At 67.6% G+C, this 223,454-nt stretch carries 200 protein-coding genes, 1 pseudogene and 1 riboswitch (2 of these 202 cut by a window edge); of the genes and pseudogenes, 95 read left to right on the forward strand and 106 right to left on the reverse strand.

Annotation, left to right across the window (positions count from 1 at the left end; genetic code table 11):
* On the reverse strand, nt 1-62 hold the beginning of the coding sequence (locus ACF8ME_RS03855) for a lysozyme inhibitor LprI family protein (RefSeq protein ID WP_392415320.1). 352 nt of this gene lie to the left of the window's left edge; only the first 62 of its 414 coding nucleotides appear in the window; its start codon is at nt 60-62; the stop codon falls past the left edge of the window.
* A 224-nt stretch (nt 63-286) separates the two neighbouring features.
* Here ACF8ME_RS03855 and ACF8ME_RS03860 point away from each other — a divergent pair, with 224 nt between their 5' ends.
* From ACF8ME_RS03860 to ACF8ME_RS03890, 7 genes are all read left to right on the forward strand, one after another.
* Nucleotides 287-1,150, forward strand: a complete 864-nt coding sequence (locus ACF8ME_RS03860; protein WP_392415322.1) for a transporter substrate-binding domain-containing protein — start codon at nt 287-289, stop codon at nt 1,148-1,150.
* Nucleotides 1,151-1,230: 80 nt separating this feature from the next.
* Complete coding sequence (locus tag ACF8ME_RS03865; protein ID WP_013800583.1) at nt 1,231-1,980, forward strand: amino acid ABC transporter permease; 750 nt, start codon at nt 1,231-1,233, stop codon at nt 1,978-1,980.
* Entirely contained in the window at nt 1,970-2,791 is an 822-nt protein-coding gene (locus ACF8ME_RS03870) for an amino acid ABC transporter permease (protein WP_392415324.1), read from the forward strand. Before ACF8ME_RS03865 ends, ACF8ME_RS03870 begins: the two co-directional genes overlap by 11 nt.
* Nucleotides 2,778-3,656 (forward strand): amino acid ABC transporter ATP-binding protein, encoded by an 879-nt coding sequence (locus tag ACF8ME_RS03875; RefSeq protein ID WP_353179213.1) that lies wholly within the window; start codon nt 2,778-2,780, stop codon nt 3,654-3,656. The genes ACF8ME_RS03870 and ACF8ME_RS03875 overlap by 14 nt, the downstream gene beginning before the upstream one ends.
* Before the next feature lie 26 nt (nt 3,657-3,682).
* Nucleotides 3,683-4,354 carry a cysteine dioxygenase family protein gene (locus tag ACF8ME_RS03880; protein ID WP_230354873.1) on the forward strand — a complete coding sequence of 224 codons (672 nt, stop codon included), beginning with the start codon at nt 3,683-3,685 and terminating at the stop codon, nt 4,352-4,354.
* Entirely contained in the window at nt 4,351-5,574 is a 1,224-nt protein-coding gene (gene metC, locus ACF8ME_RS03885) for a cystathionine beta-lyase (RefSeq protein WP_392415327.1), read from the forward strand. Before ACF8ME_RS03880 ends, metC begins: the two co-directional genes overlap by 4 nt.
* Nucleotides 5,575-6,330: 756 nt before the next feature.
* Nucleotides 6,331-6,600 carry a hypothetical protein gene (locus ACF8ME_RS03890; RefSeq protein WP_063328408.1) on the forward strand — a complete coding sequence of 90 codons (270 nt, stop codon included), beginning with the start codon at nt 6,331-6,333 and terminating at the stop codon, nt 6,598-6,600.
* A 427-nt stretch (nt 6,601-7,027) separates the two neighbouring features.
* Here ACF8ME_RS03890 and ACF8ME_RS03895 read toward each other — a convergent pair whose 3' ends face one another.
* Nucleotides 7,028-9,241, reverse strand: a complete 2,214-nt coding sequence (locus tag ACF8ME_RS03895) for a rhodanese-like domain-containing protein (protein WP_392415329.1) — start codon at nt 9,239-9,241, stop codon at nt 7,028-7,030.
* Between the two features lie 234 nt (nt 9,242-9,475).
* On the opposite strand from ACF8ME_RS03895, the gene ACF8ME_RS03900 reads away from it, so the two are divergent.
* Nucleotides 9,476-10,465 (forward strand): tripartite tricarboxylate transporter substrate binding protein, encoded by a 990-nt coding sequence (locus ACF8ME_RS03900; protein ID WP_016450776.1) that lies wholly within the window; start codon nt 9,476-9,478, stop codon nt 10,463-10,465.
* A gap of 15 nt (nt 10,466-10,480) precedes the next feature.
* On the opposite strand, the gene ACF8ME_RS03905 is transcribed toward ACF8ME_RS03900, so the two are convergent.
* Nucleotides 10,481-10,897, reverse strand: a complete 417-nt coding sequence (locus ACF8ME_RS03905; protein ID WP_013800576.1) for a tautomerase family protein — start codon at nt 10,895-10,897, stop codon at nt 10,481-10,483.
* Nucleotides 10,898-10,958: 61 nt separating this feature from the next.
* A complete protein-coding gene (locus ACF8ME_RS03910; protein WP_392415331.1) occupies nt 10,959-11,765 on the reverse strand; it encodes an SDR family NAD(P)-dependent oxidoreductase in 807 nt (268 codons plus the stop codon).
* Nucleotides 11,766-11,927: 162 nt separating this feature from the next.
* On the opposite strand from ACF8ME_RS03910, the gene ACF8ME_RS03915 reads away from it, so the two are divergent.
* The gene (locus ACF8ME_RS03915) at nt 11,928-12,494 is read left to right on the forward strand and encodes a winged helix-turn-helix transcriptional regulator (RefSeq protein ID WP_392415333.1); all 567 of its coding nucleotides are present in this window, start codon (nt 11,928-11,930) and stop codon (nt 12,492-12,494) included.
* Between the two features lie 41 nt (nt 12,495-12,535).
* Here the strand turns inward: ACF8ME_RS03915 and ACF8ME_RS03920 are convergent, their stop codons facing one another.
* On the reverse strand, nt 12,536-13,099 hold the full coding sequence (locus tag ACF8ME_RS03920; RefSeq protein WP_043791000.1) for a fasciclin domain-containing protein: 564 nt from the start codon (nt 13,097-13,099) through the stop codon (nt 12,536-12,538).
* A gap of 312 nt (nt 13,100-13,411) precedes the next feature.
* Here ACF8ME_RS03920 and ACF8ME_RS03925 point away from each other — a divergent pair, with 312 nt between their 5' ends.
* The 8 genes and pseudogenes from ACF8ME_RS03925 to ACF8ME_RS03960 all read left to right on the forward strand — a co-directional run bounded on the left by ACF8ME_RS03925 (nt 13,412) and on the right by ACF8ME_RS03960 (nt 20,137).
* On the forward strand, nt 13,412-14,383 hold the full coding sequence (locus tag ACF8ME_RS03925) for a ferritin-like domain-containing protein (RefSeq protein ID WP_012207582.1): 972 nt from the start codon (nt 13,412-13,414) through the stop codon (nt 14,381-14,383).
* Between the two features lie 91 nt (nt 14,384-14,474).
* Nucleotides 14,475-14,705 (forward strand): hypothetical protein, encoded by a 231-nt coding sequence (locus tag ACF8ME_RS03930; protein ID WP_392415335.1) that lies wholly within the window; start codon nt 14,475-14,477, stop codon nt 14,703-14,705.
* Between the two features lie 45 nt (nt 14,706-14,750).
* Nucleotides 14,751-16,121 carry an Nramp family divalent metal transporter gene (locus tag ACF8ME_RS03935; RefSeq protein WP_099732746.1) on the forward strand — a complete coding sequence of 457 codons (1,371 nt, stop codon included), beginning with the start codon at nt 14,751-14,753 and terminating at the stop codon, nt 16,119-16,121.
* 149 nt (nt 16,122-16,270) lie between these two features.
* The gene (locus ACF8ME_RS03940; RefSeq protein ID WP_046986559.1) at nt 16,271-16,750 is read left to right on the forward strand and encodes a rhodanese-like domain-containing protein; all 480 of its coding nucleotides are present in this window, start codon (nt 16,271-16,273) and stop codon (nt 16,748-16,750) included.
* A gap of 12 nt (nt 16,751-16,762) precedes the next feature.
* The gene (epsC, locus tag ACF8ME_RS03945; RefSeq protein WP_012207586.1) at nt 16,763-17,677 is read left to right on the forward strand and encodes a serine O-acetyltransferase EpsC; all 915 of its coding nucleotides are present in this window, start codon (nt 16,763-16,765) and stop codon (nt 17,675-17,677) included.
* The gene (locus tag ACF8ME_RS03950) at nt 17,674-17,946 is read left to right on the forward strand and encodes a helix-turn-helix transcriptional regulator (RefSeq protein ID WP_012207587.1); all 273 of its coding nucleotides are present in this window, start codon (nt 17,674-17,676) and stop codon (nt 17,944-17,946) included. Before epsC ends, ACF8ME_RS03950 begins: the two co-directional genes overlap by 4 nt.
* An 82-nt stretch (nt 17,947-18,028) precedes the next feature.
* Nucleotides 18,029-18,841 (forward strand): annotated as a pseudogene (locus ACF8ME_RS03955) (family 2A encapsulin nanocompartment shell protein); the annotation flags it as partial.
* A 291-nt stretch (nt 18,842-19,132) separates the two neighbouring features.
* Complete coding sequence (locus tag ACF8ME_RS03960; RefSeq protein WP_392415337.1) at nt 19,133-20,137, forward strand: fimbrial protein; 1,005 nt, start codon at nt 19,133-19,135, stop codon at nt 20,135-20,137.
* Nucleotides 20,138-20,225: 88 nt separating this feature from the next.
* Here the strand turns inward: ACF8ME_RS03960 and ACF8ME_RS03965 are convergent, their stop codons facing one another.
* The 5 genes from ACF8ME_RS03965 to ACF8ME_RS03985 form a co-directional block, all read right to left on the reverse strand.
* Nucleotides 20,226-21,182, reverse strand: a complete 957-nt coding sequence (locus tag ACF8ME_RS03965; RefSeq protein WP_034363353.1) for a tripartite tricarboxylate transporter substrate binding protein — start codon at nt 21,180-21,182, stop codon at nt 20,226-20,228.
* A 44-nt stretch (nt 21,183-21,226) separates the two neighbouring features.
* Nucleotides 21,227-22,228, reverse strand: coding sequence for a tripartite tricarboxylate transporter substrate binding protein (locus tag ACF8ME_RS03970; protein ID WP_046986563.1), 1,002 nt, complete (start codon nt 22,226-22,228; stop codon nt 21,227-21,229).
* 65 nt (nt 22,229-22,293) lie between these two features.
* Nucleotides 22,294-23,358, reverse strand: coding sequence for a hydroxyacid dehydrogenase (locus ACF8ME_RS03975; protein WP_392415339.1), 1,065 nt, complete (start codon nt 23,356-23,358; stop codon nt 22,294-22,296).
* Nucleotides 23,358-24,035 (reverse strand): RraA family protein, encoded by a 678-nt coding sequence (locus ACF8ME_RS03980; RefSeq protein WP_392406478.1) that lies wholly within the window; start codon nt 24,033-24,035, stop codon nt 23,358-23,360. Before ACF8ME_RS03980 ends, ACF8ME_RS03975 begins: the two co-directional genes overlap by 1 nt.
* A 58-nt stretch (nt 24,036-24,093) precedes the next feature.
* Nucleotides 24,094-25,329, reverse strand: coding sequence for an alpha-hydroxy acid oxidase (locus ACF8ME_RS03985; protein ID WP_392415341.1), 1,236 nt, complete (start codon nt 25,327-25,329; stop codon nt 24,094-24,096).
* 83 nt (nt 25,330-25,412) lie between these two features.
* On the opposite strand from ACF8ME_RS03985, the gene ACF8ME_RS03990 reads away from it, so the two are divergent.
* Nucleotides 25,413-26,333 carry a LysR family transcriptional regulator gene (locus tag ACF8ME_RS03990; RefSeq protein WP_016452669.1) on the forward strand — a complete coding sequence of 307 codons (921 nt, stop codon included), beginning with the start codon at nt 25,413-25,415 and terminating at the stop codon, nt 26,331-26,333.
* Nucleotides 26,334-26,352: 19 nt separating this feature from the next.
* Here the strand turns inward: ACF8ME_RS03990 and ACF8ME_RS03995 are convergent, their stop codons facing one another.
* Entirely contained in the window at nt 26,353-27,516 is a 1,164-nt protein-coding gene (locus tag ACF8ME_RS03995) for a hypothetical protein (protein ID WP_392415343.1), read from the reverse strand.
* A 61-nt stretch (nt 27,517-27,577) separates the two neighbouring features.
* Here ACF8ME_RS03995 and ACF8ME_RS04000 point away from each other — a divergent pair, with 61 nt between their 5' ends.
* A complete protein-coding gene (locus tag ACF8ME_RS04000) occupies nt 27,578-27,769 on the forward strand; it encodes an oxidoreductase-like domain-containing protein (RefSeq protein WP_016452671.1) in 192 nt (63 codons plus the stop codon).
* Between the two features lie 23 nt (nt 27,770-27,792).
* Here ACF8ME_RS04000 and ACF8ME_RS04005 read toward each other — a convergent pair whose 3' ends face one another.
* The 4 genes from ACF8ME_RS04005 to ACF8ME_RS04020 form a co-directional block, all read right to left on the reverse strand.
* A complete protein-coding gene (locus tag ACF8ME_RS04005) occupies nt 27,793-28,263 on the reverse strand; it encodes a RidA family protein (protein ID WP_012207603.1) in 471 nt (156 codons plus the stop codon).
* Nucleotides 28,264-28,331: 68 nt separating this feature from the next.
* Nucleotides 28,332-29,147 (reverse strand): ABC transporter permease, encoded by an 816-nt coding sequence (locus ACF8ME_RS04010; RefSeq protein WP_012207604.1) that lies wholly within the window; start codon nt 29,145-29,147, stop codon nt 28,332-28,334.
* A gap of 5 nt (nt 29,148-29,152) precedes the next feature.
* Nucleotides 29,153-29,992: an ABC transporter permease gene (locus ACF8ME_RS04015; RefSeq protein ID WP_392415346.1), complete on the reverse strand. Its 840-nt coding sequence runs from the start codon at nt 29,990-29,992 to the stop codon at nt 29,153-29,155.
* A 6-nt stretch (nt 29,993-29,998) separates the two neighbouring features.
* Nucleotides 29,999-30,859, reverse strand: a complete 861-nt coding sequence (locus ACF8ME_RS04020; protein WP_392415348.1) for an ATP-binding cassette domain-containing protein — start codon at nt 30,857-30,859, stop codon at nt 29,999-30,001.
* Between the two features lie 162 nt (nt 30,860-31,021).
* Here ACF8ME_RS04020 and ACF8ME_RS04025 point away from each other — a divergent pair, with 162 nt between their 5' ends.
* On the forward strand, nt 31,022-32,806 hold the full coding sequence (locus ACF8ME_RS04025) for a monovalent cation:proton antiporter-2 (CPA2) family protein (protein ID WP_392415349.1): 1,785 nt from the start codon (nt 31,022-31,024) through the stop codon (nt 32,804-32,806).
* 22 nt (nt 32,807-32,828) lie between these two features.
* On the opposite strand, the gene ACF8ME_RS04030 is transcribed toward ACF8ME_RS04025, so the two are convergent.
* The 5 genes from ACF8ME_RS04030 to ACF8ME_RS04050 form a co-directional block, all read right to left on the reverse strand.
* Nucleotides 32,829-33,218, reverse strand: coding sequence for a VOC family protein (locus ACF8ME_RS04030; RefSeq protein ID WP_392415351.1), 390 nt, complete (start codon nt 33,216-33,218; stop codon nt 32,829-32,831).
* Between the two features lie 66 nt (nt 33,219-33,284).
* Complete coding sequence (locus tag ACF8ME_RS04035) at nt 33,285-33,638, reverse strand: energy transducer TonB (RefSeq protein WP_392415353.1); 354 nt, start codon at nt 33,636-33,638, stop codon at nt 33,285-33,287.
* Between the two features lie 80 nt (nt 33,639-33,718).
* Entirely contained in the window at nt 33,719-36,136 is a 2,418-nt protein-coding gene (locus tag ACF8ME_RS04040; RefSeq protein WP_392415355.1) for a helicase C-terminal domain-containing protein, read from the reverse strand.
* Complete coding sequence (locus ACF8ME_RS04045) at nt 36,133-37,809, reverse strand: VRR-NUC domain-containing protein (protein WP_047327865.1); 1,677 nt, start codon at nt 37,807-37,809, stop codon at nt 36,133-36,135. Before ACF8ME_RS04045 ends, ACF8ME_RS04040 begins: the two co-directional genes overlap by 4 nt.
* 109 nt (nt 37,810-37,918) lie before the next feature.
* On the reverse strand, nt 37,919-38,731 hold the full coding sequence (locus ACF8ME_RS04050; RefSeq protein WP_083393616.1) for an SDR family NAD(P)-dependent oxidoreductase: 813 nt from the start codon (nt 38,729-38,731) through the stop codon (nt 37,919-37,921).
* Between the two features lie 150 nt (nt 38,732-38,881).
* Between ACF8ME_RS04050 and ACF8ME_RS04055 the strand changes: the two genes are divergently transcribed.
* Both ACF8ME_RS04055 and ACF8ME_RS04060 read left to right on the forward strand, forming a co-directional pair.
* On the forward strand, nt 38,882-39,085 hold the full coding sequence (locus tag ACF8ME_RS04055) for a type II toxin-antitoxin system VapB family antitoxin (RefSeq protein WP_012207613.1): 204 nt from the start codon (nt 38,882-38,884) through the stop codon (nt 39,083-39,085).
* A complete protein-coding gene (locus ACF8ME_RS04060; RefSeq protein ID WP_016448367.1) occupies nt 39,082-39,462 on the forward strand; it encodes a type II toxin-antitoxin system VapC family toxin in 381 nt (126 codons plus the stop codon). Before ACF8ME_RS04055 ends, ACF8ME_RS04060 begins: the two co-directional genes overlap by 4 nt.
* An 80-nt stretch (nt 39,463-39,542) precedes the next feature.
* Here the strand turns inward: ACF8ME_RS04060 and ACF8ME_RS04065 are convergent, their stop codons facing one another.
* Nucleotides 39,543-40,295: a helix-turn-helix transcriptional regulator gene (locus tag ACF8ME_RS04065; RefSeq protein WP_043790986.1), complete on the reverse strand. Its 753-nt coding sequence runs from the start codon at nt 40,293-40,295 to the stop codon at nt 39,543-39,545.
* Nucleotides 40,296-40,524: 229 nt separating this feature from the next.
* On the opposite strand from ACF8ME_RS04065, the gene ACF8ME_RS04070 reads away from it, so the two are divergent.
* On the forward strand, nt 40,525-42,111 hold the full coding sequence (locus ACF8ME_RS04070; RefSeq protein WP_392415359.1) for an Ig-like domain repeat protein: 1,587 nt from the start codon (nt 40,525-40,527) through the stop codon (nt 42,109-42,111).
* Between the two features lie 34 nt (nt 42,112-42,145).
* On the opposite strand, the gene ACF8ME_RS04075 is transcribed toward ACF8ME_RS04070, so the two are convergent.
* The 7 genes from ACF8ME_RS04075 to ACF8ME_RS04105 all read right to left on the reverse strand — a co-directional run bounded on the left by ACF8ME_RS04075 (nt 42,146) and on the right by ACF8ME_RS04105 (nt 48,718).
* Nucleotides 42,146-42,904, reverse strand: coding sequence for an ABC transporter permease (locus ACF8ME_RS04075; protein ID WP_016452684.1), 759 nt, complete (start codon nt 42,902-42,904; stop codon nt 42,146-42,148).
* On the reverse strand, nt 42,901-44,142 hold the full coding sequence (locus ACF8ME_RS04080) for an ABC transporter substrate-binding protein (protein WP_016448371.1): 1,242 nt from the start codon (nt 44,140-44,142) through the stop codon (nt 42,901-42,903). The genes ACF8ME_RS04075 and ACF8ME_RS04080 overlap by 4 nt, the downstream gene beginning before the upstream one ends.
* A 101-nt stretch (nt 44,143-44,243) precedes the next feature.
* A complete protein-coding gene (locus tag ACF8ME_RS04085; RefSeq protein ID WP_016452685.1) occupies nt 44,244-45,059 on the reverse strand; it encodes an ABC transporter ATP-binding protein in 816 nt (271 codons plus the stop codon).
* Nucleotides 45,056-46,144, reverse strand: a complete 1,089-nt coding sequence (locus ACF8ME_RS04090) for an acyl-CoA dehydrogenase family protein (RefSeq protein ID WP_016452686.1) — start codon at nt 46,142-46,144, stop codon at nt 45,056-45,058. Before ACF8ME_RS04090 ends, ACF8ME_RS04085 begins: the two co-directional genes overlap by 4 nt.
* Nucleotides 46,134-46,718 (reverse strand): carboxymuconolactone decarboxylase family protein, encoded by a 585-nt coding sequence (locus ACF8ME_RS04095; RefSeq protein ID WP_016448373.1) that lies wholly within the window; start codon nt 46,716-46,718, stop codon nt 46,134-46,136. The genes ACF8ME_RS04090 and ACF8ME_RS04095 overlap by 11 nt, the downstream gene beginning before the upstream one ends.
* Before the next feature lie 130 nt (nt 46,719-46,848).
* The gene (locus tag ACF8ME_RS04100) at nt 46,849-47,790 is read right to left on the reverse strand and encodes an AraC family transcriptional regulator (RefSeq protein ID WP_016448374.1); all 942 of its coding nucleotides are present in this window, start codon (nt 47,788-47,790) and stop codon (nt 46,849-46,851) included.
* A gap of 154 nt (nt 47,791-47,944) precedes the next feature.
* Entirely contained in the window at nt 47,945-48,718 is a 774-nt protein-coding gene (locus ACF8ME_RS04105; protein WP_392415361.1) for an AraC family transcriptional regulator, read from the reverse strand.
* Between the two features lie 171 nt (nt 48,719-48,889).
* Between ACF8ME_RS04105 and ACF8ME_RS04110 the strand changes: the two genes are divergently transcribed.
* Nucleotides 48,890-50,158 (forward strand): MFS transporter, encoded by a 1,269-nt coding sequence (locus ACF8ME_RS04110; protein WP_063328454.1) that lies wholly within the window; start codon nt 48,890-48,892, stop codon nt 50,156-50,158.
* A 9-nt stretch (nt 50,159-50,167) separates the two neighbouring features.
* Here the strand turns inward: ACF8ME_RS04110 and ACF8ME_RS04115 are convergent, their stop codons facing one another.
* Nucleotides 50,168-51,196 (reverse strand): tripartite tricarboxylate transporter substrate binding protein, encoded by a 1,029-nt coding sequence (locus ACF8ME_RS04115; RefSeq protein ID WP_209671828.1) that lies wholly within the window; start codon nt 51,194-51,196, stop codon nt 50,168-50,170.
* Between the two features lie 203 nt (nt 51,197-51,399).
* On the opposite strand from ACF8ME_RS04115, the gene ACF8ME_RS04120 reads away from it, so the two are divergent.
* Both ACF8ME_RS04120 and ACF8ME_RS04125 read left to right on the forward strand, forming a co-directional pair.
* A complete protein-coding gene (locus ACF8ME_RS04120; protein ID WP_392415364.1) occupies nt 51,400-53,178 on the forward strand; it encodes an IlvD/Edd family dehydratase in 1,779 nt (592 codons plus the stop codon).
* A gap of 57 nt (nt 53,179-53,235) precedes the next feature.
* Nucleotides 53,236-53,928 (forward strand): GntR family transcriptional regulator, encoded by a 693-nt coding sequence (locus ACF8ME_RS04125; RefSeq protein ID WP_392415365.1) that lies wholly within the window; start codon nt 53,236-53,238, stop codon nt 53,926-53,928.
* Nucleotides 53,929-53,960: 32 nt separating this feature from the next.
* On the opposite strand, the gene ACF8ME_RS04130 is transcribed toward ACF8ME_RS04125, so the two are convergent.
* Nucleotides 53,961-54,236, reverse strand: a complete 276-nt coding sequence (locus ACF8ME_RS04130; protein ID WP_016448378.1) for a type II toxin-antitoxin system ParD family antitoxin — start codon at nt 54,234-54,236, stop codon at nt 53,961-53,963.
* Between the two features lie 66 nt (nt 54,237-54,302).
* Nucleotides 54,303-55,136 (reverse strand): AraC family transcriptional regulator, encoded by an 834-nt coding sequence (locus ACF8ME_RS04135; RefSeq protein ID WP_392415368.1) that lies wholly within the window; start codon nt 55,134-55,136, stop codon nt 54,303-54,305.
* Between the two features lie 70 nt (nt 55,137-55,206).
* Between ACF8ME_RS04135 and ACF8ME_RS04140 the strand changes: the two genes are divergently transcribed.
* Together ACF8ME_RS04140 and ACF8ME_RS04145 are read left to right on the forward strand one after the other, a co-directional pair.
* The gene (locus ACF8ME_RS04140) at nt 55,207-55,869 is read left to right on the forward strand and encodes an MSMEG_1061 family FMN-dependent PPOX-type flavoprotein (protein ID WP_392415369.1); all 663 of its coding nucleotides are present in this window, start codon (nt 55,207-55,209) and stop codon (nt 55,867-55,869) included.
* 28 nt (nt 55,870-55,897) lie between these two features.
* The gene (locus tag ACF8ME_RS04145) at nt 55,898-56,302 is read left to right on the forward strand and encodes a hypothetical protein (RefSeq protein WP_392415371.1); all 405 of its coding nucleotides are present in this window, start codon (nt 55,898-55,900) and stop codon (nt 56,300-56,302) included.
* Nucleotides 56,303-56,359: 57 nt separating this feature from the next.
* Here ACF8ME_RS04145 and ACF8ME_RS04150 read toward each other — a convergent pair whose 3' ends face one another.
* Nucleotides 56,360-56,713 carry a hypothetical protein gene (locus ACF8ME_RS04150; RefSeq protein WP_392415373.1) on the reverse strand — a complete coding sequence of 118 codons (354 nt, stop codon included), beginning with the start codon at nt 56,711-56,713 and terminating at the stop codon, nt 56,360-56,362.
* Between the two features lie 421 nt (nt 56,714-57,134).
* Between ACF8ME_RS04150 and ACF8ME_RS04155 the strand changes: the two genes are divergently transcribed.
* The 3 genes from ACF8ME_RS04155 (at nt 57,135) to ACF8ME_RS04165 (ending at nt 60,292) form a co-directional block, all read left to right on the forward strand.
* Entirely contained in the window at nt 57,135-59,378 is a 2,244-nt protein-coding gene (locus ACF8ME_RS04155; protein ID WP_392415375.1) for a TonB-dependent receptor, read from the forward strand.
* A gap of 96 nt (nt 59,379-59,474) precedes the next feature.
* The gene (locus ACF8ME_RS04160) at nt 59,475-59,804 is read left to right on the forward strand and encodes a type II toxin-antitoxin system PrlF family antitoxin (RefSeq protein ID WP_160854329.1); all 330 of its coding nucleotides are present in this window, start codon (nt 59,475-59,477) and stop codon (nt 59,802-59,804) included.
* Nucleotides 59,801-60,292 (forward strand): type II toxin-antitoxin system YhaV family toxin, encoded by a 492-nt coding sequence (locus ACF8ME_RS04165; RefSeq protein ID WP_047219182.1) that lies wholly within the window; start codon nt 59,801-59,803, stop codon nt 60,290-60,292. The genes ACF8ME_RS04160 and ACF8ME_RS04165 overlap by 4 nt, the downstream gene beginning before the upstream one ends.
* 14 nt (nt 60,293-60,306) lie before the next feature.
* Here the strand turns inward: ACF8ME_RS04165 and ACF8ME_RS04170 are convergent, their stop codons facing one another.
* From ACF8ME_RS04170 to cbiE, 9 genes are all read right to left on the reverse strand, one after another.
* A complete protein-coding gene (locus ACF8ME_RS04170) occupies nt 60,307-60,819 on the reverse strand; it encodes an MgtC/SapB family protein (RefSeq protein WP_016448386.1) in 513 nt (170 codons plus the stop codon).
* A 114-nt stretch (nt 60,820-60,933) separates the two neighbouring features.
* Nucleotides 60,934-62,349 carry a chloride channel protein gene (locus tag ACF8ME_RS04175; protein ID WP_392415376.1) on the reverse strand — a complete coding sequence of 472 codons (1,416 nt, stop codon included), beginning with the start codon at nt 62,347-62,349 and terminating at the stop codon, nt 60,934-60,936.
* A 280-nt stretch (nt 62,350-62,629) separates the two neighbouring features.
* Nucleotides 62,630-63,055: a type II toxin-antitoxin system VapC family toxin gene (locus tag ACF8ME_RS04180; protein WP_047219180.1), complete on the reverse strand. Its 426-nt coding sequence runs from the start codon at nt 63,053-63,055 to the stop codon at nt 62,630-62,632.
* Nucleotides 63,052-63,309 (reverse strand): plasmid stability protein stbC, encoded by a 258-nt coding sequence (locus ACF8ME_RS04185; RefSeq protein ID WP_180318715.1) that lies wholly within the window; start codon nt 63,307-63,309, stop codon nt 63,052-63,054. The genes ACF8ME_RS04180 and ACF8ME_RS04185 overlap by 4 nt, the downstream gene beginning before the upstream one ends.
* A 329-nt stretch (nt 63,310-63,638) precedes the next feature.
* The gene (locus ACF8ME_RS04190; protein WP_013800515.1) at nt 63,639-63,968 is read right to left on the reverse strand and encodes a DHCW motif cupin fold protein; all 330 of its coding nucleotides are present in this window, start codon (nt 63,966-63,968) and stop codon (nt 63,639-63,641) included.
* 63 nt (nt 63,969-64,031) lie between these two features.
* The gene (gene cobF, locus ACF8ME_RS04195; RefSeq protein WP_392415378.1) at nt 64,032-64,829 is read right to left on the reverse strand and encodes a precorrin-6A synthase (deacetylating); all 798 of its coding nucleotides are present in this window, start codon (nt 64,827-64,829) and stop codon (nt 64,032-64,034) included.
* Nucleotides 64,826-65,680: a precorrin-4 C(11)-methyltransferase gene (gene cobM / locus ACF8ME_RS04200; protein WP_047327878.1), complete on the reverse strand. Its 855-nt coding sequence runs from the start codon at nt 65,678-65,680 to the stop codon at nt 64,826-64,828. Before cobM ends, cobF begins: the two co-directional genes overlap by 4 nt.
* Nucleotides 65,677-66,162: a cobalamin biosynthesis protein gene (locus ACF8ME_RS04205; protein WP_026062693.1), complete on the reverse strand. Its 486-nt coding sequence runs from the start codon at nt 66,160-66,162 to the stop codon at nt 65,677-65,679. Before ACF8ME_RS04205 ends, cobM begins: the two co-directional genes overlap by 4 nt.
* Complete coding sequence (gene cbiE / locus ACF8ME_RS04210) at nt 66,159-67,361, reverse strand: precorrin-6y C5,15-methyltransferase (decarboxylating) subunit CbiE (protein WP_392415380.1); 1,203 nt, start codon at nt 67,359-67,361, stop codon at nt 66,159-66,161. The genes ACF8ME_RS04205 and cbiE overlap by 4 nt, the downstream gene beginning before the upstream one ends.
* Here cbiE and ACF8ME_RS04215 point away from each other — a divergent pair.
* Nucleotides 67,360-68,145 carry a cobalt-precorrin-6A reductase gene (locus ACF8ME_RS04215; RefSeq protein WP_392415381.1) on the forward strand — a complete coding sequence of 262 codons (786 nt, stop codon included), beginning with the start codon at nt 67,360-67,362 and terminating at the stop codon, nt 68,143-68,145. The genes cbiE and ACF8ME_RS04215 overlap by 2 nt on opposite strands.
* Here ACF8ME_RS04215 and cobJ read toward each other — a convergent pair.
* From cobJ to cobG, 4 genes are read right to left on the reverse strand one after another with little or no spacing between them, the layout of a single operon-like run.
* Nucleotides 68,088-68,912, reverse strand: coding sequence for a precorrin-3B C(17)-methyltransferase (gene cobJ, locus ACF8ME_RS04220; RefSeq protein ID WP_392415382.1), 825 nt, complete (start codon nt 68,910-68,912; stop codon nt 68,088-68,090). The two genes, ACF8ME_RS04215 and cobJ, sit on opposite strands and share 58 nt — an antisense overlap.
* Nucleotides 68,906-69,676: a precorrin-2 C(20)-methyltransferase gene (cobI, locus tag ACF8ME_RS04225; RefSeq protein WP_046983797.1), complete on the reverse strand. Its 771-nt coding sequence runs from the start codon at nt 69,674-69,676 to the stop codon at nt 68,906-68,908. Before cobI ends, cobJ begins: the two co-directional genes overlap by 7 nt.
* Nucleotides 69,666-70,295, reverse strand: coding sequence for a precorrin-8X methylmutase (locus ACF8ME_RS04230; protein ID WP_013800507.1), 630 nt, complete (start codon nt 70,293-70,295; stop codon nt 69,666-69,668). Before ACF8ME_RS04230 ends, cobI begins: the two co-directional genes overlap by 11 nt.
* Nucleotides 70,295-71,545: a precorrin-3B synthase gene (gene cobG / locus ACF8ME_RS04235; protein WP_046983796.1), complete on the reverse strand. Its 1,251-nt coding sequence runs from the start codon at nt 71,543-71,545 to the stop codon at nt 70,295-70,297. The genes ACF8ME_RS04230 and cobG overlap by 1 nt, the downstream gene beginning before the upstream one ends.
* A gap of 245 nt (nt 71,546-71,790) precedes the next feature.
* Here cobG and ACF8ME_RS04240 point away from each other — a divergent pair, with 245 nt between their 5' ends.
* The 3 genes from ACF8ME_RS04240 to dsbG all read left to right on the forward strand — a co-directional run bounded on the left by ACF8ME_RS04240 (nt 71,791) and on the right by dsbG (nt 75,688).
* Nucleotides 71,791-73,554 (forward strand): methyl-accepting chemotaxis protein, encoded by a 1,764-nt coding sequence (locus tag ACF8ME_RS04240; RefSeq protein WP_392415383.1) that lies wholly within the window; start codon nt 71,791-71,793, stop codon nt 73,552-73,554.
* Nucleotides 73,555-73,572: 18 nt separating this feature from the next.
* Nucleotides 73,573-74,718 (forward strand): FecR family protein, encoded by a 1,146-nt coding sequence (locus ACF8ME_RS04245; protein WP_392415385.1) that lies wholly within the window; start codon nt 73,573-73,575, stop codon nt 74,716-74,718.
* Nucleotides 74,719-75,085: 367 nt separating this feature from the next.
* Nucleotides 75,086-75,688 carry a thiol:disulfide interchange protein DsbG gene (dsbG, locus tag ACF8ME_RS04250; protein ID WP_046983794.1) on the forward strand — a complete coding sequence of 201 codons (603 nt, stop codon included), beginning with the start codon at nt 75,086-75,088 and terminating at the stop codon, nt 75,686-75,688.
* Here the strand turns inward: dsbG and ACF8ME_RS04255 are convergent.
* The 3 genes from ACF8ME_RS04255 to ACF8ME_RS04265 are packed head-to-tail and all read right to left on the reverse strand — an operon-like array spanning nt 75,634 to nt 81,568.
* Complete coding sequence (locus ACF8ME_RS04255) at nt 75,634-77,142, reverse strand: efflux transporter outer membrane subunit (RefSeq protein WP_392415387.1); 1,509 nt, start codon at nt 77,140-77,142, stop codon at nt 75,634-75,636. The genes dsbG and ACF8ME_RS04255 overlap by 55 nt on opposite strands.
* A 5-nt stretch (nt 77,143-77,147) precedes the next feature.
* Nucleotides 77,148-80,312, reverse strand: a complete 3,165-nt coding sequence (locus ACF8ME_RS04260) for a multidrug efflux RND transporter permease subunit (protein ID WP_392415388.1) — start codon at nt 80,310-80,312, stop codon at nt 77,148-77,150.
* A gap of 26 nt (nt 80,313-80,338) precedes the next feature.
* A complete protein-coding gene (locus ACF8ME_RS04265) occupies nt 80,339-81,568 on the reverse strand; it encodes an efflux RND transporter periplasmic adaptor subunit (protein WP_016448404.1) in 1,230 nt (409 codons plus the stop codon).
* 137 nt (nt 81,569-81,705) lie between these two features.
* Between ACF8ME_RS04265 and ACF8ME_RS04270 the strand changes: the two genes are divergently transcribed.
* Both ACF8ME_RS04270 and ACF8ME_RS04275 read left to right on the forward strand, forming a co-directional pair.
* On the forward strand, nt 81,706-82,272 hold the full coding sequence (locus ACF8ME_RS04270; RefSeq protein ID WP_392415390.1) for a TetR/AcrR family transcriptional regulator: 567 nt from the start codon (nt 81,706-81,708) through the stop codon (nt 82,270-82,272).
* Nucleotides 82,273-82,414: 142 nt separating this feature from the next.
* A complete protein-coding gene (locus ACF8ME_RS04275) occupies nt 82,415-83,329 on the forward strand; it encodes a LysR family transcriptional regulator (protein ID WP_017407102.1) in 915 nt (304 codons plus the stop codon).
* Here the strand turns inward: ACF8ME_RS04275 and acnD are convergent.
* Genes acnD through ACF8ME_RS04290 form a run of 3 tightly spaced genes read right to left on the reverse strand, consistent with a single transcriptional unit; the run spans nt 83,317 to nt 87,578 of the window.
* Nucleotides 83,317-85,944, reverse strand: coding sequence for a Fe/S-dependent 2-methylisocitrate dehydratase AcnD (acnD, locus tag ACF8ME_RS04280; RefSeq protein WP_392415392.1), 2,628 nt, complete (start codon nt 85,942-85,944; stop codon nt 83,317-83,319). The genes ACF8ME_RS04275 and acnD overlap by 13 nt on opposite strands.
* Before the next feature lie 60 nt (nt 85,945-86,004).
* Nucleotides 86,005-87,183 (reverse strand): 2-methylcitrate synthase, encoded by a 1,179-nt coding sequence (gene prpC / locus ACF8ME_RS04285; RefSeq protein WP_392415394.1) that lies wholly within the window; start codon nt 87,181-87,183, stop codon nt 86,005-86,007.
* Nucleotides 87,180-87,578, reverse strand: a complete 399-nt coding sequence (locus tag ACF8ME_RS04290) for an acyl-CoA thioesterase (RefSeq protein WP_074922441.1) — start codon at nt 87,576-87,578, stop codon at nt 87,180-87,182. Before ACF8ME_RS04290 ends, prpC begins: the two co-directional genes overlap by 4 nt.
* Before the next feature lie 117 nt (nt 87,579-87,695).
* Between ACF8ME_RS04290 and ACF8ME_RS04295 the strand changes: the two genes are divergently transcribed.
* A complete protein-coding gene (locus tag ACF8ME_RS04295) occupies nt 87,696-89,108 on the forward strand; it encodes a short-chain fatty acyl-CoA regulator family protein (protein ID WP_392415396.1) in 1,413 nt (470 codons plus the stop codon).
* A 25-nt stretch (nt 89,109-89,133) separates the two neighbouring features.
* Here ACF8ME_RS04295 and ACF8ME_RS04300 read toward each other — a convergent pair whose 3' ends face one another.
* Nucleotides 89,134-90,099: a PA2169 family four-helix-bundle protein gene (locus ACF8ME_RS04300; RefSeq protein WP_016448410.1), complete on the reverse strand. Its 966-nt coding sequence runs from the start codon at nt 90,097-90,099 to the stop codon at nt 89,134-89,136.
* Between the two features lie 318 nt (nt 90,100-90,417).
* On the opposite strand from ACF8ME_RS04300, the gene ACF8ME_RS04305 reads away from it, so the two are divergent.
* The 8 genes from ACF8ME_RS04305 to ACF8ME_RS04340 all read left to right on the forward strand — a co-directional run bounded on the left by ACF8ME_RS04305 (nt 90,418) and on the right by ACF8ME_RS04340 (nt 96,866).
* Entirely contained in the window at nt 90,418-90,741 is a 324-nt protein-coding gene (locus ACF8ME_RS04305; protein WP_016448411.1) for a hypothetical protein, read from the forward strand.
* Nucleotides 90,742-90,980: 239 nt separating this feature from the next.
* On the forward strand, nt 90,981-91,214 hold the full coding sequence (locus ACF8ME_RS04310; protein ID WP_016448412.1) for a hypothetical protein: 234 nt from the start codon (nt 90,981-90,983) through the stop codon (nt 91,212-91,214).
* 7 nt (nt 91,215-91,221) lie between these two features.
* Nucleotides 91,222-92,040 carry a trehalose-phosphatase gene (gene otsB / locus ACF8ME_RS04315; protein ID WP_392415398.1) on the forward strand — a complete coding sequence of 273 codons (819 nt, stop codon included), beginning with the start codon at nt 91,222-91,224 and terminating at the stop codon, nt 92,038-92,040.
* Nucleotides 92,037-93,563, forward strand: coding sequence for a trehalose-6-phosphate synthase (locus ACF8ME_RS04320; protein ID WP_392415400.1), 1,527 nt, complete (start codon nt 92,037-92,039; stop codon nt 93,561-93,563). The genes otsB and ACF8ME_RS04320 overlap by 4 nt, the downstream gene beginning before the upstream one ends.
* A gap of 111 nt (nt 93,564-93,674) precedes the next feature.
* A complete protein-coding gene (locus ACF8ME_RS04325; RefSeq protein ID WP_392415401.1) occupies nt 93,675-94,751 on the forward strand; it encodes an acyl-CoA dehydrogenase in 1,077 nt (358 codons plus the stop codon).
* Nucleotides 94,739-95,497 (forward strand): PIG-L deacetylase family protein, encoded by a 759-nt coding sequence (locus ACF8ME_RS04330; protein WP_392415403.1) that lies wholly within the window; start codon nt 94,739-94,741, stop codon nt 95,495-95,497. The genes ACF8ME_RS04325 and ACF8ME_RS04330 overlap by 13 nt, the downstream gene beginning before the upstream one ends.
* Nucleotides 95,494-96,111 carry a class I SAM-dependent methyltransferase gene (locus tag ACF8ME_RS04335; protein WP_392415405.1) on the forward strand — a complete coding sequence of 206 codons (618 nt, stop codon included), beginning with the start codon at nt 95,494-95,496 and terminating at the stop codon, nt 96,109-96,111. The genes ACF8ME_RS04330 and ACF8ME_RS04335 overlap by 4 nt, the downstream gene beginning before the upstream one ends.
* The gene (locus tag ACF8ME_RS04340; protein WP_017407112.1) at nt 96,108-96,866 is read left to right on the forward strand and encodes a glycosyltransferase family 2 protein; all 759 of its coding nucleotides are present in this window, start codon (nt 96,108-96,110) and stop codon (nt 96,864-96,866) included. The genes ACF8ME_RS04335 and ACF8ME_RS04340 overlap by 4 nt, the downstream gene beginning before the upstream one ends.
* Here ACF8ME_RS04340 and ACF8ME_RS04345 read toward each other — a convergent pair.
* From ACF8ME_RS04345 to ACF8ME_RS04355, 3 genes are all read right to left on the reverse strand, one after another.
* Complete coding sequence (locus ACF8ME_RS04345) at nt 96,836-97,396, reverse strand: DinB family protein (RefSeq protein WP_017407113.1); 561 nt, start codon at nt 97,394-97,396, stop codon at nt 96,836-96,838. The two genes, ACF8ME_RS04340 and ACF8ME_RS04345, sit on opposite strands and share 31 nt — an antisense overlap.
* 22 nt (nt 97,397-97,418) lie before the next feature.
* Nucleotides 97,419-98,276, reverse strand: a complete 858-nt coding sequence (locus ACF8ME_RS04350; RefSeq protein ID WP_034363277.1) for a PhzF family phenazine biosynthesis protein — start codon at nt 98,274-98,276, stop codon at nt 97,419-97,421.
* 63 nt (nt 98,277-98,339) lie between these two features.
* Nucleotides 98,340-98,744: a VOC family protein gene (locus ACF8ME_RS04355; RefSeq protein ID WP_016448421.1), complete on the reverse strand. Its 405-nt coding sequence runs from the start codon at nt 98,742-98,744 to the stop codon at nt 98,340-98,342.
* 69 nt (nt 98,745-98,813) lie between these two features.
* Here ACF8ME_RS04355 and ACF8ME_RS04360 point away from each other — a divergent pair, with 69 nt between their 5' ends.
* Nucleotides 98,814-100,181 (forward strand): PLP-dependent aminotransferase family protein, encoded by a 1,368-nt coding sequence (locus tag ACF8ME_RS04360; protein WP_392415408.1) that lies wholly within the window; start codon nt 98,814-98,816, stop codon nt 100,179-100,181.
* Here the strand turns inward: ACF8ME_RS04360 and ACF8ME_RS04365 are convergent.
* Genes ACF8ME_RS04365 through ACF8ME_RS04400 form a run of 8 tightly spaced genes read right to left on the reverse strand, consistent with a single transcriptional unit; the run spans nt 100,165 to nt 107,210 of the window.
* A complete protein-coding gene (locus tag ACF8ME_RS04365; RefSeq protein WP_016448423.1) occupies nt 100,165-100,605 on the reverse strand; it encodes a nuclear transport factor 2 family protein in 441 nt (146 codons plus the stop codon). The two genes, ACF8ME_RS04360 and ACF8ME_RS04365, sit on opposite strands and share 17 nt — an antisense overlap.
* Nucleotides 100,606-100,610: 5 nt before the next feature.
* The gene (locus tag ACF8ME_RS04370; RefSeq protein ID WP_392415410.1) at nt 100,611-101,402 is read right to left on the reverse strand and encodes an SDR family NAD(P)-dependent oxidoreductase; all 792 of its coding nucleotides are present in this window, start codon (nt 101,400-101,402) and stop codon (nt 100,611-100,613) included.
* A gap of 5 nt (nt 101,403-101,407) precedes the next feature.
* Complete coding sequence (locus tag ACF8ME_RS04375) at nt 101,408-101,968, reverse strand: DUF3833 domain-containing protein (protein ID WP_016448425.1); 561 nt, start codon at nt 101,966-101,968, stop codon at nt 101,408-101,410.
* Complete coding sequence (locus ACF8ME_RS04380) at nt 101,965-103,245, reverse strand: MFS transporter (RefSeq protein WP_016448426.1); 1,281 nt, start codon at nt 103,243-103,245, stop codon at nt 101,965-101,967. Before ACF8ME_RS04380 ends, ACF8ME_RS04375 begins: the two co-directional genes overlap by 4 nt.
* A gap of 17 nt (nt 103,246-103,262) precedes the next feature.
* Entirely contained in the window at nt 103,263-103,832 is a 570-nt protein-coding gene (locus tag ACF8ME_RS04385) for a chalcone isomerase family protein (RefSeq protein WP_016448427.1), read from the reverse strand.
* 17 nt (nt 103,833-103,849) lie between these two features.
* The gene (locus ACF8ME_RS04390) at nt 103,850-105,118 is read right to left on the reverse strand and encodes a cyclopropane-fatty-acyl-phospholipid synthase family protein (protein ID WP_016448428.1); all 1,269 of its coding nucleotides are present in this window, start codon (nt 105,116-105,118) and stop codon (nt 103,850-103,852) included.
* Nucleotides 105,115-105,867 carry a DUF1365 domain-containing protein gene (locus tag ACF8ME_RS04395; protein ID WP_047327901.1) on the reverse strand — a complete coding sequence of 251 codons (753 nt, stop codon included), beginning with the start codon at nt 105,865-105,867 and terminating at the stop codon, nt 105,115-105,117. Before ACF8ME_RS04395 ends, ACF8ME_RS04390 begins: the two co-directional genes overlap by 4 nt.
* Nucleotides 105,864-107,210 carry an NAD(P)/FAD-dependent oxidoreductase gene (locus ACF8ME_RS04400; RefSeq protein WP_392415411.1) on the reverse strand — a complete coding sequence of 449 codons (1,347 nt, stop codon included), beginning with the start codon at nt 107,208-107,210 and terminating at the stop codon, nt 105,864-105,866. The genes ACF8ME_RS04395 and ACF8ME_RS04400 overlap by 4 nt, the downstream gene beginning before the upstream one ends.
* Nucleotides 107,211-107,350: 140 nt before the next feature.
* On the opposite strand from ACF8ME_RS04400, the gene ACF8ME_RS04405 reads away from it, so the two are divergent.
* The 4 genes from ACF8ME_RS04405 (at nt 107,351) to ACF8ME_RS04420 (ending at nt 112,206) form a co-directional block, all read left to right on the forward strand.
* Nucleotides 107,351-107,989, forward strand: coding sequence for a TetR/AcrR family transcriptional regulator (locus ACF8ME_RS04405; RefSeq protein WP_017407121.1), 639 nt, complete (start codon nt 107,351-107,353; stop codon nt 107,987-107,989).
* Between the two features lie 147 nt (nt 107,990-108,136).
* Nucleotides 108,137-108,616 (forward strand): sigma-70 family RNA polymerase sigma factor, encoded by a 480-nt coding sequence (locus ACF8ME_RS04410; protein ID WP_189354164.1) that lies wholly within the window; start codon nt 108,137-108,139, stop codon nt 108,614-108,616.
* Between the two features lie 2 nt (nt 108,617-108,618).
* Nucleotides 108,619-109,572, forward strand: a complete 954-nt coding sequence (locus ACF8ME_RS04415; protein ID WP_392415413.1) for a FecR domain-containing protein — start codon at nt 108,619-108,621, stop codon at nt 109,570-109,572.
* 96 nt (nt 109,573-109,668) lie between these two features.
* Nucleotides 109,669-112,206 (forward strand): TonB-dependent siderophore receptor, encoded by a 2,538-nt coding sequence (locus ACF8ME_RS04420; RefSeq protein WP_392415415.1) that lies wholly within the window; start codon nt 109,669-109,671, stop codon nt 112,204-112,206.
* A gap of 113 nt (nt 112,207-112,319) precedes the next feature.
* On the opposite strand, the gene ACF8ME_RS04425 is transcribed toward ACF8ME_RS04420, so the two are convergent.
* From ACF8ME_RS04425 to glmS, 4 genes are all read right to left on the reverse strand, one after another.
* Nucleotides 112,320-113,366: a hypothetical protein gene (locus ACF8ME_RS04425; protein ID WP_392415417.1), complete on the reverse strand. Its 1,047-nt coding sequence runs from the start codon at nt 113,364-113,366 to the stop codon at nt 112,320-112,322.
* Nucleotides 113,367-113,515: 149 nt separating this feature from the next.
* Nucleotides 113,516-113,671, reverse strand: coding sequence for a hypothetical protein (locus tag ACF8ME_RS04430; RefSeq protein WP_016448436.1), 156 nt, complete (start codon nt 113,669-113,671; stop codon nt 113,516-113,518).
* 39 nt (nt 113,672-113,710) lie between these two features.
* Nucleotides 113,711-113,866, reverse strand: a complete 156-nt coding sequence (locus ACF8ME_RS04435) for a hypothetical protein (RefSeq protein WP_164474684.1) — start codon at nt 113,864-113,866, stop codon at nt 113,711-113,713.
* Nucleotides 113,867-114,119: 253 nt separating this feature from the next.
* A complete protein-coding gene (gene glmS / locus ACF8ME_RS04440) occupies nt 114,120-116,039 on the reverse strand; it encodes a glutamine--fructose-6-phosphate transaminase (isomerizing) (RefSeq protein WP_016448444.1) in 1,920 nt (639 codons plus the stop codon).
* A 137-nt stretch (nt 116,040-116,176) separates the two neighbouring features.
* Between glmS and ACF8ME_RS04445 the strand changes: the two genes are divergently transcribed.
* Together ACF8ME_RS04445 and ACF8ME_RS04450 are read left to right on the forward strand one after the other, a co-directional pair.
* On the forward strand, nt 116,177-116,692 hold the full coding sequence (locus ACF8ME_RS04445; protein WP_016448445.1) for an Lrp/AsnC family transcriptional regulator: 516 nt from the start codon (nt 116,177-116,179) through the stop codon (nt 116,690-116,692).
* A 217-nt stretch (nt 116,693-116,909) separates the two neighbouring features.
* Entirely contained in the window at nt 116,910-118,034 is a 1,125-nt protein-coding gene (locus tag ACF8ME_RS04450; protein ID WP_016448446.1) for a diguanylate cyclase, read from the forward strand.
* A gap of 25 nt (nt 118,035-118,059) precedes the next feature.
* On the opposite strand, the gene ACF8ME_RS04455 is transcribed toward ACF8ME_RS04450, so the two are convergent.
* A complete protein-coding gene (locus ACF8ME_RS04455; protein WP_016448447.1) occupies nt 118,060-118,917 on the reverse strand; it encodes an ATP-binding protein in 858 nt (285 codons plus the stop codon).
* A gap of 94 nt (nt 118,918-119,011) precedes the next feature.
* Nucleotides 119,012-120,442 (reverse strand): bifunctional UDP-N-acetylglucosamine diphosphorylase/glucosamine-1-phosphate N-acetyltransferase GlmU, encoded by a 1,431-nt coding sequence (gene glmU, locus ACF8ME_RS04460; protein WP_392415419.1) that lies wholly within the window; start codon nt 120,440-120,442, stop codon nt 119,012-119,014.
* A 104-nt stretch (nt 120,443-120,546) separates the two neighbouring features.
* Here glmU and ACF8ME_RS04465 point away from each other — a divergent pair, with 104 nt between their 5' ends.
* Complete coding sequence (locus tag ACF8ME_RS04465; protein ID WP_012207701.1) at nt 120,547-121,521, forward strand: LysR substrate-binding domain-containing protein; 975 nt, start codon at nt 120,547-120,549, stop codon at nt 121,519-121,521.
* Between the two features lie 152 nt (nt 121,522-121,673).
* On the opposite strand, the gene tyrS is transcribed toward ACF8ME_RS04465, so the two are convergent.
* Entirely contained in the window at nt 121,674-122,906 is a 1,233-nt protein-coding gene (gene tyrS / locus ACF8ME_RS04470; RefSeq protein WP_016448449.1) for a tyrosine--tRNA ligase, read from the reverse strand.
* Between the two features lie 164 nt (nt 122,907-123,070).
* Between tyrS and ACF8ME_RS04475 the strand changes: the two genes are divergently transcribed.
* Together ACF8ME_RS04475 and ACF8ME_RS04480 are read left to right on the forward strand one after the other, a co-directional pair.
* Complete coding sequence (locus tag ACF8ME_RS04475; RefSeq protein ID WP_074922465.1) at nt 123,071-124,465, forward strand: peptidoglycan DD-metalloendopeptidase family protein; 1,395 nt, start codon at nt 123,071-123,073, stop codon at nt 124,463-124,465.
* Between the two features lie 106 nt (nt 124,466-124,571).
* Nucleotides 124,572-125,729, forward strand: coding sequence for an anhydro-N-acetylmuramic acid kinase (locus ACF8ME_RS04480; protein WP_392415421.1), 1,158 nt, complete (start codon nt 124,572-124,574; stop codon nt 125,727-125,729).
* Nucleotides 125,730-125,926: 197 nt separating this feature from the next.
* Here the strand turns inward: ACF8ME_RS04480 and ACF8ME_RS04485 are convergent, their stop codons facing one another.
* The 3 genes from ACF8ME_RS04485 to xdhA all read right to left on the reverse strand — a co-directional run bounded on the left by ACF8ME_RS04485 (nt 125,927) and on the right by xdhA (nt 131,443).
* A complete protein-coding gene (locus ACF8ME_RS04485) occupies nt 125,927-127,225 on the reverse strand; it encodes an NCS2 family permease (protein WP_392415423.1) in 1,299 nt (432 codons plus the stop codon).
* Nucleotides 127,226-127,401: 176 nt separating this feature from the next.
* A complete protein-coding gene (gene xdhB, locus ACF8ME_RS04490; protein WP_016448453.1) occupies nt 127,402-129,828 on the reverse strand; it encodes a xanthine dehydrogenase molybdopterin binding subunit in 2,427 nt (808 codons plus the stop codon).
* A gap of 1 nt (nt 129,829) precedes the next feature.
* Nucleotides 129,830-131,443: a xanthine dehydrogenase small subunit gene (xdhA, locus tag ACF8ME_RS04495; protein ID WP_392415425.1), complete on the reverse strand. Its 1,614-nt coding sequence runs from the start codon at nt 131,441-131,443 to the stop codon at nt 129,830-129,832.
* Between the two features lie 391 nt (nt 131,444-131,834).
* Between xdhA and ACF8ME_RS04500 the strand changes: the two genes are divergently transcribed.
* The gene (locus tag ACF8ME_RS04500) at nt 131,835-132,047 is read left to right on the forward strand and encodes an AbrB/MazE/SpoVT family DNA-binding domain-containing protein (RefSeq protein ID WP_154833393.1); all 213 of its coding nucleotides are present in this window, start codon (nt 131,835-131,837) and stop codon (nt 132,045-132,047) included.
* Between the two features lie 14 nt (nt 132,048-132,061).
* Nucleotides 132,062-132,439: a type II toxin-antitoxin system VapC family toxin gene (locus ACF8ME_RS04505; protein ID WP_392415427.1), complete on the forward strand. Its 378-nt coding sequence runs from the start codon at nt 132,062-132,064 to the stop codon at nt 132,437-132,439.
* A 16-nt stretch (nt 132,440-132,455) separates the two neighbouring features.
* Here ACF8ME_RS04505 and mdtD read toward each other — a convergent pair whose 3' ends face one another.
* From mdtD to rplM, 4 genes are all read right to left on the reverse strand, one after another.
* Nucleotides 132,456-133,898: a multidrug transporter subunit MdtD gene (gene mdtD / locus ACF8ME_RS04510; RefSeq protein WP_043790458.1), complete on the reverse strand. Its 1,443-nt coding sequence runs from the start codon at nt 133,896-133,898 to the stop codon at nt 132,456-132,458.
* Between the two features lie 116 nt (nt 133,899-134,014).
* Nucleotides 134,015-134,389 carry an iron-sulfur cluster insertion protein ErpA gene (gene erpA, locus ACF8ME_RS04515; RefSeq protein WP_016448458.1) on the reverse strand — a complete coding sequence of 125 codons (375 nt, stop codon included), beginning with the start codon at nt 134,387-134,389 and terminating at the stop codon, nt 134,015-134,017.
* Between the two features lie 202 nt (nt 134,390-134,591).
* Entirely contained in the window at nt 134,592-134,984 is a 393-nt protein-coding gene (gene rpsI / locus ACF8ME_RS04520) for a 30S ribosomal protein S9 (protein WP_012207710.1), read from the reverse strand.
* A 10-nt stretch (nt 134,985-134,994) separates the two neighbouring features.
* Complete coding sequence (rplM, locus tag ACF8ME_RS04525; RefSeq protein ID WP_012207711.1) at nt 134,995-135,423, reverse strand: 50S ribosomal protein L13; 429 nt, start codon at nt 135,421-135,423, stop codon at nt 134,995-134,997.
* 267 nt (nt 135,424-135,690) lie between these two features.
* Between rplM and ACF8ME_RS04530 the strand changes: the two genes are divergently transcribed.
* Nucleotides 135,691-136,563, forward strand: a complete 873-nt coding sequence (locus ACF8ME_RS04530) for a 23S rRNA (adenine(2030)-N(6))-methyltransferase RlmJ (protein WP_017406717.1) — start codon at nt 135,691-135,693, stop codon at nt 136,561-136,563.
* A gap of 6 nt (nt 136,564-136,569) precedes the next feature.
* Here the strand turns inward: ACF8ME_RS04530 and ACF8ME_RS04535 are convergent, their stop codons facing one another.
* The 11 genes from ACF8ME_RS04535 to ACF8ME_RS04585 form a co-directional block, all read right to left on the reverse strand.
* Nucleotides 136,570-137,466 (reverse strand): septal ring lytic transglycosylase RlpA family protein, encoded by an 897-nt coding sequence (locus tag ACF8ME_RS04535; protein ID WP_074922482.1) that lies wholly within the window; start codon nt 137,464-137,466, stop codon nt 136,570-136,572.
* Between the two features lie 78 nt (nt 137,467-137,544).
* Complete coding sequence (gene metF, locus ACF8ME_RS04540; protein ID WP_016448461.1) at nt 137,545-138,372, reverse strand: methylenetetrahydrofolate reductase [NAD(P)H]; 828 nt, start codon at nt 138,370-138,372, stop codon at nt 137,545-137,547.
* A 22-nt stretch (nt 138,373-138,394) separates the two neighbouring features.
* Nucleotides 138,395-139,597, reverse strand: a complete 1,203-nt coding sequence (locus tag ACF8ME_RS04545; protein ID WP_392415429.1) for a TlyA family RNA methyltransferase — start codon at nt 139,595-139,597, stop codon at nt 138,395-138,397.
* A 157-nt stretch (nt 139,598-139,754) separates the two neighbouring features.
* A complete protein-coding gene (gene ahcY, locus ACF8ME_RS04550) occupies nt 139,755-141,185 on the reverse strand; it encodes an adenosylhomocysteinase (RefSeq protein ID WP_016448463.1) in 1,431 nt (476 codons plus the stop codon).
* Nucleotides 141,186-141,255: 70 nt separating this feature from the next.
* Nucleotides 141,256-141,340: riboswitch (S-adenosyl-L-homocysteine riboswitch) on the reverse strand.
* A gap of 7 nt (nt 141,341-141,347) precedes the next feature.
* Nucleotides 141,348-142,082: a response regulator gene (locus ACF8ME_RS04555; protein WP_016448464.1), complete on the reverse strand. Its 735-nt coding sequence runs from the start codon at nt 142,080-142,082 to the stop codon at nt 141,348-141,350.
* 11 nt (nt 142,083-142,093) lie between these two features.
* Nucleotides 142,094-144,799 carry a sensor histidine kinase KdpD gene (locus ACF8ME_RS04560; protein WP_047218457.1) on the reverse strand — a complete coding sequence of 902 codons (2,706 nt, stop codon included), beginning with the start codon at nt 144,797-144,799 and terminating at the stop codon, nt 142,094-142,096.
* Nucleotides 144,800-144,833: 34 nt separating this feature from the next.
* Nucleotides 144,834-145,709 (reverse strand): TorF family putative porin, encoded by an 876-nt coding sequence (locus tag ACF8ME_RS04565; RefSeq protein WP_016448466.1) that lies wholly within the window; start codon nt 145,707-145,709, stop codon nt 144,834-144,836.
* Between the two features lie 82 nt (nt 145,710-145,791).
* The gene (kdpB, locus tag ACF8ME_RS04570) at nt 145,792-147,876 is read right to left on the reverse strand and encodes a potassium-transporting ATPase subunit KdpB (protein ID WP_047327914.1); all 2,085 of its coding nucleotides are present in this window, start codon (nt 147,874-147,876) and stop codon (nt 145,792-145,794) included.
* A gap of 3 nt (nt 147,877-147,879) precedes the next feature.
* Nucleotides 147,880-148,614: a potassium-transporting ATPase subunit KdpC gene (kdpC, locus tag ACF8ME_RS04575; RefSeq protein WP_016448468.1), complete on the reverse strand. Its 735-nt coding sequence runs from the start codon at nt 148,612-148,614 to the stop codon at nt 147,880-147,882.
* Nucleotides 148,615-148,685: 71 nt separating this feature from the next.
* Nucleotides 148,686-150,392 (reverse strand): potassium-transporting ATPase subunit KdpA, encoded by a 1,707-nt coding sequence (gene kdpA, locus ACF8ME_RS04580; protein ID WP_016448469.1) that lies wholly within the window; start codon nt 150,390-150,392, stop codon nt 148,686-148,688.
* Between the two features lie 114 nt (nt 150,393-150,506).
* Nucleotides 150,507-150,605, reverse strand: coding sequence for a potassium-transporting ATPase subunit F (locus ACF8ME_RS04585; RefSeq protein ID WP_013800438.1), 99 nt, complete (start codon nt 150,603-150,605; stop codon nt 150,507-150,509).
* A 189-nt stretch (nt 150,606-150,794) separates the two neighbouring features.
* On the opposite strand from ACF8ME_RS04585, the gene ACF8ME_RS04590 reads away from it, so the two are divergent.
* The 23 genes from ACF8ME_RS04590 to ACF8ME_RS04700 all read left to right on the forward strand — a co-directional run bounded on the left by ACF8ME_RS04590 (nt 150,795) and on the right by ACF8ME_RS04700 (nt 183,901).
* Nucleotides 150,795-152,312, forward strand: coding sequence for a hypothetical protein (locus ACF8ME_RS04590; RefSeq protein ID WP_392415431.1), 1,518 nt, complete (start codon nt 150,795-150,797; stop codon nt 152,310-152,312).
* 71 nt (nt 152,313-152,383) lie between these two features.
* Nucleotides 152,384-154,009 carry a peptide chain release factor 3 gene (locus ACF8ME_RS04595; RefSeq protein WP_392415433.1) on the forward strand — a complete coding sequence of 542 codons (1,626 nt, stop codon included), beginning with the start codon at nt 152,384-152,386 and terminating at the stop codon, nt 154,007-154,009.
* Nucleotides 154,002-155,441, forward strand: a complete 1,440-nt coding sequence (locus ACF8ME_RS04600) for a hypothetical protein (RefSeq protein WP_392415435.1) — start codon at nt 154,002-154,004, stop codon at nt 155,439-155,441. Before ACF8ME_RS04595 ends, ACF8ME_RS04600 begins: the two co-directional genes overlap by 8 nt.
* Before the next feature lie 505 nt (nt 155,442-155,946).
* Entirely contained in the window at nt 155,947-156,300 is a 354-nt protein-coding gene (locus ACF8ME_RS04605) for an EamA family transporter (RefSeq protein ID WP_392415437.1), read from the forward strand.
* 13 nt (nt 156,301-156,313) lie between these two features.
* On the forward strand, nt 156,314-157,318 hold the full coding sequence (locus ACF8ME_RS04610) for a glycosyltransferase (RefSeq protein ID WP_392415438.1): 1,005 nt from the start codon (nt 156,314-156,316) through the stop codon (nt 157,316-157,318).
* A gap of 1 nt (nt 157,319) precedes the next feature.
* Nucleotides 157,320-158,438, forward strand: coding sequence for an acyltransferase (locus ACF8ME_RS04615; protein WP_047327921.1), 1,119 nt, complete (start codon nt 157,320-157,322; stop codon nt 158,436-158,438).
* A 177-nt stretch (nt 158,439-158,615) separates the two neighbouring features.
* Nucleotides 158,616-160,427, forward strand: a complete 1,812-nt coding sequence (locus tag ACF8ME_RS04620) for a hypothetical protein (RefSeq protein WP_392415439.1) — start codon at nt 158,616-158,618, stop codon at nt 160,425-160,427.
* An 86-nt stretch (nt 160,428-160,513) separates the two neighbouring features.
* Complete coding sequence (locus ACF8ME_RS04625) at nt 160,514-161,311, forward strand: HAD-IIB family hydrolase (protein ID WP_026062949.1); 798 nt, start codon at nt 160,514-160,516, stop codon at nt 161,309-161,311.
* A 623-nt stretch (nt 161,312-161,934) separates the two neighbouring features.
* Nucleotides 161,935-162,525 carry a fimbrial protein gene (locus tag ACF8ME_RS04630; protein ID WP_016452762.1) on the forward strand — a complete coding sequence of 197 codons (591 nt, stop codon included), beginning with the start codon at nt 161,935-161,937 and terminating at the stop codon, nt 162,523-162,525.
* Nucleotides 162,526-162,638: 113 nt separating this feature from the next.
* Nucleotides 162,639-163,400: a molecular chaperone gene (locus ACF8ME_RS04635; protein ID WP_016452763.1), complete on the forward strand. Its 762-nt coding sequence runs from the start codon at nt 162,639-162,641 to the stop codon at nt 163,398-163,400.
* Nucleotides 163,401-163,674: 274 nt separating this feature from the next.
* Nucleotides 163,675-166,767 carry a fimbria/pilus outer membrane usher protein gene (locus ACF8ME_RS04640; RefSeq protein WP_392415441.1) on the forward strand — a complete coding sequence of 1,031 codons (3,093 nt, stop codon included), beginning with the start codon at nt 163,675-163,677 and terminating at the stop codon, nt 166,765-166,767.
* Nucleotides 166,768-167,572: 805 nt separating this feature from the next.
* On the forward strand, nt 167,573-168,127 hold the full coding sequence (locus ACF8ME_RS04645; protein WP_012207733.1) for a fimbrial protein: 555 nt from the start codon (nt 167,573-167,575) through the stop codon (nt 168,125-168,127).
* 104 nt (nt 168,128-168,231) lie between these two features.
* Entirely contained in the window at nt 168,232-169,014 is a 783-nt protein-coding gene (locus tag ACF8ME_RS04650; protein WP_392415443.1) for a molecular chaperone, read from the forward strand.
* 255 nt (nt 169,015-169,269) lie between these two features.
* Complete coding sequence (locus ACF8ME_RS04655) at nt 169,270-172,020, forward strand: fimbria/pilus outer membrane usher protein (protein ID WP_392415496.1); 2,751 nt, start codon at nt 169,270-169,272, stop codon at nt 172,018-172,020.
* A gap of 115 nt (nt 172,021-172,135) precedes the next feature.
* Nucleotides 172,136-172,924 carry a hypothetical protein gene (locus tag ACF8ME_RS04660; RefSeq protein WP_392415444.1) on the forward strand — a complete coding sequence of 263 codons (789 nt, stop codon included), beginning with the start codon at nt 172,136-172,138 and terminating at the stop codon, nt 172,922-172,924.
* Nucleotides 172,925-173,074: 150 nt separating this feature from the next.
* The gene (locus tag ACF8ME_RS04665) at nt 173,075-174,082 is read left to right on the forward strand and encodes a fimbrial protein (RefSeq protein ID WP_392415445.1); all 1,008 of its coding nucleotides are present in this window, start codon (nt 173,075-173,077) and stop codon (nt 174,080-174,082) included.
* Nucleotides 174,083-174,264: 182 nt separating this feature from the next.
* On the forward strand, nt 174,265-178,302 hold the full coding sequence (putA, locus tag ACF8ME_RS04670; RefSeq protein WP_392415446.1) for a trifunctional transcriptional regulator/proline dehydrogenase/L-glutamate gamma-semialdehyde dehydrogenase: 4,038 nt from the start codon (nt 174,265-174,267) through the stop codon (nt 178,300-178,302).
* A 79-nt stretch (nt 178,303-178,381) separates the two neighbouring features.
* Nucleotides 178,382-179,884 carry a sodium/proline symporter PutP gene (gene putP, locus ACF8ME_RS04675; RefSeq protein ID WP_047218444.1) on the forward strand — a complete coding sequence of 501 codons (1,503 nt, stop codon included), beginning with the start codon at nt 178,382-178,384 and terminating at the stop codon, nt 179,882-179,884.
* A gap of 152 nt (nt 179,885-180,036) precedes the next feature.
* Nucleotides 180,037-180,381 carry a type II toxin-antitoxin system RelE/ParE family toxin gene (locus ACF8ME_RS04680; protein WP_013800422.1) on the forward strand — a complete coding sequence of 115 codons (345 nt, stop codon included), beginning with the start codon at nt 180,037-180,039 and terminating at the stop codon, nt 180,379-180,381.
* Nucleotides 180,378-180,710: a helix-turn-helix domain-containing protein gene (locus ACF8ME_RS04685; RefSeq protein WP_013800421.1), complete on the forward strand. Its 333-nt coding sequence runs from the start codon at nt 180,378-180,380 to the stop codon at nt 180,708-180,710. Before ACF8ME_RS04680 ends, ACF8ME_RS04685 begins: the two co-directional genes overlap by 4 nt.
* A gap of 232 nt (nt 180,711-180,942) precedes the next feature.
* Complete coding sequence (locus tag ACF8ME_RS04690) at nt 180,943-181,929, forward strand: TRAP transporter substrate-binding protein (protein ID WP_016450058.1); 987 nt, start codon at nt 180,943-180,945, stop codon at nt 181,927-181,929.
* 150 nt (nt 181,930-182,079) lie between these two features.
* On the forward strand, nt 182,080-182,595 hold the full coding sequence (locus ACF8ME_RS04695; protein ID WP_013800419.1) for a TRAP transporter small permease: 516 nt from the start codon (nt 182,080-182,082) through the stop codon (nt 182,593-182,595).
* A 19-nt stretch (nt 182,596-182,614) separates the two neighbouring features.
* Nucleotides 182,615-183,901 (forward strand): TRAP transporter large permease, encoded by a 1,287-nt coding sequence (locus ACF8ME_RS04700; RefSeq protein ID WP_013800418.1) that lies wholly within the window; start codon nt 182,615-182,617, stop codon nt 183,899-183,901.
* Between the two features lie 221 nt (nt 183,902-184,122).
* On the opposite strand, the gene ACF8ME_RS04705 is transcribed toward ACF8ME_RS04700, so the two are convergent.
* Entirely contained in the window at nt 184,123-184,923 is an 801-nt protein-coding gene (locus ACF8ME_RS04705) for an IclR family transcriptional regulator (protein WP_392415448.1), read from the reverse strand.
* 165 nt (nt 184,924-185,088) lie between these two features.
* Between ACF8ME_RS04705 and ACF8ME_RS04710 the strand changes: the two genes are divergently transcribed.
* The 4 genes from ACF8ME_RS04710 to ACF8ME_RS04725 all read left to right on the forward strand — a co-directional run bounded on the left by ACF8ME_RS04710 (nt 185,089) and on the right by ACF8ME_RS04725 (nt 190,510).
* A complete protein-coding gene (locus ACF8ME_RS04710) occupies nt 185,089-186,741 on the forward strand; it encodes a GMC family oxidoreductase (RefSeq protein ID WP_392415450.1) in 1,653 nt (550 codons plus the stop codon).
* Between the two features lie 48 nt (nt 186,742-186,789).
* Nucleotides 186,790-188,112: an MFS transporter gene (locus ACF8ME_RS04715; RefSeq protein WP_392415452.1), complete on the forward strand. Its 1,323-nt coding sequence runs from the start codon at nt 186,790-186,792 to the stop codon at nt 188,110-188,112.
* A 253-nt stretch (nt 188,113-188,365) separates the two neighbouring features.
* Nucleotides 188,366-189,490: an acyltransferase family protein gene (locus ACF8ME_RS04720; protein WP_392415454.1), complete on the forward strand. Its 1,125-nt coding sequence runs from the start codon at nt 188,366-188,368 to the stop codon at nt 189,488-189,490.
* A 159-nt stretch (nt 189,491-189,649) separates the two neighbouring features.
* Entirely contained in the window at nt 189,650-190,510 is an 861-nt protein-coding gene (locus ACF8ME_RS04725) for a hypothetical protein (protein ID WP_343740509.1), read from the forward strand.
* A gap of 22 nt (nt 190,511-190,532) precedes the next feature.
* Here the strand turns inward: ACF8ME_RS04725 and ACF8ME_RS04730 are convergent, their stop codons facing one another.
* On the reverse strand, nt 190,533-191,498 hold the full coding sequence (locus ACF8ME_RS04730; RefSeq protein ID WP_277849055.1) for a LysR family transcriptional regulator: 966 nt from the start codon (nt 191,496-191,498) through the stop codon (nt 190,533-190,535).
* Nucleotides 191,499-191,627: 129 nt separating this feature from the next.
* On the opposite strand from ACF8ME_RS04730, the gene ACF8ME_RS04735 reads away from it, so the two are divergent.
* A complete protein-coding gene (locus tag ACF8ME_RS04735; protein WP_012207748.1) occupies nt 191,628-192,806 on the forward strand; it encodes an MFS transporter in 1,179 nt (392 codons plus the stop codon).
* 3 nt (nt 192,807-192,809) lie between these two features.
* Here ACF8ME_RS04735 and uvrA read toward each other — a convergent pair whose 3' ends face one another.
* From uvrA to ACF8ME_RS04750, 3 genes are all read right to left on the reverse strand, one after another.
* Entirely contained in the window at nt 192,810-198,767 is a 5,958-nt protein-coding gene (gene uvrA, locus ACF8ME_RS04740) for an excinuclease ABC subunit UvrA (RefSeq protein ID WP_392415456.1), read from the reverse strand.
* Nucleotides 198,768-199,202: 435 nt separating this feature from the next.
* Nucleotides 199,203-200,186: a porin gene (locus ACF8ME_RS04745; RefSeq protein ID WP_012207751.1), complete on the reverse strand. Its 984-nt coding sequence runs from the start codon at nt 200,184-200,186 to the stop codon at nt 199,203-199,205.
* 414 nt (nt 200,187-200,600) lie between these two features.
* Nucleotides 200,601-202,283 carry an MFS transporter gene (locus ACF8ME_RS04750; protein ID WP_392415458.1) on the reverse strand — a complete coding sequence of 561 codons (1,683 nt, stop codon included), beginning with the start codon at nt 202,281-202,283 and terminating at the stop codon, nt 200,601-200,603.
* 303 nt (nt 202,284-202,586) lie between these two features.
* Between ACF8ME_RS04750 and ACF8ME_RS04755 the strand changes: the two genes are divergently transcribed.
* From ACF8ME_RS04755 to ACF8ME_RS04770, 4 genes are all read left to right on the forward strand, one after another.
* On the forward strand, nt 202,587-202,895 hold the full coding sequence (locus ACF8ME_RS04755; RefSeq protein WP_012207753.1) for a DUF485 domain-containing protein: 309 nt from the start codon (nt 202,587-202,589) through the stop codon (nt 202,893-202,895).
* Nucleotides 202,892-204,625 (forward strand): cation acetate symporter, encoded by a 1,734-nt coding sequence (locus ACF8ME_RS04760; RefSeq protein ID WP_016450046.1) that lies wholly within the window; start codon nt 202,892-202,894, stop codon nt 204,623-204,625. The genes ACF8ME_RS04755 and ACF8ME_RS04760 overlap by 4 nt, the downstream gene beginning before the upstream one ends.
* A 210-nt stretch (nt 204,626-204,835) precedes the next feature.
* Entirely contained in the window at nt 204,836-205,471 is a 636-nt protein-coding gene (locus tag ACF8ME_RS04765; RefSeq protein ID WP_016450045.1) for a YbhB/YbcL family Raf kinase inhibitor-like protein, read from the forward strand.
* Nucleotides 205,468-206,316 (forward strand): AraC family transcriptional regulator, encoded by an 849-nt coding sequence (locus tag ACF8ME_RS04770; protein ID WP_047327934.1) that lies wholly within the window; start codon nt 205,468-205,470, stop codon nt 206,314-206,316. Before ACF8ME_RS04765 ends, ACF8ME_RS04770 begins: the two co-directional genes overlap by 4 nt.
* Here the strand turns inward: ACF8ME_RS04770 and ACF8ME_RS04775 are convergent.
* The 7 genes from ACF8ME_RS04775 to ACF8ME_RS04805 all read right to left on the reverse strand — a co-directional run bounded on the left by ACF8ME_RS04775 (nt 206,292) and on the right by ACF8ME_RS04805 (nt 212,209).
* Nucleotides 206,292-206,981, reverse strand: coding sequence for a 3'-5' exonuclease (locus tag ACF8ME_RS04775; protein WP_392415460.1), 690 nt, complete (start codon nt 206,979-206,981; stop codon nt 206,292-206,294). The two genes, ACF8ME_RS04770 and ACF8ME_RS04775, sit on opposite strands and share 25 nt — an antisense overlap.
* Nucleotides 206,978-208,831: a DUF294 nucleotidyltransferase-like domain-containing protein gene (locus tag ACF8ME_RS04780; protein WP_392415462.1), complete on the reverse strand. Its 1,854-nt coding sequence runs from the start codon at nt 208,829-208,831 to the stop codon at nt 206,978-206,980. Before ACF8ME_RS04780 ends, ACF8ME_RS04775 begins: the two co-directional genes overlap by 4 nt.
* On the reverse strand, nt 208,832-209,467 hold the full coding sequence (locus tag ACF8ME_RS04785) for a DsbA family protein (protein WP_392415464.1): 636 nt from the start codon (nt 209,465-209,467) through the stop codon (nt 208,832-208,834).
* A gap of 34 nt (nt 209,468-209,501) precedes the next feature.
* Nucleotides 209,502-209,747 (reverse strand): DUF1289 domain-containing protein, encoded by a 246-nt coding sequence (locus ACF8ME_RS04790; RefSeq protein ID WP_016450040.1) that lies wholly within the window; start codon nt 209,745-209,747, stop codon nt 209,502-209,504.
* Nucleotides 209,744-210,247, reverse strand: coding sequence for a YbaK/EbsC family protein (locus ACF8ME_RS04795; RefSeq protein WP_016452780.1), 504 nt, complete (start codon nt 210,245-210,247; stop codon nt 209,744-209,746). The genes ACF8ME_RS04790 and ACF8ME_RS04795 overlap by 4 nt, the downstream gene beginning before the upstream one ends.
* 2 nt (nt 210,248-210,249) lie before the next feature.
* On the reverse strand, nt 210,250-211,191 hold the full coding sequence (locus tag ACF8ME_RS04800; RefSeq protein ID WP_016452781.1) for a hydroxymethylglutaryl-CoA lyase: 942 nt from the start codon (nt 211,189-211,191) through the stop codon (nt 210,250-210,252).
* Between the two features lie 109 nt (nt 211,192-211,300).
* Nucleotides 211,301-212,209, reverse strand: coding sequence for a LysR family transcriptional regulator (locus ACF8ME_RS04805; RefSeq protein WP_012207762.1), 909 nt, complete (start codon nt 212,207-212,209; stop codon nt 211,301-211,303).
* Nucleotides 212,210-212,300: 91 nt separating this feature from the next.
* Between ACF8ME_RS04805 and ACF8ME_RS04810 the strand changes: the two genes are divergently transcribed.
* From ACF8ME_RS04810 to ACF8ME_RS04820, 3 genes are all read left to right on the forward strand, one after another.
* Complete coding sequence (locus ACF8ME_RS04810; protein ID WP_046241420.1) at nt 212,301-213,263, forward strand: 3-hydroxyacyl-CoA dehydrogenase family protein; 963 nt, start codon at nt 212,301-212,303, stop codon at nt 213,261-213,263.
* Nucleotides 213,260-214,141, forward strand: a complete 882-nt coding sequence (locus tag ACF8ME_RS04815; RefSeq protein WP_392415466.1) for a 3-keto-5-aminohexanoate cleavage protein — start codon at nt 213,260-213,262, stop codon at nt 214,139-214,141. The genes ACF8ME_RS04810 and ACF8ME_RS04815 overlap by 4 nt, the downstream gene beginning before the upstream one ends.
* Before the next feature lie 76 nt (nt 214,142-214,217).
* Nucleotides 214,218-215,252, forward strand: a complete 1,035-nt coding sequence (locus ACF8ME_RS04820) for a Bug family tripartite tricarboxylate transporter substrate binding protein (RefSeq protein ID WP_392415467.1) — start codon at nt 214,218-214,220, stop codon at nt 215,250-215,252.
* A 9-nt stretch (nt 215,253-215,261) separates the two neighbouring features.
* Here ACF8ME_RS04820 and ACF8ME_RS04825 read toward each other — a convergent pair whose 3' ends face one another.
* From ACF8ME_RS04825 to ACF8ME_RS04845, 5 genes are all read right to left on the reverse strand, one after another.
* Nucleotides 215,262-216,182 carry a 2-hydroxyacid dehydrogenase gene (locus ACF8ME_RS04825; RefSeq protein WP_392415469.1) on the reverse strand — a complete coding sequence of 307 codons (921 nt, stop codon included), beginning with the start codon at nt 216,180-216,182 and terminating at the stop codon, nt 215,262-215,264.
* A gap of 70 nt (nt 216,183-216,252) precedes the next feature.
* Nucleotides 216,253-218,271 (reverse strand): acetyl/propionyl/methylcrotonyl-CoA carboxylase subunit alpha, encoded by a 2,019-nt coding sequence (locus ACF8ME_RS04830; protein WP_392415470.1) that lies wholly within the window; start codon nt 218,269-218,271, stop codon nt 216,253-216,255.
* A gap of 51 nt (nt 218,272-218,322) precedes the next feature.
* On the reverse strand, nt 218,323-219,072 hold the full coding sequence (locus ACF8ME_RS04835) for a DUF4126 domain-containing protein (RefSeq protein ID WP_392415472.1): 750 nt from the start codon (nt 219,070-219,072) through the stop codon (nt 218,323-218,325).
* A gap of 66 nt (nt 219,073-219,138) precedes the next feature.
* Entirely contained in the window at nt 219,139-219,924 is a 786-nt protein-coding gene (locus ACF8ME_RS04840; RefSeq protein ID WP_392415474.1) for an enoyl-CoA hydratase/isomerase family protein, read from the reverse strand.
* A 34-nt stretch (nt 219,925-219,958) separates the two neighbouring features.
* On the reverse strand, nt 219,959-221,566 hold the full coding sequence (locus tag ACF8ME_RS04845; protein ID WP_088165663.1) for a carboxyl transferase domain-containing protein: 1,608 nt from the start codon (nt 221,564-221,566) through the stop codon (nt 219,959-219,961).
* A gap of 92 nt (nt 221,567-221,658) precedes the next feature.
* Between ACF8ME_RS04845 and ACF8ME_RS04850 the strand changes: the two genes are divergently transcribed.
* Nucleotides 221,659-223,392 carry a Na+/H+ antiporter gene (locus tag ACF8ME_RS04850; protein WP_392415476.1) on the forward strand — a complete coding sequence of 578 codons (1,734 nt, stop codon included), beginning with the start codon at nt 221,659-221,661 and terminating at the stop codon, nt 223,390-223,392.
* 44 nt (nt 223,393-223,436) lie between these two features.
* Here the strand turns inward: ACF8ME_RS04850 and ACF8ME_RS04855 are convergent, their stop codons facing one another.
* Nucleotides 223,437-223,454: the 3' portion of an AMP-binding protein gene (locus ACF8ME_RS04855; RefSeq protein ID WP_047327946.1), read on the reverse strand. The gene runs 1,701 nt beyond the window's last position; the window shows 18 of its 1,719 coding nt (coding positions 1,702-1,719); its start codon lies beyond the right edge, outside the window; it ends in the stop codon at nt 223,437-223,439.

Consider the following 223,454-nt stretch of genomic DNA (forward strand, 5'->3'; position numbering starts at 1 on the left):
CTGGCACACAGCAGGGCGGCGCAGGCGAGAGGGGCGAGTAGGGACGCTAGGGCTTGGTGCATGGAAGAGGGCTCGCTGGGAGGTGCCGGTGCGCGCAGCACCCCGGCCGTCGCGATTACACCATCGACCCGCCCTGCCTCGGGCCCACATTTCCCTGGTGATCACCCTGATGCAGCGACGCAAAGCGCATAAACATGCTCCCAAAGCTTTGTTGCCGTGGGTCAAGGGCGGCCAGAAGATGCGGGCGTACGCATCTTTCGTTCGTCCCGACCGCCCCGCTCCCGCCATGCACACAAGCCCCACCCTGCGCCGCCAGTCCCGCGCCACCCTTTCCGCATCCCTGACCTTCATCGCCGCCGCGCTGGCCCTGGCCTGCACCCAGGCCCGGGCCGATGCCACGCTGGACAAGATCAAGCAGCGCGGCAAGGTCACCATTGGCGTGCTGGTCAATGGCGGGCCCTTCGGCTCCATCGACCCGTCCACCCAGCAGCTGGTGGGCTGGAACCCCGAGCTGGCACGCGCCCTGGCCAAGGGCCTGGGCGTGGAGGCCGAGCTGGTCCAGGTGCAGACCGCCACGCGCGTGCAGTTCCTGCAGGCCGGCAAGGTGGATCTGCTGATCGCCTCCATGGAGCTGAACCCCGACCGTGCCGAGACCCTGGGCTACGCGCCCACACCCTTCTACCGCGTGGGCGGCACTGCCGCCGTGCGCAAGGGCAGCGGCATCGCCAGGTGGGAAGACCTGCGCGGCAAGCCCGTGTGCGTGTCCCAGGGCAGCAGCTTTGCCAAGCCGCTGGCCAGCGAGTACGGCGCCCAGGTGCATGGCTACAAGAGCTCGTCGGACTCGCTGCTGGCGCTCAAGGGCGGCAACTGCGTGGCCGCCGTGCATGACAGCACGCTGATCTACCCGCTGCTGCGCAGCAACCCCGAATGGGCGCAGTACTCGGCCCCCATCGCCGGCGAGGTGCTGCCCGCGCCTTCCGTGGTCTGGACCCGCAAGGGCGAGGCCGACACCATCGCCGCCGTGGACAAGGTGGTGCAGGACTGGCACCGCACGGGCTGGCTGATCGCCGCCGAAAAGCGCGTGGGCATCGAGCCGGCCAACCCGCTGCTGCCCGAGCTGCAGGCCAGGTTCAAGGGCACGGCTGGCTGACACGCAGGACCGGCACGACAAGCTGCACCGGGCTGCGCCCCGGGCACCCGGACCTGCCGGCCGCCTTGCGCCTTCCCACCATGAACGACTCTCTACTCGCCCAGGGCGTGCAAGCGCTCAAGGGCCTGGGCCTGAACTACGCCTTCGTGCTGGACGTGGCCGAGCGCCAGGCCTTTGTGCGCGGCATGTTCGTGACCGTGCAGCTGGCCCTGCTGACCATTGCCGGCAGCCTGGCGGCCGGCGTGGCGCTGGCGGCGGCCCTGACCTCGGGCCGTGCCTGGCTGGCACGGCCTGCGCGCGCCTTTGTGGAGGTCACGCGCAACACGCCCACGCTGGTGCAGCTGTACTGCGCCTTCCTGGTGCTCAACATGCTGATCACCCAGCAACTGCGCGACTGGGGCGCGGGCAACAACCCTCTCACGCCCTTTGTCTGGGTGGTGATCGTGGTCTCGCTGCACAAGGGCGTGTTCCATGCCGAGGCGCTGCGCGCCGGCATCGAGGCCGTGCCCGCCACCACGCTGGAGGCGGCGCGCTCGCTGGGCTTTTCGCAGCGCCAGCTGCTGGTGCGCGTGCAGCTGCCGCTGGCCGTGCGCTTTGCCCTGCCCTCGCTGACCAACAACCTGGTGGACCTGGTGAAGATGACGGCCGTGGCCTCGGCCATCGCCGTGGGCGACGTGACCTACGAGTCCATCATGATCTGGTCGCAGCGCGACAACGTGCTGGAGCTGCTGCTGCTCATCCTGCTGTGGTTCGGCCTGCTGACCTGGCTGGTCAGCCTGGCGGGCCGCTGGCTGGAACAACACCTGAGGATGCCCGGCTATGGCCAATGAAGCCACCCTGAACACCGGCGCCGCGCCCCGTCCGCTGCCCGCCGCCCTGCTGCGCGCGGCGCGCAGCCCCTTGCTGATCGCGGGCGCCGCACTGCTGGCCCTGTGCGCCTGCTGGGCCGCCACGGACAGCGCCCCGCCCGCCTTCGTGCACCTGTGGAAATGGCTGCCTGCGCTGCTGCGCGGCCTCCTGGTCAACATCGAGATCAGCGTGCTGGCCGTGGCCATCGGCACCGTGGCCGGCCTGGTGCTGGGCGCCCTGTCGCTGTCGCCCACGCCGGCCGTGCGCACGGGCGTGCGCTGGTATGTGCAGCTGTTTCGCAATGCGCCCATCCTGGTGCTCATCTACTTCACCACCTATGTGTTCCCGTTCGAGCTGAAGCTGGTGAGCTGGACCTTTCCGTTCCCCGACTGGGTCAAGGTGGTGCTGGGCCTGGCCCTGCCCACCAGCGCCAACGTGGCCGAGATCTTCCGGGGCGCCATCCAGTCCATTCCCAGCGCGCAGTGGGAGGCGGCCCAGTCGCTGGCCTTTCGCCGCAGCGAGATCTTCCGCCTCATCGTGCTGCCGCAGTGCGTGCGCCGCATGCTGCCGCCGTGGATGAACCTCTACGCCAGCATCACCATGAGCACCTCGCTGGCCTCGCTGGTGGGCGTGCACGACGTGGTGGACACCGCCCAGATCGCCAGCAACACCGTGGCACGCACGGACTTCACCATCCTTGTGTACTTCACGCTGCTCGCGCTTTTCTTTGCCTATTGCTATCCCATCGCCCGGGCAACCCGGGCATTGGAGCGACGCCATGAACGCCACTGACTCCTTTCTCTCCCAACTCGCCACGGCCGATGCCCCCGCAGGCACGGCGCCCGCACTGGTCCACCTGCAGGATGTGCACCTGTCCTTTGGCGACAACCAGGTGCTCCAAGGCATCGACGTGCAGGTGCGGCGCGGCGAGGCGGTGACCATCATCGGGCCCTCGGGCTCGGGCAAGTCCACCATCCTGCGCTGCATCACCGGCCTGCTGCGGCCCCAGCGCGGCGCCATCTCGGTGGCGGGCACGCGCGTGGACCAGCTGCGCACCGAGGCCGAGCTGATCGCCCTGCGCAAGCGCGTGGGCTTCGTCTTCCAGCAGTACAACCTTTTCCCCCATCTGTCGGTGCTGGAGAACCTGGTCATCGCCCCCACGCGCGTGGTCGGCCGCGACCGCGCCACGGCCGAGCGCGAGGCCCGCGCCCTGCTGCAGAAGGTGCGCCTGGACCACAAGGAATCCGCCTACCCCGGCGAGCTGTCCGGCGGCCAGCAGCAGCGCGTGGCCATTGCGCGCGCCCTGGCCATGCGGCCCGAGCTGATCCTGTTCGACGAAGTGACCTCGGCCCTGGACCCCGAGACCGTGGGCGAAGTGCTGACCGTGATCCGCGACCTGGTCAGGGATGGCATGACCTGCGTGCTGGTCACGCACGAAATGCGCTTTGCCGAAGAGGTCAGCGACCAGGTCTATTTCACCGAAGCCGGCCGCATCGTCGAGCACGGCCCGGCCGCCCAGATCTTCGGCAGCCCGCGCAGCGAGCGCACGCGCGAATTCCTGCAGCGCGCCCTGGGCGATGGCGCCCGGCCCAGGGCTGCGCCAGCCGCCCCGGCCACAACGCCGCTGCCCTTCAACAGCCTGCGCTTTGCCCTTTGATCCCCCACCTCCAGGAGCACATCCCCATGACCGCAGAAACAACGACTGAAACCCCGGCCGGCACAGGCGCAGATACAGGCACCCATACAGACGCCACCACACTGCGCCGCCAGGCCGTGGACGCCGCCCTGGCCGACGTGCGCCAGCTGCTGCAGGCCGGCGCGCCCGACCGCAGCACCCTGTCGGCCATCACCGCGCGCCTGGAGCAGCTGGCCGCGCACAAGGCCTTGTTCAGCCGCGCGGACTTTCCCCCGCCCGCGCAGACCGAAGGCGTGGGCGCCTCCACGCGCTACCGCCTCAACCCGGCCGATGGCGATGCGGGCCTGGCCCTGTACCTGAACTCCATCAACCCCGGCAAGACCACGGCGCCGCACAACCACACGACCTGGGCCGTGATCGTTGCCGTCGAAGGCCAGGAGCTCAACCGCCTCTACGAGCGCACGGACGACCGCAGCAACCCCGCACGCGCCAGCATCCACCTGGCGCGCGAATTCACCGTTCAGCCGGGCGCCTCCATCGCCTTCCTGCCCGATGACATCCACAGCATTGCCGTCGTGGGCGAGCAGCCCACGCTGCACTTCCATCTCTACGGCCAGCCGCTGGAAACCCTGAGCGGCCGCGTAGCCATCGACCCCGACACTGGCGAAGTCAAGAACTACAACGCCGCCTACTTCCGTCCCAGCGAGGCCGTGGCATGAGCACCCCCCAAAACAAGCAACGGCCCCTGGGCCCGTCGACCCGCCTGCTGCACGCAGGCACGCCGCCGCTGCAGGGCGGCTCCGGCCCCGTCAACGTGCCCGTGGTGCGCACCAGCACCGTGCGCTTTGCCGACAGCGCCGCCTACGCCGACCTGCACCACCGCCGCGAGGCCGGCGAGCGCGTGGCCTCCTACGGCCGCCACGGCCTGGACACGCACCGCGCGCTGGAAGACGCCGTGGTCGCGCTGGAGGGCGGGCACCGCGCCTTTCTCACGCCCTCGGGCCTGTCCGCCATCACCCTGGTGCTCATCGCCCTGCTCTCGCCCGGCGACCATGCCCTGGTGGCCGACAGCGTCTACTCTCCCGTGCGCCGCGTGGACGCCACCTTGCTGCAGCGCCTGGGCATCACGCTGGAGTACTTCTCGCCCTCGCGCGACGATCTGGCCGGCAAGATCCGCCCCAACACCCGCCTGGTCTACCTGGAATCGCCCAGCTCCCTTCTCTACGAAGTGCTGGACCTGCCCGCCCTGGCCGCCGTGGCGCGCCAGCACGGCATTGCCGTGGCCACCGACAACACCTGGAGCGGCGGCTGGTTCTACCAGCCCCTGGAGCACGGCGCCAACCTCTCCATCCAGGCCGCGACCAAGTACATCGCCGGCCACTCGGACGTGATGCAGGGCATCGTCATCACCGACGGCCCCGCGCTGTCGAAGAAGATATCCACCGCCTACGAGGCCCTGGGCCTGACCATAGGCGCCGACGACGCCTACCTGGCACTGCGCGGCCTGCGCACCCTGCCCGTGCGCCTGGCCCAGCACCAGCGCCACGCCACCGAAATCGCCCAATGGCTGGAGCAGCACCCCCAGGTCGGCCGCGTCTTCTACCCGGCCCTGCCCTCCGATCCCGGCCATGCGCTGTGGAAGCGGGACTTCAGCGGGGCCAGCGGGCTGGTGTCATTCGCGTTTGCCGAAGGGGTGGACGCCGGTGCCGGCGCCGTGTTCGTTGACTCGTTGCGGCAGTTTGCGCAGGGGGCTTCCTGGGGCGGGTACGAGAGCCTGGCGCTGGTGGCGCAGCCTGAGCGGTTGCGGGAGCACAGTGTGTGGACGGGGACTGCGCCTGTGGTGCGGTTGCATGTGGGGCTGGAGGATCCTTTGGATTTGATTGCGGATCTGGAGAGGGGGTTTGGGGGGGTGGTGGAGCGGTTCAGGCTGGCTGCCTGAGATTTTTTGGGCTCTGCAGCGTTTGCTGCGTGCGCTGCGTGCGCTGCGTTTGCTGCGTTTGCTGCGTTTGCTGGTTCCGGCCCTGCCGGGAGGTTTCTTTTCGAGGCCGGGTCTCGGCCCGGCGGCCGACCTACTTTCCTTTGTTTCGCCAAAGGAAAGTAGGCAAAGCAAAGGCGACCCGAATGTCCGCGACCCCTACGCTTCGCTGCGGGGCAACCTGCGTCGTGGCGGTTGCGGGGTTCGCTGCGGAACTCGCTGCGTTCACTGCGTGAACTCCGCTCAGACAACCGCAGCGAGTCAGATGACGAAGCAGTCCTGTCCTTCGGCAGGACTGCAACCCCGCAACCACCACGCCGCAGGCGCTGACATACGGGGAGTGGGTGCGGGCCGTCGCTGCGCTCGGCCTTTTTTTGAGCGCGCTTGTCGTCCAAAGCCTCTATCATTTCGACCGGCCCCCTGTTCAGGGGCTGGTGCGTAAGAACACCGATCGCAGCTGGTGCTGGCCTCCCCATCAGAGAGGCCTTGTCGCGTCTGAATACTTCGGATCGTGGGGCATTCCCACGTCCATCAGTTTTGGACGGGATGGGGCTACCCGCAAGGATGTCCGCACGGCGTTGCACGTGTTCTTAACATCCCGTCCACCTGCTCATGCGTAAGAACATGCGTTGGTGACCGAAGACTCGCAACGGAGCAAGCAACCATGCATACAGCGTCCATAAGCCTCGCAACCCTCACCATCACACGGAGGGTCAGGCCATGAAGCAGGAAACACGATCCACCAGCGCCAGAACCACGCAGCTGAACTTCTCCATCACCGAGGTGAACCGAATGGTCCAGATGAGCTGCAACGAGGTCTCTTCCATCTCCCAGCTTGCCCAGGCGTGGCTGCTATCGCCCGAAGGCCTGCGCGATACGGACGTGGTGACCAACGCCTTACGCACCATCCAGCACAGCGCCGAGCGGCTGGCCACCTACGTGGAAGACGAGATCTATCTTCTGCGCAACACCGCCAAACCCGAAGTCTGAAGCAGCATGCAAAACAGCCGAGCGCAACAATGGCGCATCGGCTGTTTTGCATTTCCGGCTGTTGGCTGTTGGCTGTTGGCTGTTGGCTGCCCCAGCCTCCCCCCTTCTGCCCACGCCTGCGTTGGGCGGGATGCGGGGTGGCAGCCCTGCCGAAGGACAGGGCTGCTTCGTCATCTGACTTGCCGCAGTTGTTTGAGCGGCGCGCGAAGCGCAAAGCGAGTTCTGCGGCACACCCCGCATCCCGCCCAACGCAGGTCGCCCGCAGCGAAGCGAAGGGTCGTGGGCAGTGCGGGGCGCGCTTCTTTGCCTACTTTCTTATGGCCGGCACTCCGGTCGCGCGATAAGAAAGTAGGTCGGCCGCCGGGCCGAAACCCGGCCTCGAAAAACAACCACCCGGCAGGGACAAAAAGCAGACCCAGAGCCAGACTCAAACAGCAGGCACCAGCCGAATCTCAGAAGCCCACCCATCCCGCTCCAACTGCTCAACCAACCCCAACTCCCAATCCAGATAAGCCCGAAACCCCGCATCCCTCAACCCCAGATCCCGATGCGCATAAGGGCTGTACCACTGGTCATCATCCCCCGTCAGCACATCCGCATCCCCCTGCCCCAGCGGCAGCCCGGCAGCAGCCCAGGCAGAAGTGCCGCCGACGACGGAGCGCACATCGCGCCCCGTACGCGCCGCCAGTTCGGCCGCCACGCTGCGCGCCAGCACGCCGTCCGGCGAGGTGAGCACCACCACTTGGGCTGGCGGCAGGGCCTGCACGAAGGAGGGCAGACGATCAGGCACGGCAAAGCGCGCACCGGCGATGTGCTGCTTCTCGAAAGCGGGCCGGCTGTCCACGTCGAAGACGATGGCCCGGCCTTCGCCCAGCAGCTCCTGCGCCTGCTGCACGGACAGCTGCGGCGCAGGCGCGTGGGAGGCGAGCACGCGCACGGGTTCGGCGCCGACCTCCAGGGTGGCCAGCGTGGGCGGAACGTAGGTGAAGACTTCCCAGCCCAGCTGGGCCAGCCAGGCGCCGGTGGTGAGGGCGCGCACGCCGTCCCAGTCGGCCAGCACGATGCGTGCGCCGCGCGTGGCCGCGTATTCGTCGGTGGCCTGCACGAGCTGGCCGCCCGGCGCCCAGCGCCAGCCGGGCAGGTGGCCGGCCTGGTATTCCTCGCGGGTGCGCACGTCGAAGCGGTAGAGCGTGCGTTCGGTGGCTTCGGACTCGAAGCGGGCCAGTTCGGCCGCATCAATGGATTGCACGCCCGCGCGCTGCGCCACGCTGGCTGCGCGCTCGCGGGCGGTGGCCAGGGCGACGGCGCCGGGCTCGGGCAGCGGGGTGCGGCGGCCATGGGCGAGCCTGCGGCCGGTGAGCAGCCAGTCCATGGTGCCGTTGCGCAGCGAGACGACAGGGTTGGGGATGCCGGCGTCGATCAGGGTCTGCGCGCCCACGATGGAGCGCGTGCGGCCCGCGCAGTTGACGACGACCAGGGTTTGCGGGTCCGGGGCGATTTCGCCGATGCGGTAGACCAGTTCGGCCCCCGGCACGCTGAGCGCAAAGGGCAGGCTGAAGGCCGCGAATTCCTCGGGGGTGCGGCTGTCGACGACGACGATGTTGTCGCCGCGCTGCACGCGCGCGCCCAGCTCGTCCGAGGTGATCCAGGGCGTGTGCTTTTCATGCTCGATGACTTCGCCGAAGGCCTTGCTGGGCACGTTGGTGCCGCTGAAGATTTCCAGCCCCTCGGCCGCCCAGCCTTCGGTGCCGCCTTCGAGCACGGAGACATTGGGCCAGCCCAGGCGCACGAGCTTGGCGGCGGCTTCATGGGCCAGCGTGCCGTCGCCATCCACCAGCACGATGCGCGTGCCCCGGCGCGGCACCAGGCGGTCGATGAGCTGCTCCAGCCGCCAGGCCGGGGCGGGCGCCGCGAACAGGATGTGGCGGTGTGCGAAGACACCGGCCTCGCGCACGTCGAGCACGGCGATTTCCTCGCCGTCGGCCAGGGCCTGCCGAAGAGCGGCCGGTGTGACCAGCGCATGGCGAATCGACTTGGGCGGGCCGAAGGTGCGGAAGCTGCCGCCTTCCAGGCTCTCGAAGACCACGCGATCGGGCATGCGCTCCAGGCCGCGCCCGTAGAAGTGCAGGTGCAGGCCGGGTTCCTCGCCGATCAGCTCGATGGTGTGCACGTCGGTGGGCGTGAGCACTACCGAGGTTCCGCTGCCGACATCGACGCTGCGGCCCACCGCCAGGGTGTCGCGCAGCGGGTCGTCGGTCTTGCCGCGCGTGAAGAACACATTGCGCTCCAAGCCTTCGACGCCCGCGATGATGGCCCAGGTGGTGTGGTCATGCGGCGGCTGGGACTTGCCCGGCAGGCCGGTGGACAGGTACAGCGCATAGCGCCCGCCCAGGTCTTCGCTGAGGCGGTAGACCTGGGCCGGGTTGCTGGCCGAGACGGGGAAGTGCGCGTGCGGGAACAGTTCGCGCTGCAGGCCCAGCGCCTCCAGCTCGCGGGCCACGGCCTGCAATTGCTCGGGCGTGGCCCGTTCGGGATCGGGGAGCAGGCGCCGGGCCGTGGCGATGAAGCCGGTGATGGCGGCTGCGCGGCGGCTGGCCACGTCGCTGCCGCTGAAGTCGATGGAGAGATGGGTCTGTGTCATGGGAGTGCCTGGGAGGACGTTCGCGGGAGGACACGAAGTTAGGCCTCTCCCGCCCTGGCGCCAACGACGCATTGCGGATATGGATATGAGCTTTGGGCACTGCGCGCGCATGCGTGGCGCAAGCGTGACGCACGTTGTGCGGCAGCCGCATATGCATAGCCGCAATGCTTAGTTCACGCCGCGCCAGGAGCCTCCCAGACTGCGGGCATCGACTCTCTGCACTCCGGCACTCCCATGATCCGCACCCCGTCTGCGCTGCGCGCACTGCTGCTTCCCCTGTTCTCCGCCCTGGCCCTGCACGCGCCGGCGGCCCTGGCCTCGGCCGACAGTTTTCCGAACAAGCCTGTGCGCATCATCGTGCCCGTGGCGCCCGGGGGCAGCGCCGACAAGCTCACGCGCACGCTGGCCGACAAGCTGGCCGCGCTGTGGGGCCAGTCGGTGGTGGTGGAGAACGTGGCCGGGGCCAGCGGCACCATCGGCGCGGCCAAGGTGGCCAAGGCCGCACCCGACGGCTACACCCTGCTGCAGCAGGGCGAGGGCCTCACGCTCAACGGCCTGCTGTTCGCCCAGTTGCCCTACGACACGCAAAAGGCCTTCACGCCCATCATCAAGGCCGTGGTCAATCCGCAGGTGCTGGTGGTCAACCCCGGCACGGGCCTGAACACGCTGGGTGACTACTTGGCCCGCGCCAAGGCCAAGCCGCAAAGCATCAGCCTGGGCCTTCCCGGCAATGGCGGCATTGCCCATGTGGCGCATGAAATCCTCACGCAGGAGACAGGCGCCAAGGTCAACTACATCCCCTACCCGGGCGGTGGCCCGGCCGCGCTGGACGTGCTGGGCGGCCATACCGATGCCACGCTGATCACGCTGGCCGCCGTGACCGAGTACGTGCGCGCCGGCAAGCTGCGTGCCCTGGCCGTGACCACGCCCTACCGCTCCGACGCCCTGCCCCAGGTACCCACCATGGCCGAGGCCGGCGTGCCCGGCTTCTCGGTGGAGAGCTGGCAGGGCTACTTCGCCCCGGCCGGCACGCCCGCGCCCATCGTCGCCAAGATCAACCGCGACCTGCAGACCGTGCTGCAGGCCCCCGATGTGCGCGCGCAGCTGGAGCACATGGGCTTCAAGGTGGCGGGCGGCTCCCCTGCCGACCTGGGCCAGAGCCTGCAAAGCGAGCGCCCGCGCTACGCCCGCGCGATCCAGTCGGCGGGGCTGTCGCTGCGCTGAGGTGCAGGCAGGTCCTCAGAGGGGAGAGGGCCGATTGTCCAGGCGCCATTTCTCCCCCTCGGGCGTGCCCGGCACGGGCGGGCGCAGGCCCTGGATGCTCCACAGGCTGAAGGGCGTCTCGTCCACATGCATCTCCCAGCGCAGGCCACGGTCGGCAATGAAGGGGGACAGCTGCCGCCGCACGCCTTCGAGGAACCGTGTCTTGGTCTCCTCGTCGCGGATCTGCCGCGCGATGTGGTCCACGGAGATGCGCACGAAATCGTCGGCAGGCTCGCCGCCGATGAAGAACGAAGTGCGCGCCACGGCCTCGAACACCACGCCCACGTAAAAGCGCGGCAGGTCGCCGTAGACGGCCGTGATGCGCTGGGCGATGGCCTGTTTGTCTTCATCGCTGAAGGCGTTTTCGGGGTGGTAGATCTTCCACAGGGGCATGGCTTTCTCCGGGGGCAAAAAGAGGAGTACGGGAATCCGGGGTGGCGACGCAGCGCGGCCGTCAGGCCGGCTGGCCTGCATCCGCAGCCTGGTAGCGCGCCGCCGGCACGCCGCTGAGCGTCAGCGCCTTGACGAGATTGGCGCGCGATTGGTCAAAGTCCAGCCAGGCGGTCGTGCTGCCCAGCGTGGGAAAGCAGATGGCCTCGCCCTGGTCCAGCGCCGCCAGGGCCGTGTCCACCAGGGTCTCGGGCGACATGAACAGGTGCTCGGGAAAAGGAGAAGGCTTGCCCCCGAAGAACTCCGAGCGCACCAGGCTGGGCATCACGGCCTGCACGGTGACGCCGCTGGGTGCCAGCTCGGCCTGCAGCGAGCGCGTGAAGCTCAGCACATAGGCCTTGGAGGCGCTGTAGCTGGAGGCGCCCGGCAAGGGCATCAGGGCCAGGATGGAGCCGATGTTGATCAGCGTGCCCCGGCCGCGCGTGGCGAACAGCCGCGCTGCCGCCAGCGACAGCCGCGTCAGCGCATGGATGTTGACCATGACCAGGCGGTCAACTTCGCGCGCATCCACCTGGGCCGCCGGACCCAGGGCGCCCAGGCCGGCGCAGTTGACCAGCATGCGGATGTCACGCCCACCCGACAGCAGCGCCTCCACGCGCTGCAGGCCGGCGGCGTCGGCCAGGTCGGCGGCCACCACCTCGACCTGGTGGCCATGGTCGTCGCGCAGGCGCTGTGCCAGCGCCTGCAGCCGGTCCAGGCGGCGTGCGACCAGGATCAGGTCATGGCCGCGGGCGGCCAGGCGATCGGCATAGACGGCGCCGATGCCGGAGGAGGCGCCAGTGACGATGGCAGTGCCTTGATGCGTGCTCATGAGGGAAGTCCTTGCTTGGATCAAGCGGTGGTTGAAAGTGGCTTCAACTATAAACTTCAATCATTAGAGCTACAAGCACGCAATCCACCTTTGCGGGCCGGGCTTGCGTTTTGCTGAGACACTCCAGGCCTGCGACAACGCGAACAGACAACGAGGAATTCCATGCGATCCAAGAGCTTCGAGGGCATGGCCTGCTCGATCGCCACCACGCTGGAGGCCGTAGGCGACCGCTGGGCCATGCTGGTGCTGCGCGACCTGATGCTGGGCCTGAGCCGCTATGACGACCTGAGAAAGTCCACGGACATCACCAACGCCACGCTGACCGACCGCCTGCGCCAGCTGGAGCAGTCCGGCCTGGTCGAGCGCCGCCTCTACCAAAGCGGCCCGGACCGCTACGAGTACCTGCTCACGCCCAAGGGCCGCGACCTGTCCCTGGTGATCCAGGCGCTGGCCCAGGTCGGCGACCGGTGGCGCCTGCAGCAAGAAGCGCAGCCGCCCATGCGCTTTGTGCGTGCGCAGTCGGGCACGCCCCTGCGGCTGGCGCTGGTGGAGGAGGAATCGGGCCGCAGCGTGCCTTTTTCCGAGCTGCGCGTGGAGGCCGGCCCCGGCGCGGACGACCTGACGCGCTGGCGGCTGTCCAAGCTGGCCGCGCAGGCCGGGACGCCGGCTGCGGCTTGCGGCGTTACGCCCGCAAGGTGCATGGCGAAGGCGCAAGGCTCGGGCCACTGACCACGGCGGTCAGTGGCCGGCCCGCTCGCTGCCTGTGCCGCTCACTTGGGCAGCAGCACCTTGTCGATCACGTGGATCACGCCGTTGGACTGGTAGACGTCGGGAATCGTCACCGTGGCCATGCCGCCCTTTTCATCGGTCAGCATGATCTTGGAGCCGCTGGACTTGGCCACCAGCGTGCCGCCGCTGACGGTCTTGATGCTGGCCATGCCCTTGCCGTCCTTGATCATCTTGGACAGCGCCGCCGCATCCCACTTGCCGGACACCACGTGGTAGGTCAGCACCGTGGTCAGCGTGCCCTTGTTCTCGGGCTTGAGCAGGGTGTCCACCGTGCCTGCGGGCAGGGCCTCGAAGGCGGCATTGGTGGGCGCGAACACGGTGAACGGACCCGGGCCCTTGAGCGTATCGACCAGGCCCGCCGCCTTGACGGCTGCGACCAGGGTGGTGTGGTCCTTGGAGTTGACGGCGTTGTCGATGATGTCCTTGGACGGCAGCATGGGTGCGCCGCCCACCATCACATCGGCCATGGCGGCCACGGAGGCAGCCGACATCACGATGGCCAGGCCGAACGAGGCCAGCTTGCGGGTGTTTTGAATCGAGACCATGGAATGCTCCTAGCGGGTTGATGACAAGCCGAACGATTCCGGCTGATCTGGATACGCAGCGCAGCGGGGTCTGGATTCAAAAAAGAAAAAGAAACGGCTGCATCCGCAAACCGTTACCTGCGCTTTCAATTGCGGCACATCCAGACCTGCGCGGCCTGCGTACTGCCGGATAGCGGGGACGCATCCCATTCCCCTGGGGCAGGTGGCCACCTCTTCAGTGGAACGCGCTTTCGCCACACCCGTGTGCTTTCGGCCGGAGGCGCATTCTTCACGTTGACCGTTCGCGCCTGCCGCGAACCGAGAGGAACCATCATGTCCGACGAATCAGTGTTGATCGGGGTTTTGCAAAAACGTGCCAAGAAGCTGGAGGACAGGCGCCAGTTCTTCCGCAAGACCAGCGGCGTGGCCGTGGGCATGGCGGGCGGGGTGATCCTGTCCGCCTGCGGCGGCGGCGGGGGCGATGCGAATGCGCAGGCCAACGGGCCCACGGATGCGGAGATCCTGAACTTCGCCCTCAACCTGGAGTATCTGGAGTCGCAGTTCTATCACTACGCGGTGTTCGGCACCGGCCTGCCCGCCAACCTGCAGTCGGGCGTGGGCACGCAGGGGGCCATCACGGGCGGCCGTGCCGTGGCCTTCAAGGACCCCGTGGTGGCGCAGTACGCCAAGGAGATCGCCCAGGACGAGATCGCCCACGTGGCCTTCCTGCGCGCGGCGCTGGGTTCGGCCGCAGTGGCGCAGCCGCAGATCGACATCGGCGGAACCGACCCGAACGGCGCCTTCTCGGTGGCGGCGCGAGCGGCCGGGCTGGTGGGCGCGGGCACGGCCTTCGATCCCTATGCGAGTGACGAGAACTTCCTGCTGGGGGCCTTCATCTTCGAGGACGTGGGCGTCACCGCCTACAAGGGCGCATCGCCGCTGATCACCAACAAGACCTATCTGGAGGCAGCCGCCGGCATCCTGGCCGCCGAGGCCTACCACGCAGGTCTGGTGCGCACGGTGCTGTACGCCAAGGGACTGGCCACGCCCGCGCTGCGCACGGCGGCCGGCGCCATCTCGGATGCGCGCGACAGCCTGGATGGCTCCACCGACGTGGACCAGGGCATCACGGGGGATGCCACCACGTCCAACATCGTGCCGCTGGATTCCAACGGCATCGCTTTCAGCCGCTCGCCGGGCGACGTGCTGAACATCGTGTACCTGACCAAGGACACGGCGACCAAGGGCGGCTTCTTCCCGGCCGGCGTGAACGGCTCGCTGGTGATGAGCAGCGCCTACGCCTGACGCGGACCGCCCGCCTGCCCCGCACCGGCCGGGGCAGGCGGGCTTCCCCGGGGCTGGCCCGAGACAAGCGTTCCCCTGCCAAGGAGTTGCCATGATGTCCCTTCTGCCTTCCTCATCCGCCCCCCGCACGCCGGCCAGCACGCCACGGCGCCTGAAACCTGCCACCGTGGCGCGCCGCTGCGTGGGCAGCCTGATTCTGCTGGCCGGCGCGGTCATCGTGACCGCAGATCTCGTGGCGCTGTGGCGCGGCGCAGGCACCGATGCCGCACCCGCCGCCGCAGCCATGGCACCCGCCAGCGGCCTGGTGCCGACCGCCCGATAGGCATCCCCCCTGCAACCGCGTGCCCCAGCCGGCGGAAAGGCCCCCATGAACGACACCGTGCTTGCGGCTGAACAGGGCCGCTTCGGCGCCATCGAGCCGGACCACGGCCACGCGGGCACGCCCAGCCTGCCGCAGGTGCATCGCAGCATTGCCGTGCCGCGCGGCGACAGCCGCTCGGACAACGCGCGCCGCGTGCTGGCGTTTGCCGGGCCCGGCTACATGGTGGCCGTGGGCTACATGGACCCGGGCAACTGGGCCACCTCCATCGCGGGCGGCTCGCAGTTCGGCTACTCGCTGCTGGCGGTGATCTTTGCCTCCAACCTGATGGCCATGCTGTTCCAGGCGGCGGCCGTGCGCCTGGGCCTGGCCAGCGGGCGGGACCTGGCCCAGGCCTGCCGCGCGCAGTTTTCCCCGCGCATCAACCTGGTGCTGTGGTTCTTCTGCGAGATCGCCATCGTGGCCTGCAATCTGGCCGAGGTGCTGGGCATGGCCATCGGCCTGAACCTGCTGTTCGGCCTGCCGCTGGTGGCCGGGGTGTGCATCACGGTGGTGGATGTGATGCTGATCCTGGCGCTGCAAAGCCGGGGCTTTCGCTGCCTGGAGTCGGTGGTGATCGCCCTGGTGGCCGTGATCGGCCTGTGCTTTGCCGCCCAGCTGGTGTGGCTGCAGCCGCCCGTGGCGGCCGTGCTGCGCGGCCTGCTGCCGGGCATGGAGATCGTGGCCAATCCGCAGATGCTGTACCTGGCCGTGGGCATCGTGGGGGCCACGGTGATGCCGCACAACCTCTACCTGCATTCGTCCATCGTGCAGACACGCCGGCATGACACCACGCCCCAGGGCACGCGCCAGGCCATCCGCCTGGCCACGCTGGACTCCACGGTGGCGCTGGGGCTGGCGCTGTTCGTGAACGCCGCCATCCTGGTGGTGGCGGCCGGCGCGTTCAACCGGCCCGGCCAGGCGCCGGTGACCGAGCTGTCGGACGCCTACCACCTGCTGTCGCCGCTGCTGGGCGTGGGCATCGCCAGCGCGGTGTTCGGCGTGGCGCTGCTGGCCTCGGGGCTGAGTTCGTCGGTCACGGGCACGCTGGCCGGGCAGATCGTGATGGAAGGCTTTTTGCAGATCCGCCTGTCGCCCGCGCTGCGCGCCCTGCTGACGCGCTGCATCGCCATCGTGCCCGCCGTGGTGGCCACCGCCTGGTACGGCAGCACCGGCGCCAGCGCCCTGCTGGTGTTCAGCCAGGTGGTGCTGAGCCTGCAATTGCCGTTTGCCATCGTGCCGCTGCTGCTGTTCACCACGCGGCGCAAGGCGCTGGGCGAGCTGGCCTTTGGCCCCAGGATGTCGGCGGTGCTGTGGGGCTGCGCGGCCCTGGTGGTGTCGCTGAACCTGTGGATGCTGCAGCGGCTGCTGACGGCCTGATCGCCCGAACCGGGCATGGCGCCGCGCGGCGCCTTCATAGACGTTTTGCTTCTATCAAACGCCGCTCTTGTTCGTTGGTGGCTTGCCGCGAAGTTCTTAGATTGGTGCCTATAGCCACCAACCCGCGAATTCTCCGCAAGGACGACGACATGACAGCCCTCACTTTGGAAACCGCCTTGCCCCAGGCTCTGGAAGAGGCGCAGGAACACGCCCGCGCACAGGGGCTGGGCCACGCAGGCGGCGTGCACCCGCCCGTGGCCTGGGCGCTGGTGCAGGCCGGCCAGGCCGTGCTGGTCGATGTGCGCACGGCCGAGGAACGCAAGTTCGTCGGCCAGGTGCCCGGCACCCTGCACGTGCCCTGGGCCACGGGCACGGCGCTGACGCGCAACCCGCGCTTTGCCCGCGAGCTGGAAGCGCGCCTGGCCCCGCACGGCGGCAAGGAGGCCGTGGCCCTGCTGCTGTGCCGCAGCGGCAAGCGCTCGGTGCTGGCGGCCCAGGCGGCCGCCCAGGCCGGGTTCGCCCATGTGTTCAACGTGCTCGAAGGCTTCGAGGGCGAGATCGACGCGCGGCAGCAGCGCGGCAAAAACGACGGCTGGCGCTTCCACGGCCTGCCCTGGATTCAAGACTGAAGGAGCACGCAGATGGCCAGTTTCGACATTGCCGGACTCACCCAGAACCTGCATGCGGCGCGCCGCGAATGGCGCGAGGCGCACGGCCGCACCCAGGAGCCCGGGGCGCGCGAGTTTCCCTCGCGCGACGCGCTTTCCACCCTCATCGACCAGCTCAAGGCAGCCCTGTTTCCCATGCGCCTGGGCCCGCACGACCTGCGCCAGGAAAGCGAGGATATCTTCGTGGCCCACCAGCTGGACTCGGCCCTGCATGCGCTGCTGGGCCAGATACGGCTGGAGCTGCGGCTGTCCGCGCCCCACACGGCAGCGGGCGCCGACGCCATGGCGCTGGACATCGCACGCGCCTTTGCCGAGTCCCTGCCCCAGATCCGCCGCCTGCTAGACAGCGATGTGCTGGCCGCCTTCCACGGCGATCCCGCCGCGCGCAGCGTGGACGAGGTGCTGCTGTGCTATCCGGGCGTGCTGGCCATGATCCACCACCGCCTGGCCCACCAGCTGTACCTGCTGGAGCAGCCACTGCTGGCGCGCATCGTGGCCGAGCTGTCGCATGCGCAGACGGGTATCGACATCCACCCGGGCGCGAAGATCGGGCGGGGCTTTTTCATGGACCACGGCACGGGCGTGGTGATCGGCGAGACCGCGGTGATCGGCGAGCGCGTGCGGCTGTACCAGGCCGTCACCCTGGGCGCCAAGCGCTTTCCCACCGATGAGCACGGCCACCTGCGCAAGGGCCTGGCGCGCCATCCGGTGGTGGAGGACGACGTGGTCATCTACGCGGGCGCCACCATCCTGGGCCGCGTCACGCTGGGGCGCGGCGCCGTCATCGGCGGCAATGTCTGGGTGACCGAGGACGTGCCGCCCGGCGCCCACGTCACCCAGGCCCATGCGCGCGAGCACGCGCAGCAGCCCCGGGAGGTGGCCCTATGAGCACCCGTCTTGTCACCAGCTTCGGCATTGCCGTGCGCCAGGCGCGCGAGGCCCATGGCTGGTCGCAGGAGCGGCTGGCCGAGCACTCGGACCTGAACCGCTCCTACGTGGGCGAGATAGAGCGCGGCCGCGTCATCGCCTCGCTGCTGACCGTGGAGAAGCTGGCCGTCTCGCTGGGCGTGCAGCCCTCGGCCCTGGTGATGCGCGGCGAAACCGTGGCCCACGACCAGCTGGTGCGCGGCCTGCGCTTGGCGGCTATAGCATGTTGAAGACATGTGCGCGGGCCGGGACACTGGCCCTGTTTCCCTCCTTCCCCTTCCCTTTTTCCTGAACTGATCACGGAGTCTGCACATGTCGGCAACAGTGGGCGGCACGACCGCGCTAGGCGACAACGCCGCGCGGCAACTGGCCAACGCAACCAAAACCGTTCCCCAGCTTTCGACCATCAGCCCGCGCTGGCTGACGCACCTGCTGCAATGGTCGCCGGTGGAGGCGGGCATCTACCGCCTCAACCGCGTCAAGAACCCGGAGGCCATCAAGGTCACCTGCACGGCCAAGCAGGAAGACAACCAGCTGCCGCGCACCTATGTGGACTACGAGGAGCAGCCGCGCGAGTACTTCCTCAACGCCGTCTCCACCATCCTGGATGTGCACACGCGCATCTCCGACCTCTACAGCAGCCCGCATGACCAGATCAAGGAACAGCTGCGCCTGACCATCGAGACCATCAAGGAGAACCAGGAAAGCGAGCTCATCAACAACCCCGACTACGGCCTGCTGGCACAGGTCACGGACGAGCAGCGCATCTTCCCGCTGACCGGCGCGCCCACGCCCGACGACCTGGACGAGCTGCTGACCAAGGTCTGGAAGGAGCCCGCCTTCTTCCTGACCCATCCGCTGGCCATTGCCGCCTTCGGCCGCGAGGCCACGCGCCGCGGCACGCCGCCGCCCACGGTCAGCCTGTTCGGCTCGCAGTTCATCACCTGGCGCGGCATTCCGCTGATCCCCTCGGACAAGGTGCCCGTGGCCGATGGCAAGAGCAAGATCCTGCTGCTGCGCGTGGGCGACAAGCGCCAGGGCGTGGTCGGCCTGTACCAGCCCGGCCTGCCGGGCGAGCAAAGCCCGGGCCTGTCGGTGCGCTTCATGGGCATCAACGACCACGCCACGCAGGCGGGGTTGAGCCACCGGCTCAGCCCAGGCGTCTTGCCCGTGGCGGCCATGCCCAGGCGGCCGTGCCCAGGCGGCCGCCCACGTCGTTGGCGCCGCTTGCGCCCGGTGTGCCGCAGGCCGGACCCGGTGGCCATGCCGCGCCACGGCAGCGGACGGAACACGGCATTGGAGTCATGAAAAAGCATTGCCAATATCAGAATGATCCTATGGATTTCCATCAATCATAGGAATAGACTTTGGAGCGCGCCCATCAAACTCTCCTGCATCGTTTCCGGTTTCATTCATATGAAAAAAATCAGATATTTTCTCATTACGGCAACGCTTTGCTTTTCTGTAAGCTCCATTTATGGAGGCATATTTACCCCGGTGTCGTCCACCATCCAATTACCGGAAATCATCAACGTTCCCGCAGGAAATATCATGAATGGATCAGTGCTATGGGAATCGCCCATGGTCAAATCCACCCTCGACACAATTTCCTACAGTGTGCTTTCGGGGCCATCTTCAGAAATATGGCCCAAAATCATGAACCCCACTACGCTGGACGGCGATATCTACTCCACATCTTTGCGCGGAATAGGAGTCCGTTGGCGTGCCACATGGAAAGCCAGGAATTTCCCCAATGGCAAAACCATGTCCATCACCACTACGTCCAACAATGCAGGAGCCACGGGATGGCAAAAGGATGATGTACATGAGCAAACCATATGGATGCAACTCATCAAGACAGGCGCCGTTCAATCGGGCACTTTCAGCGTCAGCAGCTATTCATCCGCCCAGTTTGACTGCAATAGCCTTTGCAATAACTGGCTCGTGAAGGCGACCGGCAGCACCGTGGTGCGCACAGGCGCCAGTTGCCGGGTGAAGACGAGCAACATCGCCGTGAACCTGCAGCGAATCAACAGGTCACTGTTCAACGGGATAGGCGCTACCTCCGCGCCCCAGCCATTCGATCTGGAACTGATCTGCACCGGGGGCGAAGCCAATTCCACCCTGCGCCCGTTCGTCACGCTCACGGATGCCAACGATGCCGCCAACCGCTCCGATGTGCTGACGGTGACCGGAGGGGCTGCCGGCATCGGCATCCAGATCCGCAGCAGCGACAAGGTCATCAGCTACGGCGAGGACTCCGCCAACTTCGGCAATCCCAACCAGTGGCAGGCGGGCACCATCACCCCAGACACCAGCAACCACGTGATTCCATTGACGGCGCGCTATGTCCAGACCCAGCCCTCCGTCACCACGGGCCTGGCCAACGGACGGGCCACCTTCACGCTCAATTACCAGTGACCTGCCAGTGACCTGCCAGTGACACGCTGGCTGCATTGCGGCTGTGCAGGCGCCCGTGCCGATCCTGCGCTGCCGCACCCGGCTGCGCTCACTCGGCCCTGGCCCCCGACACACGCACCTGCTCGGCCGCCACGGGCATCTGCTCGCGCACGAAACGCCAGAACGCGTCCACGCCCATGGGCTTGACGGGCAGCGAGCCTTGGTCGATGAACTGCTTTTGCACCTCGGGATTGCGCAGCGCCGTGGCCAGTGCGCCGTTCAGGCGCTCCAGCGCCGCACGCGGCGTGCCGGCCGGGGCAACCAGCCCGTACCAGGAGTCGGTGTAGAAGCCCTTGACGCCTGCTTCCTCGAAGGTGGGCACATCGGGCAGGGCCGGCAGGCGCTGGCGTGAGGCCACGGCCAGGGCGCGCAGCTTGCCCGAGCGGATGAAGGGGATGGCGCCCGTGGTGAGCACGAAGTCCACGCGGCCCGCCATCAGGTCGGTCATGGCCGGGGCCGTGCCCTTGTAGGGGATGTGGGTGACATCCACGCCCGTGAGCTGCTTGAAGCTGGCGCCGGCCAGATGCTGGCTGGAGCCCACGCCGCCCGAGCCGTAGTTGAGCTGGCCCGGCCTGGCGCGCGCCGCCTCCAGCAGATCGTTGACCGAGCGCAGCGGCGAGGCCACGGGCACCAGCAGCACGCTGGGCGAGGTGGTGATCATGCCGATGGGCGCGAAGTCCTTGAGCGGGTCGTGGTTGAGCTTGGCGTAGAGCGCGGAGTTCAGGCCGTGCGAGGCCACGGTGGCCAGCATGATGGTGTTGCCATCGGGCCTTGCGCGGGCCGCCGCGTCGCTGCCCAGGTTGCCGCCTGCACCGGCCCGGTTGTCGATGGTGATGGGCTGGCCCAGGGCCTCGCTCATGCGCGTGGCCGCCAGCCGCGCCACGTTGTCGGAGGGGCCGCCCGCAGGCCAGCCCACGATGAGGGTGATGGGGCCTTGCGCCAGGGCCGGCAGGGCCAGGGCGCACAGGGCCAGCGCAGCCAGGCTGCGGCGCGGCAGACAGTGCATGACGGTCGTCCTTGTGAATTCGAAGGTTGGCATGGGCATGGCCTTCAGGGCTTGCCGTCCTGCCAGGGCATTTCGGTCCAGAGCTTGCGAAAGCCGGCCTCGGTGCGCTCCAGCTCGGCCGCGTAGGCCGGTGGCGCCAGATAGCGCAGCGGCGCGTACATGGCCTCGGCCTGCTGCCTGAACTGCGGGTCGGCCGCGATGGTGGCCACGGCATCGACCAGTTTTTTGCGCACGCCTTCGGGCAAGCCCTTGGGCGCGGCCAGGCCGCGCAGGGACGCCAGCTCGATATCGATGCCCTGCTCCTTGAACGTAGGCACCTGGGGCGCCAGCGAGCTGCGCGCGGCCGACATCTGGCCCAGCAGGCGGATGGGAGTGCCGCCCTTCTGGTAGGCCAGCACCTCGCCCACGTTGATGGCGCCGATGGTGATCTGCTGGCCCGTGGCGGCGGCGCGCACCTCGCCCGCGCCCTTGTAGGGCACATGGGTGAGCTGCGTGCCCGTGGCCTTGGCGAACAGCAGCATGGCCAGGTGGTCGTCCGAGCCCGTGCCCGTGGTGCCCACGGTCACGGCGCCGGGGTTGGCCCGGGCGTAGGCGGCCAGGCCGGCCAGCGTGGTGATGGCGTTGCTGTTGTGGATGGCAAAGCCGCCCGGGTCGTCCACCAGGTTGCCCAGCAGGTCGTACTGGCTCCAGTGGAAGCTGCTCTTGCGCTCGATGGGAATGGTCAGCACGTTGGGCGTGTTGATGAAGCCGATGGTGTAGCCGTCCGGCTTGGCCCGCGCCAGTTCGCCAAAGCCGATTCCGCCGCCCGCGCCGGGGCGGTTGAGCACGACCACGCTGCCGCCCAGCTTCTTTTCCAGATGGCGGGCCAGCAGCCGCGCCACCAGGTCGGTGCCGCCGCCGGGCCCGTAGGCCACGATCATCTCGATGTTGCGCGAGGGATAGGGGGCCTCGCCCTGAGTCTGGGTCTGAGCCTGGGCCAGGGCCGGCAGCGCCATGCAGGCGGCGGCCAGGCCTGCGCACAATGCGCGCCTTGCTTGCTGTGTCATCTTTGTCTCCTGGGTCGCCTCTTGCAGTGGTCTGAGAGGCTTTTTAGTCATGGTGAAGGAAGCGGCTAACGGGACGGGGAAAAGGACAGGGAACGGGACGGGTCCAATGCCCGGGCGATGCGCTCGCGCGCATGCGGCCAGACCTCGGGATTGACCAGGCGTGCGGGCCGCTGGCCATTGGCCAGCAACTGCACGATCTGGGTGGCAGCCAGCTCGGCGTTGTTGCGCCGGGCCTCGTGCGTGACACCGGCGGTGTGGAAGGTGGCCACCACCTGGGGCAGGGCCAGCAGCGGATGGGAGGCGGGCGGCGGCTCCTGGTCCCAGACATCCAGCCCCGCGCCCGCCAGGTGGCCACTGGCCAGGGCGGCGTGCAGGGCGGCCTCGTCATGGATACCGCCGCGCGCCGTGCTCACGAAGATGGCGCCCGGCTTCATGGCCGCAAAGGCAGCGGCGTCCATCAGCCCCAGCGTGGAGGCATCGCGCGGGCAGTGCAGGGAGACGATGTCCGCGCGCTGCAGCAGTTCGTCGAAGCCCACGGCCTCTGCCCCGCGCGCCGCCAGGCCGGCTGCGTCGTAGGCCGGGTCGCAGCCGATCACCTGCATGCCGAAGGCGCGGCCCAGGGCCGTGACGCGGCTGCCGGCCTCGCCCACGCCCACCAGGCCCAGGGTGCGGCCGCGCAGCTCGTGGCCCATGACGTCCTCCCGGCTGAAGCCCCGGGCAGGGGCGCGCAGCAGGCGGTCGGATTCGTTGATGCGGCGCAGCACGGACAGCATCAGCCCGATGGCCATCTCGGCCACCGAATCCGCGTTGCCGCCCGACTGGTTCATCACGGCCACGCCGGCGCGCGTGCAGGCCTCGATATCGATGGTGTCGCAGCCCGAGCCGCTGGAGGACACGGCCAGCAGATCGGGGCAGCGCGCCAGCAGGTCCGCCGTGGCGAACCAGTGGCGCGGCAGCTCGTCCTTGGCGGCCGTGATCTGGTAGACCCGGGCGCCCGCCAGGGCCTGCCAGGCGGCGGCATCGTCGCCCTCGCGCCGGCAGGTGACCAGCTGCACTCCAGGCGCGGCCGAGACGATGCGGTCAAAGGCCGCATCCAGCCAGTAGTCGAAGCGGACAACGCGGCGGTCCATCACAGCACCCCCTTGGCGGCCAGCGTGCGCACCACCCAGGAACGGTCGGCACGGCCTGCGGCAATGGCGGCGAGCACGTCGGCCTCGTCGCGCTGTATGGCCTCCACGCGGTCGGCAATGGCTCCGGCCTCGGCGGCGGGCACGGCCAGCAGGCCGTCGCCGTCGCCCAGCACCAGGTCGCCCGGGTGGACGACCATGCCGTCGATGCTCACGGGCACATGCAGCTCGCCGGGGCCGTCCTTGTAGGGGCCACGGTGCGAGACGCCGCGCGCATACACGGGCAGGCCGTGCTGGCCGATGGTGTCGCTGTCGCGGATCAGCCCGTCGATGACGATGCCGGCCGCGCCGCGCGCCATCATCAGCGCCAGCATGATCTCGCCAATGATAGCGTTGGGCCCGGCGCCGCCCGCGTCCACCACGATCACGTCGCCGGGGCCGCAGATGTCGATGGCCTGGTGCACCATGAGGTTGTCGCCGGGCCGCGTGCGCACGGTCAGCGCACGGCCCACCAGCGGCCCCTGGCGGCGATGGAAGGGCCGCAGCGCCGAGGTGCCCGTGGTGCGGCTCATGGCGTCGCTGACATTGGCGACCGGAAAGCCGCGGTAGCGCTGCAGCAGCGCATCGCCAAGGGCGGCCTCGGGCCGGGCGTGGATATGGAATCCGGGAATCTTGCTCACTGCTGTGTCTCCGTCTGTGTCTGTGTCTGTGTCTGTGTCGATACCGTTGTCTTGCCGCTCAGAACGCATCCCAGGCCTGCGCATGGCGCACGCAGGCCGGCGTGATCTGGTCCAGGCGCGTGGCGCCCAGCATGGCCATGTCGCGCAGCACCTCCTCGCGCAGCAGGGCCATGGCGTGGGCCACGCCCGCCGGCCCGGCCACCGAGGCCGCGTAGTTGAAGGGCCGGCCCACGAACACGCAGCGCGCGCCCAGGGCCAGGGCCTTGAGCACATCGGTGCCCCGGCGCACGCCGCTGTCCAGCATCACGGGCAGGCCGGGCACGGCGCGCACGATGCCGGGCAGCACGCGCAGCGGTGCCACGGAGCCGTCGAGCTGGCGCCCGCCGTGGTTGGAGACGATGAGGCCGTTGGCGCCGTGATCGCGCGCCAGCACGGCGTCTGCGGCCGAAAGAATGCCCTTGACCACCAGTTGCCCCTGCCAGCGCTGGCGGATGGCAGCCAGATGCGGCCAGGCCAGGTGGGAACGGTCCGAGAAATCGCGCATCACGCTGGCCGACAGGATGGGCGCGCCCCGGTGCGCATAGTTGTTCTCGAAATGCGGCATGCCGTGGCGCCACAGGGTCTTGAGAAAGCTGCCGAACAGCCAGCGCGGATGGCTGATGCCCTGCCAGGCCAGGCCCGGCCCGGGCCGCAGCGGCGTGGAGAAACCGGCGCGCACATTGTTCTCGCGGTTGGCGGCCACGGGCGTGTCCACCGTGATCACCAGGGTCTGCACGCCGGCGGCGGCCACGCGGTCCAGCAGCGCATCGATCTGGCCCTGGTCACCCGGCAGGTAGGCCTGGAACCAAGTGTGGGGCGCGGCCGCCATCACCTCCTCCAGCCGGATCAGCGAGGAGCCGCTCATGATGGCCGGCACGCCCGCCTGCTGTGCGGCCTGGGCCAGCACCAGGTCGCCCCGGTAGGCCGACAGCGCGGCAATGCCCATGGGCGCCACGCCGAAGGGCGCTCCGTAGCGGCGCCCGAACAGCTCGAAGGAGGGGTCGCGCTGCGCCACGCCCACCAGCGCGCGCGGCACGAAGGCCAGCTCGGCAAAGGCGCGGCGGTTGTCCGCCAGCGAGGCGTTGTCCTCCACCGCCCCGCTGATGTAGGCATGGATGGGGCGCGGCAGGTGCCGCCGCGCCAGCCGCTCGAAATCATCGAGAGACAGCACCTGGCGCAGGCGGCGCGGCGGCCGGGCAGGGGCTGGTGCAGCGGCTGCAGGAGCGGTGGTGGAGGGGACGGTGTTGGCAGGCATTGCCGGCCAATGTAGAAGGGCCAACCTGCAAAGAAAAGCGAAATAAATAGGAATCGATATTTCGATTTTGGAAGAATGTCGCCATGACCCTCAAACAGCTCGAAGCCTTCTACTGGGCCGCCACCTGCCTGAACTTCAGCGTGGCCGCCGACCGCGTGCACCTGTCGGTCTCATCGCTGTCCAAGCGCATTGCGGAGCTGGAGGCCTCGCTGGGCGTGCAGCTGTTCGACCGCAGCGGCCGCGCCGCCGAACTCACGCCCCAGGGCGAGCAGTTGCTGCCGCGCATCCGCGAGCTGCTGCACGGCGCCGCCCAGCTGCGCGAGGCGGCGGGCCGCAGCGTGGGCCTGCAGGGCCGCTGCCGCATCGGCTTTGGCGAGCTCAGCGGCCTGACCTGGCTGCCCCGGCTGGTGCAGAAGGTGGCCGAGCTGCACCCCGACCTGCAGCTGGAGCCCCACACCGACATCGGCCAGGTGCTGGAGCAGCGCATCGTCGATGGCGAGCTGGACTGCGTGGTCATTGCCGGGCCATCGTCGCGCAGCAGCCTGGCCTTCGAGCAGGTCGCCCAGGTGCGCTTCGTCTGGGCCGCCAGCGACGACTTCATCGCCCGCGCCGGCACCGGCCTGCCCCGGCGCCTGGTGCGCGAGCAACTGCTGATCGCCCTGCCCACCGGCTCGGGCGCCACGCGCACGCTGGACGACTGGCTGGGCCGCCACGGCCTGGCCGTGGAGCGGCGCCTTTCCTGCAACAGCTGGGGCGCCGTGGTGGGCATGGTGGTGGACGGCCTGGGCTTCACCTACATGCCCGAGCAATGGGCCCTGGCCCTGCAGCAACGCGGCCGCCTGCGCGTGCTGGACGGCAGCGCCGAGGCCGCAAAGCACAGCGCGCTGGCCCCGCTGACCTACACCGTGCAATGGCGCCGCGACGATGCCCGGCCGCTGATCACGGAAATGCGCGAGATCATCCGCAGCGTGATCGATTTCCCGGCGCCGCGCTGTTTGAGTTGAACAGACGGAAAGCGTGCCGTCAGCCCACGGTATCCGGCTCCCGCGGCAGATCCTCCATCACCCACGGAGCCTCTTCAATGCGCGCCAGCAGTGCCAGCGTGGCCTGCTGCAGCGCATGCAGCCTGTGCGGCTCCAGCGCCCCCTCGACGATGGCCTCCACATGGAGGTTGCCTTCCTTGAAGCGCAGCGTCACTCCGTCCATCACCAAGGCGTGCATTCCCCCGACCGCTTCCTGGACCGGCGGGGCAACCGTCTCATCGATCCGGTAGAGCAGGTCCAGCGCCTCGAAGTCAGGCGCGTCACCCAGGCCCTCGATCGTTGGCAGATTCAGGTGCTTGTATTTGCGCAGTGAATGCGCAAGCCGCATGCTCATGAGCCGGTTGCCTTTGCCATCGGCACGCCGCATGGCCCAACGCTGCCAGGGCCTGCGGGTCAATCGCCGCCACTCGCCGGTCACTGTGTCCAGCGACCAGTCGTCGATGTTCTCGGGCGTCAGGCATTGCTCGCCAAACCAGCGCTCGCCGCCGCCCACCACGATGGTTCTCCCATCGCCTGCCAGACAGGCCTCATGCTGATAGATCCAGCCGGGCGCCTCGCCATGCGTGGGAACCGCCTCGATGCGCATGCTGTCCAGCAGCAACTTGTACACCCGCGTCATCCCCGGCATGCGCTGGTGCCGGTAGCCCAGGCCGCCAATGATGAAGATGGCGTCACCCACCAGCGTGGCGCTGTGGAAATCGGTGGGAGGGAAGGCATCGTCCGGGTAGCCGTGGATGGCGATGCCGCCATTCGCGTCGATGACGATGACATCGTTGTAGATGAAGAAGTCGGGATCGCAGCTGTCTTCGTGCTCGCCGCCGATGTGCACGACCCGGCCATCGGCCAGCACTGTCTCACTCTTGCCATACCGGGCAAAGCACCACATAGGCCCCGTCTCGCAAGGCCATGGTTGCTGCAACACATCGTTGGCTCCATAGGCGCTCCAGCGCGTGCGCACCATCCAGTGCCACAGCGGATTGTCCTGCCGCGTCGGGTTCAGCGCTCCGGCCCGGGGCGAGCGCCAGAGGGCAAGATCCCGCACGGCTTCCTCGGGCGGCGGCTCGGCCTTTCTGCGTTCGGCGGCGTCCTCTTCAGCGAGAAATTGCGCAATCTCATCCTGTTTGCTCTGATCGCCAGCCTGCATGGCCTGCCTCCTCTAAAACCGTACAAAACAACGCCACAAGCAGCGCGAGACAATCGAGCCCATGACCACCGCGCCGATTCCAGATTCCGCCGACCCCATGCCCCAGCCGCCCGAGCAGCCCGACCTGGACGCCTGCTGCGGCAATGGCTGCGACCCCTGCATCTTCGACAGCTATGACCTGGCCATGGACGAGTACCGCCAGGCGCTGCGGGCCTGGAAGGCGCGCAACGAAACGCCGGCGGGCCAGGGATAGGAATAGGGATCGGGGTAGCGCGATCAGTCCACGCGGGCGATCAGGTCCAGCTCCACGGCCGCGCCCTTGGGCAACTGCAGCACGCCCACCGAAGTGCGCGTGTGGGCACCCACGGGGCCCAGCACCCGGGCGATGAGGTCGGAGGCGCCATCGGCCACCTCGCTTTGCTGGGTGAAATCGGGCGCCGAGCGCACATAGACGGTGATGCGCGCAACGGCGCGCACGGCATCGAGCGAGCCGGCCGCGCGCTGCACGAAGGCCAGGGCCCGCATGGCACAGATGGCGGCGGCCGTTCTGGCCGATGCCAGGTCGATCCCGGCGCCGACCGTCCCCACGTAGAGCACTTCATCGCCCACGCGGGGAATCTGCCCGCTGACGAACAGCTGCTGGCCGTCGCGCACGACGGGGCTGTAGTTGCCGCCTATCTTGATCTCGCCATCGAAGCGGTGGCCGAGCTCAAGGGCGGCCTGGGCGAAGCGTTCATCTGCTGTCATGGTCTGGTGTCCGGAGTAAGGCAAGCGCGCAGTCTAGAGCGTGTTATGCACCGGCGCCTGCAGCGGCTTCAACTGCCCGTGGACGCGTAATGTCTCACCCCCATGCGCCAGGCGCCCGAGGCCAGCCAGAGGAAGGCAAAGCCGGCCAGCGGCGAGACCCAGCCCAGCCAGGCCGGCGCGCCCAGCGGGTCGGGCTTGCCCAGCACGGCCAGCGCCGGGTAGTAGGCCACGCAGGCCAGCGGCACGGCGAAGGTCAGCAGGCGGCGGAACCACTGCGCGTACAGGGCCAGGGGGTACTGGGCGGCCTCGACGCTGCCGTAGCTCAGCACATTGGCGGCTTCCAGGCTTTCCACGGTCCAGAACGAGAGCGCGCCCTGCAACACGAGGATGCCCAGGAACAGCGCCACGCCGCCCGCCACGGCGAACAGCGCCACGGCGACGGCCTGGGGCGTCCACGCCACGGCGCCCTGGGCCGTGGCAAAGCCCAGCACCAGCAGGCCCTGCAGCAGGCGGCCCAGGCGGCTGATGCGCACGTCATGGCCCATGAGCTGCAGCCACACGGGGCGCGGGCGCAGCAGCAGGCGGTCGAAGGCGCCGGTGCGCAGGAACTGCGTGCCCAGCACGTCGAAGCCCCGGCCCAGCGCATCGGCCAGGGCGAACATGCAGTTCACCAGGCCATAGAACACGGCCACTTCGCCGATGCGCCAGCCCTGCACCTCGCCAAACCGGTGGAACAGCGCCCAGACGGCGATGACCTCGATGCCCGTGACCAGGAACTGGCCCAGGGTCAGCATCAGCGCCGAGGCCGGGTAGCGCGCCTGCCCGCCCAGCGAGGCCAGCGCCAGGCGCAGGAACATGGACAGCGATCCTTTTTGCTTGGCCATGGCGCTCACCCGCCCTGCACTTCGAGGCCGCGCATGGTGCGCGCCATGGCCGCGCGGCCCAGGGCCACGATCACGGCAATCCACAGGGCTTGCAGCGCCAGGCAGGCCAGCATCTGCGCACCGGCCATCTGGCCGAAATAGATGCGCGCAGGAATGTCCATCACGCCCGCCAGCGGCTGCAGCAGCAGCGCGGTCTGCCAGGCGTCGGGCATCAGCGCCAGCGGCAGCAGGTTGCCCGACAGCACGATGACCACGGGCGCGGCCAGCGTGTTGATGCCTTTTTCATTGAGCGCGGCGGCGGCAGCAACATTCAGCAGCATGACCAGTGCCGTGGACAGCAGCAGCGCCAGCAGCATGGAGGCGGCAAAGCCCAGGCCTGCGGCCCAGCCGGCCGGCGGCTGCCAGCCCCAGGCGCCCAGCCCCGTCAGCGGCAGGGCCAGCCCTGCAAACGCCACCATCAGCGCCACGCGCGGCAGCACGCGCGCGGCGATCCAGCCAGCCGAGCGCACGAACCACAGCGCATAGGCATCCACGGGCCGCAGCCGGTCATAGGCGATGGCGCCCGTGCGCACGGCCAGGGCCACGTCGGGGTCGCCGCTCCAGGGCAGCAGCGCGAACAGGCCCTGGGCCAGCCAGGTGTAGGTGATGGCGTGCTCCAGCGAAATCGGCGCGCCGGCCGATGCCGAGGCACTGCCGTAGAACGCCGCCAGCACCATGGTCTTGATGGCGCCCCACCAGCACTGCGTGGCAAAGCCCGCGTAGGCGGCCGTGCGGTACTGCAGCATCACCAGGAACCGCGATGCAAAGGCCGCCACATAGGGGCGCAGGAGTTCACGCAGCGTCATGCCGGCTCAGCCTTCGGCCGCTCCGTGCATGGCGTAGAAGCGGGCGATCACGGCCTCGATGGCCATGTCTTCTCCATTGCCTTCGCCATCACCACCTCCACGCCCCTCGCCCTGCGCTGCCACCACCTGGGCGCGCAGCGCATCGACCGCGCAGTCGGCCAGCACGCGGCCATGGCCGATGACGATCACGCGCCGCGCCAGCGCCTCGATGTCGTGCATGTCATGCGTGGTCAGCAGCACCGTGGTGCCGCGCTCGCGGTTGGCGCGCAGCACGAACTCGCGCACGGCCAGCTTGGAGGGTGCGTCCAGGCCGATGGTGGGCTCGTCCAGGAACAGGATCTCGGGCTCGTGCAGCAGGGCCGCGGCGATCTCGGCGCGCATGCGCTGGCCCAGGGACAGCTGGCGCACGGGCTGGTCCAGCACGCGCTCCAGGTTCAGCAGCGTCACCAGCTCGTCGCGCGTGCGACCGTAGCGTGCGGGATCGACGCGGTACAGGTCGCGCAGCAGGTTGAAGCCATCGCCCACGGGCAGGTCCCACCACAGCTGCGAGCGCTGCCCGAAGACCACGCCGATGCGGCCCACATGGCGCTGGCGGTCGGCGAAGGGGTCGCGCCCGTCCACCTCCACGCGCCCGCCATCGGGCCGCAGGATGCCCGACAGGATCTTGATGGTGGTGGACTTGCCCGCGCCGTTGGGGCCGATGAAGCCCAGCAGCTCGCCGCGCTCCAGTGCGAACGACACGCCATCCAGCGCCTGCACCGTGCGATGGCGCGGATGCACCAGCGCGCGCAGCGCGCCCATCACGCCGGGGTCGCGCTCATGGATGCGGTAGGTCTTGCGGAGGTCGTGGACGAGGATCTGGGGCATGGCGCTGGGCGGTGAGGTAAGCGCAGAGAGGGACACAGAGGGGGGCACAGAGGGGGCGCGATTCTACACAGGCCCGGGCTTTGCTATCCTGCGCGCAAATTCGCGGATGGAAATCCGCCTTGCCGCACGCACGCACGCACGCACGCACAAAGGAAACACAACATGGCCGCTGAAGGCAATGCAAGCCAGCTCGTAGGAATCGTCACGCTGCTGGGGGCCGCCGTGGTGGCCGTGCCGCTGTTCAAGCGGCTGGGCCTGGGCGCCGTGCTCGGCTACCTGGCCGCTGGCCTGGCCATAGGCCCCTACGGGCTGGGGCTGGTGACGGACGCGCAGACCATATTGCACGTGGCCGAGCTGGGCGTGGTGATGTTTCTCTTCGTCATCGGGCTGGAGATGAAGCCTTCGCACCTGTGGGATCTGCGCGGCCAGATCTTCGGGCTGGGCAGCCTGCAGGTGGTGGTGTGCGCGCTGCTGCTCACGGGCGTGGGCATGGCCTTCGGCTTTCCGTGGCAGGTGGCCTTCGTGAGCGGCGCGGGCTTCGTGCTGACCTCCACGGCCATCGTCATGCAGGTGCTGGCCGAGCGTGGCGACATCCTGGCGCCGCGCGGCCAGCGCATCGTCTCCATCCTGCTGTTCGAGGACCTGCTCATCGTGCCGCTGCTGGCCGCCGTGGCCTTTCTGGCGCCGGCCGATGCGGCGCCCGTGGCCACCTCGCCCCTGTGGCAACGCGCGGGCGTGGCCCTGCTGTCGCTGGGCGCGCTGGTGGGCGCGGGCCTGTGGCTGCTGAACCCGCTGTTCCGCATCCTGGCCAAGGCCAAGGCGCGCGAGGTGATGACGGCCGCCGCGCTGCTGGTGGTGCTGGGCGCCGCCCTGCTGATGGAGATGGGCGGCCTGTCCATGGCCATGGGCGCCTTCGTGGCGGGCGTGCTGCTGTCCGAATCCTCGTTCCGCCACCAGCTGGAGGCCGATGTGGAGCCCTTCCGCGGCCTGCTGCTGGGCCTGTTCTTCCTGGGCGTGGGCATGGCGCTGAACCTGGAGGTGGTGGCGCTGAACTGGCGCATCGTGGGCATGGGCGTGGTGGCGCTGATGCTGGGCAAGGCGCTGTGCATCTACGCCGTGGCCCGCGTGGCACGCAGCAGCCATGCCGATGCGCTGGACCGCGCCATCCTCATGGCCCAGGGCGGGGAGTTCGCCTTCGTGCTGTTTGCCGAGGCGCTCAAGCTCAAGGTGCTCAGCCCCGAGGTGCATGCCAACATGACGGCCATCGTCGTGCTGTCCATGGCCATCACGCCGCTGGTGGTGCTGCTGCACAAGCGCCTGGCCGGAGCCCAGGCCGTGTCGCTGGACGGCGTGGAGGCGCCGCAGGACCTGCGCGGCAACGTGCTGGTCATCGGCTTCGGCCGCGTGGGCCAGATCGCCAGCCAGGGGCCGCTGGCGCATGGGGCCAGGCTGTCCATCATCGACAACGACCCCGACGTGATCCGCAACGCCGAGCCCTACGGCTTCAAGGTCTACTTCGGCGACGGCGCGCGCGCCGACATCCTGCATGCGGCCGGCGCCAGCCATGCCAGCGCCATCCTGGTCTGCGTGGACAGCAAGGCCGCCGCCACGCGCATCGTGGAGAACGTGCGCCACGAATGCCCGCACGCCCGCCTCATCGTGCGCGCCTATGACCGCGAGCACGCGCTGGAGCTCATCCAGAAGGACGCCGACCATGTCGTGCGCGAGAGCTTCGAGTCCGCCCTGCTCATGGGCCGCCATGCCGTGCTGGCCCTGGGCGCCACCGAGGACGAGGCCCGGACGCTGGAGGCAGAAGTGCGCGGCCGCGACACCGAGCGCTTTGCGCTGGAGACCGCCGGCGGCACCTTTGCGGGCCGCGCCCTGCTGCTGGGCAACATCGAGCGCATCGATCCGCCCCGGCACGACAAGCCCACCGCCAGGGACTGAATCAGCCCCGGGCACAGCGCGCTCAGTGCCGCTGGTTGATCTGTATGAGATTGCCGCAGGTGTCGTCGAACACCGCAATCGTGACCGGCCCCAGATGCGTCGGCGGCCTGGTGAAGCGCACGCCGGCCGCGCTCAGGCGCTCGTACTCGGCCTGCACGTCGTCCACGCCGAAGAAGGTGGCCGGTACGCCGTCGGCATGCAGGGCGGTCTTGAACGGCTTGGCGGCCGGGTGCATGTCGGGTTCGAGCAGCAGCTCCACGCCATCGGCATCGCCGGGCGATGTCAGGGTGAGCCAGCGCGCGTCGCCGCCCATGGGAATGTCGTGCTTGAGGACGAAGCCGAGCACGTCGCGGTAGAAGGCCAGGGCCTTGTCCTGGTCGTCGACGAGCACGCTGGTGATGACGATCTTCATGGAATGCTCCTTGTGTCGCTGCGCAGGGCACGCACCGGGTACACACCTGCCACCACCGGCATGCCGCTATTTCAGCAGGAAGGTGACGGGCACGCGCGTCCACATGCTGTCCGGCACGCCGTCGCGCGTGCCGGGGACAAAGCGCCACGTCCGCACGGCGTCCAGCGCCTCCTGGTCGAGCAGAGGATAGCCGCTGCTGTCTGCCACATCCACGGCCAGTGCCTTTCCGCTGGCGCCCACCAGAACCCGCAGCACCACCTGGCCTTCCTGCTCCAGCCGCCTGGCTTCCTTGGGATAGGCCGGCATCTTGTTCTCGCTGGCCTGCCTGTCGGGCACAGGCTGCAACACGCCTGCCGCAGCCGGGCCACCGGCCAGCAGGCCCAGGGTCAATGCAAGGATGGCGCAGCGCATGCGGGGCATTCGGAAGGCTCCTGGATGGGGACGGGATGGGGGACTGGATGGAGGTGGGGATGGCAGTCGTGGACTGGTGCGAGTCCGGATCATCGCATGCCCTCCACCCGCCACCAGCGCGGCAGCAGCGCCTGCACCTCGCCGCGCCGATAGCGGTCGTCGATGAGAAAGACCACGCCGCGGTCGCGCTCGCTGCGGATGACGCGGCCTGCGGCCTGGACCACCTTGCGCAGCCCCGGGTAGAGGTAGCTGTAGTCATAGCCCTTGTCCGCGCCGAACTGGCGGTCCATGGCGCGCTTCATCTCTTCATTCACGGGATTGACCTGGGGCAGGCCCAGCGTGGCCACGAAGGCGCCGATGAGGCGCTCGCCGGGCAGGTCCACGCCCTCGGAGAACGCCCCGCCCAGCACGGCGAAGCCCACGCCCTGCCCGGCTTCGGTGAAGCGGGCCAGGAAGGCCGCGCGACCCTCCTCGTCCATGGACGGGGTCTGCAGCCAGACCGGCAGCCCGGGATGGGCGCGCTGCAGGCATTCGGCCACGCGCTGCAGGTAGTCGAAGCTGCTGAAAAAGCACAGGTAGTTGCCGGGCCGGCGCGCGTACTGCGCGGCCACGAGGTCGGCGATGGGCCGCAGCGAACGGTCGCGGTCGCGGTAGCGCGTGGAGATGTGGCCGGCCACCTGCACATCGAGCTGGTCGGCCTGGAAGGGCGAGTCGGCCTCCAGCCAGTGCGTGCCTTCGGGCAGGCCCAGGATGTCGCGGTAGAAGTGCGGCGGGCTCAGCGTGCCCGAGAACAGCACCGAGGCATGGGCCGCCGCATGGCGTGCCGCCAGGTGGGGCGCGGGCACCACGCAGCGTATGCACAGCGTGGATGCCGGCGTGCGACGGGGGCCTGAGCGCCCGGGCAGCAGGTGGACATCGAACAGCGCATGGCCGCCGAACTGCTCGGCCAGCGCCATGAACTGCAGCGCCTCCCAGTAAAAATCCAGCACGGGGTCGCCAGGCAGCATGGGGCTGTCGGCATTGGCGTCGGCGATGGCCGCCACGGCGCGCTGCACGGCGCCCAGCAGGCCTGCGGGCACTTCCTCATGGGCCTGGTAGCTGGCGGTCCGCTCCCTGTTCAGCGCGCTCCAGCTGCGGCTGAGCCGGTCCAGCGCCTTGCGCACGGCACCGGTGGCCGACTTGCGGGCGGCAGCCAGGGCGAACTGCGACAGCTCGGCCGTGTACATGCGGCGCGCGCGCTCGAGCAGGTTATGGGCCTCGTCCACCAGCACACCCACCTTCCATTGCTGGGCCTGGGTGAGCGCGTACAGCATGGCGGCGCTGTCGTAGAAGTAGTGGTAGTCGGCCACGACCACGTCGCTCCAGCGCACCAGTTCCTGGGACAGGTAGTAGGGGCAGATGTCGTGCGCCAGAGCGACGGCACGCACGGCGGGCGGGTCCCAGGGCGCCTGCTGCAGCGCGGCGGCGCGCGCGGCGGGCAGCCGGTCGAAGAAGCCGCGCGCCAGCGGGCAGGAGTCGCCGTGGCAGGCCTTGTCGGGATGCTCGCAGGCCTTGTCACGCGCCAGGATGGCGAGCACGCGCAGCCTTGCGGGTGGCGCGGACGGTGTGGGCGGTGTGGGCGGTGTGGGCGGTGTGGGCGGTGTGGGCGGTGTCGGCGGTGCGGGTGGCGAGGGCAGCGGTTGCGGCGCAGCCGGTTCCTGCGGCGGTGGCTGGTGCTGTTCGGCGATCTGCCGGTTCACGCTGGCCAGCGCCTGCAGCGCCAGGCCATGGCCCGTGCCCTTGGCCGTGAGGAAGAACAGCCTGTCCAGGCCCTGGTCCGGCATGGCCTTGAGCATGGGGAAGATGGTGCCCAGCGTCTTGCCGATGCCCGTGGGCGCCTGCGCCATCAGGCACTGGCCGCCCTGCTGCGCGCGCGCCACGCGGTAGACGGCCACGGCCAGCTCGCGCTGGCCCGCGCGAAAGCCCTGCATGGGAAAGCGCAGCGCGGCCAGCGCCGCCTCGCGCGCCGCGCGGTGGGCGGCCTCGCTGCGCGCCCAGTCCAGGAACAGCGCGCATTGCTGCTCGAAGAAGGCGCGCAGCGTGGCCGCGTCTTCCTCCTGCACCAGCACGGTCTCCTCCGAGTTGCCCACGTTGAAATACACCAGGGCCACCCGCAGCCGCTGCAGGCCGCGCGCCTGGCACAGCAGATGGGCGTAGATGCGCGCCTGGGCCCAGTGCAGTGCCCGGTGGTGGGCGCGCACGCCCTCGATCTGGCCGCGGTAGGTCTTGATTTCCTCGAGCTGGCCAGCCCCGGCGTCGAAGCCGTCGGCGCGGCCGCGCACGCGCAGGTCGCCGTACTCACCGGCCAGGCTGATCTCGGTCTCGTAGTCCTTGCCCCTGCGCGACTGCACCAGGCTGTGACCGGCCATGCCCTCCAGCGCGCTGGGCGCGGGCGTGAAGCGCAGGTCCAGGTCGCCCGCGCGCGCCGTGAACTCGCACAGCGCGCGCACGGCCACGGTGTAGCTCACGCGGCCTCTCCCAGCGGCTGGCCCCGCCACTGGACATGGCACACGCGCACGGGAATGCCGTGCTCGGCACAGTACTGCAGCCAGCGGATCTGGTTGTCCTGCAGCTTGTCGCCGGGGGCCTTGGCCTCGACCAGTTCGTAGCGGCGCTCGGCCGGCCAGAAACGCACCAGATCGGGAAAGCCCGTGCGGTTGGCCTGCACGTCGCGCAGCAGCCGCGCAAAGAACAGCTTGAGGTGGGCGGCTGGAATGCAGTCCAGCGCCAGCGCCAGCAGCGGCGCGCTCAGCGTGCCCCAGAACACGAAGGGTGACTGCAGGCCCTGCTTGTCGGCATGGCGCTGCACGATGACCTCGCGCCAGCTGCCATCGTCCAGATGCGCCAGGCATTCCTCGAACAAGGCTGCGCGGCGCTGCACGAAGTCGGGCGCGGACAGGTCGGCCGGGCCGCTCTGGAACGGGTGGAAGAAGGCTCCCGGCAGCGGCGCGAAGATGGCCGGCCAGCACAGCAGGCCGAACAGCGAGTTGATGAGCGCGTTCTCCACATAGAACACCGGCGCGGCGTCGCTGTGCCAGTGGTCGCGCAGCACGTATTCGACCGATGCGGGCCGCGTCGGCAGCTCCAGCTCCACGTCCATGCGCATCTGCGCCACCACGGGCGCCAGCGCCGCCGCACGCCCGCGCGCGCCCTGCCCCAGGCTGCGGCGCAGGCGCGGCAGCATGCGCGCCACGCGCTGCAGCTCCTCGTCGCTCTCGGGCTGGGCCTGGGCGGCCTGGGCCAGCGCCATGGCATCGGCAAAGCGCTCCATGCGCTCGTACACACGCATGCGCCGGTGGCGGGCGCCGGGGTAGCGGCTTTGCGCATAGGCCTGCTCGGCACGCTCCCAGTCCTGCATGCGCTCGCAGGCCTGGCCTATGCGCAGCAGCACCTTGGCGCGGCGCTGCTCCAGCCAGGCATTGCCGCTGGCGCAGCCGGCCACCTGCTGCAGCAGCGCATCGATCTCCACGCCCTCATCCAGCGCCGCGCGGCAGGCCTGCAGGGCCAGGTAGCCATCGACATCGGCACGCGACTGGAAGGCCCGCGACGCCGCATCGAAGGCCACGGCCTCGTAGCGGAACACGCCCAGGTCGGCCAGCACGAATTCCGACCAGTCCTGGTAGAGGTTGCCGAAGAACATCAGCCGAAAGCGCTCGCACAGCGCACCCACCATCACGCGCCAGGCGGCTTCGCCGGCTCCGACGCCCTGGGGTTGCCACTGCGCATAGGGCCTGGGCGCCTCGTGCAGGGGCTGCAGGGCCTGCAAAAGCTCGGCCTTGCGCAGGCCTGAGTGAACGGGTGCGCCGGCGAACAGCTGCAGCAGCTCGGGCTTGGTGTGCAGCGCAAACAGCTCCTCCAGCGCCATGGGGTGGCCCGCGTCCAGCCAGCCAAGATCCAGCAGGGGTGCGGCCGCGTCGGCAATGGCGGGAATCTCTTCATACACCAGCTTGCCGGCCCGAAACCAGGGCCCGCGCCGCATCAGCAAACGCACCATCAGCGCCTGCGAGGGCTGGGGCAGCTGCGTGAAACGGGTGAGGAATGCCTGCTCGGGCGCGTCCAGCAGATCGCCGTAACGCTGGCCAATCCAGTCCAGCGCGCGCTGGAAGTTGTGCAGGTAGTAGAAGCGGTGGGGAGGGAGCATGGGCCTGGCAGATCGGGCAGCCAGGCCGCTCGAAAACTGTATCTTTATACAGTCATCATATCAAACCCGGTAGTGCTCACTTCGCGCAACGGACTTGCCCCGGGCAGGCTCATCCGGCCAGGAAGCCGCCATCGGTCGCCAGGCAGTGCCCGACCACAAAGGCCGCCTCGTCCGACATCAGCCAGACCACGGCCGTGGCCACCTCCTGCGGATGGCCCATGCGCCGCAGCGGCAGGCCCGCCGCCACGGCATGCATGTCGGCAATGCCCGAGCCCAGCATCATGTCCGTGACCACGCGGCCAGGGGCAACGGCGTTGATGCGGATGCCGTGCGGCGCGTACTCCATGGCGGCGGCGCGGGTCAGCGACAGGGCCGCAGCCTTGGAGGCGCCGTACAGCGACAGGCCCGGGTTGGGATTGCGTATGCCGCTGACGCTGGTGTTGTTCACGATGGTGCCGCCGCCCGCGGTCAGCATGGCCGCCAGTTCATGGCGCATGGCGTGGAAGACCGCACGCACATTCGTATCGAAGACCTGGGAGAAGACCGCGTCATCCTGCTCGGCCAGCGCGGCGCGCCGCTCCTGGAAGCCCGCATTGTTGAAGGCCGCGTCCAGCCGCCCGAAGCGCGCCACGGCCTGCTCCACCACCGCCGCCATGTCCTCCTGCCGCGTTGCATCGCAGGCCAGGAAAAGGCCGTCTGCCCCCCGCTGCCGGATTTCCTGCTCCAGCTCCAGGCCCAGCTCACGGCGGCGCCCCGTGACCACCACGGCGGCGGCGCCCTCCTCGGCCATGCGCAGGGCGGTGGCCCGGCCTATCCCGCTGGTGGCGCCCACCACCAGGCAGACACGCCCCCGGAGCCGCCCCGATGGTGCAAGGGCCGGCAGGGGGCCGGCCAGTTCCAACTGACGCTGCTGCATGTCCATGGCGATGTTCCTTCGCAATTTAGTTGCATGATACAACCAATAGACTAAAAACACCATGCAGGCAAAGCCGGTGCCATCCCGCGCGGCTCACTTGCAGGGATGCGCCATTGGATGCAAACTTGCTTCAACATTGATGCAATGAGGTCCACCATGAGAACCACGGTCACCATCGACGACGCCTTGTACGAGGAAGCGCTGGAGCTGGCGGAGCCAGAAATGGACAAGGCCGACCTGTTTCGCGAAGCCGTCAAGACTTTCGTGAGAGTGCAGGCGGCCAAGCGTCTGGCCGCGCTGGGAGGCTCCGCACCGGACATGCGGGAGATTCCCCGTCGCCCACAGGGCATCGAGCCATGAATCCCGTTCTGGTCGATACCTCGGTCTGGATCGATCACTTCAGGCAGGGCAATCCTCACCTGGCGCAGTTGCTGCAGCAAGACATGGCGCTCATGCATCCCCTGGTGCTGGGTGAACTGGCTTGCGGCACGCCACCGGCGCGCGCACGCACGCTCGCGGACCTTCAGCGGCTCAAGCCTGCCCGACAAGCCAGCATGCGCGAAGTGCTGGCCTTGATAGAGCGCGAGCAACTCTTTGGTCTGGGCTGCGGTCTGGTGGACATCACGCTCCTGGCCTCGGCACTCATGTCTTCAGGCGCCAGCCTGTGGTCGCTGGACAAACGCCTGCACGCGCTGGCCCAGCGATTTGGCATTGCCTGCCGGAGCGTCCTGCCGTAGGGCCGGTTTCCCTGCTTCTCGAAGGGCTGGGCCCGGCGCACGGCGCCCGCTCGGGTTCGCACAAGCGCGCGCGACACGCGCTAGAAATCCGGCCTGCGCATCCTCGACAAGGCGTCCTGCCGATTGGCGGCTCCCAGCTTGCGGTAGATGTTTTCCAGGTGCCGCTTCACCGTGCCTGCACGCAACTCCAGCATGGTGGCGATTTCTGCGTTGGTGTTGCCGTTGGCGACCCATTGCAGCACTTCACGTTCGCGCGGGCTCAGCACGTCGGCAGCCGGCGAGCCCGGTGAGAGCGCCTGCCATGCCGCCTGGCTGATCCGCTGCTGCTGGCTCAGGCGCCGCCACTGCGCCTGCGCATGCGGCCCCAGCAAGGTCAGCGCCATGCGCTCCGCCGCGGTGTAGCCGCGCGAGGCGCGTGTGACATTGAGGGTCAGCATCGCGCCGTGGCCCAGTTCCACGTCCAGCGCGAGTCCGTCCTGCTGGCCCACCTGGGAGTAGGCCTGGGCATAGAGCGCCGTCCTCTGCCATTGCCCGCGAGTCAGCAGGTCGGAAATGCTGGCGGCCTGCGTCTGGCGCTGCCGATACAAGGGGTTGTCGGCCAGATGCCGGTGCACCGCAGCGTTGACTTCGGAGGAAATGGCCCGCACCGGATCGTAGGCCGTGTAGCCACGGACTTCCGCAATGCCGGAGAAATCCACCACCCGAATGTCACCCGGCACCACCAGGCGCAGCGCGTGCAGCAAATGCGTGGCCAGCGCGTGCAGATCGGGCGCGCCGTGCACCGCGAGGATGGCCTGATTGAGTTGCCCCAGTTGCTGCGTTGACAGGGTCATGTCGCGAAATCCAATGGCGTGCTCGAGGTGCTGGCGATAGGTGGGCCGGCTGAGGCCGCATTTTCAGGCCTGCGATGTGCCGTCGGCACATTTTCACGATCTTCGCAGAAAGCTAAGGTCACGCGGTCCGCAACAACAGCGCGCGGGTCTGCCCGGGACACGCAGCGCAACGGGAGGAACCGTGCACGCTTTTCTTCACAGACCCCTTCGACGCCTCCGGCTTCTGGCAGTGCCTGGCGCGCTGTGCAGCCTGCTGGCACTCAATGGCCAGGCCGCGACCATCGTGGTCAATACCACGGACAACACGCCCGGTGCAGCGGACTGCAGCCTGAATGAGGCATTGACCAGTGCCCAGATGGATGACGGCAGTTGGGGCAACGGCGCATGCATATCGGGCAATGGCGCGGACACCATCGTGTTCGACCCGGCCGTCTTTCCGGCAGGCAGCCTCACCGCCATTGCATTGGCAGGCCATTCCATCGACCTCAACTTCACCACCTCGGACATCACGATCGACGGGGACCAGCGGGTGGCGCTCGATGGGGGCAATGCCTCCCGCCTGGTGTCGGCCCAGGGCAGCGGTGTCCAGCTCACGCTGCGCGGCCTGACACTGCGCGGCGGGCTGACCGCCGCCGGTGAAGACGGCGGCGCCATCTACCTGGACAACGGCGTCACCCTGCGCCTGGAGCGCAGCGTGGTGCAGGACAGCACGGCCGGCATCAACGGCGGGGGACTGTACAGCCGCGACAGCACGGTGACCATCGTGGACAGTGTGTTCAGCGGCAACCAGGCAGGGGGACAGGGCGGTGCCATCTACAGCACGGGCAGCGGCTCGCTGACGGTGGAGCGCAGCCGCCTGTCCGGCAACACGGCCCGCACGCTGGGCGGGGGCCTGCGCAGCGGGGTGCCGACCACCATGACCGACAGCACCGTCACCGGCAACGTGCTGGTGTCTCCGGGCTCGGGTGCCGGCGTCTCGTTCACGCTCACCCGCCCCCGCACACTCCACGGCAACCAGATCACGAACAACGCGCCCGGCAACAACTGTGGCGGCGAAACGTTCACGGGGACGGGCAACCGCTACTGGCCGGCCAGCGATACCAGTTGCCCGGCGGCGGCAGGTGCCATCGCCAAAGCGCCGCAGGCCATCACCTTCACCACGGCACCACCGGCCGGCGCACGGGTGGGGGATACCTATGACGTGGCCGCCGTCGGAGGCGCCTCGGGAAACCCCGTCATGTTCGCCGTGGATGCATTGACCGCGGCGATCTGCAGCGCCTCCGGCAGCACCATCCGCTTCCAGGCCGCAGGGACATGCACGATCAACGCCAGCCAGCTCGGCGATGCGGACCATGACGCGGCTCCGCAGGCGGTGCAGATGGCGGCGGTGGGACAGGGCCCCTCCCGTGTCACGCTGACCTCCAGCGCCAATCCCTCGCGCTCCGGGCAGTCGCTGTCCTTCTCCGTGGTGGTCGCACCCGATGTCTCCCTGGGCACCGCCGCCGTCCCCACGGGAACGGTCGAAATCCTGGCTGGCGGCCTGTCGCTGGGCACGGCAGGTTTGTCCAATGCCAGGGCCATCATCGCCACCACCCAACTGACGGCGGCCGGCCCGCATGCCATCGTGGCCCGGTACGGCGGCGATGCGAACTATCTCGCCGCGGACAGCGGCGCATGGGCCCAGACCGTGGAGCCCGCAGCCCCGGCCCCGGCCACAGCCACCCCCGTGCCCGCGCTGGGCCCCTGGGGAGTGCTGCTGTGCGCCGTGCTGACGGGATGGGCAGGACTGCGGCTGCGCGGCGTGCACGGCACCTGATGCAGCACCTGATGCCACCGCCTGCCCGCAGGCCTCAGGCCGAATGCATCCAGCGCTGGTGCAGCCAGCGCGCCGCATGGTCCAGCGCATAGCCCAGGGCGCCGATCAGCACCACGGCAGCCATCAGCTCCGAATACGCCAGGCGGTCGCGCGTGTCGAGGATGAAGTAGCCCAGGCCGGCCGATACGCCCAGCATTTCCGCGGGCACCAGCACGATCCAGATGATGCCGATGGCCAGGCGCACGCCCGTGAGGATCTGGGCCGTGATGCCGGGCAGCACCACGCGCAGCACGGTCTCGGTGCGCGTGGCCGACAGGCTGCGCGCCAGCAGCAGCCAGTTGCGGTCCAGCTGGGCCACGCCGGCCGCCGTGCTCAGCAGGATGGGCCAGACGGCGGCGAAGGCCAGCAGGAAGTACACGGGCGCGTCGCCCACGCCCAGCACCATCACGGCAATGGGCATCCACGACAGCGGCGAGATCATGCGCAGGAACTGGAACACGGGCGAGAACGCCTGCGAGAACCCGCGCGACAGGCCCACCAGCACGCCCAGCGGCACGCCGACCACGAAGGCCAGCAGCAGGCCCACGGCCACGCGCTGCAGGCTCAGCAGGGTGTGCATCCAGATGTCGGCGCCCGTCAGCAGCTGGCCCAGCGCCTGCAGCGAAGGCCAGGGCGCGAAGGCCGCAGCCACGGGCGTGCTGCGCGCCAGCAGCGCGCCGCCCACCCACCACAGGGCCAGGACCAGGGCCGCGCCCAGCAGCGGCAATCCAATACGTCGCAACACCTGGATCACACCACGATGGTTTCGCGGCGCGAGAAATCGGCCGGAATGCCGAAGACCTGCGGGCCGCCCACGGCCTGGATGGCCTTGCGCACGAAGCGGTCGTCCACCAGGTCGGTGGCCGCGAACCTGGGCTCCAGCTTGTCGAGGAAGCGCGTGTCGCCCTCGACCTTGGTGGCCTTGATGGCGCGCACCAGCTGCTCGGTGTACGACGGATAGGGATAGGGCTGGAAGTCGATGCGCCGCTGGTGCCAGCCCTTGTTGACGACCACGCCGCTGGCCTCGTAGCTGGCGTAGTCGGTGGCGGCCAGCACCTTGGACAGCGTCTGCTGCGGATGCGGCGTGTAGCGGCGCTCGCCCGTGCTCGACAGCAGGCGCGCGGCGGCCAGGCGGTTGTCGCGCGTCCACAGCTGGGCCTTGACCACGGCATTGGTCACGCGCTGGGCCCATTCGGGCTTGTCGGCGATATCGCGCTCGGCCAGGAAGGTGACGCAGCAGGCGTGATCCTTCCAGACATCGCCCGAGAAGCGCAGCATCTTGCCCACGCCCGCGATCTCGGCGGCGGCATTGAAGGGCTCGGCCACGATGAAGCCCGCAATCGACTTGCCGGCCAGGGCCGAGACCATTTCGGCCGGTGCCAGCACGACGAGGTTGACCTCGTTGGCCGCAATGGCGCCGCCGCGCGCCCGCGTCACGGCCGTGAGGCCGGCCTTGCGCAGCACGTCCTGCAGCAGGATGTTGTGGATGGAGTACCAGAACGGGATCGCCACGGTCTTGCCGCCCAGGTCCTGCACCTTCTGGATCTCGGGCAGCACGGTCAGGCCCGAGCCGTTGACGTGGTTCCAGGCCACGATCTTGGCGGGGAACTTGGCGCCGTAGCGCACCCACAGCGTGGAGGGCGTGAGCAGGTGGATGACGTTGACCTGGCCCGAGACGAAGGCCTCGACGATCTGGGCCCAGGAGCGGAACAGGCGCGGAGCCTCGGCCTTGAGGCCTTCGGCCTCGAACAGGCCGTTGCCGTGGGCCACCAGCAGCGGCGTGGCGTCGGTGATGGGCAGGTAGCCGATCTTCACGGGCTGGTCATCGCCCTTGAAGGCCTGGGCGCGCGCATCGCCTGCGGCCAGCAGCGGCGCGGCCACCGAGGCCGTGGCCAGCGCGCCCAGGCGCAGCATGTCGCGCCGCGTGAGGCCGCAGCCGCAGTCCGACGAGGCGCAGATGTGGGTGTAGGAAGGGTGGTCCTGGAAGCTCATGCGAAAGACCTTTCAGAAGAGCATGGTTGAAGTCGAAGAAATGGCGGATCTGCAGGCGGATCTGCAGGCGGATCGGCAGGCAGGCAGACAGGCGAGGGAGATCAGGCCTGGGCCGCATGGCGCACGCCGTGCAGGGCCGAGAGGATGTCCAGCCGCAGCGCGGTCACGGCGGCGGCCTGGTCCTCGCGCGGGCGCGCAATGTCCACGCGCCATTCGCGCACGATGTGGCCGGGCCGCCCGCCCATCAGCAGGATGCGGTCGCCCACGAGGATGGCCTCGTCGATGTCATGCGTGACCAGCAGCGCCGCCGTGTGCCAGCGGTGGACCACGTCCACCATCAGCTCCTGCATCTCGGCGCGCGTGATGGCGTCCAGGGCCGAGAACGGCTCGTCGGCCAGCAGCAGCTGCGGCTCGCGCGCCAGGGCGCGCGCCAGGGCCACGCGCTGGGCCATGCCGCCCGACAGCTGCGAGGGATAGAGCGCGCCGCTGCCGCCCAGGCCCACGGCCTGCAGCGCCTGCTCCACGCGCTGGCGGCGGGCATCGGCCTCCAGCTTCGGCTGGCGCTCGAAGTCCAGGCCGAAGCCCACGTTGCGCCGCGCGTCCAGCCAGGGCAGCAGGCTGGGCTGCTGGAACACGAAGCCCGCGCGCGGGTGCGGCGCGGTCAGCGGCTGGCCGAGGAACTGGAGCTCGCCCCGGCTCCAGGCGCCGCCGTCCGGCGACTCCAGGCCACCGAGCACGCGCAGCAGCGAGGACTTGCCGCAGCCGCTGCCGCCGAGCAGGCAGACGATTTCGCGCGGGGCAATGCTCAGGGAGATGTCCTCGAACACGGCCTTGCCGGGCGCATAGCCAAAGCCCGCGCCGCGTGCCTGCAGCACGGGCGCGGGAGCGTCAGGGGAGAAAGCTTCCGTCTGGGTCATGAACTGGTGGTTGCCAGGGCCGCGCCAGCCAGCGCACCCTGTAGCTGCGTGACGCTGGGCGTCACGATGGGGATGAAGGCCGCCTCGCGCCAACGGCGCGCAAATCCCAGCGGCTGGTCGCGATGATAAGCGCGCCCGCCGCTGGCGTGCAGCTCCAGCTGCAGGGACTGCTGCACGATGTCGTTCAATTCCAGGCGCAGGCGGAACAGGGCTTGAGGTCGGTCAAGAAAACGCCCGTCGGACAGGCCCGCATGCAGCGTGGCCGTGGCCAGCTCCAGCGCGTGGCGCTGCTGCTGCAGCGGGCCGCCCAGCACATCGCGCCCGGCGCCGGCACGGGCCGAGGCCGCCGCCAGCGAGGCGCGCGCCAGCCCGATGCACAGCCCCAGCTGCAGGCCCATGAAGGCGGGCCGCACGCGCGGCAGGAAATGGTTGGCGTCGGCATGGATCACATCGGCCGGACCGATCTGCAGCCCCTCGATGGACAGCGCCGCCGTATGGCTGCCGCGCAGCGCGATCAGGTCCAGGTCGGCGCTGCGCTGCAGGCCCGCCGCATCGCCGGGCAGCGCGGCCACGAAGGGCTTTGCACCGTCGCTGCGCGAGACGGCAACGGCCACCACGAAGCGACCCGGCGGCACCAGGTTGGTGGCCCAGGGCACGCGCCCGCGCAGTGCAAGGCCGTCGGCGTTGCCGGAGCCGACGGGCGTGGCCTCGACCTGCAGGGCCTCGATGCCGCCCAGGTACTTCATGGCGTTGGACAGGCCCGTGGCGCCCGCCTGCGTGCCCTGCAGCAGGCCCGGCAGCCAGCGCTGGCGCAGCGCCGCGTTGGGCGACTGCAGCAGGTATTCGACAAAGGCGCGCTGCGCCCAGAACACGAAGCCCGCCGTCAGCGAATGCCCGGCCACGCCGGCAATGGCCTCCAGCGCATCGCCCAGGCTGCCGCCCTGCCCGCCCTCGGCCACGGGCACGCCCAGGCCGAACAGGCCGTGCTGCGCCAGCCGGGGCAGCACTTCGTGGGCATGCGCGGGGCCTTCGTCCAGGGAGTCGGCATGGGCGTCCAGCCACTGCCGCAGCGAATCAGCCAGCATGTGCGTTCTCCTGCGGTTGTCGGAACTGTTCGGGCAGATAGGGCTGCAGCTGCGGGTTGACGGGGCTTTGCGCCAGGCTGTTGGCAAAGTTGCACAGCGTGGCCAGGCTGATGCCCAGCACCACCTCCAGTGCCTGCTGCTCGCTCAGGCCGGCTGCATGGAAGGCGGCCAGGGCCTCGTCGGCGACGGCGCCGCGCGTGGCGATCACGGCTTCGGCAAAGCGGCGCACGGCGTCCAGGCGCGGCTGGCCCGTGTCGCGGCCGTCCTGCAGCGCCACCACCTCGGCCTGGGTCAGGCCGGCCTGCTTGAAGGCCAGCTTGGTGTGGCCGGCCACGCAGAAGTCGCAGCCATGGATGCGCGCCGCCGTGATCTGCACCACCTCGCGCTCGGCCAGCGTGAGCTGGGCGCGCGCGTTGATCTGGCCCACGGTCACATAGGTCTCCAGCGCCTGGGGCGAGTTGGCCAGGATGGCGATCAGGTTGGGCAGGAATCCGTTGCCGGCCAGGGCGCGCTCCACGAAGGGGCGGCTGGCTTCAGGGGCGGTTTGCGGGGTGTGCAGGGTCAGGCGTGCCATGGTGCTTTGCAGGAATGAAGGAATGCCTTCATGATCGGCCGCGCCCCCCTTGCCATCAATGCCGCCGCGTCGCGGATTTATGCCCGAACGTGTCAACCCGCAGGCAGATGCGGCGGGCCCGGATGGCGGCTCAGCAGCAGCGTGCCTGCGCGCGCTGCCAGGCGCCGGGCTGCTCGCCCATCACGCGCTTGAAGGCGCGCGAGAAAGCCGCGTAGGACTCGTAGCCCACGGCCTCGGCCACCTGGCCTATCGCCTCGCCCTGGGCCAGGCGGCGCGCGGCCAGCTGCATGCGCAGCAGCAGCAGGAATTGCTGGGGCGGCTGGCCGCAGGCCTCGGCGAACTGCCGAAAGAACGTGGCGCGCGACAGGCACACGCGCGCGGCCATGTCGGCCACGCTCCAGTTGCGGGCCGGCTCGCGCAGCAGCTCGGCCACCAGCGGCGCAAAGCCCGGCCGGCGCAGCAGGCTCCAGATGCCGCGCGCCCGCGCATCGCCATGCGCCAGCTGGCGCAGGCCGTAGAAGAACAGCAGGCCCACCAGCCGGTCCATCACGGCCGAGGGCTCGGTGCCCGTGCGCAGCGCCTCGGCGCGCATCAGGTCGAACAGCATGGAGGCGCCGCTCATCGCATGGTCGTCGCCGCGCAGCACCAGGTGGTCGGGGAAGGCATCGACCAGCAGGCCGCGCATGGGCCCCTCGAAGGTGAAGAAGCCGCAGGCCAGCGCCGTCTCTCCGATGCCGGCATCGCCAGTGGCGGGGCGCATGGCCTGCGGAGCGCAGGCCATGTCCGGGTCGGCATAGGGCGAGATGAAATGCGGCACATCGCGCGAGAGAAACACGCCGTCGCGCGGCTGCAGCTCCACCGAAGGCTGGCCCGGCAGGTGCAGCCAGCAGCGCCCGTCCAGGATCAGGTGAAAGCTGGCCCGCGCGCGCCCCGCCGTGGAGGCCCGCCAGCGCCCGCAGTACTGCCCCACATGGAACACGCTGGCGCGCCATTGCAGGCCGTTGAGCAGGCCGTCGATGACGCGATCGACCTGCGCTTCGGCCGCACTGTCGGGGACTGGGTCGGGTAGCACGGTGGTACAGGCAAGGCAGTGGAGGGAATGCGGCCGGCCAGTATCGCCACGATGCAGGCGCGGGGGAACGAATCTTTGGGCATATGCTTGTGCCGCAATCGATATCTGGATCTGCATCCAAGTCCGCCCGGCCCGACCTTGGTCCGGTCGTGCCTCAGCGCTGGAAGCCCGAAGGCGGCACCCCGAAATGCCTTTTGAACATGGCCGTGAACGCGCTCTGGCTGGCGTAGCCGCAATCGAGGGCGATGTCTATGATGCGCTCGCCCGCCGCAATGCGGCCCAGCGCGAACATCAGCCGCGCCTGCTCGCGCCACTGGGCGAAGGGCATGCCGGTTTCCTTCACGAACAGGCGCTGCAGCGTCTTGGCGCTCACGCCCAGGCGCTGCGCCCAGTGTTCGGCGGTGGCGGTGTCGGCAGGCTCGCGCATCAGGGCCTCGCAGACCTGGCGCAGCCGCGCATCGGCGGACAGGGGCAGGTGCAGGGGCAGCACCTCGGCGGCGCGCAGCTCATCGACCAGCAGGTGCATCAGGCGCTCGTCGCGGCTGCCTTCGGCATAGTCCAGCGGCACGCTGACGGCGGCCACCACCAGCTCGCGCAGCAGGGGCGACACGTTGACCACGCAGGTGCGCGCGGGCAGGTCCGCAAAGGCCGAGGTGTCGATGTAGGCCGTGCGCATCTTCACGTCGCCCGACATGCGCACATCGTGCTCGGCGTCGGCCTCTATCCACAGCCCCCGGTTGGGCGGAACCAGCCAGGAGCCGGAATGCAGCTGCACCGACATCACGCCTTCGATCGCATACAGCAGCTGGCCGCGCGGGTGGGAGTGCCAGCCCGTGCTGGTGCCATGCGCCCAGTTGGCCTCCATGGCGGCCATGGGGCGCCCGGTCTGGTGGTACTTGAGGTATATGCGCGGCAGTTCTGCGGCCATGAGGCTTCCCGTCCTGTGCGGTTCTATGCGGCTCTCTGTCCCGATCTCGACAATTGAAGTCAGTATAGAGAGAGACAGACGGGCATCAAACGCCTATCTTCGGTCCCACGGCCCATTGACCTTCGTCAACGCCGGACCCTGACCGTGCCGCCCTGCGGGGCCCTTTCCTCCATGACAAGCAACACCACCACTCTTGGCGCCCCGGGCGAGCTGGGCGCGCCTGCAACGCACGCCCATCCGGCGCCCGCCCATCCGGCGCCCAGCCATGCCGCGCAGGGCTTTTTGCTGCGCATCGTCGGCGCCGCCGCCTTTGCCCACCTGCTCAACGACCTGATCCAGGCCGTGCTGCCGGCCGTCTATCCCATGCTCAAGACGGAGTTCTCGCTGAGCTTCGCGCAGATCGGCTGGATCTCCCTGGTCTACCAGGTCACGGCCTCGCTGCTGCAGCCCTGGATCGGCCTGTACACCGACAAGCATCCCAAGCCCTACCTGCTGCCGCTGGGCATGGTGGTGACGCTGGTGGGCGTGGGCCTGCTGGCCCTGTCCACCAGCTACCCCATGCTGCTGGCCGCCGCGTCGCTGATCGGCGTGGGCTCGTCCACCTTCCACCCCGAGGCCTCGCGCGTGGCGCGGCTGGCCTCGGGCGGGCGCTTCGGCACGGCGCAATCGACCTTCCAGGTGGGCGGCAACACGGGCTCGGCCATCGGCCCGCTGATGGTGGCGGCCATCGTCATTCCGTTTGGCCAGCATGCGATCGCCTGGTTCATGCTGGTGGCGCTGCTGGCCATCTGGGTGCTGCTGCGCATCACGCACTGGCGCCTGCACCACGCGCCGGCCAAGGTGGTGGCGGCCGGCCAGCATGCGCTGACGGCGCTGAACCGCTCGCAGGTCATCCGCGCGGTGACCGTGATCTGCGTGCTGATGTTCGCCAAGTTCGTCTACATCGCGGCCTTTGCCAACTACTTCACCTTCTATCTGATCGAGCGCTTTGCCCTGCCCGTGCAGCAGTCGCAGCTGTACCTGTTCGCCTTCCTGGCGGCCGTGGCGGCGGGCACCTTCGCGGGCGGCCCGGTGGGCGACCGCATAGGGCGCAAGGCCGTGATCTGGGTGTCCTTCCTGGGCGTGGCGCCGTTTGCGCTGCTGCTGCCGCATGCCGACCTGTTCTGGACGGCCGTGCTGTCCATCGTCATCGGCCTGGTCATGTCCTCGGCCTTTGCGGCGCTGGTGGTCTATGCGCAGGAGGCCGTGCCCGGCCGCGTGGGCCTGGTCTCGGGGCTGATGTTCGGCCTCATGTTCGGCATCGGCGGCTTGGGGGCTGCCGGCATGGGCAACCTGGCCGACACCCACGGCATCGTCTGGGTGTACAGCCTGGTGGCCTACCTGCCGCTGCTGGGGCTGGCAACGGCCTTTCTGCCGGAAACGCGGGCCCGGCGACGCTGAGGCGCAGCCTCAATCCGGCTGTATGCCCGCCTGCCGGATCACGGCGGACCAGCGCGCCACCTCCTCGGCGATCTGGGCACGCGCCTCGGCAGGCGTGGTGAAGGTGGGCATGGCGCCCTGGGCGACCAGGGCGTCCTTCACTTCCTGCTGCCCCATCACCTCCTTGAGCGCGCCGCTGAGCCGGGCGACGATGGGCGCGGGCGTGCCCGCAGGCGCCAGCAGGCCGAACATCGACGTCACCTCGAAGCCCGACAGCCCGGCCTCGGCCGTGGTGGGAATGTCGGCAATGGAGGGCACGCGCTGCGCCGTGGTCACGGCCAGCGCGCGCAGGCGGCCGCCCTTGATGAAGCCCTGCGTGGCGGGCAGGGTGTCGAACACCACATCCACCTGGCCGCCCATCAGATCGTTGAGCGCCGGCGTGCTGCCCTTGTAGGGCACATGGGTCAGCGGCACGCCCGCCTGCCGCTTGAACAGCTCGGCCGCCAGGTGCTGGGGCGAGCCATTGCCCGAGGAGCCGTAGTTCAGCCCGGCCGGCCGGCTTTTGGCCAGGGCGATGAACTCGCCCAGGCTGGCCGCCTTCACCGACGGGCCCACGGTCACCACCAACGGCACGCGGCCCACCACGCCAATGGGCGCAAAGCTCTTGTCCATGGTGAAGCCTGCCGTGGACGCCATGAGCACGCTGTTGATGGAATGGCTGGTCAGCGCACCCAGCAGCAGCGTATAGCCATCGGGCCTTTCCTTGGCCACGGCGGCGGCGCCCAGGTTGCCGGCCGCGCCCGCCCGGTTCTCCACCACCACGGGCTGGCCCAGCGCCAGCGAGAGTCTTTGCCCCACCACGCGCCCGATCACGTCGGTGGCGCCCCCGGGCGTGTAGGGAACGACCAGCTTGATGGGCCGGGCCGGATAGGCGCCGTCGGCCAGCGCGGGCGTGGCCAGGCCTGGGCCCAGCGCCAGCGAGGCCAGCAGCGCCGCAGCCAGGGCGGCGCGCCGGTTGGGCGCATGAATGCGACGGATGCGGGATGCAGCAACAACCATGGGTGTCTCCTCCTTTTGTCTTGTGTCGGAAAAACATGCCCGGCACGCACGCCGGGCACGGCTGCATGGTTGGTCAGATAGATTATTAATAATATAGGTGATAACTACGATAATAATCTGCGACATCCGCCGCTATCCTGCCCCTCGACAAGGCAGCGCCTGCCTTCCGACCCCGCCAAGACCCTCTGCAAAGCACCCCACCCATGACCGACCCCAAGACTCCCGATGGCGCTCCAGGCCATGACATCGCCCCCGCCGATGCGGCCACGGGCATCTCCAAGGGCCTGACCAACTACGGCGACCGCGGCTTTTCGCTGTTCCTGCGCAAGGCCTTCATCAAGGGCGCGGGCTACACGGACTCGGCGCTGCAGCGGCCCGTCATAGGCATCACCAACACGGGCAGCAGCTACAACCCCTGCCACGGCAATGCGCCCCAGCTGATCGAGGCCGTCAAGCGCGGCGTGATGCTGGCGGGTGGCCTGCCCATGGACTTCCCCACCATCTCGGTGCACGAAAGCTTCTCGGCGCCGACCAGCATGTACCTGCGCAACCTCATGTCCATGGACACCGAGGAGATGATCCGCGCCCAGCCCATGGATGCCGTCGTGCTCATCGGCGGCTGCGACAAGACGGTGCCGGCCCAGTTGATGGGCGCGGCCTCGGCCGGCATCCCGGCCATCCAGCTGATCACCGGGTCGATGCTCACCGGCTCGCACCGCAGCGAGCGCGTGGGCGCCTGCACGGACTGCCGCCGCTACTGGGGCAAGTTCCGCGCCGAAGAGATCGACGCCGAAGAGATCGCCGACGTGAACAACCAGCTGGTGGCCAGCGTGGGTACCTGCTCGGTCATGGGCACGGCCAGCACCATGGCCTGCATTGCCGAGGCGCTGGGCATGACCGTGCCCGGCGGCGCCTCGCCCCCCGCCGTCACGGCCGACCGCATCCGCATTGCCGAGCAGACCGGCACCGAGGCCGTGCGCATGGCGCGCGAGGGCCTGACCATCGACAAAATCCTCACGCCCGCCGCCTTCGAAAACGCCATGCGCGTGCTGCTGGCCATCGGCGGCTCCACCAACGGGCTCGTGCACCTGGCCGCCATCGCGGGGCGCATGGGCTATGACATCGACCTCAAGGCCCTGGACCGCATGGGCCGCGACACGCCCGTGCTGCTGGACCTCAAGCCCTCGGGCGATCACTACATGGAGGACTTCCACCACGCGGGCGGCATGGCCACGCTGCTGCGCGAGCTCAAGCCCCTGCTGAACCTGGACGCCCTCACCGTCACCGGCCGCACGCTGGGCGAAGAGATCGATCGCGCCGGCCCCGGCTTTGCGCAGGACGTGGTGCGCCCGCGCTCCAACCCCATCTACCCGCAGGGCGGCATCGCCGTGCTGCGCGGCAACCTCGCGCCGGGCGGCGCCATCATCAAGCAGTCGGCCGCCCATCCCCGGCTCATGGAGCACGAAGGCCGCGCCGTGGTCTTCGAGAACGCGGCCGACCTGGCCCACCGCATCGACAGCGACGACCTGGACGTGACGGCCGACGACATCCTCGTGCTCAAGAACATCGGCCCCAAGGGCGCGCCCGGCATGCCCGAGGCCGGCTACATCCCCATCCCGCGCAAGCTGGCGCGGGCCGGCGTCAAGGACATCGTGCGCATCTCCGACGGGCGCATGAGCGGCACGGCCTTCGGCACCATCGTGCTGCACGTCACGCCCGAATCGGCCGTGGGAGGGCCGCTGGCCCATGTGAGGAATGGCGACCGCATCACGCTATCGGTGGCGCGCCGCGAGCTGACGCTGCAGGTCGGCGACGAGGAACTGGCCCGCCGCGCCCGCGAGCAGCCGGTGACCGAGCCCACGGCCGAGCGCGGCTACCGCAAGCTCTTTCTCACCACCGTGAACCAGGCCGACCAGGGCGTGGACTTCGACTTCCTGCGCTGCGCCACCGAGCGCGGCACCATTCCCGGCCCGCGTGAATAGTCGGCGCAGGCGGTCAATTCGGACAAAATGGCGTCTTTGTCCCAACCGCCTGTCTTGATGGTCGCTGCCGCCTCACTGCCGATTTCCCTGGATGCCGAACCCGCCCCCGCAGCCGACGCCCTGGGCGCCATGGTGGCCGCGCTGGAAGAGGACGTGGTCTTCGGCCGGCTGCACCCGCGCGAGCGCCTGGTGGAAGACGACCTCATGGCCCGCTTCGACGTCAAGCGCCACATCGCCCGCGAGGCCCTGGCCGCGCTGGACCGCATGGGCCTCATCGAGCGCCGCAAGAACGTGGGCGCCCTGGTGCGCTCCTTCTCCACCCAGGAAGTGCAGGAGCTGTACGAGCTGCGCGGCATGCTCGAAGTCGAGGCCGCGCGCAAGATCCCCCTGCCCGTTCCCCCCGAAAGCCTGGACCGCCTGACCGCCATCCAGCAGCAGCACGACGCCGCCGTGGCCGAAGGCAACGCGCGCCTGGTGTTCCGCATCAACCTGGCCTTTCACCAGGAACTGTTTGCGCTGGCAGGCAACGACACGCTGCACAAGGCCATCACCGAATACGCGCGCCAGACGCACCCCATCCGCTTCGCCTCCCTGGTCTCGGCCAACTACCGCGAGCGCGCACGCCAGGAACACTGGCAAATGATCGAAGCCCTGCGCGCCCAGGACCGCGACGCCCTGGTCCGCCTGTGCGCCGAGCACCTGCTGCCCTCGCGCGATGCGTATCTGAATGCGCAGTTGCAGCGGTTGTAGGCGAAGTCACCCCAGGAGCGACGCGGGCAGCGTCACGCGCCGTTGCCGCCGCTGCGCTCGGCAGCCAGACGCTCCCGCAACTGGCCGAGGGTGACGGCGCTGGAGGGATCAGCCCTCAAGGCGTCATAAGCAGGGCCTACCTCCAGGTGCAGCCAGCTATCCAGGCCGCGATCCTTGTCCATCAGCGCTTTCAACCCCGCGCAGATCACCTCGCTTTCGCTGGCGTACTCACCGGCCCTCACTTTGGCCCTGACCGCATCGGCGATGTCATTGGGCAAGGTGATGCTCATTTGCTGAGTGGTCTGCATGGGAGGCTCCCTGTAGGCAAGTGAGTGATCCTACTTTCATGTGGCAATCCAGTCGCCGACCCCGCCTCAGCTTGCACTCGCCCCCAACCTCCCCCGGTACGCCGCAGGCGTCTCCCCGAACGTGCGCCGGAACAAGCCGATGAAGGCGCTGGCCGTGGCGTAGCCCAGGTCCAGCGCGATGTTCGTCACCGGCGCGCCGGCGGCCAGCATCTCCAGCGAGCGCATCAGCCGCGCGCGCTGGCGCCAGGCGGTGAAGCTGAAGCCGGTTTCCGAGACAAAGCGCCGGCTCAGCGTGCGCGAGCTGACCGCTGCCCAGCGCGCCCAGGCCTCCAGGTCGCGGGCATCGGCCGGGTCGGCGATCAGTGCGCGGGCGATGCGCTGCAGGCGCGGGTCGGCGGGCAGGGGCAGGCCCAGGGGCTCCACGGGCAGGGTGCGGATCTCGTCCAGGATCACCGCCATCACATGGGCGCGGGCCTGGTCCGCCGAAGGGCCTGGTTGCACGGGCTGCGTTGTGGGCACGCCTTGCCGCCATCCCCAGCCGGCGGCGCGCAGCACGGCCTCGCGCAGCAGGCCCGAGGTGCGGATGGCGCAGGGCCGCTGCGGCAGGTCGGCGCAGGCCGGCTCCGCCACATAGACGCTCCAGCCGTGGAAGGGGCCATGGGAGCGGCCCGAATGCAGCTGGTGCGGCGGCAGCCACACGGCATGGATGGCGGGCACCACCCAGACCGCGTCTTCCACGCCCACCGACAGCAGCCCGCGCAGCGAGCCGAACAGCTGGCCGCGCGCGTGGCGGTGCGGCTCGGAGGCCAGCTCCTCGTCCTGGTTGCCCACGGCCGCGATCAGCACGGGGCCATCGGCACGGTTCACATGGCTGACCAGTTCAAGAATGGCATCGGGCATGGCGTCTTTGAGCTATTTGTTGGCTGATCCAGTCTACAGCCGCCAACGCCTTTGTTCTTACGCTTGTGCCATGCACACAGACAACACCGCCCTTGCAGAGCTGCCAGGCCCGGCCATCGACCTGGATTCGCTCTACGCCGCCCCGGCAGAAAGAATCCAGAAGGCCGTGCGCGACCGCCTGTCCGACTTCCACGAGGCCTATCTGCGCCAGGCCAGCTTCTTTTGCCTGGCCACGGCCGGCGAACGCGGCCTGGATGCCTCGCCGCGCGGCGGGCCACCCGGCTTTGTGCAGGTGCTGGACGAGCGCACCGTGGCCTTTGCCGACTGGCCCGGCAACAACCGCATCGAATCCCTGCGCAACCTGCAGGCCGATGACCGCCTGGCCATGCTCTTCCTGTTCCCGGGGCTGGACATCTTCCTGCGCATCAACGGGCGCGGCCGCATCTCCACCGACCCCCATCTGCTGCAAGAGCTGAGCGAAGGCCGGGGCACGCCCAAGACCGCCACCGTGGTGCTGGTCGACGAGGTGCTGCTGCACTGCGGCAAGGCCATCCACCGCTCCGGCCTCTGGAACCCGTCCAGCCAGCTGGACCGCACCGCCCTGCCCTCCGTGGGCCAGATGATGGCCGCCCTCACGCAGTTGGCCGATGCCACGGCGCCCGCCATGGATGCCGCCCAACAGGAGCAGGCCAACGCCCACTACGCCCATGCGGTCAGGCACGACCTGTACTGATGCCCTGCTTTTTCCCAGGAACCATGACATGCTGATCGATACTTCCCGCTTTCCCCTGGTCTACCTGCGCGAACCCGAAGCGCAGGCACCTGCAGACGCAGGCAACGGCAATGACGCATCGGCCGAGGCCCAGATCGAATCCCTGCTCGACCAGGGCCGGCACTTCGTGCTGCTCACCGACCACCTGCCCGGCGACCACCCCGAGGAAAGCCACGAAGAACGCAAGCAGCGCGCCCTGCTTTTCAAGCGCAACCGCGAACGCATGCGCCAGCTGTGCCGGGGCATGGTCGTCATCACGGGCGACCGCGCCGTGCCAATGGCCCTGCGCCTGGCCGTGCAAGGCATGGGCAAGGCGCTGGGCATGCGGGTTGCGTTCGTGCAGGGGGAGGATGAGGCGCAGGTCTGCTCGTGGGAGCTGCTGGCCAGCGCCTGAGCAGGCGCCGGTCCCCTCGGCGCGCACCTGGCCCGGTGCACGCTGCACGCTGCGGCGCTAAGCCGCCGAATTCCGCAAGGCCTGCGCCACGCGCGCCTCATCGGCTGCCTTCGCGGCCTCGCGCAGCCGCCGTTGGGCCAGATTGCGGTATGTGCTGCCTGCCGAGATCGCCTTGCTTCTGGAGCAGTCGCCCGTGAACAGGGCGCTATGGCGAATCATCTTCAAGGCCTCGGCCACCACGTCCAGCCGCTGGCAGCCCTCCGGCGTCTCCAGCCACTTCAAGGCCATCTGCGCTGTGGCCGAGATCTCGGCGCAGCCCTCATCCACCAGCTTGTGGATCTCGGAGATATCGCGCGTCAGCCGCTCGATCCTGGCGGCCGAGGTCTTGGCCTGTTCCTTGGTCTGCTTCATGGCTGCGCCCTCCGTGCGAAGTGGCGCAAAGAGTGCCCCAGTTGAAGGGGTGACAAGGTATGGAAAAGACCGGCCGAAGTGACTGCGGTCATGAAAAAGCCTGCGATACCAGTGAACTGGGCGCAGACCAAGGGGTGAGAAACGGTGATCATCGTTCCGTGCTCCGGTAAGGGACAGAACTCGCTTTCGGGGAGGCTCAACCGCTGTGTATTGGTGTTCTTACGCACCGGCCCCGGAACAGGGGGCCGACCGGATGATAGGCAAGTTTCCACAGCCGGCACAAGCGCAGCTTCGGCAGCGATGCGCTGGCAGGGATGTGGGCACAAACAGACACATCTCCCTACAAGCTCCATACGGGGGAGTCGCATCGATAAAATTATTGGGAATCATTCTCATCCCGCATTCTCATCCCGTTTTCTCCATGCACTCCCCCCTCCACACGCTGACCCCGATCGCCGGGGCCCTGGCCCTTCTTTTGTCTGCTGGCGCCACATGGGCCCAACCTGCCCCTTCCACGGCAACGGCCGCGCCCGAGCTGGGCACCGTCACCGTGGAGGCCAGCGCCGATGCGTCGGCTGAAGGCCTGTCCAGGCCCTACGCGGGCGGCCAGGTGGCGCGCGGCGGGCGGGCCGGGATTCTGGGCACGCGCGACAACATGGAGACGCCGTTCTCCATCACCAGCTACACCAACGAGCTGATCCAGGACCGCCAGGCCAAGAGCGTGGGCGATGTGCTGCAGAACGATCCTTCCGTGCGCGTGGCGCGCGGCTTCGGCAATTTCCAGGAGTCCTACTTCGTGCGCGGCTTCGTGCTGGGCTCGGACGACGTGGCCTACAACGGCCTGTATGCGTTGCTGCCGCGCCAGTACATCGCCACCGAGCTGTTCGAGCGCGTGGAGCTGCTGCGCGGCGCATCGGCCTTTCTGATGGGCGCCAGCCCCAATGGCGGCGGCCTGGGCGGCAACATCAACCTGCTGCCCAAGCGCGCGGGCACTGATCCGCTGTCGCGCGTGACGGCAGGCATTGCCAGCGGCGGCCAGGCCTTCGTGGCGGCCGACGTGAGCCGGCGCTTCGGCCCCGACCAGGCCACGGGCATCCGCCTGAACGCCGCGCACCGTGGCGGCGATACCGCCATCGACCAGGAAAGCTCCAAGCTCGATCTGCTGTCCGTGGGCATGGACTGGCGCAGCCGCAATGTGCGCCTGTCGGGCGACATCGGCTGGCAGGACAACCGCCTCAAGCGCACGCGCACCAATGTCACGCCGGGCGCAGGGCTGGCCGCCATTGCTGCTGCGCCCGATGCTTCCTCCAACTGGGCCCAGCCCTGGACCTATTCCGACGAGCGCGACCTGTTCGGCACGCTGCGCGGCGAATGGGACATCAACAGCAACGTGACGGCCTGGGCCGCCTACGGCCTGCGCCGCAGCTCCGAGAACAACTCGCTGGCCAACATCACGCTGGCGGCGGCCGGCAATGGCGCGGCCACCACCAGCCGCTTCGACAACGCGCGCAAGGACCGCGTGAGCACGGGCGAGCTGGGCGTGCGCGCACGCCTGAACACGGGCAGCGTGGGCCATGAGATCGTGGCCAGCTACTCGGCCTTCGACCTCAAGGTCTACAACGCCTATGGCATGAGCACGTCTGCAGTCTCGGGCAATGTGCTGAACACCAACCTCTACAACCCCAGCTACTACGCGATCACACCGCTCAACTACCTGGGCAACGACCTGTCCAACCCTGCCTACAACCGGGGCACGCGCCTGAACAGCTTTGCGCTGGGCGACACGCTGTCGCTGATGGACGACCGCATGCTGGTGACGGCCGGCGTGCGACGCCAGACGATAGAGACCGACTCGGTGAGCTATCGCATCGTCAGCAACGGCGCGGTCACCAGCCAGGGCGGCGTGCGCACGGCCTATGACCAGAGCCGCACCAGCCCGGTGCTGGGCGCGGTGTTCAAGCTCACGCCCCAGGTATCGCTGTACGGCAACTACATCGAGGGACTGGCCCAGGGCGACACGGCGCCGGCCAAGTCGGGCGACACCATCATCGCCAACGCAGGCCAGCAGATGTCGCCCTACGTGACCAAGCAAAAGGAAGTGGGCGTCAAGTACGACGGCGGCAAGCTGGGCGGCGGCCTGGCCTTCTTCTCCACCGACAAGCCGCGCTCGCTGATCGACGGCAACCTCTTCACCTCGGCCGGCAAGGACCGTCACCAGGGCGTGGAATTCAACGTCTTCGGAGAACCCATGCGCGGCCTGCGCCTGCTGGGCGGCGCCACCTGGCTGGACGCCAGGCAGCAAAGCACGGGCCGCGCCACCACCGACGGCAAGCGCGTCATCGGCGTGCCGCGCTTCCAGGCCACGGCGGGCGTGGAGTGGGATGTGCCGGGCATCAACGGCCTGGCGCTGGACGGCCGCCTGGTGCACACCGGTGCCAGCTACGCCAACGATGTCAACAGCCTGCGCGTGGCCGGCTGGAACCGCCTGGACCTGGGCGTGCGCTACATGACCGAAGTGCAGGGCAAGCTGCTCACGCTGCGCCTGCGCGTGGACAACGCGACGGACCGCAACTACTGGGCATCCGTGGGCGGCTACCCGGGTTCGGGCTACCTGACGGTGGGCGGTCCGCGCACGTTCTCGCTGAGTGCGAGTGTGGATTTCTGAGGCGCGAGGCACGTGCTTTCCGGGAAGGAACCTTTCGCCCGGGCATGGTAATGCACCTGCATTACCATGCATGGCAGCCTATCAGGAGATGCCATCATGTTTTCGACACTTGAAGCCGAATCCACGCTCACTGACCGCTACCAGACCACCATTCCCGAAGCCGTTCGCCGCGCATTGCACCTGAGCAAGCGCGACAGGATCCACTACACCATCCTGCCCGGCGGTGAGGTCGTTCTCAGTCGCGCCGACTCCACCGAGGATGCCGATCCCGTGCTGGGCCAGTTTCTCGGCTTTCTGGCCCAGGACATGGCAGCCCACCCCGAGCGCCTGCAGACCATGGATGCCCGTCTGGCGCAGCAGATCCAGGCGCTGACCGAAGGCATCGAGGTCGATCTGGATGCACCGCTTCTGGCAGACGACGAATGAGCGCCGTACCGCCCGCCCCCTTGCGCATTCACGGCTGGACGGTATTCATGCACCCGCTTTTCCTGGCCCAGCTGCAGGCGTTGAGCCAGGAAGTGGAGGGTCTGAAAACCAAGGACCCTGGCGGGTACACACGCAAGAACGCGACCAAGCGATTGGCGGCGATCCGCAAGCTGGCATTCGATGTCATCCCGCAGGATCCGACGCGGCCAGACTACCGCCAGGGCCATACCCTGGGCGAGGAGCACAAGCACTGGTTTCGGGCCAGGTTCTTCCAGCAGTACCGCCTGTTCTTTCGCTTTCACGCCCCCAGCAAAATCATCGTGTTCGCCTGGGTCAACGATGAGGACACCAGGCGAGCCTATGAGGGCAGCGACGATGCCTACAGGGTGTTCCGAAAAATGCTCGCCAACGGGCACCCTCCTGGCGATTGGGACAGTTTGCTGGCACAGGCGAAGTCCCCGCCACCCGACTCACAGCCGCACGCCTGAGCCGCAGCCCGCCCTCAGGTCTCGCGCGGCTTGGTGTCCGGCTCCGCGTCATCGTGCGGCGGCGGCGCACTGACCACGTGCGGCAGCATCACGAGGATGACGATGGCCAGCAGCGTGGCCAGCAGCGCGATGGCCTCGCGCCCCAGGCCGCAGGCCACGCCGATGGCGGCCGTCATCCAGATGCCGGCGGCCGTGGTCAGGCCCTGTACCTGTTCCTCTGAGTGGCGCTTGATGATGGCGCCCGCGCCCAGGAAGCCCACGCCGGCCACCACGCCCTGGATCACGCGGCTCATGTCGGCAATGTCCATGCCGCCGCGCTCGGGCACCAGAACGAACAGCGCCGCGCCCATGGCCACCAGCATGTGGGTGCGCAGGCCTGCGGCCTTGCCCTTGTGCTCGCGCTCGTAGCCGACGATGCCGCCCAGCAGCGCCGCCAGCAGCAGGCGCACCATGACGCGCGTGACCTCGGCCGCATCGGGCAGGCTGGAAAATTCCTCGACCAGGGTGTTGGCCACTTCCTCCCACATGGCGCGTTCCTTTCCTTGGGTTTGCGTCCGGACTCAGGAAGGGAGCATGGCGTGGCGTGCAGCACACCCAGGCCATCGCCATTCGCCATTGGCTGTCAGCCAAGCGCGCCCGCTTCAGGCGCCTGCGGGCTTGTCCTGGTCCTTCGGGGGAGAGGCCTGCTCGGGCACCGGTGCGGGTGCCGACGCAGGAGCAGGTGCAGGTGCAGGTGCAGGTGCAGGTGCGACCACCATGCTCAGCATGTGCTGGGCCAGCGTCTCGTACAGCGGCCGGGCCAGCATGCGCGAGACCAGGCTGGCCAGCATGGCAGCGGCCATGAGGCTGAGCACCATGGAGTGGCCGTCCACCATCTCCATGACGATGATGAAGGCCGTCAGCGGCGCCTGCGTCACGGCGGCCAGGAAGGCGGCCATGCCCATGGCGATGAGGGCGGGCGCGATGTCTGCGCCCATGAGGCCGGCCACGTTGTGGCCCACGCCCGCGCCAATCGACAGCGAGGGCGCGAAGATGCCGCCCGGCACGCCCACCCAGGCCGACAGCCAGGTGGCGATGAACTTCAGGGTGACGTAGAACGAAGGCACGTCGGCCTGGCCCGCCAGCATGTGCTTGACGGCCTCCGATCCCGCGCCGAAGGTGGCGCCCCCCGTGACCATGCCGATGACGGCGATCACCAGCGCGATCGCCGCCGCGAAGCGGATGGGAAAGCGCGCACGCAGCTGGTTGAGCCGCTCGGGCGTGCGGGTCAGCGAAGCGGCCAGCAGCTTGGCGAAGAGGCCGCCCAGCACGCCGCAGGCCAGGGTCACGCATAGGCCGGGCAGCAGCGCGTCCCAGGTCAGGTGGGGCACCTGGATGCGCCCGAAATAACTGAGGTTGCCGAAGGCCGACACGCCCATCAGGCCGGCCAGCACGATGGCCGCGATGATCAGGCCGCTGGAGCGCGACTCCAGCTTGCGCGACAGCTCCTCGATGGCGAAGACCACGCCGGCCAGCGGCGCGTTGAAGGCCGCCGCAATGCCGGCCGCGCCGCCGGCCACCAGCAGCGCATGGTGGCTGATGCCCGAATGCGGGCCGAACCAGCGCCGCGCATGGTGCATGACACCGGCGGCCACCTGCACCGACGGCCCCTCGCGCCCGATGGACAGCCCCGCCGCAAAGCCTGCGCTGGCCAGCGCCATCTTGGCGAAGGACAGCCACAGCGACACGAAGCGCCCGCGCTGCGTGGAGTCCAGCGCCGGGTCCAGCGTGGCGATCACCTGCGGAATGCCCGATCCCGCCGCACCCGGCGCCCAGCGCCGCGTGAGCCACACGGCGCCCGCCGTGACGGCAGGCATCCACAGCAGAACGGCCCAGCCGCCCTGCCAGTGGTAGATGCTCTCGAAGAATTCGAAGCCCGCGTCCGCCATCAGCGTGAAGGCCACCACGCACAGCCCGGCGGCGGCGGCATAGGCCAGCACGATGGTGCGGTCCAGCCAGCGCCTGCCGTCCCGGAATTCCTGGTTCAGGTTGTGGAGGAAGTCGGGTTCTTGCTGCATCGCGTGAAGAGGCTGGGCGAAAGCTCTTCATTGTGCACAAGCCCGGCCACAGGGGCTGTCGCCATCGGCAATGCCTACTTCGCCGCTGAGTTGATGGACGACCGTGGCGGGGTCGGCGTGGTGTCCATGCGCTGCCCCTCACCATTGCCCTCCACCTCTGTGCTCCCCACCTGGAAGGAAGCACGCAATGACCGTCAACGCCTATGGAGCTCATGCAGGTGAGTCCAGGCGCGCGGCGGCGCAGGCGGGCAACGCGATCCCCGCATTAGCGTGAACAGGCCTAGGGCGCCGCCGTCCAGGGATTGATGGTCTGCAGCCCACCGGCCTCGAACGGACTGGTGTCGCGCGTTGCCACCATCAGCCCATGCGCCATGGCGGTGGCCGCGATATAGCCATCGGCCTTGGCGATGGCCTTGCCCTGCGTTTTCGCGCTCGCCATCAGGTCGGCATAGGCCTTTGCCGCGTCCAGGTCAAAGGCCAGGACACGGCCGGCGAAGGCCGGCAAAACCTCATGCTCCAGTCGCTCCTGGTAGATCGTGCGACGCCTTCCCTCAGGCATCGCTGCAATGCCGTAGCGCAGTTCTGCCACGGTGACGGCAGACAGATGCAGCGTTTCAATGGCCTGGGCGTCCATCCAGGCAAGCACTCTGGAGTCGGGCTCAAGCCTCCAGAGTTCCGAGATGACGTTGGTATCGACAACGATCATTCAAAGTCCATGGGCTCGGCCGGCGCCCTGTCGCGCAGCCTGTTGAAGCCCTCGGCTTCAGAGTCGGTCAGTCCTCCTGCCTCGCGGGCAATCGACGCCAGCATGGAGCCCAGCCTGACACGCTCTGCCGGCCGGACGGCAGCTTCCAGAATGTCGCGGATTTCCGCCTCCGTACTGCGGCCATGGTGGGCAGCGCGTACCCGCAAGGCCCGGTGCACGGCATCGGGCAGGTTTCTCACAGTCACATTGGCCATTGCGCAGCCTTTCATGGAGTTCACCGGCAATGATATCAATTCAACGATTTCGATATCAAAGCCCTCATTCGCAGGCCAGTGTCGAGACTCGGCAAAGCCGGGCAGGGGCCGCCTCACGCCAAGCACGCACAGGAAATAGCCGCGCTGCAGCGCTACCGGCAGGTCAAAAGGCATCACGACGGTGCCAGCCCGCAGTTCCTCGCGCCAAGACCATGGCTGCGTACTTCGAGAGCCATCCGTCCTTCAGGCATTCCACCGACCGGGCATGAGCCCACTGGCCTCTCCGTGCCGTAGGCCACTCCACGTCCGTGGCGATGGTGGCGGGAGGTTCAGTCCACCACGAAGAGCCTGGCGCCCTTGGGCGAGCGCGAGCGGTGCGGCTCGGCGTTGTCCGCCACCTGGTAGCTCATGCCGGGCGTCAGCGTGAAGCGGCGGCCGTCCGCCAGTTCGGTCTCCAGTTCCCCTTCCAGGCACAGCAGCACATGGCCCTTGGTGCACCAGTGGTCGGAGACATAGCCGGGCGTGTACTCCACCGTGCGCACGCGGATGTTGCCGAAGTTCTGCGTGCGCCAGAACGCCTGGCCGGCCTCGGCCGAATGCTCGGTGGGCGCCACGGCGGCCCAGTCGGTGGTGTTGAAGGGGATGTTGTCCATCTGCATGGCGGGATTCCTTGATGAAGGGGGTGTACAGCGTGGGGGCCGGCGTCGGCAGCAGCCTCGGCCTCAGCCCCCGCGCCGCAGCAGGTAGATATCCATGATCCAGCCATGCCGCTCGCGCGCTGCGGCGCGGGCGTGCGCAATGCGCGGGGCGGCCTCGGCCAGCGGGCCGCTGTCCAGCATCTGGCGGTCCATGCCCAGGTAGGCGCCCCACCAGATGTGCAGGCCGTGGGAGGGCAGCTCGGTGAAGCTGCACTGCCCGTCCAGCATGACCACGGCCGTGTCCACGCCGGGCGGCCAGCCCTGCTCGCGCAGCTGGCGGCCCGTGGTCACCACGAAGGGCTGGCCTATGCCGTTGAGCGCAATCGCATGCGCGGCGCACAGCACCTGCATGGAGCTGATGCCCGCCACCACGCGCACGCTGTGCGGCGCCGGCTGCATGCGCGCGGCAATGCGCAGGGTGCTGTCGTACAGCGCCGGATCCCCCCAGACCAGCAGGGCGACCTGCAAGGGCTGGCCGGGGCTGCGCGGCTGCAGCCCCTCGTCCAGGGACCGGGTGATGGCCGCCTGCCAGCAGCGCGTGATGGCCGCATGCCATTCATCGACCTGGGCCAGGTAGTCGTCGCCCACGCTGCGGCGCACGGGCATGTCGAAGCCTTCGATGCGCGGGCCGGGTGCAGTGAGCACGGCATCGCACAGGTCGCGGCGCAAGGCGGCGAGTTCGGCCTTGTCCTCGCCCTTGTGCGGCAGCAGGATCAGGTCGGCGGCCTGCATGGCGGCCTGGGCCTCGCGCGTGAGGTGGTCGGGGTTGCCCGTGCCTATGCCGATCAGGCTCAGCGCCACGGGCGGCAGGGCCGCGCTCATGGGGCGGGGTTCCCGAGGGGCACGTCGATCACGGTATCCCTCGCGGTATCCAGCGCGGCATTCGCATGCACATCGGTGGCGGGAAAGCGCGGCTCGGTGCCCAGCGGGCGGTAGCGGCGGTCGTAGTCGGCCGCGTAGAGGCGGCTTTCGCCGAAGTCCTCGGCCTGCAGGCTGCGGCCCACCAGGATCAGTGCCGTGCGCTCCATATGGGTGGCCACGGCCTCGGTCAGGCTGCCCACCGTGGTGCGCACCACGGTTTCGTCAGGCCAGCTGGCACGCCAGACGATGGCCACGGGGCAGTCGGCGCCGTAGTGCGGCAGCAGCTCGGACTGCACCTTGGCGGCCACATGGATGGACAGATGGATGGCCAGCACGGCGCCCGTGGCCGCGAAGGCGGCCAGGTTCTCGCCCTCGGGCATGGCCGTGGCGCGGCCCGAGGTGCGCGTCAGCACCACGGACTGGCACAGGCCGGGCAGGGTCAGCTCCGCGCCCAGCGTGGCGGCGGCGGCCGCGAACGAGGGCACGCCGGGCGTGACGGTGTAGGCAATGCCGGCCTCGCGCAGGCGGCGCAGCTGCTCGCCCATGGCCGACCACACGGACAGGTCGCCCGAGTGCAGGCGCGCCACGTCTTCGCCACGCGCCTCGGCGGCCTGGATCTCGGCCACGATGTCGTCCAGGCTCATGGAGGCGGTGTTGACGATGCGCGCGCCCGGCGGGCAGTGCGCCAGCAGCTCGCGCGGTATCAGCGAGCCTGCGTACAGGCAGACCGGGCAGGCCGCCATGAGGTCGCGCCCGCGCACGGTGATCAGGTCGGCGGCGCCGGGGCCGGCGCCGATGAAATGCACGGTCATGCCGTTGCTCCTTGGTTCTTGGCCTGGCTGGCGTGGGCCAGGCAACAGTTCAGAGGTCCGCCCTGGCCCACGGCCAGGGCCAGGGTGGCGCTGCCATCGTCCGCCACCAGGCGGGTCACGCTCAGGGCGGAGTGCGGGCCTGCTGCGGCCAGTGCCGCCGCCTCGGCCACGCTGCCGGTGCCGTAGCGCGCCAGCATGCGCGGCGATTGGGTGACCACCGGCTGGCCCGGCAATTGCGCGGACGGCACACGGACCAGGACGGCCGAGGGCACGACCGCCGACATCCAGGCCTCCAGCGCCGGATGGCCGGCCTTGGTGTCCAGCACGGCCACGGCGCAGACGGGCTGCGGCGCGCAGGCTTGCTGCAGCAGGTGCGCCTGGGCCCGCTGCCACAGCGCCTGCAGCGCATCGGGCAGTGCGTCGGTGTGCAGGCCCAGGCCCAGCACGCCGCAGCGGTGGGGGATGGCTTGGTCCGGGTTCACCGCTGCCAGCTCCACTGCACCAGCGGCCGCGCAGCCTTCCAGCTGCGCATGCGGCCCAGCGGCTCGGCGCTGGAGATCTCCAGCCGCAGCAGCTGGCCGCCGTGCTCGGCCTGCAGTTGCACCAGCAGGGCCTCGGTCTCCAGCGTCACGGCATTGACCACCAGGCGGCAGCCTGCGGGCATGAGGGCCTGCAGGCGCTCGAACAATTCGGCGTCAAAGCCCCCGCCCACGAACACGGCCTGGGGCCGGGCCAGCGCCTGCAGTTCGGCCAGCGCCTCGGGCGCCACGCCCTGCACCACGCGCAGGCGCGCCTGCAGTCCGAAGCGCCGGGCGTTGAGGCGGATGTTGTCCGCACGCGCCGCATGCTGCTCCAGGCTGATGGCCGAGCCACCGGCCAGGCACCACTCCACGGCCACCGAGCCCGAGCCGCCGCCCACATCCCACAGGCATTCGCCGTGGCGCGGCGCAAGAGCCGCCAGGGTCAGCGCGCGGGCCGGGGCCTTGGTGATCTGGCCGTCGTTGGCGTACCAGTGATTGGGCCGGCCCGGCACCAGCGGCAGGGCCGCGCCGCCCTGGGCGAGCACGGCCACGGCCACGGGCGCGCAGGCAGGGTCGGCGGCCAGGGCCTGGGCGGCTTCGGCGGCGCGCCATGCGCGGCGGCGCTCGCGCGGGCCGCCCACGGATTCCATGACCTCCAGGCGGCTGTCGCCCCAGCCTTCCTGCACCAGCCAGTCGGCCAGTGCGGCCACGGCGGCGCCATCGCGCAGCAGCACCAGCGACTGGCGGCCTGGCGACAGGTGCGGCAGCAACTGCTGGACATGGCCGGCATGCAGGCCCAGGCAGACCGTGTCTTCCAGCTTCCAGCCCAGGCGGGACGCCAGCAGCGAAAATGTCGAAGGTTGGGCGTGGCAGCGCCACTCCTGCGGCGCCAGATGCGCCGCCAGGCTGCCGCCCGCCCCGAACCAGAACGGATCGCCCGACGCCAGCACCACCGTGGGCCGGCCACGGCAGGCCAGCACGGGCGCCACGTCAAAGGGCACGGGCCAGGGGCGGCCCCGCTCGCCGGCCTGGGCCAGCGCCAGATGGCGCGGCCCGCCAAAAACGGTCTCGGCAGCGTCCAGCGCGCGCAGCGCGGCGGCCGGGAGACCGTCCAGGCCGTCTTCGTTCAGGCCCACCAATGTCAACCAGGGATCAGTCATGCCCCATGTTCTCCTGCTGGGCGGCACCAGCGGCGCCAGCCAGCTGGCCCAGGCCCTGCACCGCGCCGGCATTGCCGCCGTGTTCTCGTATGCGGGCGTCACGCAGTCGCCCGTGGCCCAGCCCCTGCCCACGCGCGTGGGAGGCTTTGGCGGCGCGCAGGGCCTGGCGCAATTCCTGCGCGGGCAGGCCATCAGCCATGTGGTCGATGCCACTCATCCGTTTGCCGCGCAGATGAGCCGCAATGCCTGCGAGGCCTGCGAGGCCACCGGCACGCCGCTGCTGGCGCTGGAGCGCGAGCCCTGGCAGGCCAGTGCCGGCGATGCCTGGATCGACGTGCCCGACATGCAAGCCGCCGCTGCCGCCCTGCCCCAGGCAGCCGCCCGGGTGTTTCTGGCCGTGGGCCGCAAGCAGCTTGCGGCCTTTGCGGGCCAGCCGCAGCACCACTATCTGCTGCGCCTGGTCGATGCGCCCGAGCCCGGCAGCCTGCCCCTGCCCCACACCACGGTGGTTCTGGGGCGCGGGCCTTTCAGCGCGGACGACGATGAAGCCTTGCTGCGCACGCACGGCATCGAATGGCTGGTGGCCAAGAACGCGGGCGGCGAGGCCACGCGCGGCAAGCTCGATGCCGCACGTGCCCTGGGCCTGCCCGTGGTGATGGTGCAGCGCCCGGCGCTGCCGCAGCGCCAGCGCACCGGGTCGGTGGCTGCGGTGCTGCACTGGATTGCTCATGGCGTGCTGCCGACGGCGCAGCCCGCACCGCCCGCGCCGCCATCCATGCCGTAGTGGCGTGGCGTGTAGACCCAGCGGCCCACGCGGCGCGTGGCGCTGTTGCCCACCAGGACCACGGTGCGCATGTCAGCCATCTCGGGCGTGGCCTCGGCCAGCGTGCATACGTGCAAGTGTTCCTCGGGCGTGGACACGGCGCGCGCGAACACCAGCAGGCGCTGCGGCTCGCAATGGGTGCGCAGCAGCTGCAGCAGGCGCACAAAGCCTTCGGGCCGGCTCTTGGAGCGCGGGTTGTAGAAGGCCATGGCGAAGTCGGCCTCGGCCGCCAGTTCCACGCGCCGCGCGATCACGGGCCAGGGCTTGAGGTTGTCCGAGAGATTGATGCAGCAAAAGTCATGGCCCAGCGGCGCACCAGCGCGCGCGGCGGCCGCCAGCATGGCGGTGATGCCGGGCAGCACCTGGATATCGAGCGCCTGCCAGGCGGCGGCCTGCACCGCATCGGCGCATTCAATGGCCTCGAACACGGCCGACGCCATGGCGAACACGCCCGGGTCGCCCGAGGACACCACGACCACCTGCCGCCCCTGCGCGGCCAGCGCCAGCGCCTGGCGCGCGCGCTCCAGCTCCACGCGGTTGTCCGAGGCATGCCAAGCCACGGCCTGGCCCTGACCCGCCTGCGCCAGCAGGGCCTGCGCGCGGGACACATAGGGCAGGTAGCCGACCACATCGTCGGCCGCGTGCAAGGCGGCTGCGGCTTCGGGCGTGATCTGGTCCAGTGCGCCCGGGCCCAGCCCCACCACCGTCAGGCGGCCGGCGCTCACCATGCGGCCTCCGGGCGGCGGCCCTGGCCGTGCACGAGCACGATGGCGAAATAGGGGCAGGCGTCGTCGGACACATCGCCCAGGCGCGCGACCTGCTCGCTGTCCGTGGTGCCGTTCTGCACCAGCCAGGCGGCCTCCAGCCGGCCCGTGCGCTGCAGGGCGCGGCGGATGCGCGGCAGGTTGCGGCCGACCTTCATGACCACCAGGGCCTCGGCGGACTGCATGCGGCGCACCAGCTCGTCTTCGGACAGGGTGCCGGTCATCACGCTGAGCACATCGTCGCCCCAGGTGATGGGCTCGCCCGTGGCGTGCCAGCAGCCCACCATGCCGGGGATGCCGGGCACCACGTCCAGCGGCACCTGGCCGCGTTCGCGCAGTCGGGTGTAGAGATGCATGAAGGAGCCGTAGAGGAAGGGGTCGCCCTCGCACAGCACCACCACCTGCTCGGTCTGCGCCAGCGCTTCCAGGCGCAGGCACCAGTCGTCGTAGAAGCGCGCCAGCAGGTCCACATAGGCGGGGCTGTCCACGGGCAGCTCGGTGGTCACCGGGTATTCCATGGCGTGCTCGGCAGCGCCTTGGGCCAGCAGGCCGTCCACCAGCTGGCGGGCCTTGCCGGGCCTGCCCTTCTTGCGGAAGAACGCCACCTGGCGGGCGCCGCGCACCAGGCGGTCGGCCTTGACGCTCATGAGTTCGGGGTCGCCCGGGCCCAGGCCCACGCAGACAATGCCGGGCCCGCCCTGGCTGGGACGCGGCTGCCTACTCGACATGGCTGGCCAGTGCGTTGATGGCGGCCACGGTGATGGCCGAGCCGCCCAGGCGGCCGTGCACGGCCATGCAGGGCACGGGCAGGTCCTGCATCAGCGCCTGCTTGGATTCCATGGCGCCCACAAAGCCCACGGGGCAGCCGATGATGGCGGCCGGCCGGGGGCAGGCCGGGTCCTGCAGCATGTTGAGCAGGTGGAACAGGGCCGTGGGCGCATTGCCGATGGCCACCACGGCGCCGGCCAGGTGCGGGCGCCACAGCTCCAGCGCAGCGGCGCTGCGCGTATTGCCCATGTCACGGGCCAGCGCAGGCACGCGCTCGTCCTGCAGCGTGCAGATGATGGGGTTGGCGGCGGGCAGGCGCGAGCGCGTGATGCCCTCGCTGACCATGCGCACGTCGCACAGCACGGGCGCGCCGTTTTGCAGGGCCTGCGCGGCGGCCTCGGCCATGCCCGGCGAGAAGGCCACGTGCGGGGCCAGCTCCACCAAGCCAGCGGCGTGGATCATGCGCACCACCACGCGTTCCTCGACAGGCGTGAAGCGTTCCAGCGCCGCCTCGCGGCGGATGGTGGCAAAGGACTGCCGGTAGATCTCGGCGCCATCGGTTTCGTAGCGGTGCAGCATTATTCTTTTGAAAACAGCAATCCCGGATTGTCTCGCACCGAGGCCAGGGTCCGCTGCTCCTGCGCCCTATCCCCGGCACGGCCATGGCGCACTACGGAATAGACAGGGCCTTCGCCCTCGTCTTCACCTTCTGCCCGCAGCACCACCGTGGCCGGCGCCTGCCGCGCGCAGCCCTTGGCGCATCCGGTCACATGCAGGTGCGCGCCGTGGGGCACCTGCGGCGCCAGCTCCAGCGCCAGGGCCTGCGTGGGACCCAGGGCCTGGGTGCAGCCCGGCGCGCCGGTACAGGCGGATACGCGCAGGCGCGGGTCATGGACGTGGGTGATCCAGTCAGCGGCGTTGTCCAGCCCTGCAGCCGTCCACCAGCAAGGCAGGGCGGCACCAGCTTCCGCGTTTTCGTCTTCCACCAGCAGCATGCGCCAGGGTGTCACACGCAAAAAGGCCTGCTCAGGCAAGGCGCGCACCAGCCGCGCCAGCGCCACGGCCGGCAAGCGGCCCAGCGGCGCGCCCAGCAGCCAGCCCACGCCGGGCACGGCACCGGGCGCCGGTCCTTCGCCGTGGGCCGGGGTTTCTGTCTCCACCCAGTCCAGTCCGGGGGGCGGCTGCAGTTGCGCCGCCACCGCGGCCATGCGTCCGGGCCGCAAGCCCTGGGCGCGGCGAAGGGAGGCCTGGTCGGCAAACCAGCGCGCCAGCGCCAGGCCTGCGGCCACGGCCTGGTCCGCGTCGGCCACGGCCAGCGCGTGGTTGCGTCCATCGGGCTGCACCAGCCATCCGGTGGCTGTGCGCTGCAGGCGGATATCGGCGGACACGCCGGCCAGCCGGCCCGGCGCGCCCTCCACCGACCAGCCGAACTTGGCCGGCAGGCCGGCCAGATCCTCGGCCGCATCCAGTGCCTGCTGCAGGGCCTGGCCCAGCGCATGGACGGCCTCCTGCGGCCGGCACAGCGGGTCGATCACCAGGTTGCGGCGGCGTTCGCGGCCCGCGTCGGCATCGAGCAGGCCTGCGGCGGCCAGGGCGCGCAGCACGGCGGCGTGCCGCCCGGGCGCAATGCCGCGCAACTGCACATTGGCGCGGCTGGACAGCTCCAGCGCGCCGTTGCCATGCACCCAGGCCAGGCGCGCCAGCCGCCGCGCCTGGGCCACCGTCAGGCGGCCCAGCGGCGGGCGCACGCGCACCACCAGCCCGTCGCCGGAGGCCATGGGCTGCCAGGCGCCGGGGCACCAGCCTTGGATGTGGGGAGGGGTATGCATGGGATGGGGACCGACTGTAGCGCCGACGCAGCCTGTCCCGCAGGGGCAGCACCCGCAGGCGTTCAAGAAATGCGGGCTTTGTTGATCCAGCCTGCACGGGAAGCGCAGCGGTGACGCTAAACCGATGCCTCGTCTGAATTTGTCACTTCTCATGGAAATTTAACAATTTTCAAAGGGCTTTTATCAAATTAATCACTTATTCTTTGATAAAAACTGATACTTGCACCATCTACTTGGAAAGCGCCATGAATCTCCGCACCTGGACCGTCAAGACCAAGCTCTACGCCGCCTTCACCGCCCTGGCTCTGCTGGTCGCGCTGGTTTCCGTATCCGCTCTGCAGGCGCTGGACGATGCCAACCGCAACCTGACCCGGTTCGTCGATGGCGTGAACGCCCGTGCCCAACTGGCCGAACAGGTGCGCGCAGCCGTGGACAGCCGTGCCATCGCGGCGCGCAACCTGGTGCTGGTGAACACGCCAGCCGACCTGGAGCTGGAAAAAGCGGCCGTGTACGCCGCCCATGCCGAGGTCAAGACCCGGCTGGACCAGCTCAAGGCCCTGGTGGCCGCGCCCGGGGTGGGTGAGGAGGCACGCGCCCTGGTCGCCCGCATCGACCAGATAGAGCAGCGCTACGGCCCGGTGGCGCTGGACATCGTCGCGCTGGCGCTGCGCCAGCAACGGGACGAGGCCATTGCCAAGATGAACAGCGAGTGCCGGCCGCTGCTGGCCCAGCTGATCGCGGCCACCGACGAGTACAGCCGGCTCACGCGCCAGCACGCCCAGGACATGGTGGAGCAGGCCACGCAGTCCTATGTGCAGCAACGCAACATGCAGATCGGCATGAGCGCGGTCGCCTTCGTGCTGGCCCTGCTCATGGGCCGGCTGATCGCACGCGGCCTGACACGCGCGCTGGGCGCCGAGCCTGCCCAGCTCGGTGAAGTCGCCCGCCAGATAGCCGACGGCAACCTCGACCCCGGACTGCTGCGCAGCGAAGCGCCCGCCGGCAGCGTGCAGGCCTCGCTCAACGCCATGCACCAGAGCCTGGCCTGCGTGGTCAGCGACGTGCGCAACAACGCCGACAGCGTGGCAGTGGCCAGCGAGCAGATCGCCAAGGGCAATGCTGACCTGAGCCGCCGCACCGAGCAGCAGGCCAGCGCGCTGCAGCAGACGGCGGCCTCCATGGATGAGCTGTCCTCCACCGTGCAGCAGAACGCGGACAACGCGCGCCAGGTCAACCAGCTCGCGCTCGGCGCCAGCCAGGTGGCGGTCAAGGGCGGCACCGTGGTGCAGGAAGTCGTCGGCGCCATGCAGGACATCCATGCCAGCTCGCGCCAGATCGGCGACATCGTGGGCGTGATCGACTCCATCGCCTTCCAGACCAACATCCTCGCCCTCAATGCCGCCGTCGAGGCCGCACGCGCCGGCGAACAGGGCAAGGGCTTTGCCGTGGTGGCCGCCGAAGTGCGCACCCTGGCCCAGCGCAGCGCGCAGGCCGCCCGCGAGATCAAGCAGCTCATCACTGACAGCGCCACCCGCGTCAGCCAGGGCGCGGAGCTGGCCGACCAGGCCGGCGCCACCATGGCCGAGGTGCTGCAATCCATACAGCGCGTGACCGACCTCATGGGCGAGATCAGCAACGCCAGCGACGAGCAAAGCGCCGGCGTGGCCCAGGTCGGACAGGCCATGAGCCAGATGGACCAGGTCACGCAGCAAAACGCCTCGCTGGTGGAAGAAAGCGCGGCGGCGGCCTCCAGCCTCAAGTCCCAGGCCCAGCGCCTGGTGCAGGCCGTGGCCATCTTCCGCCTGGGCGACCAGGGTGGCGCGGCGCAACAGCCGCGTTTGCAGGCGCCGCTGCCGGCGTCCGTGCCCACGCGCACGGCCACGGCATCTGCGCTGGCGCCGGCCAGGCCGGCACCGGCACGACCCGCAGCTGGCGCGCGCCCTGCAAGCCCTGCACGCCTGGCTGCGGCCAAGCCGTCCGCCGAATCGCAGGACTGGACCAGCTTCTGAAACCGGCAAGCCGCACGCATGCGCCGCCACCGCTCCTGCACCGCGCCCCTGGACAAGGCTGCGCAGGTGCGCGAACTGGAAGAGTTCTTCCGCGGGCAAAACCCCATCGACCTCGCTGCGGCCGACTGGCACACGCGCATGGAGCAAGGCCTGACTGCCGAGGAAGAAGCCGAATTCACCGAATGGCTGGCGGCCAGCACGGCGCACGAGGCCGCCTTGCGCCACCTGGGCCAGAGCCTGGCGGCCGCGCGGTCCATTCCCCCCGAACAGGTGGCGCGCCTGCGCGCGGAGCAGGCACGCCGGCGCTCGCAGTCGGCGCCTCACGCACGCCCGGAACCGGCCACGCAGCGCCCGTCCTCCGAAGAGCGCCAAGGCTGGAGCTGGTCCCGCCTGCTGCCGCGACCTGCCCTGGCGGCCCTGTGCTGCACGGTGGCCCTGGCCCTGGCCCTGGCCCTGGCCGTGGGCGTGGGCGTGGGCTGGCACCAGTGGCAGCAGCAGCCCACCTTCACCAGCAGCCACCTGACCCCACGCGGCCAGGCCAGGACCATCACCTTGCCGGATGGCACCGCACTGTCCCTGGATGCCGATACCCAGGCGCAGGTAACTCTGTACCGTGACCGGCGCGAGGTGCGCATCACGCAAGGGCAGATCCTGTTCGCCGTGGCACCCGACAGCGCCAGGCCCTTTCATGTGCTGGCCGGCCCGGCGCGCGTCACCGTGGGCGGCACGCGGTTTTCCGTGCGCTATCGCGCCACGGGCATGGAGGCGGGCAGCGCCAAGGTGGCCGTGCAGGAGGGCCATGTGCGCGTGGCCGGTGCGCAAGGCGCGGCAACGCCTGCCGACCTGGTCGCTGGCCAGGCCCTGAGCGTGTCGCCTGCAGGCGTGCTCGGTCCGGTGTCGGCTGTGGCGCCCGGCAGCATTGCGCTGTGGCGCAAGGGACTGATCCGCTTCGAGAACACGCCCCTGGCCGACGCCCTGGTGGAACTGGAGCGCTACGGGCCTACCGGCCTGGTGGTGCACGACCCGGCCGTGGCGGCTCTGCGCATTGGCGGCACCTACCAGGCCAGCCGCCCCGCCGAGTTCGCACGCATGCTGGCCCAGATCCTGCCCGTCACTCTGGTGGCCGGGCCCGATGGCCAGACCGAGATTGCCACTGCGCCCTGAGCACGTAGGCGGGACCGCCCCCCGCTTTCAAGACTGCCTGCCGCGCCGGGCGCAAGCCCTCCTCCACCCTGCCCCGCTCGCCCTGGCTGTCTGCAATGACGACTGCCCAGCGCCGATGCGCAGCATCTGCAAGGGTGTCAATGACAATCGGCGGCGTGCGAAGCCCATGGGCTGCAACGCAGCGACAGCGGCGCGTGGTCGGTCGGCCGTCGTGTGCGAGATTGCCGCAAGCGATTTCCTGGACCGATGGAACGCGGCACATGCACTCCGACTCACACCGTCCGCCGCTGTTGCCACAGCACCAGGCGTTGCACGCTTGCCGCGCAGCGCCGCACCCTCATTCATCCAACCGTTCCAAGGAGTTCCCATGCATCTTCAACGCACCGTCCTTTTTGCAGGCATGGCTGCCAGCCTCTTTCTGGCGGCAGGACGGGCAAGCGCCGCAGAAGGCCCTGCCACGGCCCAGGCCCCCCAGGCCAAGGCCCAGGCCGCCAAGCCGGCGGGCGACACCGTGCAGGCGCAGCTGGAGACCTCCACCTGGGTGCCCGACGGCAAGGCCGATGCGCCGCGCGTGATCTATACCTTCACCGACCCCAACTGCAAGTACTGCCACAAGTTCTGGGAGGCCGCGCGTCCCTGGGTGGATGCGGGCAAGGTGCAGCTGCGCCACATCCTGGTGGGCGTGATCCGGGACGACAGCCCGGCCAAGGCCGCCGCCATCCTGCAGGCCCCGGACCGCGCGGCCGCACTGATGGAGCACGAGAAGAAGTCCGCCCAGGGCGGCATAGCGCCCGCCTTCAGCGTCAGCCCAGACGTGCGCAAGACGCTGGAGGCCCACCGCAAGCTGATGATGTCCCTGGGCTTCCGTGGCACGCCGGGCATCGTGGTGATCGACAGCCAGGGCGGCACCAAGAGCTATGGCGGCATGCCGCGCGATGCGGCCTTGCCGGAGGTGTTCGGGGCGCTGTGAGGCGGCGGCGCAGTCCAGCTGCCGCCCAGCACGCGGAACAGCTGGGCCAGCGCCAACTGCCGCTGGGTCACGGTATCGATGTAGGCGCTTTCATTGGCGAAGGCGTTGCGCTGTGCGTCCAGGTAGCGCAGATGGTCGTCCACCCCCGCCTGGTAACGGGCCTGCGCCAGCCGCAGGCTTTCGCGGCTGCTGTCGCGCAGCGCCAGGCGCGCGGCTTCCTCGCGGCGCAGCGTGTCGGTGGCGGCCAGGGCGTCGGCCACTTCGCGGAAGGCGGTCTGGATGGCCTGCTCGTAGGCGGCCACGGCCATGTCCTTGCGCAGCACGGCCAGGTCGAGGTTGGCGCGGTTGCGCCCCCCGTCGAAGAGGGGCAGCGTGACCTGGGGAGTGAACGACCAGGCGCGCTGGCCCGGGCGGAACAGGTCGGACAGATCGGCGCTGGACGATCCCAGGAAGCCGGTGAGCGAGATGCGCGGGAAGAAGGCCGCGCGCGCCGCACCAATGTCCGCGCTGCGCGCGCGCAGCCGGTGCTCGGCCGCCTGGATGTCGGGCCGGTGGATGAGCAGTTCGGAAGGCGTGCCGGCCGACAAATCCTGCAGCAGCATGGGTACGTCGGGCGACTTTGCGGACTGTGCGGACCCTGCGGACCGTGCGGACTGTGCGGACAGGCACGGCCCCAGATCCTCCACACCCGTCAGCAGCAGCAGGGCGTTGCCGGCCTGGCGCAGCTCGCGTTCGCTGCGCTCCACGTCGGCGCGGGCCTGGGCGGCCAGGCCCAGGGCGTCCTGGTGGTCCAGGGCGGTGGCCGTGCCCGCCTGGCGCCGCTGCACGGTCAGGCGCAGCGAGGATTCACGGCTTTGCAGCGTGCGCTGCGCCAGTTGCAGCCGGCGCAGGGCCCCGTCGCGGGACAGGTAGGCCTGCACCACCTCGGCACCCAGGCTGATGCGGGCCGCGCGCGCGGCCTCTTCGGTGGCCAGGTACTCGCCCAGGGCGGCTTCGGACAGGTTGCGCACGCGGCCGAACAGGTCCAGCTCGAAGGCGGCCAGCCCCAGGCCAGCCTGCCAGCTGCCCTGCACCTGCGGCTGGCCCGTGGCATTCATGTCGCCCGGCAGGCGCTGGCGCGTGCCGCCGCCCTGCAGGCCCACGCCCGGCAGGCGGTCGGCGCGCTGCACCTGGTACAGGGCGCGTGCCGCCTCCACGTTGAGCAGGGTCTGGCGCAGGTCGCGGTTGTGGGCCTGGGCCAGGTCCACCAGCTGGCGCAGCTGGCGGTCGGCGATGAAGCTGTTCCAGTCCAGCGTGGCCGCCGACGAGGACAGCACGGGCGCGGCATCCTGCTGCGGCCATTGCGTGGGAATGGGCGCCTGCGGACGCTGGTGGACCGGGGCGAGGGAGCAGCCCGCCAGCACCAGGCTGGCGGCCAGCGCACACAGGGCGCGTGGGAAGAAGTGCATGGACATGGCGCTTACTCGATGGGGGTTGCCGGGGCCTGCAGGGCAGGCGGGGTGCCGGCCGGCGCCTTGCGCCGGAACAGGGACAGCACCCAGACGAAGAAGACGGGAACGAAGACCACCCCCAGCAGCGTGGCCGACAGCATGCCGCCGATCACGCCGAAGCCGATGGCGGCCTGGCTGGAGGCGCCCGCGCCCGAGGCCAGCGCCAGCGGCACCACGCCCAGGATGAAGGCCAGCGAGGTCATGACGATGGGCCGAAAGCGCAGCCGCGCCGCCTGCAGCGCGGCCTGCGCCAGGCTGTGCCCCTGCGCATGCAGGTCCCTGGCGAACTCCACGATCAGGATGGCGTTCTTGGCCGCCAGGCCGATGATGGTGATCAGGCCCACCTTGAAGTACACGTCGTTGGACAGGCCCACGGCCGAGGTGGCCAGCACCGATCCCAGCGCGCCTATGGGCACGATCAGCATCACGGCGGCGGGAATGCTCCAGCTCTCGTACAGGGCCACGAGCAGCAGGAACACCACCACGATGGCCAGCGCGAACAGCTTGGGCGCCTGGGCACCGGCGGCTTTCTCCTGGAAGGACAGGGCCGTCCACTCGTAGCCTATGCCGCGCGGCATCTCGGCCATGATGCGTTCCAGCTCGGCCATGGCCTCGCCCGTGGTGTGGCCCGGCTTGGCATCGCCCGAGATGCGGAAGGCCGGATAGCCGTTGTAGCGCGAGATCTGCACCGGCCCGCTTTCCCAGCGCACCGAGGCAAAGGCCGACAGCGGCACCTGCTGCCCGCCGGCGTTGGGCACGTGCAGGCGCAGGATGTCCTCGGGCCGCGCGCGGGCCTGCGCATCGGCCTGCACCACCACGCGCTGCAGGCGGCCCGCGTTGGGAAACTCGTTGATCACGGCCGAGCCGTAGGCCGTGGACAGGGCGGTGTTGATGGCGCTGAAATCCACGCCCTGGGCCTGCGCCTTGCGCCGGTCGATGTCCAGCCGCAGCTGCGGCGCATCCTCCAGGTTTTCCATCATGGCGTAGGCAATGATGGGCGAGGCATTGGCCTTGGCCAGCAGCTGGTCGCGCGCGGCGATCAGCGCCTCGCGGCCCAGATTGGCGCGGTCCTGCAGGCGCAGCGCAAAGCCGCCGGAGTTGCCCAGGCCGTCGATGGGCGGCGGGTCCACGGCCATGACGGTGCCGTCGGACAGGCTGGCAAAGCGCTGGTTGAAGGCCTGCACCTCGTCCCACGACGCCTGCCCGGCGCCGCGCACCGACCAGTCCTTGAGCGTGACGAAGGCCAGGGCCGCGTTCTGCCCCATGCCTGAGAAGCTGTAGCCCATCAGGAACTCGGCCTGGGCCGTGGCGGGGCGGCTCTGGATGTAGTCCTCCATGTCCTTGACCATGGCCTTGGTGCGCTCCGTGGTGGCGCCCGGCGGCAGCTGCACGCCGACGATGTAGTAGCCCATGTCCTCGTAGGGCACGAAGGATTCGGGCATGCGCGTGTACGCCACGCCCAGCCCGGCCACGATGGCGGCATACACCAGCATGCAGCGCCCGGCGCGGCGCACCAGCCGCTGGTTGAGCAGGTCGAAGCGCTCGGTCAGGGCCGCGAAGCGGCGGTTGAACCAGCCGAAGAAGCCCTTGCGCTCGGCGTGGTGGCCCTTGGCAACGGGCTTGAGCAGCGTGGCGCACAGCGCCGGCGTGAAGGTCAGCGCCAGCAGGCCCGAGAACAGGATGGACACGGCCAGCGACAGCGAGAACTGCCGGTAGATCACGCCCACCGAGCCGCTCATGAAGGCCAGCGGCAGGAACACCGCCACCAGCACCAGGGTGATGCCGACGATGGCGCCCGAGACCTGCTGCATGGCCTTGACCGTGGCGGCCAGCGGCGACAGCCCCTCCTCGGCCATGAGGCGCTCCACGTTCTCCACCACCACGATGGCGTCGTCCACCAGGATGCCGATGGCCAGCACCATGCCGAACATGGTCATCATGTTCACCGAAAAGCCCAGCGCATACATCACGCCCAGGGTGCCGGCCAGGCACACGGGCACGACGATGGTGGGAATCAGCGTGTAGCGCAGGTTCTGCAGGAACAGCCACATCACCAGGAACACCAGCGCCACGGCCTCCACCAGGGTCTGGATGACCTTGCCGATGGCCACTTCCACGAAGCGCGAGGTGTCATAGGGCACGGCGTACTGGATGCCGGCAGGGAAGTTCTGCGACAGCTCGGCCAGGCGCGCCTTGACGGCCTTGGCCGTCTGCATGGCGTTGGCCCCGGGCGCCAGCTGCACGGCGGCGGCCACGCCCTGGCGGCCGTCCTCGCGCGAGGAAAAGCTGTAGTCCAGCTGGCCGACCTCCAGCCGCGCCACATCGGCCAGGCGCACGGCCGAGCCATCGGCCCTGGCACGCAGCACGATCTGGCCGAACTCCTCGGGCGAGGCCAGCGTGCCCTTGACGGCAATGGTGGCGCTCAGCTCCTGGTCGGGCCCTGCGGGCGAGGCGCCAAAGCTGCCGGCCGGCACCTGCGCGTTCTGGGCGGCGATGGCCGCGTTCACGTCCGCCACCGACAGGCCGTAGCCCAGCAGCTTGCCCGGATCGACCCACACGCGCATGGCCACATCGGCCGCGAAGAACTGCACCTTGCCCACGCCGGGCACGCGGCGGATCTCGTTGTTGATGTTGCGCACGGCGTAGTCGGACAGGGCCACCTCGCTGTTGCCGCTGTTGCCGCTGCCGCCGCTGCCGTCCTTGTAGGTCAGCGAGTAGATCATCAGGAAGTTGGCGCTGGCCTGCTCGACCTGCAGGCCCATCTGCATCACGGACGCGGGCAGGCGCGCCTCGGCCTTCTTGATGCGGTTTTGCACCTCCACCTGGGCCAGCGCGGGCTCGGTGCCCGGTGCGAAGGTGGCCGTGATCTCGGCCAGGCCCGTGGAGCCGCTGGAGGAGTCGAAGTACAGCAGCCCCTTGGTGCCGTTGAGCTCCTCCTCGATGACGCTGGTCACCGACTCCATCACCGTGGTGGCGGAGGCGCCCGGGTAGTTGGCGGTGATCGAGATCTGCGGCGGCGCCACGTTGGGAAACTGGGAGACGGGCAGCGCCGGTATGGCCAGCAGCCCGGCGAGCATGATGAAGATGGCCACCACCCAGGCGAAGTTGGGGCGGTTGATGAAGAACTTGGACATGGTCTATTCCTTGGGCAGGCGCCGGCTCAGTCGCTGGACGTGGCGGAGCTGCCGGAGGCGCTGAAGGTGCCGGACAGCCCCGCCGTAGGGGAGGCCGCGGCATCGGAAAGGGCCGTGACCTGTACCCGCGCCCCGGGCTGCAGGCCCGCCATGCGGCCCACCACCACGCGCTCGCCGGCCTTGAGGCCTGCGCTGATCTGCCACTGCGCGCCATGCATGGCCGCAGTCTGCACAGGGCGCATCTGCAGCGTGTCCTGGCCATCCACCACCAGCACGTGGGCCTGCCCGTCGGTGCTGCGCTGCACGGCCCGCTGCGGCACCAGGATGGCGGCAGGGTCCACGCCCTGGCCCACGGTCACGCGCACATACATGCCGGGCAGCAGCATGCCGTCGCGGTTGTCGAAGCGCCCGCGCAGCGACATCTGGCCGGTGCCGCGGTCCACCGTCACATCCGAGAACAGCAGTTGCCCCGTGCGCTGCAGGCCCGTGCCGTCCACCTTCAGGGAGACCGGCGTGCCGTCCTTGCCCGCTGTCTGTGCCAGGCGGCCCTCGGCCAGGGCCGCGCGCAGGCGCTGGGCTTCGGCCACGGGCTGCTGGAAGTCGGCATAGACCGGGTCGAGCTGCTGGACCAGCGCCATGGGCGTGGCCTCGCCCTGGCCCACCAGGGCGCCCTCGGTGACCAGCGCACGGCCGATGCGGCCCGCGATAGGCGCCCTGACCGTGGCGTATTCCAGGTTCAGGGCGGCCGCCTGCACCTCGGCCTGGGCGGACTGCCGCGCGGCCTGGGCCGCCTGCAGGCGGGCCTGCATGGCCTCGAAGTCCTGGCGGCTGACTGCCTCCTGCGCCACCAGCGGCGCGTTGCGGCCGACCACGGCACGCGCTTCGATCAGGGCCGCCTCGGCGCTGGCCAGTTGGCCCTGGGCGCGGGACAGGGCAGCGCGCAGGGGCGCCGGGTCGATCTGGAACAGCACCTGGCCGGCCCGGACGTCGGCGCCTTCCTCGAAATGGCGGCGCAGCACGATGCCGGCCACCCGCGCACGCACCTCGGCCACGCGCACGGGCTCGATACGGCCCGGCAGCTCGCTGGACAGGGCCAGCGGCGCGGGCTGCACGGTGACGGCCTGCACCACGGGCAGCGCGTCACCCGCTGCGGCCGGAGCCTCGTTGCGGCCGCAGCCCGCTGCCAGGGCGGCCAGGGCGGCCAGCACCAGGGCCGCCAGCGGCAGGCCACGTCGCTTGTTCAGACGCATGCTCATGTTCACAACCTGATTGAGTTCGATACGAAGGCCGCGATGGTACATATCAGAATCAAATGAGTCAACATCGATTCATTTGATTCTTTAAAACATCAACAGATAAAATCCCCGCACTTTCCAAGGAGGCATGACAAGCGATGACGAGCACCAAGCAAGAGGACGAAGGCAAGCTGCTGGGCGCACTGGCACTGGCGCTGCTGGACGATCCCAAGGCCAATCTGCAGGAGCTGGCACGCGCCATCGGCATCAGCAAGGCCACGCTCTACCGCTTCTGCCCCACGCGCGACCAGCTCATCGACCGGCTCATAGGGCATGCGGCCGACACCCTGTCGCGCGCCATGCGCGCGGCCGAGCTGGAGCGCCACGCGCCGCTGGAGGCGCTGCGCCTCCTCACCGCCCACTGCCAGGACCACCAGACGCTGCTGCTGTTTCTGATGTATTTCTGGCGCTCCGACATCTCGGTGGTCGGCCAGATAGAGAGCGAATGGGTGGCGGCCATGGATGCCTTTTTCCTGCGCGGCCAGCAGGCCGGCGTGTTCCGCATCGACATCACGGCTGCGGCCATGACCGAGCTGTGGCTTTCCATGGTCGTGGGGCTGCTGGATGCGGAGCGGCGCGGCCGTGTTGCGCGGGCCAGCGTGGCGGCCGTGATGGAGCAGTCCTTCCTGCACGGCGCCCTGCAGCCCGGCGCACCGGCCGCGTAGCACGCCGGGCGCCGATGGGAAACCGAGGTGATGAATGATGGTCATGCACTGCTTTCAATCGATGAAGGCAGCCATGGAATGGATTCGCATCAATGAACTAAAATTTTTCTAGTTCAAAAATCCATGAATTTTTCTCACCAAAATGTTGGAACGCACCCACCTTGCCATCGTCCGTGAAGTCGAAAAACAGGGCTCGCTGACGGCGGCGGCCGGCGTGCTGTGCGTGACGCAGTCGGCGCTGAGCCACAGCATGAAGAAGCTGGAGCAGCAGCTGGGCACGGACATCTGGCTGCGCGAAGGCCGCAGCCTGCGCCTGACGCAGGCCGGCCAGTACCTGCTGGCCGTGGCCCAGCGCGTGCTGCCCCAGCTGGACCTGGCCGAGGAGCGGCTGCGCCAGTTCGCCCAGGGCGAGCGCGGCGCGCTGCGCATCGGCATGGAGTGCCATCCCTGCTACCAGTGGCTGCTCAAGATCGTCGCGCCCTATCTGGCGAGCTGGCCCGATGTGGATGTGGATGTGAAGCAGAAATTCCAGTTCGGCGGCATCGGCGCGCTGTTCGGCTACGAGATCGACCTGCTGGTCACGCCCGATCCGCTGTTCAAGGCGGGCCTGGAGTTCGTGCCCGTGTTCGACTACGAGCAGGTGCTGGTGGTCTCCAGCGCGCATGCGCTGGCAGGGGCCGATTTCGTGGAGGCCGCCCAGCTCGCGCCCGAGGTGCTGATCACCTATCCCGTTCCCATGGACCGGCTGGACATCTACAACCAGTTCCTCATGCCGGCAGGCATCACGCCGCGCCGCCAGAAGGCCATAGAGACCACGGACATCATGATGCAGATGGTGGCCAGCGGCCGGGGCGTGGCGGCCCTGCCGCGCTGGCTGGTGCAGGAGTACGCGGGCAAGCTGGACGTGGTTCCCGTGCGCCTGGGCGCCCAGGGCATTGCCAAGCAGATCTTCCTGGGCGCGCGCGTGGCGGACCTGCAGACCGACTATCTGCAGGCCTTCATCGAGCTGGCGCGCCAGCCGCTGGCCGCTGGCACGCCCCCTTCTCAGGCTGCCTGAGCCTGTGCCAGGAAGTCCTGCGCAAACCGCTGCAGCACGCCGCCGGCCTCGTAGACCGATACCTCCTCGGCCGTGTCCAGCCGGCAGGTCACGGGCACGCGCAGCGTCTGGCCGTTTCTGCGCTCGACCACCAGCGTGAGTTGGGTGCCCGGCGTGCGCTCGCCTTCCACGCCATAGACCTCCGTGCCGTCCAGGGCCAGGGTCTTGCGGTCGGTGCCCGGCAGGAACTGCAGCGGCAGCACGCCCATGCCGATGAGGTTGGTGCGGTGGATGCGCTCGAAGCCTTCGGCCACCACGGCCTCGACTCCGGCCAGCCGCACTCCCTTGGCCGCCCAGTCGCGCGAGCTGCCCTGGCCGTAGTCGGCGCCCGCGATGATGATCAGCGGCTGGCGGCGGTTCAGGTAGGTTTCCATGGCCTCCCACATGCGCACCACGCGGCCTTCAGGCTCGATGCGCGCCAGCGATCCCTTGTGCTGCACGCCGTCGATGACGGCCATCTCGTTGACCAGCTGCGGGTTGGCGAAGGTGGCGCGCATGGCCGTCAGGTGGTCGCCGCGGTGGGTGGCGTAGGAGTTGAAGTCTTCCTCGGGCAGGCCCATGCGCGCCAGGTATTCGCCCGCCGCGCTGTCGGCCAGGATGGCGTTGGAGGGCGACAGGTGGTCGGTGGTGATGTTGTCGGGCAGCAGCGCCAGCGGCCGCATGTTGCGCAGCGTGCGCGGGAAGGCCGCCAGCGCGCCCACGCCTTCGGTGTCCCAGTAGGGCGGGCGGCGGATGTAGGTGGACTGGGGGCGCCAGTCGTACTGGGGCCGCGCCTTGTCGCCATCGTCCTTGCGGATGGCGAACATGGGTTCGTAGACGGCGCGGAATTGCTCGGGGCGCACGGCCTGGGCAACGATGGCGTCGATCTCCTCGTCGGCGGGCCACAGGTCCTTGAGGCGGATCTCGCGGCCTTCCACCACGCCCAGCACGTCCTGCTCGATGTCGAAGCGGATGGTGCCCGCCAGCGCATAGGCCACGACCAGCGGCGGCGAGGCCAGGAAGGCCTGTTTGGCATACGGATGGATGCGCCCGTCGAAGTTGCGGTTGCCCGAGAGCACGGCCGTGGCGTAGAGGTCGCGCTCGACGATTTCCTGCTGGATCCTGGGGTCCAGCGCGCCGCTCATGCCGTTGCAGGTGGTGCAGGCAAAGGCGACGATACCAAAGCCCAGCTGCTGCAGCTCGCTGAGCAGCCCGGCCTCCTTCAGGTACAGCTCCACGGCCTTGGAGCCCGGCGCCAGCGAGGACTTGACCCAGGGCTTGCGCGCCAGACCCAGGCGGTTGGCATTGCGCGCCAGCAGCGCTGCGGCGATGACATTGCGCGGGTTGCTGGTGTTGGTGCAGCTGGTGATGGCCGCGATGATGACGGCCCCATCGGGCATCAGGCCCTGGCGCTCCTGGGCGCGGGCGGCCTGCAGCTTGGCCGCATCGGCAATGCCGCGCTCGGCCAGGGCCGAGGTGGGCAGGCGCCGGTGCGGATTCGAGGGACCGGCCATGTTGCGCACCACGGTGGACAGGTCGAACTGCAGCACGCGCTCATACTGGGCATCGGCCAGGCTGTCGCTCCAGAAACCTGCGGTGCGCGCATAGGCCTCGACCAGGCGCACCTGGGCCTCGTCGCGGCCGGTCAGGCGCAGGTAGGCCAGGGTCTGGTCGTCAATGGAGAACATGGCCGCCGTGGCGCCGTATTCGGGGCACATGTTGGAGATGGTGGCGCGGTCGCCGATGCTCAGGCTGTCGGCGCCCTCGCCAAAGAATTCCACATAGGAGCCTACCACCTTTTGCTGGCGCAGGAATTCGGTCAGGGCCAGCACGATGTCGGTGGCGGTGATGCCGCCCTGGCGCCGGCCCGTGAGGCGCACGCCCACGATCTCGGGCATGCGCATCCAGGAGGCGCGGCCCAGCATGACGTTCTCGGCCTCAAGGCCGCCCACGCCCACGGCGATCACGCCCAGGGCATCGACATGGGGCGTGTGCGAGTCGGTGCCGACACAGGTATCCGGGAAGGCCAGGCCATCCTGCACTGTCACCACGGGGGACATCTTCTCCAGATTGATCTGGTGCATGATCCCGTTCCCTGCAGGGATCACATCCACGTTGGCAAAGGCTTTTTTTGTCCACTCGATGAAGTGGAAGCGGTCCTCGTTGCGGCGGTCCTCGATGGCGCGGTTCTTCGCAAAGGCATCGGGATCGAAGCCGCCGCACTCCACGGCCAGCGAGTGGTCCACGATGAGCTGCACGGGCACGACGGGGTTGACCTGGGCCGGGTCGCCGCCTTCGGCCGCGATGGCGTCGCGCAGGCCGGCCAGGTCCACCAGGGCGGTCTGACCCAGGATGTCGTGGCAGACCACGCGCACGGGGTACCAGGGAAAGTCGATGTCACGCCGGCGCTCGATGAGCTGCAGCAGGTAGCCGTCCAGCTGTGCGGGATCGGCGCGGCGCACGAGATTCTCGGCGTGGACGCGGGCGGTGTAGGGCAGGCGTGCCCAGGCGCCGGGCGAGAGCGCATCGACGGCGGCGCGGGCATCGATGTAGTGCACCGTGGTGCCGGGCAGGGGTTTCTTGTGGTCGTTGTTCATGGGGCGGATGCAATGCGGGCAGGCCTGCAGCCCGCCCGCCAGGTTCAGGACAGCGGCGGCTCAGGCGCGCGCATCGAGGGGCACGAACTTCTGGTCATCCGGCCCCGTGTAGTTGGCGCTGGGGCGGATGATCTTGTTGTCCTGGCGCTGCTCGATCACGTGCGCGGCCCAGCCGCTGGTGCGCGCGATCACGAACAGCGGCGTGAACATGGCCGTGGGCACGCCCATCATGTGGTAGCTGACGGCGCTGAACCAGTCCAGGTTGGGGAACATCTTCTTGACCTCCCACATCACCGATTCCAGCCGGTCGGCAATGTCGTACATGCGGGTGGTTCCGGCCTCGTCGGACAGGCGCTTGGCCACGCCCTTGATGACCACGTTGCGCGGGTCGCTGACGGTGTAGACGGGGTGGCCGAAGCCGATCACCACTTCCTTGGCATCGACGCGGCGGCGGATGTCGGCCTCGGCCTCGTCGGGCGTGTCGTAGCGCTTCTGGATCTCGAAGGCCACCTCGTTGGCGCCGCCATGCTTGGGGCCGCGCAGCGCACCGATGGCGCCCGCGATGGACGAATACATATCGCTGCCCGTGCCCGCGATCACGCGCGCCGTGAAGGTGGAGGCGTTGAACTCATGCTCTGCATAGAGGTTGAGCGAGGTGTGCATGGCGCGCACCCAGCCTTCGGACGGCCGGTGGCCGTGCAGCAGGTGCAGGAAGTGGCCGCCGATGGAGTCGTCGTCGGTCTCCACCTCGATGCGCCGGCCCGAATTGCTCCAGTGGTACCAGTACAGCAGCATGGAGCCCAGGCTGGCCATGAGCCGGTCGGCAATGTCGCGGGCACCCGCCAGGTTGTGGTCGTCCTTTTCGGGCAGCACGCAGCCCAGGGCCGAGACGCCGGTGCGCATCACGTCCATCGGATGGGCGCCGGCAGGCAGCTGCTCCAGCGCCTGCCTGACACTGGCCGGCAGGCCGCGCAGCGCCTGCAATTTGGTCTTGTAGGCCTGCAGCTCGGGGCGCGTGGGCAGCTTGCCGTGCACCAGCAGATGGGCGATTTCCTCGAACTCGCAGACCTCGGCAATGTCCAGGATGTCGTAGCCGCGATAGTGCAGGTCGTTGCCCGAGCGGCCCACGGTGCACAGCGCGGTGTTGCCGGCGGTCACGCCCGACAGCGCGACCGATTTCTTGGGCTTGAATGCGGACGCAGATGGCGAAGTTGGCGCGTCGATGGTCGTGGTACTCATGGAAGGGTCTCCTGGTTCAGATAGGAATGGGCAATGGCCGCAGGAAGGCCGTTGTGGTCGACAGCCACCATCTCGAACAGGCCCTTGAGCACGTCCTCGCAGGCAATGCCCGGCGCCTGGGCCGATGCGGTGACGCAGACCGTCATGGAGCTGCGCCCCACGCGGCTGACCCAGCCGCGCAGGACGATCTCATGGCCCACGGGCACGGGCGCCAGGAAGTCCACGCCGGTGACGGCGGCCATCACGACCTCGCGCTGTGCCAGGCTGCGCGCAGCGAGAAAGGCCGCCTTGGCCATGAGCTGCAGGCCCTGGCCCGCGAACAGCGTGCCGTGGTGGTTGGCCAGCGCGGGCAATACCAGTTCATGCAACTCGGCGGTTCCGGTGGGTGTTGTCATGTTTCGCAATTTACGCAAAATAGCGCCCCTGCCATAGTGCTGAAAAGGCGAATTCTTGCGAAACGAAGTCCGCGAATTTGCAAATTCTGCGAATAACAGCCACCCGAGGAAACAGCCATGAAGAAGACGTTCATGGGCGTCAAGCTGCGCAAACTGCGCGCGGAGCACGGCCTGTCCCAGATCGCCCTGGCCCACGCGCTGGGCCTGTCGCCCAGCTACCTGAACCAGCTGGAGCAGAACCAGCGGCCGCTGACGGTGTCGGTGCTGCTCAAGCTCAACCGCGCGCTGGGCGTCGATATCCAGCAGTTCTCGGAGGACGAGGAAGCGCGCCTGGTCGCCGGCCTGCGCGAGGCCCTTGCCGAGGCGCCCGAATCCATTGCCCTGCCCGAGCTGCAGGAAGTCGCCGCGCAGATGCCCGCCCTGGGACGTGCGGTGATGGCGCTGCACCGCCGCCATCTGGAAGCCCTGGAGCGCATCGAGAGCATGTCGCTCAGGCTGGGCGATGACCGCTCGGACATGCCGGTGGCGCGCACCATGCCGTTCGAGGCCGTGCGCGATTTCTTCTTTGCGCACCAGAACTACTTCGATGAAGTGGACCGCGCGGCCCAGGCCCTGGCAGGCGAGGCGCGCGCGGACCCGGGCCATCTGGCGGACTGGCTGGTTCGGCGGCTGCAGCAGCGCCACGGTGTTCAAGTGCATCGCTCGGAAGACTCCCGGCAAAGCCAGCGCCGCTTCGACCCGGCCACGCGCTCGCTGTGGCTGTCCTCGGCGCTGGAGCCTGCGCAACAGGCCTTCCAGCTGGGCACGCAGCTGGCCTTGCTGGAGATGGGCGAGACGCTGGACCGGCTGATCGCCACCGCCGCCTTCCAGGGCGACCCGGCGTCATGCAAGCTGGCCCGCGTGGGCCTGGCCAACTACTTTGCGGGCGCACTGCTGCTGCCCTACGACCTGTTCCTGGAGACGGCCGAGCAACTGCGCTACGACATCGACCTGCTGGGCCAGCGCTTTGGCGTGGGCTTTGAAACCGTCTGCCACCGGCTGAGCACGCTGCAGCGGCCGGGCGCACCGGGCGTGCCGTTCTTCTTCGTGCGCGTGGACCGCGCGGGCAATATCTCCAAGCGCCAGTCGGCCACGCATTTCCACTTCAGCCGCACCGGCGGTACCTGCCCGCTGTGGACGGTGTACGAGGCCTTCGGCCAGCCCGACCAGGTGCTGCGCCAGCTCGCCAGCATGCCCGACGGGCGGCGCTACCTGTGGATTGCACGCTCGGTCTCGCACGGTCAGCGCGGATATGGTTCGCCGCGCAAGACCTTCTCCATCGGCCTGGGCTGCGACATACGCCATGCCTCGCGCCTGATCTATGCCAAGGGGCTGGACCTGGGCGATCCGGAATCGGCCACGCCCATCGGCATGGGCTGCAAGGTCTGCGAGCGTGACCAGTGCACGCAGCGCGCCTTTCCCTATGTGGGAAAGGCGCTGCATGTGGATGAGAACGCCAGCCGCTTTGCGCCGTACGGCGTAGGCGGCTAGCAACCCCCAGGCATCCTGTGCCGCGTCAGGAGGCCGCGCGCATGCGGTCGCGCAGATCGCGCACTTCGTCGTGGTTGCGCTGCGCTCCCTGAGCCTGGCGCTCCACCATCACGCGGATGGCCGGAGGCAGCGGCTGCTTGAGCGCCTTGCGGTACTGGGCGACGGCGGAATCCTCGCCGCGCTCGCACTCCTCCAGCACGGCCTTGTCGTCCTGCGAGGTCAGCGCCGTCTTCACCGACACCCAGCCCCGGTGCAGCGCGCCGGCCACCGTGCCGCCCGATGCGGGCTCGCGGCCCAGCTTGCGGATCTCGGCCTCCAGCTCCAGCGCGGCGGCGCCGCACTCGGCGCTGTGGCGCAGGAACAGGGTCTTGAGGTCCGGCGAGTCGGCGTTCTCGGCCGAGGTGCGAAAGCCGTACTCGCCATCGCGGCAGGATTCGAGCAGGTCGTTGAGCACGTCGGCCACATCGTCGTTGTCGATGTCGCCGGTGTAGGCCGGTGCCACGATGGTCCCCGTGTCATCACGGACATCGCGAACGCCTGCGCGCTCCCAGGCTGCGCGCGCTGCGGGCCGGGCCTGATCCCAGTCCAGATGGCTGGCGCCACGGCGCGTGGTCCATTCGCGCTCCCATTCGGCGTCGAAGGCATCGAAATCGGCATCGCGGCGCGCGGCGGCCGCGTTCCAGCCCAGCTCGTAGGCGGGGCGGTACTCCTCGTAGCTGCGGCCGGCCACGTAGTAGGGCTCGTTCTGGTAGGCGTCGCGCCAGTAGGCGTCCTCGACCGTGGGATTGACGGCTTCGGCTGCACCCTTGCCGGCCAGCCCGCCGACCACGGCACCGGCCACGCCGCCCACGGCAGCGCCGATGGGGCCGCCCATTGCGCCGAATGCAGCGCCGGTGACGGCGCCGCCTGCTGCGCCTATGCCGGTGCCCACCGGGTGCGCGCCGGGTGCGTCGGACAGCGGGTCACGGTTTGCGGGGTTCGATTGCGTCATGGAATGTGCTCCTTGGCAGTTGAAAGTGATTCCTATGCTGATGGCCGCGGCGGCCGTCCGGCGTGCGCGCTTGCGGCCATGTGCCGTAGGAACGCAGCGCCCTGCCCTTGCGGACATCGCGCCAGCGGCCTGTGGCCATTTTTCGCACCCCGGCACAGGGCAATCACAGGGCAATCGGCGTGCCTGAGAACGGCGTTCATGCGCGAGGCATCTTTTCGTTCCTGCGCTTTCGGCGTGGTCCCACGGCGGCTGCGAAAGGGCCAAGAGACCATGGCCCAAGCGCCGCCTGCGCAGGCCCGCGAATGAAAGGAAGACGCCATGAAAGACAAGACCCCATCCGCATCCAAGTCCTCTGCACCCACACAGGCGAAGCCGTCGGGCGATGGCCAGACCAAGCTGCCCGGACAGGTCGGCAAGGCGCCCCATGCGCCTGGTGAATCCGATGCATCCGACGCATCCGAACAGGGCCTGCGCCTTCCGCACGAGCGCGACCAGAGCCTGGACGCTACCAGCGATGCGCCCGATCCGGTGATGCGCCAGGCCCATGACGACCTCGCCTCCGGCCAGGTCGATACCGACATGCGCCAGACGCCGGGCCTGGATGCCGAACGGCGCAAGAAGATGGTGCGCAAGCAGCCTTGATGGCACCTGAAGCTTGCACCTGAAGCGCAACGAGCTGCTGGCAGCCAGCAACCGCATGACCGGCATCGAAGGGCTCTGGACGGGGAGCAGCTGCAGCAAGGGGCGGCCTTCCACGTCAATCTGGCCGCCCGCGCGCACGAAAGCGGAGCCTGCAAGGAATGCCACTCCATCGACAAAGACGACCCGGCACGGCCCGGCAACTGAGGTGCCCGCGCTTTACTCCATACAGGAGCAACCCCATGCCCGACATTCCCGACTGGCTCCAGTGGCCTGCCTTTCTGGCCTCCATCGCCGGCGCCTGGTGTGTGGGCTCGCGTTCTGCGCAAAGGCGCAACCTGGGCTTCTGGGTCCTGATGCTCAGCAATGCGCTGTGGGCGCTGTGGGGCTGGTCCACGGCGGCCTGGGCGCTGGTGAGCCTGCAGTTCTGCCTGGCCATCACCAACATCCGCGGCTCCATCAAGGCCGAGCGGTGAGCAGGCCATGGCAGCAGACGCTTTCCTGATGTCGATCCACGAAACCGGCAACCCATACCCTGGCGCCTCCATGGAAACACCCCCATTCCCCACCTGCAGATCCGCCCTGTTCCTCGACTTCGACGGCACGCTCGTGCCGCTGGCCGAGACCCCGGACGCCATTGCGCCAGACCCCGGCCTGATCCCCATGCTGGCCAGGCTGCAGGGTCTGTTGGGCGGTGCGCTGGCCATCGTCACGGGTCGGCAGGTCAAGATGCTGGACCGCTTTCTGGCGCCGCTGCATCTGCCCGCCGCCTGCGAGCACGGCCTGCAGCGGCGGGATGCCGCAGGCCGCCTGCACATGCAGGCATCGGCCATGCCAGAGACCGTGCTGCAGATGTGCAATGCCTTGGCGGCCGATCATCCGCGCCTGCTGGTGGAGCGCAAGCGCTCCTCGGTCGCACTGCACTACCGGCGTGCGCCAGAGCTGGCGGCGCTGTGCCTGGACATGTTGGGCCGCGCCCTGCGACACCAGCCCGGGCTGGAGTTGCTGCACGGCAAATGCGTGCTGGAGGTCAGGCCCGCAGGCGTGGACAAAGGCCACGCCATTGCGGCCTTCCTGCGCGAAGCGCCGTTCGCCGGCCGCACCCCGGTGTTTGCCGGTGACGATGTCACGGACGAGAGCGGCTTTGCCGTGGTGCAGGCGCACGGCGGCATGGCGATCAAGGTGGGCGAAGGCGCAAGCAGGGCCCGCCACCGGCTGGGCAGCCCGCAGGCCGCGCATGCCTGGCTGAAGTCCGCATGCATGCACCTGGCTGCGCAGACCTGCGCGGAGGTGCTGCCATGAGCCGGCTGGTGGTGATCTCCAACCGCGTGGCCGATCCGCGCAGGGCCGCGGCCGGGGGCCTTGCCGTGGCCATGGGCGATGCGCTGCGGCAGACGGGCGGCCTGTGGTTCGGCTGGAGCGGCGCCGTCACCGACGACGGTGCCCAGGCCGCGCCGGCCGGCCATGTGCACCGCACCCAGGCAGGCAACGTCACGCTGGCCACGGTGGACCTGGACCGCGCGGACCATGACAGCTACTACGCGGGCTACAGCAACGGCGTGCTGTGGCCCGTCTTTCACGGACGGCTGGACCTGGCGAGCTTCGACACGGGCCATGCGGCCGGCTACCGCCGCGTGAACCAGCTGCTTGCGCGCAGGCTGCTGCCCCTGCTGGCGCAGGACGACATCCTCTGGGTGCATGACTACCACCTGATCCCGCTGGCGGCCGAGCTGCGCGCCCTGGGCTGCCGCCAGCGCATCGGCTTTTTCCTGCACATCCCATTGCCCCCGCCGACCCTGCTGGCGGCCATTCCCGAGCATGCATGGCTGATGCGCTGCCTGTTTGCCTACGACCTTGTGGGCCTGCAGACCCGCCAGGACGTGCAGCATTTCGAGCGCTATGTCTGCGACGAGGCCGGGGGCCAGTCGCTGGGCGATGGCGCCTTGCGTGCCCATGGGCAGCGCCTGGTGTGCCGCGCCTTCCCCATCGGCATCGATGTGGAGGGCTTCGCGGCGCTGGCCCTGTCCGGCGCATCGCAGGACATGCATGCGCGCATGAAGCACGAGTACGCACAGCGTCGCCTGCTGCTGGGCATAGACCGGCTGGACTACTCCAAGGGCCTGCCGCAGCGCCTGCGTGCCTTTCGGGAGCTGCTGGCCCGCCATCCCGAGCAGCGCCGGCGCGCCACGCTGATCCAGATCGGCTCGCCCACGCGCGAGGGCCTGGACGCGTATGCCGACATACGGCGGGAGCTTGAATCGCTGTGCGGCGCCGTCAACGGCGACTACGGCGAGCTGGACTGGATGCCCGTGCGCTACATCCACCAGACCCTGCCGCGCGATGGCATTCCGGGCCTGTGCCGCGCGGCGGCCGTGGGCCTGGTCACGCCGCTGCGCGACGGCATGAACCTCGTGGCCAAGGAATATGTGGCGGCCCAGGACCCGGCCGACCCGGGCGTGCTGGTGCTGTCGCGGTTTGCCGGCGCGGCCGAGCAGCTGCAGGAGGCGCTGCTGGTCAATCCCTACGACGTGCACGGCACGGCCGCCGTGGTGCAGCAGGCCCTGCAGATGCCCCTGCAGGAAAGGCGCCAGCGGCACCAGCGGCTGCTGCAGCGCATCGCCGAGCAGGACGTGCACTGGTGGCGCAAGGCCTTTCTGTCTGCCTTGAAAGAGGCCAGGCCGCTGGAGCACAGGGAAAGGGAAGCCTTCGGCATCCCCGTTCCCTCGATCAGGCAGGAGCAGGCACCGCTGCGCCTGGAGCTGGCCGCCTGCCCTGCCGAAGGCGTGGAACGGGACGCCTGCCGGTCGGTGGTCTCCGACAGGTAATGCCTTCCTGCTCCTGCGGCGCCGCGTTCATCCTCCCGGCACCATGGCATCGCCCGGCCCCACCCCCATTTCCAGGGCTGCGCACGACACACAAAAGGAAGGCAAGCGGCGATGGCCCAGCACGACAACGAGCACGCCCATGCGTGGACATGCAGCGACACGCTGGCGCAGGCCTTGCGCGGCCACACGGACCTGTCGCCAGCGGACCAGTTGGCCCTGCTGGTGGCGCAGGGCGCCGACCGCCTGCCGCTGCCGGGCCATGGCCACACGCTGCAGCGCTGGCGCGCACTGGCCGAGGTGGCCGCCCACAGCCTGAGCCTGGCCAAGCTCTATGAAGGCCATACCGATGCCCTGGCCATCCTCTCCGAGCTGCAGGCAGACCTGGCCACCGAAGGCCTGCGCTGGGCCGTCTGGTGCGCCGAGCCGCCGGGCGAGCGCGTGCAGGCCACGCCCACGGCCCCCCATGCTGCGGCACATGCCGGCATGGCCGTGCAGCTGTCCGGCTACAAGCCCTGGTGTTCGGGCGCGCGCGCGGTGGACCGTGCCCTGGTCAGCGGCTGGCTGGCCGACGGCCGGCGCTGCCTGATCGCCGTCACCATGGACCAGCCCGGCATCCGCAGGGACGACAGCCACTGGCAGGCCGTGGGCATGGCCGCCAGCGCCAGCGCCGACGTGCACTTCGACGGCGCCACCGGCGTGCTGGTCGGGGCCCCGGGCCAGTACCTGAGCCGCCCCGGCTTTCACCATGGCGGCGCGGGCGTTGCTGCCTGCTGGCATGGCGCGGCAGCGCGCATCGCCAGCCATCTGCAGCAGGCCGTCGGTCAAGGCGAGGACCCGCACCGCCAGGCCCACCTGGGCGCGCTGGACGTAGCCCTGGCCAGCGCGGCCGGCCTGCTGCGCGACGCTGCGGCCCGCATCGATGCCACGCCCTCGGACCCCTGCCTGCTGGCCGTGAACCGCGCCCGCCTGGCCGTGGAAGCCGCCGCCGAAGAGGTGCTGCGGCGCGTGCCGCGCGCCATCGGACCGGGCCCGCTGTGCAAGAACAGGGGCCTGGCGCAGCTGATGGCCGACCTGCCCGTCTTCATCCGCCAAAGCCATGCCGAGCGCGACCAGGCCGCGCTGGGCCGCCTGCTGGCCGACAAGGCACAGGCCTCGCAGGCACCGGGAGGCGCGGCATGGATGCTGTGAAGCCGCGCCTCATCGAGGGCCGGGGCACGCCGGAATCGCGCTGGCAAGCCTGGTTTGCGCAGCGCCGGCCAGCGCAGGTATGCATGGACGACCTGCTGGACGGCCGGCGCCGCGCCGTCATCGTCGCGCCGCACCCCGATGACGAGATCCTGGGCTGCGCCGGCCTGCTGCGCCGCTGTGCCGAGCGGGGCATGCCCTGCCTCATCGTCTCCGTGACCGATGGCGGAGCCAGCCACCCCGACTCGACGCTGTGGCCGCCGCAGCGTCTGGTGCGCGAGCGCGTGCAGGAGAGCACCCAGGCCCTGGCCCTGCTTGCGCCGCAGGCGCAGGTGCTGCGGCTGGGCCTGCCCGACGGCCATATCGCCGAGCATGCAGCGCAGTTGCTGCAACGGCTGGAGCCGTTGCTGCAGCCCTCGGATGCGCTGTTGTGCACCTGGCGCGAAGACGGGCACCCGGACCACGAGGCCACGGGCCAGGCCTGCGCCACGGCAGCCCGGCACGCGGGCTGCCGGCTCTTCGAGCTGCCGATCTGGGCCTGGCACTGGGCCGAGCCCGGCGACGCGCGCGTGCCCTGGCACCGCGCCGCCGCCATTGCGCTGGCGCCGCAGGAGTTGGCGCTCAAGCGCCAGGCCCTGTCGTGCTTTCGCAGCCAGCTGCTGCCGGACCCGTCCACGGGCCGCGACGCCATCCTGCCGTCCTGGGCCACTCAGCGCCTGCTGCGTCCGTTTGAAGTGGTGTTTCTATGAACGGCGCCCGGCAGCACTTCGAGCAGATGTACCAGGCCGACCCCGACCCCTGGCAGGTCGCATCACGCTGGTACGAGCGGCGCAAGCGCGACCTGCTGCTGGCCGCCCTGCCGCGCGAGCGCTATGCCCACGGCTTCGAGCCCGGCTGCGGCAATGGCGAGGCCACGCAGCGCCTGCTGCAGCGCTGCGACCGGCTGTGCGCCGTCGATTTCTCGGACAGGGCCGTGGATCTGTGCCGGCAGCGGATTGCGCCGCAGGACCGCGCCCGCCTGGACCTGCAGGCCCTGCCCCTGCCCTGGCAATGGCCACAGGTGCCCCAGGTGCCCCAGGTGCCCCAGCAAGGCTTCGATCTCATCGTGGTCTCGGAGCTTGCCTACTACTTCGACGACGCGGCACTGGCGCATTTCAACCGCCAGTGCCTGGCCTCGCTGCAGGGCGGCGGCCACTGGCTCATGTGCCACTGGCGGCATGGGGCGCACGATCACCTGCAGACCACCCGCGCCCTGCATGACAGCGTGTCGGCCCATGCGCAGCTGCACTTGCTGCTGAGCCACAGCGAACCGGATTTCCAGCTGGACATCTGGCAGAAAACCCCTGAAAGGACGGACAGATGATCGGCGTGTGCATCCCAGCCCATGACGAGGAAGACCTCATAGGCCGCTGCCTGGACAGCGTGTTTTGCGCGGCTGCCCATGCCGACCTGCAAGGCGAGACCGTGGCCGTCGTGGTGGTGCTGGACAGCTGCCAGGACGCCACCGAATCGGCCGTGCGCCGCTGGCCCGCCATCCCGTTGTCCATTGCCGCGCGCAACGTGGGCAAGGCGCGGGCCCTGGGGTCGGAGTACCTGCTGCTGCTGGGCGCCCGCTGGCTGGCCTTCACGGACGCCGACACCACCGTCTCGCCGAGCTGGCTGGCCGACCAGCTGGCGCTTCAGTCCGACGTGGTCTGCGGCACGGTGCAGGTGGCCGACTGGTCGGCCCACGGCGTCCAGGCGGACACGGCGCGGCGGCACTTCGAGACCACCTACACGGACCGCGACGGCCACCGCCACGTGCATGGTGCCAACCTGGGCATCTCGGCCTGGCACTACCGCCAGGCCGGCGGGTTCGACGCACGCACCTGCGGCGAGGACCAGGACCTGGTGGACCGCCTGGCGGCCGGCGGCGCCCGCATCGCCTGGTCGGCCCGGCCCCGGGTGATGACCAGCGGCCGCGCCTACTCGCGCGTGGCCGACGGCTTTGCCGGTGCGCTGCGCCAGGGATGGGCCCTGCCCTGCGACGCGCCGCCTGCGCTGCCCGTGCTCCAGGGCGCCCTGGCGCAGCAGGCCCTGGCCCTGCCTCAACCGCAGGCCGGCTCGTCCACGCGGTAGCAGTCCCTGAGGAACACCGGCAGGTCGTTGGCCGGCGGCACGAAGGGCACCTGGTACATCATGTCGCTGACAAAGCCACGGTGGTAGCTGCCATGGTTCACCACATGCAGCACGATCTGCTCGCGCGTCATGGCGCCCTGCCCGCCGCCCACGAACTCGAAGTGCACGACCTTCGCCAGTTCCTCGTCCGGGCACGCATCGACGAACTCCACATACCAGCGGTCCATTGCCTGCACGGATTCCCACAGCGCCTGCAGCGTGGGCGTGTGGTCGGTGTTGCGCATGGTGTAGCCATGCTTGCGGCCCTGCAGGTGGTGCCTGAAGATGTCCTCCACCACAAGGACGTGGTTCAGCGTGCGCACCATGTTGCCGAAGCTCGTGGGCCGCTGCTTCAAGGCCTCGCCTTCGGGCAGCTCCATCACGCTCTTGAAGGTCAGGCCGTTGGCCCAGGCCTTGTAGCGCACCAGCATTTTCAGGTTGGCCCTGGCCGATGAGACGGGAGCGCGCAGGCTCTCTTGGATCGCTGTCATTCGTGGGTTCTTTCGGTGTGGATCAAAGGCCGCTCAGTGCGCCTTCGACATGGGTGCGCGCCGTGCCGCCCACCCAGACCTGGCCCGTGCCGTCACGGGTCAGGAAGATGCGGCCGTCACGGCCCAGACAGCGGCCCTGGGCGGCAACGTAGTCGCTGTCCATCACCCCCGTCGCAAACAGCCACTGCGCCAGCGAGGCGTTGAGGCTGCCGGTGACGGGGTCTTCGACGATGGCGCCCTGGTGATCGGAGAAGAAGGCGCGCACCTCGCAGGCGGCAGGGCTGGCACCGCCGACACCCCTGGCATAGGGCCCCACCACGCCCACGTCCATGCGCGTGGGCCACTGCCGGGCCGGGTTCAGCGCCAGCACCTGCTCGGCCGAGGCCAGGCGGATGCCCAGCCAGCCGGGGCCGTTGTCTATCCACGAGGCGGCCTGCACCTCTTCGGCGGTGATGCCCAGCATGCGCAGCGCGGCATCCAGCTCGTCGGCGGTGGGCGCGCCAAAGCGCAGCATGGGCGGCGCGGCGAATGCCAGCCGCCCATGCTCCTGCCGTATCTGCACCAGGCCCGCCCCGCACTCCTGGACGATGTGGCCTGCGTTCCTGGGCGCACCGCGCTGGGACAGCCAGGCATGGCAGCTGCCCAGCGTGGGATGGCCGGCAAAAGGCATCTCCCGGTCCAGCGTGAAAATCCTCACGCGGTAGTCGGCCTGCGCCTGCGTGGGCGGCAGCAGGAACGCGGTTTCGGAGAGGTTGAACCAGCGTGTGAGCTGCTGCATCTGTGCGGTGGTCAGCGCCTGCCCACCGGTGATCACGGCCAGCGGATTGCCGGACAGCGGGCCGCTGGCGAAAACGTCGACCATATGAACGGCAATGCTCATGAAGACAGTCCTTGTTGCATGGGAAGGAAAAGAAGGGGAAACGGGCGGCGGGCCCGATCTGCGCTACGGCCGCACATCGGCGCGATGCACCACATGGACCTTGTTGCCGTCGGGATCGCGCAGGTAGGCACCGTAGTAGCCATCGCCGTAATGCGGTCGCGGGCCGGGCGGGCCTTCGTCGCTGCCGCCCCGGGCCAGGCCGGCGGCATGGGCCGCATCCACCGCCTCGGGCGATGGCGCCAGAAAGGCCGCCATGCTGCCGTTGCCCGCCGTGGCCGGCTCGCCGTTGAAGGGGCTGTAGACATAAAAGCGCGGCAAGGAAGCCTGCGGCGCCACCCAGCACAGCGCGGCCGGCCCGCCATCGGGCTGGACGGCGCGGCGCTGCAGTCCCAGCGGGGAAAGCACCGCGTCATAGAAGCGGCCGGCCCGCTCAAGATCACGGGCGCCGACGGTGATGTGGCTGAACATGGGGTGAACGTTACACTATCGATAAATGAAATAGTGTCACGGCACACTCTTTTTTTCCTTGCCCCGACCATGCTCCTGCCCTCCCCCTGGACACCCCGTCTTGCGCGCATTGAAGCCAGTGCCGCCGAGCGGCTGGCGCGCGCCCTGGCCGACGACATCGTCGAAGGCCGGCTGGCCGGCGGCGACCGCCTTCCCGCCCACAGAGACCTGGCCGACAGGCTGCAGATCGGCCTGGGCTCGGTGACCAGGGCCTATGCGCTGCTGGAGCGCCGGGGGCTGACGCGCGGCGTCAAGGGCCGGGGCACCTTCGTGGCCGCCCGGCGGACGCAGGGCGGCGAGGCCATCGACCTGTCCTCCAACGCGCCGCCGGCCGCCATCAGCGAACGCCTGCTGGCGCGCACGCTGACCGCGATTGCGCGCCGCATCGATGCCGATCACTTCAATTCCTACGCGCCGCCGGGCGGACATGCGGAGCATCGCCGCGTGCTCGCGCGCTGGCTGCAGACGCTGGGCCTGAACGTGGAACCCGGCCACATGGTGCTGACCAGCAGCGCGCGCCAGGCGCTGTCCCTGGCCCTGGACCTGGTCTGCCAGCCCCGGGGCCGGCTGCTGACCGAGCGCATCACCTACCCCGGCGCCATTGCCCTGGCCCGGCGCAAGGGCTGCGCCCTGCAGGGCCTGGCCATGGACGCGCAGGGCCTGCTGCCGCAGGCGCTGGCCGAGGCGCTGCACGGCATTCCCGCCGCCGAAGGCAAGGTGCTCTACCTCACCCCCACGCTGCACAACCCGACCACGGCCACCATGGGCGCGGAGCGCAGGCGGGCGATCGTGGATATCTGCCGGAACGCAGGCGCCTGGATCATCGAGGACGGCGTGTATGCCGCCTGCTCGCCCGATCACGCGCGCCTTGCGCACCTGGCGACCCTGGCGCCCGAGATCACCCTGCATGTGAACGGGCTGTCCAAGTCGCTGGGCCCGGGGCTGCAGGTGGGCACGCTGGTGCTGCCGCCAGCGCTGTGCGGCGCCGCGCTGGCGACGCTGCAGGAGCTGTCCATGGCGCCTTCGGCCGTGTCATGCGCCGTGGTCGATGAATGGCTGTCCCAGGGCGTGGTCGCCTCCCTGCAGGCCGACCTGCGCCATGAGGCACAGCGGCGCGTGCGGCTGGCCGCATCGCACCTTGCCCCACACCTGGGCGACAGCCGCCTGGTGCTGCACCCCGAGGCCTACAACGCCTGGCTGCCCATGGAGCGCGATGCCGCCGACCGCCTGGTGTCGGCCGCAGCGGCGCTGGGCGTGACGCTGACCGATCCGGGCTCGCTGATGGTGGAGCCGCACGACCGTGCCAGCGGGCTGCGCATCTGCCTGGGCGCCCCAGGCCTGGACGACCTGGACGGCGCCCTGGCGCAATTGGCCAGGCTGCTTACTGCGGAGCCCTGAGCTTGTTCTGCAGCGCCCTGGCCACGGCACCCAGCACGGGCACCTTGGCAAAGATTTCCTCCACCGGGTCCCAGAAGTCGCGGTGCACTGCCACCAGTCCCTGCGCATCGAACTCCAGGTAGCTGGTGCCGCAGATGTGCATGGGCTGGCCCGATGCCCTGACAAAGCCCAGCTCCCACAGCAAAAAGCCGCTGTCCCCCTGCACCGCGCCCTGGCTGACGGCGAAGCGGGGCCGGTCCAGTTGCTCGAACATGTGGGCGAACACGCGCTGTATCGCTGCGTGGCCGCGCACATCGTTGAACGGGTCCTTGAACCGGGCCTGTTCCGCATAGAGGGCCAGCAGCGCCGGCAGGTTGTCGCGGCGCAGCGCCTCATAGGCCTGGGCCAGCCGGTCCAGTCGGGGATCGCCGAGGGCAGTGCTCATCGGTTTCAGGCTCCTGTGATGCGGCGAACCGCCGAGAAATACCAGGCATCGGGCAGGCAGCGCAGCAGCCGCACCCAGCGTGTGAAGCGGCGCGGAAAATTCATCTCGAAGCGCCCCTGTGCCCAGCCCTGCAGCATGTGCCGGGCGGCCTCGTCGGCACCGATCAGGGCCGGCATGCTGAAGCTGTTTTGCGCCGTCAGCGGCGTATCGACAAAGCCGGGGTTGATGATGGACACGCCCAGGCCCGGGCCGTGCAGGTCCAGGTAGAGGTTTTCTGCCAGGTTGTTGAGCGCCGCCTTGGTAGGACCGTAGGCCAGGGACATGGGCAGCCCGCGATAGCCTGCCACCGAGCCGACCAGGGCCAGATGCCCCTGGCCGGCCTCCAGCAGCATGGGCAGCACGGCATCGAGCAGGTGCAGCGCGCCGCCATAGTTCACGGCCAAGTGGCGCTGCATCTCGGCCAGGTCGAACTCGGTGGCGCGCTGGGGCCGGTAGTGGCCGGCGCAGTACACCACCAGGTCGGGCGCCCCGCCCACATGGGCCCGCACGGCACGGGCTGCCTGTGCCACGGCCTGGGCATCGGTCACGTCCAGCGGCAGGGCCAGGCAGCCTTCGCGGCCACGCACGAAATCCTGCAGCGCACCGCCATGCCGCGCAGAGACAATCACGCGCGCGCCCTGGCCGTGCAGCGCTTCGGCCGTGGCGCGCCCTATGCCCGAGGAGGCGCCCAGAAGCCATGCCGAGCGGCCCTTCCAGTCGCGCAGCGGCGGGTTCAGCCGGCGGGATAACAGTGGCATGGCCATCACTCCTTGATGATGGCCAGCGTCACGTCGCCCAGGTGCAGGCCGAGCTTGCTCATGGCCGTGCGGTTGAGCAGGGTGCGCCCGTCCATCAGGTACATCCAGTCGTCCATGCTGACGTTCCAGACCCTTCCGTCCACGGGCAGGGCCAGCACGTAGCTCCAGCGGATGGCATTGCCCGCGCTCTGGCCCTGGGCCTCGCCCACCACGTCGTCGGCCCGGCCGCTGTAGCGGCCCTCGCCCAGGTGGCGGATATGCCAGATGCGCTGCTGCGTGCTGCCGTCGCTGTAGACGAAGTGCTCATCGAGCGTGCCCTCGTCGCCATTCCAGCGGCCCGTCATGCGCACGGTGAATCGCTTGACCACCTTGCCCGAGCGGTCCGTGAACATGCCGTGGGCCGTCAGCGGCCCGTTGAAGTACTGGCGCAGGTCCAGCGTCGGCTGCTCCTTGGCGTAGTCCTGCACGGAAGGACCGGCGCAGCCCGCCAGAGACAGCGCCAATGCCGCCCCCAGGCAGGCGCGCCGCAGTGGTGAAAACGAAGCGCAGTGGGTGATGTGGCTCATGTGTGCCTCCAGGAAGAATGCAGTCGCTCGGCGCGCCAGAGCAGCCCGGCCGCCGCCAGTTTGAGCAGGCAGGGCAGCCCGCCATAGGCCCAGGCCAGGGCCTGCAGGCCGGCCGGATCGGTGCTGCCGCTGCGGTAGCCCGCAACGGACAGCAGGGGCAGGGCCAGCCCTGCGGCCAGGGCCAGGTTGAGCTTGGTGGCGCAGGTCCACCACCCCAGGTAGCGGCCCTCGCCCTGGCCGCCCTGGCCGGACTCGTGGATCACGCCCGTGAGCAGTGCGCCCGGCAGGGCCAGGTCCGCGCCCAGGGCCAGCCCGCTGGCCAGGCAGATCACGGCGAAGGCCAGGCCGTCGCCCGTGCCCAGCCAGGGCGTGAAGCCGAAGGCCAGCACGCTGGCCAGCATGCCCGCGCGCCAGCTGGGCGCCAGGCCCCAGCGCGAGACGGCCTTCACCCACAGCGGCAGGCCCAGGGCCGCCGCGCCAAAAAAGCACAGCAGCAGCAGGGGCTGCATCCCGGGCACCTGCAATCTGTCGGCCACGAAGAAGGGCAGCAAGGTGGCCGGAATGGCCGCGGCCACGCCGTTGACCATGAAGACGGCCAGCAGCCGGCGAAAGCCGGCATCCGCCCATGGTGAGATCCGAGAGGTGTCCGCCGTGGCCTGCTGCGGCAGCGTCACCGGAGCCTTGAGCCGGTACAGCCCCACCAGCCCCAGCGCCAGGCCCAGCGCCAGCACGGCGCTGGTGGCGTCCAAGCCCAGCCAGGCCGGCAACACGCTGGCCAGCAGCACACCGCCCAGCGTAGCGCCCTCGCGCCAGGCCGTGACGCGGGCCCGCCAGGCGGGCTGCCCGCCCCAGCGCGTGCCCCAGGCCTGGTGGACGATGGTGACGAAGCTGTAGGCCAGCGTGCACACCAGCAGGCTGCAGGCCAGCCAGCCCAGCATGGCGGCCTGGGCACCGCGCGGCGGATGCCACAGCGCCCAGAAGCCCAGGACCATCAGCAGGCTGGCCAGTGCAGCCGCCCACCACGCTGGCCGCATGCCCCGGCGCAGCAGCCGGTCGGCCTGGCGGCCGATGGCGGGGTCCACCAGGGCATCGAAGGCACGCGTGGCCAGCAGCACCGCGCCCAGCCCCGCCAGCGGCGCACCGGCCACGCTGGCGTAGTGGTAGGGCAGGTTCACATACAGCGGCAGGGACACGAACGCCAGCGGCGCGGCCAGGCCGCCATAGGCCAGCCCTGTGCGCCAGGGCAGCAAGGGGGCGGCGGCAGGGTGCGAGGCCATGGCGTGGTCCCGGGCGCTCAGGATTGGCCCAGCAGCGAGCTGCGCATGGCAGGTGCCGAGGTCTGGGGCGCGAGCCAGATGCCGAAGAACAGGCGCGCATAGTCGGCATCGCGCAGCTGTGCAGTCTGGCGGCCGTTGTGGAAGAAGCGCACCTCGCCCTGGCCGTCGTTCAGGCCCAGCAGCCGGTCCTGGGCCGCCACATCGGGAAACGCCTGCTTCATCAGCGCCAGCCATTGGCGGGACTGCTCCTCGGTGAAGCCGTCGACCCTGCGCATTTCGGCGATGGAGCGCTCGGCGATGGCCGCGCCTTCGAGCTTGCGGTCATAGACCAGCTCCAGCGCGAACGGGTGGCGGGCGTAGTCCTCGGGCACAAAGCCCGGTGCGGCCCACAGCCGTGCCTCGTACACGCGCAGGCCGAAAAAGCGCAGCACGCCCGTGCCCACCAGGCGCGCGGCCGGCAGGGCGCTGCGCAGTTCGGCCGGAAGGTCGGCAGTCGGAGTCTTGGCGTGGAGTTCGTTGGGCATGGCGATCAGTGAAGGGACAAGGGCGCAGGCGGCGCCCCAGGCCAGCGCCTGGCGGCGCGGCATGTGACGTAGTGGCGATTTCATGGCAGGGGCCTGCGCAGCGTGAACTGGACGACATCGGTGTTGCCGGTGTCGAAGGCCGCCTCGCAGTAGGCGAGATAGAAGGTCCAGATGCGCACGAAGCGTTCGTCAAAGCCCTGGGCCCGCACGGCGTCGAGGTGGTGATCGAAGGCCTGGCGCCAGCGCCGCAGCGTCTCCGCATAGTCGCGGCCGAAGGCCATGCGGCGCTCCACCACCAGGCCGGCGCGCCGTGCCTCCTGCTCGAAGGCAGGAATGCTGGGCAGCAGCCCGCCCGGGAAGATGTACTGCTGGATGAAGTCGGTGGAGCGCAGATAGCGCGCGAACAGGTCCTCGCGCAGCGTGATGGTCTGTATGCAGGCCAGGCCCCCGGGCTTGAGGCAGTCGCGCAGCGTCTGGAAGTAGCCGCGCCAGTATTCTCGGCCCACGGCCTCGAACATCTCGATGGAGACGATGGCGTCGAAGGGCTCGCCCGCATGGCGCGCGGGCAGGTCGCGGTAGTCCTGGTAGCGCAGCTCCACGGCGTCGGCCAGGCCGGCCTGCCGCATGCGCTGCTGTCCCCAGGCCAGTTGCTCGCGCGACAGCGTCACGCCCGTGACCCGGGCGCCGAACTCCTGCGCCGCCGCCTCGGCCAGCCCGCCCCAGCCGCAGCCGATCTCCAGCAGGCGCTGGCCGGGCTGCAGCCGCACCTCGTCCAGCGTGCGCCTGAGCTTGGCCTGCTGGGCGTCCTGCAGGTCGGCGTGGCGCAGCGATTCACCCGTGCGCCCCTGGAACCAGGCGGCGCTGTAGCTCATGCCGGGGTCCAGCCACAGGCGGTAGAAATCGTTGCCCAGGTCGTAGTGGGCATGGATGTTCCTGGCGCTGCCGGCCCGCGTATTGCGCTGCAGCAGGTGGCGCAGGCGGTAGCCCAGCCGGCCCCACCAGCTGCCGTAGACCAGGCTTTGCACATGGTCGCGGTTGGCCATGCACAGGCGCAGCAGGGCGGCCAGGTCGGGGCTGTCCCATTCGCCGGCGATATAGCCTTCGGCCAGGCCGATGTCGCCCGATTTCAGGGTGCGCTCCAGCGCCCGCCAGTCGTGCAGCACGCAATGCGCGTCGGCAGCCCCCGACGGCGGACGGGGCAGGTGCAGCAGGCGGCCATCGGGCTGCTCCAGGTCCAGCTGCCCGTGGGGCAGGCGTTCGAGCAGGTTCAGCACACGGCGTGCCCGCGCAGGCGTGCGGCGCGGCGCTGCGGCGGTGGGGCTCAGCAGGGGGGCGGCGGTAGTGTTCATCTTGTGACGAAGCGCTTGGGCGCGGAGGGTTTGCCATGGAAAGGCACGCGCTTGGCCCAAAGGCGCAGCGCGTGCCAGTGGATGCGGGCGACCACGCCCAGCGTCATCAAAGGGGTGCCGAAGAAGGCGCGGCGCACGGCGGCGGCATCCAGCACCTGCAGCACGCCGCCCACGCTGGTCTGCAGCAGCGGGCCGTCCTCGTCATGCAGGTCCACGCGCGCCAGGGTGCGGTCTTCGCTGCGCTCGAAGCGGAAGCGGTACTCGCCGCGCACCTCGCAGAACGGCGAGACATGGAATTGCTTGCGCGCCACCTGCTCCCGGCCCCAGGCCAGGTCCGGCCCCGCCAGCAGATAGGCATGGCGCTCGCCAAAGGTGTTGTTGACCTCGGCCAGCACGGCGGCCAGCGACCCGTCGGCGCGGTGCGCATACCAAAAGCTCACGGGCTTGAACACGTAGCCCAGCACGCGCGGAAAGGTGTGCAGCCAGACTTCGCCATCGGCGTCGCCAATGCCTTCGCTGTGCAGCAGCTGCTCGAACCAGGCCAGTGCGTCGCAGCCGCCCTCGCCGTGGTCGCCGTCATGGAAACTCAGCCAGCCACGGCGGTTGCGCCTGAGCGCGGCGTCCGGCTGCGTGCGCAGGCTGCGCATGGGCAGCATGAGGAAATAGCCCGGGTAGCGGAAGGCATGCTCCACCGGCCGCAGGCGGCGGTGCCAGACATGGCCGAAGCCGATGAGCGGCCGGGCCGTCATGCGACCCCCTCGAAGGCCGCGCTGGCGGGCAGGACGGGCAAGGTCGGCAGGGCATGCAGCAGGCCGTCGGCCGCGACCAGGCCCGAGCGCAGGCCGTCCTCGTGGAAGCCGTAGCCGCACCATGCGCCGCAGAACCAGGTCCTGCGCTGGCCTTGCAGGGCATCCACCCGGCCCTGGGCCTCGATGGCGGCCAGGTCGAACACCGGGTGGCTGTACTCGATGCGCGCGTGGACCTGGCTGTCATCGATGGGGCGCACCGGGTTCAGCGACACCATCACGGGCTGCTGCCACGGCAGGGGCTGCAGGCGGTTGAGCAGGTAGTGCAGGCAGACGCCGGCCCGGTCTTTTCCGGGATCGGCGGCGCGTTCGTAGTTCCAGGCGGCCCAGGCCGCCGGGCGGCGCGGCAGCACGCCGGCATCGGTGTGCAGCACGGCCTGGTTGGGCTGGTAGCGGATGGCGCCCAGCACGCTGCGCTCGAGCGGCGTGGCATCGGAGCCCAGCAGGCGCAGGGCCTGGTCGCTGTGGCAGGCCAGCACCACGGCGTCGAACCGCTCCGTGCCGTGCGCCATCTGCAGCAGCACGCCGTGCGCGGCGCGGCGCAGGCCCAGCACGGGCGCGTTCAGCCGGACCTCGTGGCGGCCGTCCTTTTGCAGCGCGGCCACCATGCGCCGCACATACTGGCGCGAACCACCGCGCACGGTGCGCCACTGCGGCCGGTCCGTGACCTGGATCAGGCCGTGGTTGTGGCAAAAGCGGATCAGCGTGGCCACGGGAAAGCGCAGCATCTGGTCGGTGGGGCAGGACCAGATGCAGCCCATCATGGGCAGCAGATAGTCCTGGCGAAAGGCCGGCCCGAAACCGTGGTCGTCCAGGAAATCTTCGATGCAGCTGCGCAGCCGCGCTTCATCGCCTTCCTCGGCGATGCGCGTGGTCAGGCGGTTGAAGCGCAGGATCTCGGCCAGCATCTTCAGGAAACGGGGCCGCAGCAGATTGCTGCGCTGGGCGAACACACCGCCCAGCGAACTGCCGCTCCACTCCAGGCCCGCCCGGCCGCCGGCCTGCGGCACCTGCACGGAAAACGACATCTCGGCCTTCGCCGTGGGCACCTGCAGCTCTTCGAACAGACGGGTCAGCAGCGGATAGGTGCGGTGGTTGAACACCAGAAAGCCCGTGTCCACCCCCTGGCTCACGCCGCCCAGCGCCAGATCGACCGTGTTGGCATGGCCGCCGAAATGGTTGCCTGCCTCCAGCAGGGTCACGCCATGCCCGCCCGGCGCGCCGGCCAGCCGCCGTGCTGCGGCCAGCCCCGCAATCCCCGACCCGATGACTGCAATGCGATGCATGGGAGCGTCCTTCCTGGTTGAATCGATCAGTCAGACCATGAAGATCAAACTGTGAACTGATGAGTTCAAACTATATACCAAACGTATCCGCTTTGCACTATTTGGTATCGGATATGACCTGTCGGGTCTAAAATATGGCTATGACAAGCCGCTCCTCCATCAAAGAACAGATACAGCGCGTGCGCGAGCAGGCCATCGTGGCGGCCGTCAACCGGCTTCTGGCCACCAAGGGCTACGACGCCATGACGGTGGACGAGGTGGCGGCCGAGGCCGGCATGGCCAAGGCCAGCCTGTACAAGCTGTTCACCTCCAAGGAAGAACTGGCAGGGGCCGCCATGGTGGGCGTGCTGGACCGTGCCCTGGCCTTCGTGGACGGCCTGCGCGACGAAGCCAGCCTGGCGGCCGAGGCCGGCACGCCCACGCGCCCGCTGGACCAGCTCAAGGCCGTGACGCGCTGGGCCATGCAGACCCAGCTGGAAGGCGAGATGCCCTCCCTGCCCGCGCAGAACTCCAACCTCAGCGCCTCGCTGCAATCCAACGACGACTACATGGACCGGCTGATCGCGCTGAGCAACCGCCTGAGCATCTGGATCACCGAGGCCCAGACCAGCGGCCAGATGCAGGCCACGCTGCCGGCCGAACTGGTGCTCTACACGCTGTTCGCGCGGGCCTGCGATCCGGTGGTGGCCCTGCTCAAGGAGTCGGGCCAGTACACGCACGCGCAGATCATCGACTGGGTGACCAGCACGACCTTCGACGGGCTGGCGGCGGCGGGCTGATCCGGTGCGCGGGATCGCACCGACCCCAATGCAAATGAGAATTCATATCAACTGGATAAAATGCCGGCAGTTTCTTGACGCACAAGAGGAAAGGCCCGGCACGTGCATCCATCCACCGACAGTGGCGCCAGCCAGGCTCTGGGCAGCATGTACGCGCAGCACAACCCTTGGCTGGTCGCGTGGCTGCAACGCAGGCTGGGCAACCGCTGCGATGCGGCCGACCTGGCCCAGGACACGTTCACGCGCATCTGGGTCAGCGCCAGGACGCAGGCCATCGAGGACATCCGGGAGCCCCGGGCCTATCTGACGACAGTGGCCAGGCGGCTGCTGGTCAATCACCTCGAACGCCGCTCGCTGGAGCAGGCCTACCTGGCGTCGCTGCACCTCCTGCCCCAGGCCACCGTGCCGTCCGTGGAGGCGCGGGCCATCCTGCTGGAGACGCTGCAGGAGCTCGATGCGCTGCTGGACGCCCTGCCCGCCAGGGTGCGCACGGCCTTTCTCATGTCCCAGCTGGAAGGCCTGTCCTACGAGGACATTGCCGACCGGATGCAGCTGAGCGTGCGCACCGTGACGCGCTACATGGCCCAGGGCTTTCGGCAATGCCTGCTGGTGATGCTGGAGCACTGAGCATGCAGGCCGCAGACGCACGCATCCTGGACGAGGCCGCCCGCTGGCTGGCCCGCAGGCATGCCTCGGACTTCAGCGCGGCCGAGCAGGCCGAACTGGCGCGCTGGCGCAGCCAGAGCAGCCGGCATGAGCAGATCTGGCAGTGTGCCGAGCAGCTCAAGGGCCGCTTCAACACCGTGCCCTCCGCCGTCGGCATGGCCACGCTCAACCGCGCGCGCCCCTCGGCGGCACGGCGCCAGTTGCTGCGCTCGGCCGTGCTGGCCCTGGCCACGCCTGCGCTGGGCTGGCTGGCCTGGCGCCATCTGCCCTGGCAGGACTGGACGGCCGACTACCGCACGGCCAGGGGCGAGCGCCGCGCGGTCACGCTGGCCGACGGCAGCCGCGTGCAGCTGAACACGGCCTCGGCCATCAGCGTGCGCATGGATGGCACGGAGCGGCGCATCCGCCAGCATGCCGGGGAAATGCTGGTCGAGACCGCGCATGCGGCGCCCTACGCCTCCCAGCCTTTCATGGTGCAGACAGACGACGGCCAGATGCAGGCCCTGGGCACGCGCTTCATCGTGCGCAAGCTGGAGCACGGCACGGCGCTGGCCGTGCTGGAGGGCGCGGTGCGCGTCACGCCGGCAGCCTCGGCCACGGCCGTGGTGGTGCATGCGGGCGAGCAACTGCAATTCGATGGACAAGGCGCCAGCGCCTCCCGCCCGGTGGCGCCGCGGGACTCGGCCTGGACGCTGGGCGTGCTCTATGCCGAGAACCTGCGCCTGCAGGACTTCCTGGCCGAGCTGTCGCGCTACCGCGAGGGCCTTGTGCGGTGCGACGACGATGTCGCCGACCTGCGCGTCTCCGGCACCTACCAGCTGCATGACACCGACCGCATCCTGGCCCTGCTGGCCCAGACCCTGCCGGTGCGCGTGCACGAGCGCAGCCGGTACTGGGTGACGGTGGCGCGGCGCTGATTCGATTTTTTTCTGCCGTGGCTGTCCGGTTTTTCGCTCTCGCCTGTCAAGGCTTGCGAAGACCACTTTCATCGACAGCCCAGAGGACAGAACACCATGCACTCCCCTTCTTCCACCGCCGGACCACGCGCCAGCCTGCGCGCCACCGCCTTGGCGGCCCTGGCCGTCAGCACCTCGCTGCTGCTGCACGCGCTGCCAGTCCAGGCGGCCGAGCCGGCCGCCAGCGCCGCTGCCAGGAGCTACCAGATCCAGCCGGGTCCGCTGGGCCCGGCGCTGATGGCCTTTGCCGCGCAGGCAGGCGTGAACCTGGGCATGGACCTGCAGCAGCTCGTCGGCATGGAGACACGCGGCCTGTCCGGCACGTTCTCCGTGGAGGACGGCTTTGCGCAGCTGCTGAACACGTCAGGCTGGACAGCGCGCCGCGCGGGTGCGGGCAACTACGCGCTGGAGAAGCTGCCTGCGGCGGCACGCCAGGCGCCGTCCGCTGCAGCGGCCGTGCCCGCAGCGCCGGCCGCAGCCCCGTCCGCTGCCCAAGCCGCAGCACAGGCCACGGAGCTTGCCGCCATCACGGTGACCGCGCGCACGCAGAACAACCTGGTCGCGCCCTCGCGGCAGGTCACGATTCTGGAAGGCCAGGAGGTGGAGCAGCTGCGCCAGGGCTCGGACAGCCTGGCCACCATGCTCAGCAAGGTGGTCCCCGGCATGGCGGACTCCAGCCACACCATCACCGACTACGGCCAGACGCTGCGCGGCCGCAACATGCTGGTGCTGGTGGACGGCGTTCCGCTGAACACCAACCGCGACTCGTCCAGGAACCTGGCCAACATCAACCCGGCCGACATCGAGCAGATCGAGGTGCTGCGCGGCAGCAGCGCCATCTACGGCAGCGGTGCGGCGGGCGGCATTGTCTCCATCCGCACCAAGCGGCCCTCGGGCGAGACGCGGGCCGAGACCATCGTCACCGGCTCGACCCCGCTGTCGCGCCTGCGCGGCGCAGGACTGGGCGGCGAGGTGCAGCACTACCTGTCCGGCGGTGGCGAGGTGGTCGACTATTCGGTGAGCCTGGGCGCCAGGCACATGGGCGGCGCCTTCGACGCCAGGGGCAACCGCATTGCGCCCGAGCCCAGCCAGGGCGACCTGTTCGACTCCAACATCTACAACGCCTCGGCCAAGATCGGCTTCAAGCTCGATGCCGACCAGCGCCTGCAATTGACCGCCAGCCACTACAACGCGGCCCAGGACACGGACTACGCCTCCGACCCGTCGGTGGCGCGGCTGCCGGCCGGAACGGCGGCGGCCCGCCCCATCAAGGGCCTGGTGCTGGCCGACCAGAACCAGATCAAGAACACCATGCTGGGCCTGGACTACGAGAACCGGGACATCGCAGGCAGCACGCTGGCCGCCCAGCTCTACTACCGGGACTTCTTCACGCGGTTTGCGCCCTTCGACGCACGCGCCGTGCCGGTGCGGGGCGCCAATGTCGACCAGTCCATGCAGAACTCCGAGGTCTTTGGCGGGCGCCTGACCCTGAAGACGCCGCTGGGCGCCGGCAAGAAGAGCCTGCTGATCTGGGGTGCGGACTTCAACCAGGAGCGCACCGACATGCCCATCGACATCTTCGATCCACGGGCCTATGACGCCAGCGGCGGCCTGGTCTTCCACAAGACGGGCCAGCTGATCTACATGCCGCCCGTCACCACGCGCAGCATCGGCGCCTTCGCCCAGCTGCAGCACCGGTTCAATGCGCAATGGTCGGCGGAAGGCGGCCTGCGCTACGACCGCGCCCAGGCCAGCTTCAATGACTTCACGCCGCTGTCGCAGTCACGCGCCCCCAGCCCCCAGTCCGTGAACGGCGGCACCGTCAGGTACAACGCCTGGACCTACAACCTGGGCACGGTCTTCACGCCGGTCCCCGGCCAGGAGCTCTATGCCTCGTACAGCCAGGGCTTCGAGCTGCCGGACATCGGCGTGGTGGTGCGCAATGCCACGCCGGCCTTCAACCTGGGCAACTCCAACCTGCAGGCGGTCAAGACCAACACCTATGAAATGGGCTGGCGCGGCAAGTTCTCCAACGTGATGGCCAACCTCAGCGTCTTCCAGTCGCGCTCCAACCTGGGCGCCGTGCAGAGCTTCAACAATGGCCTGACCCTGCTGCGCACCCGCGAGAAGATCCATGGCATCGAAGGCGGCCTGGACTACTTCAGCGACGACGACCACTGGAGCGTGGGCGGCAGCTTCACCTGGATGAAGGGCCGCGAGCTGCCCCAGGCCGCCAGCGGCTACCAGGACATGACGGGCTTTCGCATCCCTCCGCTCAAGCTCACGGCCTATGTGGAGTACCGGCCCGACACGCGCTGGAGCCACCGCCTCCAGGCCACCGCCTATGCCTCCAAGGACTACCGCCTGGGCGGCAAGACCGGCTTCGGCCGCTATGACACACGGGGCTACACCACGGTGGACCTGATCAGCCAGTGGAAGATCGACCCCAAGAACCGTGTGTCCCTGGGCGTGGAAAACCTGTTCAACCGCCAGTACTTCCCGCTCTACAGCCAGCTGCTGCGCAGCAACAACAACACCAGCCGCCTGCCAGCGGCCGGCACGGTGCTGAAGATCAGCTACGCGCACACCTGGTGACCCCATAGGCAGGCACCGGTCGCCGCAGCCCGCCAACAACCGGCCGGGCACGGAAAGGGCAGCCACCCGACGCAGCCGATCAACGACCATCGGCCATCGGCTGCGCCCGGACCTCAAGGCCCCTTGCGCAGCGAGATCGGCGTGCCCCAGATCGGATCGGCGGCGCCCTGGCGGCCCAGCGTGGTGACCTGCATGGGCGCCAGCCGCGCCATGAGTTTTTCCTGGTCAGGGGTCAGGTTGGCGCGGGAGGCCAGATAGGTGCGCGTGAATTCCATGGGCACCGGCAGCGTGTGGACGGTGAAGTCCTCCAGCGGGCATTCGACCTTCTCGGCCGCCACCTTGCGGCAGCCCGCCTGGCGGAACTGGTAGCTGGGCGTCTTCAGATACGAGCGCTGGCTCAGCACCAGCTGCCCGCCTTCCAGCGTGAAACTGGCCAGGGCCTGCCGGGGCGGCACGCGCACCTGGACCTTGAGCGCGGGGATGTCGCGCGAGTCCGTGTCCTGGTAGTAGCCCGCACCCATGCCCGGCGTACTGTCCGTGACCTGCCGCTCGCCCCAGGCCACGCAATGGCCCGAGGCACGGTGCACCGTGGTGCAGTACTTCTCGGTGCGGGTCTGCGTGTGCGTGGTGGCCTCCTTCCAGTTCATCTCGGTATAGAACTCGCGGTAGGTCTCGGGCGCCAGGGACACCGTGCCGCTGGCGCCGCGGCCTGCGCCCGCAGCGCCCGCCTTGGCCCCCAGCTGGTCGAGCCGGGCATTGAGCCAGTAGTCATCGCCGCCCGTCAGCAGGTACTTGCCGGGGGGCAGGACATGGACCTCGAAGGCCTTGAAGAGGTAGGTGGTCTTGGGATCGCGCTGCAGCGCGTTGTTCTGGAACTTGCGGCCGAACACGATCTCCGGCCTGTCCTGGTGGGTCCACAGCACGTTCGAGGTCCATTTGGACATGCCGTCGGCGTCGGCCAGCGACTTGTGCGGCGTCAGGTCAGCCACCAGCAACACGGCCATGTTGGCCTTCAAGGCCTCGCTGATCACCCACAGCGTCTTCGCCTGCTCCGCTTCCTCCTTCTCGAGCTGCCCGCTGGAAGGCGGCGCGGCACACCCCGACAATCCCAGGGCGAGCACCAGGGTCGGCAAAACGAGGCAGGGGCGCTGCAGTGTCATCGTTGAAATCCTTGGAGGTTGATGCTGGAAAGGCGTCATTGTGCGGGGAGATCTCCGGCGGCCCCGGCCAGGGCAGGCCCTCGACACGGAAAAGCCGCCCGAAGGCGGCCGGTTCCAGGGAGCGCTGCACCAGCGCTGGCTGCGATCAATCAGCGTTGCTGTGGCTGGCGCAAAGGCTGCCCTTGTTGGCGGACGTTCGCCTTGCACTGCATCTGGCTGTAGTTCCTGTCCGTGATGGGTTGCCCCATCTGCATGGGAACATAGGCCGGATGCTGCGGGCCTCTCGTGGGAAGAAGCTGTTTCATGGTTCCATCCTCACGTCAAACGGAACGCCGCCCAGCCTGTCAGCGGGGCTGATTGGGCTGCTGCTGGCCTGGCTGGTTCTGGCCAGGCTGCTTGTGCTGGGGGTTGTCCTGCTGCTGCTGTCCCGGGTTTTGCTGGTTCGGGTTCTGCTGCTGCGGGTTGTTTTGCTGCTGTTGCTGGTCGTTTTGCTGAGCCATGGGTATCTCCTTCACATGGTGGTCAAAGAGGCGCGTCAAACGAAGCGCCCGACTGCAGCGCAGATATGCACTGCGCTGGTAACCAGTGTGGGCCCGGACATCCGGCTCAGCCGTAGGACCGGCCAGAGCGTGCGCAGCCCCATGTTGCGACACCGCAGGTAGGCCAGCCGCCGGGTGTCCGACGGACATTTCGCACAGGGGGCAACGAAGCACCAGGGCAGGCCACGGCCTGCGCCCTACCCCGGCCCCCGCCTCACTCCACCGTCACGCTCTTGGCCAGGTTGCGCGGCTTGTCCACATCGGTGCCGCGTGCGCAGGCCGTGTGGTAGGCCAGCAGCTGCAGCGGGACCACGTGCAGGATGGGGCTGAGCGCGCCGTAGTTCTCGGGCATGCGGATGACGTGCATGCCTTCGCTGCTTTCGATGTTGGTCTTGGCATCGGCCAGCACATAGAGCACGCCGCCGCGCGCACGCACTTCCTGCATGTTGCTCTTGAGCTTTTCCAGCAGCTCGTCGTTGGGCGCCACCGTGACCACGGGCATGGCGCTGTCCACCAGGGCCAGCGGGCCGTGCTTGAGCTCGCCAGCCGGATAGGCCTCGGCGTGGATGTAGCTGATTTCCTTGAGCTTGAGCGCGCCTTCCAGCGCAATCGGGTAGTGGATGCCACGGCCCAGGAAGAGCGCGTTCTCGCGCTTGGCGAAGTCCTCGGACCAGCTGATGACCTGGGGCTCCAGCGCCAGCACGGATTGCAGGGCCACGGGCAGGTGGCGCATGGCGGCCAGGTATTGCTGCTCCTTTTCCTCGCTCAGCCGCCCTTGCGACTGGGCCAGGGCCAGGGTCAGCAGGAACAGGCCTGCCAGCTGGGTGGTGAAGGCCTTGGTGGAGGCCACGCCGATCTCCACGCCGGCGCGCGTGATGTAGGCCAGCTCGCATTCGCGCACCATGGCGCTGGTGGCCACGTTGCAGACGGTCAGCGTGTGCTTCATGCCCAGGTTCTGGGCATGGCGCAGCGCGGCCAGGGTGTCGGCGGTCTCGCCCGACTGGCTGATGGTGACGACCAGGGTCTTGGGATGGGGAACGCTGGTGCGGTAGCGGTATTCGCTGGCCACTTCCACGCTGCAGGGCAGGCCGGCCAGCGACTCGATCCAGTACTTGGCAGTGCAGCCGCTGTAGTAGCTGGTGCCGCAGGCCAGGATGAGCACGCGGTCGATCTCCTTGAACACGCGCCAGGCCGAAGTGCCGGCCTTGCCGTCCGAGGCCACGCCGTCGAACAGCTCGGGCACGATGGCCTGCACGCCTTCCAGCGTGTCGGCAATGGCGCGCGGCTGCTCGAAGATTTCCTTTTGCATGTAGTGGCGGTAGGGACCCAGCTCGGCCGCGCCGCTGTGGGCGTGCACGGTGCGCACGGGGCGCTGCTCGGGCGCCAGCCGCTCGCCGCCCTTGCCCACCAGCCAGTAGCGGCCGGGCTGCAGGTCCACGATGTCGCCCTCTTCCAGGTAGACGATCTGGTCGGTCACGCCGGCCAGGGCCATGGCGTCGCTGGCCAGGAAGTGTTCGGCACCGTCCTGGCCGACGCCCAGGATCAGCGGCGAGCCAGCGCGCGAGCCCACCACGCGCTGCGGTTCGTCCTTGTGCATGACGGCGATGGCAAAGGCGCCATGCAGGCGCTGCGTGGCGGCCTGCACGGCCTCGAACAGGTCGCCGCCGTAGAGGCTGTCCACCAGGTGGGCGATGACCTCGGTGTCCGTCTGGCTGGCGAAGACATAGCCCTTGGACTGCAGCTCGGCGCGCAGGGCTTCGTAGTTTTCGATGATGCCGTTGTGCACCAGGGCCACGCGGGCCGGCTGGTCGGTGTCGGCCACGGGCGAGACGCCAGGGCCGTGGCTGAAATGCGGATGGGCGTTGCGCACCGCCGGCTCGCCATGCGTGGCCCAGCGCGTGTGGGCAATGCCGGTGTGGCCGATGACCTTGTCCTGTTGCACCTGGTCCATGAGTTCGGCCACGCGCGCCGTGGAGCGGGCGCGCCGCAGGCCCAGGCTGTGCACGCCCTGTGCGTCCAGCGCCTGCACGGCCACGCCGCAGGAGTCATAGCCGCGATATTCCAGGCGCTGCAGGCCCTGGACGAGAACGGGGACGATATCGCGGAAGGAAACCGCTGCGACGATGCCACACATGGACAAGCTCCTTGTTTCGAGATGACGACGGATGCTACGCAGGTTGAAAAGAAATTTCTCTCCAGATTTCCTTATCTATTGAACTAATATTTCATCATCAGGCATTCAAGAAATATTATTTCAATATAAATAATAAAATGAACCAAAATTCCATTCAATTGGACGCTACCGACCTGCAGCTGCTGCAGCTGCTGCAAGAAGACTGCAGCCGCAGCAACCAGGCACTGGCCGCGCTGCTGCAGCTGTCGCCGCCCACCTGCCTGCGCCGCGTGCGGCGGCTGCAGGAGTCCGGGCTGATCGAGCGGCAGGTGGCCATCCTGCAGCCCGAACGCCTGGCCGCCGCCCTGGGTCATGGGCTGCAGGCCATTGTGGAGGTCTCGCTGGACCGCCAGGACAGTGACGCGCTGGACGGATTCGAGCGCCGCGCCGTGGCGCTGGACGCCGTGCAGCAGTGCTGGCGCGTATCGGCGGGGCCTGATTTCATCCTCGTGGTGGCCGCGCCCGACATGCCGGCCTACCTGGAGTTGAGCCGGGCGCTATTCACGGGCGACGCCAACGTGCGCAATGTCAAGAGTTTTTTCAGCGTCAGGCGCGCCAAGTTCTCCACCGCCATGCCGCTGCCGCCGGCAAATCCCGGAACAGGCGCCCAATGAGGCCAGGACGCTTGATTTTGCGAGTAATTGTGCGCATCAGGAAACTGCGCGGCGGCGGGACTGCGTAGGACAGCAAGCCTGCAATGTGTCCCGAACGCCAACTTTGGGCAACGTTGGACTTTAAGGCGTTGCGCACGCACGGGGACAATGATACAAATTGATGCAACAACACTTTCTGACGCGCTAGGCAATCGGCGCGCACTCGGCTCGCACCGCCATGTCCTTGCGCCAGCGCATCCATCGCCGCACCTATCCCTTGCGCGTCTCCAGCATGGCTTTGGGTGGCCTCGTCGTGGGCACGACCATGACCGAGCTGGGCGCCAGCACGGCTGTCTGGGGCTTTGTGCTGGTGAGCGCCCTGGTCTGGCCGCACATCGCCTTTCTCCACGCCCGCCACAGCCGTGACAGCCACCGCGCCGAACACGCCAATCTGAAGATAGATGCGCTGATCATCGGCAGCTGGATTCCCGTCATGCATTTCTGTGCATTGCCCAGCATTGCGCTGCTGGCCATCAGCATTGCAGACCGCAACCACACGGCCACGCGCGACGGCTGGCTGCAATCGCTGTTCGCCACCTTCCTGGCCGCCGCCGCGGGGGCCCTGCTGCTGCGGCCCGCGCCCGAGTGGGAGGCCAGCCTGGCAGTGCAGCTGAGCATGCTGCCCCTGCTCCTGCTGCACAGCGTGTTCTCCAGCTGGTCCACGCGCCAGCTGGTGCGCAAGCTGGCACGACAGAACGTGAAGCTGCAGGTGCTCAGCCGCATCGACCCCCTGACCACGCTGTACAGCCGCGACTACTGGTGGCAGAAGGCGCGCGCCGCGCTGCGCGACTACCGGCAGACGCAGACCTCGGCCTGCCTGCTGATCGTGGACATAGACCACTTCAAGCGCATCAACGACAGCTTTGGGCACACCGTGGGTGACGAGGTGCTGCAGGCCATCGGCCTGACCATCCGGCACTGCCTGCGATCGCATGACGCGGCCGGCCGCTACGGAGGCGATGAATTCGCCGTGCTGTGCATGCACACCCATCTGGACGATGCCTATGCGGTGGCCCTGCGCATACGCAACCAGCTGAGCCAGCTGCGCGTGCGCGAGCACCCGCATCTGCGCGTCAGCGCCAGCATTGGCGTGGCGGCGGCGGACCCCAGCTTTCTGTCGGTCAAGGACTGGATCAATGCGGCCGACAGCGCGCTCTACAGCGCCAAGGACGCCGGGCGCGACCAGGTGATACCTGCTGCGCCGCTGATGGCCGGCAGCGCGCCCACCAGGTCGGGCACGGACGCGGGCAGCGAGGCCTCGCGCCAGGCACACCAGCCCGAGCCGGACGACACGCTGATCTGAGGGCTGGCGCCAGCGGCAGGCAGACTCAGAGCCCGCGATCCGTGCGCCGCACTTCGCCGCCGGGCCAGTTCAGGCATACGCTGCAGCCGCCCGCCGGCGTGGCGCGGATGGTGGCCTCGCCGCCGTGGCGGCGCATGACGCCGCGCACCAGGGCCAGGCCCGTGCCCAGGCCCGGAAACTCCGACTCACGGTGCATGCGCTGGAAGATGCCGAACAGCGCGCCCGCACGCGAGGGGTCGAACCCCACGCCGTTGTCCGTCACGCTGAGCGTGATGCCGCCGTCGGCATGGCGCTCCACATCGATGGCAATGCGCGGCTGGGCCACGGGCTGGGTGAACTTGACGGCGTTGTCCAGCAGCGCCTCCAGCACCTGGCGCAGCAGGGCCGCGTCGGCACGCACGGCGGGACTTTGCTGCGGAAGGCTCCATTGCAGCCGCGCCGCCGCGCCGCAGGCCGCCCAGCGCGGCTGCGCCAGCACCGCCGTGCGCGCCTGCTCCAGCAGTTCCTGCAAGGCAATGGGCTGCCACTGCATGGGCGTGCGGGCGGCGCGCGCCAGGGCCAGCAGGCCGTCGAGCATGCCGCCCATGCGTCGGGCGGACTGGTCCATGGTCTGCAGGAAGCCGCGTGCCTCCTGCAGTTCCTGCGGCGAAGGCGCGGCCTGCGACAGCAGCTCGTCCACCAGGGGGCCGAAGGACAGCACATGGCGCAGCGGCGCGCGCAGGTCGTGCGACACCGCGTGCAGCCATTCCTGCTGCGCGGCGCGCAGGGCCTGCAGCTCCTGCTCGCGCTGGGCCAGGCGCTCCAGCGCGTCCTGCAGCGTGCGGGGCGGGCCTTGCAGGTCGGCGGCAGGGTCGGGCGGAGGGTGGGCGAAAGGTTCCGTCATGGCATGAACAGGGTCAGGAGATTCGGAAAATCGGCTTGCCCCGTACGGGACCCGCCGGCGATGCGGGCCCTCGAGCCCACGTGTCTCGGAAGTCTCAGGACTTGGGCAGTTTGACCGGGCGCTTCCAGCTGGTGATGCTCACCTGCCTGCCCCGCGATACCGTGAGCACGCCAGGCTCGGTGCTCTTGGTGACCGTGGAGCCGCCGCCCACCGTGCCGCCCGCGCCAATGGTGACGGGCGCCACCAGCACGCAGTTGCTGCCGATGTGCACGTCGGCCTCGATCACCGTGCGGTGCTTGTTCACGCCGTCGTAGTTGGCCGTGATGGAGCCGGCGCCGTAGTTGACGCGCTCGCCCACCGTGGCATCGCCCAGGTAGGCCAGGTGGTTGGCCTTGGCGCCATCGGCCAGCACGGAGTTCTTGACCTCGACGAAGTTGCCGATGTGCACTTCGCGGCCCAGCTGCGCCCCGGGGCGCAGGCGCGCAAACGGGCCCACCAGGGCGCCCTCGCCCACGCTGACGCCGGCCTTCTCGCCATCGACATGCGTGTACGGATGGATGACGGCGCCCGCCGCAATCGTGGCGTTGGCAATGCTGCAATAGGCGCCGATGCGCGCGCCTTCGCCAATCTCCACATGGCCGCTGAAGATGCAGCCCACGTCGATCTCCACATCCTGCCCGCAGACCAGGCGTGCCGCGCGGCCGGTGCGCGGGTCATCGCGCAGGTCAAAGCGCGCGGGGTCGGCCAGGCGCACGCCCTGCTCCATCAGCGTGCGGGCCTGGGCGCCCTGGTGGGCGCGCTCCAGCTCGGCCAGCTGCAGCGGGCTGTTGACGCCTGCCACCTGCACGGGGTCGGCAATGCAGTGCGCGACCACGGGCACGCCGTCGGCCACGGCCATGGCGACCACGTCGGTCAGGTAGTACTCGCCCTGGGCGTTGTCATTGGTCAGGCGGGCCAGCCAGCCGGCCAGGTGGCGGGCCGGCACGGCCATGATGCCGCTGTAGATTTCCTGGATGGCGCGCTGGGCGTCATTGGCATCCTTTTGCTCGACGATGCGCTGCACCGTGCCGTCTTCGCCGCGCACGATGCGGCCATAGCCCGTGGGATCGGGCATGCGCACGGTCAGCAGCGCCAGCCGCTGGCCATCGGCCGCATCGACCAGGGCGCGCAGCGTGTCGGCCTGCGTCAGCGGCACATCGCCCGAGAGCACGATGACCATGCCGTCGCCCGCCAGCGCAGGCACGGCCTGCTGCACCGCATGGCCCGTGCCCAGCTGCGGCTCCTGGCGCACGAACTTCAGCGCCATGGAGCCGCCCTGGCAGGCCGCCGCCATGGCGGGCTCCACCTGGTCCGCGCCGTGGCCCGTGACCACCACGGCCGAGCGCGCATCCAGCTGCGCCGCCGTGGAAAGCACATGGCCCAGCAACGGGCGCCCCGCCAGGCGCTGAAGGACTTTGGGCAGGCGGCTTTTCATGCGCGTGCCCTTGCCCGCGGCCATGATGACGAGATCCAGAGGTGCTGTCATAGGTGATTCATCCAAAACGCCAGAACCTGTGCCGGCAACGCCGCCGATTATCTGTCCGCCAAGGGCTGCGGCCGGTCACACGATTGACGTATGCTGGCGGCGCCATGCCCCATGCCACCACTGCACCCGTTCCCCTGCTGCGCACACGCGCCATCGGAGCCGGCCATCTGCGTGCCTTCCTGGCCGTGGCCCGGCACCTGAATTTCCGCGCGGCCGCCGACGAGCTGTCGCTGACGCAGTCGGCCGTGAGCCGCCAGATCCAGTCGCTGGAGGATGAAGTCGGCGTGCCGCTGTTCCTGCGTCACACGCGCGCCGTGGAGCTGACCGGGGCCGGCGCCCAGCTGCTGCGCTCGGTGGCGCCCGCGCTGGAGCAGATCGACGCCTCGGTGCGCCAGATCCGCCAGACCGTGGGCCGCAAGAGCGTGGCCATCACCACCTGGGCCAGCTTTGCCGCCATGTGGCTGATCCCGCGCCTGGAGTCCTTCCAGCGCGCCTGGCCCGATATCGACATCCGCATCGACACCAGCGACACCGTGATGGACCTGGACACCACCGATGTGGACCTGGCACTGCGCTACGGCCGCGCGGGCGACGGCTGGCCCCAGGCGCAGCGCCTGTTCGGCGAGCAGCTGGCCGTGGTGGCCAGCCCGCGCCTGCTGGCCGGCGGCCCGCCGCTCAGGACGCCGGCCGACGCGGCCCGCTACACGCTGATCGAGACCGGCGACGCCCACCGCATGCCCCAGCTGGAGTGGCTGGGCTGGCAGCGCTGGTTCGGCGTGCAGGGCTGCGACCAGCTGCAGCCGCCGCGCTGGCTGTACTTCAACTACGCCCACCAGATCGTGCAGGCCGCACTGGCCGGACAGGGCCTGGCCATTGCACGCCTGCCGCTGGTGGCCGATGCGCTGGCGGCTGGCGACCTGGTCGAGGTGCTGCCCGCGCACCGGCTGGAATCGCCGCTGGCCTACTGGCTGATCGTGGGCCCGCGCAGCGCCGCGCGTCCCGAGGTGGCCGCCTTCTGCCGGTGGCTGCAGGAGCAGGCCGAGGTCACGCGCGAAACCGTCGAATCGCCCCCGGCTTGAAAAATAACCCCCACGCTCCCCTTGCTGCGCAAGGTCCGCGCCCCCCCGAGGGGGTCGTTTTCATCTTGGGGCGGCCCGGCGATGAAAAAAGGACGCGGGCATGCCGGCGTCCTTCATTGCTGTGCAGCCGGGCGCATGGCCCGGCGCGGGCATCAGCCCAGCGTCACGCGCGCAAACTTGCGCTTGCCCACCTGCACCACATAGGTGCCGGCTTCGAGCTTGAGGCCCCGGTCGCTGATGGCTGTGCCATCCACGCGCACGCCGCCGCCGTCGATCAGGCGGTTGGCCTCGCTGGTCGAGGGCGCCAGGTTGGCCTGCTTGAGCAGGGCACCGATGCCCAGCGGCGCGCCCGACAGGCTGACCTCGTCGATCTGGTCGGGAATGCCGCCCTTGCTGCGGTTGTTGAAATCCTGCTCGGCCGCATCGGCCAGCGCCGCGCTGTGAAAGCGCGCCGTGATTTCCTTGGCCAGCAGCACCTTGGCGTCCTTGGGGTTGCGCCCGCCTTCCACCTCGGCCTTGAGCGCGGCGATCTCGGCCAGGCTCTTGAACGACAGCAGGGTGTACCAGTTCCACATCAGCGTGTCCGAGATGCTCAGCACCTTGGCGAACATGGTGTTGGCGTCCTCGGTGATGCCGATGTAGTTGTTCTTGGACTTGGACATCTTGTGCTCGCCGTCCAGGCCCACCAGCAGCGGCATGGTGAGCACGCACTGCGTGTCCTGCCCGTATTCCTGCTGCAGGTGGCGGCCCATGAGCAGGTTGAACTTCTGGTCCGTGCCGCCCATTTCCAGGTCGGCGCGCAGCGCCACCGAGTCATAGCCCTGCAGCAGCGGGTAGAGGAACTCGTGCAGGCTGATGGAGCTGCCCTCGGTGAAGCGCTGGTGGAAGTCGTTGCGCTCCATCATGCGGGCCACCGTGTACTTGGCCGACAGCTCGATCATGCCGCGCGCGCCCAGCTTGTCGCACCACTCGCTGTTGTAGCGCACCTCGGTGCGTGCCGGGTCCAGCACCTTGGCGGCCTGGGTGTAGTAGGTCTCGGCGTTGACCTTGATCTGCTCGGCCGTCAGCGGCGGGCGCGTGCTGTTGCGGCCCGAAGGGTCGCCGATCAGGGTGGTGAAATCGCCGATCAGGAAGATCACCTGGTGGCCCAGGTCCTGCAGCTGGCGCATCTTGTTGAGCACCACGGTGTGGCCCAGGTGGATGTCGGGCGCCGTCGGATCCAGGCCCAGCTTGATGCGCAGCGGCACGCCCGTGGCCTCGGAGCGGGCCAGTTTCTGCACCCAGTCGGCCTGGGGCAGCAGTTCATCCACGCCGCGCAGGGTGATTTCAAGCGCTTGGCCTACACCTTCAGTGACCGGGTATGTTGTAACAGCAGATTGATTCATAAGGGTTTTTCGCCAGGCCGCGTAGGACCGCGTCGGTATACTCCGGGGATTTTCCCGCTGCGGCGAATTCTAGACGCCCGCCTTTCCGCACCACAGAGCGCGGACTTGTTGCCCGTCTGGAGAGCGTATCCCGCCGCTGCGATGCTGTCCGGCCCCCAGGCCGGATGCGCGCAACCCAAGGATCTGATGTTGTGAAATATGGCTTGAACCATGCCAGCGGTGCTCTTGTTGCGCGGCTGACCTCCGTGATCCAGCAACACCCCCAGCGTGTCACCGCAGCACTGGCAGCCATCTTGCTCACGGGCGGCGGCGGCGCCTTCGCCGTGGCCAACCTGGGACCCGATCCGGCCGACCTGCCGGTGCGCATGCTGTCCACGCCCGTGGAATCGCTGGCAGAAGGCCAGACCCTGGCCGAGCTGACCGACAGCGTGCAGGGCATGTCCCTGTACCGTTCCGAATACACGCGTGGCAGCGACACGGCCGAAACCCTGCTGCAGCGCCTGGGCGTGGCCGATCCGGCCGCCGCCGCCTTCATGCGCGGCAACGACCAGGTGCGCCAGCATGTGCTGGGCCGCGCCGGCCGCCTGGTGACGGCCGAGACCACGCCCGACCACCAGCTGTCCCTGCTGACCGTGCGCTGGGCACCCGACGAGGACGGCAGCTTCCGCCGCCTCGTGGTCGAGCGCAAGAACAATGAACTGAGCACACGCATCGAGACGGGCAAGCTGACCGCCTCGCCGCGCCTGGCCGGCGGCATCATCCGCAGCTCGCTGTTCGCCGCCACCGACGCGGCCTCCATTCCCGACGCCGTGGCCATGCAGATGGCCGACATCTTCCAGGGCGACGTGGACTTCCGCCGCGGCCTGCGCAAGGGCGACCGCTTCTCGGTGGTCTACGAATCGCTGGAAGCCGATGGCGAGCCGCTGCGCGCGGGCCGCGTGCTCAGCGCCGAGTTCCACAACAACGGCAAGGTCGTGCAGGCCCTGTGGTTCCAGGACGAAGGCAAGGCCAAGGGCGACTACTACACCATGGACGGCAAGAGCCGCCGCCAGGCCTACCTGACCTCGCCCGTGGAGTTCTCGCGCATCAGCAGCGGCTTTGCCATGCGCATGCACCCCATCCACAAGACCTGGCGAGCCCACCTGGGAACGGACTTCGCGGCGCCCACGGGCACCAAGGTACGCACCGTGGGCGACGGCACCGTCTCCTTCGCGGGAGTGCAGAACGGCTACGGCAACGTGATCTTCGTGGACCACGCCAACAACCACACCACGGTCTATGCCCACCTGAGCCACATCGGCGTCACGCGCGGCCAGCGCGTGGAGCAGGGCGACATCATCGGCAACGTGGGCTCCACGGGCTGGGCCACGGGCCCGCACCTGCACTTCGAGTTCCGCGTCAACGGCGAGCACCGCGATCCCATGACCATCGTCCAGGCCACCGATGCCGCCCGCCCGGTCTCCAAGGCCGGCCGCGCCGCCTTCGACAAGATGGCCGCGCAGATGCGCATCGAGCTGCAGGCATCGAACGAGGCGCTGGCCCTGGCCAGCGAACGCTGAACCATCGCTGCGATCACGCAAAGGCTGCCCTGGCAGCCTTTGTTGTTTCAGGCGCATCCTTTTGTGATCGCCAGCCCCGGGGTCCCGCAGGGCTACCATTGCCGGCATGAACCAGCCAGCCCCCTCCCCCATCGCCCACCGCTACTGCATCGGCCTGATGTCCGGCACCTCGCTCGACGGGGTGGACGGCGTTCTCGTGGACTTTGCCGAAGGCACGCAGGTGCTGTGGCATGCCAGCCGGGGGTTCGACGCCGCGCTGCGCGCCGAGCTGCTGGCCCTGAACACCCCCGAGGGCCGCGACGAGCTGCACCGCGCGGCGCTGGCGGCCAATGCGCTGGCGCGCAGCTATGCCGAGGTGGTGCGGGAACTGCTGCAGGCCACGGGCCTGGCGCCCGCGCAGATCGCCGCCATTGGCGCCCACGGCCAGACCGTGCGCCACCGGCCGCAGATGTTCGACGGCACGGGCTACACGCTGCAGCTCAACAGCCCGGCCCTGCTGGCCGAGCTCAGCGGCGTTGCCGTGGTGGCCGACCTGCGCAGCCGCGACGTGGCCGCTGGCGGCCAGGGTGCGCCACTGGTGCCCGCCTTCCACCAGGGCGTGTTCGGCCGGCCCGGCGAGACGGTGCTGGTGCTCAACATCGGCGGCATTGCCAATCTCAGCGTGCTGGCCGGCGATGGCACGGTGCTGGGCTTCGACTGCGGCCCCGGCAATGCGCTGATGGACGGCTGGTGCCAGACGCACACGGGCCAGCCCTATGACGACGGCGGCCAGTGGGCGGCCACGGGCCAGGTGCTGCCCGCCCTGCTCGACCGCCTGCTGGCCGAGCCTTTCCTTCAGCAGCCGCCACCCAAGAGCACGGGGCGCGACCTGTTCCACGCGGACTGGCTGGCCGGCCATCTTTCCGCCAGTGCAGCCAGTGCAACCAGCGCCGCCGATGCCCGCCCCGCCGACGTGCAGGCCACGCTCACCGAATTCACGGCCCGGGCCTGCGCCGGTGCCGTGCAGCGCTTCGGGCGTGGCGGCGGCGAGCTGCTGGTCTGCGGCGGAGGCGCCTTCAACACGCAACTGATGCAGCGCATCGCCGCCCTGCTGCCCGGCGTGGCCGTGGACACCACGGCCGCGCGCGGCCTGCCGCCGCAGCAGGTGGAGGCCGCCGCCTTCGCCTGGCTGGCGCGCCAGGCCCTGCTGGGCCTGCCCGGCAACCTGCCGGCCGTCACAGGCGCACGCGGCCCGCGCATCCTGGGCGCCATCCACCCCGCATAAAAAAACCATGCAAGGCATCCGCCAAGCATGGGCCCACCAAACATCTTGCCTGAGCCCAAAGCCTATGAAACTGGCGCGGCCCAAAAGCAGGGACGCCGAGCAAGAGCCGCCTCGCGGCGAGGGCGTCGTCCCCCTCCCGCGAAGCGAGAGAGGGCGCCGTGCATACGGGGGAAGGCGCGTCAGCGCCTCAGGGGGTGCTATCCGCCTATATAGACGAACTTGAAGAGGAAGACGCCGCCGATCAGCCACACCATCCAGTGCACTTCCTTGGCGCGCCCCGTGAACAGCTTGAGCACGGCATAGGTGATGAAGCCGAAGGCCAGGCCATTGGCCACCGAGTAGGTGAAGGGCATGAGCAGGGCCGTGACGGCAGCGGGGATGGCCTCGGTGGTCTCGCCCCATTCGATCTCGGTCAGCTCCTTGAGCATCAGGCAGGCCACGAAGAACAGCGCGGGCGCCGTGGCGTAGCCGGGCACCACGCCGGCCAACGGCGACAGGAACAGGCAGCACAGGAAGAGCGCGGCCACGGTCAGCGCCGTCAGGCCCGTGCGGCCGCCGGCCTGCACGCCGGCCGCGCTTTCCACGTAGGCCGTGGTGCTGGAGGTGCCCAGCAGCGAGCCCGCGAAGATGGCGCCGCTGTCGGCCAGCAGCGAGCGGTTGAAGCGGCCCATGCGGCTGGGCACCAGCAGGCCCGCGCGCTTGGCCACGCCCATCAGCGTGCCCGTGGCATCGAACAGCTCGACCAGGAAGAACACCAGCACCACGTTGAGGATGCCGCCGGTCAGCGCGGACTTGATGTCCAGCTGCAGGAAGGTGGGCGCGATGGAGGGCGGCGCCGAGAACACGCCGTGGAACTCGTTGCCCGCAAAGAAGAACGAGGCCACGGTGACCACGACGATGCCGATCAGGATGGCGCCCGGCACCTTCAGGCGGTCCAGCACCACGATGATCAGAAAGCCCAGCGAGGCCAGGATGACTTCGGGCTTGTGCAGGTCGCCCAGGGTCACGAAGGTGGCCGGCGACGCGGCGACGATGCCCGCGCTCTTGAGCGCGATCAGCGCCAGGAACAGGCCGATGCCCACGGTGATCGCTATGCGTATGGACTGCGGTATGCCCTTGATGATCAGCTCCCGCAGGCCGAACAGCGTCACCAGCAGGAACAGGCAGCCCGAGACGAAGACCGCGCCCAGCGCGGCCTGCCAGGTGAAGCCCATGTGCAGCACCACCACGTAGGCGAAATAGGCGTTCAGGCCCATGCCCGGCGCCAGCGCAATGGGATAGTTGGCGTACAGCGCCATGATGGTCGTGCCCAGCGCCGCGATCAGGCAGGTGGCCACGAAGACGGCCCCCTTGGGCATCCCCGCATCCCCCAGGATCGAGGGATTGACGAAGATGATGTAGGCCATCGTCAGAAAGGTCGTCAGGCCCGCGACCAGCTCGGTTCTTACATTGGTGCCGTGCTCACTGAGCTTGAACACCCGTTCCATCCAGTTCATCGCATTGTCTCCGTGTTGTTTTCGCATGCGGGGCGCAACGGTTGTGAAAGCGCCCAGGGTTGAGCACCGGCTGTCCAGGCCGGCACAAGGCATGGCACCCTGCCGGGCGGCCATGGACCTGATTGCGCGCATCGCTGCGCGCGGATTCAAGGAATGAGGGGGCGGCGCCGGTCCGCTCAGCTCCCGGCGGCCTGCACGGCCTCGATGGCGCGCAGGATGGATTCAGGCGTGGCCGGCGATTGCAGCGGCGGGTTGCTGCGGTGCCCGCCCGCGGCCGAGACGGCATCGCGGATGGCGAAGAACACCGAGAACGGCAGCAGCAGCGGCGGCTCGCCCACGGCCTTGCTGCGGTGGATGGAGTCCTCGAAGTTGTCGCCCTCGAACAGCCGCACGTTGAACACGGGCGGGCAGTCGTTGGCCGTCGGGATCTTGTAGGTGCTCGGGGCGTGCGTGGTGAGCTTGCCGCTTTGCGGGTGCCAGACCAGCTCTTCCGTGGTCAGCCAGCCCATGCCCTGGATGAAGGCGCCCTCGACCTGGCCCACGTCCACGGCGGGGTTCAGCGAGCGGCCCACGTCGTGCAGCACGTCGGCGCGCAGCAGCTTGAACTCGCCGGTCAGCGTGTCCACCACCACCTCGCTCACGGCCGCGCCGTAGGCGTAGTAGAAGAAGGGCCGGCCCTGCATGGTGTCCTTGTTCCACGACAGGCCGGGCGTGGCATAGAAGCCGTCGGACCACAGCTGCACGCGCTCGATGTAGGCCTCGCCCACCACGGCCTTGAAATCCAGCACCTTGCCGTTGACGTGGACCTGGTCGTTGGCAAAGCGCACGTCCTCGGCACGGCCGCCATGGCGCTCGGCGGCGCAGGCGGCCAGGCGTTCGCGGATCTGGCGCGCCGCGTCCTGCGCGGCCTTGCCGTTGAGGTCGGCCCCCGTCGATGCCGCCGTGGCCGAGGTGTTGGCCACCTTGGTGGTGTCGGTGGCCGTGACGCGCACGCGCCCGAAGCCCACGCCCAGCTCGTGCGCCACGACCTGGGCCACCTTGGTGTTCAGGCCCTGGCCCATTTCGGTGCCGCCGTGGTTCACGAGGATGGAGCCGTCGTTGTAGACATGGACCAGGGCGCCGGCCTGGTTGAAGTGCTTGACGTTGAAGGAGATGCCGAACTTGAGCGGCGTCAGCGACAGGCCGCGCTTGAGCACGGGGCTGGCCGCGTTGAACTCGGCGATGGCATCGCGGCGCGCGCGGTAGTCGCTGCAGGTCTCCAGCTCGGCCACCAGCTCGTGGATCACGTTGTCGGTCACGACCTGGCTGTAGGGCGTGACATTGCGCTCGGTCTTGCCGTAGAAGTTGACGCGGCGCACATCGAGCGCATCGCGTCCCAGCTCGCGCGCCACCGTCTCCATGATGTTCTCGATGGCGATCGCGCCCTGCGGGCCGCCGAAGCCGCGGAACGCCGTGTTGCTCTGCGTATTGGTCTTGCCGGAGTAGCCGTGCATGGACACATCGGGCAGCCAGTACGTGTTGTCGAAGTGGCACAGCGCGCGCGTCATCACGGGGCCGGACAGGTCGGCCGAGTGGCCGGCGCGCGAGACCATGGAGATCTCGGCGCCGAGGATGCGGCCCTCGTCGTCGTAGCCCACCTCGTACTCGTACCAGAAGCAGTGGCGGCGGCCCGTGATCATGAAGTCGTCATCGCGGTCCAGGCGCAGCTTGACGGGGCGGCGCAGCCGCGTCGCGGCCACCGAGGCCACGCAGGCGAACAGGGCCGACTGCGACTCCTTGCCGCCGAAGCCGCCGCCCATGCGGCGGCACTCCACATGCACGGCGTGCGAGGCCACGCCCAGCGCATGGGCCACCAGGTGCTGCATCTCGCTGGGGTGCTGGGTGGAGCAGTACAGGTGGACGGCGCCGTCCTCCTTGGGGATGGCGTAGCTGATCTGGCCTTCCAGGTAGAACTGCTCCTGGCCGCCCACGTAGAACGAGGACTTCAGGCGGTGCGGCGCCTCGTCCATGGCGCGGCGCGCGCCGCCTTCATTCGTGCTGCGCGCCAGGTGCATGGGCGGCAGCACGTACTGGCCCAGCTCATGCGCCTGCTGGGGCGTGAGCACGGGCGGCTCGGCCGTGATGTCGGCCGCCGCCTTGGCCTGGGCCGCAGCCAGGCGCGCCGCCTCGCGGCTTTCGGCGATCACGGCGAACAGCGGCTGGCCCAGGTAGCGGATCTCGCCGCTGCACAGGATGGGGTCGTCGTGGATGATGGAGCCGCAGTCGTTGACGCCGGGAATGTCCTCGCCCGTGAGCACGGCCACCACGCCGGGCATGGCGCGGATGGCATCCAGCCTGAGCGCATTGAGCCGGCCATTGGCCACGGGAGACAGGCCCAGCGCACAGTGCAGCGTGCCGTCCAGCTCGGGCAGGTCGTCGATGTAGGCGGCCTCGCCGGCTACATGCAGATGGGCCGACTCATGCGGGCGGCTGATGCCCACGCGCTGGCCCTGGGTGTGGGCGCCGGCCTCGGCACGCTCGTCCACGCGGAAGGCGGTGTTCTTCAGGTAATGCGCAAAGGCCTCGGACGAGTGCAGCAGGGAAGGGTCGATGGGGCGGTTCATTTCAGGCTCCTTGGTGCACTGCGTGGGGCATCACGCTCCAGACGCTGGTGGCCTGCAGCGGCAGCGGCTGCTGCGGACGTGTCTCCAGCCACAGGCGCTGCAGCAGGTTCTGCGCCACCTTGAGCCGGTAGTCGGCGCTGGCGCGCATGTCGGACATGGGCTTGAAGTCCTGGGCCAGCGCGGCCTGGGCGGCCTTCACTGCGGCCTGGTCCCAGGGCTGGCCCACGATGGCCGCCTCCGCCAGGGCCGCACGCTTGACCACGGCGGCCATGCCGCCAAAGGCCAGGCGCGCGGACTTCACCACCTCGCCATCGAGCTCGATGGCCAGCCCCGCGCACAGCGCCGAGATATCGCAGTCAAAGCGCTTGCTGATCTTGTAGGCACGGGTCTGGCGCCGTGCAGCGTCCAGCGGCACGGCCAGTGCCTGCACGAACTCGCCCGGTTCCAGCTGGTTCTTCATGTAGTCCAGATAGAAGTCATGCAGCGGCATGCGGCGCACGCGTGCGCCCTTGCGCAGCTCGATCTGCGCGTCCAGCGCCATCAGCACGGGCGGCGAGTCCCCAATGGGCGAGCCATTGGCCACGTTGCCGCCCATGGTGCCCGCATGGCGGATGGGCACGGAAGCAAAGCGCAGCCACACATCGGTCAGCCCCTCGAAGCGCTGCGACAGCGCCGACCAGGCCGATTCCAGCGAGGCACCGGCGCCGATGTACAGCTCGCCGCCGTCCAGGCTGCCTTCGCCGTGGCGTTCCTCGACACGCTTCATCTCGGCCACGTCGCCCACATAGACGATGTCGCCCAGGTCGCGGAACTGCTTGGTCACCCACAGCCCCACATCGGTGGAGCCTGCCAGCAGGCGCGCGCGGGGCTTGGCCTCGCACACGGCGGCCAGCTCATCCAGCGTGCGCGGAGCGTGGAAGCTGTCCACACGGCCGCCCTGGGCGGCGTTGGGCGCAGCGTAGTCCAAGCCGGCATCCTGCGCGCGCAGGCCCTGCAGCGCCTGCACCACGGGTTCGGTGGCCATGCGCGTGGCGGGCAGGTCGAACATGCGCTGGCCTGCGTCCAGGATGGGACGGTAGCCCGTGCAGCGGCACAGATTGCCCGACAGCTCGTCGGCCAGCTGCTGGCGCGAGGGACGCGTGCCGGCCTGCTGGTGGTGCTCGTAGGCCGACCACAGCGACATCACGAAGCCCGGCGTGCAAAAGCCGCATTGGGAGCCGTGACAGTCCACCAGCGCCTGCTGCACGGGGTGCAGCTCGGCACCGCCTGCGGGCTTGCCCGTGGCACAGCCCTGCTTGCCGGCGCACTGGCCCTTGACGTCCTCCACCGTGAACAGCGCCTTGCCGTGCAGCGTGGGCAGGAACTGGATGCAGGCATTGACCGTCTGCAGCTGCAGGCCGCCCACGGCGTCGGGCGCGCCGTCTTCGGCCAGCTCGGCGATGACCACGGTGCAGGCGCCGCAGTCACCTTCGTTGCAGCCCTCCTTGGTGCCGGTGCAGCGCGCGTCGCCGCGCAGCCAGTCGAGCACCGAGCGCGTGGGATGCGGCCCCTGTACCTCGACGATCTGGCCGCGGTGATAGAAGCGGATGGGTTGGGAACTGGGGCTCTGGCTCATGCTCGTGGGGGCAACTGCTGGTGCGTGGACTGTTCGGATCACGACTTACGCAAATTCCGAGGAAGAAAGCCGCTGGCCCTGTGGCGATGGCGTGTTTGCGTTCTTGCTTGCGTAAGTCCTGCGGATGTACGCGAGATTAAGTCCAGCCCCGCCCAAACGCATAAGACGGCCTCGATATTTCCTATGCGGGCTGCCATATATCCTTGTCAAAAACAAGGGTAAACCCGCAACAAAAGTGTGGATTGCAGCGGTTCAGGTTTCAAAACTTGCGACCCAGGCTCTGGCCTGCCTTCGCGAAACCGTACGCAAGCACGCTGCATGGGAACTAGTGTGACTTGCACCTGCCTTCGCGTATTCTTACCAAATCTCCATCGATCCCCGGAGCGCAGCGATGAGCACCACGGCCACTCTGTCCAGCAAATTCCAGATATCCATCCCCAAGAACGTGCGCGATGAGCAGCACTGGCAGGCGGGTCAGGAATTCGTGTTCATTCCCAAAGGCAAGGGCGTGCTGTTGATGCCCGTGCCTGAACTCGAACAACTGGCCGGCATCGCCAAGGGAGCACGCACGGACGGCTACCGAGATCGCGAAGACCGAAGCTGATGGCAGCCTTAGCCATGCGCGTGGTCGATACTTCCGCTTGGATCGAATGGCTCACCGCAAGCGCCCTGGGTCGCTGCCTGGCCGCGCAGCTTCCGGACAAGCCGCAGTGCATCGTTCCCACCATCGTTCAGCTGGAGCTTTCCAAATGGCTGGTTCGGGAGATAGGCGAGGAAGCGGCAGATCAGATGATTGCCTATACGCAGAAATGCGTGGTCGTGCCGCTCGATACCAGGCTTGCCCTGCTGGTCGCCGACATGCACCGGGCCCACGGACTCGCCATGGCGGATGCCATCGTCTACGCCACAGCACGGCACCATGGGGCCGGACTGCTGACCTGTGACGCCCACTTCGAGGGCCTGCCCGAAGTGGTGTTCTTCTCCAAGAAGGCGTGAAGCCCGACGGCAGCCCTCACTCGTGCTCAGCCGGCACCAAAGGCTTGGGCCGCACATCCTCATCGTCGCCCAGCTGCGAGAAGATCATGGTCGAGGCCAGCGTCACCGCTCCCATGCAGACGAAGGTGGCGCGGAAGGCATTGAGGGTGTGCTGCGGCGTATCGCCGCCGAACCATTCGCTGAAACCGGCCAGCACCGCACCTGCGGCGGCCACGCCCATGCCCATGGCCAGCATCTGCACCATGGACAGCAGGCTGTTGCCGCTGCTGGCGTTGCCGGCATCCAGGTCCTTGAGCGTGACGGTGTTCATGGCCGTGAACTGCATGGAGTTGGTGGCGCCGAAGATCAGCAGCTGGACGATGACCACCCACAGCGGCAGCGCCGTGGAGACCGTGCCGAAGCTGGCGATCATCAGCGACAGCACCAGGGTGTTGCCCATGAGCACGCGGCGGTAGCCGATGCGCTGGATCAGCGTGGTGGTCTGGCGCTTCATGGCCATGCTGGCCAGCACCGTGGGCAGCATCATCATGCCGGCCTGCAGCGGCGAAAAGCCCAGGCAGACCTGCAGCACCAGCGGGATCAGGAAGGGCATGCAGGAGCTGCCCAGGCGCGAGAACAGATTGCCCAGCAGGCCCACGCGCAGGCTGCGCACGGCGAACAGCTCGGGGGCGAACAGCGGGTCGGGCCGGCGCAGCGCATGCAGCCAGTAGGCGGCCAGGCTGGCCAGGCCGAAGATCAGCAGCACGAAGACCATGGCGCCGTGGATGCCCTTGCCCGACATGCTGTCCAGCGCCAGCGACACGGCCACCATGCCGAAGGCCAGCAGCGCATAGCCCACGCCGTCGAAGCGCTTGACGGCAAAGCGATCGCCCACCGGCATGAAGCGCAGCGTAGCGGCCAGGCCGATCAGGCCCACGGGCACGTTGACCAGGAAGATCCAGTGCCAGCTCACGTACTCCACCATCCAGCCGCCCAGCGTGGGGCCGATCAGCGGCCCGACCAGGCCGGGAATGGCCACGAAGCTCATGGCCTTGAGGAACTGCTCGCGCGGAAAGGCGCGCAGCACGGCCAGCCGGCCCACGGGCATGAGCAGCGCACCGCCCATGCCCTGCAGCACGCGTGCCGCCACCATCAGCTGCAGGTTGGGAGCAATCGCGCACAGCACCGATCCCAGCACGAACAGCGCAATCGCCCACAGGTAGACGCGCCGCGTGCCGAAGCGGTCGGCCATCCAGCCCGATGCCGGGATCAGCATGGCCATGGTCAGCGAGTAGGCGACGATGACGGACTGCATGCGCAGCGGGCTCTCGCCCAGGGCCTCGGCCATGGTGGGCAGCGCGGTATTGACGATGGTGCCGTCCAGCGTCTGCATGAAAAAGCCGATGGCCACGAGCCATAGGAGCACCGAACGCGAGGAGGATGTGGTGGAGGCGGAAGCGCTTTTGTCTTCAGGAATCATGGCAAGGCAGGGAGGGCGCAGGCGTTAAAAAACCGCCTGCGCATTGCTGCGCGGCGGTTGGTGGCGTGTTGTGCGGCGGGCTGCTGCGGGCTTCACTGCAGCGCGGCCGACACGGCTTACACCGAGAAGCTCGATCCGCAGCCGCAGGTGGTGGAGGCGTTGGGGTTCTTGATCACGAACTGCGCGCCCTGCAGGTCTTCCTTGTAGTCGATCTCGGCGCCGACCAGGTACTGGTAGCTCATGGCGTCGATCAGCAGCGACACGCCATTCTTGGTCATGGTCGTGTCGTCTTCGTTGGTGATCTCGTCGAAGGTGAAGCCGTACTGGAAGCCCGAGCAGCCGCCACCTTGCACGAACACGCGCAGCTTCAGGTCAGGGTTGCCTTCCTCGGCGATCAGATCGGCCACCTTGGCAGCTGCGCTGTCGGTGAAGACGATCGGGGTGGGCATTTCGGCGGTGGTGGTTTCGGTGATTTCTGCGACGGCGCTCATGGGGATACTCCGAAGTTCTCAATTGGCCCGAATGGTACAGCAAAGGGCTCGGGAATTCCCGGGGCTGCCGGCTTGACGACAGTGCAAGTGGGGGCATTGCCCACTGAATGAGAAAGGTTTGCATCGCCCAGAAAAAAACCGCCGGCAAAGGCGGTTTTTTTCTGGGGAAAGCCCCGGGGGACTTTCCTGCAGTGCCAGCGGATTAACGCTTGGAGAACTGCTTGGCGCGGCGTGCGGAGCGCAGGCCGACCTTCTTACGTTCGACTTCACGAGCGTCACGCGTCACGAAGCCGGCTTGGCTCAGGACGGGCTTGAGCGCTGCGTCATAGTCGATCAGGGCGCGGGTGATGCCGTGGCGGGTAGCGCCGGCCTGGCCGGATTCACCACCACCGTGGACGTTCACTTGAATGTCGAAAGCTTCCAGGTTGCTCGTCAGAGCCAGGGGCTGCTTTGCGATCATGATCGAGGTTTCGCGGCCGAAGTATTCCTGAATGTCCTTGCCATTCACGGTAATCTTGCCGGAGCCCTTCTTCAGGAACACGCGTGCGACGCTGGATTTGCGACGGCCGGTGCCATTGTTCCAATCACCAATCATCTAGGTCTCCTTAGATTTCCAGAGCCTTGGGCTGCTGGGCGGTGTGGGGATGCTCAGCACCGCCGTACACCTTGAGCTTCTTGATCATTGCGTAGCCCAGGGGACCCTTGGGCAGCATGCCCTTGACGGCCTTTTCCAGAGCGCGGCCGGGGAACTTGGCCTGCATGTCGCGGAAGTTGGTGGCAGTGATGCCGCCGGGGAAACCAGAGTGGCGGTAGTACACCTTGTCCAGGTTCTTGGTGCCGGTGACCTTGAGCTTGGAGGCGTTGATGATGACGATGAAGTCGCCGGTGTCAACGTGAGGTGTGTAAATGGCCTTGTGCTTGCCGCGCAGACGGAGTGCCACTTCGCTGGCGACACGTCCGAGCACCTTATCGGTGGCGTCAATCACAAACCACTCGTGTTGCACCTCAGCGGGCTTTGCGCTGAATGTAGACATGAGTTTTCTCTTTCAAGAAAGGTTTGGCGGGCCCTTTTCCGCGGTCGGTGCTTCTTCAAAAAGGAAGCCTCTTAGGCGGGGATGTAAACTTCGCCGCGGGACCCATAAAATCGCTGCGAAGCCCGCCATTATACAAAACTGGCGCAACCGCACCATCCCCCCGATCCGCAAGTCCCCGGCAGCCCTCGCCGCGAGGCGCCAGCGCCGGGCAACCTTGCAGCCGCCATGGGTGTCCACCCGCCAGCGCGGCTGGTTACCATCACGCCTATGTTCAGTTACCGCCACGCCTTCCATGCAGGCAACCATGCCGATGTGCTCAAGCACACCGTGCTGATCGCCACCCTGCAATACCTCCTCCAGAAGGAGGCCGCCCTTACGGTGCTGGACACGCACGCCGGCGCCGGCCTGTACCGTCTGGACGGCGACTATGCCAACAAGAGCGGCGAGGCCGCAGACGGCATCCTGCGCCTGGCCCAGGCCAAGGAGTCCGAGCTGGCCCCGGTGCTGCAGGCCTACATCGCCTCGGTGCGCTCCTTCAACCAGGGCGCGCAGCTGCGCAACTATCCGGGCTCGCCGTTCATCATCCAGTCCCTGCTGCGCGTGCAGGAGCGCGACAAGCTCAAGGTCTTCGAGCTGCATCCCACCGACATGCGCTCGCTGGCCGGCAACATTGCCCAGCTCGAAGCCGGCCGCCAGGTGGCCGTGCTGCACGAGGACGGCTTCGAGGGCATCAAGAAATTCCTGCCGCCGCCGTCGCGCCGAGCCCTGGTGCTGTGCGACCCCAGCTACGAGCTCAAGAGCGACTACGCCAAGGTGCTGGACATGGCGGCCGACAGCCTCAAGCGCTTTGCCACAGGCACGTATGCGTTCTGGTATCCGATCATCCCGCGCCCCGAGGCGCACGATCTGCCGCGCCGCCTGAAGACCATGACCACCAAGGCCGGCAGGAGCTGGCTGCATGTGGAGCTCACGGTCAAGAGCAACAAGACCTCGGAGCGCGGCGGCCTGCCGGCCAGCGGCATGTTCCTGATCAATCCGCCGTTCAATCTCAAGGAACAGCTCAAGCCGGCCATGCCGCAGCTGGTCAAGCTGCTCGGTCAGGACGAGAACGCGGCCTTCACGCTCGAATCCGGCGGCTGAGCCCGTTCAGCGCGCGTTCGAGGCCGCAGAGGCCACTGCGGTGGACGAGGCAGCGGCGGGCGCCGCAGCCTTCGCCACCGGTTTGGCGGCAGGGACGGCACGGCTGGCCACGGCCGTGCGTGCATTGGGCCTGGGGGCAGGTGCCTTGGCCTGGACACGCGGACGCACCGGCGCCTTGGCCTGAACCCGGGTCCGTGCCTGTGTTGTCTGTGCCTGTGCCTTGGCCTGCTGCGTCTTCTCGATGGACTTGGCCTTCCTGGCCGTGACCAGGGTTTCGGGGCATTCCTGCTCACCATCGTCGAGCTGCCACAGCTCCACGGGCTTGATGCCCAGGCCGACCATGCCCAGCTCCTGCGCTGCGGCCTGGCTCAGATCGATCACGCGGCCAGGCGCAAACGGCCCGCGGTCGTTGATGCGCACCACCACTGTCTTGCCCGTGGCGGCGCTGCGCACGCAGACGCGGCTGCCGAAGGCAAAGCTGCGGTGCGCGGCCGTCAATTCTTCCTTGTCGAAACGCTCGCCGCTGGCGGTCAGCCGGCCATGCAGGCCCGGGCCATACCAGGAGGCCAGGCCTTGCTGGTCGCTGTCGCGCGAGGGCACGAGGGCGAAGTCGGGATTGGAGGGCGCCTCGGCACTGCCTTCGGGCGAGGCCGACTCGGAGGGCTTGGCATCCGGGGATTTGCTGGCCGGCTGCGCGGCCCGCGATGTGCGGCCACCGCGCTTGCCGGCCGAGGGCACGGCCGCTGGCGTCTGGCCTTCATCCATTGCCGCCGCACCTGCGGTCAGGGCGCCGGACTCGGCATCGCTTTGTGCCACGGGAGCCGGCGCGCAGCCGGCCAGGGTGGCGGTGATGGCGCACATGGCCAGCCAGCGCCAGTGCAGGCGTCGAAAACCACGATCCATGGGCAAAAACCTCCAGGGAACGCCTGACCGTTCCCAAGTTCTAGAGGGTCGCCCGGGGCCGGCGCAGTGGCTGCGCGCTCAAAGGCCCAATCGATCGCAGATTTCCAGCGTGGCGACGCTCTGGTTCATCGTATAGAAGTGCAGCCCGGGAGCGCCCTGGCTGCGCAACTGCTCGCATAGACGGGACACGACATCGAGGCCGAAGGCGCGAATGGACGCCGTGTCATCTCCGTAAGCCTGCAGACGCAGGCGGATCCAGCGCGGGATCTCGGCGCCGCAGGCGTCCGAGAAGCGCATCAGCTGCGTAGAGCTGGTGATGGGCATGATGCCGGGAACAACCGGTGCATCAAGCCCCATGCCGCGCGCCGCATCAACGAAACGGCAGTAGGCGTCGGCATTGTAGAAATATTGGGTGATCGCGGAATCCGCGCCAGCGCGCACTTTAGCCGCAAACGCATCCAGATCGGACTGTGGGGATTTCGCCTGCGGATGGACCTCCGGGTAGGCCGCCACCTCGATGTGGAACCAGTCGCCGAACTCGCGGCGGATGAATTCCACGAGATCGCTGGCGTACTGGAATTCGCCACCCAGGCCATAGCCGCTGGGCAGGTCGCCGCGCAGCGCGACGATGCGGCGCACGCCCATGGCCTTCAGCTCCTGCAGCTCGGCGCGCACCTTGTCGTGCGTGGCGCCCACGCAGGAGAAGTGCGATGCCGCGCTGACGCCTTCGTTCTGGATGTCACGCACCATGGCGAAGGTGCCCGTCTGCGTGGAGCCGCCCGCGCCATAGGTGACGGAGCAGAACTGGGGCTTGCGCGCATAGAGGTTCTTGCGCACCTGCACATGCTTGGTCGCGCCCTCGGGCGTCTTGGTCGGGAAGAACTCGAAGCTGATCGGAAAGCTCATGTAAGACTCGCTGCTCAGTGTTTCATTCGTTGCGTTTGCGCAGCTTGGCGCGGCCCGGACCGGGCACGCCGAACTCGGTGCTGGTGTCGATCACACGCTCGTTGCGCTGCTCGCGCAGCACGGTGCGGGACACGCGCTTAGGCGCGGCCGGCTTAGGAGCGGCCTTCACGGCCGAGCGGGGCTCATCGTCGTCCTGCGTTTCAGGCTGCCCTGGCTCCTTCACCACGGCCGCCTGCTGGGCATGCACGAAGAATTCGCGGTTGCCGTCGCCACCTTCGATGGCCGACTCCATCCAGCCCTTGACCTCCAGGCCCAGCTCGCCCAGGCAAGTGCGGATGCGCTGCTCCACCTCGGTGAACAGGGCCGCATCGCGCACGATGCCGCCCTTGCCGACTTGGCCCGGCTGCAGCTCGAACTGCGGCTTGACCAGCATCAGCAGCTGGCCATGCGGCTTGAGCAGGCGCGTGACGGCCGGCAGCACCAGGGTCAGAGAGATGAAGGACAGATCGCCCGTGACGAAGTCGAACTGCGGCGTGATGTCCACGTCGGCAAACTCGGCGCGGCGGCGGCGCTGCGTGGCCACCGTGCCCTCATCCCGCGCCTTGCCCTTGGCTGCGCGCTCGGCCTTGAAGGCCTCGATCTCGTTTTCCTTGGCGTCGTCGCTGTCGTCGTAGTCCTCGTCGACCACGCCGCCGTTGCGCATCCAGGCATAGGGCGCCACGGGCTGGGTGTCGTTGTCGTCGGGATCTTCTTCCCAGCGTTCGGACAGCACTTCCTCGCAGGCCTCCTGCAGGCCCTCTGCCGTCACCGCGCGGGCATTGACGCCTTCGACGCAGATCACGCGCGCATCCGAGCGCAGCCGGTCATGCAGCTGGCCATGGCCCACGTCCACGCCGATGACCTGGGCGGCGCCTGCCTGCAGCAGGCAGTCGGTGAAACCGCCCGTGCTCTGGCCCACGTCCAGGCAGCGCAGGCCGTCCACCGACAGCTTGGTGGCCGCCAGCGCGCCTTCCAGCTTCAGCCCGCCGCGCGAGATGAACCGGGCCTCGGCCCCGTCCAGCAACTGCAGCTCGGCACCTGCGGGAATCTCGTCGCCGTTCTTGGCGACCTTCTTCCACGGCGTCAACGGCGTCATGCGCCACTGCACGCCACCCGCAATCAGCCGCTGCGCCTGCGAGCGCGTGGCCGCATGGCCGGCTTCCACCAAAAATACATCTGCGCGCATAGCGTCGCTCCAGGAAATCTCAGTTGACTAATGCCCGAAACCGGCGCGACCCAACTCAGGGACGCCAAGCAAGGGCCGCCCCGCAGCGAGGGCGTCGTCCCCCTCCCCCGCGAAGCGGGTAGAGAGGGGGAAGGCGCGTCAGCGCCTCAGGGGGTGCTTAATACCTATAAGTTTCGGGCTTGTAGGGACCCTGCTTGCTCACGCCGATATAGGCAGCCTGGCCGTCCGTCAGCTCGGTCAGCATGGCGCCGACCTTCTTCAGGTGCAGGCGGGCAACCTTCTCGTCCAGGATCTTGGGCAGCACGTAGACCTTGCCGACCTCGTAGGCATCGGGCTTGGTGAACAGCTCGATCTGGGCGATGGTCTGGTTGGCGAACGAGGCGCTCATCACGAAGCTGGGGTGGCCGGTGGCGCAGCCCAGGTTCACCAGGCGGCCCTTGGCCAGCAGGATGATCTTCTTGCCGTCAGGGAAGGTGATGTGGTCCACCTGGGGCTTGATCTCTTCCCACTGGTACTGCTCGATGGAGGCGACGTCGATCTCGTTGTCGAAGTGGCCGATGTTGCAGACGATGGCTTCGTTCTTCATGGCCACCATGTGCTCGTGGCGGATGATGTCGCGGTTGCCGGTGGTGGTCACGAAGATGTCGGCCTTGTCTGCCGCCCACTCCATGGTCACGACCTTGTAGCCTTCCATGGCGGCCTGCAGGGCGTTGATGGGATCGATCTCGGTGACCCAGACCTGGGCCGACAGCGCGCGCAGCGCCTGGGCGCAGCCCTTGCCCACGTCGCCGTAGCCGGCCACCACGGCGACCTTGCCGGCGATCATCACGTCGGTGGCGCGCTTGATGCCGTCCACCAGCGATTCGCGGCAGCCGTAGAGGTTGTCGAACTTGCTCTTGGTGACGGAGTCGTTGACGTTGATGGCGCGGAACTTCAGCGTGCCCTTGGCCGACATCTCGTTGAGGCGGTGCACGCCGGTGGTGGTCTCTTCGGTCACGCCGATGATGTGGGCGCTCTTGCGCGTGTACCAGGTGGGGTCCTGGGCCAGCTTGGCGCGGATGGCGGCGAAGGCGATCTTCTCTTCCTCGGAGGCGGGGTTGTCCAGCACGGACAGGTCCTTTTCGGCGCGCATGCCCAGGTGCAGCAGCATGGTGGCATCGCCGCCGTCGTCCAGGATCATGTTGGGGCCTTCGCCTTCGGTACCGGCGGCGCCGAATTCAAAGATGCGGTGGGTGTAGTCCCAGTAGTCGGCCAGCGATTCACCCTTGATGGCGAACACGGGCGTGCCCGTGGCGGCGATGGCGGCGGCGGCATGGTCCTGCGTCGAGAAAATGTTGCACGAGGCCCAGCGCACGTCGGCGCCCAGGGCCTTGAGCGTCTCGATCAGCACGGCCGTCTGGATGGTCATGTGCAGCGAGCCGGCGATGCGCGCGCCCTTGAGCGGCTGTGCCGCGGCGAATTCCTCGCGCGTGGCCATCAGGCCGGGCATTTCGGTTTCGGCGATCAGGATTTCCTTGCGGCCCCAGGCGGCGAGGGAAATGTCAGCGATGGCCGTGTCGGCGGAAACGGGACGAACAGCAGCGTTCATGGTTTTCTCCAAAAGATGAATGAAAAACCACGTTCTGCGGGAGACGAAAAAAAGCTCACCGCACAGAAAGCGTGGGCGAGCGTCGTTGCAGGTATGACTCCGAGCCTCGCAGACCGCATCTGGTGAATGGGCCTGCTGCAACGCTCCTCGGAGAGGCGCTGATTATACCGATCCCGGGGATGCCTCACCGCCCAGCCCCACAAGCCGGTAGCCCACCTGCAGCTCGGTCACCAGGTGGCGCGGCTGGGCCGGCTCGTCCTCGATCTTCTGGCGCAGATTGGCCATGTGCACGCGCAGGTAATGGGCACGGCCCAGGTATTCGGGTCCCCAGACCTGCAGCAGCAGCTGGCGGTGGGTCATCACACGGCCCTGGGCGGCGATCAGCGCCGCCAGCAGGCGGAATTCGATGGGCGTGAGGTGCACCGGCTGGCCCGCACGCCGCACCTCGTGCGTGGCCAGGTCCACCTGCACCTGGCCGAAGTGCACCTGGCTGGATGCAACTGCGCCGCCTGCGGCCCCCAGTTGCTGGCGGCGGCGCAGCATCACGCGCAGCCGGGCCAGCAGCTCGGGCACACCGAAAGGCTTGACCAGGTAATCGTCTGCGCCGGCGTCCAGGGCGGCCACCTTCTCGTCCTCGCGCTCGCGCGCGGAAAGCACGAGCACGGGCACGGAGGACCATCCGCGCAGCTCGGTGAGAACCTGCTTGCCGTCGGCATCCGGCAGGCCCAGGTCGAGGATGACCAGATCGGGCTGGCGGCTCGCCGCCTCGATCAGGCCCCGGCGCGCGCTGTCGGCCTCGAAGACCTGCCAGCCCTCGTCCTCCAGCACCAGGCGCACGAAGCGGCGGATGCCGGGGTCGTCCTCGATCATCAGGATGCGGTTGGTGGGCGTGCTCATGGCGCAAGACTCTAATCGAGCAATGGCTGCTCCGGCACCGGAAAGCGCAGCGTGAACACGGTGCCGGGGCCTGGGCGCGCGGCAGCGGCCTCGATGCGCCCGCCATGGGCCTCGACAATGCTGCGCACCAGCGCCAGCCCCAGGCCTATGCCCGAGACGGTGGACTCGGCCGTGCCGCGCGTGAAGGGCTCGAACAGCGTCTCCACGGGCAGGTGTGGCGGCAGGCCGGGCCCGCCATCCTGCACGGCCACAAGCACCTCGCCGTCCTGTTCGCGTGCGTGGATGGTCAGCGGCGTGCCGGCCGGCGTGTACTTGGCGGCGTTGTCCAGCAGGTTGACCAGCACGCGCTCCATGAGCACAGGATCGAGCTGCAGCAGCGGCAGGCTGGCGGGCACGTCGGTGCTCACGGGATGCTCGTGCAGGCGCGCGCGCATCTGGCGCAGCGCGCTGCCGACCACTTCATCCAGCGGCAGCCATTCGCGCTGCAGGTGCACGCCGCCTTGCTGCAGGCGCGCCATGTCCAGCAGGTTCTCCACCAGTCGCTGCATGGCCTGGGCCTGGATGCGGACCTGCTCCAGCATGTCGGCTGCGCCGCCCGGCGGCACATGGCGCTGCGCGGCCTCGGCCGCGCCCAGGATGGTGGTCAGCGGCGTGCGCAGGTCGTGCGAGACGGCCGACAGCAAGGTGTTGCGCATGCGCTCGCCCTCCATGGCGATCTGGGTCTGCTGGGCCACGGCCACGAAGTGCTGACGCTCCAGCGCCAGCGCCACCTGGCTGGCACAGGCCTCCAGCAGGCGCTGCTCCTCGGGCACCTCCAGGCGCTGGGGCGCACGCAGTTGCAGCACCAGTACGCCCCGCATGCGCACGGGCGCCGCCAGCGGCACGTAGCGGGCCGGCGCGGCCGGCAACGTGTCCGTGCCCTGGCCGGCCTGCTGGCCGTGGTCCATGGCCCAGCGCGCAATGCTGTCGTCCATGGGGCAGGAGCCGCCGCCGGCGGGGCGCAGGCGCTCGTCGGCATCGGGCAACAGCAGCCCGGCCTGGGCGTCGAACACGCCCGAGACCGTGCTCAGCGCAATCTCCACCACCTGCTCCTGCGTGAGCGCGCCCGAAAGGTCGCGCGCCAGCCGCGCCAGGGCGCCCGCGCGCCGCTCGCGCTCGGCCGCCACGCGCGCCTCGTGGCGCAGCCGCGCCATGAGCTGGCCGCAGACCAGGGCCACGCCCAGCATCAGCACGAAGGTGAACAGGTACTGCGTGTCGTTGACATGGAAGGATCCGCGCGGGGGCACAAAGAAAAAGTCGAAGCACAGTACCGACAGCAGCGCCGCCCAGGCGCCCGGGCCACGCCCCCAGCGCAACGAAGACAGCACGACGATGAGCAGGAACAGCATCACCACGTTGGCCGGGTCGAAGATGCGCAGCAGCTGCTCGGCCAGCACCGTGGCGGTCAAGCAGGCCAGGGTCACGCCGGCATAGCCCTTCCAGGGCAGCGGCCTGCGCCGCAGCGGTGCGGCAGGCGCGGCCTCGGTCCGGGCCGCGCTGGAGCCCCCGGAGAGCACCAGCACGTCGATGTCGGGATGCAGCTGGACGATGCGGTCGGGCAGGCTGCGGCCCCACCAGCGCCAGGGCGACCATGCCGGGCGCGGCGGCTGGGCCAGCACCAGGCGGCTGGCGTTGCGCTCGCGCGCGAAGGCAACCAGGGCCTCGGCCACATCGGCGCCCGGCAGCGTGGCCGTCTCGGCCCCCAGGCGTGCGGCCAGGGCCAGGGTCTTGAGCACGGCGGCCTGCACGCTGCGTGGGCGGTGCTGGCGCTGGGGCGCGTCCACGTACACCACCATCCAGCCAGCATCCAGCCGGCGTGCCATGCGCGCCACCTGGCGCACCAGGGCGTCGTCGCCCGCGTGCCCTGCCACGGCCACCAGCAGGCGCTCACGCGCAGGCCAGACCGTGCCTATGGAGCGCTCGCGCCGGTAGTCGCGCATGTCCTCGTCCACGCGGTCGGCCGTGCGGCGCAGTGCCAGCTCGCGCAGCGCCAGCAGGTTGCCGCGCCTGAAGAAGTTGCGCGAGGCCCGCTCGGCCTGCTCCATCATGTAGACCTTGCCGTCCTTCAAGCGGCGCAGCAGCTCGTCGGGCGAGATGTCGACGACGATGACCTCGTCGGCATCGTCGAAGATCTGGTCGGGCACGGTCTCGCGCACCGTGATGCCGACGATGCCGCCCACCACGTCGTTCAGGCTTTCCAGGTGCTGCACGTTGATCGTGGTCCAGACATCGATGCCTGCGTCCAGCAGCTCCTGCACGTCCTGCCAGCGCTTGGGATGGCGTGAGCCTGGCGCATTGCTGTGCGCCAGTTCATCGAGCAGCAGCACGCGCGGACGCCGCGCGAGCGCCGCATCCAGGTCGAACTCGCGCAGCGTCCGTCCCTGGTGCGGCAGCTCGCGCAGCGGCAGTTGCTCCAGGCCATGCAGCTGCTGCGCCGTTTCCTTGCGGCCATGGGTTTCCACGAGTCCCACCAGAACCTCGCGGCCCCCCTGGCGTTCGCGCTGGGCGGCGGCCAGCATGGCGTAGGTCTTGCCCACGCCTGCATTCGATCCGAAGTAGATGCGCAGCTTGCCCCGCCCCTCCTGCGCCCGCTCATGGCGCAGGCGCGCGACCAGGGCGTCGGGATCGGGGCGCGGCAGACCGGGCGGCGCCGGCTCGGCAGAGGACGAAATGGGCATGGTTCTCAGCCTAGCACCAGAGCGTGCTCCCACACTAGAACGCCGCCGACAGCGACAGCACCCAGCCGCTGCGGCCCAGGCTTTGCATCTGGCCTGCCGCATTGGCCGCGCGGTAGTAGCGCGTGTCGGCCGAGGTGCCGGCCCAGGCCAGCGTGGCCGTCCATGGCCCCCAGCTGCGGGCCAGCGAGACGCGCCAGTCGGCGTACGACAGTTCGCTGTAGTTGCGCACCTGCGTGTGGCCGGCATGCAGGCCCAGCACCGCCCAGTCGCCCAGCGGATGCTGGTAGTTCAGGTCCAGATAGCTGCTGCCGCGTGAGCTGCCGCTGCCGGGAAGTGCCTCGGCAAAGGCCGTGGCCGCCGTGCTGTCGCGCAGGCCGAAGTAAGGCGTCAGCGCCAGCGACCATTTGGCGCTGAAGCCGCCGTGGGTGACGCCCAGATAGGCCTCGGTGGTGTCGTAGCGCACGCCGCCGCTGCCATCCCCGCGGGGCACGCGCGCGCCGGGGTAGTTGTAGTGCAGCAGGCCGATGTCGCCCGTCCAGCCCGGCAGCAGCTCGGTGCGCCAGCCGCCGTACAGGTCCAGTTCCAGCGCGCGGCCGTCCAGATAGCTGTGGCGCGACACGCTGGAGCCGGACACGCCCAGGTAGGCGCCGCGCGGCAGCGACAGCTCCAGCCCGCCCTGCAGCGCCGGTCCCATCCAGCTTTGCGAGATGCCACGGAAACGGTAGTCGCTGAGCAGCGCCACGCTGCCGGTGAGCGCGTAGGCGGGTGCGGGCGATTGCTGGGCATCGGCACTGGCAGCGTTGACGGGAGAGGTTTCGGCCTGGGCATGGCAGGACGCAGCCGCCAGCGACAACAGAGCAGCCAGTGAGGCACGGGGGAAGAAGCGGGGGACGGCACAAGCGGCCGTCATGGAAGAAGCGGATTTCATCTTGGTTTTTGTACAAAGAAAGCAAGGCGGTGCCTGCCCGGGCGGGCAGGCTTGCCGCCAAAGATCAGGCCAGGCCGAAAGCCACCAGCAGCATGTCGATCAGCTTGATGCCGATGAAGGGGACGACCAGGCCCCCCAGCCCGTAGACCAGCAGGTTGCGCCGCAGCAGGGCCGAGGCGCCGATGGCGTGGTAGGGCACGCCACGCAAGGCCAGCGGTATCAGGACGATGATGATCAGCGCGTTGAAGATCACGGCGCTCAGGATGGCCGAGCCCGGGCTGGCCAGTCCCATGACATTGAGCGCCGACAGCTGCGGATACGTGCCCACGAAGGCGGCCGGGATGATGGCGAAGTACTTGGCCACGTCGTTGGCCACGCTGAAGGTGGTCAGCGCGCCGCGCGTCATCAGCATCTGCTTGCCGGTCTCCACGACCTCGATGAGCTTGGTCGGGTTGCTGTCCAGGTCCACCATGTTGCCGGCTTCCTTGGCCGCCTGGGTGCCGCTGTTCATGGCCACGGCCACGTCGGCCTGGGCCAGGGCGGGTGCGTCATTGGTGCCGTCGCCGGTCATGGCCACCAGCCGGCCTGCGGCCTGGTGTTCGCGGATCAGGCGCAGCTTGTCCTCGGGCGTGGCTTCGGCAAGGTAGTCGTCCACGCCGGCCTCGGCCGCAATGGCGGCGGCCGTGAGCGGATTGTCGCCCGTGATCATCACGGTCTTGATGCCCATGCGGCGCAGCTCGGCAAAGCGTTCGCGTATGCCGTGCTTGACCACGTCCTTGAGCTCGATCACGCCCAGCACGCGGGCGCCATCGGCCACCACCAGCGGCGTGCTGCCGCGCCGCGACACATCCTCCACCACCTTGAGCATGGCGGGCGGGAACTTGCCGCCCATGGCTTCGACGTGGCGGCGCACGGCGTCGGCCGCGCCCTTGCGCAGGCTGCGCGTGCCGCCGTCGGGCTGCGGCATGTCCACGCCGCTCATGCGCGTCTGGGCCGTGAAGGGCACGAAGACGGCATGCAGGGTTGCCAGGTCACGCTCGCGCAGGCCATGCATTTCCTTGGCCAGCACGACCACGCTGCGGCCCTCGGGTGTCTCGTCGGCCAGTGATGCCAGCTGCGCCGCATCGACCAGCTGCGCGGCCGTCACGCCGGGAGCGGGCAGGAATTCGCTGGCCTGGCGGTTGCCCAGCGTGATGGTGCCGGTCTTGTCCAGCAGCAGCACGTCCACGTCGCCGGCCGCCTCCACGGCGCGGCCCGAAGTGGCGATCACGTTGGCCTGCATCATGCGGCTCATGCCTGCCACGCCAATGGCCGACAGCAGGCCGCCGATGGTGGTCGGGATCAGGCACACCAGCAGGGCGATCAGCACCGTCAGTCCCACGACCTGCCCGCTGCCCGTCAGCTCCACCGCAAAGGCCGAATAGGGCCGCAGCGTGACGATGACCAGCAGGAACAGCAGCGTCAGTCCGACCAGCAAGATGGTCAGCGCCAGTTCGTTGGGCGTCTTGTGGCGGCGGGCCGACTCCACCATGGAGATCATGCGGTCCAGGAAGGACTCGCCGGGGTTCACGGTGATCTGCACCACCAGCCAGTCCGACAGCACGCGCGTGCCGCCGGTGACCGAAGAGAAGTCGCCGCCGGCCTCGCGGATCACGGGGGCCGATTCGCCGGTGATGGCGCTCTCGTCCACCGAGGCCACGCCCTCGATCACCGTGCCGTCCAGCGGTATGGTGTCGCCGGCCTCGACCAGCACCCACATGCCCGAGCGCAGTTCTTCCGCACCCACGGGATGCCAGCGGCTTTGGTAGCTGGCCTGCTCCAGCTTCTTGGCGACCGTGCTGCGCTTCATGCTGCGCAGGCTCGCGGCCTGGGCGCGGCTGCGCCCCTCGGCCAGCGCCTCCGCAAAATTGGCGAACAGCACGGTGAACCACAGCCACAGCGCAATGGCCAGGATGAAGCCCGCAGGCGCCTCGCCCTCGCCCGCCAGGGCCTGGGCCCAGAGCAGGCTGGTGAAGATGGCGCCCAGATAGACCACGAACATCACCGGGTTGCGCCATTGCGCGCTCGGTGCCAGCTTGCGGATGGAGTCACCCAGCGCCTGGCGCACCAGCGAAGGATCGAACAGGGACAAAGCAGTTTTGCGCGACATGGCTTACTCCTTGGCGGCATTGGCTGCCGCAGGCTGCAGCGTCGCGGCCGAGAGATCGTCCAGCGCCAGATTCAACTGCAGCACGTTCACGCGCGGCTCACCCAGCAGGCCCAGAACGCGCGGCTGCATCTGCTGGCGCAGCAGTTCCTGGACCTTGGCCACAGGCAGCTGGCGCTCGCGTGCCACGCGCGGCAGCTGCAGCTCGGCATTGGCCACAGAGATGTGCGGATCCAGGCCGGAGGCCGAGGCCGTCACGGCATCCACAGGCACAGCGGCATCTGCCGCCAGACCATTGAGTTCGCGGTAGGCCGCCACGCGCGCCGCCACGGACTCCTTGAGCGCCGCGTGGGTCGACCCCTGGTTGGTGGCGGCCGACAGCGCGGCGTTGTAGGGCGCGGCCACCGTGGCATCGGCCTTGTCGGGATCCGGCGCCGTGGTGGCGCTGGGCCGACCCTGGAAATAACGGGGCGAAGCGAACTCCTGCCCGATCAGGGCCGAGCCCACGACCGAGCCCTGGCGCGTGATCAGGCTGCCATTGGCGGCCTTGGGAAACGCGGCCTGGGCCACGAGCGTGGTGACCAGCGGATACGCCAGGCCCGTGACCACGGCGACGAACAGCGCCGACCGCAGGCTGGGGCCGAACAGCGAGCGCAGCCCGCCGGCATCGGTCTGGGATGGAACCTGCGCATCGGTGCGCAGCACCGGCAACGGGCCGGAAGTGTGTGTTTGAACTTGCATTTCGGAAACCTCCGCCGCGCTGCTGTGTCAGGCACAGCAGGCGGCCAGGAAAAAAACGGGCTCAGGGGTGTTCAGGGATAGACCTGTCCTGACAGCATCTGCAGTTGCTCGACCACAGGGCCCAGGGCCAGCGAAGGCAGGAAGGTCAGTCCACCGACCACCACCACCACGAAGACCAGCAAGCCCATGAACAGCGGCGTGGCCGTCGGGAAGGTGCCCGGCCCCGCAGGCACGGTGGGCTTGGCCGCCAGGCTGCCGGCCAGGGCCAGCATGGGCAGCAGTGTCAGATAGCGGCCAGCCAGCATGGCCAGGCCGATGGTGGTGTTGAAGAACGGCGTGTTCGCATTCAGGCCCGCAAAGGCCGAACCGTTGTTGGCCGTGCCCGAGGCATAGGCATAGAGCACCTCCGAGAAGCCGTGCGGCCCCCGGTTGGTCAGACTGGCCATGGTGTCGGGCCAGACCGCAGCCAACGCCGTGAAGCCCAGGATGGAGATCGGGTGCGCCATCACGGCCAGCATCACCAGCTTGATCTCTCGCGCCTCGATCTTCTTGCCCAGGAACTCGGGCGTGCGGCCGATCATCATGCCGGCCAGGAAGACCGTGAGGATGGCGTACTGCAGCAGGTTGATCAGGCCCACGCCGTCGCCGCCGAACACACAGTTGAGCATCATCTGCGCCAGCGGCACCAGCCCGCCCAGGGGCGTCAGCGAGTCATGCATGGCATTGACCGAGCCCGTGGTCGCGGCCGTGGTCGTGGTCACGAACAGCGCCGTATCGGCGATGCCGAAGCGCAGCTCCTTGCCCTCCATGTTGCCGCCCGGCTGGGTGGCGCTGATCTGCTGGTCGGCACCTGCGGCCGTGAGCAGCGGATTGCCGGCCTGCTCGGCCGTGAACACCAGCGCCAGAAAGCCCACGAACATCACCAGGCAGGCGCCGAACAGCACCCAGCCCTGGCGACGGCGCAGCAGCATGGAGCCGAGCGCATAGGTCAGCGCCGACGGGATCAGCAGCATGCCCAGGATGTGGAATGCGTTGGTCAGCGGCGTGGGGTTCTCGAACGGATGGGCCGCATTCATGCCGAAGAAGCCGCCACCGTTGGTGCCGATGTGCTTGATGCTCTCCAGGCTGGCCACGGGGCCGAGAAGAATCTGCTGGCGAGCGCCTTCCAGCGTCGTCGCCCAGACCTGGCCATCCAGCGTCTGAGGCACACCCTGCCACACATAGACCAGGGCCACCACAAAGCTCAGCGGCAGCATCACGCGCCAGAGCATGCGCACATAGTCCACCCAGTAGTTGCCCAGGTCCGAGGCACTGGAGCGCGCCAGGCCGCGGATGACACCCGCCGCGGCGACCACGCCCGTGGTCGCGCCAGCGAACATCATGAAGGTGATGGCCACCATCTGCGTGGCGTTGGACAGGCTGCTCTCGCCCGAATACGCCTGCCAGTTGGTATTGGTCACAAAGGACACGGCCGTGTTGAAGGCCAGGTCCGGTGTCTGCGCCGCATTGCTCAGCGCATTGAGCGGCATCCAGCCCTGCAGGCGCAGCAGCGCATAGCCCAGCAGCAGCATGGCGCCGTTGGACAGCAGCAGCGCCAGCCCGTAGCGCTGCCAGCCCATGCGCTCGGCCGGGTTCACGCCCAGGGCGCGAAAGCTCAGCCGCTCGATCCAGGCATGGTGCTCACTCGTGAAGCAGCGTGCCAGCCACTGCCCCATGGGCACGGCCAGCGCCGTCATCAGCAGCAGCACCAGTGCATATTCCATCCAGGTCAACCACATGGAGGTCTCCTTTCAGGCAGTCAAATCCGGCCCAGCGCCGCCACGAAGGCCAGCAGGCCCCCGAAGCAGCCCAGGCTCAGGGCGATAAAGATCAGGTCTTGCATCTGCGCCACCTCAGAACTGTTCGGGCCGCAGCAATGCGTATCCGAGGTAGACAAACACAGCCAGGGCGCCCAGGGCGCCCAGCCATCCGGTGATTTCGGTCAGGGTCATAGGGATTTCTCCCGCATCGGCGCCGCATGGCGGCACCTGTTGTTGCGATGGGGAAAACTCTAGGGCCGGGGCTGTCAAGGATGGGTTGAGATTGGCAGGGGCCGTATCAAGACGGCATCAAGAAGATGAGCGGCTCACCGCTGACCGCACTGCCACTACCCAATGACCTGAGCGCATCGTCAACGGCCCATGAACAGCAGATACATCCCCGCCACCGGCCCACCGACTTCCGCGGCCGTGCCAGCGCAGGCCCGTCTTGAGGGCTCCACCGAGCGCCGCGCCTTCCTGGCCAGCGCCGGCCTGCTCGTGCTGATCTATCTGGGATGGCTGCTGGTCTTCTGGCCCGGCGTACTGGGCGAGGACAGTTCGGCCATCCTTCAGGAAGTGGACAGGCCCGAACACTTTCGCTCGGGCAAGAGCGTGGGCTGGTACTACTTCGTGCGCTGGACATATGGCGTCACCCACCGGGTTGAAGTGCCAGTGGCCATCCTGCTATTGCTGTGCGCCCTCTTCTTTGCGCGCATGTTGGCCTGGTACTGGGCACGCGGGCACCGCCTGCTGTACGCCGTGCTGCTGGTCTTCGTCTGCGCGGCCCCTCACATGGTCTATTTCATGGCCACGCTGTATCCAGACGCCATCTTCGCCGTGGCCTCCTGCGCCCTGCTGTTTGAGCTTTGGTGGATTTGCAGCCAGAAACGGCACAGCCGGGCCAGCCTGGCCCTCATCGCGCTGGCACTGCCGTTTTCGGTTTTTGTGCGTGCCAACGGCATCCTCTTTCTGGCACCGGCCGTGGTTGCGATCTTTCTGGTCCACCGCAAAAGCCGCTTGCCGCTGTGCACCATCATCGGCCTGTGGTGTGCTCTGGCCTATGCGGGCACGCAGATGCACAGGCCCGCTGTGCAAAGCGCCACGGATTCACTCGTGCTCTTCGAAACAGTCAAGCTGCTGCAGCCCAGGGCCATGAACGACCTCTGGCAAAAGCAACCCCTCATGAACGACCCCTGGGTACTGCAGTCGCCCAAGCTGTCGGCACGCACTTTGGAAATCCTGGAAGGCCATGCTCCGCGCCAGCTCATGCTCGCCTACTCGGACCCGGCCTACTGGGATATGTTGGTGTTCCATCCGCAGGGCCCTCAGCTCTTCAGCCTGACCGAAGAACAGCGCAAGGAGCTGGCGCAGGAGTTCCTGCGCTACAACCTTTGGCACAACCTGCCCGATGTGACGGCCAGCCGCGTCAATGTGCTTCTGTCGGCCGCGCTGGCCCAGGGCGGGTTTCCGGCGCTCGACTATGCCCGCTATGTGATCAAGCGCACCCAGGCGCAATCGCAAATGCGGATTTTCAGGCTGGATTCCGCAGAAACCGCGCTGCGCGGCGTGCTTCGCCAAAGTCATGCCTGGCGCTGGCTGCTGTGGACGCCCTGGCTGGGCTTCGCGCTGCTGGCCATGGTCCTGTGGCATGGCGTGCGCCAAAAGAACGTGCCAGCCTTGCTGATCAGCGTGCCAGCAGCCATTCACCTGATCGCCATTGCGGTCTTCGCTACTGCAGGCGAATATAGATACCTGCTGCCATTCTTCGCTCTCACGCCAGCTCTTTTGGCTGTACTCATATCTCGTCCCAGCATCTCCGGAGCAAATGCTGTAACAACCGTTTCGCCGAAGGCATTGGCGGATTCCTCCGACAACCCGCTTGCGACACACGCTCTGTAAAATGCGCCGGTTCGCCGCGGCCGCCAGCCGGTACGCGCGCCCTGCTATTTACCCATCTCCTGGACTCCCCCTTGACTTACGCCCTGGAAACCCGGCGCCGCCGGACTTTTGCCATCATTTCCCACCCCGACGCGGGCAAGACCACGCTGACCGAAAAGCTGCTGCTGTTCTCGGGCGCGATCCAGATCGCGGGCGCCGTCAAGGGCCGCAAGGCCAGCCGCCATGCCACCTCCGACTGGATGGAAATCGAAAAGCAGCGCGGCATCTCGGTGGCCAGCTCGGTCATGCAGATGAGCTACCGCGACCATGTGGTCAATCTGCTCGACACCCCTGGACACAAGGACTTTTCGGAAGACACCTACCGCGTGCTCACGGCCGTGGACTCGGCGCTGATGGTGATCGACGCCGCCAACGGCGTGGAATCGCAGACCCGCCGCCTGATCGAGGTCTGCCGCCAGCGCGACACCCCCATCATCACTTTCGTCAACAAGATGGACCGCGAAGTGCGCGATCCGCTGGACATTCTTGACGAAGTGGAGCGCGAGCTGGGCATGCCCTGCTGCCCCGTCACCTGGCCCGTGGGCCAGGGCAAGCAGTTTGGCGGCATCATCAACCTGCTCACCCAGACCATGACGGTGTTCCAGCCTGGCAGCGAACGCCGCCCCCAGGACTTCGAGGCCATTCCCCTGGCCGAGGCCGACAAGCTGCGTGCGCGCTTCGGGCAGGCCTTTGACGACGCGCTCGACAGCATGGAACTGGCCCAGGGCGCCTCGGCCCCCTGGGACCACGAGGCCTTCCTGGCAGGCAAGCTCACGCCGGTCTTCTTCGGCTCCGGCGTGAACAACTTCGGTGTCATGGAAGTGCTGGATGCCGTGGTCGACATGTCGCCCCCGCCCGGCCCCCGAAAAAGCTCGCTGCTGGTCAACAAGCAGCCTGTGGAAAAGATCATCCACCCCGAGGACGAAGGCTTCTCCGGCGTGGTCTTCAAGGTCCAGGCCAACATGGATGCCAACCACCGTGACCGCATCGCCTTCGTGCGCGTGGCCTCGGGCAAGTACACGCCCGGCATGAAGATGAAGGTGCAGCGCACCGCCAAGGAACTGCGCCCCACCTCGGTCGTGACCTTCATGAGCCAGCGCCGCGAAGCCGTGGAAGAAGCCTATGCGGGCGACATCATCGGCTTCACCACGCATGGTGGCGTGCAGTTGGGCGACACCATCACCGACGGCACCAACCTCCAATTCACGGGCCTGCCCTTCTTCGCCCCGGAAATGTTCATGACCGTGGTGCTCAAGAACCCGCTGCGCACCAAGCAGCTGCAGCAGGGCCTGATGCAGCTGGGCGAGGAAGGCGCCATCCAGGTCTTCAAACCCGAAGCCGGCGGCAACATGCTGCTGGGCGCCGTGGGCCAGCTGCAGTTCGAAGTGGTGCAGCACCGCCTGAACACCGAATACGACTGCGACATCCGCCTGGAAGGCTGCCAGTACACGGCCGCCCGCTGGATCACGGCCGACACGCCGGGCGAACTGCGCGAATTCGAGAACGCCTACCCACTGCGCATGGCGCGCGATGCGGCCGACACGCTGGCCTATCTGTGCACGTCACCGTATGACGTGCGGCTGGCGCAGGAGCGGTTTCCCAAAATTCACTTTCATCCGCTGCGCGAGCATGCGGGTTTGGCTTTGCAACATGGCTAAGACAACAACCACAAGCTCCTTCACAGACCTTCCATCTGCGAAAAACACCCCCTGGTGGCTTACAGCTAGTCCTGAGCATGCGTCAGACTGGCGAGTGAATGCACTTATTGCCGTATTTTTAATCGGAATTTATATCACTGCGCTTCTTGGACTTTGGCCGGGAATACTAGGCAGTGATAGCTTTGCGATTTTAAAAGAAGTCATTGAGCCTAATTTGCACTTTTCAGGAAAGACATCGATCTGGTATCACTTAGTCTCCAATCTATTTCTGATCAATGATCGCGTAGAAAATGTATCTATATTTCTAGTTGCAGTCAGCACTTTAGTTTTCACACGTATACTCAGCTGGCTTTGGCTAAATCAGCCAAAATGGATATTCTTTCTATGCCTACTGGGGATAGTTATCAATCCGCAGATGGTGCGTTATACCATCCTGATATATCCCGACGGCATCTTTTCAGTGGCTCTGATCGGTGTATTATTTGAATGCTACCTAATTATTCGTCGTCAACGAGTAAGCATATTTACATGGATATTTTTAGCACTCTTGCTACCTTTTGCACTTGATTTACGAACCAATGGCAGAGTGCTGCTCATTCTCCCCATAGTATTCATCCCGATTATTCGTAAAGGCCAGCGCTGGTCCTTTGCAGCAGCTTATCTCACTGGATTAAGCTTGTGCTTATGGTCGAATATCAGTCACAATACGTCGCCTCAAAAAGCAACTCAATCACTTGTGATATGGGAGACCGTCAATTTTCTTCAGCCAAGACCACAGGAACACTGGAGGGCAAAGCCACGTGTTTCAGAAACTACTATTCGCACATTGGAAAAATACACAACCATTGACACCCTATTGAAGTACTATGATCCTTACTACTGGGATCCATTAATCTTCTCCCAAGACGGACCCAAGCTTGCTTCAATGTCAAGAGCTGACCAGAAGATATTGCAACGGGAATTTTGGCGCTACAACTTATGGCAGAATCTTCCTGCATTTTTCGGTAGTCGCGTTAACGTCTTTCTCGGCTCCGCCTTGGCTGATGGCTTGCATGTTCCAAATAATTATCGGGCGCATGTACTCTCAACCATAAAAACAAACTCCAAAGCCAATAAGTTCGACTCTTTAGAGCTAGGTGGATTCATGGACAGAATTCATTCATGGAGCGAGAATAATCGCATATGGCTTTGGAGCACACTTCCTGGCACAATACTAATTCTCTACTCACTATATATTGGCGTACACTATAAAAATCCCATAGCCCTTGCTATATCAATCATTATGTTCATCGAATTGACCGGAATATTCCTAATGTCAATCGCTGCAGAGCACAGATATCATTTACCACTCTTTGTCTTTCCCTTGGTGGCGCTTCCCTTGCTTTGGGATGATAGAAGAAGGCGGGTCACTAAAAATCCGACTTCAGAATAACAAATTACACCAACCAGGCTTTCAATGACATGTTTACAATCTGAAGCAACTAGAGCAAGGCAATGCAACCGATATACTTAACCAATACTCATACAGGGCACTGTTCTCCGCCGAATCAAATTCAAATATATCAGAATACCTTAGCCTTGCCTAACTCGAAGATAATTTGATCATCCATGCATGGCACCAACCCACTCACTTTTCGCCTACCAATGTGGTTCACAACAGCTGCGCGGCATCGCACCAATCGAGTTGCACCTGCAATTTTCAAACTATGAGTCGCCAGATTCAAAAGGACAACAAACCATCTCCTGAACTCACGGTGCTATATCAGCTGCACCACGCATCATGAACTAAGCCACATCCAATAGAATCATATTGGGCGCGGCAACCACAATACTCAACACAATAGTACCATGCGAAATCAAATACAGCGCCATTTCACCTATCTTGATCTGGGCAACGCCGAATCGACAGCCGTCGGCATACATGCTCATCCAATCGTATGACCCCTTTTTTTACCAGTTTGGCCGTCATTTGCGTCCTTGGTATTTCTATAGGGCAGCTACTGTTCAAAAAGGCAGCGACCGCAATCCCCCCCACTCCCTCCCTTTTTGACCTTGCATTCAATGGTTGGCTTCTGGTCGCGTTCGCACTTTACGGCGTCACCACACTCGCTTGGGTCTGGGTTCTGCGAAGCGCGCCGCTTTATCTTGCCTATCCGATCATGGGCCTTGCATTCATCGTGGTACCTACACTCGCCTGGCTCTTTTTGAATGAACCGATGCACCCCAAGACTATCATCGGTGGACTGTTCATCGCCATAGGAATCACAATCACATCCCAGGCACCGCATTGATTACTTGAATACCATGAAAATATCCGTTGCCATCCCCTGCTACAAAGTCACACAGCACGTAGTGGGCGTTATAAATAATATTCCTGATTGCGTGACATCGATTTATGCAGTCGACGATTGCTGTCCGGATGGTAGCGGCAAATGGGTTCTACAAAATTGTACCGATCCCAGGGTCAGGGTTCTTTTCCACTCGGAAAACCAAGGAGTCGGAGGAGCAGTCAGCACCGCATACCAGGAAGCCCTCAAGGACGGCATGGATATCGTCGTAAAAATAGATGGCGATGGACAGATGGATCCCAAGTTGCTGCCTCTTTTCGTTCAGCCGATCCTGCAAAAACGCGCCGACTACACCAAAGGCAATCGATTCTTCAGACTGGAATCTGTGCGAAACATGCCCAAGATCCGTCTCTTTGGGAATGCAGCGTTGTCGTTCCTCACCAAGATCAGCTGCGGATATTGGAACATCATGGATCCCTCGAATGGATACACCGCCATCCACACCAGCATTTTGCGCGAGCTGCCCATCAACAAGCTGGAGAAACGATATTTCTTTGAGACGGATATGCTTTTCCGTTTGAACACAATTCGCGCTGTCGTCAAAGATATTCCCATGGATGCGATCTATGCCGACGAGGAGTCGAACCTAAAAATCAGCAAAATTCTACCGGAATTCCTGAAAAAGCATACGATTCGCATCGGAAAGCGTTATTTCTATAATTATCTCCTTAGAGACTTCAACATCGGCACGGTCTACAGCACCTTCGGACTGCTGCTGTTAATTTTCGGAATCATCTTCGGCGGTACTCATTGGATCAGCAGTTACCTGAATCACCAACCGGCAAGCAGTGGAACGGTGATGCTGGCAGGTCTTCCTGTGTTGATCGGCATTCAATTCCTCATCGCCTTCTTGCATTACGACGTGAGCAGCACCCCTCAGGAACCACTCAGCGTGATACTATCCGGCGCGGCCATCCCCGACAAAGCCATCGAGAGAAAAACCACCTTCCCAGGAAATTAGGATGCTAAGAAACATACAGACCTTGCGGTTTTTCGCCGCATTCGTGGTAGTGCTTCACCATATGACTCCACCGGTGACGCCATTCACCCTGACTCTTCTTCCTGAGGCAGTGACTCGTCTGGGTTTTGCAGGTGTCGACCTATTCTTCGTTATCAGCGGCCTAATCATGGCCGAAACCACAAAAACCCTCAAGCCCGGCTGGCATTCAGCCACACGTTTCCTGATACAGCGATTTGGCCGCATCTATATCGGCTGGTGGCCCTTTTTCTTCATCTACCTTGTCGCAGCCTGGAGCTTCAAGAGCATAAAGCCGCAGACGAGTCTCTGGGGATCTTTCTTCTTGTGGCCGCAAGACCTGATGCTCTACCTCCTGCCAATCACCTGGACATTGAGTTTTGAGCTCTATTTCTACGTCGCGGTTGCTTTGATCATTCTCTGGCAAAGGCGTAATGCGCCCAAAATACTGGGAGTCATCGGTCTCGTCCTCATCATCTTCAACATCTGGCTTTACATGAATGGCATGTATCTTCCAGAAAATGAGGCAAAAGCCAAGACAAGCCTGCTGATCCCATTCTATGCTTCACCGCTAGTGGTTGAATTCATTGCCGGGTTCCTTCTTGCGGAGTTCATCCGCCGATATCCCAAGCAACCCATCTATATCTGGACCACGGGTGCCATCATATTTTTGGCTGCAGCATATTTCTACCAGATCCATGGAAATTTGAACGCCAGCGGCATGGCTGGTTTTTTTCATAACGGAGAAAGGGCCATTCTTTTCGGAGGATTCTCTTGCTGCCTTATTGCCTGCGCGATGGAATTGGAGCGGCGTGGGATCACTCCCTGGAAATCATTGCAATCCTTGGGAGATGCCTCATACAGCATCTACCTCAGTCACATCATGATCCTGATTGCCATGAGCAAAACATATAACAATTTCCCCATACATCTCCCCAATGTTTTCTGGGCGATCTCCACCCTGGCTGCCACATTGATATTCTCATGGATCTGGTATCGATGGATAGAGCTGCCTATTTATCAGATTCTCAAAAGAAAAATCTCTATCTGGTTTGGTGCATCAGCGTTAAAACGCACAAACCCGACAAAGTCTCAATCCCTGTAGCCAAGATCCAAAGTCCCTTAATTTTCCAAACCTAAGACAACTACGGAAAAGCTCAGCCCGCCATTTTTCGATTAGAAGCCAGTGAAGCTGTCTGATATCTTGTCTGTAAACATGAATCCAACTCGAACTTCCTCCTGCTTTTCCCGGTTCCATATACTGAGCCGACTGGGACTTGCAATGGTCGCACTAACCAGCGCCGCCCATGCAGCAAATCCGGTGCGGACCACCTCTCAACCACTAGTCATCGCCCCCACCGTGGAAGGCATGCTCCTGTGCGATGAAGCCGTTGCAGACACCAGGATCAAGTCCATGGACGAGGCCTACGCCTTCTGCCAGCAGCGCAAGCTGGACGGCTCCGCGGCCGTCAACCGCCTGCTGGACACGCTGGAACCGGGCGGCCCGAAGGGTAACGTGCAGATCGGCTACACCGCCACGCTGCAATTGCTGGGGCTGTACCAGCGCACGTCCAAGGGCTGGGAAATCGACGAAGCCAAGGTGGACAGCTTCCTGAACGTCATCCGCAAGGTACAGCGCCCGGTCGTGCTGTATTTCTCGGCAGACCATTTCGACTCCGTCGGCCCCATTGCTGCCGAGTTGGCCAAGGACCCCGTCAACCTGATGCAGCTGCGCGACGGCAAGCCTCTGGAACTGGGCTATTTCGGCTACCGCATCCTGCCCTACACGCTCTCCACAGACCCCTCGGTGCCCGTCAATCACTACCGCTTCAAAGCCCTCGAATACATGGCCAGGAAGATCCGGGAGCTGCCCCAGCCCGTACAGGACCGCATCATTGCCTACACCCTGCCCGGTGAACTGCACCACATGTTCCCGGACTTCGAGAACGGTATGGGCGCCTACAAGGACATCCGCGTCACCGACTACAGCCCAGGCTCGGTGGCAGGCTTTCGCCAATGGCTGCAGAGCAAATACAAAGGCATCGCGCAGTTCAAGGCGCAGACCGGGCTGGACTACGCGTCGTTCGACGTCATTCCTGCCCCATCCAAGGACATACGCAAGGAAAAACTCAGTGGCTTCGGCGAACACTACGATGCATTTGCCGACGGCACACTGCCCGTGGGTGGCTGGCTGTGGGACCCAAACCAGGCCATAGAACGCCTGGATCTCTATCTGGACGGCAAGCTCGCAGGGCCCATGGCACGTGGCCTCAATCGCCTGGATGTCTACCGCGCTGTGGACAACATCACCAGTCCCAACACCGGGTTCCGCTACAACCTCGACTTCAGCAACCTGACCGCCGGACAGCACATCGTGCAGGTCGTGGCCGAGTCCAAGGGACGCAAATACCAGTTGGCCAATGCCAACTTCGTTGTCGTTCCACGCAATCAGGGCAAGATGGTCAATCTGTACCCCAGACGGCTCGGGTGGATGCCCCCCACGTCCATGCTGGAGAAGCAGGGCGTGCGCTTCTGGCTAGACATGCCTGCCCAGTTGCAGGACGTCTACTACAACCCCCTGGCAAAGGATTGGAACCAGTACCGCGAATCCCAGGTGTATGCGCAGCTTGCGGTATTCCATGAACGTGCCATTGCAGCCGGCCTGCCCGCCGCCAAGCTCTTTTCCCACCAGATCATTCCCGATGTGAACCCCTCCTGGAATCCACAGCTGTTCGCCTCGACCCAGACGCTTGACGGCAAGGCACCCTGGCGGCAGGGCCTGAACATGTACGGCGGCGCCACCGACAGCGACTGGCTTCGCGGCTTCATGAAGCAGCACCAGATCGGCAGCGGCTATGGCGCACCTGAATTCAACCCCCAGCAATGGAAGCTGGAAGGAACGCACCTGGCCGCGCTGAAGGCCCACTATGACGCAGGCGCCACCTTCATCAGCCCCTACTACTTCTCGGTGATCAACCAGCGCTTCAAGGGCGCAGCCGAACACGGCGTCAACCGCATGGAACTGTCCCCCGACAACCCCAAGGACGGCTCCGACAAGTTCTACAAGGCCATCGTCGAATTCGCCAGGCAGTAGGATGGAGCCCTTGCGCGCACGGTCCGTGCGCGCAAACGCTGCCCTTCTACAAGCCGCCCCGGGCGGCTTTCTGCATTTTGACGACCGTGCCTACAACCCTCCAGCCGCTGTCCCTCTGGACACCTCCCGCATCGCCGCTCGGCATCCTCACCGACATCGACGACACCCTGACCACGGAAGGCGTGGTGCCGGCCCATGTCGTTGATGCCATTGCCCAGCTCAAGCAGTCCGGGCTGCGCGTGGTACCGATCACCGGCCGCCCCGTAGGCTGGAGCGAGCCGTTTGCCCAGGCCTGGCCCGTGGATGCCATCGTGGCCGAGAACGGCGCCGTGGCACTGCGGCGCAATGCGCAGGGCGGGCTGGACAAGCTCTACCAGCAGGACGAGGCCACACGCACTGCAAACTACGCGCGCATGCAGCAGGTGCTGGCCGAGATCGAGGCCACCGTGCCCGGCGCGCTGCGCGCCACCGACTCGGCGGGCCGCGAATGCGACATTGCCGTGGACCACAGCGAATTCACGCAGATGCCCCAGCAGGACATTGACCGGTGCGTGGCCATCATGAAGGCGGCAGGCATGAACGCCACCGTCAGCTCCATCCACATCAACGGCTGGTTTGGCGCGCACAACAAGCTCGAAGGCGCGCGATGGATCCTGCGCACCCTGTTCGACATCGACCTCGACGCCACGCTGGACCGCTGGATCTACATCGGCGACTCCACCAACGACCAGCTGATGTTCGAGCACATGCCCCACAGCCTGGGCGTGGCCAACATCGCGCGCTTCGTGCCCCAGCTCAAGCACCTGCCTCGCCATGTCACGCAGGCCGAGCGCGGCGACGGCTTTGCCGAAATGGCGCAGTATTTGCTGTCCCAGCGCCCCTGATCCACAGGGCCGAGGGCCGGTGCTGCCCTTGCAGACCTTCGCCCTCGACCACCCCTCCTGATCTGCGGGACCCGCGCCCCCTCCGCAGACACCATCACCCTCAGCACAGGCAACCGCCCGGCGCAGGCGGGCTGCGCACCCTCTTTCCCCCATTCGACAGAGCAAATCTAGGACTATTCCTAGATTCAGGCTCAAATAATCAGAATGCGCCCTATTTCATATAACGGCGGCGCACACCTAGAATCCATCACATACCCAAAGAACAGGTTTTTTCGCCTTTTTCTTTGACATATTCTCTCCTGAACCCCGTCCGCGCCATTGGGCACTGGTGTCTTTGAGCAATTCAATTTCAAACATGCCAGAGAAACAAACCTCGCCCATCCCTCGCCAACGCTCCCTCATCCGAACAATTTCTCCATGTCAGCGCCACCACCTATTCCAGCATGATCGCAACCCCTGCAAATCATTGACCATGCTGACAGTTACCAACCATTGGATTGATGAGGTGAACATGGAACACTGATGATTTATTAACCACTCAACCATTCACACAATCTCTTATTCCATCAGCGCATTCATCGCTGCTGGAATTTCATTTATCTCTTCAACTCGAGGGAATACCCATGAAAAAGATCGCATTGCTGACATCGGTCGCCAGCCTGGTCATGATGGCCATGAACACCGCTCAAGCAGCAGACGGCACCATCAACTTCACGGGCGAGGTGGTCACCACCACCTGCAAGGTGGACACCACGGTCGCCGGCGCAGCCAAGGACGGCGTGAAGCTGCCCAACGTGGCGAACAACCAGCTGGCCACCGTGGGCGCCACGGTCGGCCGCCAGGCGTTCTCGCTGGAACTCAGTGGCTGCGAGCTGGCCTCCAGCGCCACCGCCACGACGCCTGTCTCCAAAGTCGCCGTGTTCTTCGAGGCCGGCCCCAACGTGGATCTGGTCACCGGCATGCTCAAGCCTGCAGCTGCCAGCGGTACTGGTGCGCCCACCGTGGCCTCCGGTGTCCAGATCGCCATCGTGGATCCCAGCAACAACGAGCGTCTGAAGATCGGTTCCGCCCAATCACGCTTTGTGGACATCGACAACAAGGTCGGTGGCACGGGCCGGGCCGTCATGCGTTTCGCCTCCGAATACGTGGCCACCGGCCCCGTGACGGCCGGCCGCACCGACACCTCGGTGACCTACTCGCTGGTCTATCAGTAATCACTGACTTTCAGGCATATCGGCCGCCTTGCGGTGGTCGATATGCCGTGTCTTCTGCTTTCGTGACATGGGCCCGGCCCCATTCTTTCGCTCAAAACCCAGAGAGTTCTCCGATGCTGACGATCAAACGTTCATATGGGCTTGCTGCCATCCTGTTGTCCCTTCTTCTTGGAACGGCGGCACAGGCCAGCGTGACATTGACGGGCACGCGCATCATATTCCCCAGTGGCGAGAAGGAAGCCACCATCCAGCTCACCAACGAAGGCAGCAAACCTGCCCTGGTGCAGACCTGGCTGGACAAGGGCAACAACCAGGAATCGCCTGAGAACATCGACGTTCCCTTCGTCATCACGCCCACCATCATGCGCATCGAGGCGGGCAAGAGCCAGACGTTGCGCATCATCTATTCGGGCGAAGCACTGCCTGCCGACAAGGAATCCCTGTTCTGGCTCAACGTGCTGGACGTCCCGCCCAAGGCGGAAATGGAAGGCGACTCCAACAACCTCCAGTTCGCCTTTCGCACCCGTGTCAAGCTCATGTACCGACCCAGCAACCTGCCCGGCAATGCCCAGGAAGCTCCTGCCCAGCTTCAATGGTCGGTAGACGTTGACGCCAAAAACCAGCCTGTGTTGAAAGCACGCAATCCCAGCGCCTTTGTGGTCAATGTGGCTGGCGTTGAAGTGCAACTCGGCGGCAAATCCTTCGAGGCAGGCGTCGGGCCCGTTCTTCCCGGCCAGGTGGCCACCTTTCCAATCAAGGAACCTGCGGGTGTCAATATGGCTGGCGCGGCAGGTGCCACGGTGATGTTCAGCAGCATCAATGATTGGGGCGCCAGTCTCAACCACGAAGCCAGAATCGGAAATTCCGCCCAATAAACAGGGCAATGCGAGCACAGCCACGCGAATCCCCCGTCCTTTCCGGCCTGATTATCTAATGCCACTGCATTTTCAGCCCGGCCAGCACACCGATACCCAGCGTTAATACCCGGCGAAACGGCATCGGTCTCTTTACCGGGACTGGCACATCGGCCTTGGCCGTTCGCTTTGCATCGGGCGCACAGCATTAGGAGATAAGCAAATGATCAGGCCAGTCTTTCCAGATTCAGAAAAGGGAATCAAAAGCCGGCATACAAGGCAAGGAAAAGGAACAATGCCGGGGCCAGGCCAAGGCCCTGCCGGATATTTCCAACTGAAGCCCGGCCATGCGCTGCTGCTCTCCGTGCTGGTGTGCTGGCAGTCCGAGGCCCAGCAGGGGCAGCAGGTCAAGGAAGTCACGACCTCCACGTCCACCGGCCAGTGGCAGCCCACGCCGGCTGCCGTCGACTTCGACCCCAGCTTTCTGAACACCGGCAAGCAGACCATTGACGTCTCGCGCTACTCGCGCGCCAACGTGGTCACGCCCGGCAACTACAGCCCCGACATCTACATCAACGGCAACTGGGTTGGCCGCCGCGAAGTGCAGTTCAAGGCCCAGTCCGGCTCACAGGACGCGCTGCCCTGCCTGGACAAGGCCCTGCTGGAGAAGGTGGGCATCGACCTCTCACGCCTGCCGCCCGAGGCCGCCTTGAAGCTGGCGGCCGACGGTGGCTGCAACCGTCTGGACCAGATCGTTGCGGGCGCCTTGACCAGTTTCGACTTCGGCAAGCAGCGACTGGACCTGAGCGTGCCCCAGGCCTCGCTACGCCGTTCGGTGCGCGGCTATGTCAGTCCCGACCAATGGAGCGCCGGCGTGCCTGTCGGCCTGCTCGGCTACCAGTTCAACACCTACCACGGGCGCTCCAGCAACGCAGAAAACACCACGCAGAACTACCTGGGCCTGAACGGCGGCGTCAACATCGACCGCTGGCATTTCCGGCACAACGGCTCCTTCAGCTGGGCGGACACTGGACGGGGCAACTACCAGAACATCTCCACCTACGCACAGCGCGACATTGCCGACTGGTCTTCCCAGCTCATACTGGGCGACACCTACACGGGTGGCGACCTGATGGACTCCACCTCGTTTCGCGGCATACGCTTGAACAGTGATGACCGCATGCTGCCCGACTCCCAGCGCGGCTACGCGCCCGTGGTGCGCGGCGTGGCCAACACCAATGCCCGAGTCACCATCACGCAGAACGGCATCAAGCTCTACGAAACCACGGTGGCGCCCGGCGCCTTCGTCATCAACGACCTCTATCCCACGGGCTACGGTGGCGACCTGCAAGTCAGCATCACCGAGGCCAATGGCGCCGTGCGCAGCTTCTCCGTTCCCTACGCGGCCGTGCCGCTGTCGCTGCGTGAAGGGCAGAACCGATACAGCCTCACTGCGGGCGTGGTACGCCACCTGCCCAACACCTCGCCCATGTTCTCCCAGGCCACGTGGCAGCACGGCTTCACCAATATGCTGACAGGCTACGGCGGCCTGTCCCTGGCCAAGGGCCATATCTCGCCCATGATTGGCGCAGCGCTCACCACGCCCTGGGGCGCCTTCGGTGCAGACATCACGCACGCCTCCACCAGCATCCCCCACGACGGTTCCTTTTCCGGGCAGAGCCTGCGGGCCAGCTACGCAAAGTCCTTTGCGCAGACCGGCACCCACGTGGCCATTGCCGCCTATCGCTACTCCACCAACGGATTCTTCGGCCTCAACGACGCCATGCGCGCACGGGATCAGGCCAATCTGCTACGGCCCTCCACGGACCTGTACCGGCCTCGCAACCGCGCCTCTCTGGTCATGGGCCAGCAGTTTGGCCCCGGGGGAGGCAGTCTCAGCCTCACGGCGTCCACTGCCAAGTACTGGAACCGACAGGGCTCCAACGTCGACTACGCCATTGGCTACAGCAACTCGTTCCGCAACATCTCCTACAACCTCTCTGCGGCGCGCCAGCGCGATGCCTGGGGACAGTCCAACACGTTCCTGCACGTGGGCCTGTCGATTCCGCTCAGCATGGAGCGCGGCATGATGCTCTCCACCAATACCAACCGCGACTCGCGCGGCCGCGTGCAGGCCCAGGCCAACCTGTCCGGGCTGCTGGGCGACGACAACGCCATCTCCTACGGCCTCAGCGCCAACCACAACACCGGTGGCATGAATGGCAGCAGCACCAGTGCCAGCGCCAACGCCACCTACCGCGCATCGCAGACCGAACTCAGCGGCAGCGTCAGCGCCAGCAGCGGCTACCAGCAGTTCTCGGTAGGCGCGCGTGGCGCCATCGTGGCCCACCCGGGCGGCGTGACGCTGTCGCAATCGGTGTCTGACACCTTTGCCATCGTGGAGGCCAAGAACGCGGAAGGCGCGCGCATCAACAACGCGCCCGGAGTGAAGGTGGACAGCCGGGGCTATGCCGTCGTGCCCTACCTCACACCGTTCTCGATGAACGAGGTCTCCATTGATCCAAAGGGCCTTTCCACCGACGTTGAGCTCAAGGAAACCAGCCAGCACGTCGCGCCGCTGGCCGGTGCCGTGCCGCTGCTGGTCTTCAAGACGGCCTACGGCCGCTCGGCCGTGATCCGCGCGCGGCAGGCCGGCAACATGCCTGTGCCCTTTGGCGCCAGCGTGCTGGACATGGACGGCAAGGAGTTGGGCGTGATCGGCCAGGCCGGCAAGCTGCTGGCGCGCGGGCTATCAGACCAGGGTGAGCTGCAGGTGCAGTGGAAGACCGACACCGGCATGGTGGGCTGCAACCTCTCCTATACCCTGCCTGAAAGAAAGCGCAGCACCACCCACCAGCCGCCGCAAAGCCTGGAACTGCCCTGCGTGGCCAGCAACAAGCTGCTGCCTGCGGCCACCGACGTGGCATCTGCCAAGCCGGGCAAGACCGCGGCAACCTCAACCGCAACCACCAATGCCAAGACAGCCGTGGCCGGCGCCCCGGCCTCCAACGCGGCGTCGGCCGTGGCTCTGGCCGGCATGACCCAGGAACGCACGGCAGCAACGGCACCGGCCACGGTAGTCGCCAGCGCGCCGGCAGTCACTGCGGCTGCAGTGCTGCCCGCTCGTGCCACACAGCCGAGCGACAGCCAGCAGGCACTGAAGCTGGAGCGCAACCTGGACGGCCTGCGCATGAGCGTCAAGATCAGCGCCTTGCCCACCACGGTGCCAGTCACCAGCAACGCGGGCAGAACTCCCGTGGCGGCAGGGCACGACGCAGGCACCGGCAAGCACAAGCCGCCGCAGCAAACCTTGCGGGCTGACCGTCCGCTGGCCATCCTGCAGCCCAGCTTGAAGATCAGGGTCCTGGCATCGGCCGATCAGACATAAGCACCGGAAAGCAGCCCAAATGGGCCGCTGCCAATGCAGGGCCACGTTGATTGCCTGCACCAGCAGGCTTCCATTTCCGACTCCCGCGCCGACTGCAGATACGTTGGTACGGGTAGCCATCGGCATGCAGCTATTTGCCGTCACGGCCCAAACGCTGTTCATCAAGACCCGCAAGATTGACTGCGGGCCTTGTGCCGCAGGGCGGCACAGCCGAGACCTTGCTCTTCTCGCAAAGACCATCGTCCGCTTGTCTGCCGGCATCAGCTGCATCGCAGATCCCCCCAATCCATAGGCGACAGCCTTCCCACAAGGCTTTGCCCCGCCATTTCTGGACCCGCGCACGCACAGTTCGGATCACCAATTCGTAAGCAATTGAAGAAAAGATAGGACTATTCCTAGGGAATCCCGATAAATTCGCTCAAAAAATCAGGGAATTCCTAGAGAGAAAATCGCGAAATTCAGAATTATCCAATTTCATTTCAGCGAGCATGTGTTGACAATAAGCCGATCCGATAAATTGCCAAGAATCAGAATCTGATTCTTCGAAATCTCGTCATCAACGAGAACAATCCACCGTCAATTCATATTCCCAAAAAGCCTCTTCAGCCACACCCAATTGACGCATAAAAAAATATATTACCTGCAACTTTCAGCAGCAGCAACTCTATAGCCATCGATATCTGGAATCATTCAAAAATATCCAATATCAAATCAAAAATGGAGGTGCGTCAAAGAAAAAAGTTTCAAACAAGATCATTACTTCAATCCACCATATTCATCAAACTCAATTTCATCAGGCATAAATATGAAATTTTCTGCATTGAAATTTTCGGTTGCGGGCTTGTCCTTGCTTGCACTGAGTTCTGTCCATGCCCAATCCACTCAGAGTGGAATCGTCAGATTCACAGGAAATATTTCTCCTGTCACTTGCATCGTCAATCTGGGAAGTCGAGACCAGAAGATCGATTTCGGTATCGTACCTCCCAATGACCGCGGTTTCACGTCTGGCGGTGGTGCCGTGGGCAACGTTGCTCTTCCCGCCCATCAGAGAACGATCACCATCAGGCTGGATGGCTGCTCAACCCCAGGAGCGAACAATCAGCCCACCACTGCCACGGTCCGTTTTGATGGCCCCATCAGGAACGGCCGCATCAATACGAGCAATGCCACGGCCGACATCCAGTTACTGGAGAACAACTCGACAACGGCCATCTGGGATCTGAGCGGCCCGTCCGCGCCTGTCAACCTGCAATCAGGAACCAATACGCTCAACTACATCGCCAGGTACTACGTGGCTGCCGTGCCCCTTGCCTCAGGAGAGGCGAATGCTGAAGCGACTTTCACCATGAACTATCAATAGGCAGTCCACCGCCTCAGAGAAGCGCCGGCCACCTTCTGGTGGCTGGCGCATTCACCCCCAATGCCTGTGGCATTTCTCTCATATACAGAAATTCAGGATCTCCTATGCCGGTGAAAAATCGCCGATCCAGTCTGCTGTCACATTGTTTCGCCATGGCCGCATTGCATATTTGCGTCCTCCCGGCCAATGCCAGCATAGTCCTCTATGGAACACGGGTCATATTTTCAGGCGACGAGACGGAAGCCACCCTCAAGATTTCCAATGAAGGGAAATTGCCATCGCTGGTGCAGTCATGGCTGGACACGGGCGATGGAGATATGGCGCCCGAGGGCATAGATGTGCCCTTTGTGATCGCGCCGTCGCTCACCCGCCTGGAAGCCTCTGACCAGCAGATGCTGCGCATCATCTATTCCGGCCAGCCCCTACTCCAGGACAGAGAGTCATTGTTCTGGATCAACGTGCTGGACGTGCCGCCCAAGACCGAGAACGCGAAAGGCTCCCAGGGCAGCCTCGCACTGGCCTTTCGCACGCGCATCAAGCTGATATATCGCCCCAAGGGCCTTCCAGGCGAACCGAAGGATGCGCCTGAGCAGTTGCAGTGGTCCGCGAGCACGACCCGAGACGGGCAGGCCGTACTTCAGGCCCGTAATCCGACCGCATATGTCGCCAATCTGGGCCATATCGCCTTAGAGGCAGCCGGCCAGAGTTTCAAGATGAATGTAGGACATGTGCTGCCAGGAGAAACGGCAAAGTTTGCATTCCAGAAGCCCGCCGAAAACGAACAACTACCCAAGGAGCTTCCCGCGGACGCAGTCGTGGTCTACACCAGCCTCAACGACTGGGGTGGTGCCGAGGGCCACAGGGTCGAACTTGGGCGCCGACGGTAGCCGAATCCCTAACGCAGCACCGAAAGCCTCCATGCCGGTCACGCGTGACTGGCCGAGGTAGGCAGCACGGCACAGCAGGTGCAAAAAAAGGCATGTCCATCGAGAGGGATTGCTATGAAGAAAAAAGCCGACAGGGTACGGAAGCCAGGCTGTTTCGCGTTCAAGGCCAAACCACTACATGCCTTGCTGCTGGCAGTACTGGCCTGTTGGCAAATGGATATGCGCGCCTCGCAAACAGAGCACACCGCCGGCAGGATGCCGCCCGCACGCGCACAGCACATCGAATTCAACAGCAGCTTTCTGCGAGGAGGCGACGGGATCGATGTCTTGCGTTTTGCAGAGGGTAATTCTGTGGAACCGGGTCTCTACAACCCGGACCTTCTGGTCAACGGCAACTGGATGACCCGCACCGAGATGCGGTTCACTCAACGCAGTCGGGGTGCCAGTGCCCAGCCCTGCTTCAACATGTCCCTGCTGGAGCAAATGGACATTGACATGGCGAGCCTGCCGGCGAACGAGGATGTTGTGGATGGAGACCCGGCGTGCCTGCGCATTGAAAAGGTCGTCCCCGGCGCTTCCGCAAGCTTCAACGTAGGTTTGCAACGACTGGATGTGAGCATTCCCCAGATCCTGATGCGGCGCGTGGCAAGCGGCTACGTGAGTCCGGAGCAGTGGAACGCGGGCGTGACGACCGGCATGCTCGGCTATGACTTCAACACCTACCATGCGCGCGGCGGGCCAGCGGGCAGCAGCACCCAGGGCTACCTGGGCCTGAACAGCGGCTTCAACTATGCGCGCTGGCATTTCCGGCACAGTGGCTCGTTCAGTTGGAGCGATCAGGGACCGAGCCGGTATCAGAGCATCTCGGCCTATGCGCAGCGCGACATCGCCGACTGGTCATCGCAACTGATCCTGGGCGACACCTACACCGACGGGGAGATCATGGACTCGGTCTCCTTCCGCGGCCTGCGGCTGCGCACGGACGACCGCATGCTGCCCGAGTCGCAGCGCGGCTTCGCGCCCGTGGTGCGCGGCGTGGCCAATTCCAACGCTCGGGTGGTCATCCGCCAGAACGGCATCAAGCTGCAAGAGACCACGGTGGCACCGGGCGCCTTCGTGATCAATGACCTGTACCCCACCGGCTATGGCGGCGACCTGCAGGTGGATATCGAGGAGGCCGACGGCTCCGTGCGTTCCTTCTCGGTGCCCTATGCGGCCGTTCCTCGTTCGCTGCGCGAGGGCCAGCACCGCTACAGCCTCACAGCGGGCGCGGTGCGCGGCCTGCGTGAGAGCGCTCCGTTCTTCTCGCAGGCAGGCTGGCAGTACGGCTTCTCGAACATGCTCACGGCCTATGGCGGCGCCACGGTCGCCAAGGGCTATTTCTCGCCCACGGTGGGCGCCGTGTTCAATACACCATGGGGTGCCTTTGGCCTGGACCTCACACACGCCAACACCCGTATCCCCCATGACCGCAGCTACTCAGGACAAAGCCTGAGAGTCACCTACGCCAAGACCTTCCCGGAGTCCGGCACGGGCATCACCCTGGCGGCCTACCGCTATTCCACCAACGGGTTCTTCGGCATCAACGAGGCCATGCGGGCGCGCGACCTGACCCGGCCCGCTGCCAGCGGCGCACCGCCCCTGCTGTCGCGCCCGCGCACGCGCGCCGCAATGACACTGAGCCAGCGCCTGGGCGAGCAAGGCGGCAACCTGAGCATTTCCGCCTCCATGGACAACTACTGGAACCGCGCGGGCCGCCGCGTGGACTACACGCTCAACTACAGCAGCTCGTGGCTGGGCGTTCCCTACAACTTGTCGGCCTCGCGCCAGCGCGATGCCTGGGGCCGCCCCAGCACGCAGCTGTACGCAGGGGTGACAATTCCGCTGGGGGCGGGAAAGCCCAGAGTCATGAGCCGTTTCACACATGACTCGCGCGGCGGCAACCAGTTGCAGGCCAGCACCTACGGGCAGGCCGGCAGCGATCTCTCCTATGGCCTGAATGCCGAATACGGCAGCAGCGGCAACCAGGGATCGCGCCTCAATGCAGGCGCCAATGCCCTCTACCGCCGCCCGTACACGCTGTTCAGTGGCAGCGTGAGCGCGGGCCGGGCCGGCCAGCAACTGTCACTGGGCGCGCGCGGCGCCTTGGTCGCCCACCCCGGAGGGGTCACGCTGTCGCAGCCCCTGGGCGAGACCTTCGCCATCGTGCAGGCCCCGCATGCCGAGGGCGCGCGCCTCACCAATGCGCCCGGTGTACGCATCGATGCACGGGGCTATGCCGTGGTGCCCTACATGACACCCTATGCCATGAACGAGGTGTCGCTGGACCCCAAGGGCATGTCCATGGATGTGGAACTGCAGGAAACCAACCGGCGCGTCGCACCGGTGGCCGGTGCCGCCGCCATGGTGGTGTTCAGGACGGCCTACAGTCGCTCGGCCGTGCTGCGCCTGACACAGGCGGACACGTCGCCCGTGCCTTTCGGCGCCGTCGTCTCGGACGAGAGCGGCAAGGACCTGGGCATGGTCGGCCAGGCCGGCAAGCTCATGCTGCGCGGCCTGTCGGACCAGGGGCAGCTGCACGCCCAGTGGAAGGCCGGCGATGGCACGGCCCATTGCAGCATGGCCTATTCGCTGCCGGCGCGGGAGCGCTCCCCCGGCTCCCGTGTGCCAGCCAGCATGGACCTGCACTGCGTGCCGTCCCATCTTGCCGCAGCGCCGTCCCATCAGGCCGCGCTGACACACAGAGCCGAGACCTCGCGCCCCATCGCCATCCGCCAGTCCAGCCTGCCCTTCCAGGCCGAGAAGCATCTTGGCGATTTGCGGCTGAGCCTGCGCATCAGTGTCTTGCGCACCACGGCCGATGCGAAGCAGTACACGGGCCAGGCGCAGCCGCCCTTGGCGCCGGACGGCCAGGCAGACAACAGCCCCGGCCTGCGGATCGATCGCAGCCTGGTGGGTGAATTGCAGGACTCGCCGACGCACGCCCAGGCCTCGGTCGGCGTCTGAACCGACGCGGTACATGGCTGTGCCCACCCCCTTTCCGGCACGCGGTCCGCCGGTCACCTGCCCTGCGATATTGAAATCCAAGAACCGCCTTTTCATTCAGCAACGGAGCATTTTCATGACCATTACCCGTGCCATTGCATTGTCCGCAGGACTCTTCATCTTTTCCATAGGCCAGGCACATGCGCAAGCTTTTTGCTCTAACGATGGAGTCGGCAATTCCATCAACGATGGCAAAAATCACTATGTCCTCCTGCCCAGTAGAACGCTGGAGGTCCCACTGCCGTTTGATATTGAATCTCGTGCAATCGGCAGTGTAGTGGGCCGCGTCGCCTTTCTCCCTTATATCATCAACAAGAAATATACTGGAATGAAAGGGGGTGCAATGTTCTGTGCAAAATACCAAACCTCTGGCTGGTATGGCGTGGGCACCTTTCACCAGAAGCACCGGGCTTATGAGAGCTCCATTCCCGGCATAGGACTGCGCATAGATTTCAGAAAAATGCCTATTCCGACCGACCCAAGCAATGCAATACAGAGCTACTTTCCCATCCAGGAACTGTCCGATGCTCCCATCTATATCTATCTGGTGAAGATTGGCCCGATCAAACAGGCAGGACCCCTCAAAGGGGTTTTCCTTCAATACAAGGTCGACGACGTGGTCATCGCCCAATACCAGTTTGACCGAGAGGCCACCGCTCCGACCGGTCCGTTCTGCACCGCGAGCCTCAGCGCAGAGAACCCGGCCACGGCCGCTGTCGCCCATTCTTCCGGTCGCCCCGCTGCTGAGCGCAGGCTGCCGGAGATGATCGCCAAAGCTCCATCCTGCCTTGCGGATGAACTGCCAGGCATCAAGCCGGTCATGGGAAGTTCCAGTGTCGCCCAGCTTTCGCTCAACCGCCACTGATCCCAAGCCTGCCTTTGCGAGGGCCCTGGAGCAGGCGCTGCACTCCTCAGAGATGCCATGCGCCTGCACATGCCAGGGCTAACGGCACACGGCACAAGACGCCACGTTGTTCTTTCGAAGTGGCGCCTTGATTCCAGATGGAGAACCAGAATGAATATATACAAGCTTTTCGCATTTTCCATGGGAATCATTTTTTCCACCATTTCCGCATCCCATGCAGCAATCTGCATGCCGGCTGACTCCAACCCGACCACTGATGGAAAGAACCATTACATTGCATCTTACCCCGTGAATCAGGTCCTGAGTTTACCCATCAACATAAACTCCGAACCAAACGGCAAAGTGTTTGCAACAATTCCGATTAAACCAGTAGTCGACAACAAGACTCATTCATCAATAATTGCGCAAGTGGTTTGCTCCGGCGCCAGCAGACCTTCATTTTCAGGAATCGGAGCACCTGATGTCAGAATCTACCCCAGCAATGTCTCCGGAATAGGATTGCGCATATCGATGAAGGGGATTGGAACAATTCCCAACGAACTGCCCATACTAACAAATTCGTATCCCATTCCCGAGGGAGAAAATTTCATCATTACAATAGAATTCATAAAAACAGGACCCATCAGTACTATTTTTGGAGATATCCAACTGGCAGGTCCATACATGGAAATGAAAATTGCCGGAGCACTCGCCGCGCAATACGTTTTCTCCGGTGTCACCCTGGTCCCCATCAATCCCACCTGCACGCTGGTGTCGGACAGCATCAGCGTGCCGCTGGGCACGCATCCCGACACACGCTTCACGGGTTTGGGTGCGACCACGGACAAGGTGCCCTTCTCCATCCAGCTGAGCTGCTCCGGCGGCGACCCGAACACCCAGATCAAGCCTTTCGTGACGCTGTCGGGCACGACGGACACGCAAGTCCCCTCGGTGCTGGCGCTGACCGGCTCGCAGGTCAGCGGCGTTGGCGTGGAGGTGCTGAGAAATGGCGCGGTCCAGGGCTTTGGCGCAGCCAACGGCTGGCAGGCGGGCACGATTTCGCAGGGCACGGCAAATTTCCAGATCGACCTGGAGGCGCGCTACCGGCAGATCAGGAATACCGTGAGCGGCGGTGGCAGTGCAAATGCCTTGGCGACCTTCACCATCGACTACCAGTAGGCCGGTCGCAGCACGGCCGTAACACGGCGGTATCGGCTTGGGTCATGAGATAAAAGGGTTAACCCCAGCCCAAAAACGTCGCAACCTCTGCGACATTTCAACCAAGCAAGGTTGCACCATGTCTTCTTCATGGTGCACCTCCATTCGCATTCCCCACCTCTTCCATTCCTCACTGGCACACCATGTCCACCACCGTAGGCATCAAGGTTGATGACGCTCTGCGCGAGCGTATCCGCATCGCCGCCCAGCAGATAGGGCGCACACCGCACTGGCTGATCAAGCAGGCGGTTGTCCAGTACGTCGATGCCCTGGAGCGCGGCGCGACCACCATCCGGCTGTCCAGCGCGGGCGACAGCCAGGGCGATGTGGCGCTGGAAGAAGCGCAACCCAGCAGCCCGCAAGAGGTGCAACCCTTTCTGGAATTCGCCCAGTCCATCCTGCCGCAGACGCCGTTGCGCGCTGCCATCACGGCCGCCTGGCACCGGCCCGAGCCCGAGTGCCTGCCCGTGCTGCTGCCGCTGGCACGCGCCCAGGATGCCCAGCAGGCCGACAGGGTGCGCGAGCTGGCGACCCGGCTGGTGCAGGGCCTGCGCGATGCGCCGGCCGGCAGCGGCGTGGCGGCGCTGGTGCAGGAGTTCTCGCTGTCCAGCCAGGAAGGCGTGGCGCTGATGTGCCTGGCCGAGGCGCTGCTGCGCATTCCCGACCGCGCCACGCGCGATGCGCTGATCCGCGACAAGATCAGCAAGGGCGACTGGCGCGCCCATGTGGGCCGCTCGCCCTCGCTGTTCGTGAACGCGGCGGCCTGGGGCCTGGTGCTGACGGGCAAGCTCACATCCACCAGCAGCGAGAAGAACCTGTCTTCGGCGCTGACGCGCGTGATCGGCAAGGGCGGCGAGCCCCTGATCCGCCAGGGCGTGCACCGCGCCATGAAGCTGATGGGCGAGCAGTTCGTGACGGGCCAGGACATCGCCGAGGCGCTGGCCAACAGCCGCGCCTATGAAAAGCAGGGCTTTCGCTACAGCTACGACATGCTGGGCGAGGCGGCCGCCACCGAGGCGGATGCGCAGCGCTACCTGCAGGCCTACGAGCAGGCCATCCACGCGATCGGCGCGGCGTCCAACGGGCGCGGCATCTTCGAGGGGCCGGGCATCTCCATCAAGCTGTCGGCCCTGCACCCGCGCTACAGCCGCGCGCAGTACGAGCGTGTGATGGCCGAGCTGCTGCCGCGCGTGCTGCGGCTGGCCGAGATGGCCAAGCAGTACGACATCGGCATGAACATCGACGCCGAAGAGGCCGACCGGCTGGAGCTGTCGCTGGACCTGCTGGAGGCCTTGTGTGCCGCGCCCTCGCTCAAGGGCTGGAACGGCATAGGCTTCGTGGTGCAGGCCTATCAAAAGCGCTGCCCGCAGGTGCTGGACTACCTGGTGGACCTGGCCCGCCGCAGCCGCCGCCGCCTGATGGTGCGCCTGGTCAAGGGCGCCTATTGGGACAGCGAGATCAAGCGCGCCCAGGAAGGCGGCCAGGCCGGTTACCCCGTCTATACGCGCAAGGTCTATACGGACGTGAGCTACCTGGCCTGCGCGCGCAAGCTGCTGGATGCGCCCGACGCCGTCTACCCTCAGTTCGCCACGCACAACGCGCAGACGCTGGCCAGCATCTACCACATGGCCCAGGCGGTGGGCGGCAGCTACTACAGCGGCCAGTACGAGTTCCAGTGCCTGCACGGCATGGGCGAGCCGCTGTACGCACAGGTGACGGGCCCGGCCTCCGAAGGCAAGCTGGCCCGCCCCTGCCGCATCTATGCGCCCGTGGGCAGCCATGAGACGCTGCTGGCCTATCTGGTGCGCCGCCTGCTGGAAAACGGTGCCAACACCTCGTTCGTGAACCGCATCGGTGACGCCTCCGTGCCGGTCTCCGAGCTGGTGGCCGACCCGGTGGACGAGGTGATGAAGATCGCCCGCGTCGAAGGCCGGCTGGGTGCGCCGCACCCGCGCATTGCACTGCCGGCCGACCTGTTTGCACGGCAGGGCGAGAAAGACGCGCAGGCCCGCGCCAATTCCCAGGGCCTGAATCTGGCGCACGAGCAGCAGCTGGCCTCATTGGCCGCCGCACTGCTGCACAGCACGCGCCAGACCTATCTGGCCGCGCCCGCAGAGGCCGACCTGCCTGCCGACCCGGCGCGTACCGAGGGCTGGCAGGCCATGCGCAATCCGGCCGAGCTGTCCGACATCGTGGGCTGGGTGCGCGAGGCCACCGCTGCCGAGGCCGAGGCCTGCGCCACCCGCGCCGCCCAGGCCGCGCCGATCTGGGCCGGCACGCCTGCCGCCGCCCGCGCCGATGCGCTGGCCCGCGCCGCCGACCTGCTGGAGCAGCGCAGCCAGCCGCTGATGGGCCTGATCATGCGAGAGGCCGGCAAGACCCTGCCCAACGCGGTGGCCGAGATCCGCGAGGCGGTGGACTTCCTGCGCTACTACGGCGCCCAGGTGGCTGCGCATTTCGACAACGCCACGCAGCGCCCGCTGGGCGTGGTGCTGGCCATCAGCCCCTGGAATTTTCCGCTGGCCATCTTCTGCGGACAGGTGGCCGCAGCCCTGGCTGCCGGCAATACCGTGCTGGCCAAGCCCGCCGAGCAGACCCCGCTGACGGCCGCCGCCATGGTGGCCCTGCTGCACGAGGCCGGCGTGCCGCGCGATGCGCTGCAGCTGGTGCCCGGTGCGGGCGAGACCGTGGGCGCCGCCCTGGTGGCGCATCCGCTGGTGGCCGGCGTGATGTTCACGGGCTCCACCGAGGTGTCACGCCTGATTGCGCGCCAGCTGTCGCGCCGCCTGTCGCCCGCAGGCCGCCCCATTGCGCTGGTTGCCGAGACCGGCGGCCAGAACGCCATGGTGGTGGACTCCTCGGCCCTGGCCGAGCAGGTGGTGGCCGATGTGCTGGCCTCGGCCTTCGATTCGGCCGGCCAGCGCTGCTCTGCCCTGCGTCTGCTGTGCCTGCAGGAAGAGGTGGCCGACCGCACGCTGACCATGCTGCGCGATGCGCTGCAGGAGTGGACGCTGGGCAACCCCGACCGCCTGAGCACCGATGTGGGCCCCGTGATCGACGACGCGGCACGCCGCCAGATCGAGGAGCACATAGAGCAGATGGCCGCAGCGGGCCAGAAGGTCACCCGCGTGGAGCGCAAGGACGGCGTGCTCAACGGCCACTATGTGGCACCCGCCCTCATCGAGATCGACAGCACGGAGCGCCTGCAGCGCGAGGTCTTCGGCCCCGTGCTGCACGTGATCCACTTCAGGCGTGAGCAGCTGGACGCGCTGGTCGATGGCATCAACGCCACTGGCTACGGCCTGACCTTCGGCGTGCACAGCCGCATCGACGAGACCATTGCCCACCTCACCCAGCGCGTGCATGCGGGCAACATCTATGTGAACCGCAATGTGATCGGCGCCATGGTGGGCGTGCAGCCCTTTGGCGGCATGGGCCTGTCGGGCACGGGCCCCAAGGCCGGCGGCCCGCTGTATCTGCACCGCTTGGTGCAGGGGCCTGCCAGCGCGGCGCTGTCGGTCTTCGCACGGGCGGAGTCGCCCGTCCAGGCGCCGCTGCAGCTGCTGGGCCTGCTGCGCGAGACGCTGTCCAAGGCGCCGCCGGATGCCATGTCCGCCGACGAGCAGGTGCAGGCCCTGGCCGCTTGCGACGCGGCAGCCTCCGCATCGCGCCTGGACGCGGCCATGCCGCTGCCCGGCCCCACGGGCGAATCCAACCGCTACCGCCTGCTGCCGCGCGGCCCCGTCTGGGCACTGCCGCGTACGCCGCTGGGCCTGGTGGCCCAGGTGGCAGCAGCCCTGGCCAGCGGCAACGCCTGCCATGCGGTGCTGCCCGACAACGGAACAGGCGCCGACAGCGGCTGCGCCGCCACCTGGCAGGCGCTGCGCGCCGTTGCGGGCGATGCCGGTGTGCCATGGCTGCACAGCGCCAGCGCCGACTCCCTGGGCGATTCGGCAGCGCCCATGGCGGCCTTGCTGTTCGAGGGCGATGGCGACGCCCTGCTGCAGGTCTGCGCCCAGGTCGCCGCGCGCGACGGTGCCCTGGTGCGCGTGGAAAGCCGCAACAGCGACGAGCTGCATGCGGGCCGCGGCTATGACCTGGCCGCGCTGTTCCACGAGCAATCCATCAGCACCAATACCGCTGCCGCAGGCGGAAACGCTCAACTGATGACCATGGCTTGAACCGCCGGGGCCGGCACAACCGGCCCCTGGCAAGCGCCCCGCACCACCCGAAAAAACACGACCAACGCAGGACACTTCAATGCAATTCAACTGGAACGACCCGACGGCGATCATGTTCGCCATCTACCTGGTCGCCATGCTCGGCATCGGCGCCATCGGCTACTTCAGCACCAAGAATCTTTCCGACTACATCCTGGGCGGCCGCAGCCTGGGCAGCTTCGTGACGGCGCTGTCGGCCGGTGCCTCGGACATGAGCGGCTGGCTGCTGATGGGCCTGCCCGGAGCCATCTACCTGTCCGGCCTGTCGGAAGCCTGGATCGCCATCGGCCTGATCCTGGGCGCCTACCTGAACTGGCGCCTGGTGGCGGCGCGGCTGCGCCTGTACACCGAGCGTGCCGGCAATGCGCTGACGCTGCCCGACTACCTGGCCAACCGTTTCGAGGACCACTCCAGCGTGCTGCGCATCGTGACGGCCGTGGTGATCCTGGTGTTCTTCACGCTGTACTGCGCCTCGGGCGTGGTGGCGGGCGCGCGCCTGTTCGAGAACATGTTCGGCATGCCCTACAGCACGGCCCTGTGGGTGGGCGCGCTGTGCACCATCGCCTATGTGTTCATCGGCGGCTTCCTGGCCGTGAGCTGGACGGACACCATCCAGGCATCGTTGATGATCACGGCCCTGATCCTGGCGCCCGTGATCGCCTGGCTGGCCGTGCAGGGCCATCTGCAGCCGGGCCAGGACCTGCACGCCATCGTGGCGGCAGAGAAGTTCGACCTGTTCCGTGGCGCCAGCTTCGTGGGCGTGGTCTCGCTGCTGGCCTGGGGCCTGGGCTACTTCGGCCAGCCGCACATCCTGGTGCGCTTCATGGCGGCATCGTCGGTGCAGACCATTCCCTCGGCCCGCCGCATCAGCATGACCTGGATGATCCTGTGCCTGGCCGGCGCCGTGGCCGTGGGCTTCATCGGCATCCCCTACTTCGCGGCCAACCCCGCTGGCGCGGCCGCCGTGAACGCCAATGCCGAGACGGTGTTCATGGAGATCACCAAGCAGCTGTTCAACCCCTGGATCTCGGGCGCACTGCTGGCGGCCATCCTGGCGGCCGTGATGAGCACGCTGTCGTGCCAGTTGCTGGTGTGCTCCAGCGCGCTGACCGAAGACATCTACCGCACCTTCCTGCGCAAGAACGCCAGCCAGATCGAACTGGTCTGGATCGGCCGTGCCATGGTGCTGCTGGTGGCCTTGATCGCCATCGCCATCGCCAGCAACCCCGACTCCAAGGTGCTGGGCATGGTCAGCTACGCCTGGGCCGGCTTCGGCGCCGCCTTCGGCCCGGTGATCATCCTGTCGCTGTTCTGGAGCCGCATGACGCGCGGCGGCGCGCTGGCCGGCATCATCACCGGCGCCGTGACGGTGCTGGTGTGGAAGCAGTTCGGCTGGCTGGGCCTGTACGAGATCATCCCCGGCTTCATCCTGGCCTGGCTGGCCACGGTGGTCGTCAGCCGCATGGGCCCTGCGCCTTCGCAAAGCATCCTGAAGGCGCATGCGGCGGTGGAGAACGAGTTCGAGCGGATCGGGGCACGCTGAGCCGTGCGCACGAAGACGGCACCCCTGCCATGACGCAAAACGCCCGATGCCTGCGCCTCGGGCGTTTTTGCTTTGATGCACGCACTCGAAAGGCCATACAGCCGCTTTACGCCTTCGGCATGCCTGTATAAAATTTTATACAAGGATCTTCCATGGAGCAGGACAAAGACATCCGCTGGGTCGGATCCTCATACGACGATCTGCGGGACTTTCCCGCAGGCCCCAGGCGAGATGCGGGCTTTCAGTTGAGCAAGGTTCAGGCAGGCCAGGAACCGGAGGACTGGAAACCCTTCGACGACGTGGGCGCCGGGACACGGGAGATCCGCGTGAGGGACGCCAGCGGAGCGTTCCGGGTGATGTATGTGGCCAAGTTCGAGGAAGCGGTCTATGTATTGCACTGCTTCCAGAAGAAATCACAGGTTACAAGCCGGCACGACAAGGACATCGCATCGGCGCGCTACCGTGCCGTGGTCCACATGAGAAAGGCCAACAAATGAAGATCGATACAGAAATCCGCCATGTGACCAAGGCGAAGGCAAACCTCTTTCTGGAGCTGGGCTTTCCTGAAGACGAGGCATTGAAGCTGCAAGCTGCATCGCGCCAGCAGATCAACGACACCCATCTTCTCAAGGAGCAGCTGATGGCGGAGCTGGCGCAATGGATTGCACAGCATCACCTGAAGCAGTCAGACGCGGCAGAGATCCTGATGGTGTCCCGCCCGCGCATCTCGGATGTGGTGAATAGAAAGACTGCAAAGTTCACCATTGACGCCCTGGTTGAAATGTTGAGCCGCGTGGGAAAGCCGGTGCGTCTGTCCATTGGTTGATATGCCGGTCGCTGCCCACGACATCGCCAAATCAGATGTACCTCAACGCACATGACGAGCGCTTTGTACGTGGTCGCCACAAGGGGAGTGGTCACTACAATCCATGGGCTCTTTTTTTCATCGCCGGGCCGCCCCAGGATGAAAAAAGGCTCCCTGCGGGGTAGCCACTGACCTTGCCTGCAAGGGGAGCGTGGGGGCCATTTTTCAACACACAACAAGTGAGACTGCCGCTATGCAAATGATCCGCCGCACCCTTCTTTCGACCTGCGTGGCCGCCATGGCGGCTGCCTCGGCTGGCGCCGTACTGGCCCAGACCAAAGAGGTCAAGGTGGGCTACGCCCTGGCCGTGAATTCGCACTACGGCGCGGCCGCCCAGGCCTGGGCCGATGCGGTGGAAAAGGGCACGAACGGCGCCTACAAGTTCAAGCAGTTCCCCGCGTCCGCCCTGGGCGGCGAGCGCGAGCTGATCGAGGGCCTGCAGCTGGGCACGGTGGAGGCGGCCATCGTCTCCACGGGCGCCATCAGCAACTTCGTGCCCGATGTGGGCGTGGTGGACATTCCCTTCCTGTTCCGCGACACGCAGCATGCGCGCGCCGTGCTGGACGGCGCCTTCGGCCAGGAGCTGCTGGCCAAGTTCAGCAAGCGCGGCCTGGTCGCGCTGGCCTGGGGCGAGCAGGGCTTTCGCCACCTGTCCAACAACAAGCACGCCGTCAACGGCGTGGCCGATCTCAAGGGCCTGAAGATCCGCGTGACCGAGAACCCCGTGCACATCACGGCCTTCCGCACGCTGGGCGCATCGCCCACGCCCATGTCCTGGCCCGAAGTGATCGGTGCGCTGCAGCAGGGCACGATCGACGGCCAGGAGAACCCGATCTCGGTGCTGGCCTCGGCCAAGCTGTGGCAGGTGCAAAAGCACCTGACGCTGACGGCCCACGTGTACGCGCCCATGGCCCTGCTGGTGTCGCCCTCGTTCTGGGGCACGCTGAACGACAGCCAGAAGGCGGCCTTCACGCAGGGCGCCAAGTCAGGTGCCATCGCTTCGCGCGTGTTCGTGGACACGGTGGAGAAGAAGGGCGTGGAAGAGGCCAAGAGCCACGGCATGCAGGTGGTGGAGAAGGTGGACCAGGCCGCCTTCCGCACCGCGCTGGAGCCCGCCTACAAGGAATACGCGAAGAAGTTCGGCCAGAAGACGCTGGACACCATCGCCAACGCCAAGTAACCCCCTGACGCATTGCGGGCTGCGGCCCGCAATGCAGGGCGACCCGCTGCGGGCAACACCTGTGGCCCCGCACGGCGCCCGCGCCGATGATCTGACCTCCGGCGGCAGCCCGGCCCTTGCGCCACTCCCCTCCTGCCCTCGCCCACTCCTATGCTCAACCGAATCGAACGCGCCCTTGTGGCCTGCAACCGCTGGCTGCTGATCGTGCTGCTGCTGGCCATGGCCTGCATCGTGTTTGCCAATGTGGTGCTGCGCTACACCACGGGCGACTCCATTGTCTGGGCCGAGGAAGTGGCCCGGCACATGATGATCTGGGTCACCTTCCTGGGCGCGGGCCTGGTCCTGCGCTTCGGTGGCCATGTGGCCATCGACAACCTGCACCGCTCGGTGGGCACGCGCAAGGCGCAATGGCTTCGCCGCCTCGTGGTGCTGGGCGTGGGCCTGTTCTGCGCGGTGATGGCGGTGGCCTCGTCGCAGTACGTCTGGGCCACGCGCTTCCAGACCACGGCGGCCACGGACATTCCCATCTCCTTCGTCTACGCGGCCATGCCCGTGGGCTTCGTGCTGATGCTGGTGCATCTGCTGTTCATTGCGCGCGGGTATATCGCAGACGGCTCGTTCGCGGAGTCGGACGAGATGGATGCCGACGCGGCCGCATCGATCTGATCCACCAGGCAGACACATCATGGGTATCACGCTTTTCATCGCCATCATCGTCCTGCTCACGCTGGGCTTTCCGGTGGCCTTCGCGCTGGCGATCTCCGCCGCACTGGCCGTCTTCGTGGGGGGCCGCTATCCGCAGCTCATCGTGTTCAAGGAGATGTTCACGGGCATAGACAGCTTTCCGCTGATGGCCGTGCCCTTCTTCATCCTGGCGGCCGAGCTGATGTCGGGCGGCGCGCTCACTCATGTGCTGCTGCGCTTTGCCGCGCAGTTCGTGGGCCATCTGCGCGGCGGCCTGGGCTATGCCAATGTGCTGTCGCTGACGCTGTTCTCGGGCATTTCGGGCTCGGCCCTGGCCGATGCGGCCGGTCCCGGCTCGATGATGGTCAAGATGATGGACAAGGCCGGCTATGCACGCTCCTACGCGGCGGCGCTGACGGCCAGCACGGCCATCGTGGGGCCCATCATTCCGCCGTCGGTGAGCATGATCATCTACGCGCTGCAGGATGAGAACGTGTCGGTGGGCGGGCTGTTCATGGCCGGCTTCATTCCCGGCATCCTGATCGCGCTGGCCATGGCCGCCGTGAACTGGTGGGTGTGCAGGAAGCGCGACTACCGCTCCACCGAGCCGCGCCCCGACGGCCGCACGATGTGGATCAACAGCTTCAAGGCGATTCCCGCGCTGATGCTGATCGTGCTCATCGTGGTGGGCATCCGCTTCGGCATCTTCACGCCCACCGAGGCGTCGGTGGTGGCCGTGTTCTACGCACTGGTCTGCGGCAAGTGGGTGTACCGCACGCTGCAGTGGTCGGCGCTGCCGGGCATTGCGGCGCGCTCGGCCATGCTGACGGCCTCGGTGCTGCTGGTGATGGCGACTTCGGCGGCCTTTGCCTGGGTGTTGACGGTGGAGGGCATTCCGCAGTACCTGTCCGAGCTGATCGTGAGCTGGGAGCTGTCGCCCACCCTGTTCCTGGTGGCGGTGAACATCCTGCTGCTGGTGTTCGGCATCTTCATGGAGCCGCTGCCCGGCGTGATGATCCTGGTGCCCATCCTGGCGCCCATTGCGTTCAGCCTGGGCATCGATCCAACGCACTTCGCCATGGTGGTGATCGTGAACCTGACGCTGGGCATGATCACGCCGCCCGTGGGCGGGCTGCTGTTCGTGACCTCGGTGGCCACGCGCGTGTCCATCACCGATCTCACGCGCGAGATGCCGCTGTTCCTGCTGGCCCACTTCGTGGTGCTGTGCCTGCTGACCTTCATCCCCGCGCTGTCCACCTGGTTGCCGCATACGCTGGGCTTCCAGTGACGACAAGGGCCTCCGAGTGAGGCCCTTTTTTTTTGCCGCCGGGCCGCCCCAAGGCAAGAAGCGGCCCCCTGGGGGGCAACGGACCTTGCGCAGCAAGGGTAGCGTGGGGGCCTTATTTTGCCGCCGGGCCGCCCCAAGGCAAAAAGCGGCCCCCTTGGGGGGCAGCGGACCTTGCGCAGCAAGGGTAGCGTGGGGGCCTTTTTTCTGGGGTGCCCAGCGCCTCAGAAGAGCAGGCCGGCCATGCGCTGGGCCGTTTCCTTCAGGTGCGGCAGGCCCTCCAGCGCCTGCGCCAGCGGCATGCGCGCCTCGGGCGCATGCACGGCCAGCGTGGCGCGGCACTGGCCCTTGGCATCGCGCACGGGCACGGCCACGGCGATCATGCCGCGCATGAATTCCTCGCGGTCGCAGGAGTGGCCTTCGCGCACGATGCGCGCGCATTCATCGGCCAGCGCCTCGGGCGTGGCCAACGTGTTGGCCGTGCAGGCGGTGAGTTCCACGCTGTCCAGAATGGCGGCGCGTCGGGCCGCAGGCATATGGGCCAGGAACAGCTTGCCGCTGGCCGTGGCGTGGATGGGCACCATCGATCCGGCCTCCAGCTGGATGCGCAGCGGCCAGTGGGTCTCGACACGGTCCAGGTAGCGCACGCGCGTGCCGTCCAGCACGGTGAGGTTGCAGGTCTCGCCCAGCCGCGCCACCAGCTGGGACAGCAGCTCATGGCGCAGGGCCTGGCGCGGGTCGGCTTGCAGGGCGCGCACGGCCAGGCTCAGCAGCTTGGGGCCCGGGGAGAAGCTGCGGTCACCCTCGTGGCGCAGCAGCCATTGCCGCGCCTCCAGGTGGGAGCACAGGCGCGAGGCCGTGGCCTTGGGCAGGTTGAGCGCGGCTGCGATGTCCATGAGGCCTGGCGGGGCCTCGGCCTGGGTCACGAAATCGAGCACGGCCAGGGAGCGATCGGAGACCGAGTTCGCTTCGTCCTGCCGTGCAGGGGTGGGGTCCGGGGCAGCGCTGGCAAGGGATGGCGGCATGGGGCGGTGTCGTGTCGTGTGGAAGGCCGGAAACGCTTTCGATCATGCCTGATCGCCAGGAGGCGGCAAGGGTTTGCGCGGGGTTGCGGTCCACGGCGGCAAAGAATAAGTTTCACTCAAAGGAACAAATAGTTCCTTCAAAAGAAACTCAAAAGGAGCCACTGCATGCCGGACCCCATCGACAGCTATGACTACGTGATCGTGGGAGCAGGCTCTGCCGGCTGCGTGCTGGCCGCGCGCCTGTCCGAGGACCCGGCCACGCGGGTGCTGCTGCTGGAGGCCGGCCCGCCGGACCGCTCGCCCTGGATCCACCTGCCCATCGGCTACGGCAAGACCATGTGGAGCCCCGTCTACAACTGGAAGTTCGAGACCGACCCGGACCCCAACATGAACGGCCGGCGCATCTACTGGCCGCGCGGCCGCACGCTGGGCGGCAGCAGTTCGATCAACGGCCTGATCTACGTGCGCGGCCAGCGCGAGGACTACGACCACTGGGCGGCGCTGGGCAATGCAGGCTGGTCGTATGAGGAGGTGCTGCCCTACTTTGTGAAGTCCGAAGGCAATGCGCGCGGCGCCTTCCCGGGCCATGGCGCGGACGGGCCGCTCAAGGTCTCGGACATCGGCGCACAGCATCCGCTGATCGAGGCCTTCATTGCCGGTGCAGGCCAGGTCGGCGTGCCCCGCACCGAGGACTTCAACGGCCGCGACCAGGAGGGCGCAGGCTACTACCAGCTCACCACCCACAAGGGCCTGCGCTGCAGCACGGCCAAGGCCTATCTGGGCGAGGCCCGGCGCCGCCCCAATCTGCGCATAGAGACCGACGCCATGGCCACGCAGCTGGTGCTGCGCGGCCGGCGCGCCACCGGCATCCGCTACCGGCAAGGCGGGCAGGAGCGCCAGGCCCAGGCGCGGGCCGAGGTGATTCTGTCGGCAGGCGCCATCCAGTCGCCGCAGCTGCTGCAACTGTCGGGCATAGGTCCGGCCGCGCTGTCGCAGTCCCTGGGGATTCCCGTGGTGCACGATCTGCCGGGCGTGGGCGAGAACCTGCAGGACCATCTTCAGATACGCCTGGGCTACGAATGCAGCCAGCCCATCACCACCAATGACCAGCTCAATTCCTGGGTGGGCAGGACCAAGCTGGGGCTGGAGTGGCTGCTGTTCCGCTCGGGCGCGCTGGCCGTGGGCATCAACCAGGGCGGCTGCTTCATGCGTGCGCTCAGGGACGAGCAGGGCCGGCCCGTGGCGGACACGCCCGACATCCAGTTCCACGTCTCCACGCTGTCGGCCGACATGGCAGGGGGCCAGGTCCATCCGTACTCGGGCTTCACCATGTCGGTCTGCCAGCTGCGGCCCGAGTCGCGCGGGCGCTTGCGCATCCGCTCGCGCGATGCCTTCGAGCCGCCTTCCATCCAGCCCAACTACCTGGCCACCGACCTGGACCGCCGCACCAACGTGGCGGCCGTGCGCGCGGCACGCGCCATTGCCGACACGCCGGCCATGCGCCCCTTCGTGAAGCGCGAGGTCAAGCCCGGCCCCGATGCGCACAGCGATGCGGAGCTGCTGGAGTTCTGCCGCAACCACGGCGCCACCATCTTCCACCCCAGCGGCACCTGCCGCATGGGCAGCGATGCCCTGGCCGTGGTCGATGCGCGCCTGCGCGTGCATGGCATGGCCGGGCTGCGCGTGGTCGATTGCTCGGTCATGCCCACCCTGGTCTCGGGCAACACCAATGCGCCCGTGGTGATGATGGCCGAGAAGGCCGCCGACATGGTTCGCGAAGACAGGCACGGAGAGACAGGGCAGCTCAAGGTCGCATGACTGCCCGTTCCTGCATCCCGGCAATGCGACAGACAACCAGGAGACAGCATGACGACGGCAACCGATCCCAGGGTCATCCGCAAGGTGGTGACCTCCGCGCTCATCGGCGCAACCATCGAGTGGTATGACTTCTTCCTGTACGGCGTGGTCGCCGGCATCGTGTTCAGCAAGCTGTACTTTCCCAGCGACGATCCGCTGATCTCCACGCTGCTGGCCTACACCACCTTTGCCGTGGGCTTTGTCACGCGGCCGCTGGGCGGGGTGATCTTCGGGCACTTCGGCGACCGCGTGGGACGCAAGAGCATCCTGGTGGTCACGCTGATGATCATGGGCGTGTCCACCTTCCTGATCGGCCTGCTGCCCACGCATGCGCAGATCGGCGTGGCCGCGCCCATCCTGCTGCTGCTGTTGCGCGTGGCCCAGGGCATAGGACTGGGCGGCGAATGGGGCGGCGCCGTACTCATGGCCTATGAATACGCGCCCAAGGAAAAGCGGGGCTTCTACGCCTCCCTGCCCCAGGTGGGCCTGGCCATCGGCCTGTTCATGGCCTCGGGCGTGGTGGCCCTGCTGTCCTGGCTGTGTACCGAAGAGCAATTCATGGCCTGGGGCTGGCGCGTCGCGTTCCTGATCTCGGGCCTGATGGTGGCCGTGGGCATGTACATCCGCCTGCATGTGAAGGAGACGCCCGAATTCGCGGCCGTCAAGGCACGCAATGCCGAGACCGCGATTCCCTTCATGGACATGATGCGCCGCTATCCGGGCAATGTGCTCAAGGGCATGGGCGCACGCTATATCGACGGCGTTTTCTTCAATGTCTTCGGCGTGTTCTCGATCAGCTACCTGACCTCCACCCTGCAGATCAGCCGCACCGACGCATTGATCGGCGTGATGGTCGCCGCCGTGGTGATGTGCTTCACGATTCCGCTGTTCGGCCGCCTGTCCGACCGCATGGGCCGCAGCCGCGTGTATCTGTGGGGATCGCTGATCACCGCGGTCTCTGCCTTCCCGGCCTTCTGGCTCATGGCCCACAGCGGCGGCAATGTGCTGCTGATATGGATCGCCATCGTCGTGCCCTTCGGCATTCTCTACGCGGCGGTCTACGGCCCCGAAGCCGCCCTCTTCTGCGACCTGTTCGACGCCAAGGTGCGCTACACCGGCATTTCCTTTGTCTACCAGTTCTCGGGCATTTTCGCGTCCGGCATCACGCCCATCATTGCGACGGCGCTGGTCAAGACGGCCGGCGGCAGCTCGTGGCTGGTGTGCCTGTATGTGGTGTTTGCGGGAGCGGTATCGGCCTGGTGTGCCTGGGCGATTGGGAGGGATGGGGGCCGGCAAGAGAGCTTTGCCAGTATGAAGCCCTTGGTCAGATAGCCCATTTGTCTTGCGGTGCAGCTGCAAGGGTCCGAGATCAAAGCTGCCGATCGGGCAGCTTTTTCGCATTGAACGATAGACCGCATCCACGCCCACCTTGCCGCCATAGAGCCGTCTTGGTTTAGGATGGCGCCAGTCCGCAAAGGTAGCCATCAACGGCCAGGCCGCATGGCAAAAGATTCCGGCAGATTCACCCTCCATATCGCAACCGCATGTCAGGCAGGCATGCACTATCAGGTATCACCTTGGCTGCATGATCTATAAAAATATACAAATACTGCGATTCATTGCCGCATTTCTCGTGGTTCTGCACCATACGCTCCCGCCCACTGTGCACCCGGCCCACTACGCAAACATCCCGACCTGGATCACCGAGATTTCCGTCTACGGCTTCGCCGGTGTCGATATTTTCTTCGTCATCAGCGGCTTCATCATGGCCGAGACCACGCGCTCCATGCAGCCCGGAGCCGGCACGGCATCCGGCTTTGTCTTCCGGCGCTTTCTGAGAATCTACAGCGGTTACTGGCCAGCCCTCCTGCTGATGCTTTTTCTCAGCATCTGGCTTGGCATTTTCAATGGACCAGAAATCAGCCACTGGAAGTCATTTCTGCTGCTGCCCCAGGATTTTTATCTGCTCAGTGTCTCATGGACGCTGACCTACGAGCTGTATTTCTACCTGCTGATTGGCACCATGCTCTGCTTCACGCGAAAGCAGGCCGTTCCCGTGTTCCTTGCTTTGCTGCTGGCATTTGTGGTCATTGTTGCCGCGCAATTCAATCTGGGTGTTTATCGATCGGCAACGCCTAGGGAAAACAATTTTCTCTTGAATGTTTTTCTGACATCTCCGCTGATCATTGAATTCATTGCTGGCTTTTTGCTGGGCGAGTGGATTCATAGAAAACCCGGGCAGTCCATTACAGCATGGTCCCTATTCACCACCATGGCACTGTGCGCCAGCATATGGATGCAGAAATATGGCGGCCTCATGGGCGTGGGTATGGCGGCATTTCTCTACTATCCCGAACGGGTGATGCTGTTTGGCAGCACGTCCCTGGGCCTGGTGGCACTGGCCGCGCTGCTGCCCTCGTCCGGCAGCCTGTTGAGCCGCTTCTTCTGCAAGCTGGGTGATGCCTCCTATGCGCTGTACCTGCTGCACATTCCCTTGCTGGTCATTCTATACAGCCTGCTCTTTCCCAAGATCCCCGGCCTGCTGTGGATAGGTGGCGGAAAGCTCTCGCTGCTTGTCTATCTGGTGTCGGTCGTGATCTGTTCCTTGCTCTACTTCAAATTCATCGAGAATCCGCTGCATAAAATATCGAGAAGAGCGTCCAGCATGTGGCTGCGCAGTGCTGAATCCTCCAGGACATGCACTGTTTGAGATATTGCGCCATCTGGCTTCATCAAGCAGTCACCTCACCAATCCGCCAAAGCCCTCGGGATCTTCCAAGAGATCTTCCGCAACTGGCGGCTTTCGTTGAAAATCCATTCCCGGTGAAATCCTTCGCAGACTTCGCCGTTCACCAATAGAGAGGGACTCATGTTCAAAAAAATACTGGCTGCGGCCACCTTGCTGGGCTGCGGCCTGGCGCACGCGTTCATGCCCAGCAACGGCACCTGGGTGGTGACGTCGGAACTCAATGGCAAACCGGGCCGCGGGCTGGCCATCGATGCACAGAACGGCACGCTGGTCATGCAGATGTATGCCTACGAGCCCAGCGGCCAGCCCACCTTCTACATGACCTCGGGCACGCTGACCAATAACCGCTTTGCCGCTCCGCTGATCCGCTACAAGGGCGGCCGCTTTCTGGGCAGCGGCCCGATGTCGGGCTCCGAAGACCGGAACATGGGCCAGGTCAGCATGCGCTTCACCAGCGGCGTGTCGGGTTTCATCACGCTGCCCGGCGAGCAGGAAGTGGCGATTTCGCGTTTCAACTTCGGTTATCCCTCGGTGGCATCCAGCCTGCGGGGCATCTGGACCATGACATCCCTGGGTTCCGAGGGACTCCAGACCCTTGCCGTGGAGTTGACGCGCCAAGCCAGCGCTACATCCACCGGCAGCGGCATCATGGCCAGTGAGGATGGCCAGTTCATATGCGAGCATCAGATCAGCGGCGCCCTCGCTGGCGAGACGCTATGTGTTTGGGTGAACCGATCGGGGCAAATCCTGCGCGGCTACCGATTCGTCTACAGCGTCAACGACGGCGAAGGCGTTTCCAGCACCAATGGCAACCGCCCCGATCAGCGCCTGTACGTCAAGCGTCTAACTACGCCACAGAATGTGGGCACCGGCATCGTCTACGCAAACTCCGCCGCTGCAGAACCCGCTTACGCGGCGCTGCAGGAATACATCGAAAGCCTGACCCTCAACGCCGCACCTCTGCCAGCCGAGCAGGAGTGACGCCCTCGCTGCCGGCCACCCCTCAGGGCAGCGCCGGCAGCTGCTCCGCATGCCGCAGGTCCACATGCGCCTGCAGGAAGTCGAGCACGGCACGCGTGCGCGGGGGCAGGCGGTCGGGCTTGCCCAGGTAGACGGCGTGGATGGGTTCCAGGTCGCCCGTGTTGAATTCCTCCAGCACGGGCACCAGCCGGCCGGCGAGCACGTCGGCCCAGGCGTGGTACAGCGACAGGCGGGCCAGGCCCGTGCCGTGCAGCGCCAGCTCGCGCATCACATCGCCGTCGTTGACGCGCACCACCTCCCCGATATCGACGGCCACGCGCTGGCCGTCCACCAGAAATGGCCAGTGCGGTATGGCGCGCTGGTAGCTCCAGCCCAGGCGAACATGGTGGCCCAGCTCATCGGGATGGGTGGGCCGGCCCTTGCGGGCCAGGTACTCCGGTGATGCCAGGATGACCTGGCGCGTGTGGCCCAGCAGCCGCGCGACCATGTCCGAGGGCGGAAGCTGGCCCCAGCGCACGGCGATGTCGGTGCCGGCCTCGACCAGGTCCACGATCTGGTCCGTGAAGCTCAGTTCCAGGCTCAGCCCGGGATGGCGCTGAAGCAATTGCGGCACCAGGGGCACGAGCAGCATTTTTCCGGTCGATGAGCTGGTGTTGATGCGCACCAGGCCGCGCGGCTCGCTGCGCACGGCCACGCAGGCCTCCAGTTCCTCCAGGTCGGCCAGCACGCGCTTGCCGCGCTCGAACAGCTGGCAGCCTTCGGGCGTGAGATGCAGGCGCCGCGTGCTGCGCTGCAGCAGCTGCACGCCCAGCCGTGCCTCCAGCCGCGACATGCTCTTGCTGACAGCCGAGGGCGAGATACCCAGGTGGCGTGCCGCGGCCGAGAGGCTGCCGCGCTCGGCGACCAGGATCAGCATTTCCAGCTCGGCAAAGCGGTTGGCATCGGCGCTGCCCGTGTCGGCGGCGGCGAGAGGAACAAGTGCGGGCATGGTGTCTCCGAGAAAAGGATCATCTATTCCACACAGGAACAGATCCGTTTCCATTATTCCATCTACACAAAGGTATGTTGCAGTGCGACATTACTGGACATCACACCAAGGATCACAAGGAATCCGTCCATGCCTCTTTCCCTACTCGCCCTGGCGGCCGGTGCCTTTGGCATCGGCACCACGGAATTCATCATCATGGGCCTGCTGACCCAGGTCAGCCAGGATCTGCACATCAGCATTCCCACGGCGGGCTCACTGATTTCGGGCTACGCCATCGGCGTGGCCGTAGGCGCGCCCGTGCTCACGCTGCTGACGCGCCAATGGCCGCGCAAGCGCCTACTGCTGGCGCTGATGCTGATCTTCATCGCCGGCAACCTGGCCGCCGCGTTCGCGCCCAGCTATGAATGGCTGATGTCGGCGCGCGTGCTGACCTCGCTGACCCACGGCACCTTCTTCGGCGTGGGCGCCGTGGTGGCCACGGGCCTGGTGCCGGTGGACAAGAAGGCGTCGGCGATTGCGCTGATGTTCTCGGGCCTGACCCTGGCCACCCTGCTGGGCGTGCCTGCCGGCGCCTGGATCGGCCAGATGTTCGGCTGGCGCAGCGCCTTCCTGGCCGTGGCCGCGATCGGCGTGCTGGCCTTTGCCATCCTGGCCGCCTTCGTGCCGCGCGACCAGGGCCGCCCCGAGGTCACGCCGCTGGCACAGGAGCTGGCCGTGCTGGCCAACGGCCAGGTCTGGCTGGGCCTGGGCATCACGGCCTTCGGCTTTGCGGGCGTGTTCGCGCTCTACACCTATGTGGAGCCGCTGCTGACCCAGGTGACCCGCATGGGCGACAGCCTGGTGGCGCTGACCCTGCTGCTGTTCGGCGCGGGCCTGGCCGCAGGCAATCTGCTGGGCGGCAAGCTGGCCGACCGGGGCGTGATGCGCGCCCTGGTGTGGAGCATTGCGGCGCTGATGGTGGTACTGGCGGCAGGCCGCTGGGCCTTCGGGAACCAGGCCGTGGCCATGGCCTATGTGATCGTGCTGGGCGTCGTGGCCTTCGCCACGGTGGCCCCCATGCAGATGCGCGTGCTGGACCAGGCCGGCCCCCAGGGCGCCAACCTGGTCTCCAGCTTGAACATTGCGGCCTTCAACCTGGGCAACGCCCTGGGTGCCTGGGTCGGCGGCCTGGCCCTGGCCGGTGGCCTGGGCCTGGTCAACCTGGGCTGGGCCGCCGCCGCGCTGACGGCCGTGGGCCTGGTGCTGGTCTTCTGGAGCAGCCGCCTGCCCGCAGGCTCCGCACGCAGCGCAGGCGTGGCCTGCGCCTGAGGCTCAACGGGCCAGCACGGGCTTGAGCGCCTTGCCCGTGTGCGTGCCCGCAGCCACCAGATCCTCGGGCGTGCCGGCCGCGATGATGCGGCCGCCGTCCTTTCCACCTTCGGGGCCGAGGTCGATGATCCAGTCGGCCTCGGCGATCACGTCCAGGTCATGCTCGATGACGACCACGCTGTGGCCCGCATCGACCAGGCGGTGCAGCACGCGGATGAGCTTGTCCACATCGGCCATGTGCAGGCCCACCGTGGGTTCGTCCAGCACATAGAGCGTGTGCGGCGCCTTGTTGCCGCGCCGGGTCACGTCGTCGCGCACCTTGGTCAGCTCGGTGACGAGCTTGATGCGCTGGGCCTCGCCGCCCGACAGCGTGGGCGAGGGCTGGCCCAGCGTGAGATAGCCCAGGCCCACGTCCTTGAGCAGTTGCAGCGGGTGGGCGATGCTGGGCATGCTGGCGAAGAACTCGACGGCCTCGTCCACCTCCATCTGCAGCACATCGCCAATGCTCTTGCCGCGCCAGGAGACGGCCAGGGTCTCGGGGTTGAAGCGCGCGCCGTGGCAGACCTCGCAGGGCACCTTCACGTCGGGCAGGAAGCTCATCTCGATGGTGCGCATGCCCTGGCCCTCGCAGGCCGGGCAGCGGCCTTCGCCGGTGTTGAACGAGAAGCGGCCGGCCGCGTAGCCGCGCGCCTTGGCCTCCAGCGTTTCGGCGTAGAGCTTGCGGATGGTGTCCCAGAAGCCGATGTAGGTGGCCGGGCAGCTGCGCGGGGTCTTGCCGATGGGGGTCTGGTCCACTTCCAGCACGCGGTCAATGCCTTCGAAGCCCTGCAGGCCCTTGCAGCCCGACAGCGCAGGCGCCTTGCCCGCGTCCATGGCATCACGCCCGGCCTTGGTGGCGCGCTGGCCCACCCAGACGGCCACATTGGCCAGCATCACGTCGCGCGCCAGCGTGGACTTGCCCGAGCCGCTGACGCCCGTGACGGCCACCAGGCGCTTGAGCGGCACGCGCGCATCCACGTTCTGCAGGTTGTGCAAGTGGGCGCCGCGCACGGTCAGCCAGCCCAATGCGTCGGAGGCGGGTTCGGCTTCGACAACGACAGGCGCGGCCTTCTTTTTGGATTTGGATACCTTGACAGGCGCGGGTTCCGGCACCGGTTCGGCCACGGCGGCAAGCTCGGCGGCCGCCTGCGGCGGCTGGCCCTCGCCCACCCAGCGGCGCGGCTGGAACGGGTGGCGCATGGCGTGCAGCAGATAGCGGCCCGTGATGGAGTCCTCGGCCGCCATGATGTCGGCCGCCGTGCCCTGGGCCACGAGGCGGCCGCCACGTATGCCGGCGCTGGGGCCGATGTCGATGATGTGGTCGGCCCGGCGGATGGTGTCCTCGTCATGCTCGACCACGACCAGGGTGTTGCCCTTGTCGCCCAGCTTGTGCAGGGCGTTGAGCAGGATCTGGTTGTCGCGTGCATGCAGGCCGATGGTGGGCTCGTCCAGCACATAGCAGACGCCCTGCAGGTTGCTGCCCAGTTGCGCGGCCAGGCGGATGCGCTGGGCCTCGCCGCCCGACAGCGTGGGCGCGCCACGGTCCAGCGTCAGGTAGCCCAGGCCCACTTCCTCGAGGAATTCGAGGCGGCTCTGGATCTCGGGGATGAGGTCGCGCGCAATATCGGCCTCGCGGCCCGACATCGCCAGCGCCTGCACCCATTGGCGCACGTCGTTGACCGACAGCTGGGCGATCTCGGCAATGCCCACGCCATGGAAGCGCACGGCGCGCGCCGTGGCGTTCAGGCGTGTGCCCTGGCAGGTGGGGCAGGTCACTTCGGCCAGGTCCTCGATTTCCTGGCCTTCGAACTTGACCTCGCGGCCCCGGTTGTCCTCGACCAGCAGGGTGTCGTCATAGACCTTGCGCTGGTCCTTGGTGAGCTTGACGCCCGTGCCCACGCAGTCGGGGCACCAGCCGTGCTTGCTGTTGTAGGAGAACAGGCGCGGGTCCAGCTCGGCATAGCTGGTGGCGCAGACCGGGCAGGCGCGCTGGGTGGAGAACACCTGCAGGCTGCCGATGCCGACCGTGCTCCGGCCGCCGGCCATGGCATCGGCCAGGTTGTCCAGGCCGGACAGCACATGCAGCACGCCCTTGCCTGTTTCCAGCGCCTGCGCCAGGTGGCCGCGCAGCTCGCGCTCGCTGGCCGCCGTGACGGTGACGCTGGCCACGGGCAGCTCGATGGTGTGTTCCTTGAAGCGGTCGATGCGCGGGAATCCCGTGGTGGGCAGGAATTCGCCGTCCACGCGCAGATGGGTGTAGCCGCGTGGCCGAGCCCAGTCGGCCAGCTCGGTGTAGACGCCCTTGCGGTTGACCACCAGCGGCGCCAGCAAGCCGATGGTCTGGCCCCGGAACTGCGTGAGCAGCTGGGCCGCGATGCTTTCCGCCGTCTGCGGCTGCACGGCGGCGCCGTCGTGGATGCAGTGCTGCGTGCCCAGCTTGACGTAGAGCAGGCGCAGGAAGTGCCAGACCTCGGTGGTCGTGCCCACGGTGGACTTGCGCCCGCCGCGCGACAGGCGCTGCTCGATGGCCACGGTGGGCGGTATGCCGTAGACCGCGTCCACCTCGGGCCGGCCCGCAGGCTGGACGATGGAGCGCGCATAGGCGTTGAGCGACTCCAGGTAGCGGCGCTGGCCTTCGTTGAACAGGATGTCGAAGGCCAGCGTGGACTTGCCCGAGCCCGAGACGCCCGTCACCACGTTGAACTTGCCGCGCGGGATCTCCACCGACAGCTGCTTGAGGTTGTGCTCCTTGGCGTTGACGATCTCGATGGCATTCCTGGCCGCGGCGCCCGACATGGCATGCGCCTTGCGCTGGCTCTTGTAGAGCATGGGAGCGACCTCGCGCACTGCCTCGCCGCCCACGCCCATGGCCAGGTCGTACTCGCGCAGCGCCTGGGCCGTGTGCGAGCCAGGCACCTGGCGCACCTCCTCGGGCGTGCCCTGGGCCACGATGGCGCCGCCGCCGTCGCCGCCTTCGGGACCGAGGTCGATCAGCCAGTCGCTGGCACGGATCACGTCCAGGTTGTGCTCGATGACGATCAGCGAGTGCCCGGCCTCCAGCAGCTTGCGCAGCGCGCGCATGAGCTTGGCAATGTCGTCGAAGTGCAGGCCCGTGGTGGGCTCGTCGAACAGGAACAATGTGCCCTTCTTGGCCAGCGCCTGCTTCGACTTGGCCTGGGCCTTGGCGGCCTCCGCCAGGAAGCCCGCGAGCTTGAGGCGCTGGGCCTCGCCGCCCGACAGCGTGGGCACGGGCTGGCCCAGCTTCACGTATTCAAGGCCCACATCGACGATGGGCTGCAGGGCGCGGATGACCTCGCGGTCCTGGGCGAACAGCAGGGCCGCCTCGGCCACGGTGAGCTCCAGCACATCGGCCACGTTGAGCTTGCGCGGCTGCAGCTCGCCGGCCGCGTGGCGCTCGATCGTGACTTCCAGGATCTCGGGGCGGTAGCGCGTGCCGTTGCAGTCGGGGCAGCGCAGGTAGACATCGGAGAGGAACTGCATCTCCACATGCTCGAAGCCCGAGCCGCCGCAGGTGGGGCAGCGGCCGTCGCCGCTGTTGAAGCTGAACTTGGCGGCCGTGTAGCCGCGCTGGCGCGACAGCGGCGCAATGGCGAACAGCTCGCGAATGGAGTCCCAGGCGCCCACGTAGCTGGCCGGGTTGGAGCGCGCCGTCTTGCCGATGGGCGACTGGTCCACGAACATCACGTCGCTCAGGTGGTCGGCGCCCAGCAGGCGCTCGAAGGCGCCGGCCGCATCCGTGGGCTTGCCGAAGTGGCGCATCAGCGCGGGCACCAGCACGTCCTGGATCAGCGTGGACTTGCCCGAGCCGCTGACGCCGGTGATGGTGACCAGGCGCTGCAGCGGAAAGTCCACGTCGATGCTGCGCAGGTTGTGCTCGCGCGCGCCTTCGAGGATGAGGCGTGTCGTGGACTCGGTCACCATGCGCTTGAGGCCGAAGCCCACCTGCTTGCGGCCGCCCAGGTAGGCGCCGGTCAGCGTGTCGGCATGGCGCAGGTCCTCGGGCGTGCCGTCGAAGACGATCTGGCCGCCGCGCGCGCCGGGGCCGGGGCCCATGTCGATCATGCGGTCGGCCGCGAACATCACGGCCGGGTCGTGCTCGACCACGACCAGGGTGTTGCCTGCATCGCGCAGGCGCTGCATGGCCTCGGTGATGCGTTCCATGTCGCGCGGGTGCAGGCCGATGCTGGGCTCGTCGAGCACGAACAGGGTGTTGACCAGCGAGGTGCCCAGGGCCGTGGTCAGGTTGATGCGCTGCACCTCGCCGCCCGACAGCGTGCGGCTCTGGCGGTCCAGCGTGAGGTAGCCGATGCCCACGTCGCACAGGTACTGCACGCGCGCCATGATTTCGGCGTGCAGCATCTTGAGGGCCTGGGCCTCGCCGTCATGCAATGGGGCGTCGACTGCCGGCGCCAGCTGTTGGAAGAAATCACGCAGCCGCACCAGGGGCAGCTGCATCAGGTCGTGCAGGCACAGGCCCGGCAGCGCTTCCAGCTGCTCGCGGCTCCAGGCCACGCCCTTCGGCATGAAGCGGCGGTAGCGGCCTTCGTCGCCGGGCGGCAGCACGGCATCGGCGGCCTGCTTGCCGCCCAGGCGCCACAGCAGGCTTTCGGTCTTCAGCCGCGCGCCGCCGCAGGTGGGGCATTCGGTATAGCTGCGGTACTTGGACAGCAGCACCCGGATGTGCATCTTGTAGGCCTTGCTCTCCAGGTATTCGAAGAAGCGCTTGATGCCGTACCAGGTCTGGGTCCACTTGCCATTCCAGTTGGGCGAGCCGTCCAGCACCCAGCTCTTTTGCGCGTCGGTGAGCTTGGCCCAGGCCGTGTCGCGCGGAATGCCTTCGGCCTCGGCGTGGCGCATCATGTCGTCCTGGATCTCCTTCCAGGCCGGTGTCTGCACGGGCTTGATGGCGCCCGTGCGCAGGGTGAGCTTGTCGTTGGGGATGACCAGCCCCCAGTCCACGCCGATCACGCGGCCAAAGCCCCGGCAGGCCTCGCAGGCGCCCACGGCGGAGTTGAAGGAGAACAGCGAGGGAATCGGCTCCTGGTAGCTCAGGCCGCTTTCGGGGCAGTGCAGGCCCAGCGAGAACTTCCACAGCTGGGGTTCGGTGGGCTGGGCACCTGCGGCTTCCACGGCGGATTCAGGCAGCACATAGACCGTCATGTGGCCGCTGCCGCGCTTGAGTGCCACCTCGATGGCCTCGTAGGCGCGGGCCCGCTCCACATTGCCCAGGCGGAAGCGGTCGGCCACCACGTCCAGCATCTTGACCTTGAGCGGCGGCGCCGCCTTGGCCTTCTTGCCCTTGGCGTCTGCGGCAGGCTCCACGGCGCCGGCCTTCTCGGCCTCGCGCTCGGCCTGGACCTTGGTGAAGCCGCTGGCCGACAGCCATTGCTCCACCTCGGCGGCCGTGGTGTTGGCGGGCAGCTCGACGGGGAAGGTGATGGCGATGCGCGGATCGCCGGCCTGCCGGCAACGCTCGGCCAGCTCCTCCAGCACGCTGTCGGGCGTGTCGTGGCGCACGGGCACGGCGGTGTCGCGGTCGAACAGCTGGGCTGCGCGCGCGAACAGCAGCTTCAGGTGATCGTTGAGCTCGGTCATCGTGCCCACGGTGGAGCGCGAGTTGCGGACGGGATTGGTCTGGTCGATGGCGATGGCCGGCGGCACCCCCTCCACACGGTCCACGGCCGGCTTGTCCATGCGGTCCAGGAACTGGCGCGCATAGGCCGAGAAGGTCTCGACATAGCGGCGCTGGCCTTCGGCATACAGGGTGTCGAACACCAGGCTGGACTTGCCCGAGCCGCTGGGCCCCGTGACCACGGTCAGCTCGCCGGTACGGATGTCGAGATCCAGGTTCTGGAGATTGTGCTGGCGTGCGCCGCGAATTCGAATCAGACCGTGCGTCATGGGTGTTCTGTGGTCAGTGGGAGCCAAACATTCTAGGCAGTCCATGCGTCAGGCATCAGACGCTTCTCAATACCTGTATTTTCATACAGGTTAAACAAAAAGATACCCCCTCGACACATCCGCGCGACCATAAAAAAACCCCGGAACCAGTCCGGGGCTCGTGCCTCTTGCCGAGGGCTTACTTGGCCATCTGCACGGAGGCAGGCATGGCCTGCTCACCCGGCACACCCTTCACCTGGGTGATGGCCAGCAGCGACACGACGACAAAGGCCAGGCAACCGGCCGCGATGATCCTCATGGTTTTTTCCTTGATCAGGCTTTGAAAAGACGAGCCCAGACAAAAAGGCCCCGCACCTTTCGGTACGAGGCCTGATATGGCAGGCAGGTGCTGATTGGAACAGACCTGCTTTGCTCGCGGCTTACGCCGCGCGGCGATCAGAATGCGTGACGCACGCCCAGCGCGAAGGAGGAGAAGTCCGCGCCCTTCACACCGGTCATGTAGTTGGCGCCGGCCTTGTTGTCCACCTTGGTGTAGTAGCCGTAGACCTTGGTGCGCTTGCTCAGGTTGTAGTTGTAGCCCAAGGTCCACTGGTTGGCACCGGAGTCGGCAATGTTGCTCCACTTGTTGGCGTGGCCCAGGTTCACGTGGAACTCGGAAGCGCCCAGGGTGTACATGCCCGACAGACGGAAGTTGTTGCGCGTGCCGCGGATCTGCTCGTCGTTGCGCTGGTAGTAGCCACCGACCACGAACTGGCCGAAGGTGTAGGCAGCGCGGAAGGCGGCCTGCTTGTCTTCGTCCACCTGGCTGTAGCCGGCGCCCAGGGCCAGAGGGCCCACGTCGTAGTTGACGGCCAGGTCATAGCCGTTCTTGCGGGCGGGCGTGGCCTTCTCGTGCATGGAGACCGAGCCTTCGACCGTCAGGCCACCGATGTTGGGGGTGGTGTAGGAGATCTTGTTGGCGGTGCCCAGGCCGCTGGCGAACCAGACGGGATCGAAGTACAGCGCGTCGGACGAGGTACCCGTGTCATGGTTGTGCATGCTCACGTAGTCGGCCGTGGCGAAGTACGAACCGGGGAAGAAGTTGCCCATGCGGATCTTGCCGAAGCTGCCCGACAGGTTCACTTCGCTCTGGCGGCCGAAGGTCAGCGCGCCCGTGGAGGAGGAACCCATGCCGGTGTCGGAAGCGAAACCGCTTTCCAGCACGAAGCCGGCCTTCAGGCCGCCGCCCAGATCTTCGACACCGCGCATGCCCCAACGCGAGGAGTTGTTCTCCATCTTGTTGACGGTCTGGTCACCGATCTTTTCGCGTTCGACGGTCGTGTTGATACGGCCATAAATCGTCACGCTGCTTTGCGCCATCACGGTGGTGGAACCCAGCACGGCCAGCACGGCCAGGGCTACGCGGTTCATCTTGATCATCTCGGCATCTCCTTGGGATTGTTGAGTGGGTATTCTTGAAATCTCAGGGCCGACTCCGGCTCTAGATCAGTGCCATTTGCGGCTGCTGCGGATTCTAGGTGCGGGCATGTCAAAAAATGTATGCCCGCCTCTGAAAATGCGCCATCTGATGCTTTGCTGCCACAGGCATGACATGGAAAACCATTAGAAGCACCCAAAGAAAAAGCCCACGGCAAACCGCCATGGGCTTTCATCAATGCAGAGCAAAATTTTGTGCTCTGTGACCACAGTGCATGCATCGAACACTGCGCGCAAATCAGGCACACCCTAACTCAGGGACACCGAGGAAGGGCCGCCCCGCACCGAGGGTGTCGTCCCCCTCCCGCGAAGCGAGAGAGGGGGAAGGCGCGTAAGCGCCTCAGGGGGTGCCTTCAATCAATCATTAGCGTAGATATCCACATCCTTGGTCTCGCGCAGGAACAGCGTGCCGATGACGGCCGTGGCGCCTGCAATGACGATGGGGTACCAGAGGCCGCTGTACATATTGCCGGTCTGGGCCACGATGGCGAAGGACATGGTGGGCAGCAGGCCGCCGAACCATCCATTGCCGATGTGATACGGCAGGCTCATGGAGGTATAGCGGATGCGCGTGGGGAACAGTTCCACCAGCATGGCGGCGATGGGCCCGTAGACCATGGTCACGAGGATGACCAGGTAGGTCAGGATGGCGACCATCATGACCTTGTTCATCTTCGCGGGGTCGGCCTTGGTGGGGTAGCCGTCCTCGGCCAGCACCTTGGCCACGGTCTTCTTGAACTCGGCGTCCTTGGCCTTGGCTTCCTCGGGGCTCAGGCCCTTGATGGAGAACGAGGGGATCTCGGTGCTGCCGATGCGGATGAAGGCCGTCTTGCCGGGCGCTGCGTCCTCGGAGTCATAGCTGACCGAGCCTGCGGCCAGCAGCTGCTTGGCCACGTCGCAGGAGCTGGTGAACTTGGAGGTGCCCGTGGGATTGAACTGGAACGAGCATTCCTTGGGATCGGCGACGATGACCACCTTGTTCTTGGCCTGTGCCGCAGCCAGGTCGGGGTTGGCCGCTTCGGTCAGCGCCTTGAACACGGGGAAGTAGGTCACCACGGCCAGCACGCAGCCCAGCATGATGATGGGCTTGCGGCCTATCTTGTCGGACAGCGAGCCGAAGATCACGAAGAACGGCGTGCCGATGATCAGCGCCGCCGCGATCATGAGGTTGGCCGTCACCGCATCGACCTTGAGCTGCTGTGTCAGGAAGAACAGCGCATAGAACTGCCCCGTGTACCAGACCACGGCCTGGCCGGCGGTCAGGCCGATCAGCGCCAGGATCACGATCTTGAGGTTGCGCCATTGGCCGAAGGACTCGGTCAGCGGGGACTTGGAGACCTTGCCCTCGGCCTTCATCTTCTGGAAGGCCGGCGACTCGGACAGCGTCATGCGGATCCACACCGAGATACCCAGCAGCACGATGGACAGCAGGAAGGGGATGCGCCAGCCCCAGTCCGCGAAGGCCTGCTCGCCGATGGAGGTGCGCACGCCCAGGATCACCAGCAGCGACAGGAACAGGCCCAGCGTTGCCGTGGTCTGTATCCACGAGGTGTAGGCGCCGCGCTTGCCGTGCGGCGCGTGCTCGGCCACATAGGTGGCCGCACCGCCGTACTCGCCGCCCAGGGCCAGGCCCTGCAGCATGCGCAGGCCGATGAGGATCACCGGCGCCGCCACGCCGATGCTGGCGTAGGTGGGCAGGATGCCGACGATGAAGGTCGACAGGCCCATGATCAGGATGGTCACGAGGAAGGTGTACTTGCGCCCGATCATGTCGCCCAGCCGCCCGAACACCAGTGCGCCGAAGGGCCGCACGATGAAGCCGGCCGCGAAGGCCAGCAGCGCGAAGATGAAGGCCGATCCCGCATCGAGCCCGCTGAAGAATTGCTTGGCGATGATGGCCGCCAGCGATCCGTAGAGATAGAAGTCGTACCACTCGAATACCGTGCCTAGCGACGAGGCAAAGATCACCTTGCGTTCTTCCGGAGTCATGGGCCGCGGGGTCGCCTTGACCCCCGCGCCTTGCGATGCGTTGATAGCCATGTCTGTCTCCTTGATTTATTGAATATTTAGCGGGCTTGCCATAGGCCCGCCGATTCACTATCCGCCTGCCTGCTGACGCGAATCTGACTCACCTCTTACAGAAATTGACGGCGAACTGAACGATTTCTTACTAACTCAGCAGCAACCCTGATGCCGTCTTTTTCCATGTGAAAAGCACCGTAAAAACCCTGGCAAACCATGCTGCACTGCGTAAGCACTCGGTCAGAAGCGCTTTCCAGAATGCGCCGCAAGGCTGCAGATCCATGGGGCTGCCGCCGCGATTCCAACTTCAGGAGACAAACCATGACCGATCCGGTGGTAGACAAGATACAGCGCCATCCCAAATACCAGGAGCTGCGGTCCAGACGCAATCGCCTGGGCCTTTTTCTGACGCTGCTGATGCTGGTCGTTTATTACGGCTATATCGCGCTGATTGCCTTCGACAAATCCTTTCTGGCCCAGCCCATTGGCGCGGGCGTGACCTCGCTGGGCATTCCTATCGCCATGGGCGTGATCGTGTTCTCGGTGATCGTCACCGGCCTCTACGTGCGCCGTGCCAATGGCGAGTACGACAAGCTCACCCAGGACATCCTCAAGGACGCCACGAAATGAAGAATTCCGCACAACGCATGCTGCTGGCGCCCGCCGTGGCGCTGGCCCTGACGGGGCCCGTGCTGGCCGCCGGCGGCGATGTCGGCGTGGCCGCCAAGCAGGCCACCAACTGGACCGCCATCATTCTCTTCACGGCCTTCGTCGTGGCCACGCTGTGGATCACCAAATGGGCCGCGGGCCGCACCAAGTCGGCGGCCGATTTCTACACGGCCGGCGGCGGTATCACGGGCTTCCAGAACGGCCTGGCGATTGCGGGCGACTACATGTCGGCCGCCTCCTTCCTGGGCATCTCGGCCTCGGTCATGGCCAGCGGCTATGACGGCCTGATCTACTCCATCGGCTTCCTGGTGGGCTGGCCCATCCTGACCTTCCTGCTGGCCGAGCGCCTGCGCAACCTGGGCAAGTTCACCTTCGCCGACGTGGCCGGCTACCGCTTCTCCCAGACGCCGTTCCGCGCCTTCGCGGCCAGCGGCACGCTGGTGGTGGTGGCCTTCTACCTGATCGCGCAGATGGTGGGCGCGGGCCAGCTGATCAAGCTGCTGTTCGGCCTGGACTACTGGATCGCCGTGGTGCTGGTGGGCGGCCTGATGATGATCTACGTGCTGTTCGGCGGCATGACGGCCACGACCTGGGTGCAGATCATCAAGGCCTGCATGCTGCTGGCCGGCGTGACCTTCATGGGCTTCATGGTGCTGGCCAAGTACGGCTTCAGCCCCGAGGCGCTGTTCGCCGAAGGCGTGCGCGTGCGCTCCGAGATCGCTGCCAACAACGGCGCCGACCCCTCGGCCGCCGCCAAGGCGGGCCTGGCCATCATGGGCCCGGGCGGCTTCATCAAGGACCCGATCTCGGCCATCAGCTTCGGCATGGCGCTGATGTTCGGCACGCTGGGCCTGCCCCACATCCTGATGCGCTTCTTCACCGTGCCCGACGCCAAGGAAGCGCGCAAGAGCGTGTTCTGGGCCACGACCTGGATCGGCTACTTCTACGTGCTGATCTTCATCATCGGCTTCGGCGCCATCACCCTGGTGCTGACCAACCCCGAGATGGCCGACACGGTCAAGGGCGTGATCCACGGCGGCGCGGGCACGGCCAACATGGCGGCCGTGCTGGTGGCCAAGAGCGTGGGCGGCGACGTGTTCTACGGCTTCATCTCGGCCGTGGCCTTCGCCACCATCCTGGCCGTGGTCGCGGGCCTGACGCTGTCGGGCGCCTCGGCCGTGTCGCATGACCTGTACGCCACCGTGATCAAGAAGGGCAAGGCCGACAGCGCCGCCGAGCTGCGCGTCTCGCGCATCACCACGCTGACGCTGGGCGCCATCGCCGTGCTGCTGGGCATCGTGTTCGAGAAGCAGAACATCGCCTTCATGGTGTCGCTGGCCTTCGCGGTCGCGGCCTCGGCCAACTTCCCCCCGCTGCTGCTGTCGGTGCTGTGGAAGGACTGCACGACCAAGGGCGCCGTGATCGGCGGCTTCATGGGCCTGGCGTCCTCGGTGGGCCTGACCATCGTCTCGCCCCCGGTCTGGGAAGCCACGCTGGGCAACCCTGCAGGCTCGGCCTGGTTCCCCTATGCATCGCCCGCGCTGTTCTCCATGACCATCGGCTTCGTGGGCGTGTGGCTGTTCTCGGTGCTCGACAAGAGTGCCCAGGCCGCCAGGGAACGCGCCGTGTTCCCCGCGCAGCAGGTGCGTTCGGAAACGGGTCTGGGAGCTTCGGGCGCCTCCGGCCACTGAGCTGCCGAAGCGGCAACCACGCACAAGCCGGGCCATGCGCCCGGCTTTTTTTCATCCCTCGCCACACCAGAGACACTCAGTTTGATCGGCTGGAGAAGCCTTTTGAGCGGATGGGCGATGTCCTGCGTTTTCCCCGCCCCTAGACTCGGGGGTCTGCCGAGCGCTTCGTGCAGCATGACTTCTCTCTTCAACGCACAGGATCCATCCGACATGCAACTCACCAGCCAAAGCTTCCAGGACGGCCAGGCCATCCCCGGCGAATTCGCGTTCGCCGTGCCCGATGCGGCATCCCACGTGGCGCTGTCGTCCAACCGCAATCCGCACCTTGCCTGGAGCGGCGCACCGGCGGGCACGCAGTCCTTCGTCGTGGTCTGCCACGATCCCGACGTGCCCAGCCGCGGCGACGATGTGAACCAGGAAGGCCGCGAAGTGCCGGCCAGCCTGCCGCGCGTGGACTTCTTCCACTGGCTGCTGCTGGACATTCCGGCCGCCACCACCGAGATCGCGGCAGGTGCCCAGTCCGACGGCGTCACGCCGCGCGGCAAGAGCGGCCCGGCCGCCCCCGGCGGCCTGCGCCACGGCATCAACGACTACACGGGCTGGTTCGCGGGCGACGAGCAGATGAAGGGCGACTACTACGGCTACGACGGCCCCTGCCCTCCGTGGAACGACAGCATCGTCCACCACTACGTCTTCACCGTCTATGCGCTGGCCACGCCCACGCTGGCCGTCTCCGGCGAGCTTACCGGCGCCAATGTGCGCGCGGCGCTGCAAGCCGGCCAGGTGCTGGGCAAGGCCAGCATCACCGGCCTGTACAGCCTGAACCCTGCGGTCTGCGCCGCTTGAACCTGAACGGCGACCCGGTGCCCGGCAGCCACTGGCTGCTGCCTTCTGCTGCCCCCGTGGTGCGGGCCGGCCTGTGCAGCCTGGCGCAGCCCAGCCTGCGCCAGGCCCGGCATACGCCGCGCTTCCTGTTCCATGAAGCCTGCCTGCTGCTGGTGGCGGCAGGCAGGCTGGACCTGCACGACGGCAGCCACCAGACCACGGTGGACACGCCCTCTTGCCTGCTGCTGGTGCAGGCGCATACCAGCGCCGATCTGATGAAGACACCGGGCAGCGGCGGACAGCCCTTTCGCTCCGTGCTGCTGGCACTGTCGCCCGAGCTGCTGGAGGCGTTCCACCGCACACGCGCCCAGCCCGCAGCGCTGCCGCTGGACGAGCAGGCCTTTCGGCAACTGCCGCTGGACGACGACCTGCAAGACGCTCTGCGGCAGGTGCTGGCCAGCGTGCCGTCACCGACTCTCAGCGACGAACGGCTGCGCTACCGGCTGATGGACCTGCTCGCCGCGCTCGCGGAGCGCGGCCACCTCCTGCGCCGCGCGGGCCCGCCCGGCACGGCCTCGCGCCTGCGCACCCTCATTGCCCAGGCGCCCCAGCAGCACTGGACAGCGCACAGTGCCGGCAGCGCGCTGGCCATGAGCGAGGCCACGCTGCGCCGGCGCCTGGCCGGCGAGGGCGTCCGCTTCGAGGAACTGCTGGTGGACACGCGCATGCACCACGCCATGCTGCTGGTGCAGACCACCGGCTGGAGCCTGCAACACATCGCCCAGGCCTGTGGCTACCAGTCGCGTGCGCGCTTTTCGGAGCGCTTCCGTGCGCGCTTCGGCTATTCGCCGTCCGCCTTGCGCTGATGCAGCGCGGCCGGCGTCCCGCCGGCCAGCCTGCGCAGCTTGATGAAGGCCAGCGCTGCCATCACGGCGTCGTTGAGCGCGTCGTGGGCCTCTCGCCGGGGCAGGCCCAGGTCGGCCATCAGCGTGGCAAAGCGCAGGTCGATCTCGGGCGCCTGCTGCTGCCAGGGCAGCAGTTGCCGGAAGCGGTGGTCGTAGTACAGGGCCGAGACCTCGATGCGCTCGTTGGGCAGGCCCGTGCCCAGCCAGGGGCGCAGCACGCGCTCGATCATGGCCACGTCGAATTCCAGGTAGTAGCCGACCAGCGGGCGGCTGCCGATGAAGCGCAGCAGCTGCGCCAGCGCGTCCTCGATGGCCAGGCCCCGGGCCAGGTCCCGCTCGCGCAGGCGGTGGATGCGCACGCTGTCGCCGGGCACGCTGCGCGAGGGGCGCACCAGCAGTTCCAGGCGTTCGCTGGACAGGATGCGCTCGCCCACGATGCGCACGGCGCCGATGGAGATGATCTGGTCGCAGCGCACATCCAGGCCCGTGGTCTCGCAGTCCAGCGCCACCCATTCGCCGGGCGGCGGCGCATCGAAGAGAAAGGCATAGGCGGGGTCCGCCAGCCTGCGCCGCTGCCAGTTGCGCCGCAGGCCCGCCACCCAGCGCTGCAAGGGCGCCGCGCTCATACGGCGTCCAGCCGCAGGCGCTGGCGCAGCAGTTCGCGAAAGCGCCGCACCACGGCCAGCGTGTCCTTGAGCAGGTCGCGCTCCAGGCTGCTCAGGCGAGCCGGGTCCACATGGCCGGTAACGGGGCGGCCCAGGTCGATCTCGGCCAGTCCCGCCTGCAGGCGCAGGCCCATGAGGAAATGCAGGCCCTGGAGCAGCTCCTGCCCCTGGGCGCCGTCGAGCACGCCCTTGTCCACCAGGGCCGCGATGCGCTCGGCCGTGCCGGTGGCGGCGATGCGCTGGGACAGCGCCAGGCTGCGCACGCCATGCACGATGGGGAAGATGCCGGCCTTCTTGAGGTGCACGGGCGCGCCCTCGCCGCCGCGCCCCAGCAGCCGCTCCCACCAGCTGCCCGGCTCGTGCGCGAAGGCGTCGACGGCCGAGGCGAAGCGCGCCACCTGGGCATCGCTGTCCAGGGCCAGCGCCATCAGGTCGCGCCGCACCGTGGCCAGCAGAGAGGCATCGCCCGCCACGGCATGGGCGTCCAGGAAGATCGCCAGGTGCATGAGGCCCTCGGGGCCGGGCAGGATCAGCCATTCGCGCACCTGCCTGCCGAAGCTGGCCACCGTGCCGCGCCACTGCGGATTGCTGAGCATGATGCCGCCCGGGCATTCGGGGTAGCCAAAGCGCTGCAGCTGCGCGGAAAAGCGCGCGCAGATGGCATCGAGGTCCTGGGGCGGCGCATAGCCGTCGCGCAGCAGCAGGCCGTTGTCCTGGTCGGTCTTGAGCAACTGCTCGCCGCGCCCCTCGCTGCCCATGACGAAGAGGCAGCTGTGGGCCACCAGGTCCGGCGGCGCCAGCATCTGCCAGGCACGCTCGAACAGGCGCGCATTGAGCTGCTGCACCAGCCGCGCCATCAGGGCCACCCGCGTGCCGCCCCGGTGCAGGGCGGCCACCAGGCGCGTGATCTGGACGGCCGCCTGCTCCAGCGCCTGCAGGTCGGCAGCCTGCTCGATCTGCACGGTGATCAGGTGGGAGTGGTTGGCCAGGAAGCTGAACAGGTCCAGCGCCTCCAGGATGCCCAGCACCTGGCCCTGTGCATCGAGCACGGCCAGCCGGTGCACGCGGGCGCGCAGCAGCACGACCAGGGCATCGCCCAGCTGGTCGTCGGCGCGCACGGTGAACACGGGCTGGCTGGCGAATTCGCCCACGGCCAGCCGGTCCAGCGGGCGTCCGTCAAGGATGGCGCGCTGCAGCGTGGTGCCCGTGAAGATGCCCAGGCCGCCCTGCGGCAGTCCCGAGACCAGCACGCTGGTCGTGCGCTCGGCATGGAACAGGCGCACCACGGAGACGATGTCGGTGGCCGCATCCACCACATGGGCGGCACGCAGATAGGCCTGGTCCACGCGCGCCAGCGTCAGCGACTGCAATTCGTGCCGGTCGGCGCGCTGGGCCAATGTGCCCAGCTTGTGGCCCAGGTCGGAGAACAGCAGGGCGCCAAAGGCCGTGTTGCGCGCGATCAGCTCGCCCACGGTTTCGCGCGCAAGCTGGTAGGCGATGAGTTCCTCGGCCACGGTGAAGCGGCTGCCCGTGCGGCCGGCCACCAGGGCGCGGCCGTCGAAGCTGTCGTCGGGGCCGTAGCTGGCCAGCACCTCGTCGCCCTCGGTCTGCACCACATGGCCCTTGATGATGACGAAGAGGTGGGTGGGCGCCGAGCCGGCGTCCAGCACCACGGCGCCCTCGGGGAAGTAGGCGATGTCCACGCCATCGCGCACCAGCGCCTGCTCGTCGGGCGTGAGGCAGTCGAAGGGAGAGGCGGCAAAGTTGAAGGCGTTGGGCATGGGGCGGGGCCGTTGTTCCAGCCCCGCCATTCAAACCTTCAGGCCTTGCTCCACGCTTGCAGCCGCGTCCCAGCCGCTGTCGAACCAGCCATCGCCTTCCAGGTAGGCACGCAGCATGGGCAGGCTGTCCAGGCCCCAGAAGAGGCGGCCGTCGACTTCCCAGGCCGGCACGCCGAACAGGCCTTGCGCCGCGGCAGCCTCGGTGTTCTCGCGCAGCAGGCGCTTGGCGTTGTCCGCCGCATCCGTGCGCAGCTGTGGCGCCAGCGTGGCGCGCAGTGCGTCGAGCCGCGCCGGGTCCAGCGCGTCGGCGCCGCCCAGCCAGACATGGCGCAGCACCGTGCCCGCGACAAAGCGGTTGACCGTGCCGTCGTCGCTGCATTCCAGCGCCAGGCGCAGCAGCGGCAGCGGGTTGAACGGATGGCGGGCCGGCATGTCCAGCCCCACGCCCGTGGCATGGCCCAGCCAGCTCACATGGCGGTAGGTCCACTCGCGCTTGCCCGCAATGCCGGCCGGCCCCGGGTTGGCATGGCGCTGCAGCAGCGCGCCCAGCAGCACGGGGCGGTACTGCATGTGGTGGCTGATGCCCTGCAGGGCCTGAGGCAGTTGCTCGAAGGCCAGCCAGGCATAGGGCGAGACGAAGTCGAGATGGAAGGTGATCTGCTTCATGGCGGCAGGCTCCTGCAGTGCAGTCCAGGGGGGTCTAGGGGACGGCGACCGTGATGCCCGCACGCTCGAGCAGCGCGTTCCAGATGACCAGGCGCTGCGACGCATCGGACTTGGACCAGGCACGGATCTCGTCGATGGTGCGAAAGCACCCTTCGCAATGGCTGCGGTCCGGCGTCATGCGGCAGACCGAGATGCAGGGCGATGGCACGGGCTCGTCGTCAGCGCGCGCAGCGAAGGCTGCGCCGGCCTTGTGGGCCAGCATTTCCTTGGGGCCCATCATGCCGCCACCTCCTGCACCACGTCGGCCCAGGGCGCACCGGCCAGGGCCTGCAGCGCGGCCGGCGTGGCCGCGAACACCGCATGCGGATGGCCGGCGGCCGCCCAGACGGTGTCGAAGCGCTGCAGTTCACGGTCCACCAGGGTCACGGGCGTGTTGGCATGGGCCACGGGGCTGACGCCGCCGATGGAAAAACCCGTCTGCGCCTTGACGAAATCGGCGTCGGCACGGCCCACGGGGCCGACCAGGGCAGCGACCTTCTTCTCGTCCACGCGGCGGTCGCCCGAGGCCACGACCAGCACGGCCACGCCGTCGCTGCGGCGGCGGAAGATGATGCTCTTGGCCACCTGGCCCACGAGGATGCCCAGCTGGTCGGCCGCTTCCTGGGCCGTGCGCGCCGCGCCGTCCAGCATGCGCGGCCCCTCGCCATGGCCGGCCTGCTGCAGGAAGGCCGCCACGCGCTGCACGCCTTCGGGAAGATGGTGGAGTTCAGATCCGCACATGCTCACACCGCCTCGCATGCAGACGCGCTGGCGCGCTTGGTGAGCAGTGCCTTGGCCACGCGCGACTGCGTGGGGCGGCCCAGGTGGTCGCTGATGAACTGGCCGGCGTCAATCAGCTTGTCCAGGTCGATGCCGGTCTCTATGCCCATGCCCTGCAGCATGTAGACCACGTCCTCGGTGGCCACATTGCCTGTGGCGCCCTTGGCGTAGGGGCAGCCGCCCAGGCCCGCCACCGAGGTGTCGAACTGCCACACGCCCAGCGACAGCGCGGCCAGCGTGTTGGACACGGCCTGGCCGTAGGTGTCGTGGAAGTGGCCCGAGACATCGTCGATGGCGAAGTGCTGCAGCGTGGCCTCGATGGCCTTGCGCACCTTGACGGGCGTGCCCACGCCGATGGTGTCGGCCACGCCCACATGCTGCACGCCGATGCCCTTCATGAGGCCGGCCAGGTAGGCCACGCGCTCGGGGGCGATCTCGCCTTCGTAGGGGCAGCCCACGGTGCAGCTCATGGCGCCGCGCACGTAGATGCCCTGGGCGCGTGCGGCCTCGGCCACGGGGGCGAAGCGCTCGATGCTTTCGGCAATGGAGCAGTTGATGTTCTTCTGGCTGAAGGCCTCGCTGGCCGCGCCGAAGACCACGATCTCGTCGGGCCACAGTTCGCGCGGCGCCGACAGCGCGGCCTCCAGGCCCTTCATGTTGGGCGTGAGCACGCTGTAGCGCACGCCGGGGCGGCGGACGATGCCGGCCATGACTTCGGCGTTGTCGGCCATCTGCGGCACCCATTTGGGGCTGACGTAGCTGGTGACCTCGATTTCCTTGAGGCCGGCTTCCTGCAGGCGGTGCACCAGCTCGATCTTGACGGCGGCGGGCACGGGCTGTTTTTCATTCTGCAGGCCGTCGCGGGGGCCTACATCGACGAGTTTGACGCGGGAAGGAATGCTCATGGGGTGTTCTCACCGGGATGACGGGTACGGCCCCTATTGTCCAGGCTTGCAGGCCCGGGCACCACCCCATATCCTGCCGGGCCATGCACAACGGCTGCCAGCGCCCCGTTCAGCCCGGCAGGGCCGCCATTTCCTCGCGCAGCATCTCCACCATGCGCGCGGCAGCCGGCGACAGGCGGCGGCCGCTCAGGCGCACCAGGCCGATGGGGCGGCGCAGCACCGGCCGTGCCAGCGGGCGCGCCACCACCTCCGGCCGCTGCACCACCTGCGCGGCCAGCAGCGGCAGCGCGCTCACGCCCAGATCGGCAGCCACCATGGCCGCGATGGTGGCCAGGTGTTCCACGGCGTACTGGGGCGCAAAGCGTATGCCGTGGGTCAGCAGGGCCTCGTCGGCGTACTGCCGCACGCTGGTGCCGGCCGGCATGGAGATGTGGGGCAGATGGGCCACGTCGGCCCAGCCCAGATCGCCGCGCCCGCGCGCCAGCGCATGACCGCGGCCCAGCAGCAGCACGAAGCGGTCGGAGGCCAGGGGCAGGTAGTCCAGGTCGGCATAGGCGGGGTTGGCCGCCGTGAGCGCAAAGTCCACGCGGCCTGCGCGCACCATGTCGAAGGCCGGCCCGGCCAGGCTGTCGAACAGCTCCAGGTGCACGCCCGGATGCTCGGCCGCGAAGCGCGCCAGCACGCGGGGCAGCAAGCCCGCAGCCAGCGAAGGCAGGGCCGCCAGCGCCAGCCGCCCCACCTGCACCTGGGCCACCTCCTGCACGCGGCGCACGGTCTCGTCCATCTGGTGGCGCAGGATGCGCGCCTGCTCGGCGAAGACCTCGCCGGCCTGGGTCAGTTCCACGGCGCGCGTGGTGCGCTCGAACAGGCGCGCGCCCAGCATCTCTTCCAGCCGCGCCAGCGTGCCCGAGACGGCCGACTGCGACAGGTGCATCTGCAGCGCCGTGCGCCGAAAGCTCAGCGAATCGGCCAGCGCCAGAAAGACATCGACCTCGCGGGCCGACCAATTGATCTTCATGGCCGATCAGTTTATCGAAAAATGCGTCTTTACCGTTCAATGACGGCTGCCTAGACTGCGCCTCAAATCCATGAAATCAGCAGGAGACAGCATGCACAGCAGTTCGCCGCGCCACGCGCGCACGGTGGTCGTCGGGGGAGGCACCATGGGTGCCGATGTGGCCGTGGTCTTGGCCCGGGGCGGCGCCCTGGTGACCGTGGTCGACCCCGGCGCGGCACGGCGCGAGCTGCTGCTGCAGCACATTGCCATCGAGCTGGCCACGGCCGGCTTTGCCCGGTGCGCGTCCCAGGTCTCGGTCTGCGCGGCGCTGGAGGATGTGGCCTGGGACGGCGTCGCCCTGGTGGTGGAATGCATCACCGAGCGGCTGGACGCCAAGCAGGCGCTGTTCGCCGAGCTGCAGGCGCATGCGCCGGCCGACGCCGTGCTGGCCAGCAACAGCTCGGGCTTTCCCATCAGCGCCATCGCCAGCGGCCTGCCCACGGCGCAGCGCATGCTGGGCCTGCACTTCTTCATGCCCGCCCATTTGGTGCCACTGGTGGAAGTGGTGCTGGGAGAGCGCAGCGACCCGGCCCTGGGCCAGTGGCTGCACGCCTTCATGCGCGGCTGCGGCAGCGTGCCGGTGCTGGTGAAGAAGGACAAGCCCGGCTTTCTGGCCAACCGCATGCAGCATGCGCTGTCGCGCGAGGCCTTCGCCCTCATCGACGAGGGCATTGCCTCGCCCGAGGATGTGGATGCCGCCGTGCGCTTCGGCTTCGGCTTCCGCTTCCTGGCAGCCGGTCCCGTGCTGCAGCGCGACCATGCGGGCATCGAGGTGCACTGCGCGGCGGCCGCCACCATGTACCCCACGCTGTCCAACACCGATGTGCCGGCCCAGGCCCTGCGCGATCGCGTGGCGCGTGGCGATCTGGGCATGAAGACCGGAAAGGGCTTCTTCGACTGGCCCGAGGACCGCCGCCTGGCCGAGCGTGCCCGCTACGACGCGCTGCTGCGCCAGGGCCTGGCCCTGCTGGCCAGCGAGCTGCCGGTGCCGGAGCAGGCACAGGACACGCCATGAGCACGCCGGTCCCCACGTCAACCACGTCGCCCACATCGCCCACGTCAACCACGTCGCAGTGGAGCGACCCGCTGATCGTCACCGTGGCCCCCAACGGCGCCTACAAGCAGCCGGCCGACCACCCTGCACTGCCGATCACGCCACAGAGGCTGGCCGCCACGGCACGCGCCTGCCTGGATGCCGGCGCGGCCATGATCCACATGCACATCCGCGACGCCCAGGGGCGCCACAGCCTGGATGTGGACGGCTACCGCGAAGCCTGGCGCGTGGTGCGCGAGGCCGTGGGCACGGACATGGTGGTGCAGATCACCAGCGAGGCGGCCGGCGTCTACCGCGCGCCCGAGCAGATCGCCATGGTGCAGGCGCTGCGGCCCGAGGCCGTCTCCATCGGCCTGCGCGAGATCGACCGGCCCGAGATCGGCGATGCGGGACTGGCGCACTTTTTCACGGGCCTGGTGCGCGACCAGGTCATGGTGCAGGTCATCCTCTACGACGTGGCCGACCTGCGCCGCTGGCAGGCGCTGCGCGCCCAGGGCGTGGTGCCCGAGGCGCCGTGGTTCCTGCTTTTCGTGCTGGGCCGCTACAGCGCGGGCCAGACCTCGCGGCCCCAGGACCTGCTGCCGTTTCTTGCGGCGCATGACGGCGGCGAGCCCTGGGCCGTGTGCGCCTTCGGCGCCACGGAAAACACCTGCATCGCGGCAGCCGCCGCGTTTGGCGGCCATGCGCGCGTGGGCTTCGAGAACAACCTGCTGGCCAAGGACGGCCACACCGCGCCCGACAACGCCGCCCTGGTCCGCCAGGCCGTGGTGTCCGCCCAGGCGCTGGGCCGCCCCCTGGCCACGGCCGACGACATACGCCGGCGCTTCACACCGGGCTGAGCACCAGGCGCCTTACAGGCCCATGAGCCCGCACAAGACGGGCCTTCCATTCCAACCACAGGCAGGAGACACAACCATGCAACAGCCCACCCACGGCACGCGGCGTGACGCCATCGCCAAAATCAAGGCAGCCACCGCATTCACGGCGATTCCCCTGGCCTTCATGGCCCTGGGCCTGGCGGGCCAGGCCTCGGCCCAGACCCCGTCGCCGGCGTTCCCCAGCAAGACCATCCGCTTCGTCGTGCCCTACCCGCCCGGCGGCCCCACCGACCTGATGGCACGCATGCTGCAGCCCGAGCTGCAGCAGCGCCTGGGCGTGACCGTCATCGTGGAGAACAAGAGCGGCGCGGGCGGCAACCTGGGCAGCGCCGAGGTGGCCCGCCAGGCGCCCGCCGACGGCCACACCCTGCTGCTTGCCGCCAGCGGCCCCATGGCCGTGAATTCCTCGCTGTACAAGAGCATGCCCTTCAACCCGCTCAAGGACCTGGAGCCCGTGGTGCAGCTGTCGGCCTTCCCGCTGGTGCTGGAGGTCCACCCCTCGCTGGGCGTCAAGACCGTGGCCGAGCTGCTGGCCCTGGCCAAAACGGGCAAGACACTGAGCTTTGCCTCGGCCGGCAACGGCACGCCCCAGCACCTGGCGGGCGAGCTGTTCAACTCCATGGAGCAAGTCAAGCTGGGCCATGTCCCCTACCGGGGTGCGGGACCGGCACTCAACGACCTGATCGGCGGCCAGGTGGGCGTGATGTTCGACATCGTGGGCAGCTCGCTGCAGCACATCCAGGGCGGGCGCCTGATCCCGCTGGCCGTCACCTCGGCCGAGCGCACCAAGGTGCTGCCCGACGTGCCCACCATGGCCCAGGCCGGCGTGCCCGGCTACCAGATCACGGGCTGGCATGGCATTGCCGTGCGCGCGGGCACGCCGCCCTCCGCCATCGACAAACTCAATGCCACGGTCAACGCCATCTTCAAGGACCCGGCCTTTCGCACGCGCTGGGAGGCCATAGGCACGCCGGCCGTGGGCGGCACGGCCGCCGAATTCGGTGCCTTGATCAGGAGCGACTCCCAGCGCCTGGGCGCGCTGGTGCGCAGCACCGGCGTGACGCTGGACTGAGCGCGCCCGTCAGTAGCCGCGCTGCAGGTCCACGCGGCCGCTCACGGCCTCGCCCCGGCTCAGCGCCGCGACCTTGCCCACGATCTGCTCCACGCTGTCGCGCGCCAGGGTGCGGGCCGAGGTGTGGGGCGTGAGCGTGATGCGCGGATGTCGCCAGAAGACATGGCCGTCGGGCAGCGGCTCGGTGCGGAACACATCGAGCAACGCGCCGGACACATGGCCCCCGTCGATGGCGGCGACGAGGTCCTCGTCCGCCACATGGCCGCCGCGTCCCACGTTGATGACATAGGCGCCCGGCTGCAGCAGGGCCAGGCTGCGCGCGTCGATGATGCTGTCGGTCTCGGGTGTCAGCGGCAGCAGGTTGACGAGGATGCGGGTGGCGCGCAGAAAGGCGTCGAAGTCCTGCGGGCCGCAGAAGCCACGCACGCCATCGATGGCATGCGGCGTACGGCTCCAGCCGTTGACGGGGAAATCGAACACCGTCAGCGCGCGCGCCACGCGCTCGCCCATGCGGCCCAGCCCCATGACGCCCACGGGGAAGTCCACGCGCCGAGGATTGGGCCGGTGCTGCCACAGGCCGGCGGCCATGTCGGCCTCGTAGCCGTCCAGGCCACGGAAGAAGCGGATCACGGCCTGGCTGACGTATTCGGCCATCTGCACGGCCATGCCGGCGTCCTCCAGGCGGTAGACGGGAAGGTCGGCCGGCAGGCGCAGCGGCAGCAGCGCATCGACACCCGCGCCGATGTTGAACACGGCCTTGAGGCCCGGCTGCTCGTCGATGAAGCGCTGGGGTGGCGCCCAGACCAGGGCGTAGTCGGCCTGCGGCGCGCCCGGCGACCAGATGTCCACCTCGGCGCCCGGCAGGGCCGCGCGCAGTCCTTGCAGCCAGGCGTCGGGCCTGGTGTCTTCGCAGCAGAAAGTCACTCGCATAGGGGGCCAAGCCTAACGGCCTGGCGACGCCCACGCGCGACTTTTACGCAAAACTGTCTTGCCTGCGGGCTCAGCTTTCCAGGCGCAGCAGCTCGGAGCCTTCGGTCACCTGGTCGCCGGGCGCGTACAGCAGCTCGGCCACCACGCCGTCGCCGGGCGCGGCGATGGTGTGCTCCATCTTCATGGCCTCCATCACGGCCAGCGGCTGGCCCTTGCTGACCTTGTCGCCGGCCTTGACGGCAAAGGAGACCACCTTGCCCGGCATGGGCGCCGTCAGGCGGCCGCCTTCCGAATGCACATCGCCCGCATGGGCCAGCGGATCGGCCAGGCCCAGCACGGCCGCGCCCTGGGGAGCGAACACATGGCATTGCTCGCCCAGCACATGGACCTGGGCGCGCAGGCGCTGGCCCGCGAATTGCACGTCGAAGGCGCCGTCCCCGGCCTGTTGCCAGGACAGCAGGCCCTCGGCGAGGGACTCGCCCTCGCCCACGGCCAGTTGCAGCGCGCCGTCATGCAGGTAGCGCAGGCGCGCGGGCACGGCGGCCTCGCCCTGGCGGAAGTCCCAGCGCCGCTCGGCCACGCCGTGCGAGCGCCAGCCGTCGCGGCGGCTGAAGGGGTCGGCGGTTTCCTGCGCGCGCTCGGCCTGCAGTACCAGGGCCACGGCGGCGGCCACGGCCTGGGCCTGCGGCAGGCGCTGCTGGTGGAACAGATGCTGCTTCTCGCGCTCGATCAGCGCCGTGTCCAGCTTGGCGGTTGCAAAGGCATCGCTGGCGATGACCTGGCGCAGGAACTGCACATTGGTGGCCAGGCCCACGATGCGTGTCTCGGCCAGGGCGGCATCGAGCCGCGCCAGCGCCTGTTCGCGCGTGTCGCCATGCACGATGAGCTTGGCGATCATGGAGTCGTAGAAGGGGCTGATGGCATCGCCCTCGCGCACGCCGTCGTCCACGCGCACGTCGCCGACATGGAAGCTGGCGCAGTCGGGCTTGCGGTAGACATGCAGGGTGCCGGTGGCGGGCAGGAAGCCGTTGTCGGGGTTTTCGGCGCAGATGCGCGCCTCGATGGCATGGCCGGTGATGCGCAGCTCGTCCTGGCGCTTGGGCAGGGGCAGGCCGCTGGCCACGCGCAGCTGCCAGTCCACCAGGTCCTCGCCCGTGATGGCCTCGGTCACCGGATGCTCGACCTGCAGGCGGGTGTTCATCTCCATGAAGTAGAACTTCATGGCCTCGGGCTGGTCGTAGCCGCCGGGCTGCTCGACGATGAATTCCACCGTGCCCGCGCCCACGTAGTTCACGGCCTGGGCGGCGGCCACGGCGGCCTCGCCCATCTTCTGGCGCAGCGCGGGCGTCATGCCGGGCGCGGGGGACTCCTCCAGCACTTTCTGGTGGCGGCGCTGCACCGAGCAGTCGCGCTCGAACAGGTAGACGCAGTTGCCCTGGGTGTCGCCAAAGACCTGGATCTCGATGTGGCGCGGGCGCAGCACGTATTTCTCGACCAGCACGGCGTCATCGCCGAAGCTGTTGATGGCCTCGCGCTGGCAACTGGCCAGGGCGGCGGCAAAGTCCTCGCTGCGCTCGACCAGGCGCATGCCCTTGCCGCCGCCGCCGGCGCTGGCCTTGATCAGCACCGGGTAGCCGATGCGGTCGGCCTCGCGCTGCAGCAGCTGCGGGTCCTGGTCGGCTCCGTGGTAGCCGGGCACCAGGGGCACGCCGGCCTTTTCCATGAGCTGCTTGGAGGCCGCCTTCAGGCCCATGGCGCGGATGGCCGAGGGCGGCGGGCCGATGAAGACCAGGCCGGCATCGGCGCAGGCCTGGGCGAATTCCTCGTTCTCGCTGAGAAAACCGTAGCCGGGGTGGATGGCCTGGGCGCCCGTGGCCTTGGCGGCCTCCAGGATGCGTTCCCAGCGCAGATAGCTGTCCTTGGGGGCGCTGCCGCCGATGTGCACGGCCTCGTCGCAGGCCTGCACATGCTTGGCGCGGGCATCGGCGTCCGAGTACACGGCCACGGTGCGCACGCCCATGCGGCGGGCGGAAGCCGCGACGCGGCAGGCGATTTCACCGCGGTTGGCGATCAGGATCTTCTTGAACATGCGTTATCTCCAGTGTTTTCTCTGCAGCCCCGGTCATTCGGCGACCGGCGGCTATGGTTTTTGATTCATCGCGGGAGACCCGCCGAACAGCGCGCGCAGGCGCTGCACCACGGCCTTGAGAAAGCGCCACAGCGCCCAGGTCAGCAGCCACAGCGCGATGACCACGACCAGCAGCACGGCGGCGAAGGCCAGCGGGTGCGTGAGCGCCAGCCAGATCGCGCCCACCGAGGCACCGTCCTCCACCAGGCTCGCGCCCACGTTGGAAAACGGCTCGGGCGAGGTGTTGATGGCCGCGCGCGCCGTGCTCTTGGCCACCTGGCTGGACAGGGCCAGCGAGCCGCCCATCAGGGCCGCCATGGTGGCCATGGTCGCGCTGTCGGCGCCGAAGACGCCGGCCGCCAGCGCCGCGCCCGCCGGGATGCGGATCACGCTTTGCAGCAGGTCCCAGACCGAGTCCACGCCGGGGATCTTGTCGGCGAAGAACTCCACGAACAGCAGCGCGCCGCTGGCGAACAGCAGGGCCGGATGCTCCAGCACATGCAGCCCGCCCGGCAGCGCCACCCAGCCCAGCGCCCCCAGCAGCCCGGTCACGAAGACCACGGCGTAGAGCCTAAAGCCGCTGGCCCAGCCCAGTGCGGCGGCCAGCGCCAGCAGGCCGGCCATGTCCATGCCGCTGGTGGCCTGGCCCACGCGCTCGGCCACTTCGCCAGCCGCCTCGGTGACCGTGTGGTGCACGGCCGGGCCCGGGTACAGGCCCACGGACTGCAGCCACTGGACGAGGGAGTCGGTCAGGGTGCTCATGGTGTTGGCTCGGCGTTGGCTCGGCGTTGCTCGGTGGTCGCGCGATGAATGGGCAGCCCGCGCGTGTCAGGCCAGCCAGGCCGGCTTGCGCTTTTGCAGGAAGGCCTGCACGCCCTCCTTGCCCTCGGCGCTGGCGCGGATGTCGGCGATGCCTTCGACGGTGGCGGCGATCAGTTGCTCGTTGATCTCGCGCTCGGCCATGTCGATCACCAGGCGCTTGCAGGCGCGGGCGGCGGCGGGACCGGCGCTGACCAGGTGCTTGAGCAGGCCGTCCACGGCGTTGTCCAGCTCGTCTGCCGCCACCACGCGGTGCACGAAGCCGATGCGCAGCGCCTCGGCCGCGTCGAAGCGCTCACCGGTCAGGAAGTAGCGGTGGGCCGCGCGCGCGCCCATGGCGCGGATCACGTAGGGGCTGATGGTGGCGGGGATCAGGCCGATCTTCACCTCGGACAGGCAAAAGCCCGCGCCCTCGGCGGCCACGGCCATGTCGCAGGCAGCGACCAGGCCCATGCCGCCCGCATAGACATCGCCCTGCACGCGCGCGATGGTGGGCTGCGGGCATTCGTAGATCACGCGCAGCATTTCGGCCAGCAGGCCGGCGTCCTCGCGGTTCTCGTCGCGCGAGTAGTCGGCCATGCGACGCATCCAGTTGAGGTTGGCGCCTGCGCAGAAGGCCGGGCCCTCGGCGGCCAGCACCACGGCGCGCACGTCGCTGCGCTTGCCCACGGAGTGGAAGGCCTGGGTGATGTCGGCGATGACCTCGTCGCTGAAGGCGTTGCGCACTTCGGGCTGGGTCAGCGTGATGGTGGCCAGGGGGCCCTGGAATTCGAGGGTCAGTGCGGTGGTTTTCATGAAGTACCTCGCTGCAAGGAAAGAGGGGCCGCCGTCACATGCGGAACACGCCGAAGCGCGTGTCCTCTATGGGCGCGTTGCGCGTGGCCGCCAGGCCCAGCGCCAGCACGCGGCGCGTGTCGGCAGGGTCGATGACGCCATCGTCCCACAGGCGCGCCGTCGCGTAATAGGGGTGGCCCTGATCCTCGTACTGCTGGCGGATGGGGGCCTTGAAGGCCTCTTCCTCCTCGGCCGTCCACTGGCCGCCCTTGGCCTCGATGCCGTCGCGCTTGACGGTGGCCAGCACGCTGGCCGCCTGCTCGCCGCCCATGACCGAGATGCGCGCGTTGGGCCACATCCACAGGAAGCGCGGCGAATAGGCGCGGCCGCACATGCCGTAGTTGCCCGCGCCGAAGGAGCCGCCGATGATGATGGTGAACTTCGGCACGGCCGCCGTGGCCACGGCCGTGACCAGCTTGGCGCCGTGGCGGGCAATGCCTTCGTTCTCGTACTTGCGGCCCACCATGAAGCCCGTGATGTTCTGCAGGAAGACCAGCGGGATCTTGCGCTGGCAGCACAGCTCGATGAAGTGCGCGCCCTTGACCGCCGATTCGCTGAACAGGATGCCGTTGTTGGCGATGATGCCCACCTGCATGCCCTCGATGCGCGCAAAGCCGCAGACCAGGGTGGCGCCGAAGCGGGCCTTGAACTCGTCGAAGCGGCTGCCGTCCACCACGCGGGCGATGATCTCGCGCACATCGAAGGGCTTGCGCGTGTCCACGGGGATCACGCCGTACAGCTCGCCGCCGTCGAACAGCGGCGCCTCGGGCGGCAGGTCGCCGGCCGCCGGCTGCTTGGCATGGTTGAGGTTGGCCACGGACTGGCGCGCCAGCGCCAGCGCGTGGGTGTCGTTGTGGGCCAGGTGGTCGGCCACGCCCGACAGGCGCGTGTGCACGTCGCCGCCGCCCAGGTCCTCGGCGCTGACCACCTCGCCCGTGGCGGCCTTCACCAGCGGCGGGCCGCCCAGGAAGATGGTGCCCTGGTTCTTGACGATGATGGACTCGTCGCTCATGGCCGGCACATAGGCGCCGCCGGCCGTGCACGAGCCCATGACCACGGCGATCTGGGCAATGCCCTCGGCGCTCATGTTGGCCTGGTTGAAGAAGATGCGGCCGAAGTGCTCGCGGTCGGGGAACACATCGTCCTGGTTGGGCAGGTTGGCGCCGCCCGAGTCCACCAGGTAGATGCAGGGTAGGCGGTTCTGCGCGGCGATCTCCTGGGCGCGCAGGTGCTTCTTCACCGTCATCGGGTAGTAGGTGCCGCCCTTCACCGTGGCGTCGTTGCAGACGATCATGCAGTCCACGCCGCTGACGCGCCCGATGCCGGCGATCAGGCCCGCGCCGGGTGCATCGTTGCGGTACATGTTGAGCGCAGCCAGCGGGGCGATCTCCAGGAAGGGCGTGCCCGGGTCCAGCAGCATGGCCACGCGGTCGCGCGGCAGCAGCTTGCCGCGCGCCACGTGCTTGGCGCGCGCGGCCTCGCCGCCGCCCTCGGCGACCTTGGCCACCTGGGCCTGCAGGTCCTCGACCACGGCGCGCATGGCCGCGGCATTGGCCAGGAAGTCCGCCGAACGCGGATTGAGTTGGGTGCCCAGAATGCTCATGTGTGGCCTCTTCTTGTGTTTGCCCGATGCGGGCGCTTGGTTTTTCCGAATGTCCTGCAAAGAACGGCGGCCCGGCCTGGGGAAAATGCCGTATGCACACCGTTGAAATCGTCTTGCTCGTCCTGCTGCTGGGAGCGTTGACGGGCATTGCCGCGCGCTACGTGCGCGCCATCCCGCTGCCGCTGATCCAGATCACCCTGGGAGCGCTGATGGCCTGGCCGCAAAAGGGCCTGCACATCGCCTTCGATCCCGAGCTGTTCCTGCTGCTGTTCATCCCGCCGCTGCTGTTCGCCGACGGCTGGCGCATCCCCAAGCGCGAGTTCTTTGCGCTGTACCGCCCCATCCTGCGCCTGGCGCTGGGCCTGGTGCTGTTCACGGTGGTGGGGCTGGGCTGGCTGATCCACTGGCTGGTGCCCGGCATGCCGCTGACCGTGGCCTTTGCGCTGGCCGCCGTGGTCTCGCCCACCGATGCCGTGGCCGTCTCGGCCATCACGCGCAACCTGGGCATGCCCGAGAAGACCATGCACATCCTCGAGGGCGAGTCCCTGCTCAACGACGCCTCGGGCCTGGTGGCGCTGAAATTCGCCATCGCGGCCACGCTGACCGGCCTGTTCTCGTGGACCGAGGTGGCCAAGGATTTCATGTGGATGGCCCTGGGCGGCCTGGGCGTGGGCACGCTGATCGGCTGGGGCTTTTCCTATGCGCGCAGCACCATCACGCGCCGCCTGGGCGACGTGGCGGCCACGCAGATGGTGCTGCTGCTGATCCTGCTGCCCTTCGCCGCCTACATCGTGGGCGAGAAGATCGGCGTGTCGGGCATCCTGTCGGCCGTGGCCGCGGGCATTGCCACCAACTTCGCCGACCTGGAGCGCAGCAGCTACATCAGCGAGCGGCTGCAGACCGAGGGCACCTGGAGCATGGTGGAAGCCTCGTTCAACGGCGCCATCTTCCTGCTGCTGGGCCTGCAGCTGCCCTCCATCATCGGCGTGACGCTGCACGCTGCGGGCAGCGAATGGTGGGTGCTGGTGGGCTATGTGGTGATCATCTCCAGCGCGCTGCTGCTGATGCGCTGGATCTGGCTGACCCTGGGCGTGCAGCGCAGCCTGGCTCGCGCCCACTTCCAGGGAAAGATGGCCGAGCGCCCCTCGCACCTGCTGAACCTGGCCACCACCATGGCCGGCATACGCGGCGCCGTGACGCTGGCCGGCGCGCTGTCCGTGCCCATGCTGCTGAACAACGGCCAGCCCTTCCCCGGCCGCGAGATGCTGATCTTCCTGGCCACGGGCACCATCTTGTTCACCCTGGTGCTGGGCAGCATCGCCCTGCCGCTGATCCTGCGCCGCATGCCCCAGCCCGGCGAATCGCCCACGGTGCGCGAGGAACGCCTGGCGCGCGTGGCCGCCTGCCAGTCCGCCATTGGCGGGCTGACGCTGAGCGAGGAAGAGATCCAGGGCCACACGCCCGAATGGGTGGCCATGCACCAGGAGGTCATGGGCCACCTGACGCAGGAGTACCGCAACCGCGTCCAGCTGCTGGACGACGGCAGCGGCACGGCCTCCAGCATCGAGATCCAGCGCGAGGCGCCCGAAGTCGTGCGCCAGCGCAAGCTGCGCTACCTGCTGGAGATCGAGCTGCGCCTGCGCTGCATCCACCAGGAGCGCGACGCGCTCTACGCCGAGCGCCAGGCCCACCGCATCAACGACGAGTCTCTGCGCCGCCTGGTCAGCGAGCTGGACATGCAGGAGATCTCGCTGCGCAAGCGCCTGGTCGTGGCGCGCCGCGCTGCAGCCTCGGCCATGGCCGCGCCCGAGGGCGGCACGCCCTAGGCGGCACGCGGTGGACAGCTGGCGGCAGCGCATGAAAGCAGCCCTCAGGCGGTCCTGGCCGG

This window comes from Delftia sp. WSY_7, from assembly GCF_043104845.1.
Lineage (GTDB): Bacteria > Pseudomonadota > Gammaproteobacteria > Burkholderiales > Burkholderiaceae_C > Comamonas > Comamonas tsuruhatensis.

What these genes read in the sequence shown, in the direction of transcription:
- ACF8ME_RS03860 (WP_392415322.1), top strand. Translation starts at nt 287, where the DNA reads ATGCACACAAGCCCCACCCTGCGCCGCCAGTCCCGCGCCACCCTTTCC.
- ACF8ME_RS03865 (WP_013800583.1), top strand. Translation starts at nt 1,231, where the DNA reads ATGAACGACTCTCTACTCGCCCAGGGCGTGCAAGCGCTCAAGGGCCTG.
- ACF8ME_RS03870 (WP_392415324.1), top strand. Translation starts at nt 1,970, where the DNA reads ATGGCCAATGAAGCCACCCTGAACACCGGCGCCGCGCCCCGTCCGCTG.
- ACF8ME_RS03875 (WP_353179213.1), top strand. Translation starts at nt 2,778, where the DNA reads ATGAACGCCACTGACTCCTTTCTCTCCCAACTCGCCACGGCCGATGCC.
- ACF8ME_RS03880 (WP_230354873.1), top strand. Translation starts at nt 3,683, where the DNA reads ATGACCGCAGAAACAACGACTGAAACCCCGGCCGGCACAGGCGCAGAT.
- metC (WP_392415327.1), top strand. Translation starts at nt 4,351, where the DNA reads ATGAGCACCCCCCAAAACAAGCAACGGCCCCTGGGCCCGTCGACCCGC.
- ACF8ME_RS03890 (WP_063328408.1), top strand. Translation starts at nt 6,331, where the DNA reads ATGAAGCAGGAAACACGATCCACCAGCGCCAGAACCACGCAGCTGAAC.
- ACF8ME_RS03895 (WP_392415329.1), bottom strand. Translation starts at nt 9,241, where the DNA reads ATGACACAGACCCATCTCTCCATCGACTTCAGCGGCAGCGACGTGGCC.
- ACF8ME_RS03900 (WP_016450776.1), top strand. Translation starts at nt 9,476, where the DNA reads ATGATCCGCACCCCGTCTGCGCTGCGCGCACTGCTGCTTCCCCTGTTC.
- ACF8ME_RS03905 (WP_013800576.1), bottom strand. Translation starts at nt 10,897, where the DNA reads ATGCCCCTGTGGAAGATCTACCACCCCGAAAACGCCTTCAGCGATGAA.
- ACF8ME_RS03910 (WP_392415331.1), bottom strand. Translation starts at nt 11,765, where the DNA reads ATGAGCACGCATCAAGGCACTGCCATCGTCACTGGCGCCTCCTCCGGC.
- ACF8ME_RS03915 (WP_392415333.1), top strand. Translation starts at nt 11,928, where the DNA reads ATGCGATCCAAGAGCTTCGAGGGCATGGCCTGCTCGATCGCCACCACG.
- ACF8ME_RS03920 (WP_043791000.1), bottom strand. Translation starts at nt 13,099, where the DNA reads ATGGTCTCGATTCAAAACACCCGCAAGCTGGCCTCGTTCGGCCTGGCC.
- ACF8ME_RS03925 (WP_012207582.1), top strand. Translation starts at nt 13,412, where the DNA reads ATGTCCGACGAATCAGTGTTGATCGGGGTTTTGCAAAAACGTGCCAAG.
- ACF8ME_RS03930 (WP_392415335.1), top strand. Translation starts at nt 14,475, where the DNA reads ATGATGTCCCTTCTGCCTTCCTCATCCGCCCCCCGCACGCCGGCCAGC.
- ACF8ME_RS03935 (WP_099732746.1), top strand. Translation starts at nt 14,751, where the DNA reads ATGAACGACACCGTGCTTGCGGCTGAACAGGGCCGCTTCGGCGCCATC.
- ACF8ME_RS03940 (WP_046986559.1), top strand. Translation starts at nt 16,271, where the DNA reads ATGACAGCCCTCACTTTGGAAACCGCCTTGCCCCAGGCTCTGGAAGAG.
- epsC (WP_012207586.1), top strand. Translation starts at nt 16,763, where the DNA reads ATGGCCAGTTTCGACATTGCCGGACTCACCCAGAACCTGCATGCGGCG.
- ACF8ME_RS03950 (WP_012207587.1), top strand. Translation starts at nt 17,674, where the DNA reads ATGAGCACCCGTCTTGTCACCAGCTTCGGCATTGCCGTGCGCCAGGCG.
- ACF8ME_RS03960 (WP_392415337.1), top strand. Translation starts at nt 19,133, where the DNA reads ATGAAAAAAATCAGATATTTTCTCATTACGGCAACGCTTTGCTTTTCT.
- ACF8ME_RS03965 (WP_034363353.1), bottom strand. Translation starts at nt 21,182, where the DNA reads ATGCACTGTCTGCCGCGCCGCAGCCTGGCTGCGCTGGCCCTGTGCGCC.
- ACF8ME_RS03970 (WP_046986563.1), bottom strand. Translation starts at nt 22,228, where the DNA reads ATGACACAGCAAGCAAGGCGCGCATTGTGCGCAGGCCTGGCCGCCGCC.
- ACF8ME_RS03975 (WP_392415339.1), bottom strand. Translation starts at nt 23,358, where the DNA reads ATGGACCGCCGCGTTGTCCGCTTCGACTACTGGCTGGATGCGGCCTTT.
- ACF8ME_RS03985 (WP_392415341.1), bottom strand. Translation starts at nt 25,329, where the DNA reads ATGCCTGCCAACACCGTCCCCTCCACCACCGCTCCTGCAGCCGCTGCA.
- ACF8ME_RS03990 (WP_016452669.1), top strand. Translation starts at nt 25,413, where the DNA reads ATGACCCTCAAACAGCTCGAAGCCTTCTACTGGGCCGCCACCTGCCTG.
- ACF8ME_RS03995 (WP_392415343.1), bottom strand. Translation starts at nt 27,516, where the DNA reads ATGCAGGCTGGCGATCAGAGCAAACAGGATGAGATTGCGCAATTTCTC.
- ACF8ME_RS04000 (WP_016452671.1), top strand. Translation starts at nt 27,578, where the DNA reads ATGACCACCGCGCCGATTCCAGATTCCGCCGACCCCATGCCCCAGCCG.
- ACF8ME_RS04005 (WP_012207603.1), bottom strand. Translation starts at nt 28,263, where the DNA reads ATGACAGCAGATGAACGCTTCGCCCAGGCCGCCCTTGAGCTCGGCCAC.
- ACF8ME_RS04010 (WP_012207604.1), bottom strand. Translation starts at nt 29,147, where the DNA reads ATGGCCAAGCAAAAAGGATCGCTGTCCATGTTCCTGCGCCTGGCGCTG.
- ACF8ME_RS04015 (WP_392415346.1), bottom strand. Translation starts at nt 29,992, where the DNA reads ATGACGCTGCGTGAACTCCTGCGCCCCTATGTGGCGGCCTTTGCATCG.
- ACF8ME_RS04020 (WP_392415348.1), bottom strand. Translation starts at nt 30,859, where the DNA reads ATGCCCCAGATCCTCGTCCACGACCTCCGCAAGACCTACCGCATCCAT.
- ACF8ME_RS04025 (WP_392415349.1), top strand. Translation starts at nt 31,022, where the DNA reads ATGGCCGCTGAAGGCAATGCAAGCCAGCTCGTAGGAATCGTCACGCTG.
- ACF8ME_RS04030 (WP_392415351.1), bottom strand. Translation starts at nt 33,218, where the DNA reads ATGAAGATCGTCATCACCAGCGTGCTCGTCGACGACCAGGACAAGGCC.
- ACF8ME_RS04035 (WP_392415353.1), bottom strand. Translation starts at nt 33,638, where the DNA reads ATGCCCCGCATGCGCTGCGCCATCCTTGCATTGACCCTGGGCCTGCTG.
- ACF8ME_RS04045 (WP_047327865.1), bottom strand. Translation starts at nt 37,809, where the DNA reads ATGCTCCCTCCCCACCGCTTCTACTACCTGCACAACTTCCAGCGCGCG.
- ACF8ME_RS04050 (WP_083393616.1), bottom strand. Translation starts at nt 38,731, where the DNA reads ATGGACATGCAGCAGCGTCAGTTGGAACTGGCCGGCCCCCTGCCGGCC.
- ACF8ME_RS04055 (WP_012207613.1), top strand. Translation starts at nt 38,882, where the DNA reads ATGAGAACCACGGTCACCATCGACGACGCCTTGTACGAGGAAGCGCTG.
- ACF8ME_RS04060 (WP_016448367.1), top strand. Translation starts at nt 39,082, where the DNA reads ATGAATCCCGTTCTGGTCGATACCTCGGTCTGGATCGATCACTTCAGG.
- ACF8ME_RS04065 (WP_043790986.1), bottom strand. Translation starts at nt 40,295, where the DNA reads ATGACCCTGTCAACGCAGCAACTGGGGCAACTCAATCAGGCCATCCTC.
- ACF8ME_RS04080 (WP_016448371.1), bottom strand. Translation starts at nt 44,142, where the DNA reads ATGAGCTTCCAGGACCACCCTTCCTACACCCACATCTGCGCCTCGTCG.
- ACF8ME_RS04085 (WP_016452685.1), bottom strand. Translation starts at nt 45,059, where the DNA reads ATGACCCAGACGGAAGCTTTCTCCCCTGACGCTCCCGCGCCCGTGCTG.
- ACF8ME_RS04090 (WP_016452686.1), bottom strand. Translation starts at nt 46,144, where the DNA reads ATGCTGGCTGATTCGCTGCGGCAGTGGCTGGACGCCCATGCCGACTCC.
- ACF8ME_RS04095 (WP_016448373.1), bottom strand. Translation starts at nt 46,718, where the DNA reads ATGGCACGCCTGACCCTGCACACCCCGCAAACCGCCCCTGAAGCCAGC.
- ACF8ME_RS04105 (WP_392415361.1), bottom strand. Translation starts at nt 48,718, where the DNA reads ATGGCCGCAGAACTGCCGCGCATATACCTCAAGTACCACCAGACCGGG.
- ACF8ME_RS04110 (WP_063328454.1), top strand. Translation starts at nt 48,890, where the DNA reads ATGACAAGCAACACCACCACTCTTGGCGCCCCGGGCGAGCTGGGCGCG.
- ACF8ME_RS04115 (WP_209671828.1), bottom strand. Translation starts at nt 51,196, where the DNA reads ATGGTTGTTGCTGCATCCCGCATCCGTCGCATTCATGCGCCCAACCGG.
- ACF8ME_RS04120 (WP_392415364.1), top strand. Translation starts at nt 51,400, where the DNA reads ATGACCGACCCCAAGACTCCCGATGGCGCTCCAGGCCATGACATCGCC.
- ACF8ME_RS04125 (WP_392415365.1), top strand. Translation starts at nt 53,236, where the DNA reads ATGGTCGCTGCCGCCTCACTGCCGATTTCCCTGGATGCCGAACCCGCC.
- ACF8ME_RS04130 (WP_016448378.1), bottom strand. Translation starts at nt 54,236, where the DNA reads ATGCAGACCACTCAGCAAATGAGCATCACCTTGCCCAATGACATCGCC.
- ACF8ME_RS04135 (WP_392415368.1), bottom strand. Translation starts at nt 55,136, where the DNA reads ATGCCCGATGCCATTCTTGAACTGGTCAGCCATGTGAACCGTGCCGAT.
- ACF8ME_RS04140 (WP_392415369.1), top strand. Translation starts at nt 55,207, where the DNA reads ATGCACACAGACAACACCGCCCTTGCAGAGCTGCCAGGCCCGGCCATC.
- ACF8ME_RS04145 (WP_392415371.1), top strand. Translation starts at nt 55,898, where the DNA reads ATGCTGATCGATACTTCCCGCTTTCCCCTGGTCTACCTGCGCGAACCC.
- ACF8ME_RS04150 (WP_392415373.1), bottom strand. Translation starts at nt 56,713, where the DNA reads ATGAAGCAGACCAAGGAACAGGCCAAGACCTCGGCCGCCAGGATCGAG.
- ACF8ME_RS04155 (WP_392415375.1), top strand. Translation starts at nt 57,135, where the DNA reads ATGCACTCCCCCCTCCACACGCTGACCCCGATCGCCGGGGCCCTGGCC.
- ACF8ME_RS04160 (WP_160854329.1), top strand. Translation starts at nt 59,475, where the DNA reads ATGTTTTCGACACTTGAAGCCGAATCCACGCTCACTGACCGCTACCAG.
- ACF8ME_RS04165 (WP_047219182.1), top strand. Translation starts at nt 59,801, where the DNA reads ATGAGCGCCGTACCGCCCGCCCCCTTGCGCATTCACGGCTGGACGGTA.
- ACF8ME_RS04170 (WP_016448386.1), bottom strand. Translation starts at nt 60,819, where the DNA reads ATGTGGGAGGAAGTGGCCAACACCCTGGTCGAGGAATTTTCCAGCCTG.
- ACF8ME_RS04175 (WP_392415376.1), bottom strand. Translation starts at nt 62,349, where the DNA reads ATGCAGCAAGAACCCGACTTCCTCCACAACCTGAACCAGGAATTCCGG.
- ACF8ME_RS04180 (WP_047219180.1), bottom strand. Translation starts at nt 63,055, where the DNA reads ATGATCGTTGTCGATACCAACGTCATCTCGGAACTCTGGAGGCTTGAG.
- ACF8ME_RS04185 (WP_180318715.1), bottom strand. Translation starts at nt 63,309, where the DNA reads ATGGCCAATGTGACTGTGAGAAACCTGCCCGATGCCGTGCACCGGGCC.
- ACF8ME_RS04190 (WP_013800515.1), bottom strand. Translation starts at nt 63,968, where the DNA reads ATGCAGATGGACAACATCCCCTTCAACACCACCGACTGGGCCGCCGTG.
- cobF (WP_392415378.1), bottom strand. Translation starts at nt 64,829, where the DNA reads ATGAGCGCGGCCCTGCCGCCCGTGGCGCTGAGCCTGATCGGCATAGGC.
- cobM (WP_047327878.1), bottom strand. Translation starts at nt 65,680, where the DNA reads ATGACCGTGCATTTCATCGGCGCCGGCCCCGGCGCCGCCGACCTGATC.
- ACF8ME_RS04215 (WP_392415381.1), top strand. Translation starts at nt 67,360, where the DNA reads ATGCCCCATGTTCTCCTGCTGGGCGGCACCAGCGGCGCCAGCCAGCTG.
- cbiE (WP_392415380.1), bottom strand. Translation starts at nt 67,361, where the DNA reads ATGACTGATCCCTGGTTGACATTGGTGGGCCTGAACGAAGACGGCCTG.
- cobJ (WP_392415382.1), bottom strand. Translation starts at nt 68,912, where the DNA reads ATGGTGAGCGCCGGCCGCCTGACGGTGGTGGGGCTGGGCCCGGGCGCA.
- cobI (WP_046983797.1), bottom strand. Translation starts at nt 69,676, where the DNA reads ATGTCGAGTAGGCAGCCGCGTCCCAGCCAGGGCGGGCCCGGCATTGTC.
- ACF8ME_RS04230 (WP_013800507.1), bottom strand. Translation starts at nt 70,295, where the DNA reads ATGCTGCACCGCTACGAAACCGATGGCGCCGAGATCTACCGGCAGTCC.
- cobG (WP_046983796.1), bottom strand. Translation starts at nt 71,545, where the DNA reads ATGCATACCCCTCCCCACATCCAAGGCTGGTGCCCCGGCGCCTGGCAG.
- ACF8ME_RS04240 (WP_392415383.1), top strand. Translation starts at nt 71,791, where the DNA reads ATGAATCTCCGCACCTGGACCGTCAAGACCAAGCTCTACGCCGCCTTC.
- ACF8ME_RS04245 (WP_392415385.1), top strand. Translation starts at nt 73,573, where the DNA reads ATGCGCCGCCACCGCTCCTGCACCGCGCCCCTGGACAAGGCTGCGCAG.
- dsbG (WP_046983794.1), top strand. Translation starts at nt 75,086, where the DNA reads ATGCATCTTCAACGCACCGTCCTTTTTGCAGGCATGGCTGCCAGCCTC.
- ACF8ME_RS04255 (WP_392415387.1), bottom strand. Translation starts at nt 77,142, where the DNA reads ATGTCCATGCACTTCTTCCCACGCGCCCTGTGTGCGCTGGCCGCCAGC.
- ACF8ME_RS04260 (WP_392415388.1), bottom strand. Translation starts at nt 80,312, where the DNA reads ATGTCCAAGTTCTTCATCAACCGCCCCAACTTCGCCTGGGTGGTGGCC.
- ACF8ME_RS04265 (WP_016448404.1), bottom strand. Translation starts at nt 81,568, where the DNA reads ATGAGCATGCGTCTGAACAAGCGACGTGGCCTGCCGCTGGCGGCCCTG.
- ACF8ME_RS04270 (WP_392415390.1), top strand. Translation starts at nt 81,706, where the DNA reads ATGACGAGCACCAAGCAAGAGGACGAAGGCAAGCTGCTGGGCGCACTG.
- ACF8ME_RS04275 (WP_017407102.1), top strand. Translation starts at nt 82,415, where the DNA reads ATGTTGGAACGCACCCACCTTGCCATCGTCCGTGAAGTCGAAAAACAG.
- acnD (WP_392415392.1), bottom strand. Translation starts at nt 85,944, where the DNA reads ATGAACAACGACCACAAGAAACCCCTGCCCGGCACCACGGTGCACTAC.
- prpC (WP_392415394.1), bottom strand. Translation starts at nt 87,183, where the DNA reads ATGAGTACCACGACCATCGACGCGCCAACTTCGCCATCTGCGTCCGCA.
- ACF8ME_RS04290 (WP_074922441.1), bottom strand. Translation starts at nt 87,578, where the DNA reads ATGACAACACCCACCGGAACCGCCGAGTTGCATGAACTGGTATTGCCC.
- ACF8ME_RS04295 (WP_392415396.1), top strand. Translation starts at nt 87,696, where the DNA reads ATGAAGAAGACGTTCATGGGCGTCAAGCTGCGCAAACTGCGCGCGGAG.
- ACF8ME_RS04300 (WP_016448410.1), bottom strand. Translation starts at nt 90,099, where the DNA reads ATGACGCAATCGAACCCCGCAAACCGTGACCCGCTGTCCGACGCACCC.
- ACF8ME_RS04305 (WP_016448411.1), top strand. Translation starts at nt 90,418, where the DNA reads ATGAAAGACAAGACCCCATCCGCATCCAAGTCCTCTGCACCCACACAG.
- ACF8ME_RS04310 (WP_016448412.1), top strand. Translation starts at nt 90,981, where the DNA reads ATGCCCGACATTCCCGACTGGCTCCAGTGGCCTGCCTTTCTGGCCTCC.
- otsB (WP_392415398.1), top strand. Translation starts at nt 91,222, where the DNA reads ATGGCAGCAGACGCTTTCCTGATGTCGATCCACGAAACCGGCAACCCA.
- ACF8ME_RS04320 (WP_392415400.1), top strand. Translation starts at nt 92,037, where the DNA reads ATGAGCCGGCTGGTGGTGATCTCCAACCGCGTGGCCGATCCGCGCAGG.
- ACF8ME_RS04325 (WP_392415401.1), top strand. Translation starts at nt 93,675, where the DNA reads ATGGCCCAGCACGACAACGAGCACGCCCATGCGTGGACATGCAGCGAC.
- ACF8ME_RS04330 (WP_392415403.1), top strand. Translation starts at nt 94,739, where the DNA reads ATGGATGCTGTGAAGCCGCGCCTCATCGAGGGCCGGGGCACGCCGGAA.
- ACF8ME_RS04335 (WP_392415405.1), top strand. Translation starts at nt 95,494, where the DNA reads ATGAACGGCGCCCGGCAGCACTTCGAGCAGATGTACCAGGCCGACCCC.
- ACF8ME_RS04340 (WP_017407112.1), top strand. Translation starts at nt 96,108, where the DNA reads ATGATCGGCGTGTGCATCCCAGCCCATGACGAGGAAGACCTCATAGGC.
- ACF8ME_RS04345 (WP_017407113.1), bottom strand. Translation starts at nt 97,396, where the DNA reads ATGACAGCGATCCAAGAGAGCCTGCGCGCTCCCGTCTCATCGGCCAGG.
- ACF8ME_RS04350 (WP_034363277.1), bottom strand. Translation starts at nt 98,276, where the DNA reads ATGAGCATTGCCGTTCATATGGTCGACGTTTTCGCCAGCGGCCCGCTG.
- ACF8ME_RS04355 (WP_016448421.1), bottom strand. Translation starts at nt 98,744, where the DNA reads ATGTTCAGCCACATCACCGTCGGCGCCCGTGATCTTGAGCGGGCCGGC.
- ACF8ME_RS04360 (WP_392415408.1), top strand. Translation starts at nt 98,814, where the DNA reads ATGCTCCTGCCCTCCCCCTGGACACCCCGTCTTGCGCGCATTGAAGCC.
- ACF8ME_RS04365 (WP_016448423.1), bottom strand. Translation starts at nt 100,605, where the DNA reads ATGAGCACTGCCCTCGGCGATCCCCGACTGGACCGGCTGGCCCAGGCC.
- ACF8ME_RS04370 (WP_392415410.1), bottom strand. Translation starts at nt 101,402, where the DNA reads ATGCCACTGTTATCCCGCCGGCTGAACCCGCCGCTGCGCGACTGGAAG.
- ACF8ME_RS04375 (WP_016448425.1), bottom strand. Translation starts at nt 101,968, where the DNA reads ATGAGCCACATCACCCACTGCGCTTCGTTTTCACCACTGCGGCGCGCC.
- ACF8ME_RS04380 (WP_016448426.1), bottom strand. Translation starts at nt 103,245, where the DNA reads ATGGCCTCGCACCCTGCCGCCGCCCCCTTGCTGCCCTGGCGCACAGGG.
- ACF8ME_RS04385 (WP_016448427.1), bottom strand. Translation starts at nt 103,832, where the DNA reads ATGCCGCGCCGCCAGGCGCTGGCCTGGGGCGCCGCCTGCGCCCTTGTC.
- ACF8ME_RS04390 (WP_016448428.1), bottom strand. Translation starts at nt 105,118, where the DNA reads ATGAACACTACCGCCGCCCCCCTGCTGAGCCCCACCGCCGCAGCGCCG.
- ACF8ME_RS04395 (WP_047327901.1), bottom strand. Translation starts at nt 105,867, where the DNA reads ATGACGGCCCGGCCGCTCATCGGCTTCGGCCATGTCTGGCACCGCCGC.
- ACF8ME_RS04400 (WP_392415411.1), bottom strand. Translation starts at nt 107,210, where the DNA reads ATGCATCGCATTGCAGTCATCGGGTCGGGGATTGCGGGGCTGGCCGCA.
- ACF8ME_RS04405 (WP_017407121.1), top strand. Translation starts at nt 107,351, where the DNA reads ATGACAAGCCGCTCCTCCATCAAAGAACAGATACAGCGCGTGCGCGAG.
- ACF8ME_RS04410 (WP_189354164.1), top strand. Translation starts at nt 108,137, where the DNA reads ATGTACGCGCAGCACAACCCTTGGCTGGTCGCGTGGCTGCAACGCAGG.
- ACF8ME_RS04415 (WP_392415413.1), top strand. Translation starts at nt 108,619, where the DNA reads ATGCAGGCCGCAGACGCACGCATCCTGGACGAGGCCGCCCGCTGGCTG.
- ACF8ME_RS04420 (WP_392415415.1), top strand. Translation starts at nt 109,669, where the DNA reads ATGCACTCCCCTTCTTCCACCGCCGGACCACGCGCCAGCCTGCGCGCC.
- ACF8ME_RS04425 (WP_392415417.1), bottom strand. Translation starts at nt 113,366, where the DNA reads ATGACACTGCAGCGCCCCTGCCTCGTTTTGCCGACCCTGGTGCTCGCC.
- ACF8ME_RS04430 (WP_016448436.1), bottom strand. Translation starts at nt 113,671, where the DNA reads ATGAAACAGCTTCTTCCCACGAGAGGCCCGCAGCATCCGGCCTATGTT.
- ACF8ME_RS04435 (WP_164474684.1), bottom strand. Translation starts at nt 113,866, where the DNA reads ATGGCTCAGCAAAACGACCAGCAACAGCAGCAAAACAACCCGCAGCAG.
- glmS (WP_016448444.1), bottom strand. Translation starts at nt 116,039, where the DNA reads ATGTGTGGCATCGTCGCAGCGGTTTCCTTCCGCGATATCGTCCCCGTT.
- ACF8ME_RS04445 (WP_016448445.1), top strand. Translation starts at nt 116,177, where the DNA reads ATGAACCAAAATTCCATTCAATTGGACGCTACCGACCTGCAGCTGCTG.
- ACF8ME_RS04450 (WP_016448446.1), top strand. Translation starts at nt 116,910, where the DNA reads ATGTCCTTGCGCCAGCGCATCCATCGCCGCACCTATCCCTTGCGCGTC.
- ACF8ME_RS04455 (WP_016448447.1), bottom strand. Translation starts at nt 118,917, where the DNA reads ATGACGGAACCTTTCGCCCACCCTCCGCCCGACCCTGCCGCCGACCTG.
- glmU (WP_392415419.1), bottom strand. Translation starts at nt 120,442, where the DNA reads ATGACAGCACCTCTGGATCTCGTCATCATGGCCGCGGGCAAGGGCACG.
- ACF8ME_RS04465 (WP_012207701.1), top strand. Translation starts at nt 120,547, where the DNA reads ATGCCCCATGCCACCACTGCACCCGTTCCCCTGCTGCGCACACGCGCC.
- tyrS (WP_016448449.1), bottom strand. Translation starts at nt 122,906, where the DNA reads ATGAATCAATCTGCTGTTACAACATACCCGGTCACTGAAGGTGTAGGC.
- ACF8ME_RS04475 (WP_074922465.1), top strand. Translation starts at nt 123,071, where the DNA reads ATGCGCGCAACCCAAGGATCTGATGTTGTGAAATATGGCTTGAACCAT.
- ACF8ME_RS04480 (WP_392415421.1), top strand. Translation starts at nt 124,572, where the DNA reads ATGAACCAGCCAGCCCCCTCCCCCATCGCCCACCGCTACTGCATCGGC.
- ACF8ME_RS04485 (WP_392415423.1), bottom strand. Translation starts at nt 127,225, where the DNA reads ATGAACTGGATGGAACGGGTGTTCAAGCTCAGTGAGCACGGCACCAAT.
- xdhB (WP_016448453.1), bottom strand. Translation starts at nt 129,828, where the DNA reads ATGAACCGCCCCATCGACCCTTCCCTGCTGCACTCGTCCGAGGCCTTT.
- xdhA (WP_392415425.1), bottom strand. Translation starts at nt 131,443, where the DNA reads ATGAGCCAGAGCCCCAGTTCCCAACCCATCCGCTTCTATCACCGCGGC.
- ACF8ME_RS04500 (WP_154833393.1), top strand. Translation starts at nt 131,835, where the DNA reads ATGAGCACCACGGCCACTCTGTCCAGCAAATTCCAGATATCCATCCCC.
- ACF8ME_RS04505 (WP_392415427.1), top strand. Translation starts at nt 132,062, where the DNA reads ATGCGCGTGGTCGATACTTCCGCTTGGATCGAATGGCTCACCGCAAGC.
- mdtD (WP_043790458.1), bottom strand. Translation starts at nt 133,898, where the DNA reads ATGATTCCTGAAGACAAAAGCGCTTCCGCCTCCACCACATCCTCCTCG.
- erpA (WP_016448458.1), bottom strand. Translation starts at nt 134,389, where the DNA reads ATGAGCGCCGTCGCAGAAATCACCGAAACCACCACCGCCGAAATGCCC.
- rpsI (WP_012207710.1), bottom strand. Translation starts at nt 134,984, where the DNA reads ATGATTGGTGATTGGAACAATGGCACCGGCCGTCGCAAATCCAGCGTC.
- rplM (WP_012207711.1), bottom strand. Translation starts at nt 135,423, where the DNA reads ATGTCTACATTCAGCGCAAAGCCCGCTGAGGTGCAACACGAGTGGTTT.
- ACF8ME_RS04530 (WP_017406717.1), top strand. Translation starts at nt 135,691, where the DNA reads ATGTTCAGTTACCGCCACGCCTTCCATGCAGGCAACCATGCCGATGTG.
- ACF8ME_RS04535 (WP_074922482.1), bottom strand. Translation starts at nt 137,466, where the DNA reads ATGGATCGTGGTTTTCGACGCCTGCACTGGCGCTGGCTGGCCATGTGC.
- metF (WP_016448461.1), bottom strand. Translation starts at nt 138,372, where the DNA reads ATGAGCTTTCCGATCAGCTTCGAGTTCTTCCCGACCAAGACGCCCGAG.
- ACF8ME_RS04545 (WP_392415429.1), bottom strand. Translation starts at nt 139,597, where the DNA reads ATGCGCGCAGATGTATTTTTGGTGGAAGCCGGCCATGCGGCCACGCGC.
- ahcY (WP_016448463.1), bottom strand. Translation starts at nt 141,185, where the DNA reads ATGAACGCTGCTGTTCGTCCCGTTTCCGCCGACACGGCCATCGCTGAC.
- ACF8ME_RS04555 (WP_016448464.1), bottom strand. Translation starts at nt 142,082, where the DNA reads ATGAGCACGCCCACCAACCGCATCCTGATGATCGAGGACGACCCCGGC.
- ACF8ME_RS04560 (WP_047218457.1), bottom strand. Translation starts at nt 144,799, where the DNA reads ATGCCCATTTCGTCCTCTGCCGAGCCGGCGCCGCCCGGTCTGCCGCGC.
- ACF8ME_RS04565 (WP_016448466.1), bottom strand. Translation starts at nt 145,709, where the DNA reads ATGACGGCCGCTTGTGCCGTCCCCCGCTTCTTCCCCCGTGCCTCACTG.
- kdpB (WP_047327914.1), bottom strand. Translation starts at nt 147,876, where the DNA reads ATGTCGCGCAAAACTGCTTTGTCCCTGTTCGATCCTTCGCTGGTGCGC.
- kdpC (WP_016448468.1), bottom strand. Translation starts at nt 148,614, where the DNA reads ATGCAAGTTCAAACACACACTTCCGGCCCGTTGCCGGTGCTGCGCACC.
- kdpA (WP_016448469.1), bottom strand. Translation starts at nt 150,392, where the DNA reads ATGTGGTTGACCTGGATGGAATATGCACTGGTGCTGCTGCTGATGACG.
- ACF8ME_RS04585 (WP_013800438.1), bottom strand. Translation starts at nt 150,605, where the DNA reads ATGACCCTGACCGAAATCACCGGATGGCTGGGCGCCCTGGGCGCCCTG.
- ACF8ME_RS04590 (WP_392415431.1), top strand. Translation starts at nt 150,795, where the DNA reads ATGAACAGCAGATACATCCCCGCCACCGGCCCACCGACTTCCGCGGCC.
- ACF8ME_RS04600 (WP_392415435.1), top strand. Translation starts at nt 154,002, where the DNA reads ATGGCTAAGACAACAACCACAAGCTCCTTCACAGACCTTCCATCTGCG.
- ACF8ME_RS04605 (WP_392415437.1), top strand. Translation starts at nt 155,947, where the DNA reads ATGACCCCTTTTTTTACCAGTTTGGCCGTCATTTGCGTCCTTGGTATT.
- ACF8ME_RS04610 (WP_392415438.1), top strand. Translation starts at nt 156,314, where the DNA reads ATGAAAATATCCGTTGCCATCCCCTGCTACAAAGTCACACAGCACGTA.
- ACF8ME_RS04615 (WP_047327921.1), top strand. Translation starts at nt 157,320, where the DNA reads ATGCTAAGAAACATACAGACCTTGCGGTTTTTCGCCGCATTCGTGGTA.
- ACF8ME_RS04620 (WP_392415439.1), top strand. Translation starts at nt 158,616, where the DNA reads ATGGTCGCACTAACCAGCGCCGCCCATGCAGCAAATCCGGTGCGGACC.
- ACF8ME_RS04630 (WP_016452762.1), top strand. Translation starts at nt 161,935, where the DNA reads ATGAAAAAGATCGCATTGCTGACATCGGTCGCCAGCCTGGTCATGATG.
- ACF8ME_RS04635 (WP_016452763.1), top strand. Translation starts at nt 162,639, where the DNA reads ATGCTGACGATCAAACGTTCATATGGGCTTGCTGCCATCCTGTTGTCC.
- ACF8ME_RS04640 (WP_392415441.1), top strand. Translation starts at nt 163,675, where the DNA reads ATGCCGGGGCCAGGCCAAGGCCCTGCCGGATATTTCCAACTGAAGCCC.
- ACF8ME_RS04645 (WP_012207733.1), top strand. Translation starts at nt 167,573, where the DNA reads ATGAAATTTTCTGCATTGAAATTTTCGGTTGCGGGCTTGTCCTTGCTT.
- ACF8ME_RS04650 (WP_392415443.1), top strand. Translation starts at nt 168,232, where the DNA reads ATGCCGGTGAAAAATCGCCGATCCAGTCTGCTGTCACATTGTTTCGCC.
- ACF8ME_RS04655 (WP_392415496.1), top strand. Translation starts at nt 169,270, where the DNA reads ATGCCGCCCGCACGCGCACAGCACATCGAATTCAACAGCAGCTTTCTG.
- ACF8ME_RS04660 (WP_392415444.1), top strand. Translation starts at nt 172,136, where the DNA reads ATGACCATTACCCGTGCCATTGCATTGTCCGCAGGACTCTTCATCTTT.
- ACF8ME_RS04665 (WP_392415445.1), top strand. Translation starts at nt 173,075, where the DNA reads ATGAATATATACAAGCTTTTCGCATTTTCCATGGGAATCATTTTTTCC.
- putA (WP_392415446.1), top strand. Translation starts at nt 174,265, where the DNA reads ATGTCCACCACCGTAGGCATCAAGGTTGATGACGCTCTGCGCGAGCGT.
- putP (WP_047218444.1), top strand. Translation starts at nt 178,382, where the DNA reads ATGCAATTCAACTGGAACGACCCGACGGCGATCATGTTCGCCATCTAC.
- ACF8ME_RS04680 (WP_013800422.1), top strand. Translation starts at nt 180,037, where the DNA reads ATGGAGCAGGACAAAGACATCCGCTGGGTCGGATCCTCATACGACGAT.
- ACF8ME_RS04685 (WP_013800421.1), top strand. Translation starts at nt 180,378, where the DNA reads ATGAAGATCGATACAGAAATCCGCCATGTGACCAAGGCGAAGGCAAAC.
- ACF8ME_RS04690 (WP_016450058.1), top strand. Translation starts at nt 180,943, where the DNA reads ATGCAAATGATCCGCCGCACCCTTCTTTCGACCTGCGTGGCCGCCATG.
- ACF8ME_RS04695 (WP_013800419.1), top strand. Translation starts at nt 182,080, where the DNA reads ATGCTCAACCGAATCGAACGCGCCCTTGTGGCCTGCAACCGCTGGCTG.
- ACF8ME_RS04700 (WP_013800418.1), top strand. Translation starts at nt 182,615, where the DNA reads ATGGGTATCACGCTTTTCATCGCCATCATCGTCCTGCTCACGCTGGGC.
- ACF8ME_RS04705 (WP_392415448.1), bottom strand. Translation starts at nt 184,923, where the DNA reads ATGCCGCCATCCCTTGCCAGCGCTGCCCCGGACCCCACCCCTGCACGG.
- ACF8ME_RS04710 (WP_392415450.1), top strand. Translation starts at nt 185,089, where the DNA reads ATGCCGGACCCCATCGACAGCTATGACTACGTGATCGTGGGAGCAGGC.
- ACF8ME_RS04715 (WP_392415452.1), top strand. Translation starts at nt 186,790, where the DNA reads ATGACGACGGCAACCGATCCCAGGGTCATCCGCAAGGTGGTGACCTCC.
- ACF8ME_RS04720 (WP_392415454.1), top strand. Translation starts at nt 188,366, where the DNA reads ATGATCTATAAAAATATACAAATACTGCGATTCATTGCCGCATTTCTC.
- ACF8ME_RS04725 (WP_343740509.1), top strand. Translation starts at nt 189,650, where the DNA reads ATGTTCAAAAAAATACTGGCTGCGGCCACCTTGCTGGGCTGCGGCCTG.
- ACF8ME_RS04730 (WP_277849055.1), bottom strand. Translation starts at nt 191,498, where the DNA reads ATGCCCGCACTTGTTCCTCTCGCCGCCGCCGACACGGGCAGCGCCGAT.
- ACF8ME_RS04735 (WP_012207748.1), top strand. Translation starts at nt 191,628, where the DNA reads ATGCCTCTTTCCCTACTCGCCCTGGCGGCCGGTGCCTTTGGCATCGGC.
- uvrA (WP_392415456.1), bottom strand. Translation starts at nt 198,767, where the DNA reads ATGACGCACGGTCTGATTCGAATTCGCGGCGCACGCCAGCACAATCTC.
- ACF8ME_RS04745 (WP_012207751.1), bottom strand. Translation starts at nt 200,186, where the DNA reads ATGATCAAGATGAACCGCGTAGCCCTGGCCGTGCTGGCCGTGCTGGGT.
- ACF8ME_RS04750 (WP_392415458.1), bottom strand. Translation starts at nt 202,283, where the DNA reads ATGGCTATCAACGCATCGCAAGGCGCGGGGGTCAAGGCGACCCCGCGG.
- ACF8ME_RS04755 (WP_012207753.1), top strand. Translation starts at nt 202,587, where the DNA reads ATGACCGATCCGGTGGTAGACAAGATACAGCGCCATCCCAAATACCAG.
- ACF8ME_RS04760 (WP_016450046.1), top strand. Translation starts at nt 202,892, where the DNA reads ATGAAGAATTCCGCACAACGCATGCTGCTGGCGCCCGCCGTGGCGCTG.
- ACF8ME_RS04765 (WP_016450045.1), top strand. Translation starts at nt 204,836, where the DNA reads ATGCAACTCACCAGCCAAAGCTTCCAGGACGGCCAGGCCATCCCCGGC.
- ACF8ME_RS04775 (WP_392415460.1), bottom strand. Translation starts at nt 206,981, where the DNA reads ATGAGCGCGGCGCCCTTGCAGCGCTGGGTGGCGGGCCTGCGGCGCAAC.
- ACF8ME_RS04780 (WP_392415462.1), bottom strand. Translation starts at nt 208,831, where the DNA reads ATGGCGGGGCTGGAACAACGGCCCCGCCCCATGCCCAACGCCTTCAAC.
- ACF8ME_RS04785 (WP_392415464.1), bottom strand. Translation starts at nt 209,467, where the DNA reads ATGAAGCAGATCACCTTCCATCTCGACTTCGTCTCGCCCTATGCCTGG.
- ACF8ME_RS04790 (WP_016450040.1), bottom strand. Translation starts at nt 209,747, where the DNA reads ATGATGGGCCCCAAGGAAATGCTGGCCCACAAGGCCGGCGCAGCCTTC.
- ACF8ME_RS04795 (WP_016452780.1), bottom strand. Translation starts at nt 210,247, where the DNA reads ATGTGCGGATCTGAACTCCACCATCTTCCCGAAGGCGTGCAGCGCGTG.
- ACF8ME_RS04800 (WP_016452781.1), bottom strand. Translation starts at nt 211,191, where the DNA reads ATGAGCATTCCTTCCCGCGTCAAACTCGTCGATGTAGGCCCCCGCGAC.
- ACF8ME_RS04805 (WP_012207762.1), bottom strand. Translation starts at nt 212,209, where the DNA reads ATGAAGATCAATTGGTCGGCCCGCGAGGTCGATGTCTTTCTGGCGCTG.
- ACF8ME_RS04810 (WP_046241420.1), top strand. Translation starts at nt 212,301, where the DNA reads ATGCACAGCAGTTCGCCGCGCCACGCGCGCACGGTGGTCGTCGGGGGA.
- ACF8ME_RS04815 (WP_392415466.1), top strand. Translation starts at nt 213,260, where the DNA reads ATGAGCACGCCGGTCCCCACGTCAACCACGTCGCCCACATCGCCCACG.
- ACF8ME_RS04820 (WP_392415467.1), top strand. Translation starts at nt 214,218, where the DNA reads ATGCAACAGCCCACCCACGGCACGCGGCGTGACGCCATCGCCAAAATC.
- ACF8ME_RS04825 (WP_392415469.1), bottom strand. Translation starts at nt 216,182, where the DNA reads ATGCGAGTGACTTTCTGCTGCGAAGACACCAGGCCCGACGCCTGGCTG.
- ACF8ME_RS04830 (WP_392415470.1), bottom strand. Translation starts at nt 218,271, where the DNA reads ATGTTCAAGAAGATCCTGATCGCCAACCGCGGTGAAATCGCCTGCCGC.
- ACF8ME_RS04835 (WP_392415472.1), bottom strand. Translation starts at nt 219,072, where the DNA reads ATGAGCACCCTGACCGACTCCCTCGTCCAGTGGCTGCAGTCCGTGGGC.
- ACF8ME_RS04840 (WP_392415474.1), bottom strand. Translation starts at nt 219,924, where the DNA reads ATGAAAACCACCGCACTGACCCTCGAATTCCAGGGCCCCCTGGCCACC.
- ACF8ME_RS04845 (WP_088165663.1), bottom strand. Translation starts at nt 221,566, where the DNA reads ATGAGCATTCTGGGCACCCAACTCAATCCGCGTTCGGCGGACTTCCTG.
- ACF8ME_RS04850 (WP_392415476.1), top strand. Translation starts at nt 221,659, where the DNA reads ATGCACACCGTTGAAATCGTCTTGCTCGTCCTGCTGCTGGGAGCGTTG.